The sequence below is a fragment of the Paenibacillus rhizovicinus genome (genome assembly GCF_010365285.1).
In the GTDB taxonomy this organism is placed as follows: Bacteria; Bacillota; Bacilli; order Paenibacillales; family Paenibacillaceae; genus Paenibacillus_Z; species Paenibacillus_Z rhizovicinus.
In genome coordinates this window covers 6,413,424-6,644,109 of sequence record NZ_CP048286.1, presented here as the reverse complement: position 1 = coordinate 6,644,109, position 230,686 = coordinate 6,413,424, and the positions used below count along the sequence as shown (strand labels likewise).

General features: G+C 55.1%; 204 protein-coding genes (2 of these 204 only partly in view). 42 read left to right on the top strand and 162 right to left on the bottom strand.

All coding sequences use genetic code 11. The features are described 5' to 3' along the window. From GZH47_RS29655 to GZH47_RS29615, 9 genes are all read right to left on the bottom strand, one after another. Positions 1-144 carry the 5' end (the start) of a 2-oxoacid:acceptor oxidoreductase family protein gene (locus GZH47_RS29655; protein WP_162644702.1) on the bottom strand. The gene continues 867 nt to the left of window position 1, outside the view, so only the first 144 of its 1,011 coding nucleotides appear in the window; it begins with the start codon at positions 142-144; its stop codon lies off the left edge, out of view. 223 nt (positions 145-367) lie between these two features. Further along, a complete protein-coding gene (locus GZH47_RS29650) occupies positions 368-1,288 on the bottom strand; it encodes a polysaccharide deacetylase family protein (RefSeq protein WP_162644701.1) in 921 nt (306 codons plus the stop codon). Positions 1,289-1,434: 146 nt separating this feature from the next. Beyond that, positions 1,435-2,469 carry a phosphotransferase gene (locus GZH47_RS29645; RefSeq protein WP_162644700.1) on the bottom strand — a complete coding sequence of 345 codons (1,035 nt, stop codon included), beginning with the start codon at positions 2,467-2,469 and terminating at the stop codon, positions 1,435-1,437. Positions 2,470-2,478: 9 nt separating this feature from the next. Beyond that, positions 2,479-3,150, bottom strand: coding sequence for an MOSC domain-containing protein (locus GZH47_RS29640; protein WP_162644699.1), 672 nt, complete (start codon positions 3,148-3,150; stop codon positions 2,479-2,481). A gap of 329 nt (positions 3,151-3,479) precedes the next feature. Then, a complete protein-coding gene (locus GZH47_RS29635) occupies positions 3,480-5,186 on the bottom strand; it encodes an amino acid permease (RefSeq protein WP_162644698.1) in 1,707 nt (568 codons plus the stop codon). Between the two features lie 144 nt (positions 5,187-5,330). Then, positions 5,331-5,909, bottom strand: coding sequence for a response regulator (locus GZH47_RS29630; RefSeq protein ID WP_162644697.1), 579 nt, complete (start codon positions 5,907-5,909; stop codon positions 5,331-5,333). A gap of 20 nt (positions 5,910-5,929) precedes the next feature. Then, positions 5,930-6,547 (bottom strand): DUF3298 and DUF4163 domain-containing protein, encoded by a 618-nt coding sequence (locus tag GZH47_RS29625; protein ID WP_162644696.1) that lies wholly within the window; start codon positions 6,545-6,547, stop codon positions 5,930-5,932. An 88-nt stretch (positions 6,548-6,635) separates the two neighbouring features. Next, complete coding sequence (locus GZH47_RS29620) at positions 6,636-7,148, bottom strand: GNAT family N-acetyltransferase (RefSeq protein WP_162644695.1); 513 nt, start codon at positions 7,146-7,148, stop codon at positions 6,636-6,638. Next, positions 7,145-7,870 carry a phosphonate ABC transporter ATP-binding protein gene (locus GZH47_RS29615; protein WP_162644694.1) on the bottom strand — a complete coding sequence of 242 codons (726 nt, stop codon included), beginning with the start codon at positions 7,868-7,870 and terminating at the stop codon, positions 7,145-7,147. Before GZH47_RS29615 ends, GZH47_RS29620 begins: the two co-directional genes overlap by 4 nt. Positions 7,871-8,042: 172 nt before the next feature. Between GZH47_RS29615 and GZH47_RS29610 the strand changes: the two genes are divergently transcribed. Next, positions 8,043-8,264, top strand: a complete 222-nt coding sequence (locus GZH47_RS29610) for a hypothetical protein (RefSeq protein WP_162644693.1) — start codon at positions 8,043-8,045, stop codon at positions 8,262-8,264. A 116-nt stretch (positions 8,265-8,380) separates the two neighbouring features. Here the strand turns inward: GZH47_RS29610 and GZH47_RS34460 are convergent, their stop codons facing one another. Further along, positions 8,381-8,515 carry a hypothetical protein gene (locus GZH47_RS34460; RefSeq protein ID WP_263866883.1) on the bottom strand — a complete coding sequence of 45 codons (135 nt, stop codon included), beginning with the start codon at positions 8,513-8,515 and terminating at the stop codon, positions 8,381-8,383. 125 nt (positions 8,516-8,640) lie between these two features. On the opposite strand from GZH47_RS34460, the gene GZH47_RS29605 reads away from it, so the two are divergent. Continuing rightward, positions 8,641-9,381, top strand: a complete 741-nt coding sequence (locus GZH47_RS29605) for an HAD family hydrolase (protein ID WP_162644691.1) — start codon at positions 8,641-8,643, stop codon at positions 9,379-9,381. 67 nt (positions 9,382-9,448) lie between these two features. Here the strand turns inward: GZH47_RS29605 and GZH47_RS29600 are convergent, their stop codons facing one another. The 11 genes from GZH47_RS29600 to pdhA form a co-directional block, all read right to left on the bottom strand. Then, positions 9,449-11,926: a type IA DNA topoisomerase gene (locus GZH47_RS29600; protein ID WP_162645515.1), complete on the bottom strand. Its 2,478-nt coding sequence runs from the start codon at positions 11,924-11,926 to the stop codon at positions 9,449-9,451. 50 nt (positions 11,927-11,976) lie between these two features. Beyond that, positions 11,977-13,095, bottom strand: coding sequence for a hypothetical protein (locus GZH47_RS29595; RefSeq protein ID WP_162644689.1), 1,119 nt, complete (start codon positions 13,093-13,095; stop codon positions 11,977-11,979). A gap of 102 nt (positions 13,096-13,197) precedes the next feature. Then, positions 13,198-13,515: a hypothetical protein gene (locus tag GZH47_RS29590; protein ID WP_162644686.1), complete on the bottom strand. Its 318-nt coding sequence runs from the start codon at positions 13,513-13,515 to the stop codon at positions 13,198-13,200. A gap of 193 nt (positions 13,516-13,708) precedes the next feature. Continuing rightward, a complete protein-coding gene (locus GZH47_RS29585; protein WP_162644684.1) occupies positions 13,709-15,196 on the bottom strand; it encodes a glutamate synthase subunit beta in 1,488 nt (495 codons plus the stop codon). Positions 15,197-15,390: 194 nt separating this feature from the next. Continuing rightward, the gene (locus tag GZH47_RS29580; protein WP_162644682.1) at positions 15,391-15,900 is read right to left on the bottom strand and encodes a dihydrofolate reductase; all 510 of its coding nucleotides are present in this window, start codon (positions 15,898-15,900) and stop codon (positions 15,391-15,393) included. A gap of 31 nt (positions 15,901-15,931) precedes the next feature. Next, positions 15,932-16,894 carry a thymidylate synthase gene (locus GZH47_RS29575; RefSeq protein WP_162644680.1) on the bottom strand — a complete coding sequence of 321 codons (963 nt, stop codon included), beginning with the start codon at positions 16,892-16,894 and terminating at the stop codon, positions 15,932-15,934. 60 nt (positions 16,895-16,954) lie between these two features. Continuing rightward, entirely contained in the window at positions 16,955-17,443 is a 489-nt protein-coding gene (locus tag GZH47_RS29570) for an acyl-CoA thioesterase (protein WP_225446270.1), read from the bottom strand. A gap of 135 nt (positions 17,444-17,578) precedes the next feature. Beyond that, positions 17,579-18,994 (bottom strand): dihydrolipoyl dehydrogenase, encoded by a 1,416-nt coding sequence (gene lpdA / locus GZH47_RS29565; protein WP_162644676.1) that lies wholly within the window; start codon positions 18,992-18,994, stop codon positions 17,579-17,581. 4 nt (positions 18,995-18,998) lie between these two features. Then, positions 18,999-20,321, bottom strand: a complete 1,323-nt coding sequence (locus GZH47_RS29560; protein ID WP_162644674.1) for a dihydrolipoamide acetyltransferase family protein — start codon at positions 20,319-20,321, stop codon at positions 18,999-19,001. Between the two features lie 61 nt (positions 20,322-20,382). Continuing rightward, positions 20,383-21,360 (bottom strand): alpha-ketoacid dehydrogenase subunit beta, encoded by a 978-nt coding sequence (locus GZH47_RS29555; RefSeq protein ID WP_162644672.1) that lies wholly within the window; start codon positions 21,358-21,360, stop codon positions 20,383-20,385. 44 nt (positions 21,361-21,404) lie between these two features. Next, entirely contained in the window at positions 21,405-22,472 is a 1,068-nt protein-coding gene (gene pdhA, locus GZH47_RS29550; RefSeq protein ID WP_162644670.1) for a pyruvate dehydrogenase (acetyl-transferring) E1 component subunit alpha, read from the bottom strand. A 383-nt stretch (positions 22,473-22,855) separates the two neighbouring features. Here pdhA and GZH47_RS29545 point away from each other — a divergent pair, with 383 nt between their 5' ends. Then, positions 22,856-23,596 carry an alpha/beta hydrolase gene (locus GZH47_RS29545; protein WP_162644668.1) on the top strand — a complete coding sequence of 247 codons (741 nt, stop codon included), beginning with the start codon at positions 22,856-22,858 and terminating at the stop codon, positions 23,594-23,596. A 137-nt stretch (positions 23,597-23,733) separates the two neighbouring features. Here the strand turns inward: GZH47_RS29545 and GZH47_RS29540 are convergent, their stop codons facing one another. The 21 genes from GZH47_RS29540 to metH all read right to left on the bottom strand — a co-directional run bounded on the left by GZH47_RS29540 (position 23,734) and on the right by metH (position 49,554). After that, entirely contained in the window at positions 23,734-24,216 is a 483-nt protein-coding gene (locus GZH47_RS29540; RefSeq protein ID WP_162644666.1) for a low molecular weight protein-tyrosine-phosphatase, read from the bottom strand. After that, positions 24,213-24,899, bottom strand: a complete 687-nt coding sequence (locus tag GZH47_RS29535; protein ID WP_192043666.1) for a trimeric intracellular cation channel family protein — start codon at positions 24,897-24,899, stop codon at positions 24,213-24,215. Before GZH47_RS29535 ends, GZH47_RS29540 begins: the two co-directional genes overlap by 4 nt. A gap of 129 nt (positions 24,900-25,028) precedes the next feature. Next, positions 25,029-27,035: an endonuclease MutS2 gene (locus GZH47_RS29530; RefSeq protein ID WP_162644664.1), complete on the bottom strand. Its 2,007-nt coding sequence runs from the start codon at positions 27,033-27,035 to the stop codon at positions 25,029-25,031. Between the two features lie 442 nt (positions 27,036-27,477). Next, complete coding sequence (locus tag GZH47_RS29525; RefSeq protein WP_225446269.1) at positions 27,478-28,251, bottom strand: MBL fold metallo-hydrolase; 774 nt, start codon at positions 28,249-28,251, stop codon at positions 27,478-27,480. Positions 28,252-28,297: 46 nt separating this feature from the next. Continuing rightward, complete coding sequence (locus GZH47_RS29520) at positions 28,298-28,966, bottom strand: GNAT family N-acetyltransferase (protein WP_162644662.1); 669 nt, start codon at positions 28,964-28,966, stop codon at positions 28,298-28,300. Positions 28,967-28,984: 18 nt separating this feature from the next. Beyond that, positions 28,985-29,656 (bottom strand): GNAT family N-acetyltransferase, encoded by a 672-nt coding sequence (locus GZH47_RS29515; RefSeq protein ID WP_162644659.1) that lies wholly within the window; start codon positions 29,654-29,656, stop codon positions 28,985-28,987. 27 nt (positions 29,657-29,683) lie between these two features. Then, on the bottom strand, positions 29,684-30,547 hold the full coding sequence (locus tag GZH47_RS29510) for a carbon-nitrogen hydrolase family protein (protein WP_162644657.1): 864 nt from the start codon (positions 30,545-30,547) through the stop codon (positions 29,684-29,686). A gap of 24 nt (positions 30,548-30,571) precedes the next feature. Further along, positions 30,572-31,930, bottom strand: coding sequence for a HAMP domain-containing sensor histidine kinase (locus tag GZH47_RS29505; protein WP_162644655.1), 1,359 nt, complete (start codon positions 31,928-31,930; stop codon positions 30,572-30,574). Then, complete coding sequence (locus GZH47_RS29500; protein WP_162644653.1) at positions 31,927-32,625, bottom strand: response regulator transcription factor; 699 nt, start codon at positions 32,623-32,625, stop codon at positions 31,927-31,929. Before GZH47_RS29500 ends, GZH47_RS29505 begins: the two co-directional genes overlap by 4 nt. A gap of 199 nt (positions 32,626-32,824) precedes the next feature. Next, positions 32,825-34,468 carry a serine/threonine protein kinase gene (locus tag GZH47_RS29495; RefSeq protein ID WP_162644651.1) on the bottom strand — a complete coding sequence of 548 codons (1,644 nt, stop codon included), beginning with the start codon at positions 34,466-34,468 and terminating at the stop codon, positions 32,825-32,827. A gap of 130 nt (positions 34,469-34,598) precedes the next feature. Then, a complete protein-coding gene (locus tag GZH47_RS29490; protein ID WP_192043560.1) occupies positions 34,599-35,621 on the bottom strand; it encodes an SAM-dependent methyltransferase in 1,023 nt (340 codons plus the stop codon). Then, positions 35,622-36,401, bottom strand: a complete 780-nt coding sequence (locus GZH47_RS29485) for an ABC transporter ATP-binding protein (RefSeq protein WP_162644650.1) — start codon at positions 36,399-36,401, stop codon at positions 35,622-35,624. Between the two features lie 20 nt (positions 36,402-36,421). Then, positions 36,422-36,727 (bottom strand): cyclic-phosphate processing receiver domain-containing protein, encoded by a 306-nt coding sequence (locus GZH47_RS29480; RefSeq protein ID WP_162644648.1) that lies wholly within the window; start codon positions 36,725-36,727, stop codon positions 36,422-36,424. Further along, the gene (locus GZH47_RS29475; protein ID WP_162644646.1) at positions 36,724-37,566 is read right to left on the bottom strand and encodes a deoxyribonuclease IV; all 843 of its coding nucleotides are present in this window, start codon (positions 37,564-37,566) and stop codon (positions 36,724-36,726) included. Before GZH47_RS29475 ends, GZH47_RS29480 begins: the two co-directional genes overlap by 4 nt. Positions 37,567-37,572: 6 nt before the next feature. Next, positions 37,573-38,415, bottom strand: coding sequence for an Fpg/Nei family DNA glycosylase (locus GZH47_RS29470; protein ID WP_162644644.1), 843 nt, complete (start codon positions 38,413-38,415; stop codon positions 37,573-37,575). 134 nt (positions 38,416-38,549) lie between these two features. Beyond that, a complete protein-coding gene (locus GZH47_RS29465) occupies positions 38,550-39,359 on the bottom strand; it encodes a TIGR01457 family HAD-type hydrolase (protein ID WP_162644642.1) in 810 nt (269 codons plus the stop codon). 5 nt (positions 39,360-39,364) lie between these two features. Further along, positions 39,365-40,963: a ribonuclease H-like domain-containing protein gene (locus GZH47_RS29460; protein ID WP_225446268.1), complete on the bottom strand. Its 1,599-nt coding sequence runs from the start codon at positions 40,961-40,963 to the stop codon at positions 39,365-39,367. A 90-nt stretch (positions 40,964-41,053) separates the two neighbouring features. After that, positions 41,054-43,303 carry a DEAD/DEAH box helicase gene (locus GZH47_RS29455; RefSeq protein ID WP_162644640.1) on the bottom strand — a complete coding sequence of 750 codons (2,250 nt, stop codon included), beginning with the start codon at positions 43,301-43,303 and terminating at the stop codon, positions 41,054-41,056. Positions 43,304-44,018: 715 nt separating this feature from the next. Continuing rightward, entirely contained in the window at positions 44,019-44,993 is a 975-nt protein-coding gene (locus tag GZH47_RS29450; protein WP_162644638.1) for a metal-dependent hydrolase, read from the bottom strand. A gap of 85 nt (positions 44,994-45,078) precedes the next feature. Next, entirely contained in the window at positions 45,079-46,008 is a 930-nt protein-coding gene (gene rnz / locus GZH47_RS29445) for a ribonuclease Z (protein ID WP_225446601.1), read from the bottom strand. A gap of 108 nt (positions 46,009-46,116) precedes the next feature. Further along, positions 46,117-49,554 carry a methionine synthase gene (gene metH / locus GZH47_RS29440; protein ID WP_162644634.1) on the bottom strand — a complete coding sequence of 1,146 codons (3,438 nt, stop codon included), beginning with the start codon at positions 49,552-49,554 and terminating at the stop codon, positions 46,117-46,119. A gap of 227 nt (positions 49,555-49,781) precedes the next feature. Here metH and GZH47_RS29435 point away from each other — a divergent pair, with 227 nt between their 5' ends. Continuing rightward, positions 49,782-50,321 carry a 1,2-dihydroxy-3-keto-5-methylthiopentene dioxygenase gene (locus GZH47_RS29435; RefSeq protein WP_162645510.1) on the top strand — a complete coding sequence of 180 codons (540 nt, stop codon included), beginning with the start codon at positions 49,782-49,784 and terminating at the stop codon, positions 50,319-50,321. Between the two features lie 334 nt (positions 50,322-50,655). Here GZH47_RS29435 and GZH47_RS29430 read toward each other — a convergent pair whose 3' ends face one another. From GZH47_RS29430 to GZH47_RS29410, 5 genes are all read right to left on the bottom strand, one after another. Continuing rightward, on the bottom strand, positions 50,656-51,441 hold the full coding sequence (locus GZH47_RS29430) for an HAD family hydrolase (protein ID WP_162644632.1): 786 nt from the start codon (positions 51,439-51,441) through the stop codon (positions 50,656-50,658). A gap of 24 nt (positions 51,442-51,465) precedes the next feature. Beyond that, positions 51,466-51,984, bottom strand: a complete 519-nt coding sequence (locus GZH47_RS29425; RefSeq protein WP_162644630.1) for a hypothetical protein — start codon at positions 51,982-51,984, stop codon at positions 51,466-51,468. A 60-nt stretch (positions 51,985-52,044) separates the two neighbouring features. After that, the gene (locus GZH47_RS29420) at positions 52,045-53,031 is read right to left on the bottom strand and encodes an aldo/keto reductase (protein WP_162644628.1); all 987 of its coding nucleotides are present in this window, start codon (positions 53,029-53,031) and stop codon (positions 52,045-52,047) included. A gap of 103 nt (positions 53,032-53,134) precedes the next feature. Continuing rightward, positions 53,135-53,341, bottom strand: coding sequence for a DUF896 domain-containing protein (locus tag GZH47_RS29415; protein ID WP_162644626.1), 207 nt, complete (start codon positions 53,339-53,341; stop codon positions 53,135-53,137). A gap of 185 nt (positions 53,342-53,526) precedes the next feature. Next, on the bottom strand, positions 53,527-53,772 hold the full coding sequence (locus tag GZH47_RS29410) for a LysM peptidoglycan-binding domain-containing protein (RefSeq protein ID WP_162644624.1): 246 nt from the start codon (positions 53,770-53,772) through the stop codon (positions 53,527-53,529). 322 nt (positions 53,773-54,094) lie between these two features. Between GZH47_RS29410 and lexA the strand changes: the two genes are divergently transcribed. Further along, positions 54,095-54,715 carry a transcriptional repressor LexA gene (gene lexA, locus GZH47_RS29405; protein ID WP_162644622.1) on the top strand — a complete coding sequence of 207 codons (621 nt, stop codon included), beginning with the start codon at positions 54,095-54,097 and terminating at the stop codon, positions 54,713-54,715. 84 nt (positions 54,716-54,799) lie between these two features. Here the strand turns inward: lexA and GZH47_RS29400 are convergent, their stop codons facing one another. The 35 genes from GZH47_RS29400 to fabF form a co-directional block, all read right to left on the bottom strand. After that, positions 54,800-55,381, bottom strand: a complete 582-nt coding sequence (locus GZH47_RS29400) for a hypothetical protein (RefSeq protein WP_162644620.1) — start codon at positions 55,379-55,381, stop codon at positions 54,800-54,802. A gap of 229 nt (positions 55,382-55,610) precedes the next feature. Beyond that, positions 55,611-56,642: a glycosyl hydrolase gene (locus GZH47_RS29395; protein ID WP_162644617.1), complete on the bottom strand. Its 1,032-nt coding sequence runs from the start codon at positions 56,640-56,642 to the stop codon at positions 55,611-55,613. A gap of 26 nt (positions 56,643-56,668) precedes the next feature. Continuing rightward, positions 56,669-58,384 (bottom strand): DUF5060 domain-containing protein, encoded by a 1,716-nt coding sequence (locus GZH47_RS29390; protein ID WP_162644615.1) that lies wholly within the window; start codon positions 58,382-58,384, stop codon positions 56,669-56,671. Positions 58,385-58,409: 25 nt separating this feature from the next. Next, positions 58,410-59,408 (bottom strand): carbohydrate ABC transporter permease, encoded by a 999-nt coding sequence (locus GZH47_RS29385; RefSeq protein ID WP_162644613.1) that lies wholly within the window; start codon positions 59,406-59,408, stop codon positions 58,410-58,412. Between the two features lie 21 nt (positions 59,409-59,429). Continuing rightward, on the bottom strand, positions 59,430-60,335 hold the full coding sequence (locus GZH47_RS29380) for a carbohydrate ABC transporter permease (RefSeq protein WP_162644611.1): 906 nt from the start codon (positions 60,333-60,335) through the stop codon (positions 59,430-59,432). Further along, positions 60,335-62,908 carry a DUF5696 domain-containing protein gene (locus GZH47_RS29375; RefSeq protein ID WP_162644609.1) on the bottom strand — a complete coding sequence of 858 codons (2,574 nt, stop codon included), beginning with the start codon at positions 62,906-62,908 and terminating at the stop codon, positions 60,335-60,337. Before GZH47_RS29375 ends, GZH47_RS29380 begins: the two co-directional genes overlap by 1 nt. Positions 62,909-62,922: 14 nt before the next feature. Further along, on the bottom strand, positions 62,923-63,543 hold the full coding sequence (locus GZH47_RS29370; protein ID WP_162644607.1) for a Yip1 family protein: 621 nt from the start codon (positions 63,541-63,543) through the stop codon (positions 62,923-62,925). After that, positions 63,524-64,993, bottom strand: a complete 1,470-nt coding sequence (locus GZH47_RS29365) for an NHL repeat-containing protein (RefSeq protein WP_162644605.1) — start codon at positions 64,991-64,993, stop codon at positions 63,524-63,526. The genes GZH47_RS29370 and GZH47_RS29365 overlap by 20 nt, the downstream gene beginning before the upstream one ends. A 13-nt stretch (positions 64,994-65,006) precedes the next feature. Beyond that, the gene (locus GZH47_RS29360; protein ID WP_162644603.1) at positions 65,007-65,873 is read right to left on the bottom strand and encodes a carbohydrate ABC transporter permease; all 867 of its coding nucleotides are present in this window, start codon (positions 65,871-65,873) and stop codon (positions 65,007-65,009) included. 4 nt (positions 65,874-65,877) lie between these two features. Continuing rightward, on the bottom strand, positions 65,878-66,789 hold the full coding sequence (locus tag GZH47_RS29355) for a carbohydrate ABC transporter permease (protein ID WP_225446600.1): 912 nt from the start codon (positions 66,787-66,789) through the stop codon (positions 65,878-65,880). A gap of 72 nt (positions 66,790-66,861) precedes the next feature. Then, the gene (locus GZH47_RS29350; RefSeq protein WP_318653394.1) at positions 66,862-69,798 is read right to left on the bottom strand and encodes an extracellular solute-binding protein; all 2,937 of its coding nucleotides are present in this window, start codon (positions 69,796-69,798) and stop codon (positions 66,862-66,864) included. Between the two features lie 251 nt (positions 69,799-70,049). After that, entirely contained in the window at positions 70,050-71,543 is a 1,494-nt protein-coding gene (locus GZH47_RS29345) for an ABC transporter substrate-binding protein (protein WP_225446267.1), read from the bottom strand. A gap of 604 nt (positions 71,544-72,147) precedes the next feature. After that, a complete protein-coding gene (locus GZH47_RS29340; RefSeq protein ID WP_162644601.1) occupies positions 72,148-73,206 on the bottom strand; it encodes a LacI family DNA-binding transcriptional regulator in 1,059 nt (352 codons plus the stop codon). A 29-nt stretch (positions 73,207-73,235) separates the two neighbouring features. Continuing rightward, positions 73,236-74,141: an ABC transporter ATP-binding protein gene (locus GZH47_RS29335; protein ID WP_162644599.1), complete on the bottom strand. Its 906-nt coding sequence runs from the start codon at positions 74,139-74,141 to the stop codon at positions 73,236-73,238. Positions 74,142-74,144: 3 nt separating this feature from the next. Next, positions 74,145-77,024 (bottom strand): ABC transporter permease, encoded by a 2,880-nt coding sequence (locus GZH47_RS29330; protein WP_162644597.1) that lies wholly within the window; start codon positions 77,022-77,024, stop codon positions 74,145-74,147. Positions 77,025-77,049: 25 nt separating this feature from the next. Next, on the bottom strand, positions 77,050-78,063 hold the full coding sequence (locus GZH47_RS29325) for an efflux RND transporter periplasmic adaptor subunit (RefSeq protein WP_162644594.1): 1,014 nt from the start codon (positions 78,061-78,063) through the stop codon (positions 77,050-77,052). Continuing rightward, on the bottom strand, positions 78,056-78,769 hold the full coding sequence (locus GZH47_RS29320; RefSeq protein ID WP_192043558.1) for an ABC transporter ATP-binding protein: 714 nt from the start codon (positions 78,767-78,769) through the stop codon (positions 78,056-78,058). Before GZH47_RS29320 ends, GZH47_RS29325 begins: the two co-directional genes overlap by 8 nt. A gap of 375 nt (positions 78,770-79,144) precedes the next feature. Beyond that, a complete protein-coding gene (gene glnA / locus GZH47_RS29315) occupies positions 79,145-80,473 on the bottom strand; it encodes a type I glutamate--ammonia ligase (RefSeq protein ID WP_162644590.1) in 1,329 nt (442 codons plus the stop codon). A gap of 48 nt (positions 80,474-80,521) precedes the next feature. Further along, positions 80,522-80,932: a MerR family transcriptional regulator gene (locus GZH47_RS29310; RefSeq protein WP_162644588.1), complete on the bottom strand. Its 411-nt coding sequence runs from the start codon at positions 80,930-80,932 to the stop codon at positions 80,522-80,524. Positions 80,933-80,991: 59 nt separating this feature from the next. After that, complete coding sequence (locus GZH47_RS29305) at positions 80,992-82,242, bottom strand: methionine gamma-lyase family protein (RefSeq protein WP_162645506.1); 1,251 nt, start codon at positions 82,240-82,242, stop codon at positions 80,992-80,994. A 66-nt stretch (positions 82,243-82,308) separates the two neighbouring features. Beyond that, positions 82,309-83,601, bottom strand: coding sequence for a GTPase HflX (gene hflX / locus GZH47_RS29300; protein WP_162644585.1), 1,293 nt, complete (start codon positions 83,599-83,601; stop codon positions 82,309-82,311). A 69-nt stretch (positions 83,602-83,670) separates the two neighbouring features. Further along, a complete protein-coding gene (locus GZH47_RS29295) occupies positions 83,671-84,654 on the bottom strand; it encodes an AAA family ATPase (RefSeq protein WP_162644583.1) in 984 nt (327 codons plus the stop codon). A 117-nt stretch (positions 84,655-84,771) separates the two neighbouring features. Next, a complete protein-coding gene (locus tag GZH47_RS29290; RefSeq protein ID WP_162644581.1) occupies positions 84,772-85,461 on the bottom strand; it encodes a YdcF family protein in 690 nt (229 codons plus the stop codon). Next, positions 85,458-86,012: a ribonuclease FAU-1 family protein gene (locus tag GZH47_RS29285; protein ID WP_162644579.1), complete on the bottom strand. Its 555-nt coding sequence runs from the start codon at positions 86,010-86,012 to the stop codon at positions 85,458-85,460. The genes GZH47_RS29290 and GZH47_RS29285 overlap by 4 nt, the downstream gene beginning before the upstream one ends. Before the next feature lie 202 nt (positions 86,013-86,214). Continuing rightward, positions 86,215-86,946 carry a peptidylprolyl isomerase gene (locus GZH47_RS29280; RefSeq protein WP_162644577.1) on the bottom strand — a complete coding sequence of 244 codons (732 nt, stop codon included), beginning with the start codon at positions 86,944-86,946 and terminating at the stop codon, positions 86,215-86,217. Between the two features lie 59 nt (positions 86,947-87,005). Beyond that, positions 87,006-89,825 carry a PBP1A family penicillin-binding protein gene (locus GZH47_RS29275; RefSeq protein ID WP_162644575.1) on the bottom strand — a complete coding sequence of 940 codons (2,820 nt, stop codon included), beginning with the start codon at positions 89,823-89,825 and terminating at the stop codon, positions 87,006-87,008. A gap of 304 nt (positions 89,826-90,129) precedes the next feature. After that, a complete protein-coding gene (gene hfq / locus GZH47_RS29270; RefSeq protein ID WP_090635997.1) occupies positions 90,130-90,369 on the bottom strand; it encodes an RNA chaperone Hfq in 240 nt (79 codons plus the stop codon). Beyond that, complete coding sequence (gene miaA / locus GZH47_RS29265; RefSeq protein WP_162644573.1) at positions 90,366-91,373, bottom strand: tRNA (adenosine(37)-N6)-dimethylallyltransferase MiaA; 1,008 nt, start codon at positions 91,371-91,373, stop codon at positions 90,366-90,368. The genes hfq and miaA overlap by 4 nt, the downstream gene beginning before the upstream one ends. Beyond that, positions 91,370-92,140 (bottom strand): class I SAM-dependent methyltransferase, encoded by a 771-nt coding sequence (locus GZH47_RS29260; protein ID WP_162644571.1) that lies wholly within the window; start codon positions 92,138-92,140, stop codon positions 91,370-91,372. Before GZH47_RS29260 ends, miaA begins: the two co-directional genes overlap by 4 nt. Further along, positions 92,137-94,395: a DNA mismatch repair endonuclease MutL gene (gene mutL, locus GZH47_RS29255; RefSeq protein WP_162644569.1), complete on the bottom strand. Its 2,259-nt coding sequence runs from the start codon at positions 94,393-94,395 to the stop codon at positions 92,137-92,139. Before mutL ends, GZH47_RS29260 begins: the two co-directional genes overlap by 4 nt. 133 nt (positions 94,396-94,528) lie before the next feature. Next, positions 94,529-97,348: a DNA mismatch repair protein MutS gene (gene mutS, locus GZH47_RS29250; protein WP_162644567.1), complete on the bottom strand. Its 2,820-nt coding sequence runs from the start codon at positions 97,346-97,348 to the stop codon at positions 94,529-94,531. A 159-nt stretch (positions 97,349-97,507) separates the two neighbouring features. After that, on the bottom strand, positions 97,508-98,965 hold the full coding sequence (locus tag GZH47_RS29245; protein WP_162644565.1) for a putative amidoligase domain-containing protein: 1,458 nt from the start codon (positions 98,963-98,965) through the stop codon (positions 97,508-97,510). Positions 98,966-99,101: 136 nt separating this feature from the next. Beyond that, positions 99,102-99,656 (bottom strand): outer spore coat protein CotE, encoded by a 555-nt coding sequence (locus GZH47_RS29240; protein WP_162644563.1) that lies wholly within the window; start codon positions 99,654-99,656, stop codon positions 99,102-99,104. Between the two features lie 123 nt (positions 99,657-99,779). Then, entirely contained in the window at positions 99,780-100,772 is a 993-nt protein-coding gene (locus GZH47_RS29235; protein ID WP_162644561.1) for an aromatic acid exporter family protein, read from the bottom strand. A gap of 123 nt (positions 100,773-100,895) precedes the next feature. Further along, positions 100,896-102,137 (bottom strand): beta-ketoacyl-ACP synthase II, encoded by a 1,242-nt coding sequence (gene fabF, locus GZH47_RS29230; protein ID WP_162644559.1) that lies wholly within the window; start codon positions 102,135-102,137, stop codon positions 100,896-100,898. 144 nt (positions 102,138-102,281) lie between these two features. Between fabF and GZH47_RS29225 the strand changes: the two genes are divergently transcribed. After that, complete coding sequence (locus GZH47_RS29225; RefSeq protein ID WP_162644557.1) at positions 102,282-103,139, top strand: helix-turn-helix transcriptional regulator; 858 nt, start codon at positions 102,282-102,284, stop codon at positions 103,137-103,139. 68 nt (positions 103,140-103,207) lie between these two features. Here GZH47_RS29225 and GZH47_RS29220 read toward each other — a convergent pair whose 3' ends face one another. Next, a complete protein-coding gene (locus GZH47_RS29220; RefSeq protein ID WP_162644555.1) occupies positions 103,208-104,725 on the bottom strand; it encodes a carboxypeptidase M32 in 1,518 nt (505 codons plus the stop codon). 126 nt (positions 104,726-104,851) lie between these two features. On the opposite strand from GZH47_RS29220, the gene GZH47_RS29215 reads away from it, so the two are divergent. Together GZH47_RS29215 and GZH47_RS29210 are read left to right on the top strand one after the other, a co-directional pair. Next, a complete protein-coding gene (locus GZH47_RS29215; protein ID WP_162644553.1) occupies positions 104,852-105,178 on the top strand; it encodes an iron-sulfur cluster biosynthesis family protein in 327 nt (108 codons plus the stop codon). Between the two features lie 76 nt (positions 105,179-105,254). Then, the gene (locus tag GZH47_RS29210; RefSeq protein WP_162644551.1) at positions 105,255-105,815 is read left to right on the top strand and encodes a beta-class carbonic anhydrase; all 561 of its coding nucleotides are present in this window, start codon (positions 105,255-105,257) and stop codon (positions 105,813-105,815) included. 183 nt (positions 105,816-105,998) lie between these two features. On the opposite strand, the gene GZH47_RS29205 is transcribed toward GZH47_RS29210, so the two are convergent. Next, a complete protein-coding gene (locus GZH47_RS29205; protein WP_162644549.1) occupies positions 105,999-106,529 on the bottom strand; it encodes a DUF309 domain-containing protein in 531 nt (176 codons plus the stop codon). Positions 106,530-106,683: 154 nt separating this feature from the next. Here GZH47_RS29205 and GZH47_RS29200 point away from each other — a divergent pair, with 154 nt between their 5' ends. The 4 genes from GZH47_RS29200 (at position 106,684) to ytxJ (ending at position 109,926) form a co-directional block, all read left to right on the top strand. Continuing rightward, complete coding sequence (locus GZH47_RS29200; RefSeq protein WP_162644547.1) at positions 106,684-107,118, top strand: hypothetical protein; 435 nt, start codon at positions 106,684-106,686, stop codon at positions 107,116-107,118. 2 nt (positions 107,119-107,120) lie between these two features. Continuing rightward, a complete protein-coding gene (locus tag GZH47_RS29195; protein ID WP_162644545.1) occupies positions 107,121-107,399 on the top strand; it encodes a YxcD family protein in 279 nt (92 codons plus the stop codon). A 132-nt stretch (positions 107,400-107,531) separates the two neighbouring features. Next, entirely contained in the window at positions 107,532-109,460 is a 1,929-nt protein-coding gene (locus GZH47_RS29190; protein ID WP_162644543.1) for a glycosyl hydrolase family 18 protein, read from the top strand. A 118-nt stretch (positions 109,461-109,578) separates the two neighbouring features. After that, positions 109,579-109,926, top strand: coding sequence for a bacillithiol system redox-active protein YtxJ (gene ytxJ / locus GZH47_RS29185; RefSeq protein WP_162644541.1), 348 nt, complete (start codon positions 109,579-109,581; stop codon positions 109,924-109,926). 111 nt (positions 109,927-110,037) lie between these two features. On the opposite strand, the gene GZH47_RS29180 is transcribed toward ytxJ, so the two are convergent. Next, entirely contained in the window at positions 110,038-110,784 is a 747-nt protein-coding gene (locus GZH47_RS29180; RefSeq protein ID WP_225446266.1) for a 2-phosphosulfolactate phosphatase, read from the bottom strand. A gap of 210 nt (positions 110,785-110,994) precedes the next feature. Then, positions 110,995-111,807 (bottom strand): adenosylmethionine decarboxylase, encoded by an 813-nt coding sequence (gene speD, locus GZH47_RS29175; protein WP_162644539.1) that lies wholly within the window; start codon positions 111,805-111,807, stop codon positions 110,995-110,997. Positions 111,808-112,029: 222 nt separating this feature from the next. On the opposite strand from speD, the gene GZH47_RS29170 reads away from it, so the two are divergent. After that, positions 112,030-112,827: a class I SAM-dependent methyltransferase gene (locus GZH47_RS29170; RefSeq protein WP_162644537.1), complete on the top strand. Its 798-nt coding sequence runs from the start codon at positions 112,030-112,032 to the stop codon at positions 112,825-112,827. A 33-nt stretch (positions 112,828-112,860) separates the two neighbouring features. Here GZH47_RS29170 and GZH47_RS34455 read toward each other — a convergent pair whose 3' ends face one another. The 12 genes from GZH47_RS34455 to GZH47_RS34300 form a co-directional block, all read right to left on the bottom strand. Further along, positions 112,861-112,989, bottom strand: a complete 129-nt coding sequence (locus GZH47_RS34455) for a hypothetical protein (protein ID WP_263866881.1) — start codon at positions 112,987-112,989, stop codon at positions 112,861-112,863. Between the two features lie 8 nt (positions 112,990-112,997). After that, positions 112,998-113,798 carry an ABC transporter permease gene (locus tag GZH47_RS29165; protein ID WP_162644535.1) on the bottom strand — a complete coding sequence of 267 codons (801 nt, stop codon included), beginning with the start codon at positions 113,796-113,798 and terminating at the stop codon, positions 112,998-113,000. Beyond that, complete coding sequence (locus GZH47_RS29160; RefSeq protein WP_225446265.1) at positions 113,779-114,594, bottom strand: ABC transporter ATP-binding protein; 816 nt, start codon at positions 114,592-114,594, stop codon at positions 113,779-113,781. The genes GZH47_RS29165 and GZH47_RS29160 overlap by 20 nt, the downstream gene beginning before the upstream one ends. Before the next feature lie 4 nt (positions 114,595-114,598). After that, positions 114,599-115,609, bottom strand: coding sequence for an ABC transporter substrate-binding protein (locus GZH47_RS29155; protein WP_162644533.1), 1,011 nt, complete (start codon positions 115,607-115,609; stop codon positions 114,599-114,601). A 263-nt stretch (positions 115,610-115,872) separates the two neighbouring features. Further along, positions 115,873-117,546: an ABC1 kinase family protein gene (locus GZH47_RS29150; protein ID WP_162644531.1), complete on the bottom strand. Its 1,674-nt coding sequence runs from the start codon at positions 117,544-117,546 to the stop codon at positions 115,873-115,875. Between the two features lie 13 nt (positions 117,547-117,559). Further along, positions 117,560-117,868, bottom strand: coding sequence for a phasin family protein (locus GZH47_RS29145; protein ID WP_162644529.1), 309 nt, complete (start codon positions 117,866-117,868; stop codon positions 117,560-117,562). Between the two features lie 280 nt (positions 117,869-118,148). Continuing rightward, positions 118,149-118,919, bottom strand: coding sequence for a phytanoyl-CoA dioxygenase family protein (locus tag GZH47_RS29140; RefSeq protein WP_162644527.1), 771 nt, complete (start codon positions 118,917-118,919; stop codon positions 118,149-118,151). Between the two features lie 608 nt (positions 118,920-119,527). After that, entirely contained in the window at positions 119,528-121,093 is a 1,566-nt protein-coding gene (locus GZH47_RS29135) for a histidine kinase N-terminal 7TM domain-containing diguanylate cyclase (RefSeq protein ID WP_162644524.1), read from the bottom strand. 301 nt (positions 121,094-121,394) lie between these two features. Further along, the gene (locus GZH47_RS29130; RefSeq protein WP_162644522.1) at positions 121,395-121,967 is read right to left on the bottom strand and encodes a GNAT family N-acetyltransferase; all 573 of its coding nucleotides are present in this window, start codon (positions 121,965-121,967) and stop codon (positions 121,395-121,397) included. A gap of 63 nt (positions 121,968-122,030) precedes the next feature. After that, entirely contained in the window at positions 122,031-122,444 is a 414-nt protein-coding gene (locus GZH47_RS29125) for a GIY-YIG nuclease family protein (RefSeq protein WP_225446264.1), read from the bottom strand. A gap of 13 nt (positions 122,445-122,457) precedes the next feature. Then, entirely contained in the window at positions 122,458-122,937 is a 480-nt protein-coding gene (locus tag GZH47_RS29120) for a DUF6530 family protein (RefSeq protein WP_162644520.1), read from the bottom strand. Between the two features lie 203 nt (positions 122,938-123,140). Then, the gene (locus GZH47_RS34300) at positions 123,141-124,484 is read right to left on the bottom strand and encodes a potassium channel family protein (RefSeq protein WP_225446263.1); all 1,344 of its coding nucleotides are present in this window, start codon (positions 124,482-124,484) and stop codon (positions 123,141-123,143) included. 209 nt (positions 124,485-124,693) lie between these two features. Here GZH47_RS34300 and GZH47_RS29110 point away from each other — a divergent pair, with 209 nt between their 5' ends. The 6 genes from GZH47_RS29110 to GZH47_RS29085 all read left to right on the top strand — a co-directional run bounded on the left by GZH47_RS29110 (position 124,694) and on the right by GZH47_RS29085 (position 129,453). Then, the gene (locus GZH47_RS29110; RefSeq protein WP_162644518.1) at positions 124,694-124,873 is read left to right on the top strand and encodes a hypothetical protein; all 180 of its coding nucleotides are present in this window, start codon (positions 124,694-124,696) and stop codon (positions 124,871-124,873) included. A gap of 267 nt (positions 124,874-125,140) precedes the next feature. Beyond that, positions 125,141-125,467 (top strand): PadR family transcriptional regulator, encoded by a 327-nt coding sequence (locus GZH47_RS29105; RefSeq protein ID WP_161694379.1) that lies wholly within the window; start codon positions 125,141-125,143, stop codon positions 125,465-125,467. 2 nt (positions 125,468-125,469) lie between these two features. Beyond that, positions 125,470-125,877 carry a permease prefix domain 1-containing protein gene (locus GZH47_RS29100; protein WP_162644516.1) on the top strand — a complete coding sequence of 136 codons (408 nt, stop codon included), beginning with the start codon at positions 125,470-125,472 and terminating at the stop codon, positions 125,875-125,877. A gap of 12 nt (positions 125,878-125,889) precedes the next feature. Beyond that, positions 125,890-126,522 carry a hypothetical protein gene (locus GZH47_RS29095; RefSeq protein ID WP_162644514.1) on the top strand — a complete coding sequence of 211 codons (633 nt, stop codon included), beginning with the start codon at positions 125,890-125,892 and terminating at the stop codon, positions 126,520-126,522. A 71-nt stretch (positions 126,523-126,593) separates the two neighbouring features. Beyond that, positions 126,594-127,136, top strand: coding sequence for a GNAT family N-acetyltransferase (locus GZH47_RS29090; RefSeq protein ID WP_225446262.1), 543 nt, complete (start codon positions 126,594-126,596; stop codon positions 127,134-127,136). Between the two features lie 97 nt (positions 127,137-127,233). Next, a complete protein-coding gene (locus tag GZH47_RS29085; protein WP_162644512.1) occupies positions 127,234-129,453 on the top strand; it encodes an MMPL family transporter in 2,220 nt (739 codons plus the stop codon). 116 nt (positions 129,454-129,569) lie between these two features. Here the strand turns inward: GZH47_RS29085 and GZH47_RS29080 are convergent, their stop codons facing one another. From GZH47_RS29080 to GZH47_RS29065, 4 genes are all read right to left on the bottom strand, one after another. Continuing rightward, on the bottom strand, positions 129,570-130,598 hold the full coding sequence (locus tag GZH47_RS29080; protein ID WP_162644510.1) for an AAA family ATPase: 1,029 nt from the start codon (positions 130,596-130,598) through the stop codon (positions 129,570-129,572). Next, positions 130,595-131,239, bottom strand: coding sequence for a nicotinamide riboside transporter PnuC (gene pnuC / locus GZH47_RS29075; RefSeq protein ID WP_162644508.1), 645 nt, complete (start codon positions 131,237-131,239; stop codon positions 130,595-130,597). The genes GZH47_RS29080 and pnuC overlap by 4 nt, the downstream gene beginning before the upstream one ends. Positions 131,240-131,463: 224 nt before the next feature. Next, positions 131,464-132,702: an aminopeptidase gene (locus tag GZH47_RS29070; protein WP_162644506.1), complete on the bottom strand. Its 1,239-nt coding sequence runs from the start codon at positions 132,700-132,702 to the stop codon at positions 131,464-131,466. 162 nt (positions 132,703-132,864) lie between these two features. Then, a complete protein-coding gene (locus GZH47_RS29065) occupies positions 132,865-134,580 on the bottom strand; it encodes an ABC transporter ATP-binding protein (protein ID WP_162644504.1) in 1,716 nt (571 codons plus the stop codon). Positions 134,581-134,931: 351 nt separating this feature from the next. Here GZH47_RS29065 and GZH47_RS29060 point away from each other — a divergent pair, with 351 nt between their 5' ends. Next, on the top strand, positions 134,932-136,830 hold the full coding sequence (locus GZH47_RS29060; RefSeq protein WP_225446261.1) for a terpene cyclase/mutase family protein: 1,899 nt from the start codon (positions 134,932-134,934) through the stop codon (positions 136,828-136,830). A 560-nt stretch (positions 136,831-137,390) separates the two neighbouring features. Continuing rightward, positions 137,391-137,714, top strand: coding sequence for a helix-turn-helix domain-containing protein (locus GZH47_RS29055; protein ID WP_162644500.1), 324 nt, complete (start codon positions 137,391-137,393; stop codon positions 137,712-137,714). Between the two features lie 2 nt (positions 137,715-137,716). Here GZH47_RS29055 and GZH47_RS29050 read toward each other — a convergent pair whose 3' ends face one another. After that, positions 137,717-139,843: a sensor histidine kinase gene (locus GZH47_RS29050; protein ID WP_162644498.1), complete on the bottom strand. Its 2,127-nt coding sequence runs from the start codon at positions 139,841-139,843 to the stop codon at positions 137,717-137,719. A gap of 50 nt (positions 139,844-139,893) precedes the next feature. On the opposite strand from GZH47_RS29050, the gene GZH47_RS29045 reads away from it, so the two are divergent. From GZH47_RS29045 to GZH47_RS29030, 4 genes are read left to right on the top strand one after another with little or no spacing between them, the layout of a single operon-like run. Continuing rightward, the gene (locus GZH47_RS29045; RefSeq protein WP_162644496.1) at positions 139,894-140,625 is read left to right on the top strand and encodes a response regulator transcription factor; all 732 of its coding nucleotides are present in this window, start codon (positions 139,894-139,896) and stop codon (positions 140,623-140,625) included. Next, complete coding sequence (locus tag GZH47_RS29040; RefSeq protein ID WP_162644494.1) at positions 140,612-141,478, top strand: class I SAM-dependent methyltransferase; 867 nt, start codon at positions 140,612-140,614, stop codon at positions 141,476-141,478. Before GZH47_RS29045 ends, GZH47_RS29040 begins: the two co-directional genes overlap by 14 nt. A gap of 1 nt (position 141,479) precedes the next feature. Further along, entirely contained in the window at positions 141,480-142,235 is a 756-nt protein-coding gene (locus tag GZH47_RS29035; protein ID WP_162644492.1) for an RluA family pseudouridine synthase, read from the top strand. Further along, positions 142,235-143,644, top strand: coding sequence for a CapA family protein (locus GZH47_RS29030; RefSeq protein ID WP_225446260.1), 1,410 nt, complete (start codon positions 142,235-142,237; stop codon positions 143,642-143,644). The genes GZH47_RS29035 and GZH47_RS29030 overlap by 1 nt, the downstream gene beginning before the upstream one ends. Positions 143,645-143,748: 104 nt before the next feature. Here the strand turns inward: GZH47_RS29030 and GZH47_RS29025 are convergent, their stop codons facing one another. Continuing rightward, entirely contained in the window at positions 143,749-144,156 is a 408-nt protein-coding gene (locus GZH47_RS29025) for a MarR family winged helix-turn-helix transcriptional regulator (RefSeq protein ID WP_162645499.1), read from the bottom strand. 300 nt (positions 144,157-144,456) lie between these two features. Here GZH47_RS29025 and GZH47_RS33920 point away from each other — a divergent pair, with 300 nt between their 5' ends. Beyond that, complete coding sequence (locus GZH47_RS33920; RefSeq protein ID WP_192043557.1) at positions 144,457-144,624, top strand: hypothetical protein; 168 nt, start codon at positions 144,457-144,459, stop codon at positions 144,622-144,624. Between the two features lie 32 nt (positions 144,625-144,656). Here GZH47_RS33920 and gyrA read toward each other — a convergent pair whose 3' ends face one another. The 5 genes from gyrA to GZH47_RS29000 all read right to left on the bottom strand — a co-directional run bounded on the left by gyrA (position 144,657) and on the right by GZH47_RS29000 (position 152,049). Continuing rightward, the gene (gene gyrA / locus GZH47_RS29020) at positions 144,657-147,113 is read right to left on the bottom strand and encodes a DNA gyrase subunit A (RefSeq protein WP_162644490.1); all 2,457 of its coding nucleotides are present in this window, start codon (positions 147,111-147,113) and stop codon (positions 144,657-144,659) included. 22 nt (positions 147,114-147,135) lie between these two features. Then, entirely contained in the window at positions 147,136-149,109 is a 1,974-nt protein-coding gene (gene parE, locus GZH47_RS29015; protein WP_162644488.1) for a DNA topoisomerase IV subunit B, read from the bottom strand. A 153-nt stretch (positions 149,110-149,262) separates the two neighbouring features. After that, positions 149,263-150,249, bottom strand: a complete 987-nt coding sequence (locus GZH47_RS29010; RefSeq protein WP_162644486.1) for an ABC transporter permease — start codon at positions 150,247-150,249, stop codon at positions 149,263-149,265. Then, positions 150,242-151,210 carry an ABC transporter ATP-binding protein gene (locus GZH47_RS29005; RefSeq protein WP_225446259.1) on the bottom strand — a complete coding sequence of 323 codons (969 nt, stop codon included), beginning with the start codon at positions 151,208-151,210 and terminating at the stop codon, positions 150,242-150,244. Before GZH47_RS29005 ends, GZH47_RS29010 begins: the two co-directional genes overlap by 8 nt. 11 nt (positions 151,211-151,221) lie before the next feature. Further along, positions 151,222-152,049 carry a GDSL-type esterase/lipase family protein gene (locus tag GZH47_RS29000; RefSeq protein ID WP_162644484.1) on the bottom strand — a complete coding sequence of 276 codons (828 nt, stop codon included), beginning with the start codon at positions 152,047-152,049 and terminating at the stop codon, positions 151,222-151,224. Between GZH47_RS29000 and GZH47_RS28995 the strand changes: the two genes are divergently transcribed. Then, the gene (locus tag GZH47_RS28995) at positions 152,048-152,197 is read left to right on the top strand and encodes a hypothetical protein (protein ID WP_162644482.1); all 150 of its coding nucleotides are present in this window, start codon (positions 152,048-152,050) and stop codon (positions 152,195-152,197) included. The genes GZH47_RS29000 and GZH47_RS28995 overlap by 2 nt on opposite strands. 547 nt (positions 152,198-152,744) lie before the next feature. On the opposite strand, the gene purT is transcribed toward GZH47_RS28995, so the two are convergent. The 11 genes from purT to leuC form a co-directional block, all read right to left on the bottom strand. Continuing rightward, positions 152,745-153,923: a formate-dependent phosphoribosylglycinamide formyltransferase gene (purT, locus tag GZH47_RS28990; RefSeq protein WP_162644480.1), complete on the bottom strand. Its 1,179-nt coding sequence runs from the start codon at positions 153,921-153,923 to the stop codon at positions 152,745-152,747. Between the two features lie 119 nt (positions 153,924-154,042). Continuing rightward, on the bottom strand, positions 154,043-155,875 hold the full coding sequence (locus tag GZH47_RS28985) for an ABC transporter ATP-binding protein (protein ID WP_225446258.1): 1,833 nt from the start codon (positions 155,873-155,875) through the stop codon (positions 154,043-154,045). Further along, on the bottom strand, positions 155,872-157,653 hold the full coding sequence (locus tag GZH47_RS28980; protein WP_162644478.1) for an ABC transporter ATP-binding protein: 1,782 nt from the start codon (positions 157,651-157,653) through the stop codon (positions 155,872-155,874). The genes GZH47_RS28985 and GZH47_RS28980 overlap by 4 nt, the downstream gene beginning before the upstream one ends. 605 nt (positions 157,654-158,258) lie before the next feature. Further along, complete coding sequence (locus GZH47_RS28975; RefSeq protein WP_162644476.1) at positions 158,259-161,963, bottom strand: dynamin family protein; 3,705 nt, start codon at positions 161,961-161,963, stop codon at positions 158,259-158,261. A 108-nt stretch (positions 161,964-162,071) separates the two neighbouring features. Beyond that, positions 162,072-162,338, bottom strand: coding sequence for an NAD/NADP transhydrogenase alpha subunit (locus tag GZH47_RS28970; RefSeq protein ID WP_162644474.1), 267 nt, complete (start codon positions 162,336-162,338; stop codon positions 162,072-162,074). A gap of 40 nt (positions 162,339-162,378) precedes the next feature. After that, a complete protein-coding gene (nth, locus tag GZH47_RS28965; RefSeq protein ID WP_162645496.1) occupies positions 162,379-163,029 on the bottom strand; it encodes an endonuclease III in 651 nt (216 codons plus the stop codon). Positions 163,030-163,212: 183 nt separating this feature from the next. Further along, a complete protein-coding gene (locus GZH47_RS28960; RefSeq protein ID WP_162644472.1) occupies positions 163,213-165,924 on the bottom strand; it encodes an S-layer homology domain-containing protein in 2,712 nt (903 codons plus the stop codon). A gap of 16 nt (positions 165,925-165,940) precedes the next feature. Next, positions 165,941-166,651 carry a GerMN domain-containing protein gene (locus tag GZH47_RS28955; RefSeq protein WP_162644470.1) on the bottom strand — a complete coding sequence of 237 codons (711 nt, stop codon included), beginning with the start codon at positions 166,649-166,651 and terminating at the stop codon, positions 165,941-165,943. Positions 166,652-166,728: 77 nt separating this feature from the next. Beyond that, the gene (locus GZH47_RS28950; RefSeq protein ID WP_162644468.1) at positions 166,729-168,276 is read right to left on the bottom strand and encodes an N-acetylmuramoyl-L-alanine amidase; all 1,548 of its coding nucleotides are present in this window, start codon (positions 168,274-168,276) and stop codon (positions 166,729-166,731) included. 180 nt (positions 168,277-168,456) lie between these two features. Next, a complete protein-coding gene (gene leuD / locus GZH47_RS28945; RefSeq protein ID WP_162644466.1) occupies positions 168,457-169,050 on the bottom strand; it encodes a 3-isopropylmalate dehydratase small subunit in 594 nt (197 codons plus the stop codon). 28 nt (positions 169,051-169,078) lie between these two features. After that, positions 169,079-170,500 carry a 3-isopropylmalate dehydratase large subunit gene (gene leuC, locus GZH47_RS28940; RefSeq protein WP_162644464.1) on the bottom strand — a complete coding sequence of 474 codons (1,422 nt, stop codon included), beginning with the start codon at positions 170,498-170,500 and terminating at the stop codon, positions 169,079-169,081. A gap of 174 nt (positions 170,501-170,674) precedes the next feature. Here leuC and GZH47_RS28935 point away from each other — a divergent pair, with 174 nt between their 5' ends. Further along, positions 170,675-171,577, top strand: a complete 903-nt coding sequence (locus GZH47_RS28935; protein ID WP_162644462.1) for a LysR family transcriptional regulator — start codon at positions 170,675-170,677, stop codon at positions 171,575-171,577. A 53-nt stretch (positions 171,578-171,630) separates the two neighbouring features. Here the strand turns inward: GZH47_RS28935 and GZH47_RS28930 are convergent, their stop codons facing one another. Beyond that, positions 171,631-172,428, bottom strand: a complete 798-nt coding sequence (locus GZH47_RS28930; protein WP_162644460.1) for a carbon-nitrogen family hydrolase — start codon at positions 172,426-172,428, stop codon at positions 171,631-171,633. A 155-nt stretch (positions 172,429-172,583) separates the two neighbouring features. Between GZH47_RS28930 and GZH47_RS28925 the strand changes: the two genes are divergently transcribed. From GZH47_RS28925 to mtnB, 8 genes are all read left to right on the top strand, one after another. Then, entirely contained in the window at positions 172,584-173,027 is a 444-nt protein-coding gene (locus GZH47_RS28925; RefSeq protein ID WP_162644458.1) for a hypothetical protein, read from the top strand. Between the two features lie 84 nt (positions 173,028-173,111). Next, positions 173,112-174,305, top strand: coding sequence for a pyridoxal phosphate-dependent aminotransferase (locus GZH47_RS28920; RefSeq protein WP_162644456.1), 1,194 nt, complete (start codon positions 173,112-173,114; stop codon positions 174,303-174,305). A 411-nt stretch (positions 174,306-174,716) separates the two neighbouring features. Then, positions 174,717-175,832, top strand: coding sequence for a glutamate 5-kinase (gene proB / locus GZH47_RS28915; RefSeq protein ID WP_162644454.1), 1,116 nt, complete (start codon positions 174,717-174,719; stop codon positions 175,830-175,832). 101 nt (positions 175,833-175,933) lie between these two features. Beyond that, positions 175,934-177,181, top strand: a complete 1,248-nt coding sequence (locus GZH47_RS28910) for a glutamate-5-semialdehyde dehydrogenase (protein WP_162644452.1) — start codon at positions 175,934-175,936, stop codon at positions 177,179-177,181. Between the two features lie 20 nt (positions 177,182-177,201). Continuing rightward, positions 177,202-178,083, top strand: a complete 882-nt coding sequence (gene proC / locus GZH47_RS28905; protein WP_162644450.1) for a pyrroline-5-carboxylate reductase — start codon at positions 177,202-177,204, stop codon at positions 178,081-178,083. Further along, positions 178,080-179,309, top strand: coding sequence for a 2,3-diketo-5-methylthiopentyl-1-phosphate enolase (locus GZH47_RS28900; RefSeq protein WP_162644448.1), 1,230 nt, complete (start codon positions 178,080-178,082; stop codon positions 179,307-179,309). Before proC ends, GZH47_RS28900 begins: the two co-directional genes overlap by 4 nt. A 23-nt stretch (positions 179,310-179,332) precedes the next feature. After that, entirely contained in the window at positions 179,333-180,004 is a 672-nt protein-coding gene (locus GZH47_RS28895) for a 2-hydroxy-3-keto-5-methylthiopentenyl-1-phosphate phosphatase (protein ID WP_162644446.1), read from the top strand. A 2-nt stretch (positions 180,005-180,006) separates the two neighbouring features. Continuing rightward, positions 180,007-180,651, top strand: a complete 645-nt coding sequence (gene mtnB / locus GZH47_RS28890) for a methylthioribulose 1-phosphate dehydratase (RefSeq protein ID WP_162644444.1) — start codon at positions 180,007-180,009, stop codon at positions 180,649-180,651. 128 nt (positions 180,652-180,779) lie between these two features. Here mtnB and GZH47_RS28885 read toward each other — a convergent pair whose 3' ends face one another. Continuing rightward, a complete protein-coding gene (locus tag GZH47_RS28885; protein WP_162644442.1) occupies positions 180,780-182,177 on the bottom strand; it encodes a DUF2515 family protein in 1,398 nt (465 codons plus the stop codon). Between the two features lie 138 nt (positions 182,178-182,315). On the opposite strand from GZH47_RS28885, the gene GZH47_RS28880 reads away from it, so the two are divergent. Then, entirely contained in the window at positions 182,316-182,999 is a 684-nt protein-coding gene (locus GZH47_RS28880; RefSeq protein WP_162644440.1) for an SOS response-associated peptidase, read from the top strand. 70 nt (positions 183,000-183,069) lie between these two features. Here the strand turns inward: GZH47_RS28880 and GZH47_RS28875 are convergent, their stop codons facing one another. From GZH47_RS28875 to GZH47_RS28855, 5 genes are all read right to left on the bottom strand, one after another. Next, positions 183,070-183,357: a stage VI sporulation protein F gene (locus tag GZH47_RS28875; protein WP_162644438.1), complete on the bottom strand. Its 288-nt coding sequence runs from the start codon at positions 183,355-183,357 to the stop codon at positions 183,070-183,072. Positions 183,358-183,475: 118 nt separating this feature from the next. Next, complete coding sequence (gene recG, locus GZH47_RS28870; protein ID WP_162644436.1) at positions 183,476-185,524, bottom strand: ATP-dependent DNA helicase RecG; 2,049 nt, start codon at positions 185,522-185,524, stop codon at positions 183,476-183,478. 10 nt (positions 185,525-185,534) lie between these two features. Beyond that, the gene (locus GZH47_RS28865) at positions 185,535-186,389 is read right to left on the bottom strand and encodes a DegV family protein (protein WP_162644435.1); all 855 of its coding nucleotides are present in this window, start codon (positions 186,387-186,389) and stop codon (positions 185,535-185,537) included. Between the two features lie 10 nt (positions 186,390-186,399). Further along, positions 186,400-188,205 (bottom strand): DAK2 domain-containing protein, encoded by a 1,806-nt coding sequence (locus GZH47_RS28860; protein ID WP_192043664.1) that lies wholly within the window; start codon positions 188,203-188,205, stop codon positions 186,400-186,402. A 55-nt stretch (positions 188,206-188,260) separates the two neighbouring features. Then, on the bottom strand, positions 188,261-188,620 hold the full coding sequence (locus GZH47_RS28855; RefSeq protein WP_162644433.1) for an Asp23/Gls24 family envelope stress response protein: 360 nt from the start codon (positions 188,618-188,620) through the stop codon (positions 188,261-188,263). Positions 188,621-188,840: 220 nt separating this feature from the next. Here GZH47_RS28855 and rpmB point away from each other — a divergent pair, with 220 nt between their 5' ends. Then, entirely contained in the window at positions 188,841-189,029 is a 189-nt protein-coding gene (gene rpmB / locus GZH47_RS28850; RefSeq protein WP_162358257.1) for a 50S ribosomal protein L28, read from the top strand. A gap of 154 nt (positions 189,030-189,183) precedes the next feature. On the opposite strand, the gene spoVM is transcribed toward rpmB, so the two are convergent. From spoVM to GZH47_RS28750, 20 genes are all read right to left on the bottom strand, one after another. Beyond that, positions 189,184-189,264, bottom strand: a complete 81-nt coding sequence (gene spoVM / locus GZH47_RS28845; RefSeq protein WP_040711006.1) for a stage V sporulation protein SpoVM — start codon at positions 189,262-189,264, stop codon at positions 189,184-189,186. 277 nt (positions 189,265-189,541) lie between these two features. Continuing rightward, entirely contained in the window at positions 189,542-189,799 is a 258-nt protein-coding gene (locus GZH47_RS28840) for a YfhO family protein (RefSeq protein WP_162644432.1), read from the bottom strand. A 12-nt stretch (positions 189,800-189,811) separates the two neighbouring features. Then, positions 189,812-190,456 (bottom strand): ribulose-phosphate 3-epimerase, encoded by a 645-nt coding sequence (gene rpe / locus GZH47_RS28835; protein WP_162644431.1) that lies wholly within the window; start codon positions 190,454-190,456, stop codon positions 189,812-189,814. Position 190,457: 1 nt separating this feature from the next. Continuing rightward, the gene (gene rsgA / locus GZH47_RS28830; RefSeq protein WP_162644430.1) at positions 190,458-191,408 is read right to left on the bottom strand and encodes a ribosome small subunit-dependent GTPase A; all 951 of its coding nucleotides are present in this window, start codon (positions 191,406-191,408) and stop codon (positions 190,458-190,460) included. After that, positions 191,377-193,644, bottom strand: coding sequence for a Stk1 family PASTA domain-containing Ser/Thr kinase (pknB, locus tag GZH47_RS28825; protein ID WP_162644429.1), 2,268 nt, complete (start codon positions 193,642-193,644; stop codon positions 191,377-191,379). The genes rsgA and pknB overlap by 32 nt, the downstream gene beginning before the upstream one ends. A 5-nt stretch (positions 193,645-193,649) precedes the next feature. Further along, positions 193,650-194,399 (bottom strand): Stp1/IreP family PP2C-type Ser/Thr phosphatase, encoded by a 750-nt coding sequence (locus GZH47_RS28820; protein WP_162644427.1) that lies wholly within the window; start codon positions 194,397-194,399, stop codon positions 193,650-193,652. Positions 194,400-194,411: 12 nt separating this feature from the next. After that, positions 194,412-195,458 carry a dual-specificity RNA methyltransferase RlmN gene (gene rlmN, locus GZH47_RS28815; RefSeq protein ID WP_162644425.1) on the bottom strand — a complete coding sequence of 349 codons (1,047 nt, stop codon included), beginning with the start codon at positions 195,456-195,458 and terminating at the stop codon, positions 194,412-194,414. Positions 195,459-195,601: 143 nt separating this feature from the next. Then, entirely contained in the window at positions 195,602-197,023 is a 1,422-nt protein-coding gene (gene rsmB / locus GZH47_RS28810; RefSeq protein WP_225446598.1) for a 16S rRNA (cytosine(967)-C(5))-methyltransferase RsmB, read from the bottom strand. Between the two features lie 278 nt (positions 197,024-197,301). Beyond that, positions 197,302-198,249, bottom strand: coding sequence for a methionyl-tRNA formyltransferase (gene fmt, locus GZH47_RS28805; RefSeq protein WP_162644421.1), 948 nt, complete (start codon positions 198,247-198,249; stop codon positions 197,302-197,304). A gap of 3 nt (positions 198,250-198,252) precedes the next feature. After that, positions 198,253-198,738, bottom strand: coding sequence for a peptide deformylase (gene def, locus GZH47_RS28800; protein WP_162644419.1), 486 nt, complete (start codon positions 198,736-198,738; stop codon positions 198,253-198,255). Between the two features lie 41 nt (positions 198,739-198,779). Then, positions 198,780-201,308 (bottom strand): primosomal protein N', encoded by a 2,529-nt coding sequence (gene priA, locus GZH47_RS28795; RefSeq protein WP_162644417.1) that lies wholly within the window; start codon positions 201,306-201,308, stop codon positions 198,780-198,782. Then, on the bottom strand, positions 201,305-202,525 hold the full coding sequence (gene coaBC / locus GZH47_RS28790) for a bifunctional phosphopantothenoylcysteine decarboxylase/phosphopantothenate--cysteine ligase CoaBC (protein WP_162644415.1): 1,221 nt from the start codon (positions 202,523-202,525) through the stop codon (positions 201,305-201,307). The genes priA and coaBC overlap by 4 nt, the downstream gene beginning before the upstream one ends. Positions 202,526-202,664: 139 nt before the next feature. Continuing rightward, positions 202,665-202,877, bottom strand: coding sequence for a DNA-directed RNA polymerase subunit omega (gene rpoZ, locus GZH47_RS28785; RefSeq protein WP_162644413.1), 213 nt, complete (start codon positions 202,875-202,877; stop codon positions 202,665-202,667). A 16-nt stretch (positions 202,878-202,893) separates the two neighbouring features. Next, positions 202,894-203,511, bottom strand: a complete 618-nt coding sequence (gene gmk, locus GZH47_RS28780; RefSeq protein ID WP_162644411.1) for a guanylate kinase — start codon at positions 203,509-203,511, stop codon at positions 202,894-202,896. 14 nt (positions 203,512-203,525) lie between these two features. Next, positions 203,526-203,786: an extracellular matrix/biofilm regulator RemA gene (gene remA, locus GZH47_RS28775; protein WP_020615370.1), complete on the bottom strand. Its 261-nt coding sequence runs from the start codon at positions 203,784-203,786 to the stop codon at positions 203,526-203,528. A gap of 285 nt (positions 203,787-204,071) precedes the next feature. Continuing rightward, positions 204,072-205,937 (bottom strand): bifunctional homocysteine S-methyltransferase/methylenetetrahydrofolate reductase, encoded by a 1,866-nt coding sequence (locus GZH47_RS28770; RefSeq protein WP_162644409.1) that lies wholly within the window; start codon positions 205,935-205,937, stop codon positions 204,072-204,074. Between the two features lie 24 nt (positions 205,938-205,961). After that, positions 205,962-206,792: a diaminopimelate epimerase gene (gene dapF, locus GZH47_RS28765; RefSeq protein WP_162644407.1), complete on the bottom strand. Its 831-nt coding sequence runs from the start codon at positions 206,790-206,792 to the stop codon at positions 205,962-205,964. A 657-nt stretch (positions 206,793-207,449) separates the two neighbouring features. Beyond that, entirely contained in the window at positions 207,450-208,148 is a 699-nt protein-coding gene (locus tag GZH47_RS28760) for a class I SAM-dependent methyltransferase (protein WP_162644405.1), read from the bottom strand. A 127-nt stretch (positions 208,149-208,275) separates the two neighbouring features. Next, complete coding sequence (locus GZH47_RS28755) at positions 208,276-209,289, bottom strand: MerR family transcriptional regulator (RefSeq protein WP_162644403.1); 1,014 nt, start codon at positions 209,287-209,289, stop codon at positions 208,276-208,278. Between the two features lie 194 nt (positions 209,290-209,483). Beyond that, entirely contained in the window at positions 209,484-212,276 is a 2,793-nt protein-coding gene (locus GZH47_RS28750) for a calcium-translocating P-type ATPase, SERCA-type (protein ID WP_162644401.1), read from the bottom strand. 159 nt (positions 212,277-212,435) lie between these two features. On the opposite strand from GZH47_RS28750, the gene GZH47_RS28745 reads away from it, so the two are divergent. After that, on the top strand, positions 212,436-214,292 hold the full coding sequence (locus tag GZH47_RS28745; protein WP_162644399.1) for an Rqc2 family fibronectin-binding protein: 1,857 nt from the start codon (positions 212,436-212,438) through the stop codon (positions 214,290-214,292). A gap of 154 nt (positions 214,293-214,446) precedes the next feature. Here the strand turns inward: GZH47_RS28745 and GZH47_RS28740 are convergent, their stop codons facing one another. The 9 genes from GZH47_RS28740 to GZH47_RS28700 all read right to left on the bottom strand — a co-directional run bounded on the left by GZH47_RS28740 (position 214,447) and on the right by GZH47_RS28700 (position 223,452). Then, the gene (locus GZH47_RS28740; RefSeq protein ID WP_404823731.1) at positions 214,447-215,304 is read right to left on the bottom strand and encodes a PHP domain-containing protein; all 858 of its coding nucleotides are present in this window, start codon (positions 215,302-215,304) and stop codon (positions 214,447-214,449) included. Next, positions 215,295-216,206 (bottom strand): selenium metabolism-associated LysR family transcriptional regulator, encoded by a 912-nt coding sequence (locus GZH47_RS28735; RefSeq protein ID WP_162644397.1) that lies wholly within the window; start codon positions 216,204-216,206, stop codon positions 215,295-215,297. Before GZH47_RS28735 ends, GZH47_RS28740 begins: the two co-directional genes overlap by 10 nt. Before the next feature lie 125 nt (positions 216,207-216,331). After that, positions 216,332-216,769: a hypothetical protein gene (locus GZH47_RS28730; protein WP_162644395.1), complete on the bottom strand. Its 438-nt coding sequence runs from the start codon at positions 216,767-216,769 to the stop codon at positions 216,332-216,334. Between the two features lie 179 nt (positions 216,770-216,948). Continuing rightward, complete coding sequence (locus GZH47_RS28725) at positions 216,949-217,212, bottom strand: YlbG family protein (protein WP_162644393.1); 264 nt, start codon at positions 217,210-217,212, stop codon at positions 216,949-216,951. 25 nt (positions 217,213-217,237) lie between these two features. Continuing rightward, on the bottom strand, positions 217,238-217,663 hold the full coding sequence (locus GZH47_RS28720; protein WP_225446597.1) for a YlbF/YmcA family competence regulator: 426 nt from the start codon (positions 217,661-217,663) through the stop codon (positions 217,238-217,240). Between the two features lie 202 nt (positions 217,664-217,865). After that, positions 217,866-219,734, bottom strand: a complete 1,869-nt coding sequence (locus GZH47_RS28715; protein ID WP_162644390.1) for a helicase-associated domain-containing protein — start codon at positions 219,732-219,734, stop codon at positions 217,866-217,868. Further along, a complete protein-coding gene (locus GZH47_RS28710; protein WP_162644388.1) occupies positions 219,731-221,455 on the bottom strand; it encodes a DNA repair helicase XPB in 1,725 nt (574 codons plus the stop codon). Before GZH47_RS28710 ends, GZH47_RS28715 begins: the two co-directional genes overlap by 4 nt. A 241-nt stretch (positions 221,456-221,696) precedes the next feature. After that, positions 221,697-222,140, bottom strand: coding sequence for a CBS domain-containing protein (locus GZH47_RS28705; protein ID WP_225446257.1), 444 nt, complete (start codon positions 222,138-222,140; stop codon positions 221,697-221,699). A gap of 106 nt (positions 222,141-222,246) precedes the next feature. Beyond that, positions 222,247-223,452, bottom strand: a complete 1,206-nt coding sequence (locus GZH47_RS28700; RefSeq protein ID WP_318653393.1) for a M20 family metallopeptidase — start codon at positions 223,450-223,452, stop codon at positions 222,247-222,249. A gap of 215 nt (positions 223,453-223,667) precedes the next feature. Here GZH47_RS28700 and GZH47_RS28695 point away from each other — a divergent pair, with 215 nt between their 5' ends. Together GZH47_RS28695 and ftsW are read left to right on the top strand one after the other, a co-directional pair. After that, complete coding sequence (locus tag GZH47_RS28695; protein ID WP_162644384.1) at positions 223,668-224,012, top strand: YugN family protein; 345 nt, start codon at positions 223,668-223,670, stop codon at positions 224,010-224,012. An 18-nt stretch (positions 224,013-224,030) separates the two neighbouring features. Next, a complete protein-coding gene (gene ftsW / locus GZH47_RS28690) occupies positions 224,031-225,209 on the top strand; it encodes a putative lipid II flippase FtsW (RefSeq protein WP_162644382.1) in 1,179 nt (392 codons plus the stop codon). 66 nt (positions 225,210-225,275) lie between these two features. On the opposite strand, the gene GZH47_RS28685 is transcribed toward ftsW, so the two are convergent. Continuing rightward, positions 225,276-225,659 (bottom strand): Asp23/Gls24 family envelope stress response protein, encoded by a 384-nt coding sequence (locus GZH47_RS28685; RefSeq protein WP_162644379.1) that lies wholly within the window; start codon positions 225,657-225,659, stop codon positions 225,276-225,278. A 156-nt stretch (positions 225,660-225,815) separates the two neighbouring features. Here GZH47_RS28685 and cax point away from each other — a divergent pair, with 156 nt between their 5' ends. Further along, positions 225,816-226,877, top strand: a complete 1,062-nt coding sequence (gene cax, locus GZH47_RS28680) for a calcium/proton exchanger (protein ID WP_162644377.1) — start codon at positions 225,816-225,818, stop codon at positions 226,875-226,877. Positions 226,878-226,990: 113 nt separating this feature from the next. On the opposite strand, the gene GZH47_RS28675 is transcribed toward cax, so the two are convergent. The 5 genes from GZH47_RS28675 to GZH47_RS28655 all read right to left on the bottom strand — a co-directional run. Next, positions 226,991-227,272, bottom strand: coding sequence for an Fpa/YlaN family protein (locus GZH47_RS28675; protein WP_162644375.1), 282 nt, complete (start codon positions 227,270-227,272; stop codon positions 226,991-226,993). Between the two features lie 140 nt (positions 227,273-227,412). Beyond that, a complete protein-coding gene (locus GZH47_RS28670) occupies positions 227,413-227,652 on the bottom strand; it encodes an HPr family phosphocarrier protein (protein WP_162644373.1) in 240 nt (79 codons plus the stop codon). Positions 227,653-227,727: 75 nt separating this feature from the next. After that, positions 227,728-228,843: an aminopeptidase gene (locus GZH47_RS28665; RefSeq protein ID WP_162644371.1), complete on the bottom strand. Its 1,116-nt coding sequence runs from the start codon at positions 228,841-228,843 to the stop codon at positions 227,728-227,730. Between the two features lie 112 nt (positions 228,844-228,955). Next, the gene (locus GZH47_RS28660; protein ID WP_162644369.1) at positions 228,956-229,672 is read right to left on the bottom strand and encodes a hypothetical protein; all 717 of its coding nucleotides are present in this window, start codon (positions 229,670-229,672) and stop codon (positions 228,956-228,958) included. A 220-nt stretch (positions 229,673-229,892) separates the two neighbouring features. After that, on the bottom strand, positions 229,893-230,686 hold the final stretch of the coding sequence (locus GZH47_RS28655; protein ID WP_225446256.1) for a sensor domain-containing diguanylate cyclase. It continues 1,075 nt past the right edge of the window; 794 of the gene's 1,869 nt are visible here — the last part of the coding sequence; its start codon lies beyond the right edge, outside the window — the gene reads right to left on this strand; its stop codon occupies positions 229,893-229,895.

Sequence of the window (230,686 nt, the reverse complement as noted above, 5' to 3'; positions counted from 1 at the left end):
AGAGAAGCTCACGCCATTGAAACCGCTTCCAACAACGCCGGCTTCGGCAAGCATTTTCCCCGCCAGATTCGCGCCGAGTCCGCCGATCGATTCCAGTCGAATTTCAAAGAATCCAAGATCATTCTGCTTTGGAAGTATTGCCACTTGCTCCACTCCCTTCCCGAATTAACTGAATACTTTTTATTTTCACAACAGTCAGTATATCACTAGAACGAGACGGCGAATAGCGTTTATTTCCATAACAGGGCACCGTAAACGGTAATACAGCGTTTTGTCCTTCTGTCTGTGATAGTACAGCTCGTCCGTTTATCGAGAACAAGGCTGGGACAGAATTTCTTCCGCCTCGCCTCTATTCCCCACCGTTACGTCAAGGTGTACCTTTCCTGCGTTGAACCTGTCTCAGCGAACGCCAGCCGATCTGGATAATCCCTTCCTTGCGGAGCGCGTCCTGAACGTCCGAATCGCGAAAAACATCCAGTTCCATCCCTCTTCGCAGCGGTTCGCCGTGGAAGGCGATCAGTTCGTCGGTCACGAGGGACGGATGAATGATGATTTCCGTCACGCCCGGCTTCAACCGCTGAAGAAGGCCGATCATCTGCGCCTTGAACTGCGCATACGTCTCGGGCCGCGGCGTGCGGAACGGCAGGCCGACCAAATAATCCAGGACCAGTACGCCTTTCCGCGCGGCCGCCTCCGCTTGCTTCATCGCCTGTCCGGCTAGCTCGGGCGGCGCCGGCATCCCGCTTTCGAGCAGCAAATAACGCGGCAGTCTGAAGGGCAGCCCATACTTGGCGCACACGTCGAAGACGTCGCTTAGGAAATCCCGGCCCGTCTGCAGGCCGTACAAGCTGCCCATATGATTGTCGGCATGCGTTACGTCGATGCCCAGCGTCAGCGCCATTTCGATTTGCGCGATCATTTCCTGCTTCACTTGACTAGCGTCGGCGCGCCTTTCGAAGGATTTCGCGTCTTTATGAAAATATCCCTCGGCTGTCGTCATCGACATCGTCGCGCCGCCGCGGAATACGGGACCCCATTTCATGGCGTCCCATTCGCTCGTAAACGTCAGATGGACCCCGACGTCCAAGTGGGCGCGAGAGGCGCTCCACTGCGCCGCTTCCCGCGCCCAAGCGCAGGGCATCATGATCGTTGCGGAGGAAACCGTACGCTCCTCCAGCAGCATCTGAATGCCGAGGTTGGTCGAATGGCAAACTCCGAAATCGTCTGCGTTAATGATCAAGAGGCGGTCCGTCGGATCGTAACCAAGCTGCTCGGCCGTGCTTTTCATCTCTGCTTTCCCTCCTGCTGCGCCTGCGGCTGCGGACGCGGGCGCGGTAGCATCGTGACAGCTCCCCTCCTAGCATTTATATGACAAAAGCCCGGCGGATCATTCTTTATTCGCAAGAATGAATCACCGGGCTCGGCCCGCAGCGCCTAGACTGTCGACTGCTGTACCGCCGCCGCCGCTTGAAACGCCGTATGTAATTGTGCGCGATTGCGCTCGACCCAATCGCAAACGAACGAGATGCGTTCGATCTGACGGATCCATACTTCTTCCCCATCCAAACCTTCGGCCAGCCGTCCCGCGAAATGAAGCCATACATCGATCATGCGAAGCTGGATTAAATCGGGCAATGCTGCGATTTCTTCGTTTTCCAGCCGGAATTGCGATCCAAAACCTTTGCACAGCAGCGAGATTCGCTCCAGCGACAAGGCATCGTCCTCGCAAGGGAATTCCGCGCAGACAACCGCCAATTCCATCGCTCGCGCATCCACCGTACAGAATTCAAAATCCAGCAAGCCCACGATCGACTTCCCTGCGGCCAGCGCGTTCGCGAACACGATGTCGCCGTGAATCCATTGCCTTGGCAGTTCCTTGAATCGTGCGATTAATGCGGTTAATCGATTTCTTGCGGCCAGCAGCGACTCGACCTTCTCCTCTTGCTCCGAGGTCAATGGCAGCTTGGAACTTAAGCATCGAATCGCTTCCACATGCATCGCCGCATGCGTCTCCTCGAACTCGTAATACGGTTGATATACCGGCTTGAACGCCGATAAAGCATGCAGCTCCCCGAGTTTACGCGTTAATTCGCCCGCGGCACGCCCCAATCCTTCGATGTGGGAAGCAACTGCGATCGCCGGCCGGACGCCTTCGATATAGCTGAATACTGCAGCGAGCTTGCCTTCTGGCGTTCGCGTTACGGTTGCCTCATCGAAATTCGCGGCGGGAGCCGGAACGCGAAAGGACAACCCGGCCTTGTTTAGCTCGGACAATACGGCATGCTCCAGGCTTACAATGGCTTCGTCACGGTGATTCTCATACACGCGGAGCACGTAGCGTTCATCTCCGGCGTAGATCATCCGGGTCGTGTTGTTCATGCCGCTGTCTTCCCGTTCGATCCGAACCGGTTCCGGGAATGCATAGCGATTGACGATGACAGCATATTTCCCGTCAGTTTGATTCATCATGTTCCGTGGCTATCCTCCCGATGCAGCTTCTTCATCCAGTTTCGCTAATCGCTTGGTCAGTGATTGACGCCAGCTCTCGGCAAGTTCAGCAACGGAGAGCAAGCTCGCAATGCCCTCGCGGTCGTATTTGTCCTTATGCATAACGCGATTGGCCTCCGCGACCGTAATGGCTGCCGCATGGCGTTTCCGCAACGTGAGCGTATCCCCTCGGGATACGAGTCCTTCCTCTAGAACGCGAAAATAAAACCCCGTAAACCCGTTTTCCTCGACGTCAAGCTGCAGCCTCGGCAAGCCATGCTTCATGCCCAGCTTAAAGCACGGCTGCCGCGGCTGACTGACCTGGACGAGCGCTTGTCCGACGGCAACGATGTCTCCGATGCACAGCGTATGCTCCGTCAGCGAAGAAACCGTGAAATTCTCGCCGAAGTCGCCCGCATGAACTTCTCGCCCCCATCTCTGCGCCCAATATGGGAAATGGACGGCGCTGTAGACACATACCGCCTTGTCGCTCCCGCCATGGTGGACGAGATCGCCCTGCGCATCGCCCGATATGCCGCCTGCGCTTACCAGCAGCGCGTTATCGTGCGGCTTCTTGTTAATGCCCGTCACGACCTCCTTCTTCCCGAAAGGCACGTTTTCCAGCTGTGATACGTTCAGTGATTGTAACGTTCCGAGTTCCATTTCCCAAACCTCCATACGTCTCGCACGCGCAACCCGGTCCGGAATTCCAGCGGGAAGGAGCGAAACAGCATCGTAAATAGCAAGCGTGTGCTTCGATCATTACCAAAATTATACGTGCATTGCCCTCCTGATGCCAATCACCAGCGGTATTTCCCGTACAAAAAACTGCCACTAGCTGTAAATAGTTACAATGCGTGTCGAAAGTCCGCTAAACATGTTGCTTTCTGCGTATACCCGGGAAATGATTTCGGAAATCTCGTAATTTATTTCCCTGGTTTCCTTCCGGCTATTTCCCGAGCTCGCAGCGTTCGGCAATCCCTTGACGAACTTTATTGCGGGAATTTTCTTTCAATTCTGATACATTCGTCCATCGTCCGTTTTCCGAAGCGTATCGAACCGACGATTTTGACCGGCGTCTTCCGGCGAAGCCTTCGCAGCATCCGCTCCATGCAGGCGGTGCCGGCAATCAGGCAGACCGATGCGATGATCAGTGCGGCCGGTTTCAACAAGCAAACGGCAAGCACGGCACTTCCCGTCAACCAGCAGACGGTAATGCCATCCACGGTCAAGCTATATTTCCCGAGGTTCCACGGACCGTGCAGCTTGGAACGTTTGCGGTTTGCCGGACGGAGGGGATGGTTGTCTTTCCGCTCCTTCAGCGTCAGCAGCACCCTGCCGCCAATGGGAATGGCATAGGCGGCATGCAGCGCGGCAATGCTCAGCAGAATGAGCTGCGGGAGCAGCGATTGAACCATGGCGGACGAATATATGGCGGACGAGAGCAGCGCGATCGCCCCCGCTCCGGCAGCGATCGTCAGCAATGCCTGCATGGGCGAGCGGTATAGGACGGAGACGGCGGACAACTTGCTTGCGAAAGGAATCACTTCATCGCGCGCCATCGCGAAGAGCGTCCGCGCGCCCGCACCCATCGTCAATGTGCCGTTCGCCCACACCAATACGGCGACGAGCACGAAGAACAGCGATGCGCCGGCATCCCCCCATCGCTCCCACACATCGGTCAGCCAATCCCCGAGCGCCGGCATCGCGGTCAAGCCGAAATCCCCGATACGCGCATGCATGACGATGAAGGCGAACAAAATGAATCCGAAAAAAGCAAGTCCGGCGGCGGACAAGTAAATCGACCAAGGCAGCGTGATGCGGGGATCGCTCGTTTCTTCTCCGGCTTGAGCGCCGTCGCCGATGCCGAGGAACAGCCGCTGCAGGAGCAGGAAGCCCAGGAGCATGGACGTCCCTCCGGCTGCAGGTTCAACCGGAATCCAGGACGACGACGTATACGCCATAATCTGAAATGGGTACGCGCCGGGCCATGCTATTGACGCCAAGATAGCGAAGATGCCAACGATGAGCGCAAATTGAAAAGCAGCCGTCCACGTCAAGAGTCTGCTGAGCAGCCGGAATGCCCTGACGTTAGCCGCCGCCTGCGAAACGAACAGCATAAGCAGGATAATGTAGAACAAGCTTGCGCCGCCAGTATAGCCCACATGACGCTCGATAGATCGGCTCATCCAGTCCGCAAGGTATATATTCGTCGTTGCCAGCATGACTGACGATCCTGCAGCGTGCAGCCACCCGGACCATAAGCCGGCCCGGCGCCCTCCCGATGCGACAGCCCAATGGTAGCAGCCTCCCGCTGTCGGAATCGCCGAAGCGAATGCCGCGACGGAGCATGCCGTCAACAAGCCGAACAGGCCGAGGACCGGCCAGCCGATTCCGATGACCGCGGGGCCGCCGAAGGCGATTGCCGGACCGAGGAGAAATACGGCTCCCCCGATCAGCGGCAAAGACGAGGCCGTTAAGCCGATCGCGGACCCTATGCCCTTATGCCTTGTGAGCTGCTGAGCGAAGCCGAAGCCGTTCAAATCATGCTTATCGCGCATGTAGCGTATGTACTCGCTATGCCGGTGCAGCGGCTGATGCAGCGAAAGCTGCGTCCCGCGCTCGGCTGCCCCGGCCAGCAAGAGGGAAAGCGCACAAACCGCGGCGAAAACCGCGCAACCGATCCACAACATTATCATGCCAGCACCTCCCTATCTGACTTTATGAGGAAGTCGTTCCTATCAGCACAAGCATGTTGATTTAGCCGCGCTTCGCATTTCCATATCAAAAAAACCGCTGGCAGCGGTTCTGCCAGCGGTTGCCGTGATTCAAGATCGCTGAACTCAGGAAACGACTCCATCCCTGTATTTCACCGAATTCCAGCAATCCTTAACATGCATTATCACCAGATCGAGATCGAACGGCTTCGTAAAGCACGTATGCACCCCGTAGCGTTTGGCTTCGTTCAGCAGCTCGGGATCGCCGTAGCCTGTGATGAAGGCCGCTTCCACGGTTTCGTTCAGCAGCCTGATCTGCTTGATTGCCTCGATTCCGTTCATATCGGGCATGTTCAAGTCCAGCAGCACGAAATCGACGCGATGGTTGCGGACAGCTTCGACGGCGGCCACGCCGCTCCCGGCTTCGTAGACCGTAATCCCGTCCTGTTGGAACAGCTCCTTCAGCAACATGCGGATCAAGGGCTGATCGTCTGCGACGAGAACCGCGTATTCTCCTTCGCGAGCCGGCAGCTCCGGTTCCGGCTCGATCGGAATGACATCCTGCCGCGGTCGGTCAGGCAGGGAAGTCTCCGTCACGGCGGGGACATGCTCGGTGATAACCGGTCTATTATTCTCTCGCTGCCGGCGTTTCAAGCGCAAGAATAGCCCGCCGCAAGCAAGCAGCAGAATGAGAACATAAATCATAATAAGCTCCTTCGAATCGATTAATCGTTCACGTCCATGCGGCCAAGGGGCCCGTTCGGATTCACGATGTCGCTCAGTTCGTATACGGAAATCGGAAAATACGGAAATCCGTAAGCGTAGGGCGTGATTTCATAAAGCGCGAAATAGATGACCAATGAGCGGTCCGCGATGTAAAAGGGTTGATCCGGCCGAATCGACTTGAACGGTTCGAAGGTTTCGATTTGCCGTGCCGCGATTTGCGCGCGCACCAGATCCGACAGCCGCTTCACATAATCGCTGCCTGGCTTGAACAGGTCGGCTAGCGCGTACGATTTCCCCGTCCCCGTATCGAAGGTCAGCGATTCCTGCAGCGTCAGGCCATGCGCCCCTCCGGTATAGGCATAATTGAACACGGAAAGGCTGAGCACGTTTTTCTCGTTCGTCTTCACTTCGAAATAGCCGATCATCTCCGCCCGCGGATCGGAGAGCGAGCCTTGGTCGTGAACGAGCTCGCGTTCGGTCTGACGGATTTTATTGTTGATGGCGTTGCGCGACGCCGCGCTCTGAAGTCCGCTGACGACAGGAACGTACAGCTCGGCTTTGGGAAACGCCACCCGCGAGGATTGAACGACGGCCGGACTTTGGAAATGGAATGCCATGTCGGAACACCTGCCTATTTTAGGTTGATGCTCCATTCTATGCCGCAGATAGGCTTCCATTGCCTTCGGGATTTATTTGAAGCCGCTATCAGGCCAGCAGCAGCTTCATTTCATGCCAATGCATGCCGCCATGCTCGGATGCGGAACGGCCTTCATAGCGGAAACCAAGCCGTTCATAGAACGCGATCAGATGCTCCTCGCACATCAGGACAATCGATTCAAGCCCATCGGCCGCCGCTTGGCGAATCAAGGCTTTCATCAACACCATCCCCAGGCCGTGCCTTCGGCATGACTCGGCAACCGCAACGGACAGCACGCACAGATGCCTGCCGCCGTTGTCGGCGCCATGGGCGCCCTTGACGGCATCCGATTCGCAGCTGCTGTCGGCGGTCCGCACGCCGCAGGCGAGACCGACGAGAACTCCCTCCTGCCACGCGGACCAGAAATAGCCCGGGAAATGTTTCTGCCGGAACGTAAAAGCTTCCCTTGTCGCGGCTGCTTCGACCGGATAGCAGGCGAGCTCCAGCTCATGCGCCGCTTGAAGCTCTTCTTCTCGCATCAGACGCAGCTCGAACGGGTAAACGGATTCATTTTCGGTCACAGCAGGTTCTTCTCCCGTTCCGTCATTCTCCGTCCCTTGATGTCCAGCACGATCCGGCCGTCGTTCAACCCGATGATCCGGTCGGCGAATCGTTCCGCCCAGTCGCCCTGGTGCATGACGGCAACGACGGATACGCCTTGGATTCGGCACATGCGCTTCAAATCCGAGAGAACCTGCTCGGCTTGATGCGGGTCGAGGCCCGATACGGGCTCGTCCGCCAGCAGCGTCTTCGCGCCGTGCGCAAGCGCCCGTGCCATTCCGATCCGCTGCTTCTCGCCGCCGCTCAGCTTATCGCCTTTCTGATGGGCTTTGTCGATCAGTCCCATTTTCTCGATCATATCCATGGCGCCCATGTAATCATCGTTTCTCATCATGCCTGTCATCCTGCGCCAGAAAGGCGTCTGACCGACCGCCCCGATGATGACGTTCTTCAGCGCGGTTTTGTTCGCGTAAAGCGTCGGCTTCTCTTCCAAGTAAGCGATCTCGCGGCGGACTTTCAGACGGCCTTGTATGCCTTTGCTGAAAATATCGATGCCGTCCACGAAATATGTGCCGCCGCTCCATTTCTCCTTCAGCGCCAGACATTTGAGCAGCATGGATTTCCCGCTTCCGCTCGCGCCTTTCACGGCGATGAACTCGCCGGGCTCTATGTTAAAGCTCACGCCGGAGAGCACTTGCGGCCCGCCCGGTATTTGTTTCGATAATTGCGATATTCTGATCATGACTGGGCTCCTTATCCGCTTGAAGTTGCAGCTGAAACAAAGCGGTGATGAAATATCTATCAACCTAGTGTAAGGGATAAAAATAATAGTTTCCATACGAACAAATGTTTGCTATAATAAAAACAAGAACAAATGTTCTAATCTCTCATTGACCGTAAGGAGGCTGACCATCATGACTAACTGCGAAAGCTACCGATTTATTGAGACGCACCGGCCGTTTCGGGATTTAACGTTCAAGTTTTATTCCAACGGATCGCTGACCATTATCGACAACAGTGAGGATACGATTATCAGCCCCCGCGAATTGAAGGGCGCAAGCTACGATTTCTACGTCAGGCGGAGACTCGCTTTCATTAAACAAGACCTTACTGCCAAAATGAATAAATATGCTTAATAGAAGAACAGCCCTTTTCCCACGGTGTCTCTAAAGGCCGCGGTCAATCTGTCCACTTCTGGATTCTCGCCGACCTTTAGAGATCCACTCCACGCTGCGCCGCTACTCGGGTTTGGCTACGGCAATTGTTTGTTAATGCCGTTTAAGCTTGCCGGCCTGTTTGCTGCTTTTTCAGGTTTGAGCCCTACGTAATATTCCTTCAATCCGGAGTCGTCATTGCGATTCCGCTTGCTATTCTTGTTCAGCACCATGCACTGTTCACCTCCGGCTACAGTATTTGTAAATCCTCCCAACCGTATACGATTTGACGGCGAATCCCAAGATGCGGTAGATTGAATCTACAGCGAAATCATCTGGGGAAGGAGCCGTGCCTAAGATGAAACAAACTATTCTATTCGATCTCGATGATACGCTAATTTACTGCAACAAGTATTTCTTCTTCGTCATTGAACAATTTACGGACAGTATGATGGACTGGTTTCGAGGATATGGGGTAACCGCCGAGGAGATCCGCGACAAACAAACGGAAATCGATATTGCCGGCGTGCATATCGTCGGTTTCCAGAGCGATCACTTTCCACAATCGTTTATCGAAACTTATCGTTACTTCTCCAATCTGTACGGGCGTTCGACGTCCGTGATGGAAGAGGACTTGCTATGGAAACTCGGACGAAGCGTATATGAATTCCAAGCCGAGCCTTATCCATTTATGGAGGAAACGTTGTACGAGCTGGCGAACCGCGGCCATGAGCTTCATCTCTATACGGGCGGCGAGCTGCTCATTCAGACGAAGAAAATCAAACAAATGGATTTAGAGCGCTATTTCGGACCTCGCATCTACGTTCGCTCCAAGAAGAACACCGAAGCGATGGAGGGCATTTTGCAGGAAGGCATGTTCGATCGGCCGTCAACCTGGATGATCGGCAACTCCCTTCGGACCGACGTCATCCCCGCATTGACGACGGGCATCAATGCCATTCACATGAAAACCGACTCGGAATGGGTGTACAACATTGTCGGCGTCGACGTGGAGCCGCAAGGCGCATTTCTGACACTTGAACAGCTTTCGGACATTCCGGAGAGCATTCGGAACTATGTCGCGCAACGGCTGTCCTAATAGCAAACGGAAACAGGCTTGACTTCTGAAGGAGCATAATGCTCTTTCATCGGTCAAGCCTGTTTTGTTATTCGTTTACCGGCTGGAACACGACTGCTCCGGTGGTGGAATCGGTTAACCGCCATTTCCCTGACACGGTCGTACCATTAACGAGCTTAATCGTCGATTTGCGCGTTTCTCCGTTTAAAGCCAGTGCCTTAGCCATTGCAGCGGTAATCGTTCGACCTTGCTGCTCCTTCCAAATGACGAAGGTGCAGCCTTCCCTAAACCGCAGACAGCCATAACCGCGTTTGCCTTCGACAAGCTGGCCGCCGCAGCCCGGACGCGGACAAGGTGCGATCGTACCGCGCGCTGCCGGCTGATCGGCTGCCGCCGGCTTCGAGCTCGAACGTTGGGCCGATAACGCTGATATGCCGCCACCGGAATTCCCCGCGCTTACGTCGGCAGCATCGACTGTTGAGGATCGTCTCGTTCCTCGGCTGCCCGCTGACGAAGTGGTACCGCTCGATCTCGCTGCTGTGCCGCTTCTAGAAGATGCTGCAGTGCTCGGCTTCGCGGCCGTCCGACTGCGCGAACCGCTTCGTTCGGCTGCGCCGCCTTCCTTGCGTGCAGTGGATTTCGCTGCGCGCCCTTTTCCTTTCGCCGCTCCCTTGCCCGCGGATTCCGGCTCGTCGAACAGATTGGCAGCCGCGGGCTGTTGAAGCCGCACTTTCGCGACGATCATCTCGGCGAACTGCTTCACTTTGGCGATAAACTGCTCATCCGAAGCTTCACCCTTCGAAATTTGATGCAGCCGCTGCTCCCACCGTCCAGTCATCTCCGGCGAGGCTAACAGCTCGACGCCGGCGCTCCGGATCAGCTCGATCGCCGTGCAGCCCTTCGTCGTAATATCAAGCCGTTTGCCAACCGCATTGATGTAACCTACCTGTTTAAGCCGTTCAATCGTCGCCGCGCGTGTCGCAGGCGTGCCAAGTCCCGTCTGCTTCATCGCATCGCGGAGCTCCTCGTCCTCGATGGCTTTTCCGGCGCTCTCCATCGCTTTGAGCAATGTACCTTCCGTATAAGGCTTCGGAGGCTTCGTCTCCTTCTCGATCGCGGCGGCGAACTCGCACTGTACGGGCAGATCGGCATTTACGGAGAACGGTCTATCCGTCTCCATCAAATCATCCTCTCCGTCATCCGCTGCCGTTGGGTCGCCGTCTTTCTTCTTGCCTTTGGCCTTCCCTTTCGAGCTGTTGCCATCCGCATTGTCGAGCACGATGCGCCAGCCAATCTCCAGCTGTTCCTTCGCGCGCGTCCGGAATTGTTCGCCCTCGACTTCCGTGATCACTTCGTGATTGTTATACACGGCAGGCGGATAGTAATGCGACAGGAAGCGCCGCACGATCATATCGTAAATGTTCTGCTCTTCCGTGCTGAGCGTTCCCGGTTTCTTAGGCGTCGGCAGAATGGCATGGTGATCCTCGACCTTCGCCGGATTGCAAACCGCCCTGTTGCCCTTGTGCACCCGGCTGCGATCGGCCCCATTGGCGAGTTCCGCATACGAGGTTCCCTTCAACATTTGAAGCACGTTCCCCATGACGGGAATGTTCTCCTCGGTTACGTAGTTGGAGCTCGTCCGCGGATACGAAATGACCTTATGTTTCTCGTACAACGCCTGGGCGATATCCAGCGTCTTCTTCGCCGGATAACCGTATCTTCCGTTCGCTTCACGCTGCAGCAACGTTAGATCATAGAGACGATAGGGATATTCCTTGGATTCATTCACGTCGTAACGAAGAATCGTTCCCGGCTTGTCCTTGACTTTCGCAGCCAGCTTCTCCGCTTCTTCGCGCTTCGTGATCCGATCGCCCTGCCAAACGCCTTTGTAATCGAAATCCCGTTGGCTGAAGGCAGCCTGCACGATGAAATACGTTTCGCTGTCGAAGGCCGTTATCTCCCGATGCCGGTCATACAGCAGCGCAAGCACAGGCGTCTGCACCCGTCCGACGGACAGCAGCGCCTTGTGGCGAATCGTAAACGCGCGAGAGGCATTCATACCGACCAGCCAATCCGCTTCGCTCCTGGCGCGAGCCGCGCGGGTTAAATCGTCATAATCCGTATCGCTGCGCAGCCCGTCGAATCCGCGGCGAATCGTTTCCGGCGTCAAATCCGAAATCCATAGCCGATCTGTCGGCTGCGGCAGCTTCAAATATTGACGGATCAGATGAAAGATAAGCTGACCTTCGCGCCCGGCATCGCAGGCGTTGACCAGCCGGCCGCAGCGTTTCGAAAGCTCTCCGATCATCGTGAGCTGATCTTTCGTCCGTGCATTCGGCCACAGCTTGAAACGATCGGGAATGATCGGCAGGTCAGCCGCGTTCCAACGCTTATATTTCGGATCGTATTGATCGGGCTCCGCCAAACTGACCAGATGCCCGATCGCCCACGTTATGATGTAATGCTCGCCTTCCAAATACGTGCGTTTGTTCTGCGCTCGCGGCTCCACGACAGCGGCGATCGTTCTGCCCATATCAGGTTTTTCCGCAATGATTAATGTTTTCAGGACCATCCCTCTTTTATGAAATTCAAGAATCTACGCGTCTCGCTTGGCTGTTACTTGTCCGTCATAATAGAAGCAACCATCGTTCTCAGAATGCTGTTCACGCCTGTCGACCAATTCTCGTCCTGCGCATATTCGCGATTGATCCACTGGATCGCATCGACGTTAGCCGGCCGTTTATAGCTCAAGCGGTTAATGGTGTTGCCCGCTATTCTCGCCGATTCTTCAATCGTTGTATTGAAAGCCTGCCAGCTATAATAGACATTAAACGGGTTGTTGGCAATCTGCTTTGCATTCTTGGCCGTCTTCGGCACGAACGCTTGCTCTTGGCCCGTGATGGCGAACATCAGCAGCGGATGAATATCATGCGCTTGCGCTGCGCGAAGAATCGCGCCGAGGTAGGGCTCTTCGGCCAGCAATGATTTCTTGGCACGCAAATATTGTACGAGCCGCGTTCGATCGACTTCGACAAAACGCAAATTGTCCGGCAGCGCGTTCTGCGGCTTCATTACCGACGGCATCGGCTCGGGCAGTTTCATGACCACCGGAGGCTGAGCGACATGGACCGCCTGAGGGTGAAGCAGCCGCCAGCCATATAGAAGCATTGCCGCACATAACAGAGCGATCATCGCTGAATATACGACCGCTTTTCGCTGGCGCTGGCTAAACGGCAAGCCGGTCAAGCCGAGCGGCTTCTCAAGCTCGACTCCCTCTTCGTTCCGTTGCTCGCCGCGAAGTCCGGCGGTTCCGATGACCGCATCCCAAGCCGGCATGCCAAGACTCGGTTCAGCCGCCAGGCGTCTTCCTTCGTTTACCGCTTCCCGAAACAGACGGAAATCTATGGTCATTCCCAAACGCGTCTCGGTCCATTTATGTAAGGGGAGAATCACATCAGGCTGATCGACATCCAAACTCATGCTGGCTTCGAAAATATGCGCCTCGCTGACCGGAATTCCCTCTCCGGCCACGACTTCGCGCAGCAGTTTCTTCATGACGATCAGCTGCTCATCCTTCTGAAATTCAGGCAGCTGACGCAGCACGATGCGCTGCATCGCATCCGCGACGATCTCGGCGCGGCGCTCCGTCGGCAGGTCGCCATGTTTATGCTGGACATAATGCCGGATCTTATGAATATCGGCCCTCGTCAATACGCTGGCTGCTTGACCGTACATGATATCGCCTCCTGATCACGCGAACTGACCCAGCCTTCGCCGACATTGCGGCACGGCTCGTTTCATTCCGGACTCTCAGGATAATTTTACCACAGCTTGTCCCTATTGGGCTGCCAGATTTGCGATAACCGTTTGAATTTCAGCACCTTCGATATAGGCACGGATTTGATCCTTCTCGTCCGCCGTGAATTGAAACTCGCAATCCGTTCCCTCGTCCAGCGGAACGATCTGCGCAATGACGCCGCCGTGCGTGCAGATCACGAGGACCGTCAGTTCCATTAAGTCCTGCGGAACCGGCGTCGTCTCGTCGACTTCGATCGCAAGCTCGATATCCACCCATTGTGAATCGCGCCGCTCAAGCCGTGGTTGAAACGATCGGAACTTCAGCTGCGTAACCGTCTCTGAACCGTATTGAATCATCTTGGACGTTCTCCCTTCGGAAAAGAAATAAAAAGCGCCCGAAGGCGCTTTACGTATTATACAAGATTATTTTGTAAGTTTCACTTTACAATCGTTCAAGTCGTTCTCTGTGATGAGTCGAGCCTCGCCACGGGGTGGCACCAGCCGTTTCACCTTAATTAATGTATCATGTTTAATGTGACGAAAGAGTGGCTTAAGGAAGCATCGTAGTTCCCATCAAATAACGATCCACTTCGCGTGCCGCTTCGCGTCCTTCGTTGATCGCCCAAACGACCAAACTTTGTCCGCGGCGCATATCGCCTGCTGCGAAAACTTTGTCCACGCTTGTTTGATATTTGCCGTACGCAGCTTTCACGTTGGAACGGCGGTCTTGCTCAAGTCCGAGCTTTTGGATCAGCGTATTCTCCGGACCTTCGAAACCGACAGCGATCATAACGAGATCGGCTGGCCAAACTTTCTCGGTTCCCGGAATTTCTTGATAGATCTTACGGCCGGTTTCATCGACCGTACGCTGGATCTGAACCGTGTGCAGCTCTTTCAAGTTGCCGTTCTCGTCGCCGACGAATTTCTTCGTCAACACGGAGAAGGCGCGAGGGTCTTCACCATATAGCGCGCGAGCTTCCTCTTGTGCATAATCGAGCGTATACACGTTCGGGAATTGCGGCCAAGGGTTCTTGTCGTTGTCGCGCGTCAGTGGAGCTTTGGCATGCGTACCGAATTGAGTAACGGATTTGCAGCCATGGCGCAATGCCGTCGCGACGCAGTCCGTACCTGTATCGCCGCCGCCGATGACGATCACGTCTTTGCCTTCTGCATTGATATAGTTGCCGTCTTCGAGGTTGGAATCCAGGTAGCTCTTGATGGTGCCGTTCAGATAGTCCATCGCCAGATGAACGCCTTTCAAGTCGCGGCCTTCGATCTCTACATCGCGCGCTTTAGTAGCGCCGCCGCAGAGGACGATCGCATCGAACTCATTCATCAGCTGTTCCGCGGGAACGTTCGTGCCGACTTCCGCGTTCGTGACGAAATTAACGCCTTCCGCCTCAAGCAAATCAACGCGGCGTTGTACGATATGCTTCTCCAGCTTCATCGTGGGGATGCCGTAAGTCAGCAATCCGCCAATGCGGTCTGCGCGCTCGTATACGGTTACCGTGTGACCGGCTTTGTTCAATTGCGCTGCAGTTGCAAGACCCGCAGGACCAGAACCGACAACTGCGACTTTCTTGCCCGTACGCATATGCGGCGGCTGCGGAACGACCCAGCCTTCTTCGAAGCCTTTATCGATAATCGCGGATTCGATCGTCTTGATCGTTACGGAATCGCCGATCAGGCCGACCGTACACGAACCTTCGCAAGGAGCCGGACATACGCGTCCGGTGAATTCCGGGAAATTGTTCGTTTTATGCAAACGGTCAAGCGCCTCGCGCCACAATCCGCGGTAGATGAGATTGTTCCATTCCGGGATCAGGTTGTTGACCGGGCATCCCGAAGTGCCGCCTGGCAATTCGATGCCAGTATGGCAGTACGGCGTTCCGCAGTCCATGCAGCGCGCGCCTTGTGTTTTTAACTGATCGTCGCTGAAATGCTTATGAAATTCATTCCAATCCTTAATCCGCTCCAGCGGATCGCGGTCAGCGGGCAATTCGCGTTTGTAGTCCATAAATCCAGTAGGTGTAGACATGATCGCTTTCCTCCATCCATTTTCCCAGAACCGAATGTTCGTTATCTCTCTAAAACTATATCGAGAAAACCAACAAGATTCAATATCAAACATTCCCATAAACTATTTACAATATCGTAGCAGTAAGGCTTGGGTCATCATATGGATTTTCCGTACAATCATTTGCACTTTGTGACAGAATGTTCGACGTTTGCTTAAACGCGACTTTCATCCTGCCGCTGAACGCGAATATAAGTAATGATCGTAAAATCATAGGCATTCTTCTCGTCTTTCGCATGGAACTCGCGGTTTACTGCCTGCCATTCCGATTCGTCGACTACCGGGAAACGTGCGTCGCCTTCGAATGCGGCATGGACTTCGGTGAGCAGCAGCTTGTCTGCGTAGGGCAGGAATTGGCTGTACACTTGCGCGCCGCCAATGATCATCAGCTCTTCTTCGCCGCCGAATCTCGTCATTGCTTCTTCGACAGAATGAACCGTCTCCGCTCCATCAGGCCGATAAGCTTCGCTGCGGGTCAGCACGACGTTTCGTCTGTTCTTCAGCGCTCCTCCGAACGATTCAAGCGTTTTGCGGCCCATAACGATCGTCTTGCCTGTCGTCGAGCGCCGGAAATGCGCCATCTCCGCAGGCAAATGCCAAGGCATCTCATTATTGACGCCGATGACTCTATCTTCGGCCATGGCGGCAATCATCGTAATTTTCATCGTACCGAATAAGCTCCCTTCGATTCACCGTTTAGACCGCTACCGGCGCTTTAATGGAAGGATGCGGGTCATAGCCGTCCACCTTGATATCGCCAACCTCGAAATCGAATACGGATGCGACATCCGGGTTCAGCTTCAGCACCGGCAATGCTCGCGGCTCGCGGGCAAGCTGCGTATCGATTTGTTCCAAATGGTTCAAATAAATATGCGCGTCCCCGATCGTATGCACGAATTCGCCGACCTCTAGACCGCATTCCTGCGCAATCATATGCGTGAGCAGCGCGTAACTGGCGATATTGAACGGGATACCGAGGAAAATGTCGCCGCTCCGCTGGTACAGCTGGCAGGACAGCTTGTTGTCCGCCACGTAGAACTGGAATAACGTATGGCAAGGCGGCAGCGCGGAACGCTGCGGCGTCGCGTCTTCCGGCGACCAAGCCGTCACGATTAACCGCCGCGAATCCGGATTGCGTTTGATCTCCGCGATGACGTTCTTCAGTTGGTCGATCGTCTCGCCCTGCGACGTTTCCCATCTGCGCCACTGTTTCCCGTACACATTGCCGAGATCGCCGAACTCGGCTGCGAAGCCTTCGTCGTTCAAGATCCGGTCGATGAACAGCTTCGCTTGTTCCTCATATAGACGATTGAATTCCTCGTCCTGCTGGGAACGCAGTCCGAAATTCGTCATATCCGGTCCTGTATAGGCATCGCTCTCTACCCACTTCTTAAACGCCCATTCGTTCCAAATATGATTCTTATGCTGCAAGAGGTAACGAATGTTCGTATCGCCCTTCATAAACCACAACAGCTCGCTTGCGATTAATTTCAGCGGCACACGTTTGGTCGTCAGAAGCGGAAATCCCGCCTGCAAATCAAAGCGCATTTGGTAGCCGAATACCGACAAAGTCCCCGTACCGGTCCGGTCTTCCTTCTTCGCGCCATGCTCCAGAACGTGCCGGAGCAGGTTCAGATATTGCTGTTCGCTGTTACTCAACCTAAGCTCACTCCTGCTTTTTAGCGACAACTGACGCCAGTAGTTATTTCTATTATTTTATCACTTATTGTCGATTCTGTCCCGCTTTCGTTGCATGCGAAGTTCGTATCTGGCAGGCGCAGAGCGATGAAGCGCCCATTCTTCTTCGGTTTCGGGAATAATGGACGCGACCGGCTTCGGCTTCCCGTCCTCGTCCAGCGCGACGAACGAGAAGAACGCGGTAACCGCCGTTTTGCGGTCTCCCGTGTACACGTTCTCCGTCTCCGCTTTCACGTAAACTTCCATGGAACTGCGATGCGTCCAAGTCACGAACGCCTCGACGTCGATCATATCGCCAACCCGAATCGGCGCGACGAAATCCAGACTGTCGGTCGAAGCCGTCACGACCGGGCCTCTCGCATGGCGCATGCTGGCGATGGCCGCGATTTTGTCCATATATTCCATGACTTTACCGCCGAACATCGTACCGTGATAATTCGTATCGGACGGGAAAATAAGCTGCATCATGGCGGATCGGGATTCGCTGGTCGGTTTGCTGTTCTCGGACATGCCGGTCACCATCCTTCTCGCTTGTAAAAATTACATTACTCGTTATGTAAAAAAGAGGCCCGCTGCAGAACAACTGCGGCGTGACCTCTTCGCTCTTATTAATGTTACGTTATGCGATTGTACCGCGATAGGTGATTACTTCGCGATCGCGTGAATCGGGTGGCCAAGCGCCATTTCAACAGCATCCAGCACGATCTCGCCGAGCGTTGGATGCGCATGGATCGTCAGTGCGATATCTTCGAGCGTTGCGCCCATTTCGATCGCAAGACCAAGCTCCGCGATCATGTTGGAAGCTTCGATACCAGCGATTTGCGCGCCGAGCACAAGACCGTTATCCGCATCCGCGATCACTTTAACGAAGCCTTCTTTAACGCCGAGCGACAATGCGCGTCCATTGATGTTGAACGGGAATTTGCCCACTTTGACGTTGTGGCCTTTTTCTTTGGCTTCCTTCTCGCTGTAACCGACGCTGGAGCATTCCGGATCGGAGAAAACAACAAGCGGGATGCATTTGTAGTCGATCTTGCTTGGTTGTCCGGCAATAACTTCAGCCGCGACGCGGCCTTCGTACATTGCTTTGTGCGCAAGCGCAGGACCAGGGATGATGTCGCCGATCGCATAGATATGCGGAATGCTTGTACGGCATTGCTCGTCAACCTCGATCAGGCCGCGATCCGACATTTTCAGGTTGATCAGGTCAAGACCAAGCTCGCCGTCCGTGTTCGGACGACGGCCGACGGTTACGAGCAGGTAATCCGCCGTAACTTGCTTGTCTTCGCCGTTTACCGTGTACGTTACCGTTACGTCGTTGTCCGTTTGCGCTGCGCTCTTCGCTTGCGCGCCGGTTACGATTTCCGCTTTCGCTGCTTTCAATTTCTTCGCAACGAGCGAGGACATATCGGAATCGAAGCCAGGCAGGATGCTGTCGGAACCTTCGATGATCGTCACTTGCGTGCCGAATTTAGCGTACATTTGGCCAAGCTCGATACCGATATAGCCGCCGCCGATAACAACGAGGCTCTTCGGAATTTCAGGCAGCGACAAAGCGCCTGTCGAGGACACGATGCGTCCGCCGTAAGGGAAAGCTTTCAGCTCGATCGGACGGGAGCCCGTCGCGATGATGCAGTTCTTGAAACGGTAGCGCGGCGCTTCTTGATCATTGAAAACACGTGCTTCGTTCTCGTTGATGAACATAACCTCGCCGGCAAAATATTGAATTTTGTTCGCTTTGAGGAGTGAAGCCACGCCGCCCGTCAATTTCTTGACGACGCCGTTCTTGAACTCCTGTACTTTGCTCCATTCAACCTTCACGTCGGAAGCCGTGATACCGAATTCCGAAGCGTGGCTGATGGATTCGTATTGATGGGAAGCGGAGATAAGCGCTTTGGATGGGATGCAACCCACGTTCAAGCACACGCCGCCTACATATTGTTTATCTACGATAAGTACGTTTTGACCAAGCTGCGCTGCGCGAATAGCTGCAACGTAGCCCCCTGGTCCCGCACCAATGACTAGCAAATCGATATCGAGTGAAGCGTCACCTACGACCATAGTTTTAAACCTCCATTACAAGTAATTGCGGATCAGCAAGCAGCTGTTTAATGTAGTTCATGAAGTTTTGAGCTGTCGCGCCGTCAATTAGACGGTGGTCAAAGCTAAGGGACAGAGCCATGACGGAACCTGCAACGATTTCGCCGTTCTTGATAACCGGCTTCTCCGAGATACGGCCCGTACCGAGGATCGCAACTTCAGGGAAGTTGATGACCGGCGTGAAGAACATGCCGCCCGCGGAACCGATGTTCGTGATGCTGATGGTGCTGCCTCTCATCTCGTTCGCGCTCAGCTTGCCATCGCGCGCTTTGACGGCGAGGTCGCGAATCGCGTCGGCAACCATCCATACGTTTTTGCGGTCAGCGTCCGGAATGACCGGAACAACCAACCCGTTATCCGTATCGGTAGCAATCCCGATATTGTAATACTTCTTGTAGACGATTTCTTGCTTCTCTTCGTCCAACATCGCGTTCATGATCGGGAACTGGCGGCAAGCCGCTACGAGCGCCTTCACGATGAACGGCAGGTACGTCAATTTGACGCCCTTCTTCTCGGCCAGCGGTTTCGCTTTCGTGCGCAGCTGAACCAATGCCGTTACGTCTACTTCGTCCATGATCGTTACGTGAGGCGCCGTGTATACGGATTTCACCATCGCGTTCGCGATCGCTTTGCGAATGCCTTTGAACGGTACGCGCTCTTCCGTACGGTCGCCCGTCGATACGACTGCCGCCGGAGCCGACTTCGACTCGCTTGGAGCTGCTGCCGCAGATTCCGCTGCCGCAGGAGCCGCTGCTGCGCTGCCGCCGGACGCGAATGCCGATACGTCTTCGCGAGTAATGCGTCCGTTCTTGCCGGAGCCTGCAACGGATGCGATGTCAACGCCTTGTTCACGCGCGAATTTGCGCACGCTAGGCGTAGCTAGGACAAGACCGCTAGCAGGCTTGGAAGCCGCTGGAGCTGCTGCTGCCGGCGCTGCCGCCGTAGGAGCTTCGACTTTCGGCGCTTCTACCGCTTTCGGCGCTTCCGCAGCCGGTGCCGGAGCACTGTGGCCTCCGCCTGCCGGAGCTGCTTGCTCAGGCACTTCGCCTTCAGCGTCGATAACGGCAACAATTTCGCCTACGTGGCAAACTTGTCCGTCCTTAACGAGCACTTCAAGCACTTTGCCGTTCACCGGACAAGGAACTTCCACGATCGCCTTGTCGTTCTGCACTTCCATGATGATATCTTCATCCGTAACCGTATCGCCTGGCTTGATATGCATTTTAACGATTTCGCCTTCATGCAAGCCTTCGCCTAGCTCCGGGAAACGATATTCAAACTTTGCCACGTCCCGTGACCTCCTTCCAGGTCTCACAACCTGCCCAATTGTCGTCTATAGATGTCGTGAACTAAAAGTTCAGCACTTGATTAGCGGCTTTCACGATGCGGTCCACGTTCGGCAGCCAGCTGTCTTCGACTTGCGCAAACGGATATACCGTATCCGGACCGGCAACGCGCAATACCGGCGCTTCCAGGTGAAGGATGGCATTCTCGTTGATTTGCGCGATGATTTCGGCAGCGGCACCGGATGTTTTCTGAGCTTCCTGTACTACGATGGCACGGTTCGTCTTCTGAATCGATGCGACGATCGTTTCGATATCGAGCGGAAGCAGCGTGCGCAGGTCGATAACTTCGGCTTTCACGCCGCTCTTCTCGAGCTCTTCAGCCGCTTTCACCGCCGTATGCACCATCAGGCCGTAAGCGATGATCGTAACGTCGGCACCTTCGCGAACGATGTTCGCTTTGCCGATTTCGACCGTGTATGCTTCTTCAGGCACTTCTGCGCGGAAAGCATGGTATAGGTTCAAGTGTTCCATGAAGAACACGGGATCATTGTCGCGGATAGCCGCTACAAGAAGACCTTTCGCATCGTAAGGGTTCGAAGGCACGATGACTTTAATGCCCGGCGTTTGGATCGCAAGACCTTCCAGCGAGTCCGTGTGCAGCTCGGCTGCTTTGACGCCGCCGCCGAAAGGCGTACGGAATACGATTGGCGAATTGTAACGTCCGCCGGAACGGTAACGCATGCGCGCCGCCTGCACGAACATTTGGTCAAGCGCTTCGTAGATGAAGCCGACGAATTGAATTTCCGCTACTGGACGGAAGCCTTGAATCCCCATGCCGACCGCCATACCTGCGATTGCGGATTCCGCAAGCGGCGTATCGAATACGCGCTCTTCGCCGAATTCTCCTTGCAGGCCTTCCGTAGCACGGAATACGCCGCCGACTTTACCGACGTCTTCACCGAAGACGATTACGTTCGGATCGTTCTTAAGCTCCACGCGCATTGCATCGCGGATCGCTTCTTTCATATTCATTTGAGCCATTGTCGCGAGTTCCTCCTTAAGCTAGCTTCTATATAAGCATCCCATTATTGAAAATCGGCTTTTTGCGCTTCCAAATGAGCAGGCGTCGTTTCGAACATGGAATCGATCAAACCGCCAACCGTCATTTTTTCGGTCGCTTCCGCTTTTTTGATGTTTTCGTTGACAGTCGCTTTCGCTTCCTCTTTCACGCGGGCCGTGTCTTCTTCCGTCCACAGGCCTTTCTTCTCGAGGAATTTGCCGAAACGAGTAAGCGGATCTTTCAGACCCCATTCGCCTTCTTCGTCCTTCGTACGGTATTTCGACGTGTCATCCGCCATGGAGTGCGGACGGAAACGGTATGTGATCATCTCGATCAAAGTCGCGCCTTCGCCGTTACGGCCGCGTTCCGCAGCTTCGGATACGGCTTTGATAACGGCAAGAACGTCCATGCCGTCGACTTGCACGCCGCGAACGCCGGCCGCTAGCGCTTTGTGCGCAATGGATTGCGCTGCCGTTTGTTTCGCGAAAGGAGTCGTGATGGCATAACCGTTATTTTGTACGACGTAGATAACCGGCAGTTTGAATGCGCCTGCGAAGTTCAAGCCTTCGTAGAAATCGCCCTCGGAGGAACCGCCGTCGCCCGTATACGTGATCGCAACGCGCTTCTCGCCTTTTTTCTTGAAGGCCATCGCTACGCCGGTCGCGTGCAGGATTTGAGCGCCGATGATGATTTGCGGCATAAGAACATGAACGCCTTCCGGAACTTGACCGCCGTGCTGATGACCGCGGGAGTACAGGAATGCTTGGTAAAGCGGAAGACCGTGCCATACGATTTGCGGCATGTCGCGGTAGCCCGGGCAGACGAAATCATCCTTGTTCAGGGCGTACTCGCTGCCGACCATGGAAGCTTCTTGACCGGATACCGGCGCGTAGAAACCAAGACGGCCTTGACGACCCAGGTTAACTGCACGCTCATCCCACGTGCGGGTAAAGACCATGCGGTACATAATTTCTTTCAATTGCTCGTCAGTCAAATTCGGCATGTAAGCCTCGTTAATGACTTCTCCTTCAGGAGACAAGACGGAAAGCGGTGTTACCGGTTCCGAATGAACTTCGTAAGGCAGCTTGCTCATATTGTTCACCTCAGTTGAATATTTGAAAAAACGAGTAGCTCTGTTATAGAATGATTATAAACCTGTTTAACCGATATGGTCAAAGCATAAAGTAATAAAAACCGCTGAACTCGGCAATTTTTTATCTATAAACCTGCTAAATTGTATATGTAACAGATATTATTTATTCATAGTACAGCATAATACAACAGCAAGGTAAAAACGGCGAACGCCTGCATTCATGCGGCACGGCTCGTCTCATTCCGAGGAAATCCAGGCTTGGATAAGGATAAACTTACCCCTACATGTATTTCATGGAAATGCGATAAAAATTGCTGAAATGGCCTCCCTTTTGTTTACCCAATTGACTCGTAATCCATGCAATCGAAAGGAGATTTCATCACATGACGGATGAACGCTATTTAAAAAGAACGATCGTGAAGGAAGTCGTCACGAGCAACTTTTTGCCCGAGGGCTCCCGCAACCTGCGCGTTTTTCTGCCGCCGGGCTATAACGAGCTTCTGAGTTACCCCGTCGTATACTGCCAGGACGGCGAGCAGTTCTTCAACTTCGGGCGCATCGCGACGATCGCGAATCAGCTTATTCTCGACGAAGGAATCGAGCCCTTCATCATCGTCGGGGTCGATGTTGACCTTAATCACCGGACAGCGGAATACGCGCCGGACGGCGAACGCCATGCGGCGTACGTGTCCTTCTTCGGCGAAGAACTGATTCCATTCGTCGAGGGCAAATATCCGATCCGCCGCGAGTCCGAATCTCGCATTCTGGCGGGCGATTCCCTTGGCGGATCGGTCAGCTTCCACATCGCGCTCGCTTTCCCCAAATTGTTCCATCAAATTATTGCCTTGTCGGGGGCCTTTTATCCCGCTTCGCGAAAAATCGCCGAAGCGGCGGGCGATCTGAGCGAGCTCTCGCTCTATATGATCGTCGGCCTGCAGGAGACCGCCTTCAAATCCGACCGCGGCGTCTTCGATTTCGTTGCCATGAACCGAGAAATGCGCAGGATTCTGGAAAGCAAAGGCGCATCGACGATGTACGGCGAACATAACGGCGATCATGTCTGGGGGTTCTGGCAGCAGTATATTCCAGAAGCGCTTCGCAGCTTCCTGCGTGCCGAGAGTTGATCAGAGCGGGCCGAGCACAAGAAAAACCGTAAGTTCCCGCTCGGGGGACTTACGGTTTCTTTTTTGTGCTTTTCGTGTTAGCGTGTTTTAAAATTGCTTGTTAAGTGTAATTGGAGAACCTACCCTTGGCTGTCGCTTCAGACTTGATCGGGATGCTCATCCCGGATTCTGACCAGGAGATTATCGCAGCCCTCCGCCACCAGCGCATACACCTCTTCGAAATTGCCGGTATAATACGGATCCGGTACGTCGTCGCTCTCTTGCTCCGGCAGCAAATCCATGAACTTGAACACCTTCGTGTTCCCGTCCGCCTTGCTTCCGAACACTTCCCTAACGTCGCGCTCATTATTGCTATCCATGCAGACGATATAGTCGAAATGGTTAAAATCGTCCAGCAGCACCTGTCTTGCGCGAATGCCCTCATACGAGATGCCGTGACTATCCAGCAGGGCGCGCGTTCCCTCGTGGGGCGGCTTGCACAAATGCCAATCGCCCGTGCCGGCGGAATCCGTTTCGATCCGCTCTTCCAGCCCCAGTTCCTTCAATCGAAAGCGAAACACCGCTTCCGCCATCGGCGAACGGCATATATTGCCCAGACAAACAAATAAAACCCGAATCATTGCCGTTCCCCTTCCTTTTGCTCCTTCTTGGCGGCTGCCGCCCGATTCTCGTCTTCGAAGACCGACTGCGAGAGCGCGTACTTGAGCGATCTGCGCGGCAGACGCCAGCCGTAGTGGACGGACAGCATGCGGAACACGATGACGATGACGAACAAGACGAGCAATTCGACCGGTGATTTGAACCACCCTAGCCCGATCGTCGCACCCGCGCTCATTGCCCAAACCGCGTAAATCTCATCACGGAGCACCAGGGGCTTCCGGCCCGCCAGCACGTCACGAATCATCCCGCCGCCGATTCCGGTCAGCATGGCTGCAACGATTACCGCACTGAGCGGATATTTGCCCGTCGCATACAACGCGCCTTGAATGGCAAACGCCGATAGGCCGATCGCGTCGAAGAACGCTTCGCTCTTCTTCCAAGTCTTGATCCAGCGCAAAGGAAGAATGAACGCGATCGTCATCGCGATGACCGCTGTCTTAAGCAGCATGCCCTGTGTCCAGATCGTCGGAATCGGCACGCCGATTAAGAGATTGCGAATAACCCCTCCGCCAAAGGCGGTGACGAGTCCGAGCACGTATACGCCTAATATATCGTACTCTTCCTCCATCGCCACGATCGCGCCGCTCACTGCGAACGCTATCGTGCCGATAATGCTGAAAACTGTAAAAATGTCCATATCCATCGCTGCATTCATCTCATGTTGCCTCCGCCAGCTCCGCACTATTCTAAATCCTTTCCTATTTTATCCGCGGCCGCCTCATACTTCAAGCGGAAGTTGCGTAAACAGGCCGGACTTTTCTCCGAGTCAGCGTTATTTCTCCTCCGGCGGCGTGACGATCGTGATGCCTGGCGCGTATTTCCGCCCCATCAGCTTGCGCTTCTTCCGGTTTTCTTTCGACTCGAAAACGATATCCATATCATACCCTCCTCCCGGATACAGCTCCGTGTGCGGAATATAGAGCGATAGCCGTTTCCGGTTGAAGCTCATTTTCGTCTTCTGCACTTGGACGACGACATCGCCGCGCTCGTCGGCTGCGCTGTAGACGATGCCCGTTCGTTTCAACGGGTAAATCCAGACGCAATCTCCGACTTCGAAAGGGCGCTTCTTGCTGTCTGTTTGCGCGGCCACCTCAGGTGAAGGTGAAGGCGCAATTGAAGTTGAAGGTGAAGATTCAGAGTTCGCCGTGTTCTTCGCTTGTTTGATTTTCCGCTCTGCTACCGTGGTCGTGATCTCGCTCGCCTGCTTATCGATGATCGGTTCGAACCGGCCTTCTCCAGCCGCCGGTGCCGCCGCCGTCTGCCGAACTCGCTGTTCCGCGCGTTCGACTACGCTCTCCGGCAATCCGAACCGTCTGGCTATGGCGAACGCATAGCTGTCGCCGGCTTCGCCGATTTCCAAGCGATAGATCGGCTTCAGCGTCTCGGCATCGAAGGCCATCCGCGCGTTCGTGCAGCCGTTCATGACAGCCGCGAAACGTTTAATCTCGTTAAAATGCGTCGTCGCCGCTACCAGCGAGCCGCGCTTCAGCAGCTCTTCCAGCACCGCGATGGACAAGGCGATGCCTTCGCCGGGATCCGTGCCCGCGGCCAGCTCGTCTAGCAGAAGCAGCGAGCGCCCGTTCGCCTTGCGAAGCATCCCGCTCAAGCTCTCCATATGCGCGGAGAAGGTGCTGAGCGACTGTTCGATGCTTTGCCCGTCGCCGACATCCGCGAGTACGGTCTCGAATAGCCCGAGTTCCGTCCCTTTCTCTGCCGGGAGCAACAGGCCCGATTGACACATCAAGGCGAATAGGCCGATCGTCTTGAGCGCGACGGTTTTGCCGCCCGTATTGGGCCCCGTTATGATGAGCTGTCTCCAGTCGCCGCCGATTTCGACAGTGAGCGGCACTGCCTTCTCTCCGAGCAGCGGATGGCGAGCGCCGTTTAAGCGGACGAACGGACGATCCGTGACCGTTGGCGCGCTGCCGCGGTACGTGCGTCCAAGCTTGCCCCGGGCGAAAATAAAATCGAACAAAGCCATCGCTTCCACGTTCCATCGGAACTCGGCGCCGTACGTCTCCGCTTCGTCCGAGAGGCGCGATAGAATCTGCATCCGCTCGCGATCTTCTTCGCTCTTCCACAGCTGCAGCTCCCCTTGCAGGTCCGAAACGTCGGCAGGCTCGACGAACAAGGTTTGACCGCTGGCCGACTCATCCCACACCGTGCCCGGGACTTGTTTGCGCAGATCTCTCTTGACGGGAATGACGAATCGGCCGTTCCGCCTGCTGACCAGCTGTTCCTGCAGCGCGTTCTTGTATTTGCCCAACAGCTGGTTAATCTTGCGTTCGATCCGGTCTTCGGCTGCCGCGATGTGGCGGCGAATATCCGCCAGCTCGGGGCTGGCCTGATCGGTGAGCACGCCATGCCGAATGCATCTTGCAAGTTCTTTGACCAATTCCGGGCAATCCTGCATCGAGTCGGCATATCCGCTGATCGTCGGCGCCGTTGCCCGTTTGCTGTCCATGTAGCGCTTCATCTGCGAGACCGCCGTCAGCCAAGCTGCCAGTTGTCCGAGCTCCTGCTCCGTATATATTTTCCCCTTGCCGAGAAGCGCCATGAACGGGCCGATCCCTTCCATGGCCGACAATGGAACGCTGGCGCCAGTCGCGAGCAGCGCCGCCGCTTCTTCCGTTTCGTTCAGCCACGCCGTTACCTGCTTGAAATGGCTGCTTGGCTCCAGCCGTTCGGCCAGTGCTTTGCCTGCCTCCGAAACCGTGAAGGAGACGAGCATCGATTTGATTTTATGAAATTCTAAAGCTTTCATCGTCGTTTGATTCATTGCGGAATCCACCTTTTGTCATCGTTTTTTGTTTATAGGCATAAAAAAACAGGACCGGAAAGCGCATAAACGCATTCCGGTCCTGTCTAAGGATACGGCAATCACGCGAAGACGGACGTCTCCAATGTCGGGGAACGTCCGAAGGCGTGAAAAAAGCGTGCTCGAAGAGCACGCTCATTTGCCGTCCAGCAGGCGGGAAATGGTCATGTTCTTAACTCATTGGCGACGGAGACCGCATTCGGCGATAACAACATAAACCTGCGCCACTGGGGCAAGCCATACTTGTTACGCGAATTCAGTTCCGTCCCTGGAGGCGCTTCTGGCCCCAGGCTATATCCAATTAGAAGTTAAGAACACCGACACGCATTAAAATTTCCCCTTGCTGCATAAAGTTAGTTTTATCATAGCCGCTGTATATGATTAAAGTCAAGTGGCAGAACGCCTAAAGCGTGATCGACATGCCCGTTCGGGCGAAAGCCGTGCCCGGAGGAAGCCCGTAGTCGCGAGTGAGATCGATGTCATGCGACATATGCGTAAATATCGTTCTGCCGGGCCGCAGCCGTTCGATCAGCTGCAAGCCTTCTTTAACGTCATAAACGGAACGCGTCTCGAACGCAAAGGGCTCTTCGTAAAAGCTCGTTCCCAGAATAAGCACGTCCAGGTCCCGCAGCGGTTCCAGTTCTTCGCCTTGCAATGCAATCGCGTCCGAGCAATAAGCGAAACTGCGGCCGCTGGCAGCATGGGTGAAGCGGAACGCGTAAGCATAGCCATTCTTGCCGTGGTTGACTCTCCAGCAGATCGTTTCCCAGACGCCGAAGGTCAGCTTGTCGCCGATCGGCAAGAAATCGATCTGATTGCGAAGCCACGGAAACCGGACTAAGATTTCTTCAATGACTTCCTGTTTCGCGTACGCCTTGCCGCGTCGCCCGAGCCACCTGCATAAATCCGCGTATTCCGGGAGGCCGCCGATATGGTCGAAATGCGCGTGCGTGATGAGCAGCGTATCGACGTCGCGAAGACCGAACGCTTCCATGCCGCTGCGCCAATCCGGACCGCAGTCGATCAGCATCGTGCCGAACGAATCATCCGTAAGCTGCGCAAGGGAACGGAATCTCCGGTTTTTCCCTTCCGCTCTCGCCTCTTCGCAGACGTCGCAGGAGCAATACACGCGAGGTACGCCCATCGCGTCGCCCGTTCCCCAGAACGTGATGAACATCTTGTGCAGACCTCCTTTGACAAGTTAGATCAAGAATTCATTAGGATTACAACGGAAGTAGCGTCAGCGATTGTTTGCCTTTCAACTGTTCGATCATGCCGTACCATTCATCCGGCTTGTTGGGGAGCGCGGAATAATACTGCGTCAAGAAGGTAACGACTAGCGATGCATCCAGCTCCGATTGATCCTCGTCCGCCGGGAGGAAGCAAAGGTTCAGGCCGCCGACCGCGGATCCGTCCTCTTCCCAGGAAGGATGGACGTACGGGAAATCCAGTCGCATATAGCCGATGTGGGACAGCACTTCACGGCGAACGTACGGATTCATCGGATAGATGCCGCCGAATTCATACGTAGCTTGCACGGGATCATAGATTTCGGCGAACATGCCGATGGATACCGTGCCGCTCTTCGCAGCCAGCTGCTGCAAATCCCGCGAGCGATTGCGCAGCAGGAATCTTCCGATGCCAAGACCCGGACGGCCGACGATCGTAAAGTCCGTCATCGCGACTTTCAACTCGGGATAATACCGATACTCCGTCGTACCGACGACTTCCCCTTCATGCACGGCAACGTAAACATGGATGTTCTCGTCTTCGAGCGGGCCTTGCCATTTCTCGTACGCCAGCACTTCCTCGGGAGGAAAGACGGTTTTCATTAGGTCATGCATCTTCGCGAACAACGGGTTATCGATCGATTGAATACGTATGTAGTCCACTATTCTCGCTCCTTTAAGTTAACCTTGCGAATCTCGAAACGGATTTCTCCATTCCATGAGCGCCGCATAATTGCACGATTCTTCATCCTCTAAATAATTCGCGGCCGTCCCGACCGGCATGCGGCCGCAGCGCAGCAGGAACGATATGACGGGATCCGTGTAACGGCCGGCAACGATGCCTGCCAAGTATTCGTCCGGAGATACGCTGACTGCATAGCGGTGGTAGCTGGGCATCCGCCCCCCGCCAAGCAGCCGTTCGAGGCCCAGGAACACGACCGTTTCATACATGCATTGCATGAGCCATTTTCCGATGCCGGCTTTGCGCATCTCCGGAATGACGCAAATATCGACGATATACAGCGTACCGCCATCCGGTGCATGATTGCGAATATAGCCGCCGTCGGTCATGGATGCCCAGCTATGCTGGCCGGCCAACTGCGTGTCGTCGACCCTCAGTCCCGTAATCGAACCGACTAATCGGCCGTTCAGTTCCGCGCATAACGCCCCTTCCGGGAAACGCGTTACATGCTCTCGAAGCTGTTCCTCGTTCCACCAGAGGTCGGACGGAAACGGCGGCGGGAAGCATTCCTTCTGAATGGCGATCATGCCGGAAAAATCCGACTGCGTATAGTTGCGGATCGTGATTTCAACCGGTTTCCCGTCCGCGTAAACGATCATTTGCTTGCGCATTCTAAGTCCTCCTCGGACAGCCGCAGGTTAAGACCAATCGCCATACAGATCTGTACGGCGGTCACGCCATGTCGTCACGGACCCTGCCGCGCGAACATCGTGCAGCAGACTGACGTCGATATCCGCGACAACGAGCATGTCGTCGTTGATGACGCCTTCCGTCATGATGCCAGCTGGCGGGAACGGAATATCGTTCGGGGAAATAACGGCGGCTTGTCCGTAATTCGCCCGCATGAAATCCACCTTCCGGAGCGAACCGACCGTTCCGGTCGTTACGATATAGACTTGATTCTCGACGGCTCGTGCATGACAGCAGTAGCGCACCCGGTAGAATCCGTGACGATCGTCCGTGCAGGACGGACAGAAAATGATGTCCGCTCCTTTGGCTCTAGCCATGCGCACGATTTCCGGAAACTCGATATCATAGCAAGTCAGCATCGCGATGGTGCCGAATTCGGTATCGAACACGCGCAGCCCTTCCCCAGGCGACATGGACCACTCTTCCCGCTCCGTCGGCGTCATATGAAGCTTCTCCTGCTTCTCCACGCGGCCGTCCGGATAGAACAAATGCGCCGCATTGTTCAATTTGCCGTCTTTCGCGGCGACGACATGCGTGCCGCCGATGATGTGCATCCCATATTCCGCTGCCAGCGATTGAAAGAGGGTCACATAAGCCTCCGTGAAATCCGGCAGCCGGTCGATGCCCAGTGCCGCGCCCGAACCGTCTCCGATCGAGAGCAGCTGGGTGGTGAAGAATTCCGGGAACAACACGAACTGGACGCCGTATTCCGACGCATTCCTTACATAATGACGCACTTGAAACGCAAACTCGTCAAAATGACCGATGTCCGCGAGTTTATATTGCACCGCGCATACGCGTAACCCTTTCATGGTCCTCTCCCTTTGGCTGTTTCTTTATTTTCGCTGTGGAATCGCGATCGAAATCGTCGTCCCCTGCTCCGGCTTGCTGAATACGTCGATTTGGCCTTCATGCAAGTCCACGATCCGCTTGGCGATGGACAGGCCGAGCCCGACTCCGCCCGTAGTCCGGCTTCTGGCGCCGTCCACACGATAGAAGCGTTCGAACAAATACGGCATTTCGTCCTCGGGAATACCGATCCCTTTATCGGTCACGGAGAAACGAACGACGTTCTTATGAAGCGACAGCGTGATATCGATCGGTTCCTTGCTGTATTTAATGGCATTATCGATTAATATGACGAGCAATTGGCGGATTTTCTCTTTGTCCGCGCTCAATCGGATGTCTTGCTTGCCCGTCGTATGGACGCGGATCATCCGCTGGAACGTCATGTGCAGCATATCCGCCGTCTCGTCGGCCAGTTGAACGAGATTGAAGGTTTCGAGCTTCAACCAGTCTTCCTGCTCGGCTTGCGCCAACTGAAGCATCGATTTCGTGAGATTTTGCAGCCGCTGGGATTCTTTGCTGATCGCTTCGATCGCTTCGTCGCGGATGTTCGCGTCATCGCGTCCCCATCGCTTCAACAAGCCGGCATAGCTGCTGATGACCGTAAGCGGCGTCTTCAGCTCGTGGGAAGCATCGGCCACGAATTGCTTCTGGCGTTCAAAGGTCCGGTCCAGCCGGTCGATCATTTGATTGAACGCCCGTGCGAGCTGCAGCAGCTCCGCGGACTGATCCCTCTGGGCCAGCTCGATCTTGCGCAGCTTGCCGCTCCGGTCGATCTCCCGCATCGTCTGCACCATATGCTGAATCGGCGACGTTAAGCGCGACGTGAACCAATACGTGCCGAATATCGCGAACAGAATCGCTCCGATACTCGTAATCGTCAACGCGATGACCAAAACCTTCAAGTAACTGTCTAGCAACGTAAGCTTGCGATAAAGTTCCAGCGTCCCGATAATTTCGTTATCGTGAAAGAGCGGCACCTTCATATAGAGCACGCGGCGTCCTTCGATGAAGAACATCCCCGTGTCGTGCTTGATGGAGAAGTCCGGCTTGAGCGCGAGCAACTCCGGGTCCGATCCCTGCGTATTGACCACTTTGCCATTGCTATCGACGATCCGCATCAATTCGCTCACATTATAATAATCCCGCAGCAAATCCATGCTGGCTAGCTGATTGGGATCATTGATTCTGGGGTCCTCCAGCAAAATATTCACTTTATTCGTCAGTAATTGGTCTTCGCTGCGGATCGTGATTTTGATCACGAACAAGTAAACGAAAATATTAAACAAGATCAATATAAAAATTAGCCAAAATATCGTAAAAAACGTAAATCGGCGACGAAGCGTCATGCATCCGGCTCCTTTAGCATATATCCGACGCCGCGGACGGTATGGATCAGCTTATGACGATAGCCTTTGTCGACTTTCTGCCTCAAATAACGAATATAGACGTCCACGAGATTCGTTTCTCCGATAAAATCATAGCCCCACACCTCGGATAAAATATCTTCGCGCGACTTCTCTTCGTTCCGGTGCTCGGCCAAATAGACGAGCAGTTCGAATTCCCGCGGCGTCAATTCGATCGCCAGATCCTTGCGGAACACTTTGCGCGTGCGAAGCTCGATCGAAAGATCGGCGGCCTTCAACACGTCCGGACTCTCCGGCTCCTTCGGCTGCTGCTGGAAGATACGAAGCAAATTGCGTACCCGCGCAAGCAGCTCCTCCATCGCGAAGGGCTTCGTTATATAATCATTGGCGCCATGCTCGAATCCGCTGACTTTGTCCGGAATCGTATCTCGCGCCGTTAATAGAATGATCGGAATGGGATTGCCGGCCTGCCTGATGCGCCGCAGCACCTCGATGCCGTTCAGTCCTGGAAGCATGACGTCGAGCAGCAGCATGTCCCACTCGCCGTTCGTCGCCTGCTCCAAACCGCTCCTGCCGTCCGAAGCGCGGCCGACGATATAGCCTTCATGCTCCAGCTCGAGCTGGAGAATCCGCGCGATGCCGTCTTCATCTTCGATGACAAGAATGCGTTCGTTCATACTCGTTCTGCACCTACCTTGCTGTAGTCTATAACGGGCCCCAGCGGACCCGTTCCCATAATCATAATTAAGCATGTCCGTCAATGCAAGCGCTCTGGCATGCTCTTTCATAAGAGTCGCTCATCCAATCAGGGCTCAGAGACGATAAGCTTCTCCGATTAATAGATACTATGGATACGCAGAAGAGCGAGTCATTTGGTCAAATATTCGAAGTGATGGCATTCAATACAGGTAATAAGGCGCGTTCCAGCTGCGATCGCCAGCTATTGTTCGAGGTCGCCCAACCTCCGCGCCACACTTCATCCATCCATTCTTGCGCCGGCAGAAGCGGTATCGAGCAGCTGGGCTTGGCCGGCATCGACGCAAGCCATTCGCCGCGAGCGGCAAACTTCCCGTCCTTATTGGCGATCCAGTACGTTGGCCGTCCCTCGGCTTCTCGTTCGCTGCAAATCCGTTTCGCCGCAGCCAAGCGCTCGATTGTCCATTTGGAGGGAAATGGATCCGCGATAAGCAGCAGGCAATCGCAAGCCGCCAGCTGCTTCCCCGTCTCGGGCGAAAGCCACTTGCTTGATACGTCCGTCACAACGATCGAAGCGCGAATCGTTTGCAGCATCATGCGATGTTTAAGCTGCAGTTCCGCTGCTTGCCCTGAAGCGGCATTGGCCGAGGGTTCAAGCAGGTACCATTCCAAACGGCCCGAGCGCGACGTCATTTTGGCGTATCTGCCGTCTGCCGAAGGCTTGGTATTGGCATCCCCTCGGTTGCCGGACATGGGTATTAGCGCATGCCATTCCGGCTCTAGGTCAGGATGTTCGACAGCCGCGATGCTCCGATCTTCCGCACGCTCCAACAACTGCGCCAACGTAATCGCCGTGAACGTAGCCCCGGCACCTGGCGACAACGAGGCGATCATAACCGACCGCTGACGTCGAAGATGCGATAACGCTTGCGTATGAAGAATTGCTCCCGCGCCGACGCCGCCCCGTCCGCTCTCAGGAGCAGCCTTGCCGTGCAGACATTCTCCCAGCGCCTGCCTGACTTCCTCCATGGACCCGTATCGGCAGGCCGGAACGGGGTCGGTCATTCTGCTGACGATGGTCGTCAAAGCTGGCATTCCGCTGAGCTGCCATTGCGGCGCATTCCCCCTGCTGCCACCCGCTCCGGCGTTCCTGTCGATCTTCCCGCCGCCGGACAGCAAATAATACAACAGCGCGCCAAGGCCGAAAATATCGGTGCGCGCATCGCTCTGACGATCTCCCTCTTGCTCTGGCGCGGCAAATCCGGGCGTCCCCAAGGTTATCGTATCCTTGATTTGTCCCGGCTTGAATTGGCGCGCGATCCCAAAGTCGATTAACCGCACGAAACCGCTGCGATCGATCATGATATTCGTAGGCTTCAAGTCCCGGTGGATGATAGGGGGCTGCTGGCTGTGCAAATATCGCAATGCTTCGGCTAATTGCAGGCCGATTTCGACTGCTTTCAACGAAGGGATGAATCCGCCCTGTCGTTCCAAATAACCGTGAAGCGTCATGCCGTCGATGTAGTCCATGACCATGATTTCATAGCCGTCGTTCTCCGCGGCCGGGTAATAGTCCACGATCAGCGGCACATGGGGATGATTCAGCTGCATCAGCAGACCTGCTTCTTCGGCGCTGAACAATCCGTCGTTTTCGGATGTCCGATTCACCTTCAGGGCGCGGATTTTGCCTTGCAGCCGCAGATCTTCCGCGGCGTAAACTTCGCCCATGCCGCCATGACCGATCAATCCCTGAATACGGTACCGGCCGCCTATGAGCGTTCCTATCATGCGTTCCATTCGTTCCGTACGTTCCTTCTGTTCCATCTCGATCCAACCTCCTAAGAACGCAAAAAGCACCCCGAACGAAGACAGTTCCAGCGTGCCAGAACTGTCCGTCCAGGATGCTTTCCTGCGCGGCATATATTGATTTGCTAACTTGCGTATGAGACGATAACTATGCTTTCTTGTATTTCAAGTATAGCGTAATTTCATCGCGGTTGTGAAACAATTGTTTCGCTTTGATCAGCTCGAAGTGCGACTCCAGCTTCGCGACCACGTCACGAATCGTCTGCAGCGGCTTCTTATGCATCAGCTTGACGGTTATGATCGCCGCGGCTCCATCCTGCAGCGCCTCGGTTTTCTCGAGCACCAGCTTGGCCATTTGCATCGGGCTCCAGCTCATGTCGCACACGAGCAGATCGAACGTATTCGGCGGGAATCGAACGTCCGAAGCGTTCTTCTTTAATACCGTTAAACGCGGATAAGCCGCTAGCTTCGGATGCAGATTGGCGGGATCGACGGAAGTCACGCGCAGACCGCGTTCCAGGAGCAGTTGCGTCCAACCGCCCGGGGCAGCCCCGATATCCAGCGCCTCCCGGAACGTCTCCAGATAGAGCTTGAATGCTCGTTCCGCTTCCAGCAGCTTGAATTTCGCACGCGAAATTTGGCCTTCCTCGCGCTGGAAACGAACGGCGCCGCCCGGCCAGTCCGACAATTGCTCGGCCGGCGTTCCCCAGCCGACATACAATTCATTGTGTCCTGCGAAGATGGACAGGATCCGATCCGGAGACTGCATGGCCGTTTCCCCGCCCAATTCCATGATGACGGCATCCAACACCGCTTTCGTATCTGCGGCGGAATACGGGAAGAGCGTTCCCTCGACGCGTCTGATATGGATAGCGGTCAGGCCGTCCTCGCAGCGCTTTCGCGCGTTTCGAACAAGATCGGACAACTCCTGCAGATCGTCGGCCCCGCCATGAATCGGCAAAATCCGTTCGATCGGCTGTATATGCCGCAGAAAGATCGGCTCATTGCGCTGCATCAGTTCGAGCATGTCCTCTCGGCTTAACGGAACCTCGATGCGAAATACCTCGCCTGCGATAAGCTGCGTAAATTTAATCCCCTGAATCATTCTGCGAAGTTCTTCCATCGCAAGCGAGGCAAAGCCGTGATTCGCGGTTCCAATCCATTCAGTCACTTATGTTCTTCCTCCTGATAATGCCCGGATCCACGGGCGGTCGTCTGCCCAATGAACTTCCACGGGCCAATCGTATGCGGTGCTCAGCCATTCGGCGCTTAATACTTCTTTTTTCGGTCCTGCCGCTACGATTTCGCCGTTCTGCACCAAGGCGACATGCGTAAACAGCGGAATGATTTCTTCCATATGATGCGTCACGTAAACGACCATCATGTCGCGCTCGCTAAGGCGGCCAAGGTCAATCAGCAGTTTCTCGCGCTCGTAGAGATCAAGACCGGCACACGGCTCGTCCATGATCAACAGCTTCGGATTCAGCATCAGCGCGCGGGCGAGCATCACTTTCTTCCGTTCGCCTTGCGACAACGATCCCAGCGACTGTTCGGCCACATGCAGCAATCCCACTTCTTCCAGAAAGGACAATGCCTTCAAGCGCACCGCTTCGTCAATCTCCTGATAGAACCGGAGAAACGCGTATTCCCCCGTCGCCACGACTTCCCAGACCGGGTCGCGCAGCGTCAGCTTCTCCAGGATGGATTGGCTGATATAGCCGATTTCTTTGCGTACTTCGCGCACGTCGCATTCGCCGTAGCGGTTACCAAGCACATCGACCGTGCCGGACGTCGGAAACTCGTAGCCGTTCATCATTTCGAGCAATGTCGTCTTGCCGCAGCCGTTACGTCCGAGAATGACCCAATGCTCGCCTGTGTTCATCTGTAAATTAACGCCATTAAGGATTTGCCTGTCCCCGCGGCGGAACGTAATGTCTTGCAATGAAATCATGCTTTCCCCTCCCAAGGTTACTACGTCTTCATCGGTCCATGATGGATGACCACTTCAGGCGGCGCATGCTGCGTCAGTAAATGAATCATATTGATGCGGCCGGCAGGACTCGACGTATGAAAATAACATGTCCGCGGATAACGTCCGCTGTCCACGATATATTGCACCACAGCCAATCCGTTCGGCTGTCCCCAGCCGAGCTCGTAGTCCAGCGATAGCACGTCGACTTCTTCATGCTCCAGCAGCAGGATGCATTCCGCCGCTGACTTGGCAAGAACGAACCCATGCGGGCACGGCCTGTAATCATCCAAATAGACATTAATCATACGATTGACGAGCCTCCCATACGCCGGATAAGTTCCAATTGTCCCTTATGCGTGCCGTCGTTCCCCGAAGGCGTTTCCAATACGAATGGCGTGTTCGCCAGCAGCGGGTGCCGCAGCAGCCACGTCAAACCTGCTTCCCCGATATATCCTTCGCCGATGACCGCATGCCTGTCCCGCTTCTCCCCGCTTGGATAAACGGAATCATTCAAATGAATCGCCGCGAGATTTCCGATGACGCCAAGCTCGATCGCTTTCTCCATCCAAGGCCCATTCGGACTCCCGTCCCACACGCCGCTCGCGAACAAATGGCAGGTGTCCAGGCAAAAGCCGATTTTATCGGCGTCGGCGCATAAGCCGCGGATCTGCGCCAGTTCTTCCATCGTCGTGCCCATGAATGTGTGTTCGCCGGCCTGGTTCTCGATCAGCAGCTTCGCTTTGCCGTGCCATTGCTTCGCGACCGCGCTCAGCGTGATGACCGAATTCCGATACCCTTCGAGCGGGTCCGGACCTTTATAAACGCCGAAATGAACGACAACGCCGAGCGATCCGCACGCCTCGGCGATTTCCAGGTCGTTCAGCAGGGAAAGCACGGTACGCGCGCGATGCTCGGCATCTTCCGAAGCCACGTTCGTCGGATAAGGAGAATGCGCGATCGATACGATGCCACGCGCGGCACAATACTCGGCGCAGCGAATCGCTTCGCTGCGATCGAATGATTTTACCGCCAGGCTTCTTGGGTTCTTAGGGAAATATTGATAGGCTTGCGCGCCATAGGCAGCGGCCCTTCTCGCCGCTTCCCGATAGCCGCCACGCGTGGATACATGAACGCCGGCTCGCATGACCGGTTACCCTTCCTTCTGGCAGGACGGGCAATAAAATAATTTGCGCGAATTCAGTTCTGTCTGGACGATCGTGCCATCGCAGCGCAAGCAAGGTTCCCCGCCGCGGTCATAAACGCGGCAGCGCTCATTGTACCCGCCGGTCAATGTATCGTCGTTCGTCAGCGGCAGTTCCATGTAGCCGCCATGCGCGACGGCGTCCTTCAACACCGCGTGCATGGCATTGTATATGCGCTCCCAGGCTTCCGGATCGATTGCCGAAATCCGCACGTCCGGCCGAATTTCAGCTTCGAAGGCGATCTCGTCGGCGTAGCAGTTGCCGATGCCGGCAATTACATGCTGATCCACCAACGAATTCTTTAAGGAACCTCGTTTGCTCTTGAAACGCGCTTTGAAAGCTTCCAGCGTCAGTCTGCCGTCGAACGGCTCCGGACCGAGATCCGCAAGCTGCGCGTTCGTTTCCTTCACGGTCAGCAAATGGATATAACCCAGCCTTAAGCCGATGAAGCACAGATCGCCCGCGGGAAATCCGATCGTCACCTGGACCGTCCGGTCCGGCCGTTCGTGCGGCAGCCCTTCCGGGGTCAGCAGCGTATGGGATTCATAACGGATTAAGCCGCCCAGCATGAGATGCAGAAGCAGCCGTTTTCCATTGTCGAGATGGAAGAGAATCATCTTGCCCCGCCGTTCCACGAACCAGACGGTGCGTCCAACGAGCTCTTGCTCGAAGGTCTCTACCGGTACGTTGATGGATTTCGGCCTTGTCACGAGCACTTTCGTAATCGGCTGGCCGGCAATGCGTTCCGCCAGCAGCCTGCGGTAATGTTCCATTTCCGGATATTCCGGCATGCCTGCAACTTCCTTCCTATCGGCGCTGCCTTTGCTCAAATACAAGAATACGCAAGTTTCCTCTTGCCTCTAGCTTGCATCGCTGCGGAATGAACGCGCTGCGCCGCCAAATGACGGCGTCAGATCGTTTCATCTTAGGTCAGCTTCTTTCTCAGCCATTCCTGCAAGCCGCGCAAGTCCGCGATAACCTCGTCGGCTTCGCATCCCGCCGCTGCAAGCAGTTCTTTATAATTGTCGCCCGTTGCCAGCCCGGTTAAAACCAGCACCGACGGACAATCTACGGCATGTCCTGCCGCGATATCGGTGGCCGGATTGTCGCCGATCACCCATGTCTCCTGCGGCTCCAGTCCGAGCCGCTGCAACGCAAAGCGCATTTGAATCGCGGACGGCTTGCCGATGACGACCGGCTGCACACCGGAAGCCGCCCGGATTACCGCAGAAATCGAACCCGCTCCGGGGATCAGCCCGTTGTCCGATGGCAGCAGCAAATCGGGATTCGTCAATATGTACTGCGCGCCGTTGCGAATATGCCGCACGGCGCCCGCGATCTTGTCGTACGTCAGTTCCCGGTCAATGCCTTGAACGACCAGCTCCGGTCGTTCATCGTCAAGCTTCAGACCCGCTGCCAGCAGCGCGGTCGTAAGTCCGATTTCGCCGACCGCATGAACGCGCGCTCCGGGAATTTGTTCCGCAATGTAAGCAGCCGCTGCCTGCGCGGACGTGCACACATCCTCGGGAACCGCCGGAATCCCCATCCCGTTCAGCCGATCCGCGACGGCTTCCGGCGTAGCGGATGAATTGTTCGTTACGAATAAATAACGGATCTCTTCCTCGCGAAGCATGCGAATAAACGCGTCCGCTCCGGGAATCATCCTGCCCCCGTGATACAGCGTTCCATCCAAATCAATCAGCAATCCGCGGAGGTGATTGTCGCCCTTCCCCATGTCGCTCACCCCTTCGATCGTTTCAAACGCAGCCGGTCGATCCGTTTGCGTATAACATCCATTTCAATTCTTCGCTTGCCGTCCAAACGCAGGCCGGCATGCCTTCTGGCAGCCATTTCTAACGCCTGCTCTGCCAGCTGCAGCGCTTGCTCTAGTTCTTTGGTCTTATGCTCGTAGTACATGGCAAGCTCGATATGCGCCTCATAGTCCGGCCTCGACGTCTCGCCTGTCAGTAAAACAGCCTTCTGCCACAATAACACAGCCCGTTGCCAATTTCCACATTTCTTGTCGCGTTCAGCCAGCAGGCATAAGCATTTGGCGGTCGGCCGCGGATGCGCCGTAAACCGAGCATACAAGGGCTCTGCCAGTTCCGGTCTGCCCATCCGTTCCAGCCACAGTCCCGTGCGTAAAATCTCTTCGGCTTCCTCGGGGACGGGGATCCGCGATCCTACGCCTCCCCCCAGAAAATGGCCGAAGCGGATCGCAAGCGCAGCCAAGGACAGCATATCGATTTCATTATGCTTGAATACGCCGTGCAGCGGCTCCGGATTCCCGTCGGCGAGGTACTGGAAATAAATCGCCGGCGCGAGCGAGCCCGGCACGTCGTCGTCGCGCTTAATGCCGAGCCGTTCCTCTTCCACATGGCTGAGCCTGCAGGAAACAAGCGTATTGCGCCATACGGAACGCGAAGGATGAAGCAAATCGATATGGACCGGCTGCCAGTCGAATGAACGATAGCCGTGCAGGATGAACCGATTGTAAAGCACCGGCCAGTCGAACGTTCTCCCGTTGTATGTGACGAGATGCGTGAACTTCGGCAGCAGCGTGCTTAAATAGCCGATCATGGCGCGTTCCTCCGCCGGATGACGGATCAGCATCTGTTCGACGATGAATGTCTCTTCCCGCATGTAAGCCAGTCCGACCATGAACGGCAAATTGCCCGCGCCGACGCCGAGTCCTGTCGTCTCCAGGTCGAGGAACAGCGGGTTCATGCGGTTGTCTTCGCCAATGCCGACTTCGGTTGCTGCGTCTTCGGTTGCTGTATCTTCGTTCTCCGTAGCTTCAATCTTTGTGTCGCCGATTCCGCTGCGCTGGCTGGGTCTGTCTCCTTTGCCGCGGACATTGCCGAACTCGTCGAAGGCGGCCAAGGCTGGCAGCGCTTCGAGCAGCTCCTCCAGACCATGAACGCCATGGCGATGCGACAACGGATAGCGGCTCTCTCTCACGAGGAAATCGCCCTCTGGCGAACGAATCAGACGGACGCCCATTTCGCCCCATTCCTTCGAGAGCTCATCGGTTAGTTCATCGGAAGGAGAAGTCGCGAATGCATCGGTTGCAGCAAGCCCGCCGTCACTGAAGGCTTCTGTGGACCCATCGGATGCATCTGTCGATTCGGCCGAAACAATCGAATGTACCGGGTCTGAATGATCAGGCTCCGAATGAGCGAATGCGATCGCCTCTTGATCATTGCCGTTGATTGTTACCGAGGTACCTTCGCGTTCCTCGCCTGTCGGAGCAGGCACCTCGACCATGCCCGCAAGACGTTCCGCTTGCGCGGCTTGCGAGCTGCGAAGACGCAGCAGCTTGTCTCTAAGCCCGCTCATGACAGCCCGCCCGCTTCCTTAGCGGAATCGAATGGCATCGGCATACCAATCGGCCAGCCTCTATGGAAAACAGGGACGAAACTTTGCATGCTACAACCCCTCCAATAACAGCAAGCTTTTCATCTTCGCGTTCATGCCTACGATTTCCGTGCTGATGCAGGAAGGACAGCCGTCTTCGCACGGGCATTTTCTTATGAGTTCCATGGCTGCCGCCTTCACTTCGTCGAATCGTTTATAAACATCGTCCGCCAGCCCGATTCCGCCCGGGTAATGGTCGCAAATGAATATCGTAGGCAGGCCGGTATGGTCTGCTTTGATTTGCGAAATCACATGCACGTCGCTTCGGTCGCACATGACCAGCACGGGCACGATATGATTCATGACGTTCGCGATGCCCATCAATAGCAGCTCCAGCGTCTTGGCTCCTAGCTGCGGATCCACGTCCTTCAGCTCGATCCAGGCTGCGCTCGTATGCAGTTCTTGTTCTGGAAGGAAGATCGGTCCGCTCCCGATATTCTCCCCGCTCGAAAGCCGGATTTTCTTATATATGGTCGGGATAGCCGTCACGCTTACATCGCCGAAATTGATCGTGCCTGTCGTCCGATTGTTCGTCTTGTCAATCTCCAGCACTTTCGTATGGACGGCCAGATTGGCATCCGTGTAGTATTCGACGTCCACCTCGCGAACGTACGCTTTCTTATGATCCCAGTCCAGCTTCTCCACCTGGAATTGAACGCCCTGGTGCAAATAGATCGCTTCGTCGTGCAGCAGCGTCATGGCGCTGAACCGGTCCATCTCGCCAATGATCTTCACGTCGCCCGTAACGGACTGGTCGATAATGACCACGTTCTCTTGGGATGCGGACCGTAAGCTGACATTGCTTGCGGGGAAAGCCAGATTTGCCCAATAAAAGGTGTCCTTGTTCCGGTTCAACACCCGCTCTTCCACCAAATATTCCATGATATCCGTTACGTCCAGCGGTCCGAATTGTTCGGTTTCCTTGAAAGGCAATTCATAGGCCGCGCATTTCAAATGATCCACAAGAATAAGCAAGTTTTCGGGATTTATGCGCGCATACTCCGGGGATCGTTCAAAGAAATAGTCCGGATTCTGAACGATGTACTGGTCGATCGGCGTCGAACTGGCGACCATGACGATCAACGCTTCGCCATGCCTTCGGCCCGCCCTTCCCGCTTGCTGCCACGTACTCGCGATGCTTCCGGGATAGCCGGTCATGATGCACACTTGCAGCTGCCCGATATCCACGCCGAGCTCGAGCGCGTTCGTGCTGACGACGCCAAGAATTCCGCCGTCCCGCAGCCCCTTCTCGATCTCGCGCCGCTGCTGCGGCAAGTATCCGCCACGGTAGCCGCGAATGGATTTCGCGCCTAACTCATTGCGAACGAGTTCCTGCAAATGACTTAAGATCAGCTCGACCCTGACTCTGCTGCGGGCAAAGACGATCGTTTGAATTTTATTTTTCAGAAAATCGCGCGCCAGCTGGTTGACCTCGACGGTAGCGCTTTTCCGGATATTGAGCGGTTTGTTGACGATCGGCGGGTTATAGAAGACAAAATGCTTTCTCCCGCGGGGCGCGCCGTTATCATCGATGAGCCGCATCGGATTTCCTGTCAGCTGCTCCGCCAACGCCTTCGGATTCGCGATCGTGGCCGAGGTGCAGATGAAGATCGGGTTGCTTCCATAGAAACGGCAAATCCGTTTCAAGCGGCGAATGACATTCGCGACATGGCTGCCGAACACGCCGCGGTACGTATGCAGTTCGTCGATGACGACAAACTTCAAGTTCTCGAACAGGCTCACCCATTTGGTATGATGCGGCAGAATGGCCGAATGCAGCATATCCGGATTCGTGATGACGATATGTCCGGCTTTGCGCACGACTTGACGAATTGTCGGGGACGTATCGCCGTCGTAGGTGTAGCTCTTGATATCGATGCCCATTTCATTAATGATCTCGTTCAGTTCGCTCTTCTGGTCCTGAGCCAGCGCCTTGGTCGGGAAAATATAAAGCGCCCGGCTCGTATCGTCTGCGGCAATGGCCTGCAGCACCGGCAAGTTGTAGCACATCGTCTTGCCCGATGCCGTCGGCGTAACGGCAACGATATTCTCACCTTTGCTCACCGCCTGATAAGCGGAATGCTGGTGCGTATACAATTCCGTAATGCCGCGTCTCGTCAGCGCGTCCCGGATTCGGACATCCACGCTTTCGGGAATGGGTCTTGCGTTTGCCTCCTGGGGCTCTATTTCATGCCAATGAATGACGTTTTCGTTGCTGCGCAGCTCGTCGATGAGTTCCGGCAGCGGTTTCTTTTTTAACATAGACGGCTCACCTCTTATATGCATCATTTTAGCGAATATCTGTTCGCTTGACTAGAGAGTGGTGCAAACCGTTTTTGTGGAAAATAATTCTGTACTTTTAAAACATTTAACCCTATAAAAATTGCAACTTCAAAAGCTTTACACAACCCCCTAAAAGCGTTTCACAACCCCCTAAAAGCGTTTCACAACCCCCTAAATCCCCCTTGCCTAAGGGGGACCCCAGGGACTCCGTCCCTGGACCCGGATTTGGCGTGCCTTCTACTGGGCCGTCTTCGAAGTTTCGATTGATCGCGGCTCGTTTTCGTCCGTTGGCACGGACACACTTTCAGGTGGCGTTCTTCCTTTACTGGGTGCCTGTTTCACAACCTTTCCAAGATACCATTCAAAGCGTTTCACAACCTCCTCAAAGCGTTTCACAACCTCCTAAAGCGTTTCACAACCCCCTAAATCCCCCTTGCCTAAGGGGGACCCCAGGAACTCCGTCCCTGGACCCGGATTTGGCGCGCCTTCTACTGGGCCGTCTTCGAAGTTTCGTTGGTGGATGGCTCGTTTTCGTCCGCTGATGCGGACACACTTTCAGGTGGCGTTCTTCCTTTACTGGGTGCCTAATTTTAGTTTCGAGCAACAAAAAGACCCTTGGAAGTGGCCGATTACATCAGCCAGGTTTCCTTGGGTCTTATTACTCCTTAGAGCCGTTTCAAACATTCATGCACGATCAAACGAACGGCGGCTGCCAGGTTTTTTTGTTCCAGCCGATTTGGTCGGTGAGTACGTTTAAATTCCGGTCCAGCGTGACCGCTGCTGTGAAAGGCAATCGGCGATGATGCCAGAAGCGAACGTCGCTCCAGGTTACGAGATATCCGTCGACTTCCTCCTGGACTTTCACGTGGATCCGTTCGGAGAAATGATGGAATGCGCGCACGCCTTCGGCGATCATCGTCGCTTTTGCGGCTTCTGCCAAGCTTTCCGGCTTCGCTTTCAACAAGCGCGTGACTTCATTCACTCTGCCGTGCTTGAAATACCCGGTCATGTACTCGTCTCCCAGGTCGATGACGAACTGCCATGCGGTGCCAAAGAACGTCGGCAGCATCGTGATATGCGCTCGATCCAGCTTATAATGCGCACTAATGTGCGCCATCACATTGCGGTAAACGACAATCCGCCATAGGAGATACGCCGCCGTCATGGCATACACGAATTCGAACACGGCTACCGCCTGCGAATAGCCGAACAGCCACAGCAGTGCCGCCGCTCCGTGCGCCGCGAACAAGTAAGGATCGAATAAGCATAATACGTCGAGATGCAGCCATTTGCGCGTAAACGGCCGTAAGCATTGGACGCCGTAAGCATTGAATAAATCAAGGACAATGTGAAAACAGACCGCGAACAGCGTCCAGAGTATGACGATTCCGCTCCATGCTCCTGCGCCGAACAGCCATGCGATCGGCAGGCCGAGAAGCGGAGCCCAAGCCAGTGGCGCCGGCAGCGAATGCGTCAATCCGCGGTGATTGCGAATATAGGCAGACGGTCCGCGCAGCCGCATGACGGAATCGAAATCCGGGGCGTGGCTGCCCAGCAGCGTGGCCGCGAGAATCGCGTACTGCAGTTCAGAATGCGCTGCGACTGCTGGAACTGCCAGCGACATTCCCGCTAACGTAACGCCAAACAACAGATGACTTCCGGTGTCCATGCATCATCATCCCTTCGTCCTCTGAACGTTGTTGGTTTGCGCCATCATCGTAACAACGGACTGTCAAGGGAGCATTCGGATATCGTTACGAATTTGTAAGCGGTAACCTCGGTACGTTGATTTCCGCCATTTCGACGGCAGGCTCGATCTGCTCGAAAATCCCTTTTACGCCGTTCGCCAGCTCTGCGACCTCTTCATCGTCATAGCGCGAACTGAAATGCGTTACCACCAGCCGCTTCGCTCCCGCATCCCGGGCGATTTCGGCAGCCTGCGTAAAGGTGGAATGGCCGTACGCGGCCGCTTTCTCCTCGAGGCCTCCAGCGAACGTTGCTTCATGCACAAGCAGGTCGGCGTTACAGGCAAGCCTGACCGCATTCTCGCAGGGGCGCGTGTCGCCGAGGATCGTCACGACGCGGCCGGGATGCGGTTTGCCCACGACGTCGGACGCCGTGACGGTAGTGCCGCATGCCAAGGTAACGTCCTCCCCCCGCTTCAGCTTGCCGAATAACGGTCCGGCCGGGACGCCAAGCTCGGCAAGCCGCTTCAAATTCAACTGCCCGCTCAGCGGCCGTTCCGTAATGCGGAATCCGAAGGAGGGCAGTCGATGCTGCAGCTCCGCGGCTTCCACGACGAAACGGTCGTCGGCGATAATTTCGCCTTCGGTGATTTCGACGACGTGAAGCTCGTACCCCAAATGAACGCCCGTTAGATTGAAAATGCTATCCAAGTACGCTCGCAGACCTTGCGGTCCATATATTGTCAGCGGCCCAGCGCCTTCAAAGTAACCCCGGCTGCTGAGCAAGCCCGGTAATCCGTAGATGTGATCGCCATGCAAATGCGTGATGAAAATCCGCTCCAGCTTGTTCAGCTTGAGCTTGCTGCCGAGCATCCGATGCTGCGTACCTTCACCTACATCGAACAACCAGAAGCCGCATTGCGGCTCGGGCAGCGACAAGGCAATCGATGTGACATTGCGGGATCGCGTCGGTCTTCCTGCGCTGGTGCCAAGAAACATTAGCTGCAAGCTGCTCCCTCCATTCCTTCGCCTGACGGCAATACTTATAACAATACCCTCCAAAGGGCACGGTTCATACCATGCTTTGGAGGGTACTTCTGCTTTTGCTTACACTTTCTCGACGTTAAAATATTGCGCTTCCGGATGTGCGAAGACCATGGCGGACACCGAAGCTTCCGGTTCCATCATGAATCCTTCCGTCAGCTGCACGCCGATATCTTCCGGATGCATGAGCTCGAACAGCGGCCCTTGGTCCTCCAGGTTCGGACATGCCGGATAACCGAACGACACGCGGATACCTTGATAACGGGCGCCATGGCGCTGTTTCATCGTCATATCCGGATGATCCGGGAAGCCCCATGAATCGCGCATCAAGTGATGCACGCGTTCCGCCATCGCCTCGGCAACTTCCAGCGCGACGGATTGCAGCGCATGCATGCGCAGGTAATCGCCGTTGTCTTTGGCCTCGCTCGCTTTCTCGCGCACGCCTTCGCCCGCCGTAACGACGAGGAAGCCGACGTAATCCATCACGCCGCTTTCCACGGACTTCAAGTAGTCCGCCAAGCAGAGATAAGGCTCCACTTGCTGGCGCGGGAAGGAGAAACGTTTGATTTCCACTCCCGGCTGCTTCGGATCATAAATGATAATGTCGTTGCCCGAAGACTGTGCCGGGAAGAATTGATACATCCCATGAGCTTGCAGCATGCCTTTCGCCGCTTCATCCAACAAACCGTCGACAGTCGCCTTCAGGCTGACTGCCTTATCGTTGCCTTCTTTCAACAGCGTGTCGACATTTCCCTTAAGTCCCAAATGGTGCCCAAGCAGCATTTGCATGTTGACATACGGCACGATGTGCGGGACTGGCACATTGCGGAGCACGTGACGGTCCAGGTCAGGCGGAATATAGACCGGCGCATCGACCGAGATATTCGATTTCACCGCGCGCGTCAGTTCAGGCAACGGCTTCTTCACTTCGTCTTCCAAGCCGCCTGAAGCTTTGTACGCCGCCATTTCTTCCTCGTACGCAAGGCGATGATGCTGATCCATCAGCTTGTTTGCGATATCCAGTCCGTCCATCGCGTCCTTCGCATACAAGACAAGGCCGTCGTATTCCGGACCGATCCGCGTCTTCGTGAACTTCCTCGTTAGCGCGGCGCCGCCGACCAAGATCGGCGCATCGATGCCGGCATTGCGTAAATCCTGCGCCGTCAAGACCATCTGCTGCGCTGATTTGACGAGCAAGCCGGACAGTCCGATCGCATCGACCGGTTCCTTCCGGTACGCTTCAATGATTTGATCCGGTGGTACCTTGATACCCAGATTGATGATTTTGTAACCGTTGTTGGACAAAATGATCTCCACCAGGTTTTTCCCGATGTCATGCACGTCGCCCTTAACCGTTGCCAGCATGATCTTGCCTTTGACCGCGCTTTCCGTCTTCTCCATATGCGGTTCCAAATAGGTGACCGACGCCTTCATGACTTCGGCGCTTTGCAGCACCTCCGCGACGATCAGCTCGTTATTGTTGAACAGCCGTCCGACTTCTTCCATGCCGCGCATCAGCGGTCCGTTAATGATTTCGAGCGGCGAATACTTGCCCATTGCGATATCGAGATCGGGATACAGACCTTCCTTCGTTCCTTCCACGACGTAAGAAGCCAGGCGCTCCTCCAGCGTCAAGGTTGAGATCTTCTCCTTCTTCACGACCTTCTTCTCGCGGAAAGCAGCGACGAACGCGGCAAGCGTCTCGTCGTTCGTATTGTAGATAAGCTCTTCCGCCAAGCGGCGCTCTTCTTCCGGAATGGATGCGTAACGCTCCAGCTTCTCCGTATTGACGATCGCGTAGTCGAGGCCGGCTTTCGTCGTATGGTACAAGTATACCGAATTCAGCACCTCGCGGCCCGCGTCCGGCAAACCGAACGAGATGTTGCTGAGTCCAAGGATCGTCTTCGCCCGCGGGTACTTGGCTTTGATCATCTTAATGCCTTCGATCGTTTCCACGGCGGAACCGATGTACTGCGGGTCGCCGGAGCCGACCGGGAACATGTTCGGGTCGAAAATAATATCTTCCGGCTGCATGCCGTATTTTCCTGTCAACAGCTCGTACGATCGCGTAGCTACTTCCATCTTCGCTTCGCGCGAAACCGCTTGACCGCGCTCGTCGATCAGAATACATACGACAGCTGCCCCGTAACGATGGATCAGCGGCAAAATTTTCTCGAATTTCGACTCGCCGTCCTCCAGGTTGATGGAGTTGATGATTGCTTTGCCCTGCGAATATTTCAAGCCCAGCTCGATGATATGATCGTACGTCGAATCCAGCATCAGCGGCACTTTGATCTTCTTCACGACTTCCGGCAGGAACCGGTGTACCGCATAGGACTCGTCGATATCGGTATCTTGAAGGTTGATATCGATAACATGCGCGCCGCCCTTCACTTGGGCGCGGGCGATTTCGGACGCTTCATCGAACTTCTCTTCCTTGATCAGACGTTTGAATTTCCGCGAACCGGAAATATTCGTCCGCTCCCCGATCATGATCGGACGGTTCTCCTCTTCGATAAAAACGGTCTCGATTCCGGAAACCGCCGGCGGATGATCGCCGAATTGCTTACGCGGCTCGTAATTTGCCAGCGTTTCCGCAAGCGCCTTAATATGCGCCGGCGTCGTTCCGCAGCAGCCCCCTGCAATATTCAGCCAGCCATGCTCGGCGAAATCGGCGATTTTCTTTGCCAGCGAAGCAGGCGATTCATGATAGTTGCCGTTCTCGTCCGGCAGTCCGGCATTTGGATACACGCTGACAGCCGTTCTCGCAAGACCCGACAACGTTCGGATATGGTCGCGCATGAATTCCGGTCCCGTGGCGCAGTTCAGACCGATCGAGATCGGGTTCATATGCTCCAAGGAAATATAGAAGGATTCGATGTTCTGTCCCGCGAGCGTCGTGCCCATCGGCTCGATCGTTCCGGAAATCATCAGCGGCAGCGTGATGCCGGATTCTTCGTAAGCCTTATGAATCCCGATCGTGCCCGCTTTGACGTTTAGCGTATCTTGCGATGTCTCGAGCAGCATGGCGTCAACGCCGCCCTCGATTAAGGCCAGCGCCTGCTCGTAATAATCGTCGACGAGCTGGTCGAACGTGACGCCGCCCGTGACGGACAGCGTTTTGGTCGTCGGACCGAGCGCGCCGGCAACGAACCTCGGATGATCGGGCGTCGAATATTTATCAGCGGCAGCGCGTGCAAGCTTCGCAGCGGCCAAATTGATTTCGCGCGCTTTCTCAGGGATGTCGTACTCCGCCAGTACGACGCCTGTCGCACCGAATGTATTGGTCTCGAGAATATCCGCGCCTGCGGCCAAATATTCCTCGTGGATCTCTTGTATCACGTCAGGACGGGTCAGCACGAGCATCTCGTTGCAGCCCTCAAGCTCCTCGCCGCCAAAATCATCCGGACCCAAGTCGCGCTGTTGGATCATCGTACCCATCGCGCCGTCCAAGATGAGGATGCGCTTCGCCATCATTTCCTGTATCGTCGGTCTCGTCATTGAAGCACTTCCCTTCCGAAGCTGCCGTTTCAAAAATCCGATCTTCTTCAAGACCGGCACATCGTGCAGCTTAAAATCATTTCCCTATACTCTACCAGAATTCGACCCTTGTGAAAAGGCATTTCCACCCTGCCTGAAAGCTTTGTGCGTCTGTCGACAGACCAAACATAATGTTTTATAATTATTCTGATCGGAATTACGATTTCATGGTGAAAGTAGGGATTCAATTGGCAGAAATACGCGTACGCGACACCAACGAGCGCATCAGCGGCGAAGAAAACGTCCGTGCTTTTCTAGAGAAGCAAGAAGTGCTGTACGAGCACTGGGATGCCGCTAAGCTCCCGGCCGAACTTCATAACAAATTCGTGCTGAGCGACGAAGAGAAAGCGACGATCCTCGCGACTTACGACGCGGAAATCCGCGATTTGGCCGCACGCCGCGGTTATCAAATCTGGGATGTCATCTCGCTGTCGGACGCAACGCCGAACATCGAAGAACTGCTCAAGAAATTCGAGCAAGTCCATACGCACACCGAAGACGAAATCCGCGGTATTATATCCGGACGCGGCATCTTCATCATCAAGGGCGATGAGCAAACGGGTTACTTCGATGTAGAGCTGGAAGCCGGCGACGTCATCTCCGTGCCGGAGAACAAGAACCACTTCTTCACCTTGATGGACAATCGCGAAATCATCGCCGTGCGTCTGTTTATCGAGAAAGACGGATGGATCGCGCATAACGTTGACGATCCGGCGTTCGCGAAATAGCATGCGCGGAGGTCGTGACCTGCGGCTGGAACGAGTCTCCACTCGCTGTTGTAGTTCTGATTTCTTTGATTATATAAGTGAGTATCGGTTGAAATCAGACTACAAAGGCGAACGCTTAAGGATTTTCGGAGAAAATCCACGTCGGAAGCATAAGCTGCTGCTCCGACTTCATTCCAGCCTCCGGTCACTCCTCGCTTATGCTATTTGGTCCTAAACAAAAAACCAAACAAAAAGGAGACCTGCCTTCGGATAGGTCTCCTTTTTGTTTGGTTTCTTCAAGTGCCATTGTCGGCTGCTAATACTAGTAGCCGCCAGCGCTTCGTGCCTGCCTAACTTAAACAAGCAGCGGCAGCAATTCTTCCAAATGCTTGATTTCATGGGTAGGAATGATTTCATCGTTGCGCTGCATGCCGTGACGGTTGATCCACACCGACGTCATGCCGATCGTGTTCGCGCCGAGAATGTCGGTCGTCAGCTTGTCTCCGACCATGATTCCGTGTTCCGGTTCGATGCCGAGACGTTCGAGGGCATGATGGAAAATCTCCGCGGCCGGCTTTCCTTTGCCGAACTCGCCGGAAATGACGATATGGTCGAAGTATGGCACGATCGCCGGCACGCCTGCCAGCTTCTCGCGCTGCAGATCCGGAGAACCATTCGTCAACAGCAGCAGCTTGTAGCTTCCTTTCAGCTTATCCAGCACGGCAAACGTTTCTTCGTATACGTACGGACGTTTGCGGCGTTCTGCCGGGAATTGCTCCGCTAGCTGCGCGCCAAGCGCAGGATCGTCGACGCCGAGCGCGAGAAGTCCGCGCGTCCAAGCGTCTTTCCGATAACCTGGCGCGAGCTGCTGCAGCTTGCGGAATTCTTCTTGTTCCCCTTCAAGGAAGTTCGCCCACAACCCTTCGAACGGGTTGATGCCGATCATTTTCGTGAATGGGAACGTTTCGTACGATTCGTATAAGGCGCGCGCCTCGCGGCGGACGGCATCCTCCAACGCCTTCGCTTCTACGCCCGTTGCCGCGGCGGCTGCTTCGCAAGTCGCGTCGAACGCTTCTTGAACACTGCGGTCATCCCACAATAAAGTATCATCCAAATCGAATAAAACTGCTTGTTTAGCCATCGTTTCCAGTGCACTCCACTCTCTTTATTTTTCGGTATACGGAATTCCGTGCTGTTCGGCAAATGCTTTAAGCCGCACTGCGATTTGTTCGGTCGGATAACGGTTCATGACGCGCGAGAACACCCAATTACCGCCTTTATGCTGCTCGATAATGACGTAGCCCTTCTGTGCGGTAATTCCTTTGACGTTGCTAATGTTCACGTCGCGGTCACCGGCGAAACGGCGGGAACGAACGAAATCCCGGCCAACCGACAGATATGGCCTGCGAAGCGTAAACGTGCCTGCCAGCACGACGTACAACCCGATCGTAACCCAGAACATCGTGTCGTCCGGTTTGAACGAGTCGGATGTCGTCGTAACGATCACATAGAAGAGAATGAACAACAATAAGAACGCCGGCATGAGATAACTGCGGCCTTTAAAGGTGTCCATCGATGCCTTTTCCGATTTCGCCGACATCAGCGGGGCTTGCCCGTGTTTCTTACGCTGTTTGTTAATTTGAGTCTGGTTTTTCTGTACTTTACGCTGCCACGATCTTGACACGAATGATCCCCCTCAACGATCTACAAACGATTCAATTCACATCTATTACATATAGGAGCTTTATAGAGGCCGGGCGAATTTGGTAATGAAACGGTTCGGGTATTCGCTAGGAAGCGCGCTGGCTTCATCCAGCCTGTTCCAGATCGATTCCGGCATCGTCCAGCCGATTGCGCCAATGTTGTCCTCGTATTGCGCCAGCGTGCTTGCGCCGAAGATTGGCGACGTAATGCCTTTGCGCTGCAGCAGCCAGGCAAGCGCCACTTGGGACGGCGTTTTGTCCAGTTCAGACGCTGCGGCTTGTACAGCTTCAAGGATGGCAAAGTTTTTGTCCGAGGAACGAAGCGCCCAGGAGCTTTCTCCTTGCTTCGACGTCAAACGGCCGCTGGTCGGCTCTTCATGGGTGTAGCGTCCGGTCAGGAACCCGCCGCCGAGCGGAGCCCAAGGAATAATGCCGATGTTCTCCTCCAGGCAGAGCGACAGCATTTCACGGTCCATTTCTCTGCTGACAAGACTGTACTGCGGCTGAATGGAAATAAACCTGGCAAACCGGTCGCGGTCGCTGACGGCCAGAGACTTCATCAACTGCCAGGCGAAGAAGTTCGAGCAGCCGATATAGCGCACCTTGCCTGCCGAGATCAGATCATCCAACGCACGAAGCGTCTCGTCAATCGGCGTTGCCTGGTCCCAAACATGCACCTGATAGAGATCGATATAATCGGTATCCAGCCGTTTCAGGCTCGCTTCGACCGCATCCATGATATGTTTGCGCGAAAGGCCGCCGCTGTTCGGACGTTCTCCCGTCATCATCCGGACTTTCGTGGCAAGCACGACTTCCGAACGACGATTCTTGATTGCTTTCCCCACGATTTCTTCCGAACGGCCTTGCACGTACACATTGGCCGTATCGAGGAAATTACCGCCCCGGTCCAGAAAATCGTGCATCATCGTAATGGAATCCGCTTCGCTCGTCGTATTGCCGAAGGTCATCGTACCCAAGCATAGTTCCGAAACCGCTAGCCCGCTCCGGCCCAATAGCCGATATTGCATTTGCGTTCCCCTCCTATTATTAGGTAACGTTGCGCACCGCTTGCTGTCCAATCGTACGAAGTACCGGTGCATATCACGTCCGTTAAACGATCATGCTGATCGATTAATGCTTGATCGAACCCCCGCCGCCGTCATTGCCTTCTTCGTCTTCCGCCCACTTGATCGTATCCAGCTGGTTGCGGAAATTGCTCTTGAAATTGTCCAGATAAATACGACGAAGCTCGTCGCGCTCCGCCACTTCCTCCGGCGTTAAGCCGACGGACTTGTTTTTTCTTGAAAGCTCGTTAATTCGAGCGATGATTTTCTCCATTCTATGAATAGCTCCTCTCATCATTTTGGCCAACATCACATTCTTTACTTTGACATTTTTAAACGTCCATTGTCAAGGCGAAAGCCCCCTTACTAAGCGCAACGGCGCAGTGATTGCCGACAAAATAGAAAGAGACCGAAACGGACATCCGTTCGGTCTCAAGACTCTATTGCATGCCAAGCCAATTAACTGCCGGCAGGAACGATAAGCGTCTGTCCGGCTTCCAGCTCGCTGGAGCTTAAATTGTTCCGCTTCTGCAAGTCGAATACGGTGCGGCGGATATCCTCGCCGTCTTTACGAACCGTGCTTGCAATTCCCCATAACGTATCGCCGGAATTGACGACGATGACTTGTTCTTCCGCGCTCGGTTCGGCAGGACGTTCTCCGTCGGCATGTCCCGTTAATAAGGACAGACCGACGAACAACAACACAAAGAATAATGAAGCACCTGCTAACCGGACGAGTATGCGTTCGACAGCACGGTCTTTCCGTGAACCGCGGACTTGACGTCCTTTAGTAGAATTTTCTTTATAAGCAGTTGAGTATGAAGATATTGTTTGCATCATGATCAGCACCCCAAACGTTTGTTCTGTTATCGTGAACTCAGAATAACACGAACATCCGTTTGCAGTCAACAACTTTTAGAACGTTTGTTCGCACGAAAATACGAACTTGTGTTTCTCGAACTTATGTTTGTACGAACTCCGGTTCTGTGCTATAATTTTACACAAATGAACCTTTGGAGTGATTCCGGTGTCGAAACTTTCAAACCGCCAGCAGGCGATACTAGAATTCATCAAGGCGGAAGTTCGGGATAAAGGCTATCCGCCTTCTGTTCGCGAGATCGGCGAAGCGGTCGGACTGGCTTCCAGTTCTACCGTTCACGGTCACCTGGACCGTTTGGAGAAGAAGGGCCTGATTCGCCGCGACCCGACGAAGCCGCGCGCAATCGAGATTTTGGACGGCGAAGACAACGAACTTCCGTTCCCGCTCGCGATTGCCAAAGTGCCTGTCGTCGGTAAAGTTACCGCCGGCGTACCGATTACCGCAACGGAGAATATCGAAGAATACTTCCCGCTTCCGGCTGACAAAGTCGGCGACGATACCGTATTCATCCTTAACGTAATCGGCGAGAGCATGATCGAAGCCGGCATTCACGACGGCGACTACGTAATCGTCCGCCAGCAGCAGAACGCCTCCAACGGCGATATCGTCGTAGCCATGACGGAAGACGACGAAGCGACAGTCAAGACCTTCTATAAAGAGAAGGATCATATTCGTCTGCAGCCGGAGAACTCCACGATGGAACCGATCCGTCTGCGCAATGTCAGTATTCTCGGCAAAGTTATTGGACTCTTTCGCGATATCCACTAAATGCGGCATCAATAAGGGCAGTCACCGGCTTTTCCAAGCGCGGTAGCTGCCCTTTCTCGTTCTCGCTAGTTCGCTTCTTGTCCGTTAACCTACGATTTCCCGGAACAATAAATTACGATAAGCGAACGTGCTGCTCGTATATTTAAAGTTCAGCTCCACCCCCGAGAAACGGACCTCTATGGTTTTCAATGCCTTCGTTGTCACCTGTTGTCGAATAAGGCAGCGAACGCGAGAAACATGATTGGCGTTGATCGCTTCGGCCAGCGCGGATGCATATGCTGTCGAACGCGCGAGCTTACGGTAGAACGGAAGAACGGCTCTCGATATAGCCCGATTAATAGGCGTCGAGAACGTGAACTGCGTCGTGCCCGGCGGTATCGTCGTACCGTTCGAATATTGCTGAATCGGTTCGGGGAACGCAAAGTCAATGAAATAACCGATGCCGTTCACAGAGAAGCTGTCGTACTTCGCCATCGGCGCAACCGATTTGAACATGGCGATCAGCGTATCCAGATCTCCCTGCCTCACTGCTTTCGACCATCTCAAGGCAAAGCTCTGATTCCGAGCGATCTTGCTGTACAAGGGGATCATCATGGAAGCGACCCGGGAGAGAATGTAACCGGGAATACGAATCGTTCCGCTCCTCGCATTGCTTTTACCGCCCATACTCGTCTCACCCTCTTCATTAAGCCTAATGTGGCATCATATGCGGCAGATGTCTTACGAGTGAGAATATGCCCGCCGCTCAAGCATCTATCGACCCGTTCCCTTTCAACGCAAAAAGGCATCCGATCCAATCGGATGCCTTCTGCAGCAACGTCTTAAACGTTCACAAACCGCCGCAATCTTATAAACTAGCAGATCTCATTTAACTATGCAGCATCATCCACCTGTATTATTCAGGCAGTGGATACGTTCTAAGATCGGGAAGTTCGTCGCGCGTAACGGTGAAAGGATGACGATACACGTTGTTCAACATTTCCCGTTCGGTATATTGATCGGAAACGACGATCTGACCGTCTTCCTGCTTGTGCAGAAATTGTCCATACCACGTACAATTCCACGACCAGAGCGCGCCGTCGGCAATCATCCGATCCGGATCGGCAAGCGGCCCGTTCTCGGATAATGCGATGATTTTGGCTGCTTCCGTATAGCTTAATGCCTGCCGGAAACGTTCGACATTCGATTGATAGTTCTGTTCGGGCGAATAAATATCTTCCCCAATAATGTCCACGAATTCATCGCCCGGGTACCAGTCCTTGGCTTGTCCATTCCACACCCAGATGAGGTTATGCAGTCCATGCAGCCGAGTCATTCGGTCGTGCATCAGCTTCCATAATTGAATGCATGGTTCGGCTCCTTTGGCACCCCACCAGAACCAGCTGCCCGATGCTTCATGAAGCGGTCTCCATAACACGGGTACGCCGGCATCTCGCAGCTGCGAGAGCAGCCCGGAGATAACATCGATATCGCGCAGCAGCAGCGCATAATCCTCTGACGAAGGATCGGCCATCGCTTTAGCGAGATCGAAGGTCGTCGCCGATGTGTAGAACCCGCGGTGCCAGCCATTGTCCGGCGGCAGATCGACCAGATCCTTCGGCGCATTCCAATGCCAGCAGAAGGTGACGATCCCTCCTGCCTCCCACCATTTCAAGGCAAGCGCAGTATCGGTTCCGACGGCTCCCCGTTCCGTGCGGGACGGCGAATCGTTCATGAAATCGAATCCTCCGACAGCCGGATAAGTACCCGTCTCGCGAAGAATCACTTCCATCTCCGGAGTCGAATTGACGCCGATCTGCTGTCCTGTCAACATGCGCTTGCCGTAAGTATCGCACAAGTAAGCCATAAGCCTCTTCGCGCAATCATCCGCTTGCGGATCGATCAATTTCGGTTCAACTCGAAAACGGTGTCCCCAATCATATGCCATCCGGTTCCCTCTCCTCGCGACTAACGTTATTTCCGCGTAATCGTAAACGCAATATCTTTCTGTATCGACGCAGGCGCTTTCATGACAAGCGATCCGTCCTTCGCTTTCACGGCGTTCTCGCCAATGGCCGTACCGGTCCAAGGGTCGTACCATACGACCGTATATGAGCCATCTTCCCAATTCATCAGGTTCACATTCTTGCCGCCTGCTTCGCCTTTCTCGGTAAGCAGCCAGCCGAAAGACAGCTTCTTGCCTTGCATGACCCATGTTTGCCCCTTTGAAGCTGCATCCACTTCGGTATTCACGGGGATCCGCGGTTCATGGAAATCAATCTTTGCGGCGAACGCGGCTAGAACTTTCATCTGCGCAAACATTTCATCGCTGACGTGATCGAAATCCCACCAGACCGGTATCGAAGCCAGTCCGTTCGTCAGCGATACCCATATCGCCTGGTGATATTTCTCCGTATCGACGATATTGCCGGTTTCGCCGATCATAAGCGGCTTCTCGTAGCTGTCCCACCGTTTACGAATATCCTTGGCAAACGAGTCATAGCTGAAATTATAGTAATTTTCCCGATCGGCCAGATCGAGCGTCCGGTAAGCGAAGTCCCAATAATCCTGGCGATTGCCGGCCATGGAGCCCATCGTCGGATGACCGTACGGGTCATTCGCCTTGAAGTAGGCGTGTACCTTCGCTACCCAGGCATCCGTAACCTCGGTCGGGTTCTGCGTCCAGCCGTCCGTGCCGTTGATTTCGTCCACCAAATCCCAGATGCCGAGCGCCTGACTGTACCCCCAACGCGCGATGACGTATCGATAGAGCCGTTCCTGATACTTCCACATCTCTTGGCTGGAATAGAAATCCTTCGCCGGTCCAAGCGCCGAATACCCGTTCTGCGACCAGGTGTTCGGCCACCCTTCCAACTGATCGGTCAAGGAATCATGCGGCCAGATTACAAAGCTCATATGCAGCCCCCGCCGCTCGAACGCTGCGAGCAAATCATCCACGCGCTGCGCTTTCAACGGATCGATTTTGTCGACGCCGGCCTCGAAGGATTGCAGTTGATTTTTCCCGCCGCCATTGCCCTCGTTGTCGTAATTACCGTTCCAATAGGTAATCAGGTTGCCGCCGCTAGCCGCGATCTTATCCAGATTCTCGTCCGTGATGTTCCACGGATACGCAAGCCCAACGCCATAGAAACTAGAGCCGTTCCGATACTCCAAGTACCGTTTGTTCGATTGCGACAGCTGAATCCAGCCCGGACGGTCGGAAGCGGCCGCTTGGAATTCGCCTTCGATCTCGCTGCTCTTGTCGGCACCTCCATGGCCCGTTGCGCGGAACCGATAGGTCCACTTGCCTATCTCATCCGGTGCAAAGCGGAGCTTCCAATTCGCTTCGGTCTCGTCATAGAAGCCGTTAATATTCCACTTCTTGCCCGAAGGCGACGTTAACGCCATCGACAAGTCGATCTGGTCCGGATCGTAAGGATTATCGAAATCACCATCCAAATGCAAGGCAAGCTCAAACTTCTCATATAAGCCGACGTCAGTTGTATTCGCTTTCACATCGCGAATCAGAACTGCTTTTCCCTCTTTAGTTAAAGTCTCCCCTGCCTGAGCTTGGGGCTCAGACGGGGGAGACTTGTTCTCGCCGTTTATTAACGGCATGAATAGGAGAAGCGCCGCTGTAACTGTTAGGATCCCGCCGGCCGATAGGAGGACAAGCGTCCGTTTATTCAACCGTACTCCCCCTCGGGCCTTGAGATTAACCGACGACACCCGAACGTTCCACGCTCTCCACGAAGAAACGCTGCACGAACAGATACATCGCGATCAGTGGAGAAATGGCGAGCAGAATGCCCGTATCAACGATCATGGATACTTGGTTAGGATCCACCTTGACGTTCGTTCCGGTACCGATTCCCATGATGCCAGGCAAGTATTGGTTCACGTCTGCCGGCAGCGATGAGACCTTGATCGACATCAGATCGCTCGCGCTGTTGAACAGCGATGCATAGAAGATGTCGTTGTACTGCCACACGAACGCGAACAGGATAACCGTAATGAGTGGCGGAATCGCGTTTGGCAGCATGATCGTAAAGAAGGTGCGGATACCGCCAGCACCGTCGATAAGCGCCGCTTCTTCGATTTCTGCCGGCATGCCGCGGAAGAACTGCCGGAAGATGTAAATGTACAAGCCGGACTTCAACCCATTGGCGAAGGCTGCCGTAATCAGCGAAGGGCCGTACGTATTCAACATGTTGATGCCTTCTTTTCCGGTCGCGAGATGAATGATGCCGAGAATATCAAACGCGCGGAAGTGAATGTACATCGGAACCATCAGCGTGCTGGTCGGAATCAAGATGGTCAATACGACGAGCGTGAATAGGATATTCTTCCCCGGAAAATTAAATCTTGCAAAGCCGTACCCGGCAAGCGAACACGAAGCGGCTTGCAGGAACGTCGTGGAAGCAGCGAATAGGAGCGTGTTCTTAAGCAATGGCCAATAATTAAGCACAGCCATGGCATACCGTACATTCTCCATCGTGAAATGAACGGGAATCATGTAGATCGTCGGGTTGTAGATGTCCATCTTATCCTTGAAGGCTACCGAGAGCTGTTGAAGGATCGGATAGAGAATGATAAACGAAATCCCAATGATCAGAATGTATCGAAATATCAACCATAACAGCGATACCGATTTATTGCGTGCTTTCTGCATCTGTATGAGGACAGCTTCGCTTTGCAGATCGGGAACTTTCATTGCCGTTCGCCTCCCATCCCATCAATTATAGTAGAACACTTTCCTAGAGACCAAGATGCCGACGATGATGAGCACGACACTGATGACAGCCGTATAAATCCACGACATCGCGGCGCTGAGCCCGAAGTTTTGTGCCTGGAATGCGGTGTTGTAGATCGTTGTCGTAACTTGGCTGTTCGTGAACGAATCGATGATCGTATAGATGATGTTCGTCAGAATTAATGGACTGACCATCGGAAACGTGATTTTCCAGAACGTCTCATAGGCCGTCGCGCCTTCCATCTTGGCGACTTCATACATGGAGATCGGAACGGATTGAAGCGCTGCAAGGAAGATCAGAATTTGAACGCCGGAGCTCTTGATGATCTCATAGATCCGCTGAACGGCACTTATGATGTAATCAATGAACCACATCGGCATGCCCGCGTCGGACAACGTGAATGCAAGCGATAACGGGTCAAAGCCATTCTGCTGCTGACCTAATTCCTTCGCGACTTCAGAACTGCCGGTCAGTTGAATGAGCCCGGATGTTTGGGCTGCGGCAATTGCTCCGGAAGCCAGTATGACCGGCAAGAAGAATACCGCGCGGGCGAATGGCCGTCCGACGAACTTGGTGTTCAGCAGCGTTGCCGTAAACAAGCTGAAAAACAAGATCATCGGCACGTTCCAAGCCATTTCGCTCAAGGACTGGGTCAGAATACGGTTGAAATTCGGATCGACCGACAACGCGTTCTTGAAGTTGCCCCAGCCGATGAAATCAAGCGTATAACCGCCTCCCGGGGCGATCTTCAGATTGCTGAAGCTGAAGTGGATCGATTGAAACAGCGGCGTTGCGAACAGGAACACGAAGCCAAGCAGCCAAGGCAAAATAAATACGACGCCGAGGAGCGAACGTTTCTGCGTTAAGGTTAATCGTCTTATGTTCACTAGTTGTCACCACCTACGGTAAAATTTGTCGCACCGATCTGAACGCCGTTAACGGTGACCGGCTGAGCCGTATAGTTCACATAAATCGAAGTTCCATTGCTGTAACGCACTTCGGCCACGCCGGGCTGATGTTGAATATGCTCCGTGATGGTTTGGCTTTGCAAGCCGCCAAGAACCTGGTTCACTTTTCCATATAAATCCGCTGCATCCTTAAGCCAATCCGAGTAGTGCGTCGAGAATAGCGATTCGTAGGTCGTCAGCTTCAATTTGGAAGAAGATTCGTACGACCAGAAGAAATGCGGCGCAGCCCCGTACTCGAGCGAATGGAGCAGATGATACGTGAGATCCTGCTCGTCATCCAGGTTAATCGGAGAGCCGGCATAATCCTTGTAGCCGTGGATCACCATTTCGTAGAACGGAACGACTTCGTCTTCGATGCTGAATTCGCTGGAAGAGGTCGGAACGTTCAGCAGCTGGTCGGCGTATTGCAGTGCGTATTTATTGCCCCCGGTCATCATCACGTTCGGATAGTTCTTCTCAATCTTGCCAAGCTGATCCGTTACGATGTTTTTGGCGACGTCCCGGAACACGACTCGATTGACCCGATAGTCGGCAGTCAGCTTATCGCCCATATCGCGCAGCGCCACCGAATCCATCTTGTACTTCTTATAACTGTCGATGAAGCTGTCGACGAAGTATGGCAGCTTCGCCGGCGAAAGCAAGTAGTACGAACCCCATTGCGTATTCATCGCGTTCAAGGAACGGTCGAACGGCGAGAGCAGCGCTTGCTCTCTCGTCACGAAACGCGCCGCATCCGCAGCAGGCTTGAAGTCATGATTCGTACGAAGCACATGCTGGAACGCCACATCCGGATACAAATTGCCGCCCATGGCCTTCAGCTGTTCCGACAATTTAGCAAGATCGGATTTGCTGCCGAGCTGGCTGTCGAGCTTCACGGTCTCCGGAATCTTATGATCGATTCCTTCATTAAACCAACCGACGTATCTCATCTGTACATTGGACACGCCTGCGGCTTTGATTTCCTTGGCGATTTGCCCCGCTTGATCAATCGTCGTCATCGGCATCAGACCTTTGTACGGAACGCCCAGGAAAGACTTCTGTTTGTCCACCGCGCCAAGCACATCGACGTAGAATGGCAGCTGCCCCTCTGTTTTCAACGGTTTAAGAACGCCTTGCTCCACCAAATTGTCCCGATACACGGCCGCCATGCCGGAATAGGAAGCCTGTTCGCCGGAAAGGAAGTTGTACCGCAGCTGGATATCGCCTTCGAAGCGATCTTCGGTCAACAGTTGGAATTCGTCCACTTTATTGCCTTTGTACAATTCGAGCTCGTCCTCGCCCCGGATTGCGAAGCTGGCATACGTGCTGTTGTAGGAATTTTTTCTGCCGCTAACATCCGCGTTGATGCTGGCAATGCCCTCGCCTTTCTCTATCGTGGCGAACCATGCTTCGTCTCCCGCTTTCATTCCGAACACCGGGAGCCGCGCCGCCTCGGCAATTTGACCGCGTCTCTTCGAGTTGTCGTTCTCGTCATCGCCGTATACCCGCTGCACGTACACCTCTTCATTGGCTTTGCCATTGTTAAGGTTGATTAAGCTGCCGGATCCGTCAGGAACGAGCATATAGCCTTTGTCCTCCGTTGTCGCTGCACCGAAGAAATCCAGCAGCTCGACCGAACGGATTTGGTAGCCTTTGCTTTCCTGAATGTCTTTCACCGGAACATGAACGAGCAATGAATTGCCCGAGAGCTGGTACTCGATCGGAATCGAGAAGGTAGGCTTCGTCGATGCACTGCCTCCGGAACCGCCGTTCTCGTCATTGTCCGCTTTCAAATCTTCCGCCGTATAGCCTGCTTTCGTGAAAGCATCGGTCACGCGTTTCAGCACGAGCGCCCGGGATACCTCGGTGTCGAGCCGTTCCAGCACGTCCGGATTGTTATCGAGCGGGTAATACCGGTTCGATACGTAATCCGCCGTTTTCTTATCCAGCTTGCTCAGCACTTTCTCTTCGAACCGCTTCTTGCTGATTCGTTTCGGCAGCGCATCGATCCCAAGCGACGTATCCCCGATCGTATAAGTGATTCGAACGCCGTTCTCGATACCCTCCGCTTTAAACTGCTTGCGTTGAATGCTGTCCGTAAAATTCGTAACCGTGCTCAAGGTGCCGATTTCATCGCGATAGTTCAATGTCACTTGGGCAGCCAGCCTATCCTTCTCGAAAGGCGATGCTTTGGCGTCCGATGCCGCATCGCCCGGATTGCTCTGCCATACCTTGCCGCTTGCCTTGTTGACAATGGCGATTCCGGTCGTCTCCGAATTCATATAAAGCGCGAGCGCATCTGTCTGAGCAACAAGCTTCATGCCCGGGACGGCTTTCGTGCTGTCCGCCAAATATTTCAGCTCCGTCACTGCTGCAGGTTTCATGTCCGATCGTGCAAAAGCAGCGATATCCGCGGACGGCGCGCCTTTGGTATATAAGCTATAGGCGTAAGCCGAAATGCCGACAATCCCGATACAGGCCAGCGCCGCATACCATTTTGTTCTTCTGTTCAAAGGTGCGGCCTCCTTTAGGTCCGGAATATGATTTCACGATAGACATCGTAGATGAACCAGTAGATTTGCGAGCCGAGACTGAAAGCCAATGTGGCAATGAAGACGACGAATCCCATCGCTATGACGGTAAGCGCCATCGTCAGCACGGTTTTAGCCGGCGTGTATTGGTGCACGGTCATAATGCCTACGAATAGCAGGATGACGAACCAGACCGTGGCGATGCTGTTCAAGAGATAGTAAAACGCCGTCTCCTCTTGCGTCATGAACCGGCTGATCAACGTCATCGGCAAGTTGATGAGAACGATGGGCAGCAAGGCGTAACCCGTCGCCATCACGATCTCTTTAAACTTGCCTTCCCCTTCCATGAGCGTGGTGATCGACCAGTTCGCGACACAGAACAATAAGAAAGGAAGGATCGTGAACTCCAGATCGTCCAGGCTGTTCAACGAGCGCGGGTCGACCATGTTGACGAGGAAACCGGCGAATTGCTTTTGCAAAATAGTTGTAAGAATAACTGCAAGCAAGATGAGCAGGGAAACCTTCATTTTCCCTTTGCCCTCGTACTTCATGTCCCAGAACCCGTCGAATGGACGCACGATCAGATGGAGCGGAAACTTAAGAAAGTCCTGCTTCACGTTTCACAGCCCTCCTTCTTAAAACTATTCTCGTGATGCGGTACAAGATAAACGCGATGATCAAGGTAAACACGATGGTCATGAACGTGCCGAACTGTTCTTTCAGTTCATCCCGGCGGTAGCGTTTATACGCGACCGAATAGTTTTTGCGGCTCATGCCCAGTTTGAAATATTCCATCGCCTTCTTGTTATCCTTCTGCATCAGGAGCGACTTGCCGATACCGAGATAGGCGATTTCGTAGTTCGTATTCAACCGGAGCACGTCGCCCCACAATTTAACGGCCACATCGTCATTGCCATTGTAGTGTTCGGTCGTCGCTTGTCTGACCAGGGATCCAAACTTCGTCGTACGGAATACGACAATGTTGTTCTTGCCTCGGTCCAGTACGGCAAGCTTATCGCCGATCTGTTCGACAGCGACCGGTGTATTGAATACCCCCAGCTGGTTGCCTCGGCCGCCGAAGGCATAGAGTAAATCCCCTTCGTCGTTATAGGTGAACAACCGCGCGCGGTTGGAATCAAGCGCGACGTACATGCCGCCGCCGATGACCTTAATATCCGTGAACATGGATGGACCGGAGTTGTTGCCGAACATCCTGAATCGGACATCGCCTCTGACGGCCCAGTATCCCAGACGCTTCAGCACGTCGTCGCCCGAAGGATTCAACCGCTTGATCGGCGTGTCGGACGAAATATCAATCGCCGTCGCGTACACGAATCCTTTGCGGTCAATATCCACGTTGGAGAACTCGGTCGGAATGAACAGCTGCATCTGAGCCTTCTGCGCTTTCGTGGACAATGACTTCCAGAGCCGGTCCCAGATGGAAGGAGCTACGTTGATCGTTCCTACGTACCCCATGAAGGTGTTCTTATCGTCGAATTGCATAATCCCTTCAAACACGCCGCGAGCGACGACGAATACGCGATCCGCTTGATCGACCGTGACTTTCAAAGGAACAAACTTGAAATCAGCAGGCAGAATGTCTGATTTCGGATTCGAGATGATTCGAATCAGGTCGCCTTTATCCGAAAGCACGACCACGCGGCCATTCTCTGTATCCGCGACGTAAAGCTCATGCTTATCGGATACAAACAGCCCCTCAGGAGCGGAAAATCCGTCTTCTTTGCCATTATTCTTGAACGTCTTGATGACGCGTTCGACTTTCAAGTCTTTATCCAGCACCACGATTCGCGCGTTGCCGCTGTCCAAAATGTAAGTCGTGCTTTCCGGCGTCACGAACAGATCGTTCGGATCTTTGAAATCGCCGATGCCCAGACTTTTTCCCGTTATCGCAACGTCCGGCAGATAGGGAGCTGGCAGCGGCGCTGAATCCCCGTAGTAATCATAATTGTAGGCTTCGTATGGCGCAGCTGCCGATGCTCTCGGAATGACGAACGAAGCCATCAGCGATACGATCGCAACTAGCAGCAAGACCCTCTTTATATGCACGCTTCCACCCCCTCTAATCCTTCATGCCGGATGTAGTCATCGTTTCGATAATGCGGCTTTGCGAAACGACGAACAGGGCAATCGGCACGCTCATCAGAATCAATGCCACCGCCGATCCTACGCCTGCCCGCGCAATACCGCCGAATATGATTTGGTTCGATGCATAGTGAAGCGTTTTCAACTGCTCGCTGTAGATAAAGCCGTTCCCGTCCGTTCCCCACAGCATTTGGAATAGCAAGATGACGAGCGTCAGCCAAGCCGGCTTAACGTTCGGCATGACGATTTGCCAAAAGATCCGATATTCGTTGGCGCCGTCGATCTTAGCCGACTCCAGCAGCGCGTCGGGAATTTGCTCCATGAACTGTTTCATGAGGTAGAGTCCCAATGAGAATGCGAAGGCAGGAACGATGACCGCCCAATACGTATCGATGAAACCGATCCAAGACATGACCATATAGTTCGGGATCGCCGTAACCTGAGGCGTGAACATCAGCGAGAGCACGACGATCGTAAAAATGACTTTCGATCCCGGGAAACGGTGTTTGGCAAGCGGATACGCCGCAGCCGAAGCCAGCAGAACGTGACCGACGACGCCCATCCCGGTAATGAAAAAGGTGTTGAATATGTAACGGGAGAACGGGACCCAGGATTGGCCGAGCAGCGTCATCAAATCAATGAAGTTGCTCGTGGTCGGGTGCCGTACGAACAGGGTCGGCGGGAACATGAAGATTTCATCGAGCGGCTTGAACGCCGCGTTTATCGCGTATACCAGCGGCAGCGCCATGAACGATGCAACGGCTGCCAGAAAGATAAACATCCAGAACGTGCCGGCAAAAGAGCGGTTAACGCGTTTTTTGCGTATTGATAATGCTACCCTCATCTGTCTATTCCCCCACCCTCCTGAGAAGTCGTTGAACGACCAAGTTCGTGCCCACCATCAAGGTGAACAAGACGGTCGCAATCGCGGAAGCATAGCCCATCTCGAAACGAATGGTACCGAAGTCGATCAAGTGCGTTACGATCGTTTCCGCGGCGTAGTTGACGCTTGGGAAGCCGGCCAGATAAATCGAGACATCCGCTATGGCCAGTGACGAGGTGATCTGTATGACCGCCCCGAACATCAGCTGCGGCTTCATCGAAGGAAGCGTAATGTACCAAAGCTCTTGCCAGCGATTCTTGATCCCGTCGACGGCACCCGCTTCATACAGCGTTTTGTCGACGGTTTGGAGACCTGCGATAAAAGCGAGGAACCCCGTTCCGAGACTCAGCCACAGCTGGACGAGAATGATGATCGGCATAATGTATTTCTCTGTCTTCAGCCACTGGATCGGCTCTAGAAGGACACCCATGTTGATCAGGAAACCGTTCGCGATACCGTAACGGTCCCCCGAGAAAATCATCTGCCAGAGGAAATAGACGTTCCCCGAGATCGACGGCGCATAGAAGATCAGCGTCATGAATGCGCGCATCTTCGGACGTAGATCGTTAATGATCCAAGCGAAAACGAAACAGGCAATATAACTGAGCGGTCCTGTAATGACCGCGAAGAGGATGGTGTTCTTGATCGCAATCAAGAACACATCGTCTTCCAAGAACAAGCGGGAGTAGTTCTGCCAGCCGATGAACTTCGGAAACTGCAGCATATTGAAATAAGTGAAGCTGATGATAACGGACATGATTACGGGCAATACGGTAAAGACCGCGAACAAAATCAAGTATGGCGACATCAGTACATACGAATGCTTATGCGCTTTGATCTCACTCCACTTGATCGCCCACCAGCCCGGAGTTTTCACGGCTGGCTTGGCGACGGTTACGTTCACGGAAGGTTGACTCGGTGTACCGATCGTTGACACATGGATCCCTCCTTATTCCGGCAAGCCGAATTCTTTGCGTTTGGCTTTTATTTCGTCTTGAATATATTGGGTGTAATCAAGTATGGATTCTCGTGCTTCCGTCTTATTCTCGACAACCACTTTCAAGAATGCGTTCTGAAGATGGCGTCCGGTGAAATAACCGCCCGGAACCTCAGGAATGCCTTTGACGTATTCGAACTGAGCCTTCAAGGCTTGATAATCGGCAACCGGCCATGGCAAGCTGTCAAGCGCTTTGATATTCGCCGTCGGATAACGCGCGGAAGCTCCCATGAGCGCTTCCATCTCCCGGCCGAAATTCGTTTGCGTTTCCTCGCTCGTCCACCACTTCATGAATTCCCATGACGAATCTTTGTCTTTCGCGTCGTTCATCATCAAAGTGCCGTTACCGGTACTTGGCGTATCTCTGTTGATCGTGCCGTCCGGTTGTTTCGTTCCCGGAATCGGAGCAAATCCCCACATGCCGCGAATCTCCGGCGCGAATACGGTGAGCTGGTTATAGGTCGTATAATCCACGATGCCGATCGGCATTTCACCGGTACGGAATCGGTTCGCGAAATCGAATTCGCGTTCCAGCTTGTAATCGCTGTAAAGATCCGTCCACGTCTTGAACGTTTCTACGCCGATTTTGGAATCCAGATCGGATTCTTTGCCGCCATTGCGATAGAATTGTCCACCGTTCTGCATCAGCAATGACCCGAAAATCGAGTTCGGAGGTATGTTCTGGCCAGGTACAGGCACCGACGTCTGCGGCACCGTGATCGGCATGCCGAATTGCATCCGGTTCTTGCTGAGTACGGTCAGCAGCTTGTACACATCGTCCCAAGTTTGCGGAACTTCAAGGCCCAGCTCCTGCAGAACGTCCTTGCGATAGAAGAGCATGTTGAAAGTTTGCGTTTCCGGCAGCGCGTATACGCCTTTCTCATAGGTGTAAGGAACAAGCGCGCTTTCGCGGAACCTCTTCGCTATTTCCGGATAATCGGCGAAGTGCGATAAGTCGGCTGCCGCATCTCGCATCGCGTAGTTGACCGGAATATCGTTGCTGATTTGCATCGCAACGTCCGGTCCGCGGCCGGCTAACGTTGCTGGCAACAGCGTATTCATTTGGACAAGCTTCAAGTTGACGTTAATGCCCGTTTCGGGCGTAAAGGTTTCATCGATCATCGCTTTAAGCGTATTCGCCTGATCTCGGCCGCTTCCGATCCATACCGTAATCGTTTTTTGGTTCTTCTGATCGGAATCATTACCGATTTGGTTGTAGTCGATGACGAACGAATAAGCGAATGTCGCGACTTCATGCTTGATCTTCGAGAAGAAGCCTTCTCCAGCTTTAGGGAACTTCTTGGCAGGAGAAGCGACGTAAATTTCATCGATTTGCAAAGGCATCTCAATCGCTTTTTGCAGCCATGTGCCGAGTCCCCCCGCATTGCTCTTGAAAGACGCCAGGCGGCGCGGAATCGTATCCGGATCCTTCACCAATTCAGTTAACTGCATCGCCATCGTTTTCAATAAGGCTTCGGAATCGCTGCTGCCGCCGGACAGCCGTTTCAATTCTTTGCTGACGGCAGTAAGCCGCTCGCTTTCCGACTTAAAGGTTTCCAGCATCTTGGGAACTTGCTTGTCCAGTCGGTAATCGCGGTACTTATCCGGGGAAGCGCCGGTGATCATGATGATTTTGCGATACATCGCATTGAGATTGTACAAGCTCTCTTTCACTTCGCGAATGAGCGGCGCGAATTCGCCTAACGTGTCTTCCATGCGAATGATATTCTTGCCTTTCTCGAGCTTGAACAGGTACGGCTCGTCGCCGCCCATGACATCGATGCGGTAGCCGTTTTTATACCGGAAAGGAATTTCCTCTGCTTCCTTGAAAGGTACTTCGCCGTTTATTAAAAGCCGGCGCGTCGAGTAGAGTCCCCGAACAAATTGCTGCTTCGATTTCATGCCGATTTTGTAGAGACCCGCTTCGGGCACATCGACTTCCCATTCGATCCACTGGCCTGGCAAACGCCAGTTGTTGCCGCCGATCGTATTGACACGGATAAGCTTCGGACTATACGGCGTAACGGAGCCCGTCGAGCGTTCGGTTTGCGGATAAAGCGTAGGCGACGACTTCGCACTGGCAGCCTCGCCTTGAACGGTGATCAATTGACCGTCCGTTTTCTTCAACCCGTCTTGTTCATATTGTTTCAGCGCATCCGCGTAAGCAACAGGCTGCTTCTGTTGATACAATTTCACTTGATGGATCACCATCGGCTCACGCTGGGAAACGAAAGTCAGCGTATGCCGGCCGGCACTTAAGTAAAACTTGAACGGATCTGCGTAATAACCATCCGAATCTTCAAGCATCGCCTCGCGCCACTCCGGCTTCTCGACTTGCTGCGGACGCAGGTCATTGCCTTGATTATCCTGTTTGATGTGGTCCAATTCATTATCCCAAACCCGGTCAAATTGCAGATAAGACGCTTCCGTGAACGGAACGGCGCCATCAATCATTAGCGAACGCTCAATGCTCGAGCTCTTCCCTGCAATCGGAAAATACTGGACGCCGATGTTATAAAATCCTGCTTGCTTCACATCGATGTCCCATTCAACGCTGCCCTGTTCGCCTGTTTTAAGAGAAGTTCCGGATTGGCCTTCATAATTGTCGATCTTCTCGAACCCGTCGCCGTCCGTCTTGGCGTAATTGGAAGCGTCCATGATGATTTCTTGATCTGCGAAGTCAGCGCTCGCGTTTTGGGCCAAATAATCCGCATAATCTCCGCGGCTCTGCTGCTGTGTAGACCAGGAACCTTCAGCAAACGCCGACTGGCCTCCTGCCGCAACCGTGCTGTCATCGCCCGTCTGGGACCATACTACGAGCAGCCCAACCGCAACGACGATGCATGCCCCCGTCGTTACCCATTTCTTAAGTCGTTTTCTCCCTTTCAATGTCAGCCCTCCTAGGCGGCGACTTGATTCTAGCGGCTCACTCATCCCGCTGACGAAAGCGCAATCATGTACACTTATCGTCCTGTCTGCACATAACAACCCTATCGATATGCCAAACATATTTATGATTATGATTGATATTTATTATCCACTTTGTTTGCCATTTGTTATGCTCGATTTGAATAGAAAAGGAGGGTTGTACCGGGACATCCGGCCCTCCCCTCCCTTCACTACCAGCCTAGTATCGATGATTATTTCAATTTTGCAAGTGCAGCTTCAGCAGGCGCTTTGTATTTTTCAACGGTCGCTTTTACAGAAAGTTTTTTCTTGATGATGTCATCCATAACCGAGAACCAAGGGTAGTCGGTCACACCTTCTTCGAGCGAGATACGGCCGGTGTTGTTAATGTGTTGAAGGGCCATATCGATGTCGGATTGGTTCTTAAAGAGTGCTTCCAGTCCGTTTTGACCCAGGTATTCTTCTGTCGAAGGCACATCCTGCAGTTCTTCGTAAATTTGGTAGACGGCTTGCGGATCTTTTACGCCTTTCGGAATGACCCAGCCGTTCTGAGCTGTATTCGCGTATGTGTATTTGCCGTCGCCGCTTGGACCTTGCGGGTTCGGTACGACGCCGACTTCGAATGGCAATCCGCCGACGTTCCAGTCAAAGTTCGACGTCATGGCAACGTCGCCGTCTTTAAATGTCGATGTTTCATCCCAGCTGTTTTTGTCGCCTTTTTTAACTTTTACAACGTTCTCTGTATTGTACAGACGGTTGATGAATTCCAATGTTTCAATCATTTTCGGATCCGTGAAGCCGACGGACAGGTCGTCATTAACGAACAACGCGCCGTTCGTTACGCCAAAGTCGCGCGCTGCGCCTGGTGCCCAGTCTGCGAAGCCCCAAGTATCCGGTTTGCCGTCATTATTGGTATCGGTCGTGGCTTGCTTGGCAACTTCAAGGAATTTATCCCAGTTCCATTCGCCGCTTGCGTACAGATCTTGCGGATCTGGCAGCCCCAGCTTCTTGAACAGGTCGCGGTTGTAGAACATGCCTACAGTCGAAACGCCTTTTCCGCCGAAGAAGTAATCGTTGCCCAGCAATTGAGGAAGCTTAGTCGTGTGAACTTGTTCGTTGTTAATATCGCTTGTCGCTTGCGTGTAGTCAGAAAGAGGAAGGAGCAAACCTTGTTTAATCGGAGCAAGAGCACGCTTGAACTCAAGGATGGAGATATCGGCCATTGGTGTTCCGGACAACGCCGCTGTCGTGAACTTATCCATATATTTATCGAACGGAATGTTGTCATACTTGATTTTGACATTGTATTTCTTCTCGACTTCATGTAACTTGTCGAGCGCTTTCTTCGAATCCGCCGTATCGCCTTTAGGCGTTCCATCCCACCATGCGGAGATATGAATTTCACGACCGTCGAGATTCGTTGCGGCTGGCGCATCGGCATCATCGGCAGCGGTATTGTTCGCGGCGGTGTTATCTGCAGCAGTATTGTTAGCGGCAGCATCGTTACCAGTCGCGGCATTATTGCCGGTTGCGGTATTGTTAGCTGTCGTATCGTTCGCCGGCGTATTAGTGGCAGCGTTACCACTGTTGTCGCTGCTGCTGCCGCATCCCGTTAAAGTGACCATAGCCGCTGCTAACAGAATTGTAAGTGCTTTCATATTTTTCATTCGCAAAACAACCTCCCGATTTTTTTTGTGAGCAAAACTGTTTGCTCCGGTAAGGTTCACCGGGTACCGAGATGCATTTCTCTCTAACTATCATCTTCGTAACCGTTTACATTCTTTGCTTTTACGTACCCCCATCACCACCGGTTTGCGAAGTGTCTGATGACTTACATGTCAATAATAGCATCCTAAGCTAAAATTAGTCAATTGCATTTTTGCGTTTTTCACAACATTTTCGCAACCGGTTATTTCATTTGTTTTTCTTTTGTTATTTCATTAGTGCGCATGTTTAATAACCCGAAAATCATAAAAAATGAGCCGCCTCTCTCCAGATTAATCGTTTGCAACAAGACAAACTAACCGAAAATCGATGACCTTTTGAAAAAACTGTCCAGATCCCATTATTCAATAAAAATAGAGTGTTTGTAATTTGCCATGTATGCTTCATTCTCTGTGCAAGCAGCTGGCAAGATGGAACTAACGGATTTGAAAGCGTTGTCATTATGAGGTGCGTCCCATCTTCGCTTTCGAGATGAGACAAGACGAGAAGTTTGCGTGGTTGTTGATTTGATGAAGGTACTCGCAGAACATAATGCGTTGCTATCTACTTAGTAATGATGATAATTTAACATAAGCTAACTTCAGAAAACCTAACTTTAGAAAAATTTTAGGTTCCCGCATCCACGCTGTCACGAGCTCCATCGTGTTGAAGGGAATACGCATAATTCTCGCGCAGGACAACATCGGCATAAATCAGTTTTTTCTCGTGCGCAGAAGCCGGGTTTTGGATGCGCCATAACATTTGGTCGACCGCTCTCATTCCGAGCAGCTCTTTGTTCACGTTCACTGTCGCAAGAATCGGATGGGTATGACAAGTGTTGTCGAACCCGGTCACGGCACAATCGACAGGCACTTCGATATTCAGCTTGCTCAGCTGTTCGATCAGAAACTGCGCGTTAACGTCATGCGCGCACACGTATACCTCCGGAAGATCCGTAGGCTTATATTTCTCGAATAAGACAAAGATATCTTCTGCCTCCGGACCGATCAGCATCGGATCCTGGTGCAGTACTATATCACAGCTCTCGAGCGTCGAACGGAACGCCAGCCAACGTTCGAGATAGCTCTGCGCTTCCTTGATGCAGCCGACAAATTGAAATTTGCGGTACCCTTTGCTGATCAGCTTCATCATCATTTGCTGCGTGCTGGTGAAATTGTCCGTAAATATCGTATCGCAGGCAAATACGGGATCGATGTGGTCAACCATGACGACAGGAATGTCCATCTTCTTGATTTCCAGCAATATTTGCGTAGAAACCGTGCCGATCGTTATGATGCCTTGTATGGCCTCCGGATTCAGCAGCTTAAATACATTATCGTCGGACGGTTCCGTAATCGTAATGATGTCGAGTCCGCGTTGACGGAGGCGCGAAGACACCCCTTCAAAGACCGGCCCCCAATACACATGCTCCCTGTTCTGATAACGCAAGTTAGGAAACATGACAACGATCGTGCCGTCCCACTTGTTATCTTCGAATTCTTGCAGCTCGCCCGTGATGCGCTGCGGTTCATTGTTCTTAAAATAACCCAGCTGTCCGGCGACCCTTAGAATCTTCTCCCTCGTTTGAACGCTTACACCGCTCTTGCCTGATAATGCCCGAGAAACAGCGAACTTGGAGACACCAGCTAAATCAGCGATTTCTTGAATTCTCACTTTACCTCTCATGATGACCCGTCCGTTTCTCTTTAAAATATTTAGTTCGTACTCTCAGCCCCCCGTTTTGCCTCAACCGCCGCTACCGGCCGCAAAACGATATGATCCTCTTCCAGCCGCAGCAATACTTTATCCGCATCCTTGGCGCCTACAGCAGCCAAATAATGCTCAGGTACTTGAATGCGACCGGACCGGTCCATTACCGCATATTCGATATGGGTATCAAGACCTTCTTCTCCCGACTCATCCTCGGCATCGTGTTCGTCCGTCCTTCGGATCATTTCCGAGGATGTCCGGCCGTCACGGATGAGCACGACGCGTTGAACCTGCTTCGCGAGATCCAAATCATGCGTAACGATGACGATCGTCAGCCCCATCTCGGCATTGAGTTTCCGCAGCAGCGCCATGATTTGATCCGACGTGCGCGTATCGAGCGCGCCCGTCGGTTCATCGGCAAGCAGCAATTTAGGCCGGTTAGCGAGCGCGATGGCAATTGCCACGCGCTGCTGCTCGCCTCCCGAAAGCTGCTGCAGCTTATGGCCGGTCCTCGAACCGAGCCCCACCGCTTCCAGCAGCTCTATCGCGCGCATCCGTTTCTTCTTCCGGTCATGCAGCAGCATCGGAATTTCGACATTCTCCCTGGCCGTCAAGTAAGGAACGAGGTTGCGCGCTTTATTTTGCCATATAAAACCGACGGTTTCACGTTTGTATACATTCTGTTCCTTATCCGTCAGCTTCAACATATCTTTGCCGGCGATGGTAAGCCGTCCTGCGGACGGACGATCCAATCCCCCGAGCATATTCATCAAGGTTGATTTCCCGCTGCCGGAATTCCCGATAACGGCGATCATCTCGCCTTGATTCACCTGTAGATTCAACCCTTGCAGCGCAACGACTTCGATTTCCGCAGTTTTATAAATTTTAACTAAATTCTCACATGTTATCAACAGCTAATCCTCCCCGAGCTTGACCGCTTGGTGAATATTCATCCGCTTCAGCAGCCAGGTCAGAATAACAAGCGCGGCAGCAAGCATGAAACATGTCGAGATGCCCAGCCTAATGATATCTGCATGATCGGAAATGACTTCGAACGGCGGCACAATTCTTCCAGGATCGAACGAGAGCTGGAACAATGGTACGTAGATTTGACCTGCGGCGATTCCGGTTGCGATGCCGATGAAGAATCCGGCGCCCGTGGTTAGCAGCTGTTCCAGCGTCATCATGCCGAGCAGCTGCTTGAAGGAAATCCCCATCGCCCGGTAGATACCGAATTGCAGCATCCGGCCTTGGAGCGACAACAGCCAGAAGAGCATAAACCCAAGGAAGCTGATCGCCAGCGAAATTATAAAACCTAACGTCATGACGCCGTTGATCGCCATCCGGAACGGATCCATGCGGCTCTCCGAGATTTTGCCGATCGTATCGCTGAATCCTTCAAGCTGAACATGCCGTTTATCCATCTCGTCGAGCATCGCTTGCCTATCCGCGCCCGGCTTAAGCTTCAGCCACACATCGTACGGCTCCATGGCAAGCTCGTTCTGAATCGTGTCCAAATGGCCGACGATCAGCATCGGATCTTGCTTCTTGCCGCCTCCCTCCGCGGCAGCGACCGGATTCGGGTTGAACGCCGGGAAATACGGCACGACGCCATATACGACAAGCCTTGTCGGACGAATCCCTTCCCAGCCTACGTCCAGGACGTCGCCGGCCTTCGCGCCGAAGAAATCCGCCGCGGTTTTGGATAACAATACCGCATGCGTGTCGGCGGCAATCAAATTCAAATAATCGTTGAACGGGTACTGCATCAAGCTGTCTTTCATCCAAGCGGCATTACCGAAGTCGTCCGTGTCGATGCCCATCAGCTTGACCTTGCCGCTCTTCGTTCCGAGCCATGCCTGCGCTTCGTCTTTCGTAAATACTTTCGCGGCCGTATCCACGCCCGGCAGCGTTTGAATCAGTTCGAAAGGAGGCTCCAAATAATGAATGACGTCCGGCGCCGGAGCTTGCTGCACGGGCTCGTTGGCCGAAGGCGGCCCAGCAGGACCTGAAGGAGCGTCGCTCTCCCAGTGTTGGCGAAGCACGACATCGCTGCCGGCAGCATACCAAATCTGGTCTTCCATATTCTCGTTCAGCGTGCGTGCCGTATTGGCATTGTAGATCCCCGTTCCAACCGTCAGAACGAGAAACAGCATCAACCCGTGATAGATTCGATTCCGGCGGATGACCAGCAGCAGCGTGGTGTAGTATTGCGGCGCCCAGCGCTTGCGGCCCATCCGGTAAATGAGCGCGATGAACAGCGGATACAGTCTCATCATCAGGAGTCCCGAGCCGAGAATAAACAGCGTCGGAATCGTGTAGAGCAGCGGATCTGCCGACAACGATTTTCCGTCAAGGCCTAGCTTGACAAGATCCGTCATCCGTTGGCGGAACATGTAGTGACCGTACAACGCGACAAGAATCAGGATGATATCGACCCCGAAGAGCTGCCAGATCGGCCGTTTTCCTTCGCGGGCCTTCGCCCGCTTCTGATCCACAATCGATACTTTCGTCGCGATAAATACCGGAACGAGGTTAAGGACCCACGCGGCGAACACCGCGCCCGCAGCATACTTCCAGCTCTCGGCAGTCATCTCAACCTGCAGCGATCCGCGGTTTACGAAGTTCAGGAAGGTGCTCGTGGATCCGAGAACCCGCGTAAACCAAATCCCAAGCCACGGTCCGATGGCATAAGCCGCGATTGCGAGAAGCCCGAACTCTGCAGCATACATCAGGACGAGATGGAATCTGGATGCGCCGCGGCTGCGAAGCACGGAAATCTCTGCCTTTTGGCGTTCGACAAGCATGCTCGTCACCATGTAGAAGTAGAACGCAATCAAGATAAACAAAGGAACATTAAGCGACCAGAGCAGCGTGCGAAGCGTCTTCTCCCGCTCGCTGTAAGCTGTCATCGCCTCGCTGCCCGGAACCCAAACCGTTGAACTGACCGAGTAATTGTACGAGCCGAGCATGTCGGGCGCCAAGTTCGTCTTCAAATTCAACATGTAAGCAGCGGTATCCAGGTTGAATTGGGTGTAATCGGTGATGGCCGTTCCGCCGACCCGTCCGATGATGATCGGGCGTTTCGCAATAAAGTCTTGTTCGAACAGCTTATCCGGCAGGAAGAGCGTATTCTGATCGTTCTTCAGATTCTGCATGCCCCAGAACGGATCGTTCAAATCCTTCTCCACAATGACGGCTACCGGCTTGATCCGGATCGAGGTATCCTTGATCTTCGGATCTTTTATGTCGTATTCCTGACCAAGCAGCATGCCGAGTTGACCGAGCGCGCTGTCCGTGACCATGACTTCGTACACGCCATCCACTCTCGTCTGCGAAGGAAGCTTCCCGTCGATAAGCCGGATATGCTCCTCCAAACTCGAACGCATGGACAGCTTGGCGTTGCGTTTCACCTTCGGATCGACTCGCGAAGGATCGGTCGGCGTAAGTCCGAACCGCACCGTCTCCACCTGCTTTTGATCCTGCGTGACATGCAGCAATTTGCTTCCCGTAATATGCGAAGACCAATAAGCGTCGAACCGGTCCATAATCTTCGATTGGACCTTCGCGTTGTCCGTCTGCATCGTAAACTGCGCGGCTATCATGCCGGGATGATCCCCGGTTTGTTCATAACTGCGCTCCAAATCTTGCACGAGCATATGATGCAAAACGGCATTTTTATAAATCGGCATACTTGCCGTGAGCGCGATGCATAGCAGCATTCCGCTGAACAAACAGATAACCAGCCAATAATTTCTGGCCATCTTGCGAAGAAGCATGATGAGAACGGACATAATTCCCTTGATTCCTCCCGGTGGCTTACGGAAGAATAATCTTCATTCCTTCCTGAACGCCTTTCACTATCTCGTATTCCGTCGCAGTCGCGAGACCGGTTTCGATATCGATTTCCTTGCGCCGCTCGCCTTCCAGTACCTGTACGAACGTTCGGCCAAAATATGCGCGGACCGCGCTCTTCGGAAGCACAATGACTTTGTCGCGGCGGGCCGCGACGATCGTCACGTCGGCATGGGCGCCGAACGAGGCGCCTTCGGGCAGTTTCGCGAGTTCGATATAGAGCGTCTTCCCGTATTCATCACGCAGCTTCTCGTCTGCCGTTTCCGGAGCGGAGGCCGGCGTCTGCGTAACCTTCCCTTTGTAGGTTTTTTCTTTGTAGATAACGTCCGCAGCCATGCCGAGCTTAATATCGGCCAAGGCCGGATTGGCAGTTACCTCGAGGGAAAGCCGCATACCGTCAGGCTGCGCAACCGCCATCAGCACCCGGCCCGCATCGAAATGATCGCCCGGCTCCAAGTCGGTTGCATATGAGATCACGCCGTCCTTTTTCGCGCGAACGATGCTGCTCTCGGCCTTTGCTTTCGCTTTGTCGTAGAGCAGCTCGGCCAGCTTGAAATCAAGCTTCGCGATGCGGATGTTCTCTTCCCCTCCGGCTTTGATCGTATCGTTAAGCGTTTGCTTCTTGCGTTCATATTCGATTTCCCGCTGCAAAAGCTCTACTTCGACTCCGTCGTTCTCGAGCGTAACCAGCACGTCGCCTTTCTTCACGGCGCTGCCTGCCCTTGCTTCGACCGAATGGATGACGCCTGCGTCGGGCTGTTGATAATATTCAATATTCGTGGGAACGAAAGTGGCGGAACCGGAAATTTGCTTCACGATGCTGCCGGTCTTCGACTCGATCGTTCTAATTTCGGCCTGCGCGGGTTTGACAAGCGGAGGCTTCAACGGTGCCTGTTCTTGCGGAAGCAGGCTGCAGCCTGCCGCAAGGGAGCTTGCGATTAGCAATACGCCGAGCGCGGCCGCTCGTGACTTAAACACGTCTGATGCTTTCCGAACCAATTCGTCCATCCTCCAGTGCATGAACCTGATCGACAAGATCCATGATGTGCGGGTCATGCGTTGTCAGCACGACGCTAACGCCTAAGGTGCCTACCAGTTCACGAAATACTTCAATGATTTGTTTGCCCATGCGAGAATCCAATTCCGCCGTCGGTTCGTCTGCCAGGATCAGTTTCGGTTTATGGGCAATCGCTCGCGCTATCGCGGTTCGCTGCTGCTCGCCGCCGGACATCTCCTGCGGCCGATGATGCATCCGCTGCGCCAGCCCGACAAAAGAAAGCGCCTCCTCCGCAAGCATCTTGCGATCCGCGGCCGGCGATCCGGCGATCCGGAGTCCCAGTTCAACATTCTCGAATGCGCTTAAATACGGCACTAAAGCAAACGATTGAAAAATAAGGCCGATTTCTCTCTTTCTCATCTCATTCTTCTGCTGCTCGCTCATCCGACTGCCGTCTCGTCCGCTATAGAAGATCGTCCCTTCGCTCGGCGAATCCAAAGCGCCCATGATATTAAGCAATGTCGTCTTCCCCGAGCCGGAACGTCCTTTCAAAGCAATTAACGAGCCTTTGTCGACGCTAAGCGAGGCACCCCTTAATGCGAAAACTTTATTGTCCCCTTTACCGAAAATACGCGTCACATTCTGGACATCCAAAATCGGTGCAAGGGAAGCCGCTAATCCACTCAAAACCAATCCCCCTCCATCAAGCGGTATTGTTTCGGTAAACGCTTACATTGTCATTTCATTACTATAATAACAACTACTGCTTCATTCGTAAATCGTATTTTTGGTATTTTGTGAAATTTTGTTATGTATATTTTTTTGACAAGCCTAATCATTTGTTTAGGTACGTTATTCTGATTTGCTTTTTGTCCTTTCAGCGCTTTAGGATTTATCTTGACATCACTGGGCACTGCTTGGCACTGCCTGGGCAGTGTAACGCAAAAAACACCTTCAAGAGAGATGCCCGCATCTAACGATGGGGCAGTAATCTCTTGAAGGTGTTAGGTTTGAACTTACATAATGAACTCCGTCCCCGTTAGGATCAGGTCGTTCACAATATTAGTAAAGAGACAGGTACTGGTCTCTCTCCCACTCATGGATCTGCGTGCGGTACATATCCCACTCGATTTCTTTCAATTCGTAGAAGTGAGCCAGCGCGTGGTCGCCCAGCGCGTCGCAGATGACTTCGCTGCGAAGCAGCTCGGTGAGCGCTTCTTTCAGGTCATCCGGCAAGCTTGGGATGCCCTCGTCGATCCGCTCTTCGTCGGTCATGACGTAGATGTTGCGGTCCGTAGGCGCCGGAAGCGGCGTTTTGTTGATGATGCCGTCCAAGCCGGCTTTCAACATAACGGCAAGCGCCAGATAAGGGTTCGCGGCCGGATCCGGGCTGCGCACTTCGATCCGCGTGCTGAGGCCGCGGGAAGCCGGAATACGGATCATCGGGCTGCGGTTGCTGGCAGACCATGCAACGTAGCATGGCGCTTCGTAGCCGGGCACCAGACGTTTGTACGAGTTGACTGTCGGATTCGTAATCGCCGCGAAAGAACGCGCATGGCGCAATACGCCAGCCATGTAGTAACGCGCGACTTGGCTCAGGCCAAGCTTATCGCTCTCGTCGTAGAACGCATTCACATTGCCTTTGAACAGCGATTGATGACAGTGCATGCCGGATCCGTTAACGCCGAACAGCGGTTTCGGCATGAACGATGCATGCAGGCCGTGCTGGCGCGCAATCGTTTTGACAACGAGCTTGAACGTTTGAATTTGGTCAGCCGCTTTAATGGCATCGGCATATTTGAAGTCGATCTCATGCTGACCAGGAGCTACCTCATGGTGTGAGGCTTCGATTTCAAAGCCCATTTCTTCCAGCGTCAGCACGATTTCGCGGCGGCAGTTTTCGCCAAGGTCCATCGGCGCAAGGTCGAAATAACCGCCTTGGTCGTTCAGCTCCGTCGTCGGATTGCCGTTAGCATCTGTTTTGAACAGGAAGAACTCCGGTTCCGGACCGACATTCATGGACGTAAAGCCCATTTCTTCCGCTTCCTTAAGTACGCGCTTCAGAATTCCGCGCGGATCGCCGGCGAACGGCGTGCCGTCAGGCATATAAATGTCACAGATCAAACGTGCGATGCGGTCTTCCGCTACCCACGGGAATACGACCCAAGTATCCAAGTCCGGATAAAGATACATATCGGATTCTTCAATACGTACGTAGCCTTCGATCGAAGAACCGTCAAACATCATTTTGTTGTCAAGCGCCTTCTCAAGCTGGCTGACAGGAATCTCGACGTTCTTGATCGTACCGAGCAAGTCGGTGAATTGCAGTCGAATAAAACGAACATTTTGTTCCTTCGCAATACGTCTGATGTCGTCTTTCGTGTAGCTCACAGGATCAGCTCCTCTAATTTGGTGAATGACAGATAAATTGCCAAGCCGTTATTTCTTGTTATAGAAACGGGACAGCTGTCCTTGGATGAGCGAGGCTTTGCCCGGTCTCTTCTCAAGCAGCTGCTGTTTCAATAGCCGGTGAAGCTGCGCATCGGACAACTCGCGTCTCTTTACTTCAGAGAGCTCGCTGACGACGGTCGCATCCTCCGATTCCTTGGAAACCGGGTTCATGACTTGTTTGATGCCGGCAATGTTGACGCCTTTCTCGATCAGCGATTTGATTTCCAGCAGCCTCTCCACGTCGTTGAACGAAAATAACCGTTGGTTTCCGGCCGTACGTGCAGGCACGATTAACTCATGCTGTTCGTAGTATCGGATTTGCCTTGCGGTCAAGTCGGTCAGCTTCATGACGATGCCGATCGGAAAAAGCGCCATATTTCTGCGTATTTCGTCACCCATATCGCATCAACCTTCCAATGTCTGATATGCTCTCATTGTAACGCCATGCCAAATACGTGTCAAGTTGTGTAAGGTTTAATTACAACCAACTTACGATCGGCTAGCACGGCTAAAGCATTCAGAACACCGTATTTGACATGGGCATACGTGAGCCCGCCTTGCATATACGCGATATAAGGCTCGCGAATCGGAGCATCCGCAGACAGTTCCAGGCTGCCGCCTTGCATGAACGTACCTGCCGCCATGATGACGGGATGTTCATAACCGGGCATGGCCCAAGGTTCGGGCACGACATGGGCATCTACCGCCGAAGCGCTCTGCACGCCTTGCACGAACGCTATCAGCTGGTCCGCGTCTCGGAAACGGATGGCTTGAATCAAGTCCGTCCGGGGCGCATCGAAGCGAGGATTGCTTTCGAAACCCAGCATTTCGAACATGGAGGCGCCGAAGACGCTGCCTTTAAGTGCTTGTCCGACAAGATGGGGGGCGAGGAACAATCCTTGATACATGGCGCGCAGCGTCCCGAGCGTGGCGCCGACTTCTCCGCCGATTCCCGGCGCGGTCAATCGATAGGACGTCAGCTCCACCGCATGTTTCGTACCGGCGACGTAACCGCCCGTCGGCGCAAGGCCGCCGCCCGGGTTCTTGATCAGGGAACCTGCCATCAAATCGACGCCTACCTGCGTCGGCTCCAGCTCTTCCGTAAATTCGCCATAGCAGTTGTCCACGAACACATAGACATCCGGCTTCAAAGCCTTGATCCGTTTCACCATTTCCCCGATTTGAGCTACCGTGTACGAAGCCCGCCAATCGTAGCCTCGCGAGCGTTGAATGCCGATAACGCGCGTCCGCTCCGTCATTCGCGCCGCGACGGTGTCCCAATCGATGGAGCCGTCCGCTAATGGCGCTACCTCGCCATACGCGATGCCGAAGTCTTGCAGGGAGCCTTTGCCGTCGCCAGGCTCTCCAATGACCTTATGGAGCGTGTCGTACGGCCGCCCGGTGATGTACAGCAGCTCGTCCCCCGGCCGCAGCAGCCCGAACAGCGCGCAGCTGATCGTATGGGTGCCGGACACGAAATGCGGCCGCACAAGCGCAGCTTCCGCCCCCATGACGTCCGCATAGACGAGATCGAGCACTTCCCTGCCCGTATCGTTATATCCATAGCCCGTCGAACCGTTAAAATGAAAATCGCTTACCCGATGCGCCTGAAACGCATCGATTACTTTCCATTGATTGCGTTCGGCGACGCCGTCGATGGAACGAAAAACAGGGGCGGCCTGCTCTTCCGCAGCCTCCGCCCACTTCATTAAAGCCAACCAGTTGTTTCCTTGCCGTTTCACTGTCCAAGTCTCTCCTCATGATCGCAGCATGCGTTAGCGTCGGAGAACGTAAGCGGCTAGCTTATGTCCGTGCACCTCGTAATCCTGCTTATTCAGTTGTACCTTCAATACCATATCATCCCCGTCAACCGACTGCTCCAATACTTCGCCAGTCCGGTAAGCGAGCGCGATCAGATCGCCGCGTTCCGCCGGCAGCACGAACGTCAGCGTGTCCCCGACAAGCTTGTCCTGGACCGCTTGGCGCAGCCGCTCCAAATCATGACCGTTATAGGCGCTGATCGCAAGCGTCCCCGGTCCGTTCGCCGGGATGAGCTGCGGGCCGTTCAAGCCGCAGAGATCGATCTTGTTATAAATCAACAGCTGCGGTTTGCCAGCCGCGCCAAGCTCGCCCAGAATTCGATCAACTACTGCGATCTGCTCTTCCCGCATCTCGGACGCGCTGTCGATGATATGAAGCACAAGATCTGCCTCGCATACCTCTTCCAGCGTCGCTCGGAATGCGGCAATCAGATCATGCGGCAAGTTCTGAATGAAGCCGACGGTATCCGTAAGCACGACTTCATTGCCGCTCGGCAGCCTTAAGTTTCTGGAAGTGGGGTCCAACGTGGCGAACAGCTGGTTTTCCACGTAGACATCCGCTTGAGTCAGCTCGCGCAGCAGCGTGGACTTGCCGGCATTCGTATACCCGACCAGCGCGACTTGCTGCACGCCGGCTTTCCGCCTGCGTTCGCGGTGAAGCGTACGGTGGCGGACGACTTCCTCGAGCGTATGCTTCAAATCCGTAATCCGTTCGCGGATATGCCGGCGGTCCGTCTCCAGCTTCGACTCGCCGGGACCGCGCGTGCCGATTCCGCCGCCGAGACGGGAAAGGTTTTTCCCGTGCCCGGACAGCCGCGGCAGCAAGTAGCTGAGCTGCGCAAGCTCGACCTGGATGATGCCTTCTCTAGTTTTGGCCCGTTGCGCAAAAATATCCAGAATGAGCTGCGTCCGGTCGATAATCTTCAAATCCAGCGACTCTTCCAGATTGCGCACCTGCGCCCCGGACAGCTCCTGATCGAAGATCGCCGTCGTAGCGCCCCATTCTTCGGCTGCCGCCCGGAGCTCTTCCACTTTTCCTTTGCCGATAAACCATTTGGTATCGACCTTTTCCTTGTTCTGCGTCATCGACGTCAACACATCGACGCCTGCGGTCTCTGCAAGACTGACAAGCTCCCGAAGCGAGTGCTCCGGATCGCCGGGACCCCGTTTGACGTTCGGCGTAACCAGGCTGACCAGTATCGCACGGTCTTGCAAGTCCGTATCGGTATCATAGGTTGTTTGACGCATACTGTTCTATACCGCTCCTTTGAAACGCATGAATCACGCCGCCTTGCTTATTCGCAGCGATTGCCGCTATTATTTCTCCCACTTCAGATCCTCGGGCCGCACCGACATCAATTCCTGTTTACCGGGGGATCCGACCGGATGCTGTCCCATTAAACGAACCGCTTGATGACGGAACGCCTTCTCGATAATATTGCGCACGTACCGTGCATTGCTGAACGCGAACATCGACATCGTCTTCTCCAGCATCAAATGTTGGCGAAGCTTGAAAACCGACTGCGGCATCAGCGTATAATCCCGGTCCTTTGCCATAAGCTCGGCGATTTGAATCAGCTGGTCGACGGAATAGTCGGGAAACTCGATCTGAATCGGGAAGCGCGACGGCAAGCCCGGATTCGTCATCAGAAACTGCTCGATTTCCAGCGGATAGCCGGCCAAAATAAGGACAAACTGGTTACGATTGTCTTCCATGGCTTTGACCAGCGTGTCGATCGCTTCCTTGCCGAAATCCTTCTCTCCGCCGCGTGCCAGGCTGTACGCTTCGTCCACAAACAGCACGCCGCCGAGCGCCTTGCGCACCAGATCGCGCGTTTTCTGCGCGGTATGACCGATGTACTCGCCTACCAGATCGGCGCGTTCCACCTCGATCATATGGCCTTTGGAGAGGACGCCCATTTTCTGAAAAAGCTTTGCCACGATGCGCGCGATCGTCGTCTTGCCCGTTCCCGGATTCCCCGTAAAAATCATATGATACACATGCGAGCCGCCCGACAACCCAGCCTCCGAACGCATCCGGCTGATTTGGAGCAGCGCATAGATTTCATAGATCAATTGTTTGACGTTCTCCAGTCCGACCATCGGATCCAGCTCGCGCTGAATATCGAGGAAGGGGTCGTTCGGCGGCAGCGGCCTCGCCGATGGCGCCGGCTCGCTCTCGAGCTGCGGGGGCGAACTGCTCGCAAGTGCAAGCGGCTCGCTGCTTCGAAGGACTATATTGATTTGACGGGCAGGCCGGCCGCTTCCGCTTCCGCCCGAATTTACGACTCGATCGTCCATATCTGCTTCATCACCTATCCCTCAAAGGATCATGAGCAACTGCCTGCGCATATAATCCATTGTATTCTAGCGATGACGGCCATATTAACAGATTTCAGCCGAGCTTCGGGAGTGAAATCAAAACGAATCCGGAAGCCGGATCCCCATGCGCATCAGCTGCTCGTCCATCTTCCATTTCGTGAAAGCAAGCACTTCCCGCGAGTAGTTGTAGGTCATATTCAATACCTTGGACTTATACCCTACGGCAACCGTGCCTGACGGATAATGCAAGTAACCCGCGATATCCTCGGCGCGAGGCGCATGGAAGGCGTGCGTCACGATCAGCAGCTTGTCCCAGCCTCGCTTAGCCGCAAGCGGCTTGCTGAACAACAGGTTCTCGTACGTGCTTCTGGCGTCGTTCTCCATCACGATTGCGGTTTCGGGCACTCCTTTGGCCACGAGAAAGTTTCGCATGCCTTCCGCTTCGGTCAGCGTGGAACCGTTATGGTCAAGCCCCCCGGTCACGATCAGGTTCTTCGCCGTGCCCTGCTTATACAATTCATAGCCGTGCTCCAAACGCTCGCGCAAACCGGGGCTTGGCTGATCATCCCATAGCGCGGCGCCCAGAATGATTGCGGCATCCGCCTTGGGGATCGGCTTGGGCATATCGTAACCGGCAATCAGCCAGAGCAAATAAGCGCACCAGAAGACACCAAGCGCCGCGACCCATGCGCAGATCCGCAGAAGGAGGAAGAATGGACGGAATCGTCTGCGGGAACTGCGTTTTGGGCGCTTCGCCGTGCGCTTCGGAACAGCCGCCGGTTTCACGACTCGCTTAACTCTCCGCTTTGGGCAAGCGTTTTGCGATGCTTCAGGCTGAGCGTGAAATAACGAAACCGTCCGTTTCGTATCGTCGACAATAATCTTCCCGCCGTCTTCCGCGCCAGCGCAGCATCCTTGTTCGTCACCGCGCCTTGGATAACCGCTTCCTCAAGCTCATCCTCGTCCAGCAGAAACACTTCCCCGCTCGGCAGCACGACGACATCGAGGTACAAATCATCGAACCACGGCACTTGCTGATCGGTCAAACCTTGCGTCTTGCAAATATCGATATACCATTGAACGACGCGGTTCTTATCGTCGAACATCGTCGTGACGACAAAATGTTCGCCGCGGGGAAAATGCTGCATCCACAAGTAACCGCGGTCGGCCAGACATAATTTACGCCCGTTGTATTCTTTCCACAGCGGCTCGCGCAATTCATGGATCCGATAGAACGTTACCAGTCCTTTGAATTCATCCCCGTCCATGTTCAAGCACGTATAGCTTCTACGCAGAATGCGGCGCCAATTGGCTCGGTCAGAAAATTTACGTTTCATACGGAACGACCTTTCCGTTAGGATCTCGCTTCACTTGCTGCGCGGACATGTAAACAAGCCATAGGGTAGATTTCCCTCATTAAAAAAAGATTACCACAATCCTGCGGCCATCACCAGCGAACCCGGCAAATAAACCAAGCCCCTGCTTGTCCGCATCAAACAAAAAGAGAACGGCATTCCGCCGTTCTCCCCTTGGTCAAGCTTATTTCTCAGAAATCGTAATCGACTTGATGATAACATCTTCCGTCGGGACGCTCGGCTCGCCCCGATCGCTCATTTCAACCGGCGTTGCGGCGATCGCTTGAACGACATCCATGCCTTCGGATACTTTTCCGAAAATCGTATAGTTCGGATTAGGGTTCAACGATCTTGCCGCATCCGGTCCCGTGCAGATGAAGAACTGGCTGCCGCCGGAATTCGGCTGCCCCGTATTCGCCATCGCGACTACGCCTTCGTCATAGGTATACTTGCTGTCGAGCTCATCCGGGATGGTATAGCCCGGACCGCCGGTTCCGTTTCCTAACGGATCGCCCGTCTGAATCATGAACGATTGCATGATCCGGTGGAACTTCACGCCTTCGTAAAACTTCTCTTTGGCCAAAAACACGAAGCTGTTCACGGTTTCCGGACGGTCCTTCGCATAAAGTTCGACGGTGAAGTCGCCTTTGTTCGTGCTGAACACGGCACTGTACGACTTATTCGTATCGATCGCCATCTTCGGCTTCTCCGCCCATTGTTTCGGCGACCCGGTGCTGCTCGCATTCCCGTTGCCGGAGTTCGAGTCGTTCGATCCGCCGCTTGCGGATGTTTCCGTTTGCGTATTCGCAGTGCCTTGGTTTTGTGCCGCGTTGTCTGGTTTGGTTCCGCATGCCGATGCTGCGAGCAGCATCGCGGACAGGACAACGGTGAGCGCTGTCCGATTCTTCATGTTCATCTTCGACTTACCTCCGCAATGTGGTTCAACTTCTTCTGTCTTAAAATCATGCTTACCTACTAAGGAGTACCGCTATTCGGCGCATTGCCTGTTGCGTTGTTACCGCTGCTGCCGGATGACTGCGGCGATATAATGACTGGCTGGGAGCCGTCGCTGGAAGCGTTCGTTCGTTTGCCTTCCGTGCCCGTACCGGGATTGGCGCCGCCATCGTTCCCCGTACCCGGATCCGCCGCTGTTCCATTCCCGGTTCCGGCGTTGCCTGAACCGGAATTCGTTCCCGCGTCGTCACTGCCCGGCTGGCCAGTCGTAGCGCCGCTGCCATCGCCCGGTGTTTGGCCGCCGTTCGCAGGCGTATTTCCAGGGCCGCCGCCTTGATCGGGCGGTGTCGTCCCGTTGCCCGAATCGCCGGGCGGTACGGTTCCCCCGCCATTGTTGCCTTGGCCGTTATTACCCTGACCGTTATTGCCTTGACCGTTATTACCCTGGCCGTTGTTGCCTTGGCCGTTGTTGCCTTGGCCATTATCGCCTTGACCATTGTTGCCCTGGCCGTTGTCGCCTTGACCGTTATTGCCTTGGCCGTTGTTCCCGCCGCCAGAATTGTTGCCCGGAGTGCCTTCGTCGGGATTCGCCGGAGGCTCGATCTCGGCTTCAGGAATGTCCGCCTTCACGGTTGCCGAAGGCGAGCCTTCCAGGTCTTTCGCAGGATCGTATGCCGTTACGTAGTATTCGTAGCTCATGCCCGGCGCGATATTCAAGTCATCCACGCCCGTCGTGGTCAGCGAATCCAACAGCTTCGTGAATTCCGCTTCCCCAGTGGCTTTGCGGTAAATCCGATAGGTCATTCCATCGCCGTCCACAGGCGACCATGCTAGCTGTACCGCCGATTTCAGCTCATTATAGACAGCACTGAAGTTCGTGATGCCGACAGGCGGTTTCTCTGCTTCTTGTTCCGCGGCCGGCTTCTTGAAGCTTCCCTTCGGAACGCCCTTCATCGCTTCGCGCATGACTTTCCCGAACATCGCGGCAGACTGCTCGCTGCTCTTCTTGATCATATGATCCTTATCAGTACGATCATATCCCATCCAGACGACGGCTGTCCATTCGGGGGTATATCCCGCGAACCAGGCATCACGGTTATAACCGTTGCTGAGTCCCGGAATCCCGTTCTGGGTCGTACCTGTTTTACCGGCAACCGGACGGTCGATACGTGCATTAACCCCCGTGCCGCCTTTCTCCAGGACGCCCTGCAGCATATCCGTCATCGTCTCCGCCGTAGACGACTTCATCACTTGCTCCGATTCGGGCGCGTTGTACGTGTACACCGGATCGTCTTCTTTGTCGGTGATTTTGACCAGCGCATGAAGATCGACGCTCTTCCCGTCGTTGGCGAACGCGCTGTACGCGGTTGCCATTTGGAACGGCGTCACGCCGTACGTCAAGCCGCCTAAGCCGATCGCAAGGTTGCGGTCCTTCGAGCTGTCCAGCTCGAAGCCTAAATTCTTCGCGAAATTCAGCCCTGTTTTCACGCCGATTTCATTCAACAGCCATACCGCCGAGGCATTCCGCGATTCTTTGATCGACTGGCGCATGGTGATCGGTCCGATGTATTTCACTTTGTTGGAATCGGACGGGCAGTATGAACCGTAACACTTCTTCACGTCCTGCAGGATCGACGACGGAGAATAGTCGCCTGTCTCGATCGCCGGACCGTAGACGGTAATCGGCTTGAATGACGAACCCGGCTGACGCGGCTCGAGTACCCGGTTTAGCCCTTTGTTGACGTAATCACGGCCGCCGACAAGGCCTTGGATCTCGCCGTTGCGGTGATCCACGATGATCATCGCCGCCTGCTCCTGCTGTTCGTCGACGCTCTTCTCGAAGTTGTTGTCGTCTTCGAATTCTTTCTCCATGGCGGATTGCGCCTGGGTGTTCAGCGTCGTATAGATTTTGTAGCCGGAGATACGCAGCTGCTCTTCCTGCAGCCCGCTGACCTTCTCCGCCTCGTCGATGACGTAATCCACGAAAGCTTGGTACGTTTCCGTCTGTTTCGCCGTATGCGTCACCGGTTTATAATCGACGGCCTTGGCCTCATCCATCTCGGCTTTCGTAATGTAGCCTTGGTCGTACATCAGCTGCAATACGATAGCACGCCGGTCTTTCGATTTATCGGCATGGTTGATCGGATTATACGTGGACGGCGCTTTGGGAATCCCCGCAAGCGTGGCAATTTGCCACAGCTTCAGATCCTTCAAGTCCGTATTGAAATAATATTCCGCCGCAGCCTTCACCCCGTACGCGCCTTTGCCGAAGTAAATCCGATTCAGGTACATCGTGATGATTTCGTCTTTGGTCATCTTGTGCTCGATGGCAACGGCGATGGACGCTTCCGTCGCCTTCCGGAAGAACGTTTTGTCCTGCGTCAGGAACAAGTTCTTCGCCAGCTGCTGCGTTATCGTGCTTCCGCCTTCGACCGCGCTGCGAGCGACGACGTCTTTCACGAGCGCCCGGCCGATCGAATACAGATCGATACCGAAGTGCTTCTCGAAACGCTGATCCTCCGTCGCGATGACGGCATCCCGCATTAATTCGGGAATTTCCGCGAAATCGACGACCTCGCGGTTCGCGCCCAGTTTCGTTACTTCTTTGCCCTGCGCATCGTAAATCGTGGACGCTTCAGGAAGAATCAATTTATCTTGATTATCGGCGAGAATCCGCTCGCCGTTCAGGATAATTAACATATAGCCAATGATGCCGCAAACGACCGCTATGGCCGCCGTAAAGAACATCCAGACGGCAAGCTTGCGCTTGTTGCGCTTCTTCTTGCCTCTGCCTTTCTTCTCGATCTTGCTATCTTTCTTGCTGCGTGGTCCTTCTGCCATTAGCCAGGGTCCCCTCCAATTCCAAATCGCGAGTTAGCCTCGTATCTCTATTTATACCCTATATGTGTAAACGGCAACGGTGGGGTTGAAACATGAAGATCCCTCCAGTTCTGCTTGCCTATCACGTCTAAGCAGAGCGGTCCAAGTTCTTCCCCTTACGGGATACGGGTAGCTGCATCAACGGCATGATGAGCCCGTAAAGTAAAAAAGCAGCCCTGCACGTCGCATGGGCTGCTCTTTCGTGCCGATATCCAATTAAACGAAGCATGTTTCGAAAAGGTTTCAAAACATGCCAGCATGTCGGTTACGCTTCGTTGTCTTGAACCTGCATGAGCGATACGTTGCGCTGCGGGGTAAACGTCGATATGGCATGCTTGTACACCATTTGTTGGCGGCCTTCGCTGTCGATGACGATCGTAAAGTTGTCGAATGCTTTAATGACACCGCGGATTTGGAAACCGTTCGTCAGATACACGGTTACCGGCACGCTGTCTTTGCGAAGTTGATTCAGAAATGTATCCTGAATGTTGATAGATTTGTTCATTGCGCGTTACCCCCATCGTCAAAAGGTTGGTTAAAAGTATATTCAAGTTCCATCCTAAACTTTCCTGCTATTATACCATGAATCGCTTGCAAATTCTTGTTAAAATTTTCTCCTGCATCGATCCAATGGATGTCCTGCATGTGCCTGAACCAGGAAAGCTGCCGCTTGGCGAAGCGCCTCGTATCGCGTTTCAGAAGCTCTACCGCCTCGTTCAAAGACAGATGACCTTGCAAATAAAGCGCGATTTCCTTGTAGCCCAAGCCGTGCATGGAAACGGCGTCAGCCGGTACCCCGCGTTCCAGCAAGCCGCGGACTTCTTCGACCAGGCCTTCCTCGATCATGGCTTCGACCCGTTCGTTAATTCGGGCGTACAGCACGGCTCGGTCCATGGTCAGACCGATTATACACAGTTCGAAAGGAGACGTCTTTTTCTGTCCCTTCTGCTGCTCGGTAAACGTCGTGCCCGTCAAATGCTCGACTTCGAGCGCCCGGATCACGCGGCGCTGATCGTTCGGATGCAGCCGTTCCGCCGCTTCCGGATCGATGGCCCGCAGCTTCTCGTGCAGCGCCTCCGCTCCGTGCAGCAGCGCGAACCGGCTCATCTCCTCGCGGAAAGCTTCATCGGAGCCGACCTCGGCAAAGTCGTAGCCGTACGCGACGGATTCCACGTACAGACCCGTTCCGCCGACGATGAAAGGCAGTTTGCTCCTGCTTTGAATCTCCGGGATAAGCGACGCGCAGCGCTCCTGGAATTCCGCGACCGAGAACGGATGCACCGGATCGCAAATATCGATCAAGTGATGCGGAATGCCTTCCTGTTCTTCTAGCTTGATTTTGGCCGTTCCGATGTCCATGCCCTTGTAGACCTGAATGGAGTCGCCGGAAATGATTTCGGCGTTCCACGCTTTGGCGATATCCAGACTCATGCGCGTCTTGCCGACGGCCGTCGGTCCGATCAGCACGAGCAGCTTCGGTTTTGTTGGCTCTATAGGTGCTGGGCTCATGATGGGATAATCACTCCGTATGCGATTTTGTTGCGATGGCGGCGCTCGAAGCCCAGCCGCTCGAATTCCCCGCTGTCGCCGTGCTCCTTCAGCACGACGCATTTGCGCGCGATGCGCAGCGCATGCCGAATCGATTCTTCGCCGAGCGCCGCGCCGTTGGCCAATCCGCGAAGCGGAGCCAAGGCCGAAGAATCATGCAGCGGGTGGCGAAACATCGGGTCGAAATAAATAATGTCGGCGCTCTTGTCCGGCTGGCGCTCCAAGTAGGAAAGATGATCGATGCACTGCATATCGATGCGCCGCAGTGCTTCGTTAACGTCGCCGTGCTCGGTCCGGTACGTGCGCAGCCCTTCGCGGACGACGGTGTACAACATGCGTTCGCTCTCGAGCGCGGTGACGCTGCCTTCCTCTCCGGCTGCGTAGGAGAAGACGATCGAATCCGATCCGAGCCCTGCCGTGCAGTCGATGACGACGTCTCCCGGCATGCAGCCGGTCAAAGCGATCAACGGATCCCGTTCCCCTTTGCGCATCCGCTTGACGCGGACGTACGCCATGCTGGGATGAAAATACAACGGTTCCTCCGAATCCTCATAATAGCGCAGTCCACGATCGTCTGCAACAAGGAGGCGGGCGTCGCCGTATTTCTGCTTGAGCAGCTGCAGCGAATCCTGCTTGCGCGGAACGAGACGTCCGTCCAGCTCCTGCGCGATGCTCCGCGCGTAGGCGATTTGCTCTTCCGACGGTTTATGCGGGGTCGTGACGATCATGACATCACCCGCTTGAACATTTTTTCCAGCTGATAGGTGGTCATATGAACGACGATCGGTCTGCCATGCGGACAGGTGTACGGCTGGGAGCAGGCGGAGAGGCGCCGCAGCAAGCCTTCGCCTTCTTCGCGCGTCAGCCTGTCGTTCGCTTTGATCGACGCTTTGCACGAGCACATGATCGCCGATTTCTCCCGCAGCTTGCCGATATCTACGGATCCTCGCTCCTGCAGCAGCCAATCCGCCATCTCCTCGATCACGTCGCCTTCTTCGCCCGCCGGCAGCCATTCCGGATACGACCGGACCAGGAACGTATTGGCGCCGAACGGCTCCAGCTCCACGCCCGCTTCCTCCAGGAGATGCAGCTTATTCTGCAGCGACGAGGCTTCGGCCGCCGTAAATTCAAGCGTAAGCGGTACAAGCAGCTGCTGGCTGGCTTGCTCGGGACGACCGAATTTATCCAAGTAATACTCGTAATTGATCCGTTCATGCGCCGCATGCTGATCGATGAGGAACAGCCCCTCTTCGTTCTGGGCGACGATGTACGTGCCGTGCAGCTGCCCGATCCAGTACAGCTCCGGGAATGAAGGCGCTGCGGATTGAACGGCGTTGGCGTTGGTATTCGCATTCGCGGTCGCGTTGGAGTCCAAGCCCTCTTCGACTGGGTTCTCGACGACTGGCTGTTCACCATCGGCTGTCTGGCCCTGGCCCTGGCCCGGGTTAAGGACGTCAACGGCGTACGAACCGCTGGCATCGTAGCCGCTACCTGCACCGGCGGGCGATTCCTGCGCGCGCCATGGATCCCGCTGGGCGGACGGCGGCGAATACAGCCTTTCCGTCGCATCACGCGGGATAGACGGCTTCGTCTTCTCGTTATTCGGCCATGCCGATGAACCCTGGCTGCGCACAGGCGGCGAACCCCAGGGGGCGTAGGACTGCCTGCCGCCGAACGACTGCTCCGCTTTGTCGAGCGCGGCCGCTACTTCCGATGTGGACAACGGCTGTCGGGCTTGCCCGGACGCCGGACGGTCGGGAGCAGAAGTGCCATTCGCAGCGTGCTGACCCGATCCGGCGCCGCTCCCGCTCACGAAAGGAAGACTTTCGGGCTGATAGCGGGTCTGAGGTTGGTGTTGCTGCTGAATCTGATCCGCTGCTGCAGCCGATTGCGTATCGATGCTGCCATCCGGCTCCGGTTGATGGAACGAAATCCGGTCTTGAATGAATGCCGGTTTCGACCGCTCGGTCGGCTCAGCCGGCCCCGGAATATGCCGCTGTTTGCCGAGCGCGCGCTTGATCGCATCCTCGATGAACTCCCGCAGCTCCATTTCTTTGCTGAAACGCACTTCCATCTTGGACGGATGCACGTTCACGTCCAGCAAGGACGGATGCATGCCGAGCTCCAGCACCGCGAGCGGGAACCGGTTGATCGGCAGCAGCGTATGATACGCCTGCATCATCGCTTGATTCAGCACGAAGCTCTTGATATACCTTCCGTTCACGACGATCGTAATCCCATTGCGATTGGATCGCGTCTGCTCGGGTTTCGAGATGCATCCGCGGAGTTCATAATCCGGATGCTCGCCTTCCACCGTCAGCATGGCCTTCGCCGTCGCGGAGCCGTAGATGGCCGCGAACGTCTGCAGCCGGTCGCCGCTGCCCAGCGTGCGCAGCAAGGTGCTGCCGTTGTGCTTGAGCGTAAAGGCGATGCCGGGATGCGCCAAGGCGAGCCGGTTCACGTAATCGGCAATATGGCCGAGTTCCGTCTGAATCGTCTTCATATATTTTAGTCGCGCCGGCGTGTTGTAAAACAGCTCCCGCACGCTGATATCCGTTCCTTGGGGCGAGCTTGTCTCTTCGTTCGCCGTGATTGTCCCGCCTTCGATAACGAGCCTGCGGCCTAGTCCGCTGCCGTCCGGGGCGGATACGCATTCGACTTTCGCTACCGCCGCGATACTCGGCAGCGCTTCGCCGCGGAATCCGAGGCTGGCGATGCGGAATAAATCCTTGCTGGAGGAGATTTTGCTCGTTGCGTGCCGGTAGAATGCCGTCTCGATGTCGTCGCCGTCGATGCCGGAGCCGTTGTCCGTCACCCGGATGAGTGACAGCCCGCCCTCTTCGATGACGATGTCGATCGTCGAGCTGCCGGCGTCCACCGCGTTCTCGACAAGCTCTTTTACGACGGAGGAAGGCCGTTCCACGACCTCGCCCGCGGCGATTTGGTTGGCCAGCTGCTCGTCCAATATGCGGATTTTGCTCATGAAGCCGAACCCTCCTTTAATGGTAAGATCTGTATTTCATTCGTCCGTGGCATCGAACGCCGCGCCGGCAAGATTCATCCTTGAGGCGCAGCGGCAGTCACGGTTTGTTTATTCGCTTGTTACCTGATACTTGTTACTTGTCTTCGTTCAGCTTCAGCTTCATGTCGTTCAGCCATTGCATCGCCTGCATCGGCGTCAAGTTGAACAAGTCGAGCTTGCGAAGCTGGTCGGCGAGCTGCTCTGCGCGCGGACTGGCTTTGCGTACTTTGCCGGAATCGGCGGCCGCCGCGTTCGGCGCAGGCTCTTCGAAGATCGAGAGCTGCACGAAGCCACCTGCGGAAGCGGTGGATGGTGCAGCAGGTGCAGAAGCGGGCGCAGCTGCCTCCAGCGTTGGCGCTGCATACGCCGTCGCCGTCTCGGCAGCGGTAACTGCAAAGCTTGGCGCGGCATGCGAGCTTATCGCTGCAGAGGCTTGAATGCCGTCTACCCCAGCGGACTTCCCTCCAGTTCCCCTGCGATCCACATCCGGCGTATACGGCAGCTCAACAGCCGCCAGAGCCGTCTCTGACGCCTCATGGAGATCCAGCAGCGAATATGCGCGCTTTATGATGCTGCCCGGCAAACCAGCCAGCTGCGCGCAATAGATGCCGTAGCTGCTGCCGGCCGCGCCGGGAACGAGCTTGCGCAGGAACGTGACATTATCGCCCGTTTCCTGCACGGCCATGCAGGCGTTCGTCAAATGCGGCAGCGTGTCGCCAAGGTGAGCCAGCTCGTGAAAATGCGTCGAGACGAGCGCCTTGCAGCCCACCTCGTGATGCACGAACTCGATGACCGCCTGCGCGATGGCCATCCCTTCGCCCGTCGAAGTGCCCCTTCCGAGCTCGTCGATAATGACAAGGCTTTGCGCCGTCGCCTTCTCCGTCATGATCTGGATATCCTTCATCTCCACCATGAACGTGCTCTGACCGCCGATAAGATCGTCCGCGGCGCCGATGCGCGTGAAGATGCGGTCGATCATCGGCACTTCCGCCTGCTTCGCGGGCACGAAGCAGCCGATCTGCGCCATGATGCTGATGAGCGCGACTTGGCGCATGTACGTGCTCTTGCCGGCCATGTTCGGTCCGGTAATCAGCAGCATCGACGAGCCTTCCTTCACGAGCTTCGTCTCGTTCGCGATGAAAGCCGCGCCGTCCATGACCGCTTCCACGACGGGATGGCGGCCTTCGGCCACGACGAAGTCGTAGCGTTCCGTCACGTTCGGCTTCACGTAGCGCTGTTCGCCGCTGACCGTGGCCAGCGATTGGAACACGTCCAGCGCGGCGATCATTTCAGCCAGCTTCTGGAGACGATGCAAATGCGCCGTCAAATGGTCGCGAAGCTCGATGAATTTCGCGTATTCCAGGTCGACCATCTTCTCTTCGGCTTCCAGAATAAGCGCTTCTTTCGCTTTCAGCTCCGGCGTTACGTACCGTTCCGCGTTCGTCAGCGTCTGTTTGCGCTCATATCGACCTTCAGGCAGGCTGCCTATGTTCGCTTTGGACACTTCCAAATAATAGCCGAACACTTTGTTGTAGCCGATCTTGAGCGACTTGATGCCGGTTGCTTCCCGCTCCTTGCGCTCGAGTTCGGCGAGCCATTTCTTCCCGTTCACGCTCGCTTCCCGCAGCTCGTCCAGATAAGCGTCGTAGCCCGCGCGGATCAGTCCGCCCTCCCGTACGGAAACCGGCGGTTCCTCCACGACGACGGTCTCGATCATCGCAGCCAAATCCGCGCAATCGTCCACGCCCGCCACGAGCTTGCGCAGCGTAGCCGAATCGGAATCCGCGCACAATGCCGTCAGCGCCGGCACATGCTGGAGCGAAGTCTTAAGCGCGTTTAAATCCCGCCCGTTGGCGCTGCCGTAAGCCACGCGGCCGACAAGACGTTCCAAGTCATAAATTTCGTTCAGTTCCTGCCGCAGCTCGTCCCGCAAAATAAAGCTGAGATACAGCTTCTCCACCGCTTCGAGCCGCTCGTCGATCATCGCCTTGGAAAGCAGAGGCTTATCGATCCACCGGCGAAGCAGCCGCGCGCCCATGGACGTACGCGTCCGGTCGAGCAGCCAGAGCAGCGAGCCCTTCTTGCTGCGATCCCGCACCGTCTCCGTCAGTTCCAGGTTGCGCCGCGTGAACGGGTCCAGCACCATGAATTGGTTCGGTTCATAGACCGCGATCCGGCGCATATGGCCAAGGGAACGCTTCTGCGTTTCGTCCAGGTAGCCCGTAAGCAGGCTTACCGCGCGATGCCTTGCCGGCGCAAGCGCCGAAAGCTCCAGCTGGCCGAATTGCTGCCGGAGCAGCTCGTCCGCCATCGGTTCGCGGTCCGTGAACAGGACCGGCCGGTTCCAGCCAGCGGATGCCGCGCGAAGCCGTTCCAGAACGGCAGCATCGCCTACGATCTCCGACGGATGGTACACGTTGATTTCGTCCGCCAGCGCTTCGGCAGCCGCCGCGAACGAAGTCACGTAGAGCTCGCCCGTCGTCAAATCGCAGGCCGCCACGCCATAAATGCCGTCCAGCTCCGAGACGGATACGATGAAATTGTTCGCTTTCTCCGCGAGCGATTTCGTCTCCATGACGGTCCCCGGCGTCACGACGCGGATAATTTCCCGGCGAACGACGCCTTTTGCCGCAGCCGGGTCTTCGACCTGCTCGCATATCGCGACCTTAAAACCTTTCTCGATCAATCTTGCGATATAACCTTCCGCGGAATGGTAAGGCACGCCGCACATCGGGATTTTCTTCTCCCCGCCGCCTTCGCGTCCCGTTAATGTAATTTCAAGCTCGCGCGACGCGTTAATCGCATCGTCGAAAAACATTTCATAGAAATCGCCGAGGCGAAAAAAAAGAATCGCATCCTTCGCGCCTTCTTTGATCGCCAAATATTGTTGAATCATCGGGGTGTAAGCAGTCATGCGGCCCCTCCTATAATGAATTAGATTGCGTTAAACACCAGAACTCCATTATAGCAGAAAAGCAATCTCGCATGGAGCACCTCCGAGACAGCAGAAAAGCGCCCATAGGAATGAGCGGTAGACAAGTTCGAACCTTCGCGGGAAATCCGGAAGAGCGCCTCACGCTTGCCGCGGGCTTATCCGCCATTTCGCGCGAAAATCTCCCGCGGCGTCCCAAGTCCGGCCGTCCCGGATCGCCTGCAGGAGCGGCTCGATCCATCTGGACAGCTCCGGGTAAGACGCCGTGTTTGCCATCGAAGCGGCAAGTCCTTCCAGGCAGCGGGTTAGCGTCGGCCGATCCCCCTCGTAATAAGCCGCCAAATATTCGTCCTCGCTAGAAGGCAAATACGAGAGGCTCCCGCTCTCTCGCGCGCATAGCAGCGCCAGCGCGAACGCCGCTTTGGCGGCAAGTGGAGACGCCAGCCAGCTCGGCAGCGTGCGATATTCGAAACCGCCGTGCGGCTGCAGCCGGAAATCGCCCAGCGCGCCGTAGCGCGGGCGCCGTATCCGTTCGGACGGCGATTCGATCATGGCGAGCGGGAACGCGACGTAGCTGTCGAGCTGGCGCAGCAGCCGGCCGGTCAGCGGCACCCCGCTCAAATGGACGTGGCCGCCGAGCGCGAAGCCGACGGCCGGCATGCCGCCAGCCGCCCAGCGCAGCGGCGGCTGGTCCGGGATGCGCCGCGCGGCTTCCTGCAGCAGGCGGCGAATATTGCGCGCCAAGCCGTCCGGCGTCGGCGAAGGCGCGGGGCGCAGCTCCGCAATCGGATGCACGACCGCTCCCCCGACGACGATCGCGTCGCAGCCCGCTCCGTGCCCGCCTTCCAAATATCGGGCGGCGGAAACGACCCGGCCGTTCTCCGCGAGCAGCAGAAACTCGGGATCCGCCCCAAGCAGAATTGCCGGCGCTTCCCCGCTGTTTCGGTCTCGCGCGTCAGCTTGAAGCCGAGCCGCGAGCGCGTCGGCCGCTTCCCGCCAGATGCCGGTTCGATAAGCTGCCGCGGACGGAAGGCGAATGCCGGCGACATAACACTTCCCATCTCCGTCGTCCGCCAATTCGACGATGCCGTTATCCAAACCGCAGGCATACAATGCCCGCACGGCCAAGCGCGCGAATGGCCGATAGCGCGCGTCCCGATCGCTCATCGTCTGCACGCGCTTCATCACTGGTTCGCCATTTGAACCAACGTTCGCCCGCAGGGCTCGTCCTTTCGGTTGCGGTTGCGCGTGCGCTCTCGGTTTCAGCTGCAGCTTCTCCACGGCCAACGGTTGCAGCTGAAACAGCGATACCTCGTAACTGCGCAGCGCCTGCTGCCCAGGTGCAAGCACGGCCGCGCCCGCTCGCCGCAGCCGCCGCTCGGTTTCATTCCGGTCCCATGCGGCGAACTCCGCTGCGTCCGCATTCAAACAGAGCGCGCCGAAGCCGCGCGCTCCGCGAGAACCCGGCCATGCCGCGGCCTCTCCAGCGACGATAACGGCGTCCCCTTCGGCCGGACCGGCGCTTTCGGCGCCAGCATCCGGCCGGCCGGCGCACAGCCGGCATGCTTTTCCATCCCATAGCCACACAGTGCCCGCCATAAGCCAACGCTCCGTTTCCCATCCTATTCGCCCAATCCATCCGCATGTGCATATTTTCGGAAAAAAAAGAGGGCTCTCGCCCTCGAATCTTTCCCTGCTCGCGCATACGATACATCAGATCTGTAACCCGCTAAAATTACAGTTCGTCGTCGAGCAGCTCCGGATCCAAATCTTCAAAATCACCGTCGTCCCCGTACTCGAAATCTTTTCCGTCATCGGAGCTTCCAGGCAGCGTAGCTACCCAGATTTTCGTCTCGGCGACCAGTTCAACCGCGAATTCGCGCTCCACGCGAATGACGACGCCGGAACCGCTGGACGAAATGTTGGCTTCGATACAGTTTGGCTCTTGCGTTGATTCCGCGGATACTTCCTCGGTCGAAGCCCGGTGCTTCGGATCCAGATAGGAAAGCGGCACATGTTCAACGTAAGAAAGGGTTTCTTTTGCTACGTCGGTTTGCGAGTTTTTGTTGTAAGAATACCAAATGTTGATATCGTAAGTACCGATAACCTCGATCCCGTCTCCGGAACGGACCGCCTCGTATTGATGATTAATAATCCATGCGCCCAGGATGCTCGTGGGGTGGTGAGGCGGCGTAACGTTGTGTGTTACTGTGGAAAATTTACGACCTTTTCCGCAGACAGCTTTGGTAATTATTTCTCTAGCCTTAAGCTGTTTATCTGCATAAGCCATCGATCTAACCTCCTCCATACAATCATTCAATTAAAGTGTATGCAGGACATTCGTCTAGGGTGACTATTTCTTTTTGACCTGTACAAATTTTATAGGCGCACCCGCAAGCATCCAATAAAGATGCTACGCGGTGCCGCGTTCGGAGACAGCCTTGAGGCTGTTTTTTTGCTTCTTCAGCCGTTTGGCGATGGCCAAATACCGTTTCAACTCCAGCAGCAGATGGAAGATGGCGGCCCTCATTTCGAATTCGTCGCGCGTCGCCGGAAGCGGCATTGCCCGGAATTTCGCTTCCAGCACCTTGATGCGCTCTTCCACGCCGCCTTCGTAAACGTCCGATTTCACGTCGCCGGACAGCAGATCGAACAGCTCGGCGGTCAGTTCGCCTTGGGGCAGTTTCTCGTAAACGAACGCCACCTGAGCGAGCATTTGGCCGATGGACTCCAGCTGCTGCCGGCGCATCTCGAAGTACGACGGCCAGTAGTTGCCGAATTCGTTCCCCTGGCCCCAAATCCGGTTCTCCCGGTTGATGTCGGCGAGGCGAATGCCTTCCTCGATCGTATGGCCGGCATCCAGCAGCTCCTGCCCGCTCCATACGAGGGCTGGCGTCCGAAGCGTCTCCGCCAACGTACGGAAAATAACCGCGAATTGCTCTTCGATCGCATGACGAAGCCTTATCAGTTTATGTTCATCCTTGGGCATATAGATCAAATTAATGACCGTTGCCCAGCCGAGGCCGACGAGCAGCAGCATGATTTCGTTGCCGATCAAATGCGCCGTCACCTCTTCGCGGGCGTACACGTGAAAGACGATGACTGCGCTCGTCGCGATGCCGTCCTTCAGGCCGATCCGCGCAAGAATCGGAATCGAAACCAAGACGAAGATCGAGATCGTCCACAGATGAAATCCGAGCGTCAGGAACAGCATGGATGCGAAAATAAGTCCGATCACGGATGCCATGAAACGCGCGAAGGCGCTCTGCAGCCCGCGCAGCCGCGTCACTTCGACGCCGAGGATGGCGAGCAATCCGGCCGAAAGCGCCGGGTTCAGACCCAAATAATGGGCCGTGTACAGCGCGCCGAGCGCGGCGATTGCCGTTTTGATCACGCGAATCCCCATAGGTAACACCTCTTCTCAAGTTAAGCCGGCCCATGCGAAATGCCTGCATGCATGGATTCTGACGAAAAAAAGCCGCGAGCATACCGCTCCGGCTCTAATGTTCCTCTATGGTACCCCTCGCGCTTACGGGGAGTCAACTGCTTTGACAACGATAACGGCGTTATGGCCGCCGAAGCCGAACGAGTTGCTGACGCCGACCGAGAGCTTCGCATGTCTGGCCGTATGCGGGACATAATCGAGATCGCATTCGGGAGCGGGAGAATCGAGGTTGATCGTCGGCGGGACGATCCCTTCCTGCAGGCTCTTGGCCAGCGCAATGGCTTGCGAGCCCCCGGCTGCGCCGAGCATGTGGCCGGTCATCGATTTCACCGCCGTCACCGGAATGTCGCGCGCCTTATCGCCGAACAGCCGTTTGATTGCCCGCGTCTCCGACAAATCGCCGAGTTCCGTGCTCGTCGCATGCGCATAAATGACGTCCACTTGCTCCGTACTTATTCCCGCTTCCAGCAGCGCCGCTTTCATGGCCAGATACGGACCATAGCCTTCCGGATGCGTCGCTACCATATGATAAGCGTCGGAGCTCGCGCCGTATCCGATCACTTCGGCATGCATTCGCGCGTTCCGTTTGCGGGCGTGCGATTCGGATTCCAGCACGACGATGCCGGCGCCTTCCGCAATGACGAATCCGTCGCGATCGCTATCGAACGGCCTGCTGGCCCTGCGCGGCTCCTCGTTGCGCGTCGACAGCGCGGTCGCGTTCCCGAAGCTCGCGAGCGAAATGTCCGTGATCGCCGCTTCCGTCCCGCCGGCGATCACGACGTCCGCAAGCCCGAGGCGAATTAGCCGGAACGCCTCTCCGATCGACGTATTCCCGATTGAACAGGCCGTCACCGGAGCCATCGTCGGCCCGTGCAGCTTGTAGCGAATGCTGATCATCGCCGCAGCCATGTTGGCGATCATCATCGGGACGAGCGTCGGACTGACCCGGTCGGGTCCGCGGCCTTGAAGCACGGCGTCTTGGGCGAGCAGCGTTTCCAATCCCCCGATTCCCGAACCGACGTAAACGCCGGCGCGCTCCGGATCGATCGCCGCCGCGTCCAGCCCCGCGTCTGCCCAGGCTTGATCCGCCGCCGCCAGCGCATACTGGCAGAAGCGATCCATACGCCGCGCTTCTTTCTTGCCGAACAACGTGTCGGCATCGAAATGCTTGACTTGTCCCGCGATGCGGGTACGGTGTTTCGATGTATCGAAGCGGTCGATTGCGGCAATGCCTGACTCTCCCCGCTTCAACGCTTCCCAATAGGTGCCGACATCATTGCCTAGCGGAGATATGATGCCCATGCCCGTGATGACTACTTTTTCCATCGTCGTCTTCCTCCTTCATCGAACCTTGTGGTGCTATGTTGCCATACGTGTTATCCTATTACAAGTTGTCGTTTATCCTAGTATAACTTCTACCAGCACCACGCTGGCAATGAAATGCCGATCGGAAGGAGAAATCCAATTCCCATGAATCAGCCCACGAGACTGAAAGCTCTCTCCAGCTTCTTGATGGCTCAGCGTGCCAAACTAACGCCCGAAGACGCAGGCTTGACGCCTGGAACGCGCCGCAGGACGCCAGGTCTCAGGCGCGAGGAAGTCGCTCAGCTAGCCGGCGTCAGCCCGACCTGGTATACCTGGCTGGAGCAAGGCAGAGACATCAAAGTGTCCGCTTCCGTGTTGGAAGCCGTCTCGGGCGCGCTGCGGCTCAACTCGGACGAGCGAAAATATTTGTTCGCGCTCGCCTTGGAAACGGGCGCAGGCGCATCCGCGCTGCGCGAGGAGACGCCCCGCATCGGCCCGCCGCTGCGCCGGATACTCGATGAGCTGCGCTCCTGCCCGACGATTATATCGGACCGGCACTGCCACATCGTCGGCTGGAACGAAGCGGCCGCGCATGTATTCATGGACTTCGAGCTGATTCCGGAGCAGCGGCGCAACATGATCGCGCTGCTGTTCGAGCGCAAGGAATTTCGCCGGCTGGCCGTCAATTGGGAGCATTTCGTCGGCGGCTTCCTCGCGATCTTCCGCGCCTATTACGGCCAATACGTCGACGACGATTGGTACGATACGTTCCTTCGCGACATGACTGCAGCGCATCCCGACTTCCAACCGCTCTGGGAGGAAAGCCGGGTCAGCGCCGCGCCGGAGGTGCTGATCGAATTCCGGCATGCCAAAGCGGGCAAGATGCTGTTCCATCTTACCTCCTTGCAGCTGCAAGGGAATTCCGACCTGCGCTGCAGCATTTATACGCCGGCGCCCGACTCCCCGACCGAGACGAAGCTGCGAAGGCTGATGGATAAAGAAGTCGAACCGGCTGCGCAGTGAGCCACGCTAGTAAACGGCAAAACGGCGGCACGGGATAATCCCGTGCCGCCGTCGTTTCGGTCAGACGCTTACAGTTTATATATGCCGGTATACTTCTTCTTCAGGTATTCGACGAGGTAATCCGGATCCAGCGGCTTGCCGGTGATGCCTTCGATCAATTCGGACGGCGTTCTCAGCTTGCCGTATTGGTAGATCTTGTCCGTCAGCCAGTTCTTGATCGGGAGCAAATCCCCGTTCTCTACCAGCTCCCAGAAGTTCGGCAGCTCGCGCTCCAGCGTATCGGTCAACTGGGCCGCGTACATATTGCCAAGCGAGTACGACGGGAAGTAGCCGAATGCGCCGCCCGACCAGTGTACGTCCTGCAGTACGCCTTCGCCGTCGTTCGGCGGCTCGATGCCGAGGTATTCCTTGTATTTCGCGTTCCAGAGCGCCGGCAGCTCGGATGCCTTCACGCCCTCGTTGAAGATTAGCTTCTCGATCTCGTAGCGAATGATGATATGCAGGTTATACGTCAATTCATCGGCTTCGATCCGAATCAGGGACGGCTGCACGACGTTTGTCGCACGATAGAAGTCTTCGACCGGCACGTCCAGCTGGCCAGGGAAATGCTTCTGCAAATCGCCGTAGTAGCGGCTCCAGAAGTTCATCGAGCGGCCGATCACGTTCTCCCAGAAGCGGGACTGCGATTCGTGAATGCCCATGGACGTTCCCGTCGCAAGCGTCGTGCCGACCAAGTCTTGGCGAATGTTCTGCTCGTACAGCGCATGTCCGCCTTCGTGAATCGTGCCGAACAGCGCGCTCGTCACGTCGCCTTCGAGATAACGCGTCGTAATCCGCACGTCTCCCGGATTCAAGCCTGTCGCGAACGGATGCGCGCTCTCGTCCAGGCGGCCGGCGGCGAAATCGAAGCCCATCTGCTCGAGAATAAACAGGCTGAACTTCTTCTGCGCGTCTTTCGCATACGTTTGCTCCAGAAATCCGGTTTCCGGCTGATGCGGCGATGCCGCGATCGCCGCGGACAGCGGAACGAGCTTCTCCCGCAGGCCGCCGAACACGCGATCGAGCTGTTCGGTCGTCATGCCCGGCTCGTACATGTCGAGCAGCGTATCGTAACGCGTGCCTTTGACGCCCCAGAGATCGATGAATTGGTTCGTATAGTTGATGATTTTATCGAGGAAGGGTTCGAAGGAAGCATAATCGCTGTTTCCCTTCGCTTCTTCCCACATCGATTCCGCCTGCGACGTCAGGACGACGTATTCCTGATAAAGCTTTGGCGGGATTTTGACGCTGCGGTCGTAATCCTTGCGCGTTTCGGTTACGAGCCGCTGATGGACCTCGTTTAGTGCCGCGTATGTAGTCGGCGCTTCGAGCACCGTCAGCCAATCACCCAGTTCGGGCGCCGTCGACAGCTTGAACATTTGCCCGGACAGATTGCCGATCGCCTCCGAACGGACGTCCATCCCTTTGCGCGGCGCTCCCGTGCGCAAATCCCAATAAAGCACGGCCAATGCTTCCTCGTAGCTCTTGATAAGAGCGATTCGTTCCGTGAATAATGCCAATACTTCGTTTTCGCCTGATGTCGTCAACGTTTTTTCATCACCTTTCAATTAGACGTTATTCGACTGCTACTTGATCATACTTTTTGCAAACCGTATAATCAACTTTAATCCTGCGCATATATACGATTCGTTTCGCGGAAAGGAGTCCTCATCATGCACTTTACTTTTTCCCCCAGCGCTGTGGAACAGCTGTCAGGACCGTTGTCAGACGGCAGCAAAAGCCTTAAACTGCTGTATGACACCGAGGGCTGCGGATGCGTCATGAGCGGCGTGCCGACGCTGCTGGTGGTCGACGAGCCGGAAGCGAACGACAAGCTCGGCTCCGGTTCGCCCTATCCGGTCTGGTACGAGCCTAATTACGAAGTGTTCTTCGAACCGGAGCTGAAGATCGACTACAACCCGTCGCGCAATGCGTTCATTCTGAAGAGCGACAGTCAAACGTACACGCCTAATCTGCGTTTGTTGAACAGGAATGGATAAAGGAATACCGTCCGCTAGACCATAGAGAGCGGAATCATCGGCAACATACTGTGGAAATCATGGAGGAGGAGCTAACTTGAACAGAATTCAAGACATTCTAGCATTTAATGAACAATTCGTGGAGAACCGCGATTATGAGAAGTACGTGACCGATAAATTCCCGGACAAAAGGATGGTCATCGTAACCTGCATGGACGCGCGTCTGACGGAGCTGCTTCCCAAAGCGCTCAACCTGCGCAACGGCGATGCCAAAATCATTAAAAACGCCGGCGCGATCGTCACGCAGCCGTTCGGCAATATCATGCGCAGCGTGCTCGTCGCTCTGTACGAGCTTGGCGCCGACGAAGTCGTCGTTATCGGCCATCACGAATGCGGCATGACGGGCTTGAACCCGGACGTCGTCATCGGCCATATGCTCGAAAGCGGCGTATCCGAAGAAACCATCCGGACGCTGAGCAATTCCGGCATGCACCTGGAACGCTGGCTGACCGGCTTCGACAACGTGCGGGACAGCGTCGAGCGAAGCGTCGGCATCATCAAGAATCACCCGCTGCTGCCGCCGGGCACGCCGGTTCACGGCTTGATCATTCATCCGACGACGGGCAAATTGGATCTCATCGTAGACGGGTACGAATAAGAATCGCGAAACGCAAAAAAGCTTCGCTTTGCACGGGCATAACCCGGCAAGGCGAAGCTTTTTATTCATTAAAGCTGCTTCCCGAAAGCTGCTTCTCGCAAAGCCATTCTCCAAGGCGATGGACAGCGGTCCCTCAGTCGATCAGGACATCTTCATTCCCGTTCCATCCCTCAATCGGCACCGTCAATGGGCGCGCTCATTCCGCTTGGCTGCCAACGCGGCCGCTCTTGCCGCCACGACGTCGCTGCGATCGCGAAGCGTATGCCGATGAATCAGCGCATCGTCCGTTCCGCTAGGCGCTCCCCATGCCAACCCGTGATTCGCGGCGTCCAGCTTCATTCGTTCGGCAAGCCGTTCATCGCATATGGGAATATTGACGTCGACGAATGCCTCGTTCCGCTCTACGCCCGCGATCGCGCCGTCGATCAAGGCATGCAGCTGATCCCCGTCGATTCCAAGCTCCGCAAGCCGCGATCTATCGATACGACCCTTAGCTTGGTCTAACATTTTCGTTGCTCCGCGCCGGTTGCCCCTGCGGTAGTGATAGGAACCGACGGCCAGTTGGATCAAACCGACCCACGTATCCCCGAATCCGTCATCGGGATGCGCCTTCCAATATTCCTCGAGCAGCTCGTGGCATTCGAAATAATCCCGCGTTGCGTGAAACTCGTATAGATACGATTCGTATGCGTCCGGATATCGGCCGTTGCCCATCCTAATCCCCCACTCTATCCGCCGCCGTCGGACGGCGGCAACCGTTTCATCCTTGGAACAGGAATGAAAAATGAAACCTTTGATTATATTAGACGTAATTGTACTGAAGTGCAATCTAACTAATAGCTTTAGAATAACAGGAGGAGACTTGCAGATGAAGAAGGGGATTTTGGTTTTCATGGCTTTTGCGCTGTTCTTCGTGTTCAGTGCGGGAGCCGCGGATGCGAGACCGCGCGGCGGGAAGATTTCGTCGCCGAAGAAGAGCTTCACGTCGACACCGTCCAAACCGGCGGATAACGTGAACAAGAGCACGTCCGGAGGCACAGGCACGACGAAATCAGGCACGGCTGCTACGACTACCAAGCGAGGCTTTTTCGGCGGCGGCAGCTTTATGAAAGGACTCATGATCGGCGGTCTTGCGGGTATGATGTTCGGGGGCCTGTTCGGCAATATGGGCTTCCTCGGTAATATATTCGGCTTATTGGTCAATGTTCTAGCCATCTATGTCGTCATCGCGCTCGTGCTCGGCATCGTCCGTTACTTCCGACGGAATAAACCTACGAATCCCGAACACCGGAGACCGTATTAACGATGCGGATCTTCACGGACGAGATCATTAATGCCGTTTGCCTCCACATGGCGGAACGCAGGGGCGTCTCGCCGACGGATGTCGAAGTGCAGCTGTCATGGGAGGAGCAATACGGTTTTACCGCCGAGGTTTGGGTAAACGGCCGAAGCCAGTACTTGGTCGAGGCGAATTTGCTAGAAGCGATCGAACAATATTTGTATAAGCAATATCAGCTTCGCAAGTTCCGCTCCCAGATCACGCTGGACGCCGACGAGGAGTTTTGGGCGGATATCGAAGACTAACGCAAGCGACTTACGGGTGCGGCCTGACGGCTGCCCCGTTTTTTGTCGTTCTTATTTTGTCGAATTTTCGCAACCTCTGCCGATTCGCCGCGTCTAATAGCGTAGATTGGGAGAGGAGTGCACAACACGCATATGCAAAACCGAATCAAATGGACCTCCGTTATTGCCGTTACTCTGGCCTTGCAAGCCGGTTTGACGACGTTCGCCGCTTCGGATGCGCAAGCCGCCGCCGACCAAGGGAACTACTATCGCGTCTATCAGAACGATCAAGCGCTTCGAGAATTCAAGACCAGCACGAGCGCGATCAGCTATGCCAAATCGTTCGCTTACGCCCACGTGGAGAAGATCACGGGCCGCCAATGGGTATGGGACAATTTCCCGCGTTACAAAGTCTACGAGAACGGCGTTTCGTCGCCGGGCCGGGAATTCCAAACGCTGGCGGAAGCCAAGCAATTCGCGGGCAAAACCAAGTTTGCCCAAATTCGCGATCTGGAAGCGCCGGGATACGTGCATGCCAACTTCCCGAATTACCGGTTGTATCAAGGCGATAAGACGCTTGCCGACTGGTCGTTCGCAACGCTTGCGGAAGCTAAGAAAGCCGCCAGCTCGTACGCCAATAGTCATATTATGGACTTAGCGGCGAACCAATGGGTATGGGATAATTTATCGGAGGCGCAGGAGGCTGCCCAGCGGGCTTCCACGGCGAAATACGCCTTATTCAAAAACGGCGTGCCGCTCGGCGGCGATGCTTACAGCTTCTTGCTCGATGCCATTCGCGGATCAGCCAACAAACCTGGAACGGTGATCATCAACGAATTGACGAACCAGGTCGTACATAGCAATATTCCATCCTTCACCGTCATTCAATCGGGACCGGCGCTCGGTTCTTATTACAGCCTTTACAGCGCGATCGCTTATGCGAAGACATTAGCCGGCGCAACGGTCCTGAAGGATGGCGTTCCATGGTGGACGAACATGCCTTATTTATCTGTTTTCCAAGGCAACAAACTGTTGAGAACCTTCAATACCCGCAAGAGCGCGGTGCAATTCGCCGCCCAATACAAGGACAGCGCCGTCGTCACGGCGGACAGCCGGACGATCTGGGACAACGAGAGCAAGCTGCTCTACCTCGGGTGGAACGGTTCATCCAATACGCAGACCATACTCTCCCAGCTCGGCCAGACGCAAGGCTTGGACGTTGATTCTCCTTCCTGGTTCGAGCTGGCGGCCGCGAACGGCTCGATAACGGATGACTCCGATGCCGCGCTCGTCGATTCGCTTCGATCGTCGGGCATCAAGCTAACGCCGCTCGTCAGCAATCAATTCGACAGCAAGCTGACCAGCGCCTTTCTGCGCGACCCCGTCGCCAAGACCAAATTCATCACAACTCTGGTCGCCAAGCTCGCCGAGCTGCATGTCGCCGGCGTCAATGTCGATTTCGAAGGTCTCGCCGGCAGCGACAGGGCGCTGTATACCGAGTTTATCCGCTCGCTCACGGCCGTTGCCCATCAAGCAGGGCTCACGGTGTCCATCGACTTGCCGCGCGGCGACGTGCTGTGGGATGCCAAAACCGCCTACGATCATAGCGCCCTCGCAGGCATCGTCGACATGATTATCATTATGGCCTACGACCAGCATTGGCAAGGCGGCAGCGAAGCCGGTTCCGTCGCGGAGCTCGACTGGACGGAGCAAGGCGTGCAGCAATTCCTTGCTTACGGCATTCCCCGAAGCAAGATGATGCTCGGCATTCCGTTCTACGTACGCGAATGGCGTGTCGACTCCGCCGGCAAGCCGGTGGGCAGCCAGGCGATCTACATGAAGAGCATCGCCGATTTGGTTCAATCCACTGGCGCGAAAGGCTCGTACGATGCCGCCTCCGGACAAATCAAATACAAGTATAACGGCCAAGACGGCTATACCCATGTCTTCTGGGCCGAGACGCCGGATACGATCAAAGCGCGCGCGGAAATCGCGAAGAAGTACGATCTGGCCGGCATAGCCGCGTGGCGGCTTGGCTTTGAGCAAGACACATTATGGCATGTGCTGCTGCAGCAGAAATAACCCGCTCCCATGTTCCGCGCGCCTCATGGGGACTAGTGTGGTGTTATTCCCCTTCGTTATGGTATGATGTTGAGAAAGAAGTACTGTAACTCATTTCATAACAGTTAGGAGAATCGCTATGACGCAACAATACAAAGAAATCCAATCGATCGAGGAATGGAATGCCGCGCTGGAAGGCTCCTCCTCCCGCCCGCTCGTCGTGTTCAAACACAGCACCACTTGTCCGGTAAGCGCGAACGCGTACAACGAATTCGCGAACTACTTGAACAGCGACGCCGCAACTGGCGACGCGGATTACGTGCTTGTCAAAGTCATTGAATCCCGCCCCGTCTCCAATCAAATCGCCGAGGATATCGCGGTCAAGCACGAATCTCCGCAGATCATCCTCGTGAAGGACAAAGCCAAGTACTGGACGGCTTCGCACTGGTCCATTACGGAAGCGCATATGAAAGCGGTCATGAACTAATCGCTTAGGGTCGTTTGACCGTTAGAACGATTGGATATTTAACCGTTAGACGGTTTTATGCGAAGAGCCCCTTTCACTGAAGCGCGACACCGCTTCAGTGAAAGGGGCTTTTTAGTGGCGTGCATTCGCGGCGACATACGCAGCTTCGTCGTTCAGGATCGGGATGACTTGGCTCGCGTTTAGTTGTGCTGCGATTTCAACATCTTCGGAATAGCCGTTCGCGATCAATTCTTGACCCGAACTCGATTCCATCAGCATCTGACGCAGACGGCGTTGACTGGACTCGTATGCCGCAGCCGCGTATTGCGCTTCCGGCGAGAGGCGATAGCCCTCCAGCTGGCTCAGCAGCGCACCGGCCGCCGCCAAGTCCTCGAAACAAGGACGCAAGCTCCCGTCTGGCCACCTTTCACCGCTGGCGATCACGGATACGACACCTCCGGTATCGCGGACGAAGCGGGCAACGGCGGCAGCATTCCGGAGACAAGCCGCGATAACGGTGCACGCATGATCATTGGCAATGAACGAACAGGTCGCGCCATTCGGCGAAGGAAGAACGATTCGCGTCCGTTCTTGGATCGCCGCAAGCGAGCTTGGCGACAAGGACAGCGGCTCGCCGCGGTTGCCGGCAAGCAAGGCCTTCTTGCGCAGCGCGTATTCGGCGGCGGTCCCATCCTTGTAGAGGTAAGGGAATACGACGCCTTGCCGGCCGACAACGACGTCGACGCAGGTCGTAAACGACAGGACATCAAGAATGACGATCACATCCGAAACCGGCGCCAAGGCGCGAACGCCTTCCGGCCCCCATTCGAAACGGGCATTATACTTCCGTTGCCGGTAGACTTCCATATCCACGGTCACCGTTCGCCTCCTCGGCCGTAATCCTAGACTCTGCCTGCATGCAAGCAGTTCCGCTCCGTTGATCATCATTGTATCGCGATCGCCCGCTACTCGCCAGAGAAAGAAAAAGACAGGAGGCATCGCCTTCCTGTCCATGATTTTCGTGCTCCAGCCTCGTAAATGAGGGCGCAACGACCGCCATATTCAACCGCTTGGCTTTCATCTTTAACCTTAAGTAAACACCATATTCTTCCCGTAGAAGATTTCGTCCATCTCCCACTTCAAGCTCTTCTCGATCTCCGCTTGTTCCTCCGCGCTTAGCGTGTCCTTCGTATAGCCGAACAAATAATTGTTCAGATCGAATTCCCGCAGCTTGCACTTCGTATGGAAAATATTTTCCTGATACACGTTAACGTCGATCATATGGTACAACGACTTGATTTCATCCGGAATATAGTTCTGGATGGAGCTGATTTCATGGTCGATGAACAGCTTGTAGCCGTTGATGTCGCGCGTGAATCCTCGAACCCGGTAATCCATCGTCATGATGTCCGTGTCGAACGAACGGATCAGATAATGAAGCGCTTTGAGCGGAGAAATTTCGCCGCATGTGGAGACGTCGATATCCGCCCGGAAAGTACTGATGCCTTCATCCGGGTGATATTCCGGGTACGTATGCACCGTAATATGGCTCGTGCTGAGATGCATGACGACCGCATCCGGAAGCGGCCCGGGCGATTCCTCGAACGACTCGTTGGGAGCCGTTTCAATCGGCCCTTCCGACACCAGCATCGTCACGCTCGCGCCTTGCGGCTCGTAATCCTGCTTGGCCACGTTCAACACATGGGCACCGATGATGTCGGCAACGCTTTTCAAGATCGCCGTCAAACGGTCCGCATTGTATTGTTGATCTATGTAAGCGATATACGCTTCGCGTTCTTCTTTCGTTTTCGTAAAGCAGATGTCATACATGTTGAAGCTAAGCGATTTCGTCAAGTTGTTGAACCCATGCAAAGTGATCCGCTGCTCGGACGTTAATTTCAACTTACTTCCCCCTTATGTGGTAGTTGCTGATGCGGAATGATGAGATCCGTCTTGTTTAGAATGGGATGCATAAGCCGGTTCTATCCCCGTGTGCTGCGCCGGCGTTCCGACATAAACAGCATTATAATAGTATCAGACTATAGATGAAATAGGAATTATATATTTTTATTATAAAGATCCCCGTGAGACAATAGGCTCATCATACGACAAGAGGTGATTGATATGACATCTATCAATGAATGGAATGCCAATCAGTACGACGATAAGCTTGATTTCGTTTCGGCTTTGGGGAAAGGCGTAATCGAGCTGCTGCGTCCGGCGCCTGGCGAGAGGATTCTTGATTTGGGCTGCGGGACCGGCGACTTAACGGAAGAGCTCGCCAAATCCGGGGCCATTGCAACCGGCATGGACTTGTCCGAGAACATGATCGCTAGCGCGAAAATCAAATTTCCCCAAATCGATTTCCGCACCGGCAATGCCGAAGCTTTCACGGTGGACGCTGCCTACGATGCCGTATTCTCGAACGCCGCCCTGCATTGGATGAAGAATCCCGAACGGGTAATCGCATGCGTCTGGAACGCATTGAACGGCGGGGGCCGTTTCGTTGCCGAATTCGGCGGCCGCGGAAATTGCGAGACGATCATCGATGCCTTAGGCGAAGCGCTGAAAGAAGATTACGGCATCGATGCGGCAGCCCTTAATCCCTGGTATTTCCCGAGCATCGCGCAATACGCCAAGCTGCTGGAGGACCAAGGCTTCGACGTGAAATTCGCCTTGCATTTCGACCGCCCGACGCAGATGAAAGACGGCGAAGACGGTCTCGGCCACTGGCTCGCGGGCTTCGCTGACGATTTCGTCAAGGGCTTCACGGAACAGCAGCGGGACGCCTTGTTCGCCAAGGTCGGTTCGAAAACGCGCACGGCGTTGTTCCGGGACGGATCCTGGCATGTCGATTACAAGCGGTTGCGCGTAATGGCGATTAAGCCGCAGGACGAGTCGCCCGTTCACCTTCGCACCTGATTTTCGCATCGTCGCCTGCTATCGCCTATTACCCTATTCCCCTTGCAGCAAACCAAAAAGCCGCTCTTCACCGCGCCCCGGATGGTCGTATGCTTCGCCCTCCGCGGCTCCGATGATGAGCGGCTTCGTATGTTCCGGCTTCCCGGCCAGTTCATGCTTCAATGAGTGAGTCATGACTCATGATGGTAGTTGCGCTTCGCGAAACGTTCCAGCAGGTTCACGAGCCCGTACAAGACCACGGACAACAGCGCGAGCAGCGCGATGCTGACCATGACCAAATTCATTTGGAACACTTGGCCGCCATAGATGATCAGATAACCCAGCCCTGCTTTCGAGGATAGAAACTCGCCCATGATGACGCCGACGAGCGTCAGTCCGACGTTCACCTTGAGCGTCGAGATCAGGTGAGGCACGCTTGCCGGCAGCAGCACCATCCCCAGCATTTGCAGCTTGGTCGCACCGAACGACTCCATAAGCCTGAGCTTCGTGCGGCTGATTTCCTTGAATCCGCTCTCGATCATAATGATCGTCACGATAACGGAAATCGCGACCGCCATGCCGTACACCGAGTACCGGTCACCTAGCCAGATGAAAAATATCGGCCCCAGCGCCACCTTCGGCAGTGCGTTCAACACGACCATATACGGATCGAGCACCTTCGAGGCGAACGTCGACCACCAGAACAGAATCGCGATCGCCGATCCGACCACCATCGAAAGCGCGATGCCGATCAGCGTCTCCTGCGAGGTAATCCATAGATGATGATACAGACTGCCTCCACTTGCCAGGTCGCGAAATGACGTCCATAGCTGGGACGGCTTGCTCGTAAGCATCGAATCGACCCATTGCCAGCGTGCCGCGAATTCCCATAAGAAGAGAAATGCTGCCAGAAGCACGAGCCGAGTCAGCCAAATCAGCCACTGCCTGCGCCGCTGAGCCCGGAGGTAGCGTTCATAAAGGGGAGACGACATGGTCCTCCAGCTCCTTCCAGATCGCATTGAAGTAGTCGTGATACTTGGCGGCCTGACGCTTGCGCCAAGGCGACAGCCGGTCGCCTTCGTCGAAGACGATATCGTGAACCGCAGCGATCGTGCTCGGACGTTTCGCCATGACCAGCACCCGGTCCGCCATGCTTATGGCTTCCGACAAGTCGTGCGTGACGAGCACCGCCGTCTTGCCTTGGTCCTTGATAATGCGGAATACTTCCTCCGACAACGTCAGCCGCGTCTGATAATCGAGCGCGGAGAAAGGCTCGTCGAGCAGCAGGATATCCGGCTCCGCGACGAGCGTGCGGATGAGCGCTACCCGCTGCCGCATGCCGCCCGACAGCTGGGCCGGCGCATGGCGCAAGAAGTCGCCGAGACCGTACCGGGCGAGCAGCTCCGCGCCTTTGCGCTTCGCCGCCTGCTTCTCCATCCGCCGAATTTCCGCGCCGACGGTGACATTGCCGAGCACGTCCCGCCATTCGAACAAATGGTCGTGCTGCAGCATATATCCGACTTTAACGGAAGGCTCCGTCACCTCCGCGCCGTCGATCAAGACCTTCCCGCTCGTCGGCTTCAGCATGCCGGAAATCAGGGAGAGCAGCGTGCTCTTGCCGCAGCCGCTCGGGCCTACGATGCTGATGAATTCGCCCTTGCCGATCGAGAGCGAAATATCGCGCAGCGCTTCGGTTTCTTCCCTGGGCGTAAAATAGCTCAGCCCGACGCCGTCCAGCCGAATATGCTCCTCATGCCGCGGTTGCGCACCGCTCTCCCTGTGCATCATCGGATCACTTCGACTTTCCGAGCTGCTGCACGAAGCTCATGTCGACGACGTCTTCCATCTTGCCGATCTTGTCTTCCGCTTTCAGCACGCCATTCTCGACCAGCACGTTCTGCAGCACGTCGAATTGCGCTTGCGTCAGCTCGGGATCGGTCGGCCATGTTCCTTGCGCTTTGTATCTGTTGACGGATTGAAGGATGAGATCATCCGACGTGCCTTCGAAGTAAGGACGCAATGCGCTGACGATTTGGTCGTCGGAAGCCGTGTTCAGCCATTTTGCGCCTTCGGAGACTGCAGCCGAAAACTTCTTGACGATGTCCGGATGCGATTTGATGAAATCGGATGTCGCTACGTAGGACGTTTCCGGATAAGGACCGAAATCTTCGCCGAGCGAAGCGACGTAGTAGGCCTTGCCTTCTTTGACGAGCGTCGACGCGACCGGCTCGAAGACTTGAATGAAGTCGCCTTGGCCGCTCGTGAACGCGCCTGCCATTGCGGGCGATGCGATGTTCGTGATGACGTTCACGCCGGCGACTTGTTCTTTCGTCAGCTGCGAGTTCAGCACCATCTGCGGCGAGCTGCCCGGTCTCCAGCCGATGACCGTCTTGCCTGCGAGATCGCTCCACTTGAAGTTGTCGATTTTCTCCCGGGAAAGCAGGAAGGAACCGTCCTTCGCGGTCAGCTGATGGAATACTTTGAGCGTCTTGTCGCCCTTCTGATTGTAGATATAGATGGTCGTTTCCGGTCCGACCATGGAGATGTCCGCGGTGCCGGCGATCAGCGCGGCCGCGCCTTTGTCGGAACCCTGCGCCGTGTTCATGTCCACGTTCAGGCCCTGCTCCTTGAAGAAGCCCTGCGACATGGCAACGTAATGCGGCGCGTAGAAAATCGAACGGATAACCTCGGAAAATTTGACGGTCGTCAATTCATCCGATTTGGAGCTTTTGCCGCAGGCCGCCGTCATCGTAAGCAGCAGGGCAACCAGCAGCAGAAGCACTGGTTTGATCGTTTTTTTCATGATGACTCTCCTTTACCAACCATAATGTCCTTCATTTCATGCACAATTAAGCTGTATGTGAACGGTGCGCCCGAACCGGTCCGCCGGCGCAAACACCGGAAAAACACAAAGAGCTTCGAATAGGTAATATCCTATTCAAAGCTCTAGACGGATGTTCATATTCAATAACGCTTACATTTTCAATGGATACGCGTTGGCGTCATTCTAGCTGACCTCTTCCTTACATGCAAGAATCCGTGCTGCGAAGAAACAAAGCTGCCGTCTCAGAAACGTCCTGAGCGGAACATGCCGAAGATGAGCCATACGAACATGAACAAGGCGACGAAGAATCCGACTTCGATAATCGGGACATGCCAGAACACGGATTTCGAATGGTTCAACGCGGCGCCGATGATCAAGCCGACCATTAAGATGCTAAGCGAGAGCAGCACGATGCTGAACGACAGCCGGCTGCTGATCCGGTCCATTTGCTTCGTCAGCGCGTCCACCTGCGGGGAGGCCACCTCGACGCGCAGCTTTCCTTGCCGGATGATCCGCGACAGCTGCTTCAGGCTGAGCGGCACGTCGCTGATCAAATCGATCATCTCCGGTACGTCCTCCATCCAATTCTTCACGATATTGCGAGGATCGATCCGCTCGAGGAACAGCTTCTTGCCGAACGGCTCGGCCACGTCGAAGACGCTGAATTCCGGGTCCAGCGCCGTGACGACGCCTTCCATCGTCAGCAGCGCTTTGCCGAGCAAGGTCATTTCCGCCGGAATGCGGATCCGATGCCGGAACGTCAGCGAGAACAGGTCGTTCACGACTTCGCCGAAACTGATGCGGTTGAGCGGTAATTTGTAATATTTCTCTCGCATTTCGTCGACGTCGGCGCCGAGCATTTCCATATCGGCGTCATCCGGAATGACGCCCATATTGGTTATTGCGCGCATGACGCCTTTCGAGCTGTGATTGCGCAGCGCGATGATGAACGATACGAACTGCTTCTTCATGCCGGGATTCAGCCGGCCGACCATGCCGAAGTCGAGCAGCGCCAAGCTGCCGTCCTGAAGCGCCAGCACGTTGCCGGGATGCGGATCGCCGTGGTAGTGGCCGGTTACGAGAATTTGGTGGAGGATCGTCGTCGCGAACCGGTCCGCAAGCATGCGCGTATCCAGCCCTGCCCGTTCCAGCTCTACGCGGTCGGACAGCTTGATCCCTTCCACGAATGCCATCGTGAGCACGCGCTTCGAGCTGTAATCCCAATAAACCTCCGGCACATGCACATGCGCCAAAGGCTCGCTCTGGGTTAGAAACCGTTCGGCGTTGCGCCCTTCCAAGGCATAGTCCAGCTCCTTGCGCAGCACATGGCTGAGCTCGTCGATAATCTCCCGCAGCTTGTAGTTACGCGCCCACTCCATCGTGCTTTCGGCCAGCCGGGCCCAGTCCGCCAAAATTTCCATATCCGTCTCGATCAGCCGCTGAATGCCCGGACGCTGCACTTTAACCGCAACCGCGGTGCCGTCGTGCAAGCAAGCCCGATACACTTGGCCGATCGAAGCCGCGGCCAGCGGCTCCTCGGAGAAGGAACGAAACAATTGCCCGACGGGCGCTCCCAGATCCTCTTCGATGATGGGAGCGATCTCTTCGAACGGCGCGGCAGGCACGTTGTCCTGCAGCCGCTCCAATTCCGCAACGATATCGGCCGGAACGAGATCGGGACGCGTGCTGGCGATCTGCCCCAGCTTCACGAAGGTCGGTCCCAATTCTTCCAGCATGAGCCGGATGCGTTCGCCGAGGCTCTTCGCATGCAGCTCCTTCTTCTCTTCGCTTCGAAAGAACAGCAGCTTATCGGTGATCCCCATTTCATGCGACACGTACCCTAGCCCGTTGCGCGCAAAAGCCGTGGCGATCGTCCGGTACCGCTGCAATTGCCGAAGCCGTTTCCCCGCGTTCATCGCCAGCCTCCGATCATTGCCCGGACGGATTCAACCGTTCCCGTTCCAGCGCGTCCAGACGCTGCTCGATGCGGGCGATATCCTCCTTCGTCGCCAGCTTGTTCTCGCCCAGCAGGGATTGAACGCGCTCGCGCGCCAGCGTTTCGATCCGATTTCGAAACTCGTCGCCTTTGACCAGTAATTCTTCCACCAGCGCTTTGGATTCCGTCTTGCTGACCTCGCCTTTCTTAACGAGCTCGTCGAACGTTTTCTCCACTTGCTCCTTGCCCGCATGCGCCAGGCCAAGGCCTAGCGAAAAGGCCTTTCCGATTGTTTCTCTCACACGAATCACGGCTCCTTCGATGCTAAAATGGACGTGCTCACTTACGGCCAGAGAGGTATGTCGATGCTGCTATGCTTCCAGTATACCCTGTGCTTCCCATGCTTACCAATCGCATAGCCAGAGCTAGACCAGCCCGAACGGCTGATTTCGCCGTTCGCAAGCGGCGCAATCCGTCTCTTCTCTGTTTCTTACCCAGAATCGCAACAAAAAGAAGCCCGACCGTCACCGCTCTCCATTCCGGGACGGTTCCAATCAGGCTCCACATGCATTTCGGCGCATTTCAGCTGCGTCTTGCCAGAACGGGAAACATGTCGCCGACGATGGCGTCTCCGTCCTCGAAATCCATCCCTCGCATCAAAAAATGATTGCTGCCGCCATCGAACGTCGCATGCTCGGGCATGTAAACGATCGTGAGCACCCGCCGGGGCTTATCGGTCTTGTTCGCATAGGCGTAATGGAACGTCAACCCGTGATGCACCGTGCAACTGCCGCGTTTGAGCGGAACCGTGACGGGCTCCGTCCCAGCAGCGGACGTCGATTTGGCCAGATCGAACAGATCGACCGGATTGACGAAATCGACGTTGTCCAGCTTCCCGGCTTGATGCGAGCGGGGGACGAAAGACAGACATCCATTGTTCTCGTCGACGTCGTCGAGCGGGATCCACATCGTCATGACCTCGGACTCTTTCATGGGAAAATACGTCGCGTCTTGATGCCACGGCGTAGGCTTGGAATCGCCGGGCATCTTCCAGAAGGCCTGATCATGGAACAATCGCACGCCGGACAGTCCTGCCAGCTGCATGGCAAGCTCCGCGAGCCGCGGACTGAGGGAGTATTTCGCCATGCCCGCGGATTCCTTCCAAGTGTTCATCCTCATTTTGAGGACGCGGTCTAGCTCCGGATTATCTCCGCCGTCCGACTTGGCTTGCATGACCTCGTTCAAATAATCGGACAGTTCTTCGATCTGGGCTTCGGTCAGCACGTCGTCCAATTGAATGTACCCCTCATTCCGGAAAAAATCGGTTTGCTCCCTCGTAATTACATATCCCACTCGGACTCCTCCTCCTGCAAATGGACTTTAAATGCTCGATGCAGCCGATAATATGTAATACATGCGTTATGTTTCCTAACATGATTATAAAAGTCCGATTACGATCTCGTCAATCGCAACTGTAAACTCAAATGCGGCTAAAACCAGTATAAAATCTAGACGATAGACGAATTTATTTACGAATGTTATAGTATCCTCAACCGAACGGCTTCAAATTGAAACCAAAACCTCACACAATCATATGTAAAGTTTCATAACGTAAAATCCTTTGTTTATTGCTAAGAGGAGCGATGCGCTGCTGAAGACGAAACCGCGCTGGAACGGTTCTGGTTCAAGAAAATCTACGTGCTGGAAGGCATCGTCAATGTCAACACTCGCATATGGTCATCAGGCGTTTCAAGCAAGGCACCGGTCTGGAGCTGCAGGGACGCAGGCTTCGAAGAAGAACGGGAGCGCGGAGCTGCAATATATGCCGCTATCGGAAACAAGCTCCTCAGCAATTCTCGAACAGCACGAAAAAACGGATAGAAAACAACGTTGCCGTTGTCTTCTATCCGCTATCCGCTTTCATCTACTTCTTATCTAACTTCGATTGAAAGACCCGTTAATCAAACCGTAACTGCCTCTTCGAATAACCGTACGAGGTTGCGTCCTCCCCTTTTCGCTTCATACAACGCCATATCCGCGTTCTTCAGCAGCATCGGCAGCGACTCTCCGTCGAATTCCGCGGACTGGGACACGCCGAAGCTTGCCGTAATGACGATGGATTCCCCGTTCGCGCGCAACGGTTCGGCGGCAAGCGCGGCGCGGGCAGCTTCCGCCAATCGCCCCGCTTCCGATCTCCCGGCCGGCAAGCAAATAACGAATTCCTCCCCGCCGTACCTGGCGAATAGCGCTTCTGGCGGAAGCTGCCGCGAGACGACGGCAGCGACATGCTTGATCGCGAAATCCCCGGTTTCATGCCCATACGTATCATTGATCCGCTTGAAATAATCAATGTCGAACAAGACGACCGAAGCCGCCGCTCCGTTTATCCGCGTATCGTTCAACAGCCGTTTGCCGCGCTGGAAGAACGACGTACGGTTCAGAAGCTTCGTCAATCCGTCATGGTACGCAAGCTGCTCCAATTGATCCCGCAGCCTTCTTGCCTCCGTGACGTCGATCAGCATCAACAGATTGCCGACGATTTCGCCGATTCTTCCGCGCACGACGGAAGCGCGGACCTGATAGTAGGACAATTCGCCGTTCGGATTGCTCCACCTCAGTTCACCTTGCACGATGCCGGACATCCCGCCGAGCGGAAACGCGGAACCCGTCATGCGGATCCACGCCTCGTCCAGCGACAAACCGATCATCCCGTCCCCGAGCGGCGGCAGCATGCGGCTGGCGGCGCCGTTGAAATCGATGAGCCGGTTCGCGTTATCGAGCACGACAACGCCCTCGTCCATGCTCTCGAAAATCATTTCTTTCGCAATCGGCACGATCGTCAGCATCTGCGTGGACACGATCGCCCATATATACATCGACGACGTAATGCAAATGACGACCGGAACCGGATCCATCCCGTTCGGAATCAAACCCATCAAATAAACGAAGGCGGCCACGATGGGCAGAAACTGGCCGGTAATCAACGTCGCGAGCTGCCTCTTGTAATTCTGCTTCGTGTGCCGCCATCTGCGAGCCAGCACGATGACGCCCGCAAGCATCGAACCGAACGTGAATATGCCGGATAAGACGTAAAACTGGCCGATGACGATATCCGTGTACGGCAGCGACGATCCATGACGGACTGTAACCGCTTTATAGAACAAATGATGATACCCGTTCGTGGCGACCATGATGATGCTCACGGCCGGAATGACGAAGAGCGCCGTCCCCATTTTGCGGGTCACCGGTTTGCCGATATATTGCAGCACGACCATGAGTCCCAGCGCAGGCGAAGGGGCCATGCCGATATATTGAATGATCGTCCAGCGCATGATTTCATCCAGCGAGCTGCTGACCATCTGGAACGCAACCGAGAAAATATAGATGGATTGCGCAATCATATAGAGCATGAACGTCCGGGCACCTGGCATTTCCGCCCGTTTCGTATACGCATACAAAAATAGGAACAAGGAAAAAACGCCGGATGTCGCAACAAGCGAAATGTACATGGTTAGTGAAGAACCCATCGATAGCTCCCTATGCATTCATTGTAGTTTCTTGTAGGATTATGGCGAAAAGTCGACTTCATGGTACCACAACGCTACCCTGATGTCATGAGCAATTTTCGATATATCGGCCGAATTCCGTATGCTATAATGAACTGCGAGATTCATAGTCATCGATACATAACCTGCATCAAGGGAGCGTTAAGACGATTCGTGCGCTCATCGAGCAGGCCGCTGACCTGTCGAATTAAATGCATCGCCATACAAATAGGGATCGTTCACGAAGTCTGCCGAAGACTCCGTGGACGATCCCTGATTTTTGTTAGCCGAAGCTTACGATGCTGCCAGACGAATCTACGCCATCGATCCGTCTGCCCAGCACGCCTGCCAGTCCTCGCCAACGATTGGCATGAGCCTCGTCGACGACCTCGGGCATATAGCCAAGCTTCAAATAGGTCTTAACCGCGGGCAGGCGGAAATTATCCGTATGCAGCACGCACCGCGTCCGTCCCTCCTGCTTCATCTGCAGGAGCGCCGCCAGACTGACCCATAAGCCCAAACCTCGTCCGGCATGCTCCGGCACAATCCCGACCATATGCAGATAGCCGGTGTCCGCATTCCATTGCGGCCTGAACCAAGCCGAAGCGGTCGCAACCGGCACGCCGCTGCGGTCGCATACGAACCATACCCGTTCCGGCCGATAGGCTTCGTCTTCCGTCATATGCTTCGCGAAGGAATAAGCCTCGCCGAAGGATGCGCCGATGATCCGCTCCCACGCCTCTTCATCGCCTGAACGGAAGCTCCTCGCCTGATAGCCGTCCGGCAGCGATAGTGCAGGCAGCGCGTCCAGCCCATCTTTTATCATCATTAACTGCGTCTGACTCGTTTCCGCCATATCGATCCCGCTCCCCATTAACCGGATTATCGCCATTCTGGTCTGCTGCTGCTTACCGTTTGTTTACAGCTTGCGTTTGCGCTTATTATAACCCTGCTCATCGTAAGGCTGAAGCTTCTCCAGCCACAGCTCCAGCAAGGCCTGAACCTCTTCCTTGTACGAAGCCAGCTCGGACGGATCGTTCAACGTTTCTTCGCGAGGCTTGATTTGATCGAGTTCTTCGAAGACGAACGCATCGCCGCCGAAGGCCGCCCAATCCTGCCTGAGCTCGGACATCGTATTCATGTTCGTCTGTTTGAAGAAATCGAAACGGTTGCGTGCGCCTTCGAGATCCATCGTCCCGTCCACGTAGAGCTTGCCGTTTACCGTATTGCGAATCTGATACACGCCCATCGGGCGAAACGAAGTCTTGTACGCGGAAGCGATTTCCTTCTTCTTCTGTTTATCGAGCGTCATTCCGTTTAATGCTCCTTTCATTCTTGCCTATTCCTTAATAGCCGAGCTCCTTCAGCATCCTGGACAGCGTCCGCAGCCGTTCGCCGATCATCTCGCCGTCATCGCTGAGCGCTTGGTTGAACAGCTTCATATCTTCGTTGATCTTCTCGTTCTCCGTGCATACGGCAATCGTCATCGCGTCTCCCTGCAAACCGATCCGATCGATGACCGGTTGTTCCGGATCGTACAGATCCTTGTAGCGGTACGCATCCTGAAAATGCATTAGTCCCCTGCTCACCAGAATCGCCAAATCCAGCACGCGGTGAAGCGGCAATTCCTCGGACTGCCTGGACCATTTCTCGCCCGTGTAGCGCCATACCTTAGCTGAAATATCGAGCTTGCCGCGGTCATTCCACTGCGCGAGGCCTAGGGAAAGGCCTTTCGCATCGGAGTTCCCGACGTATCTGCCGTCGATCTGCTCGTAATTCTCGGCTACGATAACCGGTTTATGTTTTAACGTCGTAGGAATTTTCATCAGTATGCTCCATTCTTGATCCATTATCTAATTTACTAATTTACTTATTTACTAAATCTATAATTGATCATAGCCGATTCACGAAATAGAAGTCAATAGGCTGTTCTATCCGAGAATTGAACGCTTTTCCGACGTTGTCGCGCTGTACGAGCGAGTAACGGTGCCTTAAAGAATCGAAAGACGCATGGGCGCTCGGCCTCCGATTATCGAATCGACTCTTCTGCGCTGTTCGTTCCTGCTTGTTCCCGCCGCTGTCTGTTCAGGCCAACCTTGGACATATAAAATCCCAGCAGCAGCACCCCGAACAGCGTCTCGAACATGACCACTCTCCTAACGGGTGTCGAGTTCGGCGTAATATCGCCGAAGCCGAGCGTCGTGATCGTAATGGCGCTGAAATACCAGAAGTCTTCGACATGGTAGTTCACGTATCCGTTGATGCCGATGTACAGCTCGAGAAAGTCGCTATCCAGCAGCGTATGGGAAGCCGCGATCAAACGGCTGAGATGCTTGTCTTCCTGGTCGTTCTTGAACACCTGCATGAACGGCTCGTACTCCCGCTCGGCAAAATACAGCTTTACCGTCTTCGACGGCTTCCCGAGCCCCGATTCGCCCGCCGGCTTGGCATCGTCCGGCGATAGATATTTCAGCGCCGCATTCGCGCCTGCCGCATCATCGTTCGATTTATATAACCGCACCTCGACTTCCGTGTACGGCTTATGCATGAACGGCTCCCAAGCCTCCAGGGACTCGTAGTCCAACAGTTTCGGATCCAGTAGATACGGCTCAGGCGAAGCCGCGAAGGAATAATATCGATAGCCTTCCCGGACGAACCGGTCTTCATAAATTTCGCCCCAGTTGATCCCGGCCGAAGCAAGCGTCAAGTATTCGTTCGAAGGCAGCTTGATATAGTCTTGCTTGTACTGCGATTTTTTTAAAATTTCTGCTAATCGGTAGCGGTCATAAGCATCGTATTTGTCATCCGCCGAGATGCCCTTCAGCGTCGTTTGGATTTTGGCCTGCTCCGAGAAAACGAAATCATCGCCTTTCGTCCGCTCCGCCATGTAATAGTAAAAAGCGCCGCACCAAATCCAAAGGAACAAATACAGAAGCAGGGTCACGTTCTTCGCATTTCGCCGCAGCCAGCGGATATAACCGTTCGTGCATGCGCATAGCAGCGCGAGCAGCAGCGGATACCCGATCATTTGCAGACCGATCTCGAACCGCTCGGATTGTTCCGGGCCGTATTCGCCCGTTGCCTCCACCAGCATTCGGATACAGGCGATCGATGCTTGAAATCCAAACAGCGCAACAATCAGCAGCGCGACATGCAGCAGCATTTGTCCGGACAGCTTCATTTGCCAGTTCGAATAGATCAATCGCTGATCCAGATAGAATCCCCAGGCCAACGCCAGCACCGCGGCCGCCTTCACGCACGTCAGCGCGCCGTGATAGTTCGTATGGACAAGCGCGTATTCCAGGCTTGCCGCCATAATTAGCAAGGACATCGCAAGATGCCTGGATGACGAAATCCGTTCAGACAGGCGCATGGCTCCCGCTCCCTTCGCGTTTGAAGCCTATTTACCCCAATTGGCGAACCTGAACACACCATGCCATGCGCCATGCGGATGTTCTCCGTTTCGAGTCAAAAAAGGCGCGCAAATCCGTTACCTATCTCGCCGGCACTTGGACATCCACATAAGCGCACCTTCGCAGGCCGCATATCATGTACGAAAACAAGCATGGAGGGGATTCGCGGATGAAGCGTTCCAAACACGGAGGCAAGAACATCAGGATCTATTATGTGACGATCAACAAATGGATTACGATCAATCAGCATGCAAGCAACAATTCGCAGATCAACCGGAACATCGGCACGTATGCCAACGAGGGCGGCCAGAATGCGAAGAAAGGCGGCAAGAACATTCAGAAGCGTTAATTTGCGCTCCGTACAGGAACGAAGCAAGCCTGCAACAGCAAAGCTGTAGAAAAAGCGCCCCGGAACGGGCGCTTTTTCGTTTCCCATAACCTTTTTCAATTATTACTTTGACACATAGAGTAATGATGTGATACATTTACTCCATCAGATAGAACTCTATCAGATAGAACACTATGAGGTAGAGCACTGTGACATAGAGCACTGCGACGCAGAGCAATGACTAACCGGCGATTGCATAGTCCAAGAACAAGAACAGGAGGACCCCGCATGATTCGAAGCGATATAATCCGCGGCCATCTCGACGCCATCATTTTGCGGCTGATTTATGAAGAAGACCGTTACGGGTACGAGATTTCCAAAGAAATCAGCGTCCGTACGGACGACAGGTTTCAAATCAAAGAAGCGACGCTTTACGCGGTTTTCCAGCGGTTAGAGCGCAAGGAACTGATCGAATCGTATCTCGGCGACATTTCGCACGGCGGCAAACGCCGCTACTACAAGATCACGAAGCTCGGCAAGGCTTACCTCAAGGAAACGGTCGAGGAATGGAACGAAATCAAAGAGATTGTCAATATATTCATGGAGGGACTATGACAATGAAAAAAATCAAAACGCATGTGGACGAATGGTTCGCGGACATACCGGACAGCGAACAGAAGCAGGCGATCCAAGAAGAGATCACGCAAAACCTGGAGGAGAAAGTGTTCGATCTCATGCGCAGCGGCAAGTCCGAAGAAGACGCCACCAACAAGGCCATCGTCGAATTCGGCGACATTTCGGACATCAAACAGGAACTCGGCGTCAAACAAGGTAAACAGGGCTCCAGCAAACGGCAGGTCGGCCTGCATCTCGGCTTCTCGTTATGGGGCAGCGGATTGATCATCGCGCTCTTCTTGTTCATTAACGTGTACTACACGCCGGACGTCATTTGGTTCGTCTACCCGACCTTTGCCGTCGCCTGGTGGCCGCTCGTCATGTTCTACAGATGGCTCGGTTGGAAATAAGGAGGCGATCCGATGCGAACACATCGCGTAGCATTTGCCGTTTCAGGCAGTTTCATGTCCATCTTCTTCTTGATGCTCGTTAATTTCCTCACCACGCCGGGAGAACTTTGGTTCGTCCACCCTGCTTTTGCTCTGCTGCAATGGCCGCTAGCGCTCTATTACGCAGGCACGGGCAGGATCAAAGCTTACTCCTTGGCATCCACCGTACTCATCATTGCCTATCTGGCTTACCAGAACATCGTGAATTCACCGGATTATCCGTGGATCTTGTACGCCGGCTTCGCCGTCGTCTGGTGGCCCATTCTCATGTATGCCGGACGTTTCGCGGGTACGCTTGCGATGGCGCTCGCCGGCAGCTTCTGCATCATCATCTATTACGGCTTGCTGAACCTGCTTCTCGCTCCGCAGTTTCCGTGGATCATCTTCCCGGCTTATGCGGTCCTGTGGTGGCCCATGTCGATCTACTTCAGCCAACGGAGGCAGTGGTTTTCCTTCGCGCTGTGCGCCTCGCTGCTTACCTGCGCGCTGTTCATCATGGTGAACGCGGTCACGTCGCCGTCGGATATTTGGGCGATCTACCCCATCTTCGCCGTCATCTGGTGGCCGCTCAGCATGTATTATTTTGTGAAGAAACCTACGGTTTGAACCTTCGTACGGTGGGATAGTACAATAGAAGCTTGAACTAGCATCCTACATTAACGGAGTTGACCGACCACATGCTCAATTTTATTATGCACAACGATCACGCCAATGCGCGTATTTCCGTCTCGCAGGCCAAACCGCACGATACGCAGGCCGTCATGGATTTGCTCGTCGGCACGGCAAGGTGGCTGCAAAGCCAAGGCTCGACGCAATGGAGCGCCTTGCTGGCCGGAGATGACCATCATAACGTTGCCGGACATATCGAGAAAGGTGAGCTGTTCTTGTTCCGGGACGGCAATACGCTGGCAGGCATCGTCCTTCTTATGCAAGTGCCGGGCGATTGGGATCATAACTTATGGGGCGCGGACGGTCACGAATCCGTCGTTTACCTTCACCGGCTTGCGATCAACCGCGATTATTCGGGACAAGGCCTTGGCGCCGATATCGTACATTGGGCGGAGAACGGCGTTTCGTTCCCGGGTAAAACCGTCATGCGCTTGGATTGCATCGCCAGCAATCCGAAACTGAACGCCTTCTACAGCGGACTTGGCTATACCTTCAAAGGCACGTCGCCGAGCGGATTTTGCTTATACGAGAAACAACTGCCGCAACGTTAATAGTTAGCAAGCACGTACACATTACGCAACTGAATAGACCACATGCTGCTATGCATCCGGTGGTCTATTTGGTATGCCCGGAAAGCAGGCTACAAGCATGTCAAAATATTTATATCGGCTAGGTCACTGGTCCGCCCGTCGGGCTCGCTTCATCATTGGTCTTTGGGCCGTCCTGCTCATCGCGGCAATCTGCTTGGGCACAATGGCAGCAGGTCCTGTCAGCAACAACTTCTTCATTCCGGGAACCGACTCCCAGCGAGCGCTTGACCTGTTGAATGAACAATTCCCGCAAGCGAACGGAGGTTCCGTCCGACTCGTGTTCTCCGTACCCGAGGGAACGAAACTATCGGACGAAAGCACGCAGCAGACGGTGAACAAGATGCTGGAGGAAGTTCGCAAGGATAAAGCCGTTACCGCCGTCATGAATCCATACGATACCGACGCGATAAGCGCAGACAAGCGAATTGGATACGCCGATGTCAGCTACCAAGCGATCGCGGAGAACGTGTCTGAAGCATCCAAAACCCATCTCATAGACAGCATCGCGCTTACTCGTGATGCCGGTATTCAGACTGAGCTGGGAGGCTCCGTTGACATGAACGAAGAGTCCGGCGGCGGCTTTTCTGAAGTCATTGGCGTCGTTTTCGCCTTCGTGGTGCTTGCAGTTACGTTCGCTTCGTTCCGTATGGCGTTCCTGCCGATTCTGTCCGCCATCATCGGCGTCGGCATCGGAGTCATGTGCGTCTATTACGGCGCCAACTTCTTCGACATGAATTCAACGGGCACGATATTGGCGCTCATGCTAGGTTTGGCCGTCGGCATCGACTACTCCTTATTTATTATTTCCCGCCATCGCAAGCAGGTGGACGGCGGAATGGAAATCAAAGAGTCAATCGCGCTGGCGACGGCCACGGCAGGCAGCGCCGTTATCTTCGCGGGACTAACGGTTATCATCGCCCTCGCTTCATTGGCGGTCCTGGGCATTCCATTCTTGAGCGTCATGGGATTATCCGCTTCGTTTACGGTTCTTATCTCGGTCCTCATTGCCATCACCTTGATTCCGGCGATTTTATCGCTCATTGGCAGCCGCATCCGTTCGAAAGTTCGCAGACGCAAGCCGCATACCCGGAGAAGCAAGCCTTTCGCCTATCGGTGGGGACAATTCGCAGCGAGGTTCCCGATCCCGATCCTTATCGTCGGCATCCTCGGGCTAAGCGCGCTTGCACTGCCCGCCTTGAATATGAGGCTTGGCTTGCCGGACGATAGCATGCACTCGACCGAATCCTCGTCGCGGCGCGGTTACGATCTGCTGTCCGAAGGGTTCGGCCCCGGATTCAACGGCCCCCTGGCCATCGCCATCCGATCCACGGACGGAGCGCAAGTGCAGGAGGCTGCCGCTAAGATCGCAAGCGACCTTGGGAAAATGCAGAACGTCGCTGCTGCTTCGCCGCCCATGGTTAATGAAGCCGGCAATATAGCCATCGTCAGCGTGACGCCGATGACCGGACCCAACGACGATCTCACGCACGACTTAGTGAAATCAATAGGAGAACGCGGCAACCAGCTTGCAAAAGATTCTCCGGTCCAATTGATGGTTACAGGCGTCACCGCCCTGAATATCGACCTCTCCGACCGCCTGAGTACAGCGTTCCCGCTCTTCGGATCGATCATTATCGTGCTTGCGTTCATCTTGCTGCTGCTCGTATTCCGCTCGTTGCTCGTGCCGATAAAAGCCGTTCTCGGCTTCATGCTGTCGCTGCTCGCGTCACTCGGCGCCGTCGTGTCGGTCTTTCAGTACGGTCACTTCGCCGGCTTGCTGGGCATTCCGGCGGCAGGCCCGATCGTCAACTTCCTGCCCGTACTGCTGACCGGTATCCTGTTCGGACTCGCGATGGATTACGAAGTCTTCCTCGTCTCCCGCATGCGCGAAGACTTCACGCATACCGGAGAAGCGCGGCAAGCCGTCAAGGACGGACTCGGCCATAGCGGACGCGTGGTTACCGCAGCCGGACTGATCATGGTCTTTGTATTCGGCAGCTTTGTTTTCTCGCCGGATCCGACAAGCAAAGCGATGGGTTTATCGCTCATGCTTGGCGTTCTCATCGACGCCTTCGTCGTACGCATGACGCTCGTCCCCGCAATCATGACATTGCTAGGAAAGTCGGCTTGGTATTTGCCGAAATGGCTGAACCGCATTTTGCCGAACGTAGACATCGAAGGAGAGTCCGTCATGAACGAAATAGCTTCCAGGAAACAAGCAGATCCCAAGCAAAAGAAGATCTCGATACCACAAACTAGCAAAAGACTGCATCCTTAACTCAATAAAGCCTCTCCCGCTTCACATCAATGGGAGAGGCTTATTTTTTTGCAGTTTCGAATGCAACACTACCGGCGTTTATCGCCGCTTCTCATCCTAACCGGCACCGCTGCTCATCAGCGCAGCCACTCATACGGACTGCGGTACTTCCTGAACCTCCGCAGCACGGCTTCTACCTGAGCGGCCCGTTCCTCCAGCGTCCCCCGGAGCAGCATGTACGGAATGCGGCGCGTTTGCAAATCGGCAGCGATTTGTTTCTGGAACACTTGGCGGTGCACTTCTCCGGAACGATCCCATGTATCGTCGTATGGAATATCGTCGTCGCAGAGAAACACAAGATCGTATCGCGACGAGGCGTTCTCCGCCAAACGCGTCAACTCCGGCGTCGCCTCGCCGTGGTAATCATGGGAGAACATATACGTCGTTATCGCGTTCGTATCGATGAACAGCACCTCGCGGGCGTCCAGCGCAAGCCGTTCTTCCCGCTCGATATGACCGACGGCGATCGCCTCCAATTGTTCGAGGGTCAACCGCCGTTCGATCTGATGCATCTCCCAATATTCGCGGCCGTACTCCGGCATCCATACCGTTCGCAAGCGTTCGGACAGATGTGCGGCCAGCGTCGACTTGCCCGTCGAAGGAGCGCCCAGGAATACCGCTTTGACGACGTGATCCCGATAGACGACCGGGCTCAGGAAAGCACGGTTGTCGTATGGTGCAAGCCGAACTTGCGTGCCCGAGACCGGAATCCGCTTCCGGCCGGGATCGACCTGCCGATTCTCGGCACCGAGCGCAATGCTCATATGCTCGCCGTAGAATTCGCTGGAATAGAAGCGGTCGATCTTCTTCCCGTTAAGCTTGCCGAGAATATATCGCTCCTGCAATTGTTTGATCTCCGGCGTATCGCCGGCTGCAGCAGGTCCGTCCCACGCCTCGATAACCTGTACGTTGGGACTTGGATACAACGTCCGAATCCATGCCGCCCGCACGTTCAGCGGAATATCCGTCGTTTCCGGGCAATCGTAGATGATGACAATGACTTTGTCGTTCTCCCGAATCGCGGCTTCGATCATCGATTGATGCCCGAGATGAAGCGGGGCGAATTTCCCCAATGTCAAACCCGTTCCTGCTCGCGTGCCGCTCATGCCGGCAGCCCCCTTGTGTCGGATTGCAGCGCTCTTCGCCACGAAATATGCCCTGCGATGGCGATGGCGAGAAAGATAACGTATAGAAACGCGAGCGTATACAGGTCTTTATACGCATACATGGCGACGGATAACACATCGACGGCGATCCAGCACATCCAATTCTCGAACACTTTCGAGGAGAGCAAATATTGAGCGATCAGACTAAGCGTGGCTATCAACGCGTCCGCGTAAGGGATCGATGCATCGGTATAGCTCTGCAATAAGTAACCCCAGATCAGCGTTATGACGGGTAACAGCACTGCAAGCAGCCAGCCTTGCCGCAGCGTCAGTCTTCGCGTCGGACGTACCTTCGCCGTGCCCCGATTCGTCAGCCATACCATCCAGCCGTAAACAGTGAGCGCGAAGAAAAAGACCTGCAGCATCATATCGGCGTATAGCTTCGCGTCCTCGAACATGTAGAAGAAACAAGCGACGTTCACCAGTCCGACCGGCCAAGCCGAGATTCGTTCCCGTGCCGTCAGCCAGACGCTGAGCAGCCCCGTCGTCGTTGCAACGATCTCCAGCGTCGTCGAGGACGTCACCCCTGCGATGCCAATCATGCAAATAAATAATACCGGCAGTACCCAAGGCCTGTTCATAAGCGGTTCCCCCTGCGATGAAATGGATTTTAAAACTATCACAATGACAATATCAATAACGATGACAAGTGCCCGCGCTCTATTCGACTGTTCGCTTGAGTACGGGCTTCCTTCCAACAATTGATATTGTCATTATGACATATTAAATAACGATGTCAACCCCCCTTCACAAAAAAGGGCTCTCCGTCTCCGTCGATCACCCGGAACCGGAAAGCCCGTTGTCATTAAAACGCCCAGTTGCCGCCCCTGAATACCGGCTCTTGACTGCCGTCTTCTCTTACGCCGTCAATCTCGAGATCCGCAGTGCCGATCATGAAATCCACATGCGTCAAGCTCTGGTTCAGTCCGCGTTCCAGCTGCTCTTCCTTGCTCATCGTCAGTCCGCCTTCCAGACAAAACGGGAACGCGAAGCCGATGGCCAAATGGCAGGCCGCATTCTCATCGAACAGCGTGTTGAAGAACGTAATATTCGTATCCGATATCGGCGAGCGGAACGGTACGAGCGCGATTTCGCCCAAATAATGCGAGCCTTCGTCCGTCTCGACGAGCTCTCGCAGCGCCTCCTGTCCCAGCTCGGCTTCATAAGCGGTAATCCGTCCGTCGACGAACGTAATCGCAAACCGGTCGATCAAATTGCCGTTATAGCTGAGCGGTTTGCTGCTGACGACTTTGCCGTTAATGCTTGTGCGGAGCGGGGACGTGAATACTTCCTCCGTCGGCATGTTCGGGATGAACGTCGTTCCCTCCTTGTTCTGCGTGCCGGCGCTCACCCAAATATGCCCTTCCGGCAAGCCGATCGTCACATCGGTTCCCGTAGACGCGCTGCGATATTGCAATCGCTTGTAATTCCGTTCGTTCAGACGAGCGGCTTTGGCGCGCAGATTGGCCGCATGCTCCCGCCAAGTGGCGACCGGATCTTCCGCATCGACGCGAACGGCCGCGAAGATCGCTTCCCATAGCGCGTCAACGCGCTCCCCTGCGGCATGCCCGGGAAACACTTTATCCGCCCACGGCTGCGTCGGAACGGCTACGATCGACCAGGATACCTCGTTGTTCAAGGTGAATTTACGGAACGGCTGCAGCGCATTCTGCTGCGCTTTCGTTGCCATGCCGATCCGTTTGGAATCGATGCCGTTCAGCAGATCCGGATCTTCAGCGATGACCCATAGAAACGCGGCGCCTTCCTCGGCTAATCGCACGCGTCCTTCGGCAAGCCACGACGGATACCCGGACAATCCTTCTTCGGGCGAAAGCTCCAGGCGCGCGCGGGTGACCGCCTCGTCGCTCCAATCGACGTGCACGTACTGCGACCCGATGCGATAGGCATGCTTGACGATTTCGCGCACGAATTCGGCAGCCGCTACTGGTGCGATCACGCAAAGCTTCTGCCCTGGCTGAACATTTACGCCGACCTCGACGGCAAGCGCCGCATACTGCTCGACTCGTTGTTGGAACGATTTCATATTCTTGCACTCCTCTTCGTGTGGATTGATGAAATGGATAGAGATTGCATGGATCAAAGCGATGTCCATTATACCAGTGCGCGATGACGGGTTGCAAAAGAAAGAAGACCGTTCGCGTACGAACGGTCTTCCTGTCTATCCTGTCTTCCCGGTCTATCGCGCTTAAGATTGGAACTGCGCCCGATGCAGCCTGCTGTAATGGCCGCCGGCCGCGAGCAGCTCTTCGTGCCTGCCCTGCTCCGATACGCCTTGCTCCGTAACGACGATGATGCGGTCGGCATTCTTGATCGTCGCGAGCCGGTGGGCGATGACGAGCGTCGTTCGGCCCTGGGAGAGCTCGGCCAATGACTGCTGAATAGCGGACTCCGTCTCCGTATCCAGCGCCGAAGTCGCCTCGTCCAGAATGAGAATCGGCGGGTTCTTCAGGAACATCCGCGCGATGGCGACGCGCTGCTTCTGCCCGCCGGACAGCTTCACGCCGCGCTCGCCGACGATCGTATCCAGTCCGTCGGGAAGCGATTGGACGAACGCTTCCAGCTGCGCGCGCTTCACTGCCGCCCATAGCTCAGGTTCCGGGGCGTTCATCTTGCCGTACAAAATATTTTCGCGCAGCGTGCCCGCGAACAAGAAAACGTCCTGCTGCACGATGCCGATGCCTTTGCGAAGCGAAGCCAGCTTCAAGTCGCGGATATCCGTCCCGTCGATCGAAACGCTGCCTCCAGTTACGTCGTAGAAGCGCGGCAGCAGGCTGCACAGCGTCGTTTTGCCCGCGCCGGAAGGTCCGACGAAGGCCACCGTTTCGCCCTCGTGAACCGTCAGGTTGATCTGCTTCAGCACTCTGGCTTCTTCCCCGTAACCGAAGCTGACGTCGCGGAATACGATGTCGCCCTGCAACTTGTCCACGGTCACGGCGTTCGGGCGATCCTGCACTTCCGGTTCCGTTTCCAATAGCTCGACATAGCGCTTGAAGCCGGCGAAGCCTTTCGGATAGCTCTCGATGACGGCGTTGATCTTCTCGATCGGTCCGATGAAAACATTCGCGAGCAGCAGGAACCCGACGAATTCGCCCGCCGTCAGTTCGCCGCGAATAACGAACCATGTGCCGCAAATCATCACGAACAACGTGACGAGCCGTTTCAGCATATAATTGATCGACGAATTGGACGCCATGATTTTGTACGACATCAGTTTGGAGACGCGGAAGCGCAAATTGTTTTCGTGGAACAGCACTTTCTCGTGCTGCTCGTTGCCGAACGCCTGCACGACGCGAATGCCGCCGACGTTGTCTTCGACGCGGGCGTTGAAGTCCGCGATATCCGAGAACAGCCGGTGGAATGCTTTGGTCATTTTCGCGCTGAAATAGATGGCCAGCCAAATCATCACCGGCACGACGACGAACGTCAGCAGCGCGAGTTTCCAATTGATGAGCAGCATGAGAATGAATGCGCCGACGAGCGTCATGACCGCGATGAAGAGATCCTCCGGTCCATGATGCGCCATTTCGCCGATTTCCATCAAGTCATTGGTCAACCGGGCGATCAGATGGCCCGTCTTGGTATTGTCGAAGAACCGGAAGCTCAGCTTCTGAATATGATCGAACAGCTTGCGCCGCATATCCGTTTCGATGTTGATGCCGAGCATATGTCCCCAGTACGTGACGATATAGTTCAAGAAGGCGTTAAGCAGATAAATAAAGAGCAGCCCGGCGCATGCCCAGGCGATCAAGCTCCAATCCTTGCCCGGCAGCAGCTTGTCGATGAATTTATTGACCGCGACCGGAAAACCGAGCTCCAGGAAGCCGGCAAGGATGGCACTGAAGAAATCGAGATAGAACAATTTCTTATACGGCTTGTAATAGGCGATAAAACGCGACAACATGATTTCGTTCCTCCTGACTGTGATTTACGAACGGTGGAACTGCTTTGCCACCACTGCTTATGTAACTTGCTTATGTAACTTGCTTATGTAACTTGCTTATGTAACTTGCTTATGTAACTTGCTTATGTAACTCTCGCTGACTTTTCGCGTAATGAGAATCATTTTCATAATATAGAGTTCGACGTGACTTGTCCATGCTTTACATACGACTTTGTAGAAAAAATCCGAACCCTTCGGGATTTCGCTTAAGGTCCGGTTCGACATGTTTGGAGCCGTACCTGTCATAGACTAATTTATCATTCCGGCATGCGAGCACGATTCGGAAGGCGCCGGACGAACGAGGTGAACGCTATGCTCCAACGGATCCAACCCGCCGTCGATGCGCTGATCGGCGGGCTGCTGCAGCGGCAAGCCGCGGACGGCAGCTGGCGCATGGGCTTTATTGAAGGCGGCACGACCATGGATGCCGCGGCCGTCTTCCTGCTGCAAAGCATCGGAATCCGCAAGCCGAAGCTCGTGCGCGCGCTGGCGGAACGCATGCTGGCCAAGCAAACCCAAGACGGGGCTTGGCTCGTATACCCCGACGAAGAAGGCGGCAACGCATCCGCGACGGCGGAATGTTATTACGCTTTGCAATATGCCGGGCTTTCGCCGAACGAGCCTGCCTTGAAGAAGGCGAAGGAAGCATTCGAGGCGCTTGGCGGCATGAAGCAGATCGACAGCCTGCTGACGAAATTCCGGCTTGCCGTCATTGGCCGCTACCCTTGGCCGCGATGGTTTCCGGTTCCTCTCTCCATCATGATGCTCCCGCCCTCGTCCCCGATCCATTTCTTCCAATTCTCCGGCTACGCTCGCGTTCATATGGCGCCGATGATGCTGCTCGCCGACCGCAAACCGGGCAGCAAGTTCCCGCAGGTGCAGTCGTTGACCGAGCCTGTTCGCGGCGGGAACGAATTCAAGCGGCTCATGCGGAGCTGGCACGCGCATTTCCGCTTGCCTATTCAAGATCTGTCCGAGCAGCGTCGCAAAGGATTGCTGTCCCTGCCCGCCAAATTGCACGACCAAGCCGCCGGACGCGCCGAGCGTTACATGCTGGATCGAATCGAGCCCGACGGTACGCTCCACGGTTATTCAAGCTCCACCTTAATGATGCTGCACGCGCTGCACGCGCGAGGGTATTCGATGCAACATCCCGTCATGGAAAAGGCAGTGCGCGGACTTGAAACGCTTTTTTTCCCGGATCGCCTGACGGCGGCGCTGCCTTCCATGCAGATCACGACTTCGGCGCTGTGGGATACGGCGCTGACCAGCCACGCCCTCCAAGCCGCCGGCTTAACCGGCGAACATCCCGCTGTCGCGAAAGCAGGCCGCTATCTCCTCGACCGCCAGCATACTGCCCTGGGCGACTGGAAACGCAACGTGAAACGGCCCGTGGCCGGCGGCTGGGGCTTCTCCGACGTCAATACGATCAATCCCGACGTCGATGACACGACGGCGGCCATGCGCGCCGTCCGCGGCCTTCCCGGCTCATCGGTCCGGCAGGCCGTCGACCGCGGCCTGCAATGGCTGCTCGCGATGCAGAACAGCGACGGCGGCTGGGCCGCGTTCGAACGTAATGTCGACAGCCGGATCATTCGCTGGGTGCCCTTGGACGGCGCTGAGGATGCCGCGACCGATCCGTCCACGCCGGACTTGACCGGCCGAACGCTGGAATACCTCGGACGAAGCGCGGGTCTGACGAGCGATCACGCGTACATTCGCCGCGGGGCGGATTGGCTGTATGACCGCCAAGAGAAGGACGGCTCCTGGTATGGACGCTGGGGCGTTTGCTACATTTACGGAACCTGGGCGGCGCTGACCGGATTGGCTGCCGTCGGCGAACCTGCCGATCACCCGCAAATCCGCAAAGCGGTGGATTGGCTGTTCCGGGTCCAGCAGCCGGACGGCGGCTTCGGCGAATCCTGCGCCAGCGATCGGGTCAAACGCTACCTTCCGCTGTCCTATTCGACGCTCTCGCAAACCGCCTGGGCGCTCGATGCCCTGATCGCCGTGCATGACCGGCCCTTGCCCGCCATGGAACGGGCTTGCGATTACTTGCTGACGCATGTCCAGCGGGGCGGGCCTGCCGCGGACTATCCGACCGGCGCGGGGCTGCCGGGCTGTCTCTATATGCGCTACGACAGCTATGCGATCGTCTGGCCGCTTCTGGTGCTCGCCAATTACCGCGCCAAATACGGCGGCGGCCACTAGGGGAAAGAAGTGAGCGCGCCATGTGATCGACTTCCATACACGTCCGTCATCTTCCGTTCGGCTTCCATTCCTTTCCGCTCCCCTCCCCGCTTCCGCAGCTCCAATCTCGCAACAAAAGGACGATCCAAACGGCAGACGCCGCCCGGAAAGTCCCTTTGTCGTCGCGGTCCAGTCCTTCGGCGATGATACGAATTGTATTCCTCCGTCATCGTATCCAGCAATATTTCGACTTCTACGAACATCATCTGCGAAATCCGCCTCCACTCTAAATTCGACATGACATTCAATCGAGATACGGCATGAAACACGGCATTTTCCGCCCATCACCTTGTACGTATAATCTGAACTTTCCTTAATGTTCGATGAGAAGGCTTTCATTTCAACCGACATTTCGCCCGCGCAATTCCTTCAATCGTTAAAAAATTATAATGTCCGCTTATATTTCCATAATCTCCTTGACATTGATACACTTTGTATCATAAATTATCTAATAGAAGGCCGGAAGTATAACCTTCGGCCCGGTACTAGATGGCTAGATTGACGTAAGGAGTTCGAAAACTATGACGATGGGAGACCGTTTGAGAGAGCTCAGGCTCCGCAAAAACATTTCGCAGGAAGAAGTGGCAAGGCAAATCGGCATTACCCGTTCCGCGTACAGCCATTACGAAATCAACAATCGCCAGCCTGTCTACGAAACGCTGAAGAAATTAGCGGTCCTGTTCAACGTTTCGCTGGACTATATTATTGGTGGAGAGCCAGTCAAGCCGGATACGCCGGTGTCACCCGAAGCGATCGAAATCATTAAAATTTTGAACGGCATGGACCAAGAGAGACGCAAGCAGTCTATCGACCGGATGATGGCCGTCCTCAAGCAGGCCGATTGAAGCTATTTGACGGTGCAAGGCAGCATGAACCAAATCATGGTGCCCTTCTCGACCGCACTGACCGCTCCGATCGTGCCTCCGTGAGCTTCGACGATCTCCTTCGCAATGGCGAGACCAAGCCCGCTGCCGCCGTCCGCGGAATTGCGGGAAGCCTCGATTTTGTAGAACCGGTCGAAAATATACGGCAGATGCTCTTCCTCGATTCCGACGCCCGTATCGCTGACGGTGACGATCACCCGATTCGTCGACGCTTCATAGTAAAAAGAAAGCGTTATCTCTCCGCCTCTCGGCGTATGCTTGATGGCATTGTAGATGACATTCGCCATGACCTGATCCATGCGGGACAAATCCAAGCTCAGCCGGATGCGGTTCTGCTGCTGTACCTCGTGGTTCTGTCCTTCACCGGGCACGTTCTCACTGAGATACTCGCAGTCGAACCGAATTCCGCTGCTGATGACGTCGATCTCGTACAAGTCTTTGACCTGCCTCATCCACTGCCCGAGCACCACCTCGCCGAAATCAAACCGCGTTTGCCCCGCCTCCAGCTTCGTCAGTTCAAACAAATCGCGAATCAGCCGATTCAGCCCTCCGACTTTTCCAAGCATCATCTTAATGTATCTCTGCTGTTGTTCCTCCGATTTCACGACGCCGTCCTGAAAAGCTTCCAAATAACCTTGCAGCAGCGTAATCGGCGTGCGCAAATCATGCGAGATGTTCGTCATCAGCTGCCTTCTCGACGTTTCCGAACGCTGCAGCTCGCGATTCGTTAGCGCCAACGATTCGTTGACCTCGCTGAGCGCGACCGTTCTCTCCTCGATTCGTTCCTCCAAGTGCATATTCAGCTCCCGAAGTTCGTTCGATACGTGCTCGACCTGGTATAAGGCGCTCGAAAACCGTTTAGAAATAATAAAGGACTGCATGAGCATGAAGAAAAACAACCCCAGCGGCACAAGCTGCGCATATACGAGCCATTCGTTATAGAACAGCATGTCATTCAGCACCGTGACCACGAATACCGCGACGCCGATCAGCACGAACGCGGATCCGATCCGCTTGCGGAGTCTCGCCGTAACGAGAACGACCAGCGTATAGGCGCTCACCGCGATGACATACAACTGGAACGCCGGCAGCAGCCTGGAATACACGATTGCCGGACACGCGAGCACGAACCCGCAGAGCGCGAACCCGATGCCGATGACCAAATGAATGACTTTCTTCGATGCGTCCATCGGGAAAAGCCGGTAAACGTACAAGTAGCCGGTGACCGCGCTGAGCGAGAAGGATATGTATTCGATCTTCAGCCCGCCCTCCCACGGAATCGGAAAGAACTGCAGCAGGTAATTCTCGCCCGTGACGCTCGCTCTGGCGCCCACTAACAGACACAGCAGGCCGAAATGAATCGTAAACTTCTCCTGCCTGCGGAATGCATAGAGGCCGATATGGTAGACGCCGATAATGACAAGGCTGCCGAGAATGAGCATCTCTTTGGCCGTCGTTATCATCTGCGCGTGGACGATCGTATCGCTGTTCCCCAGCATGATGGGCACCCAGATGCCCCCTTTGCGATGCTGAAAATTGGACACTTGAATAACGATGTCCACCTGCTCGGAATTGGTGGAGAACGAAACGATGCGCGGGTATTGCTGCGGCGTCGATTCGCTGCGGCTCGTCCCGACTCGGCCTTGCTCCGCCATGACTTTGCCGTCGATCCAAAGTTTGTAGCTGCTGAAGATATTCGGCACGCGCAGCGCCAGCACGCGGTCTTCCGGCGCAAGACGAACGGTCAGCTTGTACGTCGCGAAACCTTGACCGTTCCGAATGCTGGACTTGCCCGAATAGCTGTTCCACGACCGCGGCACCATGACATGGCGCTCCGGATACATGAGCTGCGGGCTGCCGGGAGTCAGCAGCTGACCGCCAAAAAACGACCATTTGCCCGACAGCGCGACTTGTCCATCGTCCTTGAACGACCACTGGCGCAAATCCAAAATGCCGTTTTTGGCCTCGGGTTCGCGGTCGCCCGTCTGAACCGTACAGCCCGATAGCGGGATGATAATGAAGAGCAGGAGCATAATGAGTGCTAATAAGCGGCGAATAATGATACCCTCCTGAAAACGTGGATTGCCCACCCCTCCCTAAATTCGCTATAATAGTGCGAGGAAGAGGGGGAACTTAGGAGATGTCTGGGTGCAAAATTTTAGTCGTTGACGATGAAGCGGATATTACCGAGCTGATTTCTTTATACATGGAACGCGAAGGTTATCACGTTCAGACGACCGATAACGGCGAGGATGCCGTCGCATACGCCGACACGTATCGGCCGGATTTGATCATCTTGGATGTGCAGCTGGGGCAAATGGACGGTTTCGACGTTTGCAAGCACATCCGCGAAGTTTCGGACGTACCCATCCTGTTCGTCAGCTGTAAAAGTGACGATACTGACATTATACATGGTCTGACCGTAGGCGGCGACGATTACATGACGAAGCCGTTCAGTCCAAGCCAGCTGGTCGCGCGCGTCAAAGCCCATCTTCGCCGGCAATCGGTGAACGACCGTCAGCTTCCTTACGACAGGGCCGCCGGCGAGGTGCTTCGTTTCGACGGACTGGTGATCGATCTGCCGGGCCGCACGGTCCATGTTAAAGGCAAAGAAGTATTTTTGTCGACCAAAGAATTCGAGCTGCTCGTCCGTCTCGCCAAGACGCCGAACCGCGCGTTCGCCTTGGACGACCTGTACACCATCGTCTGGGGACACGACAGCATGGGAGATACGCGAACCTTAATGGTTCATGTCAGCAATCTCCGCAAGAAAATCGAGCCCGATCCCGCGAATCCGATCTATATCGTCACGGTTCGGGGCGTCGGCTATAAATTCAACATCAAGGAAGGAAACCTGCATGTACAACGCTGATTTATGGAAAGATTACGAGCTCCTCGATACCGGAAACGGTGAAAAACTGGAACGCTGGGGGTCCTTCGTCCTCCGCAGGCCCGATCCGCAAGTCATTTGGCCGATCGCTAACGAAACCGGACGCTGGAACACGGCTGACGGCCATTACCACCGCAGCTCCTCCGGAGGCGGAGAATGGAACTTCCGCACGAAAATGCCCGAACGCTGGACCATCTCCTACAACGAATTGAAGTTTCATATCAAGCCGACGAGCTTCAAGCATACCGGCTTGTTCCCGGAGCAGGCCGTCAATTGGACCTGGATGATGGACAAGATCCGCAAGGCCGGCAGACCGATCAAAGTGCTTAACCTGTTCGCTTACACGGGAGGCGCAACGGTCGCCGCGGCAGCCGCGGGCGCAGAAGTTTGCCACGTCGATGCCGCTAAAGGCATGGTGCAATGGGCGAAGGAGAACGCCGAACTGTCCGGCCTGGCTTCTGCTCCCGTTCGCTACATTACGGACGACGTGTTCAAATTCGTGCAGCGCGAGCAGCGCCGCGGCAACAAGTACGACGCTATTATCATGGATCCGCCGTCTTACGGCCGCGGACCGAACGGCGAGATGTGGAAGCTGGAGCAGAACCTGTATCCGTTCCTGGAATCCTGCACGACGATTCTATCGGAGAATCCGCTGTTCGTATTGGTGAATTCGTATACGACGGGCCTTTCTCCTACCGTGCTGCACAACATGCTTCACATGACGGTCAATCAGACGTACAACGGCTCGATTCATTGCGGCGAAATCGGCATTCCGATTACGGCTTCGGGGCTGACGCTGCCTTGCGGCATATTAGGCCGCTGGGAGGGCCAGTAGGATGACCGGCAGCGGCGGGTCCATTCCTGCTCCTGTGCTGCCCGTGCTTTACGAGGACAATCATTTGCTCGCCGTCGTAAAGCCGCCCGGCATTCTCTCGCAAGCCGACGATACCGGCGAAGCGGATATGGTAACGCTGCTGAAGGACGATCTAAAGGAACGATACAACAAGCCCGGCAATGTCTATGTCGGGCTTGTCCATCGTCTTGACCGTCCCGTCGGCGGCGCGATGCTCTTCGCCAAGACGTCCAAAGCGGCCTCCAGGCTGTCGGAGTCCGTTCGCAGCCGTAACTTTGACAAAACATACCTTGCCGTCGTTCACGGCGTTCCTTCGGCCCTTTCCGGCCGCCTGCGGCATTTCCTGCGCAAGGATGCCGCACGGAATATCGTGACCGTTCACGACAAGCCGGTTCCGGACGCCAAGGAAGCGATTCTCGAGTATTCCGTTGTTGAGAAGCATGGACCCTACTCGTTAATCGCGGTTAAGCTGCTGACCGGCCGGTCGCATCAGATCCGGGCGCAGATGGCAGCCATCGGCTGTCCGCTCGTCTATGATCGCAAATACGGCGCGCCGCCCGTGCAAGGCGAACAAGATATCGCGTTATGGTCGATCTCCATCGGCGTCGCGCATCCCGTCACGAAAGAATGGCTGACGATCGTTGCGCAGCCGCCGGCCTCCGAGCCTTGGAACCGTTTTGACGAGCAGCACTTCACCCGTGCACTGCATACGTTCGATCGACAAGGAGGTATGGGCTGATGAACCGCCTAAGCGCGAAACGCATGCGATGGCTCCTCCCCGGACTGCTCCTGCTCGCGCTCCTGAACGGGTGCGCGACGCAGCCGAAGCTTGATCCCGTCGCTCCGGATCAGACCGCGGACAGCGATAATCAGCCGCAGGGCGGAAACGACCAGCAGGCGCCGAGCTCGGATCCGGCCGATCCGGCGAATGAGGACCAGCAGAATCCGGCCCAGCCCGGAGACAGCAATGCGGACACGGACACGGACACAGACGTTCCGTCTGCCGGCAACGATCAGCAGAGCGGCAGTCAGAACGGCCAGCAGCCAAGCGATGACAGCACGCAGCCTCCCGCGGATGAAGGAACGCATGACGCGACGCTGATCGCGGTAGGCGATATTATGATGCATTCGCCCCAGCTTCCGGGTGCGTACGACGAGAAAACGGCTACCTACGATTTCAAGCCGTTCTTCGCTTCGGTGAAGCCGATCATCGAACAAGGCGATTGGTCGCTGGCCAACCTTGAAACGCCGATCGCCGGCAAAGCCCTCGGACTTTCCGGTTTTCCCCGTTTCAACGCGCCTCCGGAGCTGGGCGATGCGCTGAAGTACGCGGGCTTTACGACGGTCACGAACGCGAATAATCACGCGATGGACCGCGGCGCGCAAGGGATTTCGATGACGCTCGCGAAGCTGAAGAAGCTTGGCTTCGTGACGAAAGGCACTGCCCGTTCCCAATGGGAAGCCGATCAGATTACGATCGAGAAGCATGCCGGAATCTCCATGGGACTGTTGGCTTATACGTATGGGACGAACGGCATTCCGCTGCCCAAGACGCAGCCTTATGCCGTGTCCCTGATTGACGAGCAGGCGATCATTCAAGATATCGGCCGGTTGAAAGCGGCTGGCGCGGACTTCATTACGGTCGTCCTTCATTTCGGCACGGAATACCAAACGGCGCCGAACGAAGCGCAGACGAAGCTCGCGCGCGATCTCGTCGCGGCCGGAGCCGACATTATCGCCGGTTCCCATCCGCATGTCGTACAGCCATACGAATTCGCCGAAGTAACGAACCCGGACGGTTCCGTTCGTAAAGGACTCATCATTTATTCCATGGGTAATTTCATTTCGAATCAACGCGGCAATACGAAGGACTTCGGCGTCATCTATAAGGTGGGCATTCATAAGGAACGCGGCGTTACGACGATCGGCAATGTCAAAGCGATCCCCACTTGGGTGCATCGAACGTCCGTCAAGGGTCTCAGCCACTACGAGGTCGTTCCGATCGCGAACGCGCTCGCTTCCAAGACCAAAGCGTTCCCCGAATTGAGCGCGGCCGATTACGGCAAGCTGAAGACGACGTACGCGACGGTTTCGAAACGAATCGAATCCATGCATAGCAAGCCGGTTCAACTGCATGCCGCTCCATAAGCGACGACAAACCGCCCATCCGATACGGATGGGCGGTTTGTTATCTTCATTCCAGTTGTGTTGGTCTCATTCTCGTTCTCGGTAAACCTTCCTTGCGGGATGGATCATGAATTTGCGACTTTGCCAAGCAAATAGACGAGCAATTGCTGATTGTGCAAGGAAATCCGGTCAAGTGCTTCGGTTATGTATGCGTCACGGATGGAAACGCCTCGAACGACTTCCGTCATTCCTTTCTCCGTCACCGTAACCCAGACGATCCGCCTGTCGCTCTCGTCGCGTTTCCTCACCACGAGACCGCCGCGCTCCATGCGGTCGAGCAGCGTCGTGATCGCCGCAGGCGTCGTCGTCAAGTAAGCTAGCAAATCCGACGGCTTCATCGGCTGATGCTGCATCAGCAGCTCCAATACGACCAGTTGACCTTCCGTTAAGTTCGGAGCCAATTCATCCTCCAGATGCGTCTTCCATTCCTTCGTCATCTTCATCCACAGCCGGGCAAATTCCGCAGAAACGATGACCATCACCTGCTTTCTGTCCGATTTTTGCAAATATAAGACGCTATAAGTTGTCCGACTTATAGATAAGCTTATATTTCTACGGAATGAAACACGCTTCGCCACCAGAATAACCGCGACAGCCGTTTCACCTTGTTATACCTTATTATACCATGAGCGGTTGTCGAATTTAAGGTTAATGCAGTTAATATTTTGTCCGCTTAATCGAGGCAAAAGAGAACCATTTGACAGCTTTAGACATACATTGGAGGTATAGGCTGTTGTACCGGCTCGAAACATCGAACAGGAGCGTGAACGCATATGGACGACCGCAAGCTGGAGTTATTGGGCAGATTAAGCCGTCTCGGCATAAAAAAAGACCCGCAATGGCTTGAGCGGCTCGATGAACCGGCACCATTGTGGGTCGTGCTTGAATTGATGATGGAACTGATGGAACAACGCGAATCCCCGCATCAGCCGTTTGACTAAGACGGCTTCTGCTGGATCTTCGAGCGAATCAATCAATCCGTATGCTGCTGCAAATCCGCCCGGACGAACAGCGCGACGAGACCGTCTTTCTTATCGACTGGCAATATCGCGCGTCCGGTCGATTTGCGGTCCTCGATCGGCGCTTTCTCGGTCGAAGCCTCGAATGATGCGCCCGACGAAGACAGCAGGACAAGCTCCCGTTCTTCTTTGCACAATAAACCGCCGATCAGACGCTCGCCGTTCGGACGCACGCGCTTGCCTTCCTTGAATTCGAAGGTGGCTACCCCTTTGCCGCCTCTTCCCTGTACGGGATAATCAAGCAGCAAGGAACGTTTCGCGAAGCCCAGATCAGTCATGACCAGAATTTCGCCTTCATCCCCACTGACCATTTCCGCGGCAACGATTTCATCGTCTTCGCGAAGCGCGATGCCGCGTACGCCTGCCGCGACGCGCCCCATCGTGTTCACTTCGCTCTCCGCGAACCGGATGCTCATGCCCGTCTTCGTCACGAGCAGCAGTTCCTTCGCATTATCGCTCGGAATGACGCGCAGCACTTCATCCCCGTCGGCCACCTTAACGGCGGCTATAGCCGTTGAACGGGAAGATTTGTAGTCTTTCAATTCGGAACGCTTCACTTGACCGCGTTTTGTTACGAAGACAAGCGTTTTGCCCGGCGCCTCGAAATCTTTGATCGGCATCACGCTGATGATGCTGTCGTCCTTCGGCATCGGCACGACGTTTACGACCGCGGTCCCGGTATCCTTCCATTTGAACTCCGGAATGAGATGGACCGGCAGCTGGTAATACTGGCCTTTGCGCGTGAACAGCAGCAGCTGGTCGATCGTATTCACGTCGAGCAGCGTGCGGATGACGTCGCCGTCCTTGACGCCGGCGCTTGCCAGCTCGCCGCCCGATCTTGTGAACGACAGCTTTGACGTGCGCTTGATGTACCCGTCTTGGCTAAGCGTAACGAATACGTCTTCCGCCGCGACGATGACCTCCAGGTTCACTTTCAGCTCTTCCACTTCGCTTTGGATATCGGCGCGGCGGTCAATGCCGTATTTCTCGCGGATTTCCGTCAGCTCGTCCTTAATGACGCCGATCAGTTTCTTCTCGCTGTCCAGAATCGAACGAAGGTAAGCGATTTTCTTCTGAATATCCTTGAGCTCTTTCTCGATGGATGTAATCTCCAAATTCGTCAGCCGGTACAATTGCAGCGTCAGAATGGCATCCGCTTGGCGTTCGGAGAATCCGAACTTCGCTACGAGGTTGTTCTGCGCGTCTTGGCGGTTCTTCGATGCTTTGATCGCGGCGATGACCTCGTCCAATATGTTAAGTGCCTTCGCAAGCCCTTCCAGCACATGTGCACGGTCTTCCGCTTTCTCCAGCTCATATCGCGAGCGGAGAGTGACGACTTCTTTCTGATGCGCGATATAGGCGCTTAGAATGGCTTTGAGTCCTAATTGCTGCGGCGCCTTGTTAACGATCGCGACCATGTTGAAGTTATAGGCAACCTGCAGATCGGTTTTTTTCAGCAAATACGCCAAGATCCCCGGCGCGTCAGCTTCTTTCTTCAATTCCACGACGATGCGCAGTCCGTTCCGGCCGCTTTCGTCGCGCACTTCCGCGATGCCTTCCACCTTCTTCTCGATCCGGATGTTCTCCATCGCGGTAACGAGACGGGATTTGACGACCTGAAACGGAATTTCCGTAATCACGAGCTGCTGGCGGCCGCCCTTAAGTTCCTCGATTTCCGTCTTGGAGCGGTGATAGATCCGTCCCTTGCCGGTTTGATACGCATCGCGGATGCCGTCTTCGCCCATAATGAGACCGCCTGTCGGGAAATCCGGCCCCTTCACGATCGTCATCAGCTGTTCGAGCTCGATCTCCGGATTGTCCATCATCGCCATGCACGCATTGATGACTTCCCGAAGGTTATGAGGCGGGATTTCCGTTGCAAACCCGGACGAAATGCCGCTTACGCCGTTAACCAGCAGGTTCGGATAACGGGACGGCAGGACGACCGGTTCTTTCGTCGTGTTATCGAAATTATCTTTGAACAAGACCGTTCGTTTCTCGATGTCGCGAAGAAGCTCCATCGCGATCGGCGACAGCCGAGCTTCCGTATACCGCATCGCCGCGGCCGGGTCGTCATCGATCGAGCCCCAGTTGCCGTGGCCGTCAATGAGCATATGCGCCATTTTCCAAGGCTGTGCCATACGGACCATGCCTTCGTAGATGGACGAATCTCCGTGGGGATGATAGTTGCCCATGACATCCCCAACGGTCTTGGCGGACTTGCGATACCCTTTGTCCGGGGTGTTGCCCGCATCATACATGGCGTACAAGATACGCCGCTGCACCGGCTTAAGCCCGTCGCGAACGTCGGGAATGGCGCGGTCTTGAATGATGTATTTGGAATAGCGTCCGAATCGGTCGCCTACGACCTCTTCCAGGAACGCCGGTAAAAATTGTTCCAGCATACTCATGCCGATACTCTCCTTAAGCTTATTATTCCTCGTACTCCGTAAAGTCGACGTTCTCCACGATCCACCGTTTGCGCGGATCGACCTTATCGCCCATCAGCGTGGAAACGCGTCGTTCCGCTTTCGCGGCATCTTCGATCTGCACTTGCAGAAGCGTACGGGTTTCCTGGTTCATCGTCGTTTCCCACAGCTGTTCCGGATTCATCTCGCCTAGTCCTTTATAGCGCTGAAGCTCGAAGTTTTTGCCGAACTCCTTCAAATAGTTCTGCAGCTGCTCGTCCGACCATGCATAACGAACGGTTTCCAGCTTGCCGGATTTGCGCGTGATCTTGTATAGCGGCGGCTGCGCGATGAAGACGCGGCCGGAGTCGATCAACGGCTTCATGTAGCGGTAAAAGAACGTCAGCAGCAGCACTTGAATGTGCGCGCCGTCGGTATCCGCATCCGTCATGATGATGATTTTGCTATAGTTACACGATTCTGCGTCGAATTCAGGACCGATGCCGGAACCGATCGCCGCAATAACCGCCTTATATTCGTCATTCTTCAAGATATCGAGCAGCTTCGCCTTCTCCGGGTTCATCGGCTTGCCTTTGAGCGGAAGAATGGCTTGGTATTTGGAATCGCGTCCTTGCTTCGCCGATCCGCCGGCGGAATCGCCTTCGACGATGAATAATTCCGTCCGCGAGACGTCCTTGGACTGCGCGGGCGAAAGCTTGCCGTTCAGATTGGAGCTCTCGCTCTTCTTCTTGCCGCTGCGAATTTCGTCGCGGGCCTTGCGCGCCGCTTCGCGCGCTCTCGAGGCTTGAATCGCCTTCTTCAACAGCGATTGCGCCACTTGCGGGTTCTCTTCCAGGAAAACTTGCATTTTCTCGGAAACGATCGCATCGACGGCGCTTCTGGCCGACGAGCTGCCCAGTTGATCCTTCGTCTGGCCGACGAATTCCACGTCCGCCATTTTAATATTGATAACGGCCATCATGCCTTCGCGCAAATCGTTGCCGTCGAGGTTCTTGTCTTTCTCTTTCAACAAGGCGTTCTTCCGTGCATAGTCGTTCATGACGCGCGTGTACGCCGTTTTGAAGCCGGTTTCGTGCGTGCCGCCGCCCCTTGTCGGAATGGCGTTTACGAATGAGGCCATCGTTTCGGTATAACCGTCGTTGTATTGCAGCGCCACTTCGACTTCGATATCGTCGCGTTCGCCGGAAAAATGAATGACGTCGTGCAGCACGGTTTTGTCTTCGTTCAGGAACTGCACGAACTGCCTCGCGCCGCCCTCGTAATAATATTGATCTTCTTTGCCGCCTCGGCTGTCCTTCACGTTAACTTTCAAGCCGGAATTCAGAAACGCGATTTCCTGCAGCCGTTCCGAGAGCGTGTCGTAGTTGATGGAAATGTTGCCGTGGAAAACGCGGGAATCGGGCTTGAACGTAATCTTCGTTCCCGTGCGGTTCGTATTCCCGATGATTTCCAAGCCGGTCACCGGCTCGCCGACATGCTCTTTGCCGTTCTTGTCCACCCAATATTCAAAACGCTGTTTATGTATCTTCCCGTCGCGGTAAATCTCCACTTCCAGCCACTCCGACAACGCGTTCGTAACCGAAGCGCCCACGCCGTGCAAACCGCCGGATTTCTTATATCCGCCGCCGCCGAATTTACCGCCCGCGTGCAGGATCGTGAAGACGACCTGCGGCGTCGGAATGCCGGTTTTATGCATGCCCGTCGGAATGCCCCGGCCGTTGTCGCGCACGGTTACCGAACCGTCCCCGTTGATCGAGACGTCGATTGCGGAACAAAATTTGGCCAGATGCTCATCGACCGCATTATCGACGATTTCCCAGACTAGATGATGAAGACCCGAGGTGCTCGTGCTCCCGATATACATCCCAGGGCGTTTGCGGACGGCGGTCAACCCTTCCAGCACCTGAATGTCATCCGCGTCGTAGTTGCCGGCAGCCGAATTTTTCTCGCCCGCAATCAGATCCAGCTGATCAGTCATAGAGAGCCTCCTAAAATTTTTTTTGCGATAACATCTTGGAATAGCTTCTGCGCGAGCTGAAAAATCGCATCGAAAGCATTAATTTAAAATACGTTTAATCTGTTTATTCATAACGCCCATCGTTCCGCCCATCGTTCCTCACATCAAGCTATTCTAATTCATGATGTCCTGTTTCGTAAAGACGGAGAACGAAACGGCAAGGGAACCGACGGCCCATAGCGCCAGTACGAACAGCGAGAAACCGAGCGTCATGCCCGTGATCGGCGGCGGCGAGCCAGCCAAATAATCGGTCAGCTGCAAATTAACGGAGAAGATGAATTTGGCGCTGTGCCACGAGGAAGACATGCTGGATAATATCGTGCCCGAGATGACGGCCGCCATCATGGTCACGATGCTCGCGGCCGTGCTGCGAACGAGCACGGACACCATTAAGGCCATTAAAGCCACGGTCATGGAAGATACCCAGATCAAGCCCGCTTCCATCATTAAGTAGAGCCATTGAGGCACCGCATGGACCAAGCTGCTTTCGATGGAGGAACCTTGAATCACGAAACCTGTAAACACAGGTATGTTCCACCCCTCGTAGCCGAACACCGCGCCTGATATAAGATAACAGAGAACGGCGCTGACCACAACGGTTAATGAAACGTACAGCGTAAGCGCAACGAGTTTGCTGAGCAGTATTTTCCACCGTCGAACAGGCCTTGTCAGCAGCATTTTGATCGTACCCGCGGTTCGTTCACCCGAGACGAGATCGGATGCAATGGACAGGACGAGCAGCGGAAAGAACAAGGTAACCGCGTTCGACATGAAGCTGCGCGTAAACGTTACGCCGTCCGGCGAATTCGGATTGACGTTGTGATCCAGATAGTACTGCAGCTGCTGCACCGCGATTCTGCGCGAGCGCTTCCACTCGTCCGGAATCCGGTCGCTGGAGAGCATGTTCTGGTATTCGTTGATTTGCTGGACCAGCTGATTGCGCCAGTCCTTGAAATGCTGCTTGTTCGTCTGGGAGATTTTCATCTGCGCGTACGTGAAGATCGGGATCAGAATCATCAGTACGGCGATAATGACGAAAAACCGTTTCTTCTTCCATATCTTTAGCGTCTCGTTCTGTATGAGCGGCAGCAATCTATCCAATGGCTTCACCCTCCGTCATCCGCAAAAACAGCTCTTCCAGCGTCGGCGCGATTCGCTGTACGGCTATGACGCCTATTCCGGCGCGAACTGCCTTCTCGACCAGCGCCGAAATGCGGTCTTGATTCATTGTCGTGATTTGCGCATCCTTCAGGCCGGCTAGAATGCCCTCGTCGATGCGATGCTCGTCATCCTCGACGAGATGAACATCTTTTTCTCCGGCCAGAAGCCGTCTTCCTGCATCGGGCTGCTCGAACTGCCAGACGACATAATTGCCTGCGTCATGAATGAGCTCGTCCACGGTACCGACGGCGAGCACTTCGCCGCGGCTGATAATGGCGACGCGGTCGCACATGAGCTGGATTTCGCTCAACAAGTGGCTGGAGATAAACAAACTCATGCCCTCATCGGCCAGCATGCGGACGAATTCCCGTAATTCCTTGATGCCTTTGGGATCCAGGCCGTTCGTCGGTTCGTCGAGAATGAGCAGCTTCGGCCTGCCAAGCAGCGCCTGCGCGATGCCGAGCCGCTGCCGCATGCCGAGGGAAAAGGTCTTCACCTTATCATGGATCCGATTGTCCAGACCGACGATGCGCACGACTTCCTCGATCCGCGCTTTGTCGATGCCCCGCTGCATCCGCGCGAAATGTTCGAGATTCTCCCAGCCGGACATGAAGGAATAAGCTTCCGGATTTTCAACGATGCAGCCGACGTGCCGAAGCGCGGCTTCCGGATTGCGCCGAATGTCTTCGCCGCAGATCGTAATTTCGCCGGAAGTCGGTTTAATGAGATCGACCAACATGCGAATCGTCGTCGTTTTGCCCGCTCCGTTCGGGCCGAGAAAGCCAAAAATCTCGCCGCCGCGCACATCGAACGTTACGTTCTTGATAATCGGTTTGCCGCCGATTTGTTTACTGACCTCTTTGACGGATAATACGATCTCGTCATTCATCGTCCTGTTCATCGCATGCCCTCCTATTCCAGCGACTGCACTATGCGTGCCGCGATCTGCACATAGCCATTATGATTCGGGTGAAAATGATCGGATGACAAGTACCGGCTGATCGTGTTCTCGAACAAATCGAACGTCGGCACCATCGTCATGTTCGTATACCGGTGAAGCAGCGCGTAAGCTTGCTCGTTCCAGCTCTGGATCTGCAGCGAGCCTGAGCGGAAATCCGGAATATCGTAAAACGGATTGTACAGGCCTACGTAAACGATATGCGCATTCGGATTGATTCCGTGAAGCAGCTTCGTGATTTTGTCCAATTGCTGCAGCCCTTTCGGAAGCTCCGCTTTCAGTTTGTTTAAATCCAAGTCGCCCGTCGAATTGCTGGCGCTTTGCCCTGCGGCGATTTGGAACAAGTCGTTGCCGCCGATCGTGAACAGGATGACGTTCGCCTGCATCAGCGCATATCGATAGCCTTTATCCGTCGCCAGCAGCTGCGCGAGACGATCGGCCTTTAACCCGTTGATCGCCAGGTTGTTATTCAAACGGACAGACGTATCCGGATACTTCTTCTTCAGCAGGGTGATGACCTGTTTGACGTAACCTTCTCCCGAAGCGTCGCCCGTTCCTTTCGTCAGCGAGTCGCCAATGGCCGTTACGGAAATTTCCTTGGCCTCGCTCAGTTTGCTGCTCGCCGGAAGCGCGGGAAAGCTTTCGCTGCCCGCAAAGGACTCCCCTTTCGGATAAAGCATATCTTTCACGGCATAGCCGAAGCCCGCTAGAAGCAGCACCGTCGACAACACGGCCGATAATCCGATTATTTTCCATAGGTTTCCGGAGGATAACGTTCTCATGGTGCTGGTCGCTCCTCATTTTATCATTTTAATTTTTTTCAAATATATAAACCTGAATGCTTTCTTAGTTACCTATACTTTAAAAGGGTTAACTATTGGTTTAAAAATATTTCTTAAACATTTTAAAGGCGGTTTAAAAGCAATTTAAAGGCGTTTTAAAGATAATTTAAAGGCGTTTCACAACCCCCTAAATCCCGCTTGCCTTAGGGGGACCCCGGGGACTCCGTCCCTGGACCCGGAATTTGCGTGCCTGCTGCTGGGCCGTCTTCGAAGTTGCTTTGGTTGGTGGCTCGTTTTCGTCCGCATGCGGACACACTTTTAGTTTGCGTTCTTTCTTTACTTGGTGCCTTCGTTTACAACCTTGCCTAAGGGGAACCCTTGGACTCCGTCCCTGGACCCGGAATTTTGCATGCTTGCTGCTGGGCCGTCTTTGAAGTTGCTGGTTGGTGGCTCGTTTTCGTCCGCTTGCGGTTACACTTTCACTTTGCCTTCTTGCTTCACATCACTTTGAAGATCGGATACGTTTGGAATTCATCCTTTCTTGTCTAATTAAAGTAATCCTTTCGGCTTCAATTTGCAAATTCATCCATCCGAAGCCGGCGGATATCTCCCGATTGCAAAGAAAAAAGCATGCCCGCGGCCTTTCCTCTTTCGAGAAACTGCCGTTCGGGTCATGCTCGTTAAACATGGATGGTCTATTCGTAACGAATTGTTAGTGATTGCGCGGCTTGTTTGGCTAGCGCGCGGGCCTGTTCGGTGTCGTCGGCCGTGCTTAGTGCGACGGCCATGCGGCGGCCTGGCTTTGTGACTGGTTTGCCGAAGACGCGGACTTGTGTATTCGGCACCGATAGCGCATGTGCCAATCCATCGATTTGGAACGCTTCCGAGTCGCGGTCCGCTTTAAGCGTATACGTTGCACCGGGCGAGAGCAGACGGATGGTCGGGATTGGGAAGCCCAAGATCGCGCGCGCGTGCAGCGCGAATTCCGACAGATCCTGCGTCGCCATCGTTACCATGCCGGTATCGTGCGGACGCGGGGAAACTTCGCTGAACAAGACGCCGTCCTTGGTCAGGAACAATTCTACGCCATAAATTCCGTAACCGCCCAGCTCGTCCGTTACTGCGCGGGCAATCGCTTCCGCTTCGGCAATCTGCTGCTGCGTCATTTCATGCGGCTGCCACGATTCAATGTAGTCGCCGTCCTTCTGCACATGACCGATCGGCGCGCAGAACGATGTGCCTGAAACGGAACGCACCGTCAGCAGCGTAATTTCCGATTCGAAACGAATGAAGCCTTCCACGATTACGCGCTGCTTCTTCGCGCGGCCGCCATCCATGGCGTACTGCCAGCAGGCTTCGGCATCGCCTTCGGTTTTGCACACGCTCTGACCTTTGCCGGAGGAGCTCATGATCGGCTTGATGACGCAAGGCGTGCCCAGTTCCGCCACGGCAGCTTTCAGCTCGTCCAGCGTATCGGCGAACCGGTACGGCGCGGTAGGCAAACCGAGCGTTTCAGCCGCTAGACGGCGAATACCCTCGCGGTCCATCGTCAGCAATGCGGCGCGGGCAGTCGGAATTACACCCCAGCCTTCCTGTTCCAGCTCGACAAGCGCGCTCGTTGCGATCGCTTCGATCTCGGGCACGATCAAATCGGGCGTTTCTTTCAGAATCAACTCGCGAAGCGCGTCGGCATCCAGCATGTCGATGACATAAGAGCGGTGTGCAACCTGCATCGCAGGCGCGTTCTCGTAGCGGTCGACGGCAATCGTTTCAATGCCCAGACGTTGAGCCTCGATGATGACTTCTTTGCCGAGCTCGCCGGAGCCGAGCAGCATGATTTTACGGGCAGTTGGAGAAAACGGCGAACCATACATAACAGAAAGAACCTCCCAGGGAAGATCGCATGCCGCAGAGCCGGGAACGTTACGTCCGAAGTCTCTGCAAGCCGCGTATTTTCTTCCATTGTGGAGGTTCTGTCCCGAAAAATCAAGAATTATGCCGATAAAAAGCGGTACTGCGCTTCAATTAAGCCGTTATAGGTGCCTTTGTGTCGAATTAACTCGTCATGCGTGCCCTGCTCGACGATCTGACCATGATCCAGCACGACGATGCGATCGGCGTTACGGATCGTCGACAACCGGTGGGCGACGATAAACGAGGTCCGGCCTTTAAGCAGCTTCTTGAGCGCCTCTTGAATCTTCAGCTCGGTTTCGGTATCGATGCTCGCCGTCGCTTCGTCTAGAATGAGCACGCGCGGATCGGCCAGCAGCGCACGGGCGAAGGAAAGCAGCTGGCGCTGTCCCATGGACAGGATGTTGCCTCGCTCTTGCACTTCCGTATCGTACCCGTCCGGCAAATTCATGATGAAATCATGCGCGTCGACGGCCGTAGCCGCCTTGACGATTTCGTCGTCCGTCGCATCCAAGCGGCCGAAGCGGATATTTTCCCGGATCGTACCCGAGAAAATGAACGTATCCTGCAGCACGACGCCAACCTGCGAGCGAAGGCTTTCCAAGCTGACCGTGCGAATATCGATGCCGTCGATCTTCACGGCCCCTTCAACAGGATCGTAGAACCGGCAGAGCAGATTCATGATCGTGCTTTTCCCCGATCCCGTATGACCGACGAGCGCGATCGTTTCGCCCCCTTGGACATGGAGATCGATGCCCTTGAGCGCGGGGCGCCCTTTCTCGTATTCGAAGACGATATTCTGGAAATGAACGTCACCGTAAATACGCGGCAGTTGATCGGCTTGCGTCAGCTCGCCGACGGTCGGCTCTTCGTCGATAAACTCGAAAATACGTTCCGATGATGCCATTGCGATTAGCAGCTGCGCATACATCTGGCCCAGGCGGTTAATCGGATCCCAGAAGTTGCCGACATAGTTGGCGAACCCGACAAGCACGCCGACGGTAATCGCGCCGGTCATGATCATATGCGAACCGTACCAGAACAGGATAAGCGTGCCGACTGCGGACGTGACCTCGATAATCGGGCCGAACGCCTGGTTAAGCGCCGACGCCTTGTTCCATGCTTTAATATTGACGCTGTTGATATGCTGGAAGAAGCTGAAATTCGCTTTTTCCTGCGTATAGAGCTGCGTGACGCGCATGCCTTGAATGCTTTCGTTCAAGTGCGCGTTAATGCGGGATTGCTTCATCCGCACATCCTGCCATGCGAACCGGATGCGCTTGCGAAGCGCCGTCGATACGGCGAACATCAGCGGCACGGTAATCATAATGGCAAGACCGAGTTTGAAGTTCCAGACGAGCAGGATGATGACGATACCGACCAATTGGATACAGTCCATCAGCAAGTTGACGACGCCGTTCGTGAACAGATCCTGAAGCGCGTTAACGTCGTTCGTTACCCGCACGAGCACGGAGCCCGCAGGACGTTTGTCGAAGAATCGGAACGACAGCTTCTGGATATGCCTGAACAAATCATGCCGCAAATCGTAAATCACCTGCTGGCCGATCATATTCGTATAGCGAATCCGGTACGTGTTAGCTGCCCATTGAATAATATAAAGCACCAGCATCGTGCCGGCATACATGTACAGCTTGTGCATGCTAGGTGCGCCGTCTTTTGGCTGGATCGCATCGTCGATCGCCTTGATGAACAAGGCGGGAATCGCGAGCCGGGTTGCGGTGCCGAGCACCATCATGACGATGATGACCGGCAGCAATTGCCTGCGGTATGGCTTCATATACGTAAACAATCGGCTTATTTGCGCCCAGTTAAACGGCTTTTCGATCGCATCGTCATCCTTGTAGATGAATCTTTCCTGCGCGCCGCGGGGCTTTTGCTGCTCTTGCTCGCTCACTGTACGACCCCTCTTTCCACTCTTGCGATGATTTCTTCAGCGGTTAAAGGACGGTCGGCATATTGAATGTCGTACGTATCCCGGTAACGTCCCTGCACGTTTACCAGCTGATCATGCGTTCCGCGCTGCTTGACATGCCCTTCTTCCAATACGATGATTTCATCCGCATGGCGAAGGGACGAAATCCGATGCGCGATGATGAACGTCGTGCGGCCAGCCATAACTTCTTTGAAACCGGCTTGAATCTCATGCTCGGTTTCCATATCGACGGCGCTCGTCGCATCATCGAGGATCAGGATGCGAGGGTTCTTGATCAGCGCCCTGGCGATCGCGATCCGCTGCTTCTGACCGCCGGAGAGGCCCATGCCGCGCTCGCCTACAACGGTGTCGTAGCCTTCCGGGAGCTCCATGATGAAATCATGCGCTTTTGCAAGCTTGGAGGCATGGATGATCTGCTCCATCGTTACGCCGTTGATGCCGTAGGCGATATTGTCGCGGATGGAACATGAGAACAAGAACGTCTCTTGAAACACGATGGCAATTTGGCTGCGCAGGCTTTCCAGCGACAGGTCGCGGATATCGACCCCGTCGAGCGTAATGGTGCCGGATTTGACATTATAAGCGCGCATCAACAGCTGAATGATCGTCGACTTGCCCGCGCCGGTCGCTCCGAGCAAACCGATAACCATGCCGGGCTTCGCGTCGATATTGACATCCGTTAAGGCCGGCGCTTTATCCACGTAGTTGAACGTGACGTTACGAAACTCAACATGACCTTTAACCTTGCTCTCGTCCAGCACGATGGCATGCTCGTTGTCTTTCACGTGTACATACTCATTGAACAGCCCGAGCAGGCGTTCGCCGGAAGCTTTGGCCTGCGTATAGTTGTTGATTTGGAACCCGATGTTCCACATCGGGCCGATGATATACCAGAGCATGCTGTAGAAGGCAACCATCTCGCCGAGCGTAATGGACTGGTTGATGACGAGCCTGCCGCCTGCGACGACCAGAATGACGACGCACATGCTCGCCAGCAGTTCCATGATCGGGAAGTAGCGGCCCCAGAGGCTCGATGCGCCGATCTGGTTGGCTTTGTACGATTCGCTCCGTTTGGAGAATTTATCCATTTCGAACGATTCGCGGGCGAAAGATTTCACGGTCCGAACGCCGGTAATGTTCTCCTGAACCGCCGTGGTCAGATTACTCATCGCCTGCCGCATTTCGCGGAAAGCCGGATGAATCTTCCGCTCGAATCGCGTTGCGGTAAAGACGAGGAACGGCATCGTGCACAGCGTGATCAGCGTCAGCTGCCAATGAATCGAGAACATCATCGTCGCTCCGAAGATAACCATCAGGAACAAGTTCAGAATTTGCGCGAAACCGAAGCCGATAAAGTTCCGAACCGCCTCGAGATCCGCCGTCAACCTAGACATCAAATCGCCGGTTTTCGCCGTATCGTAATACTGAAAAGAGAGCGATTGAAGTTTCTCGTAGCAGGCATTCCGCAATCGGAACGCTACCCGGTTACCCAACCGGCCGCCGAATAAACCGGACAGGAACGCGAAACTGCCTTTAATGAATACGACCCCTACAACAGCGAGCGATAACCCTGGCACCCACGTAAAGTTTTGGGGAACGATGATCTTGTCGATAAGGTAGCGAAGCAAGTTCGGATATACGAGTCCGAGCGCGGTTGCGCAAATCATGAAAGCGATCGAAGCGATTAAATTCTTGCGTTCGACCCAGTAATACGGTTTAAGCTGTTTGAAGACTTCCAATTGGGTAACCCTCTCCCTGTGCTGGTTTGTGCAACTGTGTTGAAGCTGATTTAGGAAGAAACGAAGCGCGCCGTTACTGCAGGTTACGGCCGTTTCTTCTTGATATGACTGAATATTAACAGCATGAGTCCGGTACGGCAAACAGAGTGCGGGGGCATATAGTTGACAAAATTCGCTTGCGCTTCCATCCTGCTCAAAAGTAAGGGGGTATTCTTCGATATCGTCTCAAATCGTGGCAAATAAGGGCATATTCCTCCGTTTTTGCACATTTGCCTCTGTTTTTGCATGATTTATTTTCAAGCGAAAATGACTTGCCGAGCAGCGTTCTCGGACCTGAAAATCACAGCTGCTCGGCAGGTGCGGATGAGAGAATGGGATGGCGTGTTGAAGTAGGTTCGAATGGCGGTTGAATGGCAGGCGAATAGCGGGTAGACGGCAGGTGGATAACGACTTGGAGTCGACGGAAATGACGGCAGGAATGCGGATGGATGGCGCGCGAGAGTGAGTTGTTTGCATGCAAAAAAGAAGCTTATCGCGCGAGCATGACTCGCGGGTAAGCTTCTTTTTGGGTTGAAATCAATGAGTACAAGAAGGACAATCCGAGACTAGATCGCAAGCAGCGCTTGCTGAATCCGGCGCAGCTCGTTCATATCCGTGCTGCCGGACAATGAAGCCAGTTTGCCTTGGCAGAACGATTCAATATCGGCCGCAAGCAGACTCGCGCTAGCCGCGGAAGCCTCCCGCATCAGCTCGCCGTAGCGCGCGCTCCATGCCTGTTCGGCATCCGCCATCCACGCTTGAAGCGGATCGGCAAGTTCCTTCTCCAGGACGGCGCGCAGCGCGTTCTTGCCTTCGCTCTCGAAGAAATGCTTCGGCGATTTGAACTTGCTCCAGAGCAGCTTGATATCGACAGATGAAGCGGTCCAAGCCGGCTGTTCCTCCGGCGTCGGAAGCTCCAGCGGCTTGTAAGGAGACGGCGAGAAGCCTTCCAACGCGCCGGCGGCCTCCTCCGCGGTGTCCGCGTACTGCTTCGCAGCAAGCTTATTCAGCACGTTATCTAGACGCAGCGAGGTCGCTTGCAGCTCCTGTGCCAGCTCGATCTGCAGCAGCCGCTGCAGCTCCAGCCATGACGTCCACATCGCTTTCTTCAGATCTCTGCCGTCATCCTGCAATGCAGACGGATTGAAGGCAAAATGATAATGGTCGCCAAAACGGAAATTAACCCGCTGGAGCACGTAGAAGAGCAGTTCCTTCAGTTCCTGCTGCAGCTGCACGTGTTCTTTGGGAACGGCGAGCGCATCCGCATGCTTGCGGGCCTCCTCCGCGTTCGCCAGCAACGCTTCGCGGGCAAGTTCACGCGATTGCTCGTCGCCCGATGCGGCCTCCAGCCAATTCGCGATCGTGCGGCGGGAGCGTTCCAGCTCCTGTTCGGCCGATGCGACGGCCAGCGCGCCGAGATCGTCCCTCGTGAAGCCGAGGAACGACTCTTCGAAAGCGCCGATGCCGGATTCGGCGATCAGGCGGCTGCTTCCGGCGCGTTTGCCGTCCAGCGCCTGCAGGCTCGAAACCGGGAACATCCGCGGGAAACGGATGCCGTGCTGCTGCAGGTTGCGCTCCACGTGCGCGAGCACGCCCTCCAGCTCCTCTTGACTGGCAGCCAGATCGGCTGCGTTGACGATGAAGAACATTTTATCGAGCTCGAATTGATCTTTCACGCGGCCCAGCTGCATCAAGAATTGACGGTCGGCTTGCGAGAAAGCGTGATTGTAATAGGTCACGAACAAGATCGCGTCCGCATTCTTGATGTAGTTGAATGCGACGCCGGTATGGCGCGCGTTGACGGAATCGGCTCCCGGCGTGTCCACGAGGACGATGCCTTGGGCAGTCAACGGGTTGGCGTGGTAGAGCTCGATCTCGCTGACGAAGCAGGACCGCGACTCTTCCGCGACGTAGCGGCGGTATTCTTCGCCGCTCACCGCCAGCTGCTGCCCCAGATGGGCCTCATGCTCCGCCCAGCCCTTCGCGGCAGCCTTCAGGAAGCTGTAATGCGGCCGTCCGCCGGCATGCACGCCGTCAGGCGACAGCTTGTGAATAGCCTGCAGCAGCGCGTCGTCGCTTAGCTGAGCCGCGTTCTCGCCCAGCAAGCCGAGCGAGTAACGCAAATCGTCCAGCATCGCTTCGCGCGATTTCATCCAGACGGCCGCCGTGCCATGCGCCCGTTCCGCCGTCGGCGGTACGATCCGGTTGACCGCCGCCGTCGTCGGATTCGGCGAGACCGGCAGCACCGCGTCGCCAAGCAATGCATTGGCGAGCGAGGATTTTCCCGCGCTGAACGCACCGAACAGCGCGATCGTGAACCGGCTGCTGCGCAAACGCTCCGCCTTGTCGCGCATGCCGTGCACGGCCGCGGCCAGCGATGGATGCGGCGCCAGCAGGTCCGCGGCTTTGCTCAGCCGCTCCGCCGCCTTGCGCTGCGGAGCGAGGGCTTCCCCGGCGGCAGGGTTCGCCGCCGCCGCCGCAAGCCCGGGCGCGCCAGCGCCGCCGCTTTGCGGCGCGGCTGCGCCTGCGTCGCCGCCGGCCGCGGGCGTTGCCGCCGCGGCCGAGGCCGCGCCAGAGCCGGCGCTATGCGCCGCCGGCTCGGCGCCGGAGGCGCTGCGCGCCCCGCTGCCGAGCGCCTGCGGCTTCGGCAGCTCCGGGCGCGGCGGCGCAGGCGGCAGCAGCGCCGCCAGCCGCGCCAAGTGCGCGGCCGCGCGCTCTGCCAGCGCGGCCAGCTCCGCGAGCGCGCCGGCTTGCGCCGCAAGCTCGGCCTGCCGCGCGCGCAGCGGCGCAGCGGCAGCTTCGCCGGCCGCGGCGGCACGATCGCCAAGCGCGTCGATCCATGCGAGCGCGCGCTTGCGGTACAGCCCTTTCACAGCCTCGGCGACTTCTTTGCTGTAGGTCATCGTATAGGCGTTGCCGAACGAAGCGCCCGTATTGACTTGCGTCACGAGCAAGTCGGCGTCCCACAAGCCGTTGACGAACGGCGAGAGCTCCGCTTCCAGCGTTTCGCCGCGCCAGCCGATGCCGTCCGCCGCCTTCCGCAGCAAGTCGAGCAAATGCCATTCGATACCCGCTTGCACCTTGGCATGGAAATCATGATAGAACGCCTGCAGGCGTCGCTCCTGTTCAGCAGCCGTCTTTGCGCCCGCGAACAGCAGTCCCGCTTTAAATCCAGGCTTGCGGCTCTCCAGGAACGTCTGCGCCAGATCCCGCGTTGCCGCGGGCGTGACGTTTGCATTATCGAGCAAGCTCTGCACGTCGAGCCGAAGGCGTGTGCGCAGCCCATCCACTTCGGCTTCCCCTTGCCGGATACGGGCGTCCAAGGACGCGAGCTCTTCGCGTACCTGGTCCGCCTCCGCTTCCCCGCCGGCCACGGCCAGCAGACGTTCGCGTTCGTTCTCGGATGCTTCGTCCATCGCTTTGCCGTGCAGACGAACCACATGGCGCGCGGAAGCGTCCACGCTGCAAACGGCGAGCGGCCTGCGCATCTCGGCCAGCTTCTCGAACAAGGACAACAAAGACGACCATTCGGAATGCGGATGGTTCGGTTCGCGCAACGACAAATAAACGATGCCGCTCGGTTCCAAATGCCAGTTCCCGAACGCTTCGTCGACGCTCTGCTTATACGATTCGAACGACAGCTCGCTCTCGCGGTGCTTATCGATTTGGTTCACGATCAAATAAAGCGGCTTGCCCCATTCCTTCAACTGCTTCGCGAACGTAAAGTTGATTTCCGACTGGACGTGATTGTAGTCCATGACGTAAAAAACGACGTCCGCCAAATGCAGCGCCGATTCGGTCGCCATCCGGTGCGCGTCGTCCGTTGAATCGATACCCGGCGTATCCAGCAGCACCGTATGGCTGCCAAGCCGGGGGATGGGGTAAGACAAGGAAACGGACAGAACCGTTTCTCCGTCTTTACAGTAAGCATTTACGTCTTGAATGGGAACCTCCAGCGTCTGTTCTTGTCCGGAGACAAGCTTCTTGATCGTCGCCTTCGCTTCCCCGTTCATGATGCTGACGACGTTCGCGCTGGTCGGAATCGGACTGGACGGCAGCAGTTCCGTGCCGCATAGCCGGTTGACCAGCGTTGATTTCCCCGCGGAGAAGTGGCCGCAGAACGCAACGGTCAGCTGGCCATGATCCAGCTTCGACCGCAGCTCCCGCATTCGCTTCGCGTCGCCTTGGTCTCCCGCCGCAGCCATCATGGTCGCCATGCCGGCCAACGCGTTTTCCATGGCTTGTGCATTTTTTTCAATCGTATGGCTCATGTTTCTCTCTCCCTGTGCTCCCCGTCTTTCCTTACCTCATATGCATGCCCGGCCTTATGGCTACCAAAGTTGAACCGATTAGGTTCAATTCAGTTGAACCGATTTCGATCAAACGAGTTGAACGGACGGCATGCAAATTTCGAATACTTCGCCGTGCTGCAGAATCGTTACGCCGCGCTCTTTTTCTTTCATGACGACGCATTCCGGTTTCAATCTCATACGTTCAATATATTGATCAGGCACGTCCCCTGCTCCGCTAACTGTCACGCCTTCAAGAATGATTTCTTCGTTCTCGGCTGGCGGTGCTTCCATGATTTGCTCGTAAATGTCGGAGAACAGGGAAAAATCTTTCGTGTACACGGAAATGCATTTCATTGGTTTTATCATCCTTCTCTATAAGTGGTTGGAAAAGCGTTTAGCTCTTAGCCTTTCGGTTTAGAGCGGGTTTCATACGTTGCTTGCCTTCTTTGCAGCAATCCAGCAGCGGGCAGACAGGACATTGCGGGTTCTGGGCCTTGCAATGATACCGTCCGAAAAAAATCAGCCGGTGATGGGTTTCCGTCCATAATTCCCGAGGGACCAGCTTCATCAGCTTCTTCTCGACCTCCAGCACGCTGTCGTCCGCAGTCGCGAACCCCAGCCGCTTGGATACGCGTTCGACATGCGTGTCGACGGCGATCGCCGGAACGCCGAATGCGTTGGATACGACAACGTTGGCTGTTTTGCGGCCTACGCCGGGCAGCTTCGTGAGCTCCGCGTGTTCCCGCGGCACGTCACCGCCGTAATCGTCAATCAGCATGCGGCAAAGCTTCTGAATAAACAAGGCTTTGTTGCGGTAAAGTCCGATCCGCTTTATATCATTCTCCAGCTCGTCCAAAGGGACGGCCAAATAATCGGAAGGCGTTCGGTATTTTTGAAACAAATTCGCCGTGACTTTATTCACGGTTTCGTCGGTGCACTGCGCTGAAAGCAATACGGCAATGGTCAGCTCGAAAGGGTTGCTGTGATTGAGCTCGCAATGCGCATCCGGGAACATGTGGCCGATAACGCCCAGCACATGGGTCATTTTCTCTTTCGCCTTCAACTCGCGCTCAACTCCTAATAGAACCATCGTTTCAAAGTGTAGCGAAAAATGTCACATTTATCAACCGCCTGAGCGTATGTAATCGCCATTTGAACCGCTGTTTTCACAGAATTGAAATAAAAATTGTCCTGGCAATGAGCCAGGACAATGGCATTTCAACGGACATTAAGCTTTTGCGATCTCGATCAGCGCGTTCTGATAGAAGTAGAGGACGATGGAATCGCCGTCTGCCAATTGGCTAATGTTGATCGGCGAACCGTTTTGCGTGATTCTCGTAGCTGCCGTTACGCTGTACGTATTCGTTTCCGTCAACGACTCCCGTTTCACGGACAGCACTTTGGATGCCGCATCGTATTTCCAGAACTTCTTGGCAACGCCGCTATTGACCGTAATCAAGACTTGATCATTCGCGTCGAGCTTAACCTCTACCCGGTCGCCTGCGGCAAGAACGGCCGCGGAACTTCCGGTTACTCCGTTCTTGATGACGCTGTAAGCCGTTCCGAGCGCAATATTGACCGTGCTGCCGTTGTTATCGATCACCGAGACGGCAGTCGGCGTAATGGAGGCTAGGCGTCCGACCGTTACGTTCAGCATTTTCAAAGAAGCTATGCTGTTGCCGACGAAATACAAGTTGCCCGTTTGTCCTGCCGCGATGCTGCCGATCGACAACTTATCGCCCTTCTCGTTCGTCACTTCGAGCGTCGCGGTCGAATAGTCGTAGAACGTGCCGTCGCTGCCTTTGAGCTTCAGTTTCTTGCCGGCGGTATCGACGGAATAGATTTCGACTTGCTTGGCTGTATGCACCTGCAAGTACGAAATTTTATCCTGGCTGCCGTTTAACAGCGCCGTAACGACGTTTCCGGGTTTGACGTCGCTCAGAAGAGCGGATGTTTTACCGGCGATTTCAATGTACATCGGAATGTCCATCGAAACAGTTACCGGAGTACCGCTGCTTTGCATCAAGGTGATTTGGCTCGAATTCGTGTTGACTGACACTACGGTGCCGTCATATTTATACACGAACTGAACGAAGACTGCTTTATTCTCGGTATAGCCAAGCGTGATCTTCTTCCCTTTCTGCAGCAAAGACGAGACGGCGCTCAATGCGATCGGCGTGCCGTTCATATCCATTCTGGTTTTGTCGCTTAAATAGACCGAAGCCAAATTGTTGTTCGTATCTTTAACCAGTAACGCCTTCAGATCGTTGTCGAAGCTTACGACCGTTGCGCCTACCAGAACGTTGACTTTGCGGTTCACGACTTTGATCGCTGCCACTTGGTCCTTGTCGTTCAGCGTAATATCAAGCACGTCGCCTTTAACAAGATCGGCGATGGTCGTTCCCGTCAGGCCTTCGATGGAAACGTCGACGGTATCCGTTACGAATTTCGCCTCGAGCATCTGCTGCGCGGTTCCTGAACCTTTGACGTATTGGATCGTGGTGCCGTCGGCGCTTGCCGAGTAGAAATCTCCGCGCACGAGTTTCGAAGACGTTTGAGCGATCGTTACCCGCGTGACGATGGAATCTTTGACATCATAGGTCACGACATCGCCAACGCGGAGCTGCGACAAGCCTCCGTCCAATATTTGCCCTTGCCAGATGACATCTGCCTGCGGCGAAACGTTATAAACGGAAGACGTGCCTGTCGTGCTGTCCTCGACGGTAATGGACGGCGGAGTCGTTTGAACCACTTTCACCGTACCTTGGCCGGTCTTGTTGACCGGAGCGGATTGAACGGTTATCGCTAACGTATTCGGTATTGCTCTATACGTATCACGCGTAATTTCAACCTTGCTGCTTTCGGTTAAACTGCTTACCGGAATTACATTGCCGGATCCGTCAGTGACGACAGTATTGCTGTCATAGTTGATTTCAAGCGTTTTGTCGCCTACGAACAACAACAATTTATTAGCTAAGATATGATCCACGGTACCTGTGATTTTCTCTACTTGCTGATCGTCGTCCAGCTGTTCCACGTACAATGCTTTGCTCCCGCTGGCTACGACGAGCAGCTTCGTGTTCGGAACGAGCTGGTCGAGCGTGGCCGCCTTCTCGGAATCGTATCGGTACACGTATGTATCCGCGCTTAATTCAATGGACGTTTCTTTATCGCCTTGGTACAGGCTAAGCGATCCGCTGCTCTTGCCTGTTAGAATGGCCGTGAATTGACCGCTGTACGCAACCGGATATTGCGTCTCCGCGCGGCTCAGAAGCGTGGCGATTGCGGCGCGCGTTATGCTGCCTTTCGGATCGAACGTGTCTGCGGTAACGCCTTTGACGAGTCCGAGCGAAACTGCTGCGTTCACGTAGCCCGTATATTCCGTGCCGACCTTGCTTCCGTCCTTGAACGAACTAGGAGTCGAAACGAGCTCTTTCGCCGTCTGCTCCTTGCCGATTGCTTTCACGATCAGTTTCGTGATCCACTCGCGGGACGCTTTCTTCGTGCCCCAAGCTACGTCCGGCTCGGCATCTGCCAGCAAGAACTCTTCATCGCGGTCGAGAAGTCCCTCTTCAAAAGCGAGGATGATGTATGGCTTGAAATACGTGCTGACGTCGAAGTTGTCCGGGAATACGATCGCCTCGTCGGCCTTCACCAAATTTTCTTTGCCGATGAATCGAATCGCCAGCGCCACCGCTTCCTGCTGCGAAATGTTGTCGCTCGGCTTGAATGCGCCGTTCGTGCCTTTAATGATGCCTTGGCTGGCCAGCTTGGCGATATGCTTCTCGGCCCAGTGACCTGCAGGCACGTCGCTAAACTTCGTGGTCGTGATCGCAGCATCTGCATGAACCGAAACAGCGCCGGCTGCGGAGAAGCCCGTGAGCAAAGAAAATACCATGAATGATGAGGCCAGTTTTGCCCATTTTTTCTGCTGCGGCATATCTGCTTAGCTCCTCTTATTGTTTTTTGATGGGATGTTCCAGATCTCCGTGCCCCATAAGGCTGTCCACGGCTTCGCCGTCAACGAGAATATCCAACGAGGCAACGTCTTTGAATTGAAAGTAGGTTTGCGTAATGGCGCCGATCGCCAGCTGCTCTCCCGGTGCTCCCAGTCTTGCTTCGTCGGGCAGATGGACGTCGATCGTGACGGCATCTCCAGCTTGAATGACGCTGAGCAGTTTCACCTTTTTCCATAACGAAGTCTCGCCTTTCGCACCGTCTTTCTGGAGAGCTTCGAACGCAGCGGTCAGTTTCCCGACTTCGTCGTCGTACGCAATTTCCGCTTTCTGTGCATGAAGATCGATCATCTGATCATCGGTGTAATAAACGGAAATCTCTTCTTTCTTCTGCTCGGGCGCAGCCGGTTTCGTATCCGTTCCATCCGCGGAGCCGCCCGTGTTTTTGCCCGTACCATCGCCTGTGCTGCCGGCTTTGTCCGAACTTCCTGCAGTTACAGCGTCTGCGGCGTTACTTCCCGCATTTGTCTGTCCTTCGTTCGCCGTCGCATTGTCATTCGAGCTGCCGTTATCCGATACAGCCTGGTTCTGATTGTTTGCCGATCCATTGCTTTGCAGAGGCTGCACTTTATTGCCGCAGGCGCTGAGCGAAACGATCACGGCAGCTGCAACGAGAACCAACATCACCGTTTTAGTTGACTGACGCTTCATCTGCATCCTCCTAAACGTTTTGTGAAATTATTTTGCCGGTTATTCGGTAGAGAACGAAACCACTTCGTAAGCATTCGCTAGAGTTTCAAATATTCTTTGATTCCGGCTACGATTTCCTTCGCAATTTTGTCCTGATTCGCACTGTTGAACAGTACCGAGCTGTCCCCGCTGTTCGACAAGTAGCCCGCTTCCAGCAATACTGCAGGCATCGTCGTTTCACGAATAACGTGGAAATTCCCTGTTCTCACGCTGCGGTCTTTCAAACCGGTGCCGGCTACCAAATGCTTGTGCATGACTTTCGCAAGGGCCAAGCTGTCCGAACGCCAGTAATACGTTTCAGAACCGGTTACGGTTGCGCTTGTCGCCATATTCGCATGGAAAGAGATGAATAAATCGGCCGGCAATTTGTTCGCGATGCTCGCCCTGTCGGCAAGTTCAAAGAACGTATCGTCCGAACGGGTCAAGTAAGGTTTGATTTTCGTTTCTTTGTCCAACAGCGCCTTTACTTTCAAAGTAATGGCCAGGTTGTATTCCTTCTCTTTGTGTCCGTTTACGCTGAGCGCACCCGGATCTTTACCGCCATGACCCGCGTCAAGCACGACTTTGTACACCTTCCCAGTCGTTGGCGGGTTCGTAACTGGCGGCGTCACCGGTGTCGTGTCTGGCGGCGTCACCGGCGGATCTACGGCCGGACCAGTCTGTTCCAGCACATCGATACGGATGACATGGTCTTCGTTCGTTACCTTATAATTCGTCGGTGCGGTCAAGTCGAGCACGACGCGAACGGTTGAAGGCTTGTCCGAATAATACGAATAACGGATTTTCTTCAGCGTCGGATGAGAGTCGACCAAGATTTCACCCAGCTTGGAACCATTGCTCGATGGAATGAATCCCGGAATAAAGTAGGGATCGAAGTTCATCGACGGCAGATCGATCACGATCCGTTCGGTGTTATGAAGCACTTCCTGCTTGATTGAACCCATTTCGCCCGTATAGGGCAAATAAATGCTGCCGGTCCCGTCATACGAAATGGATTTCAGCAGTGCGACGTCAGTCGTCGCCGGCGGCGTCCCGTTTCCCGTACCTGCATCGGTACCTGAACCTGAATTTGAACCCGATCCGTTGCCAGCGGCAGGCGTATCTCCGCCATCACCCGGATTCGTCGTCCCCGTATCGCCTGAACCGGTCTGCGGCGGACTGTCTACGAGTTTCGAATACATATGTACCGAACGGGTTTCAGCGTCCCAATACACATCTAAACCAAAATGTTCGCCAATGAATCGAAGCGGCACGAGCGTGACGCTGTTCGAAATCATTGCAGGGGCGTCCAAACTGACTTCCTGATCATCGACGACGGCTTTTTTGCTGCCGATCGTCAGCACGACGATGGTGTCACCGTTTGAAATCGTCACGTTAGGCGATTTCCAGTTCACGTCGTAGCCGAGCCCTTCGGTTACAGTGCGGATCGGAACGAGCGTCGATGAACCGACGATCTTCGGATCCTCGCTGCTTGCCAATTGCTTGCCATTCAGATAAAGCTTGGGTGCTTCCGCTGCTCCCACGAGCGCCGGGAACAATGAGAGAATCAACGACAACAATATTACAGCGGTTACAAACTTCTTCATCTTTCACCTCAAAGACTGTTTTTTCGCCTTGAAGCAACTCGTGCAAGACGATGCTTCCAGCCAAATATTAGACGCAGCTTGTCAGAAAAAGTTGCGTTTTTAGGAAAAATGTAACTTTGAAACGGATAAAAAGAAAAACCCCGGTTCAAAACCGAGGTTTTTCTTGAAAGTGAATCGCGTTTAGAATGCAACGCGGCTAGCTTCATAAGCGGAGATTTTGTCTTCATGCTGCAGCGTCAGACCGATATCATCCAAGCCTTGCAGCAGGAATTGACGGCGGTGCTCATCCAGATCGAACGAAATGCTGAGGCCAGCATCGTCGGTGATCGTTTTGCTTTCCAGATCGACCGTAAGTTTGTAGCCTTCCGTCTTCGCCGTGCGTTGGAACAATTCTTCCACTTGTTCTTCGCTCAGCTTGATTGGCAGAATGCCGTTCTTGAAGCAGTTGTTATAGAAAATATCCGCGTAGGATGGCGCGATAACGACTTTGAAGCCATAGTCGAGAATCGCCCAAGGCGCGTGCTCACGGGAGGAGCCGCAGCCGAAATTCGCGCGGGAAAGCAATACTTCGCCGCCTTGGTAGCGCGGTTGGTTCAGGCTGAACGAGTCGATGACATTGCCTTTCTCGTCCCAGCGCCATTCGAAGAACAGGAACTGGCCGAAGCCGCTGCGTTCGATCCGCTTCAGGAATTGTTTGGGAATAATAGCATCCGTATCTACGTTTACGCGGTCTACCGGTACGGCAAGACCCGTCAATTGTTTGAAAGCATCCATGTTTGTTGACTCCTCTCTCTTCTTCCTGCTAGTTCAGCACTTCGGACTTGATTTTCCAGTCGCGCACATCCGTGAATTTACCCATGATCGCAGCAGCCGCAGCCATTGCCGGGGAAACCAGATGCGTGCGTCCGCCGCGTCCTTGACGGCCTTCGAAGTTACGGTTGGACGTCGATGCGCAGCGTTGGCCCGGTTCTAGAACGTCAGGGTTCATTGCAAGGCACATCGAGCAGCCGGCGTCGCGCCATTCAAAGCCCGCTTCGGTAAACACTTGATCAAGGCCTTCTTTTTCGGCCTGGATTTTGACGCGGCCGGAACCTGGAACGACGATAGCCGTTACGCGGTCGCTGACTTTGTAGCCTTTAGCGATTTCTGCGGCAGCGCGCAGATCTTCGATCCGGCCGTTCGTGCAAGAACCGATAAACACATAATCGATTTCGATTTCGTTCATTGGCGTACCAGGCGTCAAGCCCATGTATTCAAGCGCCTTCTCGGCAGCTTTGCGTTCGTTTTCCGTTGGGAGCTCCGCCGGTACAGGAACGTTCTTCGTGATGTCCGTACCCATGCCCGGGCTTGTTCCCCAAGTTACTTGCGGGATCAGGGAATCGACGTCGAACTCGACGACCGTATCGAACGATGCGCCTTCGTCGGTAGCAAGCTCTTTCCAAACGTTAACCGCACGGTCGAATGCTTCGCCTTGCGGTGCATATTCGCGGCCGCGCAGGTAATCGAACGTCGTTTCATCCGGAGCGATCAGACCAGCGCGCGCGCCGGCTTCGATGGACATGTTGCAGACCGTCATACGCTCTTCCATCGACAGGGAGCTGATAGCTTCGCCAGTGAACTCCATGACATAGCCAGTACCGAAATCAGTGCCGTACTTCGCGATAACGCCAAGGATCATGTCCTTCGCCGTTACGCCTGGCTTACGGGAGCCGACGAAACGAACTTCCATCGTTTTCGCTTTGGACTGTTGAAGACATTGCGTCGCAAGCACGTGCTCGACCTCGGATGTACCGATACCGAATGCCAGCGCGCCGAATGCGCCGTGCGTGGACGTATGGCTGTCGCCGCAAACGATCGTTTTGCCCGGATGCGTCAAGCCAAGCTCGGGACCCATAACGTGAACGACGCCTTGGTCGATGCTGTCAAGGTCGAACAACGTTACGCCGAAGTCCTTACAGTTTTGAGTCAGCGTATCGATCTGCTGCTTGGAGATCGGGTCGCTGATATTGAAACGGTCTTTCGTCGGCACGTTGTGATCCATCGTCGCGAAAGTACGGTCCGGACGGCGTACTTTACGGCCGGTCATGCGAAGGCCTTCAAAAGCTTGCGGAGAAGTTACTTCGTGCACGAGCTGAAGGTCGATATAAATAATGCTCGGTTTTCCGGCTTCAGCATGAATGACGTGGTTATCCCAAATTTTCTCAAACATCGTTCTTTTCGTCATAGTGTTCACCTCATAAGTTCATTTACGATACGTTCATTTGCGTAATCTAGTAATTCCTTGGAGTTATCATAGCATTTCTTTCTTCATTGAACCAAGATATAATATCTATAATAGCAATAGGTATGGCCTATGACGATCTTACCTTCAATTCCGGACAAAAGGAAGTGCAATTACTTGGAACTTCGCCAGCTGCAATACGTCATTCAAATCGCCAAAGAAAAAAACTTCTCGCGCGCCGCGGAGAAACTGCATATCGCCCAGCCGTCGCTCAGCCAACAGTTGTCGAAACTGGAAAAAGAAATCGGGATTCTTCTATTCCGCCGCACGACCAATTCCGTCGAGCTGACTCATGCCGGTTCCGTCTTCGTCGAGAAGGCGCAGGGCATTCTGGATAACGTCGAGCAATTGAAACAAGAATTGGATGACCTCGCGCATATGCGAAGAGGCAAACTCGTCGTGGGAAGCTTGTCGACGACGGGCTCGCACGTCCTTCCGATCGTGCTCCCCATCTTCGGCCGCCTGTATCCCGAAATCGAGGTCGTACTCGTCGAGGATACGCCTTCCAAGCTGGAACAGCTGACCGCTAGCGGCCAGACGGATCTCAGCCTGCTTGCCCTGCCGCTTCACGAGCCTTCGCTGGAATGGATTCCGATCATCGAAGAGGAAATCGTGCTGGCCGTGCCGCCCGAGCATCCGCTTGCGAAGCGGACGAAGCCCGTGCGTATCGACGAGCTCCGCGAAGAACCCTTCATCGTGCTCAAGCGGGGACAAGGCTTCCGCCAAATCGTCCTCGAAACCTGCGAGAAAGCGGACTTCGAGCCGCGCATCGTCTTCGAAAGCACCAATATCGAAACCGTGCAATCGCTGGTCGCGGCAGGGATGGGAATTACGCTGGTCCCGAAAATGATCAAGCGCAAAGCACCGGGCGAGCTGGCCCCGGTCTACCTCGAATTTGCCGCGCCGAAGCCGACGAGGACACTCGTCATCGCCAGCCGCAAAGGCCGCTATCTCTCGAAAGCGGCCGAAGCGTTCATTGATACGATGAATATGACGACGGAAGAGCATTTCAATTCTTAATTGAAATGCTCTTCCTCTGTATACCTTATGTGATTCGCTCACTCTGCTTCCATTTAGTAAAGCGTTGGTCTGCGATCCTCGAACACGGGGATCTTAGCCCGAACCGCATCGACGAGCGCCAAGTCGATTTCCGCCCGCACGATGGTCTCCTCTTCGCCAGCCTCGGCGATGATTTCTCCCCACGGATCGAGGATGAGCGAATGACCGAAGAATGTGCTCTCTCCGCTCGTCCCGCAGCGATTGCAGGCTATGACGAACATTTGGTTCTCGATCGCCCTGGCCGTCAGCAGCGTCCGCCAATGATGCAGCCTCGGATTCGGCCATTGCGCCGGCACGAACATCGCTTTAGCCCCGCCTAGCGCGAGCTTCCGCGCAAGCTCCGGAAACCGGATGTCGTAACAAATCATCATTCCCGCAGGCGCTCCGCCCGCTTCCAGCTGCCCCAGCTCTTCTCCCGCTTTCAAATGCTTCTCTTCGTCCATTAAGCGGAATAAATGGATTTTGGAATATTGGCTCGTCAGCTCGCCTTGTTCATTAAAGACATACATCGTATTGTATACGCCGTCCGCGCGCTTCTCCGCAATCGAGCCGCCGATCAGCTGAACGGCATGCGCTTTGGCGAAGGAAGACAGCATCGCTTTGGTCCGTTGTCCTTCCGGGTCCGCGATTTCGTCGATTCTTTCGAGCGCGTACCCCGTATTCCACATCTCCGGCAGCATGATCAGCTCCGGCTTCGATTCCCCGCTCACCGCTTCTTCCAGCTTCGATTGCAAACGCTCGAAATTCGCATCCGGGTTTCCGGCATCCACATGCATTTGCACGAGAGCTAGACGCATTTTGTTTCCACTCATCCCATTGCCTCCCGTTTTTCTTGCCGACAACCCGCTTAAAGCGGCCGGCGGCGCCTATTTTGCTCAGTTTTACCTAATCATAACGTCTCATGCTTCGCTGTCAAGATGGGCAATGTATCAACGAGACGATAATCCATCATAAAGGAGCTTATCTAATGAGAATAAGAAGTTTAAACATGCTGGCCGCATTCGCACTTCTGCTTTATTTAATCATGCCGTATTCCGCGAACGCCGCGGCGAGCGAAGGCGAAACCGCTCCCCGTCCCGTTCAAGCCTTTGACGTCGTTGCGGGCAAAGTCGTTAAAACAGTCCCGAACACCGCGGAGTTCCAGGGCTATGCCAAGTCATGGCTGAAATCGAACACGGGACTCTCGCCGAAGCTTCAAGCCGAAGACAAATGCGGCTATGTGTTCCGCATTCCGCTCGATGAACCGACGGCCGTCAAAGCCGGCTCCGAGCAGGTCATGACGCAGGACGTCTTCCTGTTCTATTGCCCGAAGAAGCCGCAGCTATTGCTTATTTTCGACGAACAACGCCGTCCTTATTTGCTCAAATTCAAAGCAAACATTAAACCGTTCCTGAAAGCGATGGATCTGTAACAATTTTTCGCGGCGCCCTCCGCGAACTCGACACTCATTCGATCCATATGCTACATTTAGGGCAAGAATATGGGTTGGAGGACAATGATGGAACGTACACAAGCATTTCATATCCGACCGGCAAGCCGCATGACGGGTTTGCCGGCTCAATTTTTTGCAGCACTGGTTCAAAAGGCGAATGCGCAAGCTGCCAAAGGACGCGACGTCATTAATTTAGGGCAAGGCAATCCGGACCGGCCGACGCCGCCTCATATCGTGGCAGCGCTGCAGGAGGCGGCTCCGAATCCGCTCTACCACAAATACCCGCCTTTCAGCGGTTTCTCGTTTCTCAAGGAAGCCGTCGCGCAGCGATATAAGGAAGATTACGGCGTTGAGCTCGATCCCGCTACCGAAGTAGCCGTCTTGTTCGGCGGCAAAACGGGACTCGTCGAAATCAGCCAATGCCTGCTGGATCCCGGCGATGTCTGCCTCGTGCCCGATCCCGGTTATCCGGATTACTGGTCCGGCGTTGCGCTTGCCGGCGGCGTCATGGAATATATGCCGCTGAAGGAAAGCAACGGCTTTCTGCCGGATTACGGCGCCATATCCGCGGAGACGGCGAATAAGGCAAAGCTCATGTTCATTAATTATCCCAACAATCCGACCGGAGCAACCGCCGGTCCGGATTTTTATGCGCAAACGGTGAATTTCGCTGCCAAGAACGGCATCGTAGTCGCCAGCGATTTTGCCTACGGGGCGATCGGTTTCGACGGCAACGCGCCCGTCAGCTTCTTGCAGACGCCTGGCGCGAAGGAAGTCGGCGTCGAGTTCTACACGTTGTCCAAAACTTACAACATGGCAGGCTGGCGCGTCGGTTTCGCGCTCGGCAATAAAGAAATTGTCTCGCTGATCAATTTGATCCAGGATCATTACTATTGCAGCCTCTTCGGAGGCATACAGGCAGCGGCTGCGGTAGCATTGACCGGCCCGCAGCAATGCGTGACTGAGCTGACGGCCGCTTATGAAAGCCGCCGTAATGCGCTGTTCGCCGCCATGAACGAGATCGGCTGGGAAAGCCAGAAGCCAAGCGGCTCCTTCTTCTGCTGGCTCCCCGTGCCGAAGGGGCATACATCCGCCTCGTTCGCGGATTACGTGCTGGAGCATGCCGATGTCGTGGTCGCGCCCGGCATCGGATTCGGTACGCATGGCGAAGGCTACGTCCGCCTGGGGCTGCTTGCTTCAGAGGAACGGCTGCAAGAAGCCATTCACCGGATCGGCAAGCTGCATTTGTTCGGATAAATGTCGCATGGAAAGCCCGCAAAGTCCGTCTTTGCGGGCTTTCGTTTGCTTTACACGGCAGCGCAGAACATGGTATGCTTGCTGTAACTTAACATGAGCAACGTCTTGACGGGGCTAAGTACGCAATCCGCTACGCGATCAGAGAGTAAATTCGCTTGCTGTGAGAATTTACCGCGTTAGCTGCGGAAACCCACCCCTGAACGGCCGGCGATGAGTCGGACAGCGGCCTGCTGTTATCAGGTCCTCGAAGCCGAACGGCGCGACTTCCATCTATTTGGAATGCTCAGCACCGTTAATAAAGGTGGTACCGCGGAAGTAAACTTTCGTCCTTTGTCTATTTGCAAAGGCGGAAGTTTTTTTGTTTACCCTTAAACTGCTAGCACCATTCATGGGAAAGGTTTGATTGCGACAATGACAGATACCATTGTAGTCAAGATCGGGAGCAGCTCCCTTACCTCCGACGAAGGCGGACTGAACCGCGAACGAATCACGTTCTTCGCGCACGAATTGGCGGCTTTGCACCAAGCCGGCCATCAAGTGCTGCTCGTAACCTCCGGCGCCGTTGCCGCCGGCTTTCGCAAGATCGGCTATGCAAGCCGGCCGAAAATCATCCACGAGAAACAGGCGGCAGCCGCTGTCGGCCAAGCGCTGCTCATGCAGGCCTATCAAGAAGCATTCGGTTCTTATGGCGCCCAAGACGGCATAGGCGTTGCCCAGATCCTGCTGACGCGCATGGACTTCTCCAATCGCAGGCGGATTCAGAACGCGCAAATGACGATCGAGGAGCTGCTGAAGCAGCGCATCGTTCCCATCATCAACGAAAACGATACCGTGTCGACCGAAGAGTTGAAATTCAGCGATAACGACACCTTGTCCGCGCTCGTCGGCAACATGGTCAAGGCGAAGCAGCTCGTCATCATTACCGACATGGACGGGCTGTACACCGAAGATCCGAGAAAAAATCCGGCTGCCAAGCGGATCGACCGCGTCGATCAAATTTCCGACGATATTCTCGGCTTCGCAGGCGGCGCCGGATCTTCGGTCGGCACCGGCGGCATGCGTTCCAAGATTGAAGCCGCCCGCATGGCCATGCGCGGAGGCGTGCCGACCTTCATCGGGCGCGTCGTGGAACCCGGAGATTTGCAGCTTGCCGTATCGGGCCGAGGCAGAGGTACATATTTCGATACGCGCCTCCACAATCTGCCGATGAAGAAGCAATGGCTCGGATTCCACTCCATGCCGCAAGGACGGATCTTCGTCGACGACGGCGCCGAACGCGCGCTGCTCGAAGGCGGCAAGAGCCTGCTGCCCGCGGGAATTCGGACGATCGAAGGCGATTTTCATCCCGGGGACGTCGTTGAAGTGTGCAATATGCTGGGCCAGACGCTCGGCAGAGGCGTCGTCAATTACGCCGCGTGGCAAGCCCAGGCTGCAGCAGGGCTCAGCTCCGAGGAAGTACGCAGGCGGGTCGAAGTCGTGCGGATGGAAGTCATCCATCGCGACGAGTGGGTTACGCTTAAAGCTTAGCTCGATTAACGCTGCTTGATCCGTAATACCGTAATCCAAGTATCAAATCACACGAACATCATGCCGATCGCTTGATGATTCCCGAGAAAGAAGGGCTACCTATGAGTGAAGTACGCGATAAAGCCGCGCAGGCCAAAGCAGCCGCGCAAATCATGAACCGCCTGACGACGGAACAAAAGAACGAAGCGCTGCTTGCGATGGCGAATGCGCTGGTTGCACAGCAAGCATCCATTATCTCAGCCAATACGGCTGACATTGACCGCGGACGGGCAAACGGCACGAGCGAATCCCTTCTCGACCGGCTCACATTGACGCCGGATCGGATTCTCGGCATCGCCGAAGGACTGCGACAAGTCGTCGAGCTGGCCGATCCGGTCGGCCTGACGCTGGAATCATTCGAGCGCCCGAACGGTCTTCGCGTGGAGAAAATTTCCGTTCCGCTCGGCGTGATCGGCATGATCTACGAAGCGCGTCCGAACGTCACGGTGGATGCGGCCGGACTTTGCCTCAAGACAGGCAATGCCGTCGTTCTGCGCGGCGGTTCCGCCGCCTTGGAATCCAACCGCCGCATCGTCGAGGTGCTCCGCGAGGCGCTCGCGGATACTGCGCTGCCTCCCGACGCGCTTCAGCTGATCGAAGCTCCTTCCCGCGCATCGGTCGACGAAATGCTCAAGCTGAACGGCCTGCTGGACGTCGTTATTCCTCGCGGCGGCGCTTCGCTGATTCGCAACGTCGTCGAGAATGCGACGGTGCCGGTCATCGAAACGGGCGCGGGCATCTGCCATACGTTCGTCGACGAGAGCGCCGCGTACGATATGGCTGCCGACATCGCTTTCAACGCGAAGGTACAACGCCCTTCGGTTTGTAACTCAATGGAAACGCTGCTGGTGCATGAATCGTTCGCAAGCAAGCATCTGCGCGCGCTGGCGGATCGTTTCCTTGCGGCAAACGTTGAACTGCGCGGCTGCGAACGGACACGAGCCCTTCTTCCTGAAGCGGCACTTGCATCGGATACCGATTTTGCGACAGAATATAACGATTATATTATGAACATCCGCATCGTCGACGATCTCGATCAAGCGCTCCGTCATATCGCCAGCTTCGGCACCATGCATTCCGAATGCATCGTGACCGAGAACGAGGAGAATGCCGCAAGCTTCCTCCAGCGCGTCGATGCGGCAGCCGTCTACCATAACGCCTCCACTCGTTTCACGGACGGCTTCCAATTCGGCTACGGCGCGGAAATCGGCATCAGCACGCAGAAGCTACACGCGCGCGGACCTATGGGCCTGCCTGCGCTAACATCTACCAAATTCCGTGTCTACGGCAGCGGTCAAATCCGCGGATAATACAGGAGGTTACAGCAATTATGACGACTCTATCTTCTTCCGGCGTTGCGCCGGAAATCAAAACGATGCGCATGTGTTTCTACGGCGCGGGCTCCATGGCCGAAGCGATCGTACGCGGCCTGCTTGACCGCGGCTTAACGGAACCCGGCCAAATCGGCATGATGAACAGGCAGAATGCGGAACGCATGAATGAACTTTCAACCCGCTACGGCATCGTCGGCGCCTTGACCGACGCTGATAAAGTTTCGATGCTGCGCGAAGCCGACATCGTCTTCCTCGCCATGAAGCCGAAAGACGCAGCCGAGGCGATCCGAGGCGTCCGCGAGCTGCTTCATCCCGGACAGCTGATCGTTTCCCTTATTGCGGGCATGACGATCACGACGCTCGAAACGCTGCTCGGCAAACCGATGCCGATCGCGCGTACGATGCCGAACACTTCCAGCACTATCGGACTCGGCGCCACTGGCATCAGCTTCTCGGCTTCCGTGAGCGACGGCCAGCGCCAGCTTGCGGATACGCTGTTTCAAGCGGTAGGCTTGACGGCCATCGTCGAAGAACCGATGCTCGAAGTCGTGACGGGTATTTCCGGCAGCGGTCCTGCTTACTTCTACTACATGATGGAAGCGATGATCGCGGCGGGCACCAAACTCGGCTTGTCCACGGATGCCGCTCGCGAGCTGACCCTTCAGACGGTACTCGGCGCAGCCCATATGGTGAAAGCGACCGGAGAGGATCCGGCCGAACTGCGCCGCAAAGTCACGTCTCCGAACGGCGCCACCCAAGCGGCGATCGAGAAATTCGACGAATACAAGTTTACGGAAGCCGTCTTAAGCGCCGTTACCCGGTGCGCCGAACGCGCCATGGAAATGGGAGCCGAAATCGAAAGGAATGCAAAATCATGAGCCAAGCGGTATGTACGGCCACTTATCGTTGCTTTGATGATAAAGCCGATTTTCAGAAAAAGGCGCTCGGCATCGCGGTCGGTCTGACGGTCGGCAGCTGGACCGATCTGCCCGAAGCGCGCAAAGCCGAGATGGAGAAGCACCTGGGCCGCGTCGTTTCGGTCGAGGAACACGCGGGCACGGAACCGGGCACGCGTTACGCGGATATCGTCATCGCGTATCCGGATGTCAATTTCAGCCGCGACATTCCCGCCCTGCTCGTCACCGTCTTCGGCAAACTGTCGATGGACGGCCGTATCAAGCTGCTTGATCTCGGCTTCTCCGCCGACTTCCTATCCGCCTTCCCAGGACCGAAATTCGGCTTGGAAGGCATCCGCGACTTGCTCGGCGTTCACGACCGCCCGCTGCTGATGAGCATTTTCAAATCCGTTATCGGTCATGACCTGCCTAACCTGCGCGAGCAATTCTACAAGCAGGCATTAGGCGGCGTCGACTTGATCAAGGATGACGAAATCTTGTTCGAGAACCCGCTGACGCCGCTGCAGAAGCGCGTCGAGGTTTGCATGGAAGCAGCCCGGGCCGCCGAATCCGAAACCGGACAGAAGCTGCTGTATGCCGTCAACCTGACGGGCCCGACGTCGAAGCTCGCTTCGCAGGCGAAACTCGCGATCGCTTCCGGTGCCAACGCCCTGCTCTTCAACGTGCTGGCCTACGGCTTCGACGTCCTTCACGAGCTGAGCAGCGATCCGGAGATCTCGGTGCCGATTGCCGCCCATCCCGCAATGGCCGGCGCCTTCTATCCGTCTCCGCATTACGGCATCTCGGCTCCACTGCTGCTCGGCAAGCTGATGCGCCTAGCCGGCGCGGACCTGGCCTTGTTCCCTTCTCCGTACGGCTCCGTCGTCATGCCGCGCGAAGAGAATCTGGCCGTTCAGGCGGCGCTGATCGACCCTGCCCTGCCGGTGCGCCCAAGCTTCCCCGTACCGTCCGCAGGCATTCATCCCGGACTCGTCCCGCTTATTCTGCGCGACTTCGGCACCGATGTCGTCGTCAATGCAGGCGGCGGCATCCACGGCCATGCCATGGGAACGGCAGCTGGCGGACAAGCTTTCCGTCAAGCCATAACGGCGACGATGAACGGTATTTCCCTGCCTGACGCAGCCGCGCAGCCAGGCAACGAAGCGCTGAAGACGGCGATCGACAGCTGGGGGCACAAACAACCATGACCACGAACGAGGCACAGACAGCTATGACGAAACAGAAGCAGCGCGTTATCTTTTGCGATTTTGACGGTACGATTACCGAGAACGATAATATCGTGGCGATCATCCGCCACTTCAACCCGCCGGGCTGGGAAGCGATCGTGAACAGCGTCGTCAACCAGACCAAGAGCATCAAGCAAGGCGTAGGCGAAATGTTCCGTCTCCTGCCATCGTCCATGAAGCGCGAAGTGGTCGATTTCTCGATCTCCAATGCCCGCATCCGGGCCGGATTCACGGATTTGCTGGACTATTGCAAAGACAATGACATTCAGTTCTACGTCACGAGCGGCGGGATCGACTTCTTCGTCTATCCGCTGCTTGCGCCCTTCGGAATTCCGGAAGATCATATTTATTGCAACGGCAGCGATTTCTCCGGCGAACGGATCCAAATCACTTGGCCGCATCCATGCGAAGGCCAATGCACGACGGATTGCGGCATGTGCAAGAAAACGATCATCAACCGATTCCCTGCCGACCGGTACGAGCGCATTCTAATCGGCGACAGCGTGACGGACTTCGAAGGCGCCAAGCTGGTCGACGTCGTGTTCTCCCGCTCCCATCTCACCTTGAAATGCGCGGAGCTTGGACTTCCTTACCACGAATACGAGACGTTTCATGACGTTATCGAACAATTAAAGCAGCAGGAGGCGAAATCATAACGATGTCTTTCGCACACATTCCATTAGAAGCCAAGCAGACAGCGCTCGCCGAACTGACGGAAGTGAAGAGTCTCTTCGCCGGGCGCGGCTGGTTCCAAGGCACCAGCGGCAATCTGTCCATCCGCGTCGGCGATTTTTCCCCGGAGGACTTTCATTTCGCCATCACCGCCAGCGGCAAGGACAAATCGCTGTCGACGCCGGAAGATTTCCTGTTCGTCGACCAAGAAGGCAAGCCAAGCGAGCTGACGAAGCTGAAGCCTTCCGCCGAGACGCTGATCCATTGCGAGATTTACAAGCAGACCGGCTGCGGCGCGATTTTCCATGTCCATACGGTGTTCAACAATTTGGTATCCGAACTGTTCTGGGAGCGTAAATCCATTCCGGTGGATGGCGTCGAGCTTATCAAAGCGCTCAACATTTGGGACGAGGAAGCGCATATCGACATTCCGATCGTATCCAACTTCGCCCACATTCCGAGCATCGTGCCCGAAGTGACGGAGCGGCTGGACAAACGAATCCCCGGCATCATGCTGCGTAAACACGGCATCTACGCATGGGGCGCGAACGCGTTCGAGGCCAAACGCCATTTGGAAGCGTTCGAGTTTCTGTTCGAGTACGTGTACCGCTGGGAACTGCTGAAACGATAATGTTAAGCACGTTAAGCAGCTCGCCTTCCCCCGGAAAGCAAAGACGGTACGACAATGAAGGCGCAAACGCCTGCTGGATCAACAGCGGACGTTTGCGCCTTTTGTTATATGCGCAGGATGGATTATGCTTACTGGGACGACGGCGACGGACGTACCTTCTTGTGGGCGCCGAAACGCTGCTTCGCTTGAACGGCCAGTTCCAGTTTGTTGAGCGCCATGCAGTGCTCGAAGGTGATTTCGAAGATTTCCGGCAGCGGCAGCGCTTCGAAATAATCGCTAATCGCATCCGCGTTCTCATACCAGTCCGTCCGGTCGGGCAGCGCTGCATCTATATCCTCCCAGGCGGCGGACAGCTCGGGACTAAGCATTTTCTTGGCTCCCTCTATTAAAGCGCAGCCTTCAAGCTTCTCGTGATACGCAGCGGATTTCCAATCGCCGCCGCGTTCTTTCGCAAACAGATGCGGCGCGTAATCCGCGCGCGAACCGGTATGATGCACCCCGCGAACGAACGCCATCACGCCTTCCATCACATCCGGAACGCAGATCAGGATGGCGTACAACCGTTTGCCGAATTCAATGCGCTCTTTGACGTTCATGAAGTTTTCCAGCACCAGTCCAGCCAGCATCATCTCGCCTCCGGCATCGAGCGGCGAACCGTAAGGCATGACGACCGTGTTCGTCTGCAGCGGGATTTGCATCAAGAACATGGGTCGCTCAAGCACATGCGCCTTGAAATAATCGCTTTGGACGATTGGTTTCTCGATGACATGCTGTTCGTTCACGATCAGCGCGGTCGTAAGCAAGACGGAATCCCCATGCTGCCAGAATTGCTTCCAGACGGGGAGCATGAACCGCGAGACGCCGAAGCATGGCAGCAGCCTCGACAGATCCTTCCCTTCCCTGCGCGAAGCCTCATACAGCAGCAATTGCGGGTAGGCGTCATGGAAAATAAGCGAATTGATTCGCTCAAGCAAAATAAATGTATGCCGGCGGGTTTCCTCGTCCATCAGCTCGGGAAGCAATTCTCCCTGCAAATCCGTCATGTTCCACCCGCCGTTGCGGGAAACCAAATGGGCGAGCAGCGCCCATTGCAGCTCCGGGCTGCGATAATAGACGGCGCGATACGCCTCCGTACGCGTAACATTATTCCGGTTTGCTATCTCGGTTTCGTGATGAATGCGATGCATCAGCGCGCGTTCCTGGTCCGAATAAACCTCGTCGTTCGCCGGACCGCCCGCGGATACGTCATTGCTGAACGATCGATTAGCCTCGGCAGCCGGTTCGTCGACCGTGGATGCAAGGGTTACTTCGATCCCGCCCGTGCTTATGGCAGCTGCCTGCAGGTCCGCGAACAACTCGTCTACGAGCTCGCGGCGTATCGATGCGGGCAAGGCATGCTCGGCAAGCTCATGCGACGTATTCCGGGCATCCTGCTTGTGCAGGACATAATTTCTAACAACGCGAATGATATGAATCAGCCAGGCAAACAGCGAAGGCTTGCTTCGCTGTGGACGATGCTGCGGCATAAATCCAGCCTCCCTCCTCTTGCTCCCAGAAGTCAACCGATGTCCATTAGTATGAGCTTCGCTGCCAATGATTAGCCGCTGTAGTATACTATAGCTAATTCAAGGTTGTGCCACTACGAACACAGGAGGCCGATTCGCATGTGCGGACGATATACGATAACCGTTACGCTGGAGGAGCTCATGCTGCACTATTGGGTTGCCGATTCCAATGTTCCTTTCCAGCAGCCCAAATTCAACGTCGCTCCCGGTCAAATGGTGCTGGCCGTCATCAATGACGGAACGAAGAACAAGCTCGGCGAGCTGAAATGGGGACTGGTCCCTTCCTGGGCGGAGAGCATCAAGCTCGGTAATAAAATGATTAACGCGCGGTCCGAAACCGTCTGGGACAAGCCCGCTTTCCGGCCGTTAATGAGCCGCAAGCGCTGCATCATCCCGGCTGACGGTTTCTATGAATGGCAGCAGCAAGATGACAACCGCAAACAGCCGATGCGTATTGTGAGACGCGACCGCAAGCTGTTCAGCATGGCCGGGCTGTACGATACGTGGACGTCGGCGGAAGGCATCAAGCTCAGCACATGCACCATTCTTACGACCGCGCCCAATTCGCTGATGGCGCCGATTCACGACCGGATGCCGGTCATCCTGCAACGGGAGGACGAAGCGACCTGGCTGGACCGATCCATGAACGATCCCCAAGTGCTGAACCGTCTGCTTCAGCCCTTTCCCGCCGAGCAGCTAGAGGCTTACCCGGTAGGCGCCGGCGTCGGCAGCGTCAAGAAAGACGACGATTCGTGCATCGCTCCGCTCGTCTCCAATGCTTAAGGCTTCGACGTGACCTGACGCTGGCCTTGCAATGGCTAGTTGCAATAAAAAAACCGCCGACCCCGAAGGATCAGCGGAACATCGCCCATAATTTAATTAAGTGCAGCGTATTGTTCGGATCGATTTTCTGTGCAACGATGAATGCGATCAGCTGTTCTTCCTGCTGTTCGGTCACGTTCTCCTGCATGATGCCTGCCGCCATGCGGACGAGTTTCCGTACCTTGACGCGGTCTTGCAAATCATACTTGTTGACGCCGTTCAGCAGCATTTTAATCCGGTCCTTAATGACCGGATTTTTCATTTTTACTTTTACGCGCTCAACCAGCTCGGGCCGAATGCCAAATTTTGTATAGCTCATCTCCGGTTATAGCACCTCCGTCCAGCTTCAGCGGCCGTCGTTTCAAGCTCCAAGTGCAACGGCTCGCCTTCCAACCTTCCTATAGATGTACTATATGCCGGGAATTCCGCTTTAAAAACTAGTCCAAAAGTTCTCCTTGAAAAAGTTGATCTTTCCGGAGAGCTTCACGGAGCCGCGCATAGGGCGCTTCGGTCCAAAATTCAGCTTTGGCCGTCAGTTCCGCAGCATCGTCGCGCGCCTCTTCCAGCACCGCGAAATCCGCGGCCATGTCGGCCAGCTTGAAATCCGGCACCCCGCTCTGTTTGGTACCGAAGAAGTCGCCTGGCCCCCGCAGCTCCAAATCCCGCCTGGACACCTCGAATCCGTCATCCGTCTCCGTCATGATCTTCATCCGTTCGCGGCCGGTTTCCGACTTCGGATCGGCAATGAGCACGCAATACGACTGATGGCCGCCGCGGCCAACGCGCCCGCGCAGCTGATGCAGCTGCGATAAACCGAAACGATCGGCGTCCATGATGACCATCAGCGTCGCGTTCGGCACATCGACGCCTACTTCCACGACCGTCGTCGCTACGAGAACATGCACTTCATTCGCGCCGAAAGCCCGCATGACCTCGTCCTTCTCCGCAGCCGACAACCTGCCGTGAAGCAGGCCGATTCTCAAATCCGGAAACGCCTGCTGGATTTGAACATGCAGGTCGATGGCGTTCTGTACATCCAGCTTGTCCGACTCCTCGATCAGCGGGCAGATGAAATAACACTGTCTGCCTGCCTCCGCTTCCCGGCGTATGAATCCGAGCACGCGGTCAAGCATGGAATGCTTGACCCAATTCGTCTGGATCGGCTTTCGGCCATGCGGTCTCTCCTTCAGCGTGGAGACATCCAGATCCCCGAACGCCGTAATGGCAAGCGTCCGCGGAATCGGCGTTGCCGTCATCGTCAATACGTCGGGATTCAACCCTTTGCGTCGCAGAACGCTTCGCTGATTAACGCCGAAGCGATGCTGCTCATCCGTTACGACAAGCCCGAGACTGCGGAAGAAGACGCCGTCCTGGATTATGGCCTGCGTGCCGACCACGACGTCGGTCAGCCCCATTTGCAGACCTGCAAGGACTTCGCGCCGTTTCTTCTCAGTCAAACTGCCGGTCAACAGCGACACTTGCAAGCCTATGCTGCCCAGCAGGTTCTGCAAGGAACGGTAATGCTGCTCGGCAAGAATCTCCGTCGGCACCATGAGCGCGCCTTGGTGACCCGCTTTGACAGTCGCAAACAGCGCGATCGCAGCGACGACCGTCTTGCCGGAGCCGACATCCCCCTGCAGCAGTCGATTCATGCAGGCATGCGAGCGCATATCGATCAGAATTTCGTTGACGACCTTCTTCTGCGAATCCGTCAATTCGAAAGGCAGCGTCCGCGAGAATGCTCTGATCGACTCCGCATCGACCACATGGGCGACGCCGTCCATCCGTTTGCGGTTCATGGAGCGGTATGCCTGCAGCTTCAGCTGGAACAAGAACAGCTCCTCGTACACGAGCCGGCGTCTGGCAGCTTGTCCTTGTGCAATGTCGTCGGGCTGATGGATATGCCTCACCGCTTCGCGACGCAGCATAAAATCATACTTGTCCATGAGTTCGACCGGCAGCGTTTCCTCCACCATCGAGCCGTATTGAGCGATCGCTTGCGTGATCGTCTTGCGCATCCACTGCTGCGTTACGCTTCCGCCGACAGAGTAGACGGATTGCAGCGTGCCTGAACGCGCCGTGCCTTTGTCGGGAAACTCCGAGTCCGTCACGGTGATTTGCAGCCGCTTCTGCTCCCATTTCCCCGTCAGGATAATGTCGCGCCCCGGAACGAGCTGCTCCTGCAAGAAGTGGCGGTTGAACCATACCGCCGTCACCAGCACGCCGTCGATCGCAATTTTGCAGGTCAGCCGCGTCTTTGCTCGTCCATACCGCTGCAGCAGCGGATTGCCCATGATTTTGCCTTCTACTGTCGCCTTCTCGCCGTCTTTCGCTTCCCCAAGTGTCCGAATGCGATAATCTTCGTATCGAAACGGAAAATAGTCCAGCAAATCCGCGATCGTATGAACGCCAAAGGCGTGAAGCTCCAGTTCTTTCTGAGCACTCACGCCTTTCATTTGCCGGACGGGTATTTCATCCAGCTTCATCCCCATGACCTCACACCCGTGTAATGAATAATGCCGCAGCTCCGGGACCGGCATGCGTTCCGATAACCGAGCCGATATCCGTTTGCCTGATATGATGTACGTTCAACTGCGCTTGCGCAAGCGCGGCAAGCTCAAGCGCCAGCTCGCGCTTATGCGTCCAGCCCACCGTCATTTCAATCGGATCGTTGCCGAAATCGGCCTTGAACAAATCGATAATGCGCTGCATCGCTTTCTTCGTGCCCCGCACCTTGTCGACCGCGGAAACCTCGCCTTCCTTGTCGAGCTTCAGAATCGGCTTGATGTTCAGAATCGAACCGAAGAGCGCCGCGGCTTTGCCGATCCGGCCGCCCTTCTGCAAATACTCGAGCGTATCGACGAGGAAGTACATTTTCATGTCTTGTTGGATCGCTTCGACCGCTGCCACGATTTCGTCCTTCGACGCTCCGGCATTTGCCATTTCAGCCGCTTTCACGACTTGCATCCCAAGACCGTAGGAAACGGATTTGGAATCGATGACCGTCACGTCGCCGGCCTGCTCCATCATCGTCGAGCCAATAATCGCCGATTGGAACGTACCGCTCAAGACCGCGGCTAGATGAATGGAAATGATCGCGGAATCCGGAAACTTCTTCATCAGCCTCTCGTACGCCTCGGTGAACTCGACAGGAGAAGGCTGCGACGTCGTCGGCAGCGTGCTCGAGGAAGTGAGCCGCTCGTAAAATTGTTCGTTCGAAATCGAAATGCCATCCAGGAAAGAATCTGTCCCGAATATGACCTTTAGCGGGATCATCTCGATGCCCAGCTGCTCTCTGACGCGCTTCGGGATGTCTGCCGTGCTGTCTGTTACGATTTTTATTCCGCCCATCTTCGCACCCCTATTCGACCGCTATTAAGTACGGATACAGCGGCTGGCCGCCTTCGTGGACTTCAAACTCCGCATCCGGGAACATCTCCCTGGCCCAGGCCGTCAATTCAGCCGTATCCGACGCTTTCGCCTGCTCGCCGGTCAATACGGTAACCAACTCGCCGCCGTCCTCCAGCATGCGCCCAAGCAGCTCTCTGCACGTTTCTTGCAGGCTTGGTGCAGCGGTGACGATCGTCTTCTCCATAATTCCGATATAATCGCCTTCATGAATGGAAATGCCGTCAATGGTCGTATTCCGGACCGCATTCGTCACTTGGCCTGACCGCACATGGAGCACGGCCTCGTTCATCGCATGCGTATTGACTTCCGCCGCTTCCTCTTCACGGAAGGCCAGTACGGCAGCCAAGCCCTGCGGAATGTTCTTCGTGCCGATAACGGTTACGTTTCGCCCGCTGAGTTCCGCTGCCTGCCCTGCGGCTAGAATAATATTGCTGTTATTCGGCAGCAAGTAGATGTGCTCCGCCGAGAGTGATTCGATCGCCTTCACGAAATCTTCCGTCGACGGGTTCATCGTCTGCCCGCCGGTCAATACGACGTCTACATTGTTGTCGAGGAAGATCGATCGAATGCCTTCTCCCATTGCAACCGCAATGAGGCCGAACGGCGCCCATTCATGAGCCTGTTCAGCGGACAACGCATCCGCAGGCGTACCCGTCAGCACTTCGGAGACAGCCAAGCCGAGCGCGGCTTCTTCGACGACTGCCGTTTCCGGAAGCACTTCTACCGATCCGGATTGAATACCGCTCGTAACCGCTGCGCTCTCTTCTTCATGCAGCAGATCGCGGTGCTGCTCGCGCATGTTCAAAATATGAATTTCCGTCAGCTCGCCGTACGGAAGCGCATAGTTGAGCACGTCGCCCGGCTTGCGCGTATGCACATGAACTTTAATGATATCATCGTCCACAATGACGAGAATGGAATCCCCGTCCCTGCTCAGCATGCCTTTGAACAGCGCCTCGTCGAAACGCAGGCCCGTGCGGCCCGTCTGCTTACGGTTGATGAAAAACTCCATATCGTACAAAAACTCGATATGTTCCGTTTCGATTTTGGATTGCGCGCTGGCATGCTGGAAAGCCGTCGGACGCGGCGGCGCGGCAACCGGAGGTTTTCCGGCAGCCGGAACACGGAAAGGCATAGCCGCTTCCGAGCCGATCGGTTGATCATTCGAGCCTCCGAGTTCCTGGGCGATGCTGCTCAGGAAGCCTTCGTAAATACAGACGAGACCTTGCCCGCCGGAATCGACGACGCCGACTTGTTTCAGTACCGGCAGCAGATCAGGCGTGCGAGCCAGCGACTCTTGGGCTCTAGTGTGGATCTCCTGCAGGAGCTGAACGATATCGTTATTGCGCTTCGCAAACGTTACGGCATGCCTAGCCGTGTCTTTGGCCACTGTCAGTATAGTGCCTTCGACCGGCTTCACAACCGCTTTGTATGCCAAATCGACGCCATTCTGCAAAGCCGCAGCAAACTGCTGCGCATCGATTTGCTCTTGGGCGGCGATGCTCTTGGAGAAGCCTCTGAACAGCTGGGACAAGATAACGCCGGAATTGCCCCGCGCACCCATCAGCAGGCCTTTAGAAAGCGCTTCCGCAACTTTGCCCACTGCAGGATTCGGATATTTTTGAAGTTCGCGCTTGCCCGAGGTCATCGTCAAATTCATATTGGATCCCGTATCTCCGTCCGGAACCGGGAATACATTCAGAGCGTTTATGCGCGCTTCGTTTTGGTGCAGATTGTCCGCTCCGCTCAGGACCATGCTCATAAAATCCGAGCCGTTAATAAAGCGTTTAATCAAGCGTGATTACCCCTTCCTACCGAGATACCCGTACGCCTTGGACAAAAATATTGACAACGTCTACCTTAACGCCGACAACCTCGTTCATCACATATTTCACTTTCGACTGAATGTTATGTGCGACTTCGGAAATTTTTGTGCCGTAGCTAACGATGATGTATAAATCTATGTGTAAGAAATCGTTCTCTCGGTGGACTTCTACACCGCGCGACAGATTATCTCGACCCAGCAGCTCGGCTATGCCGTCTTTGAGCTGCTTTCTTGAAGCCATGCCTACCAGTCCATAACAATCCATCGCTGCTGAACCGGCAAGGACGGAAATCACATGATCGGTTATAAATACGTTTCCGAATTCGGAATTAATCTGCACAGGCATGGAAAACCACTCCTTCACCGTTTTATTATGGACTAAACCACATTGTACTATAAATTTGAACGATTTTGAAGTCCAGCCCCCCATTCTCGACTCTTTTCTTCATTTTTTAAGCTGTAGAGGGCAGAAACGAATGTTGACAAGCGCTTGTAGAAAGCCAATACTTGTGCTATTATATTGGAGTCTGTTTGTTTGCAGTGATTCTTTAAGGGAGGTGTATTCCATGTCTCGCAAATGTTTCGTTACGGGCAAAGGCCCTGGCGTAGGTAACAACGTTTCGCACGCTAACAACAAAACCCGCCGCTCTTGGGGCGTTAACGTTCAGAAAGTTAGAATCCTAGTTAACGGCAAGCCAAAACGCGTTTATGTCAGCACTCGTGCTCTTAAATCCGGTCTTGTTACACGTGTATAGTGGCATAAAGCCATGAACAAAAAGCACCTGATCCATATCAGGTGCTTTTTTGCATGTCTAAACGCGAAAGCTCCGCCGCCACTTACGGTTCTTTCGCGCTCAGATTCCCGCATGCTCAGGGCCGTTCCAGGGGCTGCCGTTCGGAGCGCCGCCGTTAGCTCTTCTGAAACGTATTTAGAATCGCCTTCACAAAGCCACCTAAAAACTTCGGCAGCTTGATTGTGTAAAATTTCATGCTCCACCCCTCCTAAGGTTTTGCTGGCACTGCACTGAAAGAGCATCTGCAGGCAGAATACAAGCTGTCGTTGCCTCGCATGAGCAAGGATAGCCTTGGCGCAACTCGCCCTGACAGCAGGTGATAAACATCCGTAACAGTTCCCCGCCTTCAAGTAAGTTCCCACAAAAAAAGGCTACAAGAACGTTCGTTCATGTAACCATCCTATGCGCCCGAAGACTGTCCTATTCCAACCCGGAGGACTTGGCTTTAGCCGATGCCCTGTCAGTGAACCCTTCTAAGGAGCGGTTTTTGCAGCCGTTACGGCTGCATAGATAAAGACGGAAATAAGAAAAAACAGCAGCGCGAGCACGACAAACGCAATGCGCGAGCGGATCGACGAGACCCGCTTGAAGTAATGGATCGCGATGAGTACGGCAAGCAAGGAGAACGCCAGGTTCGCCATGCCCTTCATAATCGTGAACACGAACAAAAAGATGCCGCACCCGGCGCTGTACAGGAACAGCAGGAATGCTTTCTTCAGACGCTCACCCATGCGAAACGCCCCTTAACGCAGTGCAGCGATGGCCGCCGCGCGATCCCGTTCGGTAAACACGGCATTGCCTGCTACGAAGACGTCGCTTCCCGCTTCCCTGACGAGCGGAGCCGTATCGGCGTTAATGCCGCCGTCGACCTGAATGAGCATGTCGCCGCGTCCGCGCGCCGTCAGCAGCTCGCGCAGCTGGCGAATCTTGTTCAGCGATTGCGGGATGAACTTCTGGCCGCCGAAGCCGGGATTGACCGTCATGATCAATACCATGTCGATATCGTCGATGACGTTCTCCAATACATGGATCGGCGTAGCCGGATTCAGCGCTACGCCCGCAGGCAGACCGGCTTCTTTGATTTGATGGATGACGCGGTGCAAATGGACGCAGGCCTCTGCATGAACGGTAATTCGATCCGCTCCCGCCGCGACGTAATTCGGAATGTGCAGCTCCGGCTGCTCGATCATGAGATGGACGTCGAATACGAGCTTCGTTGCCGGCCTCACGGCTTGGATAATCATTGGGCCAAAAGTCAGCGTCGGCACGAAATGGCCGTCCATGACGTCGATATGAATCCAATCCGCTCCGGCACGTTCCACGTCTTTGATTTCTTCTGCGAGTGCCGCGAAGTTCGCGGACAGGATCGATGGTGCTATGATAGACATGTCAGTACCTCCGCTTTTTCTCTTTCATCTCTGCCATGAACAGCACGTAATTGGCGTGCCGGCTTGGCGAGACTTCTCCTCTTTCCAAAGCTTCCAGCACTGCGCATTCCGGCTCATGGATATGCGTGCAGCCCCGGAACTTGCACGAGGAGGACCGCTCCCTCATTTCTTTGAAACAGCTGCCTAGTTCTTCGATGCCGAGCTCGGTGAAATCCAGCTGGCTGAACCCCGGGGTATCCGCCACGAAGCCGCCGCCGATATCGATCAGCTCGACATGGCGCGTCGTATGCTTGCCGCGTCCCAGCCGGTTGCTGATCGCGTTCGTTTCGAGCGTAAGCCCCGGAACGAGCGCATTCAGCAGCGAAGATTTCCCAACGCCGGATTGCCCGGCGAACACCGCCAAATGCCCCTGAAGCCGTTCCTTGAGCTCGGCAGTGCCCTCTCCTCGCTTCGAGCTGGTTCCGATCACTTCATAGCCGATGGGCTCGTAAACGCGCCGCACGTCGCGAATCGCCTGCGCCGCTTCTTCCGTTTCCACGCCGTTCTCGGCTAAATCCTGTTTACTTAGACATAAGACGGCCGGGATCCCGGCATGCTCGATATGAACGAGAAACTTGTCGAGCAGTTGTAAATTCAATGCCGGCTCCGTTACGGAGAACACCAATACGGCCAGATCCACGTTCGCCACCGGCGGACGAATCAATTCGGACGAGCGCGGCTTGATTGCATTCACCGCGCCTTCCCCGTTCTCCGTCTCTTCGAAATCGACGATATCGCCGACAAGCGGCGATTCGCCGCGCTTCTTGAAGATCCCTCTTGCCCGGCATTGAATGTCGCTGCCGCTTCCGGAAGGATTCGCGGCAGGGCGTACATAATAATACCCGCTCAGCGCTTTAACGATTCTTCCGGATTGCTCTTCTTTATTGCTCGACGGTTGCGTCTGTTCCTCCATCTGTTCCTGTTCCTGTGTTTGTTCCTTGATCTGTGCCCGTGTTTGTCGGCGAGTTTGTGGTTGTGTTCGTACTGCCATTCGTTGGATTCTCCTCGGCTTGAGCTGGCTGGTCGGCGGGCGGCTCATCTTGGCCAGGCACCGTTTCCGGCGGCGAGTCAGCTCCCGATTTCACATCTTCGTACGTCTTCGAGAACGAGTCGACGACTTGCTTATCCCTCATGATCGTCACCGTGGCTTCCGTGTTCGGCGCCAGCGTTACGTTGACGGAGAACGGCTGGGTGTCTTTGATATTGCGCTTGCCCCATTCGATTTTCTCGCCGGTCGCGTCGGTATAATAGATTCGGATCTCGCTCGTTTTTCCTGCTTTCGCCGGAGATATGAGCATATTGAACGTGTATTCGAGCGCATCTTCCGGCAAGCCGGAGCTGATCGTAAGCGTGATCGGCGCGCCTTTCGCGACTTCCGCGTCCGGATCATACGGATATTGGGCAAGGACGGTACCTTTCGGCTTATAGCTCTTCTCGTAGACGATGTCGTCTTCGTTCACCGTCAGTCCCAAAGAGCGAAGCTGCGAGATCGCCGCGCTTTGCATCTTGTCGATGACCTTCGGCATTTTGAACGTTTCTTTGCCTTGGCTGACGGTCAGCTTGAATGATGCTTTCTTCGGATCGAACTCTTCGCCGGCAGCCGGCGTCTGTTCGAGAATCGTGCCGGGCGCTTCGTCGCTGTAGATCTCTTCTTTGGCAATATTGTCCTTGCTCACGCCAAGTCCGACGAGCTCGGCTTCCACATCTTCGTACAACTTGCCTAGATAGTTGGAAGCCGTCGCCATCTTCGGTCCCGTGCTGACGTACAGTTTAATGAACGCGCCGACCTTCACGCGCTGGTTCGGCTTCGACTGCTCGTACACGATGTCCTTGGCGACGCCTTCTTTGTCCGTTCTAATGGTCGGTTCCTCGACCTTCAGCCCGGCCTGCTCAAGCGCGGTGCGGGCATCGGTCTCCGTCATGTTGACGACATTCGGCACTTCGACCTCTTTGATGTCGAACCAGCCGAGTACGGTCATCGCGCCCCAATAAACAAGTACGATAATGATCAGCGTGGAAGCGACGGTTACGACGGGCTTCACCCATTTACGCTTGCGCTTGTCCTCCATGCCGCTGGCATCCCAGCGGTCGTCCTTACCTTCGGGCGCATCCGGCCGCGCCGCGGCCGTCGTGGCCATTTGCCGATCCGGGACCGCCCGTTCGCGTTCCTGTCGTTCGCGTTCCGGTCGATCGGCGGCAGTCGCGTGATCGGATTTGGCCGATATCGCGGAGGCTGCCAGCGTATCCGAAATGCTGCCGCGGATGGCGGGCATGACACGCGTCTCGTCGAAATCGGGATGGCCGAACTCGATCTTCGGCTCGCGCAGCCGCTCGGGCTGCAAGCACGTTTCGAGGTCGCGCAGCATCTCGGATGCCGAACGATACCGCTCGTTCTGATTTTTGCGCATCGCCTTCAAGATTACGTTCTCGACGCTCTGCGGTATGTACGGATTGAGCTCGCGCGGTTCTTCGAAATTCTCCTGCAAATGCTTCAGCGCGACGCTGATCGGGCTTTCGCCGAGGAACGGCAGCTTGCCTGTCAGCATCTGATAGAGCACAATGCCAAGCGAATACAAGTCCGACTTTTCGCCGGTCACGGATCCTTTGGCATGCTCGGGCGAGAAATAATGAACCGAGCCGACCATGGAACCGGTTTGCGTGATGGTAGACGACGTTACGGCGCGGGCGATGCCGAAATCCGTAACTTTCACGCGTCCGTTCTTGCCGATAAGTATATTATGAGGCTTAATGTCGCGATGGATGATTTGGTTATGATGCGCGTGCTCCAAGGCATCGCAAATTTGAATCGCGATCCGAACAGCTTCTTCCGCTTGAAGCGGCGCGCGTTCTTTGATGATTTCATTCAGATTGTTGCCTTCGACGTATTCCATGACGATGTAATGCGTATCATCCTCTTGACCTACATCATAGATACTGACGACGTTCGGATGCGAAAGGGCAGCCGCCGACTGCGCTTCCCGTCTGAAACGCCGAATAAATTCCTCGTCATGCACGAATTGCTGGCGAAGCACTTTAACGGCGACGAAACGGTTCAACAATACGTCATGGGCTTTGTAAACAAGCGCCATGCCGCCTCCGCCGACGCGCGTTATAATTTCATATCTTCCGCCAAGCTCATGTCCTATCATGTCGATCACCCCTCAAGCTCTGTGTCTTCGGCATGATGCAGCAGCACGACGGTCACATTATCGTCTCCGCCCGCCTGGAGCGCAAGCTGGACGAGCCTGTCCGCTTTCTGTTCCAAGTCAAGCTCATTCTGCTGCAGCGTTTCGATAATCGCCGCAGCGTCGATCATACTGGACAGCCCGTCGCTGCAAATGAGAATCAGGTCGTCCTTCAGCCAAGAAATCCCTCTGACATCGACCTCGACTTGCGGGTCTGTGCCCAGCGCCCGCGTCAGGACGTTCCTGCGCGGATGCTTGGCTGCTTCCTCCGGCGTAATTTGCCCGGATTTCACCAGCTCATTTACAAGCGTATGGTCTTCCGTCAGCTGCGTAAGGACGCCGTCGCGCCATTGATAGGCCCGGCTGTCCCCGATATGACCGAGAACGCCATTCTCATTCGTCAGCAGCGCGGCCACGACCGTCGTGCCCATATTGTGGTACTGCTCATTATTGGATGCCGTGTCGAAAACAACTTCATTAGCCTGCAGAATCGCCTGGCTAATCAGCGTCTTGCGTTCCTCCAGCGTCATAGCCGCCGTGGAGCCTTGCAGCGCTTCGCGAAACGTATCGACGGCCAGCTTGCTTGCCACGTCGCCCGCCTGATGGCCGCCCATACCGTCGGCGACGATTGCAACGACAAGACCAGGCTCCAGCTCGCCGCACCAGCCCTGGTCTTCATTTAAGAGTCGAATTCTTCCGATATCACTTCGCAAAGCCATTTTCAAAACTGATCACCCCGCCGTAGACTCCATATGTTTAGCACGTAGTTGTCCGCAAGCCGCTGCAATGTCATGTCCCTGTTCTCTGCGGATCGTCGCATTGATTTTGTTTTTCTCCAGAATACGATGGAACTCGAAAATCTGCTCGCGCGGCGTGCGTACGTAATCCCGCTCCGGCACGTGATTGACCGGAATCAAGTTGACGTGGCACAGCATGCCTTTCAGCACTTTCGCCAGTTCTTCCGCATGTTCGCTCTGGTCGTTCACGCCGCCGATCAAGGCGTATTCGAACGTGATGCGACGCCCGGTCTTCGCGATGTAATTCCGGCATGCTTCCATCACTTCCTCGAACGGGAAGCGGCGGTTGACCGGCATGAGCTTGGAGCGGAGCTTGTCGTTCGGCGCATGGATCGAAATCGCCAGGTTGATCTGCGTGTTCTCTTCGGCGAATTTGTACATGCTCGGCACGATGCCGCTCGTGGACACCGTAATATGGCGCTGGCCGATATTCAGTCCCTTCTCATGGATCATGAGACGAAGGAACGTCATGGTCGCGTCATAATTCTCGAACGGTTCGCCGGAGCCCATGATGACGATGCTGGATACGCGCTCGTTCGTTGCATCCAGCATTTGCTGGGCGACGACGACCTGCGCGACGATCTCGCCTGCGGTCAGATTGCGTTTCAGGCCGCCAAGCGTGGAAGCGCAGAACGTACAGCCGATCCGGCAGCCTACTTGCGTCGTTACGCAAATGCTGTTGCCATAGCTGTGCCGCATAATAACGGTTTCGATCGCATGGTTGTCGTGAAGGCCGAACAGAAATTTCACTGTGCCGTCCTTTGACTCGAAGCGGGTGATTTCAGTCAGGGTGACGAATTGAAAATGGTCTTGAAGCTTTTGCCGAAGCGGCTTGGACAAGTTGCTCATCTCTTCGAAGTTCTTCACGCGCTTGACGTAAAGCCATTCGAATAGCTGCGTGCCCCGGAATGCGGACTCGCCGTTGTCTTTCATCCAATCTTGGATCTGCTCCAGCGTATAGTCGTAGATGAACGGTTTCATCGGTTAAACACCTGTTTCTCTGCATAATGTTTTCATGGCATCCCTGCAAGGGGCACTGCCATCGTTATTTTACCACAAACGCCCATAACAGGCCACTTTAGAGCTGTCATGGGCGTTGCGCTCTCGTGCTTTACGATGCAAACTTACAAACGTTTCAGGCGGGCAATGAAAAATCCGTCACTGCCGAAATGCTGCGGCAGCAGCTGCACCATGCCGCCGAAGCTTTCGCCGACGATTCCGTTCGCCCGCAGCGGCTGGAGCACGCGCTCGGGCCATTCGGCATCCAGCTTAAAGGATTCGTTGCTTGATAGAAATTTCAGTACCTGCTGCTCATTTTCTTCCTGCTCGATCGTGCAGGTGCTGTAGACGAGCACGCCTCCGGGACGCACCAGCTTCGCGGCTTCGTCCATCAGCTTCGCCTGAAGATCCGCGATCGCCGCGACATCCGCTTCGGATTTCGTCCATTTGATTTCCGGTTTACGGCGAATGACGCCGAAGCCCGAGCACGGCGCGTCCAGCAGCACAAGATCAAAGCTGTCCGGTTCGAATCGCTCCGATAAGGTGCCCGCGTCCCCGACGACCGTATGAACAGTGCGCAACCCGAGGCGCGCGGCGTGCTCGTCGATTAGCAGCTGCTTATGCGGATGGACGTCGTTCGCGACGACTTGTCCGCGGTCGCCCATCAGTTCGGCGAGATGCGTCGTCTTCCCTCCAGGCGCGGCGCAGCAATCCAGCACCTTCATGCCGGACTCCGGCGCGCAGACATCCGCGACCAGCATGGAGCTCTCGTCCTGCAGCGTCCACCAGCCGTCCCGATAGCCGTCCGACTGGGCAAGATTGCCGCCGCCGCTTACGACGACGCCTTCCGCCGCAAGCGCGGAAGGCTGCGCTTCGAAGCCCGAGTCCGCCAGCAGTTGCATCGCTTTATCCCGCGACAGCTTGAGCGGGTTGATACGGAGGCTGCTATGCGGTCGTTCGTTGCCGGCCGCGCAGATTCGCTCTGCCGTTTCTTCCCCGTAGGCAGCGATCCAGCGCTTCACCAGCCAATCCGGATACGAATGCGTAATGCCGATGCGCTGGACGGGATTCGCCTGCTCGACTGGTTCTTTCAGTTCAGCCAGATTGCGCTCCATATTACGCAGCACGCCGTTGACCATGCCGGAAATTCCGCTGTGACCGCGGCGTTTAGCGATGACTACCGCCTCGTTCACGGCCGCGTGCGGCGGAACCCGGTCGAGCATAAGCAACTGATACGCGCTCATCCGCAGCAGCGCCAATACCCATGGATCCAGCTTGCGGAACCCTTTCGTAATGAGCGCTTGCAGCCGGTCGTCGAGCAGCCGCTGATGTTGAATGGTCCCATATACGAGCTCCGTCGCAAGTCCGGCATCCGGGCGCGAGAGGCCGGCGTCTTCCAGCGCGCGGTTCAACTGCAGATTGCTGTATGCTCCTGATTCCGCAACGCGAACCAGCGTTTCAAGCGCAACCTCGCGGGCTGTCTTGCGCCGCGGTTGCGGTTTATTGGCAGGCGCAGGCTTGGTTCCGGGACGCTGCCCGTTTCTCATGCCTGGACGATTGCCGCCTGACGGCTTGCTGCCCGGAGATTTGCCGCCCGGAGACTTGCCGTCTGAGCGCTTGCTGCCCAGCGTCTTTCCCGCGCCGCGTTGATCCGGCCTGCCGTTATTTTTATCTATAGTCTTGCCGCTTTTGGTAGCTTGAGCATTGGTAGCTTGAGCTTTGCCGGCTTGTCCATCGGCAGATGCCGTATCGCCGCTCCGCGGAGCTAGCGGTATGCCTCTACGGACTTGTCCGAACGCAGACGGCGTTTTGCCGTCGCCCATGCTCACGCTTCACCCCCGGCGCCAAAAGCAGAGCCCGGTGTCATCCGTGCGCCTTTCAGCCATTCGGCGGCGTTCATCGCTTTCTTGCCGGCCGGTTGGATGACCGTCAACAGCAGCGCATCTTCGCCCGTCTGTACGAGAATGCCGTCGTCGGATACAGCCAGCACCGTTCCCGGTTCGGCGGCGGATGCGCCGCGCTTCACCGCCGTGCATCCCCATACCTTGAACGGCTCGCCATTCCAGATCGTAAACCCGCCCGCCATCGGCGAAAGACCGCGCACTTGATTATAAATGCTGCGCGCCGGACGGCTCCAATCGATTCGCTCGTCGTCGCGCGTCAGGTTAGGCGCGTACGTCGCTTCATCGTTATTTTGAGGCGTCGCCTTCACGGTCTCCGCTTCGATGGCCGGCAGCGTTTCAGACAGCAGCTTCGCGCCTGCCGCGGTCAATTTCTCGAACAACGTGCCGGATGTATCGGTATCCGAAATCGGAACTTCCACCACGCTGATCATGTCGCCGGTGTCTAGACCGACCGCCATATACATGATCGTCACGCCGGTTACCGTTTCGCCATTGATGATCGCGCGTTGAATCGGCGCCCCGCCGCGGTAGCTCGGCAGCAGCGAACCATGAACGTTAATGCAGCCAAGCCGAGGGACGTCCAGCACTGCTTTAGGCAGAATTTGGCCGTATGCGGCCGTCACGATAAGATCAGGCTTGAGCTCGGCGATTCGGGCTACCGTTTCCGAGCCGCGCAGCCGTTCCGGCTGTTCGACCGGCAAACCGCGAAGAAGCGCCGCTTCCTTGACCGGAGGCGGCGTCAACGTTTTTTTGCGGCCCTTCGGCCGATCGGGCTGCGTCACGACCAGTTCAACGGTATGTCCCGCATCAAGGATAGCTTCTAAGGACGAAACCGCGAAATCCGGCGTTCCCATAAATACAATGCGCATCAATTACTCTCCGTCCGTACGTGGGCGCTTGCTGACGTCGTAGATGGATTCCGCGATATCGGTAAACAGCACCCCGTTCAAATGATCGACTTCATGTTGGAACGCGCGGGCCATGAATTCGCTTGCTTCAATCTCGATTGGCGCGCCGTTGCGGTCAAAGCCCTTTACTTTAACGTGCAGCGCGCGGCGAACGTCGCCGTTCAGCTTCGCGATGCTGAGGCAGCCTTCCGGACCGAGCTGCTCGCCCGACGACTCCACGATTTCGGGATTTACCATTTCGATCAATCCGGTGTCGTCCCCTACATCCACGACGATGACGCGCTTGGAGATACCGACCTGAGGCGCGGCCAAGCCGACGCCTTCCGCGTCGTACATCGTTTCTGCCATATCGTTCAGCAATTTATGCAAATTGGAATTGAATTTCGTCACTTCTGCCGCACGTTCGCGAAGAACCGGATCCGGATCCTGCACGATTAATCGAATTGCCATATAAAATCGACCTCCCAGTCATAGCTGTCCATTGAAATTGTTTATAAAATGACTTGCGGATCCACATCCACGCTCATGGTCACCGGAGGCTGCCCATTGCTTCCCGAAAGCAGCGATATCGCTTGCTTCAACAGGTCCGCAGCGCCGACGTTTCCCCGATATTTTATCATACATTGAAAACGATAGCGATCTTTCATGCGGGGGATCGGCGAGGCGACCGGCCCTAAAATATCGATGAAACGGCTGCCGTCTCCGTCGTCGGAGCTCTTGATGCCGGCTGCCCTCGCCAGGTCCCGAAGCGTCGAAGCGAGCTTCTCTCCTTCCGAGATCAACAGGGCGAGCTGCTCATGCGACAGCGTCACGAGGATAAGCCGGCAAAATGGCGGATACGCCATAAATCTGCGGTGCTTCAGTTCCTCCTGCACGAAGGCCGAATAGTCGTGGTGCTGTGCGCTCGTGATGGCGTAATGCTCGGGATTGTACGTCTGCACGATGACTTCTCCCGGCAATTCGTGCCGGCCGGCGCGTCCCGCGACCTGCGTGAGCAGCTGAAACGTCTTCTCCGCCGCCCGGAAATCAGGCAGGTGCAAGGAAGTATCCGCGGCAATAACGCCTACTAACGTAACATATGGAAAATCGAGACCCTTGGCGACCATCTGGGTGCCGAGCAGCACGTCCGCCTGCCTGTCGCCGAACATGGTCAGCCATTTCTCGTGAGAGCCTTTCTCCGTCGTCGTATCCACGTCCATCCGAATGACGCGAATGCCCGGGAACAGCTTGGCCAGCTCTTCTTCCACCCGCTGCGTGCCGGTTCCGAAGAAGCGAATATGCTCGCTTTCGCAGGACGGGCATTTCTCCGGCGCTTGCTCGGAATGACCGCAATAATGGCAGCGAAGCACCTTCGATTTCTGGTGATACGTCAGCGAAATGTCGCAGTGCGGGCATTGCGCCGTATAGCCGCAGGAGCGGCACATCACGAACGTCGAATACCCGCGCCGGTTGAGCAGCAGCACGGACTGCTCGCCGCGCTCGAGGCGCAGAAGCAGCGCTTCGTGCAATTGCCGGCTGAACATCGAGCGGTTGCCGCCCTTTAATTCATCGCGCATGTCGATCAAATGCACCTTCGGCAGCGGCCGCCCGGCTACCCGTTCCGGCATCGGCAGGAGCGTCGCCCCTCGTTTGGCCGAACTGCTTGCGCCCGCCTGGCTTTCTTGCTGGCTGCGCGATGCCGAGGCTGCCGCGAACGATTCCAGCGACGGTGTCGCCGAGCCGAGAATGACGATCGCATGATGCTGCTTCGCGCGCTGCACGGCAACGTCCCGCGCATGGTACTTGGGGCTTTCTTCTTGCTTATACGACGATTCATGCTCTTCGTCGATGATAATCAGTCCTACCCGCTTGAATGGCGCAAACACGGCAGATCTCGCCCCGACGACGACCTCTGCCCGCCCTTCACGGATTTTACGCCATTCGTCGTAGCGTTCTCCGTTGGAGAGCCGGCTGTGCATGACAGCGACGGCATCGCCGAAGCGGCCCTTGAATCGCTCCACCATTTGCGGCGTAAGCGCGATCTCCGGCACGAGTACGATCGCTTGCCGTTCATCCTCCAAGCAGCGGGCGATGGCCTGCAAGTATACTTCCGTCTTTCCGCTTCCCGTTACGCCGTGCAGCAAGAAGACGCGAGAAGCTTCATTGTCGAGCGTCTCGGCGATTTCGTCGTAGACCGCTTGCTGCCCTTCGGTCAAAGGCAGCGGTTCCGTTCGCTTGAACCCGCGGCCGGCGTAAGGATCGCGCCGCTGTTCCGTTTCGCGGATCGAGAGCCAGCCTTTCTCGGCCGCCCCGCGGATGGTCCCCGTCGTCGTCGACAACGCCTGCGCGAGCGCAGCCAGCGAAATCGGCTCCGGGTTCTCCAGCATGTAACGCGCCGCTTCCTGCTGCTTCGCGGCCCGCGACGAAGAGGCTGCCAGCTCCGCCAGCACGGCGGCTTCATTCTCCGGCGGGAATACCGTTAATACTTTGCGGACTTTCAGCCGATCGCGGATCGATACTTCTTCTAGCAGCGTTCCGCGCTGTATGGCAGCTTTAATACCCGCGGCAGCACCGGGAAATCGTTCCTGGAGCAGTGCTAGACGGACTTCTCCGTGCTGCCGTATGTATTGAAACCAAGGTTCGGCGTCTTCCAAAAGCAGGCCTGCCTCGTCCTCCAGCGCTTCCTCCGACAGCGTGACGACGGAATCCGCTTTGCCTTTCAACGCGGCAGGAATCATCACCTGCAATGCCGTCGTCCACGGACAGCAATATTTTTCGCTGATCCATTGCGCCAATTCCACAAGATCGGGCGATAGCGGAGGTATATGGTCCAGCAGCTCCGCGATTGGCTTCAGACGCTTGACGTCGATGTCCGCGAACGGAGCGATGCCGATGACGAAACCTTGCAGGACGCGTCCGCCGAAAGGAACGCCAACGCGGCTGCCTATTTCCACCCAGCCTTCCATTTCTGCCGGAATGCTATAGTCAAACGGCCGATCCGTCGCGCGGGTCGGCACATCCACGATCACTCTAGCGATCATTCGGCGGCCTCCCCAGCCGCTTTCGTCCGCATCCGCTGCACGATCCGCTCGAGCAGACGCTCTGCTACTTCCCGCTTGGGGAGCTGCGGCAGCGATTCGATCAACCCTTCCTCGCCGAACACCTGCACGACGTTCGTATCCACGTTAAACCCGGCGCCTTCCTCAGAAACGTCGTTCGCGACGAGAAGATCGCAGTTCTTGCGGGCAAGCTTGCTCATCGCATATTCAGCCACTCGTTCCGTCTCCGCGGCAAAGCCGACGAGGAATTGATGCGTCTTGCGCTCGCCGAGCGTCTTCAAAATATCGGTCGTCCGTTCCAGCTCGAGAACGAGCTTCTCTTCGTTCTTCTTGATCTTCGTCGGCGCTTGCGAGACTGGCCGATAATCGGCTACCGCTGCCGCTTTGATGACGAGATCCGCGGAGTCGTAACGTTCGAGAACAGCCTGAAGCATTTCCTGGGCGGATTCCACGCGTATGAGCTTGACGCCTTCGATCGGAGGAGCGGTCGTGCGAGCCGCGATCAGCGTCACGTCCGCCCCTCGGTTCGCGGCGGCTTCCGCCAATGCAAAGCCCATTTTGCCGGAGGAGTCGTTCGTCAAGAAGCGCACGGGATCGAGCCGCTCCACGGTACCGCCCGCGGTGACGATGACGGATTTACCGGCAAGCTCCGTACGCGATGCAAACCATTGCTGAACGGCGAAGACGATCTCTTCGGGCTCCGCCAAGCGGCCTTTGCCGACATAGCCGCATGCGAGAAGCCCGGTTCCCGGTTCGACGAAGCGAACGCCCCGCTCGGCCAACAACGCCATATTCCGTTGAACCGCCGGATGCGCGTACATATGCACGTTCATCGCGGGCGCTACGATCACCGGCGCCGTCGCCGCGAGCAGCGTCGTACTCAGAAAGTCGTCCGCGAGCCCGTTCGCCATCTTCCCCAGAATGTTCGCGGTCGCCGGTGCGATAAGCACGAGATCCGCACTGTCGGCGGCATCGATATGCGCCACGACGGACGGATCGAATTCGTCGAACGTATCCAAATAAACGTGATGGCGGGACAAAATCTGAAGCGTCATCGGCGTGATGAACTTCGTCGCCGAATCCGTCATGACGACCCGCACCTGCGCCCCGGCTTGCGACAACCGGCTGCAAATCGTCGCCGCTTTATATGCAGCGATACCGCCCGAGATTCCAAGAAGAATGGTTTTGCCTTGAAGCATGGAAATCTCTCCTCTCTCTTTAACACGGCCCTGTGAACTTGTCCGAAACGGTCCGGCGCCGTCCGTCAGCCTTGCGCCGCATCCAAGTTTCAGGTTAAAAAAATAACAACCGCAAGGGTTGTTATTCTCGACCATCATTTCATTCGTCTTTCTTGTTCAGCGTGCTCTCAACCACGAGAATGTCCTGGTAGATTTCTTCCAGCGCTACGCCAACGTATTTATGCGATTTCGGATTCCGAATTTCGCTCTTGCTTCCGTCCCGAAGTTTGCGCGCACGACGCGAGGCTGCGACAACTAGCGAATACTTGCTGTCTACTTTCTTCATCATTTCATCGATCGATGGATACAACAATGTTCTTTCACCTCACTCATGCTTTCTCGGAAGCTTCCTTCACTTCTTCGAGTTCTTCAATAAACCGGTCTTTACGGCAATGCTCCGCAACGATAATGCTTTGAATGCGGTGGCATGCGGCATCGATCTGGTCGTTGACGACGGCATAATCGTAGTAACGAATCAAATTCATCTCTTCCACGGCCACGTTCATGCGATGGTCGATAATATCGGCATTCTCCGTACCGCGCCCCGTAATGCGTTGTTTAAGCACGTCAAGAGACGGCGGCACCAAGAAAATGAACACGCCTTGCGGGAACTTCTCTTTTACTTTGAGCGCGCCCTGCACTTCGATTTCAAGAATGATATCCTTGCCCGAAGCAAGCGTACGCTCTACGAAATCACGGGGCGTTCCGTAGTAATTGCCTACGTATTCCGCATGCTCGAGCAGCGCATCGCGCGCGATCATATCTTGAAACTGTTCTCTTGTCTTGAAAAAATAATTGATTCCGTCGATTTCTCCTTGACGAGGCAAGCGCGTCGTTGCCGATACGGAATAAACCAACTCGTTCTGTTTATGCCGAAGCTCGGAACATACCGTTCCTTTACCTACGCCCGAAGGACCGGACAATACAATTAACAATCCTCTGTTCATATGACTCCCCGTTACTATTCGTCGTGATCGTCATCCTTGGTCGATAGACGATGCGCAACCGTTTCCGGCTGAACCGCTGATAAAATGACATGATCGCTGTCCGTGATAATGACGGCCCTCGTACGGCGGCCATAAGTCGCGTCGATCAGCATATGCCGGTCGCGCGCTTCTTGAATGATCCGTTTGATAGGCGCCGATTCCGGGCTGACGATTGAAATGATCCGATTCGCGGAAACGATATTTCCGAAACCGATATTAATGAGCTTAATGGCCATGTTTATGTTCCCCTCCGGTATCTCTCGTGCATCTGTATGAATAGCACACGATGTATAGATAAGCGCAAGAATGATAAAATCTGCGTGGCAGAATATTGCACTATTCTTGACGAAAAAAGTCCGGAGCATACGTTACGACAGCCGTTCCCTACCTGCGCTGGCAAAGACTACGAGTCCTTTATTCTAACGCATCGGGAGCGGCATGGCAAGTGCATCCAATGTCTATATTAATCCATTTTCATTGGACGAACAAGTGTTAAAGCGCAAACGGGAGGAAAAACGGGGTTACTTGGTTAAACTGCCCGTTTTTCGCCAAACGTAATCCGTCAATTTCACCGTCATATCGTAGAACATGAACGGCGTAATGAGATAGATGCCTTTGAAATGGTCCATCGCCGTATCCAGCAGTTCTTCCGCGATGCGAACGCCTTCGGCGCGGCCCGCTTCCCCTTCGAGTCCGGCCATCCGTTTGCGGACTTCATCCGACAGCTGAATGCCAGGCACCTCGTTGTGAAGATATTCCGCATTCCTGCCGCTAGCAAGCGGCATAATGCCGATGAAGATCGGAACCTGCAGATGCTTCGTCGCTTCCGCGATGCGGATGATCAGTTCTCTATCGTAAACCGGCTGCGTCATGATGTAATCGGCGCCCGTATCGATTTTCTTCTCCAGCCGCGCGATTGCTTTATCTAGATATTTCACGTTCGGGTTGAAAGCAGCTCCCGTAATGAAATTCGCCTTTTGCTTCAGCGGTTTGCCCGAGAACGCCACGCCTTCGTTCAACTGCTTGATCATCCGGATCATTTCGAATGACGTCAAGTCGTAAACGGAGCTGGAATCCGGCAGATCTCCGAATCTAGCAGGGTCTCCCGTAACGGCCAGCACATGATCGATGCCCAGCGCGTCCAGGCCCATCATATGCGATTGCGTTCCGATCAAATTGCGGTCGCGGCAGGCGATGTGGACGAGCGGCCGGATGCCGACCTGCTGCTGTACCAGCGAAGCCAGCGCGATGTTGCTCATTCTCGTTACGGCAAGCGAATTATCCGCCAGCGTCACGGCGTCGGCTTTGATCGCTTTCAGCGCTTTGGCGCCTTCCATGAACTTATGAATGTCGAGATCGCGCGGCGGATCCAGCTCGACGATGACCGTATGGCGCTCTTGCACCAGATCGACGATCGTCGGTTCCAGGTTCGAAGCGCGTCCCGGTGCGCCGTTATCGCTGATGACGACACGTTCTTTGGCAGCCGTCTGCAGCAAATCCGCAGGATCTACCGGCTGCGGGACATATCCGTCGAGCGCAGCGGCAATCGCCGCTATATGTTCCGGCGTCGTGCCGCAGCAGCCGCCGATGATGCGCGCGCCGCGGTCGGCGAATTTACGTGCCGATTCCGCGAAGTATTCCGGCGTCGAGCTGTAGTGGTACTTGCCGTCGACATAATCGGGAATCCCCGCGTTCGGAAAGACGGACAATGACAGTTGCACGTCGCCGTTAATCGTATCGATGGCGCGCAGGATCCCGTTCGGACCGCTTCGGCAGTTGAATCCGACGACGTCCGCGCCTTCGAGCCTCAAACTCTCGAATACCGCTTCGATCGTTTTACCGTCAAGCGTCACGGCCTCTTTCTCGACCGCGAATTGACAAATGACCGGCGTATCCGACAGGCTGCGCACGATGCGAAGCGCGAGCATCGCCTCTTCCAAGTCGTAGAACGTTTCCAGCAGGATGCCGTCCACGCCTTCGCTTAGCAATGCGCCGATTTGCTGACGGAACAATTGCTCCAGCAGGGAGGACGACATGTTTTTGCGCTTCCCGGCCCGAATGGAGCCTACCGCGCCAACGACGTAAGCGTCGCTGCCCACGGCCGAACGGGCGATTCGGACGCCTGCCCGGTTAATGGCCTCTACTTCGTTGTCCAGGCCGTAATTGGTCAAGCTCGCCAAGTTCGCCGAGAACGTATTGGTCTCTATGATTCTCGCTCCGGCTTCATAATAGCGGCGATGTACGTCCGCGATCACTTCCGGGCGGAGCAGGTTGAATTCTTCGTAGGAAACGCCGACAGGGAACCCCATCCCGTATAGGTAGGTTCCCATCGCGCCGTCGCCGGTCAAGATGCGCGTCTGCAGCGCTTCCCGTAAATCCGGTTTCATTTTCAAAACTCCTTCATTCGTTGCTTATACGGTACCGCGGAATACTTCTGCCGCCGGTCCTGTCATGAATACAAAGTTCGTTGCTTCATCCCATTCGATGAGCAGGTCGCCGCCTTTCAGCGAAACGGTCGCCGTGCGGTCTGTCAATCCGTTCAGCACGGATGCTACTACTGTCGCGCAAGCGCCTGTGCCGCATGCGAGGGTCGGGCCCGCTCCGCGCTCCCATACGCGCATGTCGGTGAAGTCTTTGGAACGCACGGTCACGAATTCCACGTTGATCTTACGCGGGAACAACGGATGCACTTCCAGCTTCGGCCCCCATGTCGCGAGGTCGAAATTGACCGCGTCGTCGACATAAATGACGCAGTGCGGATTGCCCATCGATACCGCCGTAAACTTGAACTCGCGGCCATCCACTTCGATCGACTGGCCGATAACCGGGTTCGCATCGATCGTCGTCGGCACTTTCAGTCCTTCCAAAATCGGTTGGCCCATATTAACGCGGACCTTCTCGACCTTGCCGTTCTCTACGGTCAGTTGGACCGCTTGCACGCCCGCGCCGAGCGTTTCGATCGTCAGCGATTCTTTATTCGTCAGTCCGTTGTCGTATACGTATTTGGCTACGCAGCGGATCGCATTGCCGCATTGTTCGGCTTCGGAGCCGTCGGAATTGATGATGCGCATGCGGAAATCCGCCTGTTCCGAAGGTAAAATATAAACTAGTCCGTCTGCGCCGATGCCGAAGAAGCGATTGCAGAGCTGTTCCGCGAGCTGCGCTGCGTTATCCGGTAATTGCGTTTCCCCTGCTACGACGATAAAATCGTTCCCTAGTCCGTGCATTTTCGTAAAATTCATAATGATTGCGCTCCCTTTGTCCAATTGAGTTCTCTTGCAATCATTATAATTTATTTATTGTACTTTAATCTTTGCACTTTTGCATCACTTTCATGTACTTTCTCGACCCCCTAAATCCCCCTTCTCCAAGGGGGACCCCAAGGGCTCCGCCCTCTGGACACCCGGAATTGGAATAACGTTGGCGTTACAGAGCAGTGCATGCCATCCCCCTAAATCCCCCTTCTCCAAGGGGGACCCCAAGGGCTCCGCCCTCTGGACACCCGGAATTGGAATAACGTTGGCGTTACAGAGCAGCGCACCCGGGGTACGTTTGCGCTCGGCTCGCTTTCGTCCCTGACGGGACACGCTATACGTTTGGCGGTTGTGAGTTACCTGCTGTCCCTTGCGGGACCATTAGAACGTGGTGCATAGTAGAGGCGCTTGGTGAGTCTGTGCGTGCTAAGGTCGCTTTCGTCCCTGGCGGGACACGCTTTACTTTTGGCGCGAGGTAGATTGCCTGGGCGCGCTGCGCTTGCCGGCAATTCTGGGCTGCCAGGTCTTCGGCGGCGAAGTTGGTTTTAATTAATTGCCTGGGCGCTTTGCTTGCCGGCAATTTTAGGCCGCCAATTTCTTGGCGGCCCTGATTTTTTAGACTAGCTCTGTTCATCCTATTGCCTCTCAGTACCGCTTCCACCATACCCCTGTAAAACCGGGAACTCTGGTCACTTGCGTGCGCAGCACTTCTTGACTGAGCTCGCTGCCGAAGAAGAAATCGGTCAATGCTGCCGCTTCTTCCACGGATTCGAATTCAAAATCGGTTTGGATCACCGTATGCGCAAAGCCGTATTGCAGCTCGAGTTTGGCATAGTACGCTGTTAAGAAATCCGGCGGATCGGGGACGCTGCTTCCCGTCCCGAAGTTTTCGAAGATGACGGCTGATCCTCCCGGTTTGACGACTCTGGCGATTTCTTGCTGGATGCGCTGCAGGTTGTCTTCCCAATTCGGGATATTCGAGCTTGTCGAATAACAGATCGTCCATCCCGCGGTCAATAGATCCACCGCATGATCGGCTAGCGGAAGGTTCTCGTTCATCCCCTGCTCCATCCGCCAGTTTGCGCTGCCCCCGGCCTTCAAATGCTTTTCGGCCACGGCCAGCATCGCTTTTGATGCATCTGTCATGACAATAGACTTCACCTGCGACGCCAATCTTCTGGCGATTTTCCCCGTTCCCGAGCCGATGTCCGCTGCGTCCACCTGCGCTAGATTAGGAACGATCGTTCGGATGGCGCGCAGCACGTTTCCTTCCCGGTCCTCATTGGCTATGAGGCGGTCGTAAGTTTCGGTTTCGCTTTGATAAATGACTTCATGCTCTTGCATGCTTATCCCTCCTAGGTTGCATAGGCGAGCGTTACTTCGATGGGCATAAGGAATTATGCGCACGAGTGCGGCCAGCCTGAATGCTGCTCCGCTTCAGCATGAGGGTTGACGCAAGGTGAGAGTCAAGTCAATGTTTGCGGACGGCGTAGAGGACGCCGATCTGCGGATTGACCGCATAATGCACGGTAACGAAATCATGTTCCTTGAACCACTCCAGGAGCCGGCCGCGGTTAATGGCATGCCTCTTGGGCTCTGTTTCCTGCGCGGGCGATCCATCTTCCGCCATCAGACCCGCCAGGCAAATGCGGCCGTTCGGCAGGAGCACGCGGTTCATTTCCTCCAGTGCCAGCGTCTGTTGTTCTCCATTCAGAAAATGCAGCGCGAACGCGGACACGATCAGCGAGAACCGTCCGTCCACGAACGGCAGCGCGAGCGCATTACCGAGTTTGGCTGCCACTCCGGGATGCTTGTCCCTGCAAATGGCCAGCATCTCCTTGGATTGATCGACTGCCGACATGTGCGCGCCCCGCGAGGCGAGCTGGCCCGCCAAGTTGCCCGTTCCCGTCCCGATATCCAGCCCCTGCTCTCCCTGGCGCGGCGATGTCCATTGCACGATCAGATCCAGCGCCTGTTCGTATTCTTCCTGCGTCAATGCCGTGCCGGTCGAGAGCATCGCGGCAGATCGATCGAATTGGGCTGCAATCGCGTCGAATTGCCACGTATCGATCCACGCGGCCTGCTGCCGCCGAATGTCCTTTAGCCTTCCGGTCAGCTCGAATAAATCCGCGGCGTCCAGCCGTCCCTTGTCCTCGAATCTGCCGATGAGTTCATCCAGCATCGTCATGGCATATTTGCCTTCTACCCATTTGGATGCGAGCGCCATGCGCTGCAGCTCCAAATAATGATGCACCGTTGCAGAATCGCCCCGGTCTAGTTTGTCGAGCAGCGATTGGATCGCATCCAGGCCGAGCCCCGCGCCGCGAAGCGCGCCGATCGTCTGCAGCCGCCAAGCATCGCTGTCCGAGAAACGACGGTAGCCGTTCTCGCTTTCCCGCTGCGGCTTCAGTAAGCCTCGGGCTTCATAAAGCCGAATCGCCCGGGGAGTTATGTCGAGCCGTTCTGCAATCTCGTTGATTTTCATCCGAATACGCCTCCATGCGCCCATTATAAACCATGACGCAGGGTCAAGGTATAGGACCAGCTAGCCAGTCATCTACCAATTCGATGTCACATAAAAAAAAGACCGCCGAGAATTGAAACCCGGCAGTCGGCATTTTGAACTGTTTACTCGTCGGCAGTCTAGCGTTATTGAACCCTTTTCTTAATGTGGCGCCCTTATCTCGCGGTTGCTTTTTGCCCGCTGAGCGGCCATTTGGATTTCTTCTTCTTGTCGGTCGTGCCGAGCACGCTGCCGATGCCCATGAAGAATGTCGGGATGCCGGCGGCGACGATGACGAGGCACCAGTCGCGGAAGCTGAGCGGTACGGTCTTGAAGATCGGCTGCAAGACCGGAACGTACAGAACGGCGGCCATTAACACGACGGAAGAAAGCACGGCGAACAGCAAATATTTATTTTGCAGGATGTTGCGGTGGAAAATCGACCTCGAGCTGCGGCAGTCGAACACATGGATCAACTGCGCCATGACGAGCGTTGCGAAAGCTACAGTCTGCGCATGAATGAGATTTTGCGGATCGCCCGGCTTGATGCGCAGCGTGATCCAGAACGCGGCGAGCGTGAAGACGCCGATCAAGATACCGCGGCTAATGATTTTCCAGCCGAGCCTGCGGGCAAAAATATTTTCTTTCGCGGATCGCGGCTTCTGCTGCATGAGATCCTTCTCCGCCTGATCGACGCCGAGCGCCATCGCAGGCAGTCCGTCCGTCACGAGGTTGACCCATAGAATTTGGATCGGCACGAGCGGCAGCGGCAGACCTGCCATCATCGCCAGGAACATCGTCAAGATTTCGCCGACGTTCGAAGCAAGCAGGTAGCGGATAAATTTGCGGATGTTCTCGTAGATGCCCCGGCCTTCCTCGATCGCGGCCACGATGCTCGAGAAATTGTCGTCGCTCAACACGAGCGACGATGCTTCCTTGGATACGTCGGTTCCCGTGATCCCCATCGCGATGCCGATATCGGCTGCTTTGATCGCCGGCGCGTCATTCACTCCGTCGCCGGTCATCGCCACGACATGTCCTTTGCGCTGCAAGGCTTTGACGATGCGGAGCTTATGTTCAGGGGATACCCGCGCATAGACGAAAATATTGTCCGCCAGCCGTTCCAGCTGCTCTTCCGACATTTCGTTCAACTGCTGGCCGCTGACGGCGATGCCCCCGCGCGGCATGATGCCAAGCTGTCCGGCGATCGCTTCCGCCGTCAATTGGTGGTCGCCGGTGATCATTACCGTCTTGATGCCTGCGCGGCGGCAATTCGCGATCGCTTCCTTCACTTCGCGGCGCGGCGGATCGATCATGCCGGATAAGCCCACGAAGATCAGTTGGTTTTCAACATCCGTATCGACTTCCGAGGCATCATGCGGACGAAGCTCCCGGTAGGCGAAGCCAAGTACGCGAAGCGCGCCAGCGGCCATATTCTCCGCGGAGTCGCTCACCTTCTGCTTCAGCGTCGCCGTGAACGGAACGACTTTGCCGTCCCACAGAATGTACGTGCATTGATTCATCAGTACGTCCGGCGCGCCTTTGGTGCAAATCAAGCGGCCGCCTTGATGCGTGACAAGGACGGACATCCGCTTCCGCTCGGAGTCGAACGGATATTCCTTGATCCGCTTGTACAGCCCCTCCATCGATTTCGCCGACACGCCCAGCTTGGATGCCAGCACCGTCAATGCGCCCTCCGTCGGATCGCCTTTCAGCACCCACTCGTCCTGGACGATGACGCCCTTGCCCTTCTTGCGCTTATTGTCCGCTTCCGGATCCAGCTTCGTTACGGTCGCGTTATTGCAGAGCGCGGCGACTTGCAGCAGCCGGCGCAGCGCCTGATCGTGTTTCACGTCGACGAATTTGCCGCTTTCGAAGCAGCCGCCTGCGGGCTCGTACCCTTCGCCGGTAATCTCCATGTTACGGCCGCCGATCCACAGCTTCGTTACGGTCATTTTATTTTGCGTCAGCGTGCCTGTTTTGTCGGAGCAAATAACGGACGCGCAGCCGAGCGTCTCGACGGAAGGCAGCTTGCGCACGATCGCGCGCCGCTTGATCATCCGCTGCACGCCGAGTGCAAGCGCGATCGTTACGATGGCCGGGAGGCCTTCCGGAATTGCGGCTACCGCCAGACTGACGCCGGCCAGGAACATTTCGTAGGCAGGCTGTCCATGAAGAATTCCTGCAAGTACGACCATGACCGTCAGCGCCAGGGCAACGATGATGAGAATTTTTCCGAGCTGCTCCAGTCGATGCTGCAGCGGCGTTTCCATCGTTTCCGTCTGCTGGATGAGATTGGCGATTTTGCCCATTTCCGTGTTCATGCCTGTCCGAATGATGATCCCTTTGGCAGTCCCGCGAGTGATCATCGTGCCCATGAAGCCGATATTGCGCATATCTCCGAGCGGAAGATCGGCCGTCTTGATCGGATCGCAATGTTTGCTGACCGGCACCGATTCGCCTGTCAGTGCCGATTCTTCCGCATAACAGCTGTTCGTCTCGAGAAAACGCAGGTCTGCCGGAATCCGGTCGCCGCTTTCCAACTCGACGATATCTCCCGGTACGAGCTCGCTCGCCGGAATGACGACGACTTCCCCGCCGCGGAGCGCCTTGGCCATCGGCGCGGACAATGCCTTTAATGCACGCAGCGATTTCTCCGCCCTGAATTCTTGCACGAATCCAAGAACGGCATTAATGACGATGATCGCCACGATCGTAATCGCGTCCAAATATTCGCCGAGCAGTCCCGAGATTAACGTTGCCCCCATGAGCACCAGCACCATGAAGTCTTTGAACTGACCCAGAAACAGCAATACCGGGGAAACTTTCTTCCCCTCCGAAAGCTCGTTTCGGCCCACCTGCGTCAGCCGCTCGGCCGCCGTTCCCGGCGCCAGCCCGGTTTCCAGATTCGCATCCAGCGTTTGAGCCAGCTCGGCCGTTTCCAGCCCATGCCACATCCCCTGTTCCATTGTTCCGACTCCCTTCCGATACTTGCCGCCTGACGGACAGCCTCTATGTGCTAAATGTATTCGGACAAACCGGAAAATATCCCAGCCCGGTACTTAAGTTTTTGGACGGGTTATGGCATGATAGGAAGATGACTTACTTGTAAAGGGGAATTTTACATCATGGCCTTAGATGGAATCGTTACACGCGCGATCGCAGACGAGCTTCAAGCTTGCGTCGGAGCGCGCATTCATAAAATACACCAGCCGTCGCCGCATGACCTCGTTCTGCAAATTCGCGGAGGCCGGAACCCGGGCAGACTGCTGCTTTCGGCAAATCCGACTTACCCGCGCGTGCACTGGACGGAGCAAACGTTCGTCAATCCGATGGAAGCGCCGATGTTCTGCATGCTGATGCGCAAACATTGCGAAGGCGCCGTCATTGAAGCGGTGCGCCAAGTCGGCAACGAACGCATTATCCATCTCGATGTCCGCCAACGCGACGAACTCGGCGATACGTTCCAGAAGCGCATTATCATCGAATTGATGGGCCGCCACAGCAACATCATTCTGCTTGACGCGACAACGGAGACGATCCATGACGGCATCCATCACGTTACGCCGTCCATTAGCAGCTATCGCGTCATCATGCCCGGCACCTCATATATTGCTCCGCCGGAGCAAGGCAAGCACGATCCGTTCGCGGTCAACGGCGAACGAGAGTTCACCGCGGCGCTGCATGGCGCGGGCTCCTTGCTTCTGAACCCTCCAATGCCGGACGAAGACAGCATTCATTTCGGCACGGCGCCCAAACCGGTACCGGCCGAATCGCTCACGCCGGACAAGCTGATCGTTGCCGCTTTCAGCGGCATGAGCCCGCTATTGGCCAAGGAAATCGCATATCGCGCGGCAGCGGCCAATCCGAACGAGAAACTGCCGAACGGATTGGACGAGATTCAGCGAACCGGCGAAATGCTATGGCCGTTCTTCCGCGACATGATGACGCCGTTCCGCTCCGGATCGTACGAGCCGCAGATCGTTGCGCTGGCAGGAGGAAACGGCAAATCCGCCTTTTCCGTCACGCCGCTGACGCATCTGAAGGGCGAAACGGCTGCGTTCGAAACCGTCAGCGCCTGCCTGGAAGCGTTCTATGGCGACAAGGCGCAGCGCGATACCGTGAAGCAGCGGGTATCCGATCTCATCCGCTTCCTGCAGAACGAACGCGGCAAGAACGAGAAGAAGCTGGAGAAGCTTGAAGAATCGCTCCGCGAAGCGCAGGATGCCGATAAATTCCGCATCTTGGGCGAGCTGCTGACGGCCAGCCTGCATCAAATCCAGCGCGGCGATACGACGGTCGAGCTGGCCAACTACTATGAAGAGGAAATGCCTCTTATCACCATTCCGCTTGACCCGCAGCTGACGCCTTCCCAGAACGCGCAGCGGCTGTTCAAGAAGTACGCGAAATTCCGCAACAGTCAAGTGTTCGTCACCGAGCAAATGGGACTTGCCGAGCAGGAAATCCAGTATCTCGCCTCGCTGCTGCAGCAGCTGGACAGCGCATCGCTTGCGGACATCGAGGAAATCCGCGACGAGCTTGCGGAGCAAGGCTACATGCGGCAGCGCGAGAAGCGCGGCGCCAAGAAGAAGAAATCGAAGCAGCCCGCGCTCCTCTGCTATACGTCTTCGGAAGGACTGCCGATCTTCGTAGGCAAGAATAATACGCAGAACGACTTCTTGACGAACAAGGTCGCCGGACCGAACGACACATGGCTGCATACGAAAGATATTCCGGGCTCGCATGTCGTGATTCGAGGGGCAAACTTCAACGATCGCACGCTCGAAGAAGCGGCTATGCTGGCGGCACAATTCAGCCAAGCCCGTTCCTCGTCCATGGTGCCCGTCGACTACACGCTGATTCGTCACGTGAAGAAGCCAAGCGGCGCCAAACCGGGATTTGTCATCTACGATCATCAAAAAACGCTGTTCATCACACCGGACGAACAGCGTCTGAAAGACCTTCCTTCGCAAATCAAAGCGTAGGCGGGGATTCCGCATAAAGATAAAAATAAAGATAAAGATAACGAAACGGCACGAAAGCTTCTCGAAAGCTTCCGTGCCGTTTTTGCGCTTTGCGTATTACGTTTTGCGTATTTCGTTTTTGCGTTTTGCGTACCTCTCAAACCTTATTTTCCCCTTACGCCAAGCCGGCCGGGTTCAACAGATCCAGCACGGACGCATCGACAGTCCGGCTTCCGATGTCCCCGTGAAAGATAACGCCCTGCCGTTCGCCATGAAAATCCGATCCGCCGGTTACGATCAAACCGAATTCTTCGGCAAGCTTCAAATACCGCGCCTCGTCGGCTTCGTCATGATCGGAGTGGTATACTTCGATGCCTTGCGCGCCATCGGCGACGATCTCCCGAACGAGTTCATCGTTGCCATATAGTCCAGGATGCGCGATAACGCTCGTTCCGCCCGCTTCGCGGATCCAGGCAAGCGCTTCGAACGGATGAAGCCGCGGCGGGTTTGCATAGGCTGCTGCCCCCTGCGCCAGATAACGGTCGAACGCTTCCTGCATGGAGCCGACATACCCTTTCTTGATCAGCACGGCAGCGATATGGGGTCTTCCCATGGAGCCGCTGTCTTTGCCATGCGCTCTGGCTTCGTCTTCAATATCCTGCAGCGTTACTGCCATGCCGAGCCCGTTCAGTTTCTCGATAATCATCTCGTTTCGCTGTTCGCGCAGGGTAAGAAGGCGTTCCAGCTTGCTCCGCCAGCCCGAGTCTTTCCAATCCATGTAATAACCCAAGACATGAATATCAATGCCCTCTGCAACGGTACTGATCTCGACGCCTGGCACGACCGTAATGCCCAGCCGTTCTCCCGCTTCCATCGCTTCATCGATGCCGTCCACCGTATCGTGATCGGTAATGGCGATCGCGGCCAGTCCCTTCGCTTTCGCGATCGCGACATTGTCGGCCGGCCGCTGCATGCCGTCGGATGCCGTTGTATGCGTATGCAAATCCGCCTTGCCGGTTAGATTCATAGCCATTGCTGCAGATCCCTCTCTCTCAGAAATGTCAGGAACGTAACGGCGGAAATCGGAAGCAGCGCGGATTTCAGGAAGATCGAATAAAATTGCCGTTTGAATTGCACGTCCCGAATCGGTATCGTCTTGATCAAACCAAGCGCCACCTCGTGCTTGACCGACGAAGCGGAAACGAATGAAATGCCGAGCCCCGCTTCGACGGCAGACTTAACCGCGCCCGTGCTTCCCAACTCCATCACGATTTTCAAATCGCCGACGTTCATCTGTTTCGCCCTCAGTTGTTCTTCCATGACGAGCCGCGTGCCGGAGCCCTGCTCCCGAAGGACAATGGGATATTTCATCACTTCTTCGAGTTCGACTTCGCTCTCCCCTGCGAGCGGATGCGACTTGCCGACGATCAGCTTCAGTTCATCGCTCAGGACCGCTTCCATATGCATGTCCGGATGGTTGACAGGCGCTTCGATCAAGCCGAAATTAAGCTGGTGATTCACGATTTCTTCCATGATCTGGGCCGTGTTCATCACTTTCATGCTGATCGCGATATGCGGAAATTCCTGTCCGAACGGGCCAAGCAGCCGCGGCAAAATATATTCCCCGATCGTCAAGCTCGCGCCAAGCTGCAGCCGGCCTTTAAGCTGTTTGGTGAATTTGGACATTTGCAAATCGGTGTCGCGAATCAAATCGATGCTCCGCTGGGCGAACGGCATGAGCGCCCTTCCGGCTTCCGTAAGCTCGATCCGCTTGGTCGAACGCTGCAGCAGCTTCGTGCCGAAATAATCTTCCAGCGATTGAACCTGCATCGTCACTGCCGGCTGCGTCATATGCAAAGCCTGAGCCGCCGCCGAGAAGCTGCCGCGCTCCGCAACCGTGTAAAAGATGTGTAGCTGATGAAAATTGAGCGCCATGAAGGGCATCCCTTCCTTTCTCTTCGCCATTATTATACATCAAACGCACAGTAATTTATCGTATATATGAGAAAAAGCACGGGCTTCTTCTGCCCGTGCTCGTATGCGTTATCGCGTTATTTTCGCTATTTTCGTTTTCGGCTGTTTTTAATTAACGTCATGCGTCTGGAATGACGCAGCCAGGAATAATAAGACTTCAAGTCGCGTAGTTCAATAGTCTCAGACATTCTTCCAAGAAATGTGACAACGATCATTTTATGCAGCGGGTTTCCCATTAAGTCCGTTTCTTTCTCTAATATGGCAAATTCTGCTACGAATACCAGATCGTCGTCGATGAGATAAACATCTTGTTCGTTACGATAATAAGGCTCGACCCGGTCCTGCTTTAAACATTGCCACATGAAGTCGGCGATATCCTCGTAGCCCGTTCTCTCATTCTCTACACGATCGGCCCAGCGGCTCTTGGCGTGGTTCGTAATGACAATGTCTGCCACTTTCTTGTCGCCCAATACGACGTGAAACGACTCGTACGTGTTCCATCTCTCCGTCATTTTGTCTTTCATTCGCGATCCACCCCTCCCCAGAAGTAGGCCTTAGTATCTATATGTACTTTCCATATTATTGTAGCATGCATGTCCAATATTTCAACACTAAAATAAACTTGATCCATATATGGAATTTATTTACTCCGATGCTTATAATAAAAGCCCCCAACTCCATAACCTAGCCGGGGGCTTCTGACTTACAAGCTGTAAAAACGGGTTTTATCAGGAACTCCCTGCGTGTACTCCGTCTTGATTTCATTGCGGTACGAACGTTCTATGCGTTTCACGAAAGGCAGGCGCCCCATATTGCGGACAACCTCGTCTGCCCGATCGGCATTCATGTACATGACGACGTAATGCATTTTGCGCGACATGTAATGAACCGTTCCGTATTTCTCCAACGAACGAGCAGCTTTAAGATCGCTGACCCATACGATATAACCCAAGCGTTCCGAAAACATGAAAGCCCCCCCGTTCTCCTCTCTCTTATCCGCAGCCGCCGCTTCCGCAGCTGCAGGAACCGCCGCTTCCGCAGCCCCCGCCTTTAGGCAGCGGATCGTTGCTCGGCACCTTGATCGTTTCCGATACGGCGCCGGCGATCTCGGCTGCAATGGCGTGCAGCAAATCGTCAACCGCCTGCTCCGCCGCTTTAAACTGGCGAACGCAGTCGATTTCGTTCAACTGCTGCTGAACGTCCTGCACCTTATCCTTCGCCGCATGATAATCCGGATGAAACCTTCCGAACCGTTGGCATTCCTCGAAAAGCTCCTTCGCTTTCGCGAACTTCTTCACGAGCTCGCGAACTTGCTCGTTTGCATCGACAACGGATTTCCAATATGCGTATTCGGCGACTTCCACCGACTGATTAACTAAATCGCCAATGTCGTAGGCGCGTAAAAGCAGCTGACCCATATCGAGCGACGTCGAACCGCCGTACTCAAAAGAATCGAAAGATTCGTAGAGCGGCAAATTCAATTCGTGCGCTGCGGGGTCCGATAACGGCAATGTTTCCATTATTTATGCCCCCTCTATATCAATAGGCTCTTTCGCCTTAAACGTATCATACCATACGATGATCGTAAATAGGTAGAGCAGCCTGCGATTTCGAGAACGTTTACCCGCCGATCGGCACTGGAAGAACCAACATCATTTCCTCCCACATATTGGGATACAGTTTAACGGCTCCCTGGGAATGCTGGTTGAGCTGCAGATATCCGGAAACGGCCCACCTATTGTCTTCTTCGACGATTCGTTCGGGAATGAACAGCGTAATCGCGCCTTCGCAATTTAGTTTGACCGTCGTCCGCCAGCTCAATGCTTGTTCCATCATCTCCCGTCTGGTCGACAGATGATACGTTCTGAACTGTTTCAGCCACATCGAAGGAATGTCGTCGACGCCGGCAAATAAAAGCTTCACGGTCATACGGTCCTGCAGCAGCTCGTAGGCTCCGCCATCGGTATTTTGGAAATATAGATTGGCGCGCGAAGCATCCGACGATCCCACAGCAGATTTCTTCCCTGTAGTTTCGTCCGCTTGCGCTTGGATTTTACCTTGCTCATGCTCGTCCATCCCGCCTGCAATCATCGCACGCACGGTATCGGGCAGCTGCTCCTGCGTCAGTTCCTCCAGGTAAGCCGCGAGGGAATCCCGCGTAAATCCCGCTTTCGCCGCTCTCTTGTAGCTGTCGGCATCCATTCGGTAAACCGTCGTATAATCGATTTTCCTCCGATCGGCAACGGTTTCCAGCTGCCATCTAATCGAATACGAACAGCGCTCACGGACATATAGATCCCCATCTGGCGTAAGCTGCACCGCATTCCAATCGGATTCTGACATATTTTCATGCGGATCTTCCTCCCGTTTGAACGGCCGAGGATCGATTCGCCATTGAATTACCGGATTCCCCTCGCTGTCCGCGCCTTGCTCGATCCAGCCCATTTGTTTGAGCAACCGGCACCAGACTTCGATCATTGGCGCATGCGCTCTGGCAAGCAGCCGCTGGCCGTCCAAACAAACCGCTTCGATATCGGCAATCCGATACCAGGTGTTCGGGGCAAGCGAGCTTAAGACGGCTGCTCCTGCTGCAGCTGCGGCGTTCTGAGCGCACACAACCGCTGTCAGTTGGCGCAGCAGCGCCGCTTCCCGAACCGTCGGCGCTTGTTCAAGCCAAGCGCTCCACGGGTCTGCAGCCAGCTCCAAGCTGCCGTTATGCTCCTGAAGCCATCCTGATTCGAGCGCAAGCTCCAATACGAATAAAAGCGCAGGCGGATAAGCTTCAGCGGCCGGCCCCGGCGATGGCGTTATCAGTGCCGACAAAGCTTCGTCTTGCATGTATAGCTGGCCGGCGCCTTTCGCGATCGTTCTCTTCGTTAATACCTGCTTCGAGGTAAGCTTCAATCCGGCATTGTTCATTTGCGCCAACGCATGCAGCAGTTGAATGCTGAACGGGGGCACGTATCCATCGTCGTCCATGGCCTCAATGGCGTAGGGATCGACATGCGTCAGCCTGGGATCATCGGATCCCCAATCGGTTTTCATTTCGATCTCGATCTCCGCATCGGTTTGCCAATCCGTATCCGTTCGTAATTCGTACCGGATGCTTCTAATCGTATGATGCCATGGCAGCACGCTGTCCAACGGGAGCACGAACAGCTTCTCTCCCCACCCTCTCCGCACGGTGAATATAATTCCGGCATCGGCGAGTCGAAGCAGTCCCAGTCGTAAAGCAGCGCCTGCGATGCCTGGCCGTGCCGCCCGCAGCACCTGTTCCTCTGTAAAGGGAAGGGCTCCGAAGCCGCTGACGATCAATTCTAACGCCAAGGCCGCCTCTTCTTCCAATAAGGGCCACGCGGCTGCCGTACAGCAGGGATTCGTCAACGTTTCCGGCCAAGTTACGGGATGGCACCCGCGCCATATGTTGTGGGACAGCAGCTTTGCCATATCCGCTTCCGTTAATTTGGCTGCGATTTGATCCGCATTCACTGGGCAGCCTCCTGATTAGTCGGGCTTTCCGCTTGCAGGACGGTTTGCAGCTCTGTCCAATCCATAAGCGAATACCGATAGCCCTGTTCGATTAGAAACAACTGCCGCCTGCCCGCGTAATCGGTCTCTTTCGATCCTTGCGTCACAACGGTATAAAACCAAGCTTCGTTGTCGCCGGTCTTCGGCCGCAAAATTCTGCCGATCCGCTGCGCTTCCTCCTGTCTCGATCCGTAGCTGCCGGATACTTGAATCGCCACGGCCGCTTCCGGCAAATCGACGGCAAAGTTGGCGACCTTGGACACGACCAGCACCGGTATATCGCCGGATTTGAAACGCGTGTATAGTGCATTGCGCTCTTCGTGGGACAGCTCTCCCGTCAGAACGGGAGCGTTCAGCTCCTCCCCCAGCCGGTGAAGCTGGGTCAAATATTGGCCGATGACCAGCGCCGGTTTGCCGGCATGCCGCTCCAAGAGCGCGCGAACGGCCTCGACTTTGTCGGGATTTTCGCCGGCGATGCGTATTTTCGACTTCTCTTCAGCGGCAACGTAAGCTTCAACTTCCCGGTGCGCCAGCGGCATGCGTATCTCCGTGCATGTCAGCGAGGCAATCCACTTGCGCGTCTCCAGTGTTTTCCATGGCAAATCGAATCGTTTGGGACCTATTAACGAGAACACGTCCTGCTCCCGCCCGTCTTCCCGCACGAGCGTCGCCGTTAAGCCCAGTCTGCGGGTAGCCTGCAGTTCAGCCGTCATACGGAACACGGGCGCCGGCAGCAGATGTACTTCGTCGTAGATGATCAGCCCCCAGTTCCGCTGATTGAACAGGCGCATATGCGCGTATTCTTCGCTTTTCTGCCGGCGGCTCGTTAAGATCTGATAAGTGGCGATCGTAACGGGACGAACCTCTTTAGCCGAAGCCGCATAGGTACCGATCTCTTCTTCCCGAAGCGATGTTTTATCGATCAGTTCTGCTTTCCACTGATTCACCGACGTGACATTGGACGTCAGAATGAGCGTATCGCAGCGCAGGCGGGCAAGCGCCGCGATGCCGATAATCGTCTTGCCCGCGCCGCATGGCAAAACAAGCACGCCGCTTCCTCCATCGACCTGCCCTTCCCGATAAAATAAATTGACCGCGCGTTCCTGATAATCCCGCAGTTGAAACGATCGTCCTCCTGCCGTATGGGTGCGCAGTTCGAGTTCCAGCGCCTCGCCATGCCGATAACCCGCCAAATCCAGAACCGGATAGCCGAGCCGGATCAATTCCTGCTTCATCACGCCCCGCGCTTCGGGTTTCACGCTCCGCTTGCCTTCGTCCCGATAAGGCAGCAGCGCAGCTGCGATCGCCGGTTTCTCGCAGAGCATGGCTAACAGTTCCTCTTCTCCGAGCAGCAGCAGGCGCCCCTCCGTCGTATGCTGCAGCATGAGTTTGCCGTAACGGTCGCCTAGCTTACGAATGGCGCTGACCACCTGCAGCGGCAGTTCATACGAGCTGTACGCCTTCAACGCTTCAATAATGGCTTCCGGCACCATCCCCGACGCCGCGGCATTCCAGAGCGACATCGGCGTCATCCGGTAAGTGTGTATATGGCCGGGGCGTTTCGTCAGATCGGCAAACCGGTTCAACTGTTCGCGAGCCGCATCCGCCTGTTCATGCCTGTCATCCAGCAGCACCGTCAAATCAGCCTGTACGCATAGAGGACGGTTCTGTCGTTGCATCATGAATACCACCTCCTGGTTCAAGGTGAAACGGCAGTCGCCGTCCATTTTGCCGGCGATGCGCGTTTCATTCCGGAGAATATTAGCCATCGCGTAAGAAGATCCTTAAGCGTGCCGATATTCCAAGATAATATCTCAGTATGCGAGGAAACATGCCAAAATATGCAGGCAAATTGGCAGACAAAAAAAACGCAACCCTTCAAAGTAAAGGATCGCGTCTACGATAAGCTTTTCATTCTTTTCGTTAATGATAAGCAGCCTGCGAGGCATCCCCCTGTTGGGAGATGCCGCTAAGCGCTTCGCCGGCTTCATCGACGAATATGTCCTGAATCGCCAAATCGCCGATCGATACTACTCCGACGAGATTGCCGTTCTCCACGACAGGAAGCCGCCTGATCTGGCTGCTCGCCATCAGCTTCGACGCCTCGTCGACGGTCGTGCATGCATCGATCGTCTTCATATCCGTCGTCATCACTTCCGATACGGCCGTCGATCCCGAATGCTTCGCAGCATAGCCTCGAATGACCAAATCACGATCGGTTACGATGCCGATTAACTTCTTCCCGTCCACGATCGGTACGAACCCGATATCGTGGTCTCTCATCAATACGGCTAGCTCGTAGACATTATCCAGCAGCGTTGCCGTCACGCAGTCCGTCGACATTAATTCTTTGACTGAATGTGTCACGTCGGCGTTCCTCCCTTGGGATACATATTTCATCCCATAGCTTGGCCCTGACCGGCGCCGGTCATGCGCGGGCGGCGTTCAACAACTGTTGCCATTCTCATGCCTGCTATCCTTCGGATTCTCCAGACAAGGCTTCTGCCGCAAAATCCTCCGCCATCGCAACCATCAGCTTGGCCGACTTCAGCATCGCGCGTTCATCGATATCAAAACGCGGGTGATGATGCGGGAACGTCGCCCCGCATTCCGGATTGCCCGCTCCCACGAACATGAAGCATCCGGGAACTTCGCGCAAATAGTAAGCGAAATCTTCGCCCGCCATAATCAGCGTGGACTCCTTCACCGATTCCGCGTCGAACGCTTCGACGGCTACTTTAAAGAAGCGTTCTGCTTCCTTGGCATCGTTCACCACCGTAGGATAGCCGTCGCGGTACTCCAGCGAAGCTTGCGCGCCGTACATGGAAGCCGTGTGGCTGACGATCGCTTCCAAGCGGCCTCGGACGAATGCGCGCACGTCTTCGGAGAACGTCCGAACCGTGCCGACCAGCCGGCAGCGTTCCGCGATCACGTTTGCCGTCGAGCCTGCGTGGAAGGAACCGATCGTCACGACTGAAGGATCGAGCGGATTCACGCTGCGGCTTACGATCGTCTGCAGCGCCTGTACCAATGCGGATCCGACAAGCACCGCGTCGACCGTTTCATGCGGCAGAGCTCCGTGTCCGCCTTTTCCCGTGATATCGATGTAAATCTCATCCGGCGCGGCCATGAACGGGCCAGATCGCGTAGCTACGGTGCCGTATGGAAACGGCGTCCACAAATGCACGCCGTAGACGGCATCGATTCCGTCGATCGCACCATCGTTGATCATCCCGATCGCACCGCCGGGAGACACTTCTTCGGCCGGCTGGAAGAGGAACCGGCGTTCGCCGGCGAATTGGTCCTTGTTCGCCTGGTAGAAAGCCGCGATCGCAAGCATCGTTGCGGTATGCGCGTCATGCCCGCATGCATGCATGACGCCAGGCACTGTTGAGATGTAATCGGTCTTCTTCTCGTCTTGAATCGGCAAAGCGTCGAAGTCTGTCCGAAGCGCGATTGCCGGACCGGGTTTCTCTCCTCGCACGGAAGCGACTATTCCATAGCCCCCGATGCCTTCCTTTACCTCGCAGCCGATTTCCCTCAGCCTCGCGGCAATCCATCGGGACGTTTCCTTCTCTTGAAATGACAACTCCGGATGCTGATGCAAATATCGGCGCCAGGCCACCATCTCCGGATAAGCAGTTTGCAGCTGTGCATCTAGCTTTGCAATCAAGTTCACGCTTACAAACCCCCTAACGTTCAATTATTATGATCTCCTTATTGTAGCAGAACCGAAATGGCATACGGAAGTTTTTTGCTATAAAACGGCAACATTTTTCGTAAAGCTGTCACTTTTAGCGCCGGAACGCTAACGGGCGGAGGCTTGCACTGCCCCATGAAAACGACTATCATTGAAGAATAAAACTTGCTCTAAAGCTTGAAGGAGGATCATCCATGATTATTGAGAATACAGGCTTGAACGGCATGAGCAGCGAACTCGCGCATCTTGACGAGTCCTCGGAGAAGCTCGGCTTCGTTCGCTGGCAATGGGAATATTACCGCGCAACGTACGATTTAAAGCTGGAAGACCGTACAAACGGAGAGGATTACTACTTGCGCTTCAACGTCCGCGCGATTGAAGGCAAGCTGGAGTCCGCACACGCCGTGCTTCAAGTGGAATCCGTCTATATCGGACGAGCTACTTTCCCGCACGGTCTCGATTACGAGTCGCCAATCCCGCAGCCGATTCTGAACGCTGCGACGCAGCGCTTGCAAGAATTGAAGAAGCTGCTAGCCTAATCTAAGATGGGTCCACAAATGAAACCAAAGACGAACGGCCTGCGCGGCAGGCCGGATTTCTTGCTTCTCGTGCTCACGCTCCTGTTGGTCGGGTTCGGGCTGATTATGGTTTTCAGCGCGAGCTCCAACACGGCGGCCATCTCCAAGAGCAACAATTTCGACGCCCTTTACTTTACGAAGCGCCAGCTGGAGTTCGCGGTGCTGGGCACGTTCAGCATGTTCGTGGTCATGAACATCCCCTATACGGCGTTTAAGAAAGGTTTCATCGTCTACTTCTTCCCCGTATTGATCATGCTCATCCTCGTTCCGTTTATCGGCAAGAACTTAAACGGCGCACGCAGCTGGTTCGGCATCGGCTCGCTCGGCATTCAGCCTACTGAGTTCGCAAAGCTGGGCCTTGTCCTTTATTTGGGCTCCTTGATTGCCAAGAAAGGCGAGAAGTTTCGAGATTTCAAGAGAGGACTTATTCCGGTCTTCCTTATAATCGCGGTCATTTGCGGACTTATCATGATGCAGCCCGACCTCGGGGCATGTATCGTAATCGCCGGCGCTTCGCTCATCGTCATCGTTGCCGGCGGAGCAAACTTGAAACAGCTGTTCTTGTCCAGCATTATTATCGGTTCGATTGTGGCAGCGCTTGTCAGCATTTCGATGCTTCATGATCCAGACAGCTGGACTTACCGCATCAACCGGTTCACGGCCTTCATGGATCCGACATCTGACATGCAGAACACGACCTACCATCTCTCGCGCTCGCTCGAAGCATTGGGGCATGGGGGAATTACCGGAGCCGGCTTCGGCCATAGCATACAGAAGCTGGATTACATGCCTTATCCATATAGCGACTTTATCTTCTCCGTCATCGGCGAAGAGTTCGGATTTATCGGCAGCTTGCTGTTCCTGCTCTTTTATCTGTTCTTTATATGGCGCGGAATGATTGTCGCGCTTCGATGCCCCGATACCTACGGTACGATCGTCGGTGTCGGCATCGTCGGGCTGATCGCCGTCCAAGCCATCGTCAATATCGGCGGCGTAACTGGTGCGATGCCGCTAACCGGCGTCACGCTTCCTTTCATCAGCCACGGCGGCTCCTCGCTCATCGTATGCTTGCTTGGCATGGGCATTCTGCTCAGCATATCTCGCGAGTACAATCGTCCGGAGAAGACTTCTGCGAGACCCAGAACCAACACTAAATAAGTTCGCCTATTCATGCAGAAAAGGCATGTCCCACACGGGACATGCCTTTTCTGCAGCTAATAACGCTTATTTAAGACGCGCGATTTCCTCGGATGCCGTCTCTTCTTCTTTGAAGGCAACGCCTTCAACCTTGATGTTGACTTCCACGACGTGCAGTCCGGTCATCGTAGCAACCGTTTCACGCACGTTCTCCTGCAACTGCCTGCACACTTCCTGAATCGGAATACCGTATTTCACGATGATCCGCAGATCGATTGCCGCTTCGAGCTGACCTACCTCGACGGAAACGCCCTTCTGCGCATTCTTGCCGCTGAGACGTTTCGCAAGACCTTCTGATATCCCCCCGGACATAGCAGCAATCCCAGGAGTTTCTAGCGCAGCCAAGCCTGCGATGGTGGCGACTACGTCGTCTGAAATACGAATGATGCCGGTTTGAAGTTCTTCTGTCATGCCACTCACTCCTTGTCACCTTATGTTTCCATTGTAATTGAAGCGTACATTCGAAGCAAGGCATTCCATTCGCGCATAACCAAGTTTACACAAACGTTTTTTTCAGCTATAGTGTTAACAGAATTTCCAATTTTCAAATATGGGGTGCCTGGAACATTGAATCAGAAACTGTTTTTCGCTTTATTAATCGGTCTATTTGTACTAAGCGGTGTTAGTCACTATGCCCATTTCGGAACGATTGCAGAGTTCATTATCTCCGCTCTGGCCATCTTGTTCGTAGCGGGCTTTCTGGGGAAAGCGACCGAGAGCGTCGCTCATTACGCCGGACAGCGGCTGGGCGGTTTCCTGAATGCGACGTTCGGTAATGCGGCAGAGTTGATCATTGCGATCTTCCTGGTACGCGAAGGACTCTTCGACATGGTGAAAGCGAGCATTACGGGCTCGATCATCGGAAACCTGCTGCTCGTATTAGGCGCGAGCGTGTTCCTTGGCGGACTGAAGTTCAAGGAGCAGCGCTTTAACGTTCAATTGGCCAGCCATAACTCTTCCCTGATGATTCTGGCCGTCATCGCGCTCGGCATTCCGGCGATCTTCATCTCGACGCAGCATTTCGATGCCGACAAATCGAAGCTTCTCAGCTTGACCATTGCCGGCATCCTGATCGTCGCTTACATCCTGTGGCTGGTGTTCTCCATGATCACGCACAAGGATATTCTCGCGGACGTGGAGGAAACGACGCCCGACCACGGAGAAGAGGCTGCTTGGTCCAAGTCGACGTCCATCCTGTTCCTCATCCTGGCAACGGTCATGACCGCGTTCGTCAGCGAATGGCTCGTCAGCACCTTACATACGTTTACGGCCAAGTTCGGTTTCTCGGAAGTGTTTATCGGCGCCTTCCTCATTGCCATCGTCGGCAATGCAGCCGAGCACAGCGCGGCAGTCATGCTTGCCATGAAGAACAAAATCGGCGCAGCCGTGGAAATCGCCGTCGGCAGCAGTTTGCAAATCGCCTTGTTCGTGGCTCCGGTGTTGATCCTGATCAGCACATTCTTCGGAGAAACGATGGACATCGTTTTTACCCCGATCGAACTTGCAGCCATTGCCGTATCCGTCTTTATCGCCAAGTCGATATCCAAGGACGGCACGACGAACTGGTACGAAGGCGCACTGCTCATCTTCGTTTATATCATTCTCGGCATTTCGTTCTACCTGGTCTAACGCTAATTTTAAAAAAGACGCTCCCGCGGGATCCCGCGGGAGCGTCTTTTTTTCTATGTAATCATCGCATGGGTTTCGCGGAGAAAAAAAAAAGCAGCTGCACGGATCTGCGGCTACTTCTCCAACGCTTCGTATAGCTGAGCCAAATTCCGTTCCAGCTTACTGATGATTTCCTTGCCAACAACCTCGGATACTAGCCCCGCACGAATCGCAAAATCGATTTCTCTGGAAAAGCCATATATTTGAGTATCCAGCACTTCTTCATAGAGCGGACATTGTCTCGTCGTCAAGTTTTCCATTTGAACTTCGATTAGTTTCTCGATTTTATTGGCATCCTCGTGAAGGAGATTGAGCGCTTTTTGATGCAAGTGAATAAGAACATCGGATGAAGACATCGTACTCCTCCTTGTGCATAAGCTAAATCGTCTTATACCCTTTATATTAGACGAAAACAAAGGATTGTACAAGGTCAAAACAAATAAGCGCCTCACCGAATATTCGGTGAAGCGCTTTCCTTGTATCTTAGAACGAAAAACTATTCAATTACTTGAACATTCAAATTGTGCTTGGCGAATACTTCTGCCATTGCCGCTTGGGCTTCTGCTGCATCGGGACCGTGGACGTGAAGCTCGTAGGAGTGTCCGCCGACCAATGTCGTGAAGAGGCCAAGGATACTTTTAACGTCGATGTATTTATTCTCGGCTTGAAGTACGATGGACGACCGGAATTTATTGGCCGTTTGAGAAATATCAACGATTGCCGCATTATTGGACATGGGAATCCCTCCATTATTTAGATTATTCGCTAACTTCAATAATCATAACTCGATTTCGATATTCCTACAAGAGCTTTACGTTAAATTTTCTGGATTCAAACCTTCCAATTCCGGGATAACGAACAAGCCGTCTTTGCGGATCAGGACATCGTCGAAGTAGACTTCGCCGCCGCCGTATTCCGGTCGTTGAATAAGCACCAAATCCCAGTGTACCGCGGAACGGTTGCCGTTGTCTGTATCCTCATAAGCTTGACCCGGCGTGAAATGGAGACTGCCCGCGATCTTCTCGTCGAAGAGAATATCCTTCATCGGATGGAGGATGTACGGGTTGAAGCCGAGGCTGAATTCGCCGATGTAACGGGCGCCTTCGTCCATGTCGAGAATTTCGTTCAGCTTCTCCGTATTGTTGCTCGTCGCTTCGATGATCTTGCCGTCTTTAAACGTAAACGAAATGTTCTCGAACGTCACGCCCGAATACACCGAAGGCGCGTTGTACGTGATGGTGCCCTGCACGGAATCGCGAATCGGGCAGCTGTACACTTCGCCGTCCGGGATGTTTTTCTCGCCAGCGCACTTGCTCGCTCCGATTCCCTTGATGGAGAATGTCAAATCCGTACCCGGCGCTACGATACGTACGCGGTCCGTCTTCTTCATCATTGCTTCCAGCGGGTCCATCGCTTTGTCCATTTTCGCATAATCCAGGTTGCACACGTCGAAGTAGAAATCCTCGAACGCTTCCGTGCTCATATTGGCAAGCTGAGCCATGGAGTGGTTCGGATAACGCAGCACGACCCACTTCGTATGCTTCACGCGCTGCTCCGAGTGAATCGGATGCCGGTAATATTTATCGTACAACTTCATTTTGTCGCTTGGTACGTCAGCCAGCGAGTTGATGTTCTCGCCCGAACGAACGGCTATGTAGCCCTGCATGGCCTCCATCCGCTTCAGGTCGAAGGACGCCCACAGTTTTATCTGCTCTTCCGTCGCGTTCATCAGCATCGAACGAAGCACGGATCTGTCGCTCGTCTCCACGAACGGACGGCCACCGCGCTTGGCGACCTCTTCGACCAAGCATTTCGCAAGATCGCGTTCCGAGCCAATCATATCGATTAGAATATTTTCTCCGGGTTGAACGTTGATGGAATACCCGACCAGGTTTTCCGCAAGCTTTTGCATTCTAGGATCACGCATCACATTACCTCCACTTCATTTCGTACGCAAGTATATTATCATGTTTGGTTGCCCGATGCACGGAGGCGGCAATTTGGGCCGTTCGTTCCCCTCTAGGAGACGTCACATGATCTTATAAGTTGAAGTTCAGCCGCGTCATCCGATTTTCCTCTGCCGGCTTCCCGTCCGCCTGATAACGGAAGATTGTCCGCTCTTCCAGGGAACGCGGCAGCATCTTCTTTCGGTCGATCACCAGTTTGCAGGACGATTGCACCTGCATGGTCGAAAGCATCGCCTCGAGCTCTCGTTTGGATCGGGCAATTTCGCCATTCCATTCTTCTTGCAGCGCGGATGGCCCCGCAGCGTTATGCATCTGTCCCCCTTGCTGCTTGGCAGTGAGATTAGCGGGGACTTTCTTCTCCAGCAAACCAAACTCGCCGCGCAGCTGAGTCGCCCACTTGGCAGCCGCATGCTTCGGATCCGACGTGACCCGCAGCACCGTCTGCTCATCGTTCGATTCCTCGGGCACGAGTTCCGTCTTGACCGCCGCCGCTTTGATGCTGTTCAGCAGTTCGAGCGGATTCACCGTGGACGTTAACGCATTCATGCTGCTTCCCTTCACCTTAACAACTTTATGATCTTCGACCGTACCGTGGAAAGCGACCGGATTGCTAACCGTTTGACTGCCGCTTCCGATTCCGGCATCTCCGCTAAACGTATATCGGTCCACGCCAGACAACCCCGAGACGGACAAGGCAAGCAATTCTTTCGGTGAACGGCTGCCTCCATAGGCGCATCCCGATAACACCAGGCAAACGCAGCATACGGCCCATAATTTCCACGAATTCATTCTGATTCACCATCCTTCAATGCTTGATCCTCCATTACCGGATAGCGTCTGTTTGAATTTCATTCTTTATGTACGCATGTTGAACTTATCCACTCGACAAAGGTCCATAAGGACAATAAAGTCAATAAAGTCAAAAAAAACGGCTTACGCTTAGGCGCCCGCCGCATTGCTAATGTTCAAACTTTCGCTTTTATAAATTACTGCTTCCTCAGTGCTGCACTCAGCCGACGCAAATGCGGTTCCGGCCGTTCTTCTTCGCTTCGTACAACGCCATGTCCGCTCTGTAAAACAACGATTCCACGCTGATCTTCTCTTCGTCGAAAGACCATTCCGATATTCCGCAGGATACCGTCACTGTAGGGTCCGTTTGCCCTTCCACCGTGCTGCGAATTCGCTCGGCTATGCGGTACGCTTGTCCGGTCCGGATTTGCGGCAAATAAACGGCCAGCTCTTCGCCGCCCCAGCGTGCGGCGATATCCGTATCGCGTATGCAATTGCGGATGACGTCGCTAACCGCGACAAGAATTTGATCGCCGATCAGATGGCCGAACGTATCGTTGACGCGCTTGAAATGGTCGATATCCACCAGCACGAGCGAGCCGCAGCGATCCTTTCGCTGACGAAGATGAATCTGTTCGTTCAGGTAATGCCGCGCATGCAAGCCGGTTAAATTATCTGTAATGACCATCCGCCTCACCTCGGCATGAAGCGAGGCATTGGAAACCGCAAGTCCGATATGCGTCGACAATACTTGAAGCAGCTTGTAGTTCTCGTAGGAGAAAAAATTCGGGCTCTGATGGGAAACCATAATGACGCCAACGACGGCGGATCCCGCCATAACCGGGGCCGCAATCAGCGATCTCGCTCCCGATGCATCCATTAATTTAGAATCCACAACCCGAGTGGACCAATAATCGGATATGATTAACGGTTCCTTGGTCCTTATCACGATACCGCCAAATCCGGTTGAAGTCGAATAAGACTCGGTATCCGTCATCGGCACGTTGCTCGCCA

Coding starts and splice junctions, on each gene's coding strand:
- GZH47_RS29650 (WP_162644701.1), bottom strand. CDS start 1,288: ATGAAAAGCACGGCCGAGCAGCTTGGTTACGATCCGACGGACCGCCTC.
- GZH47_RS29645 (WP_162644700.1), bottom strand. CDS start 2,469: ATGATGAATCAAACTGACGGGAAATATGCTGTCATCGTCAATCGCTAT.
- GZH47_RS29640 (WP_162644699.1), bottom strand. CDS start 3,150: ATGGAACTCGGAACGTTACAATCACTGAACGTATCACAGCTGGAAAAC.
- GZH47_RS29635 (WP_162644698.1), bottom strand. CDS start 5,186: ATGATAATGTTGTGGATCGGTTGCGCGGTTTTCGCCGCGGTTTGTGCG.
- GZH47_RS29630 (WP_162644697.1), bottom strand. CDS start 5,909: ATGATTTATGTTCTCATTCTGCTGCTTGCTTGCGGCGGGCTATTCTTG.
- GZH47_RS29625 (WP_162644696.1), bottom strand. CDS start 6,547: ATGGCATTCCATTTCCAAAGTCCGGCCGTCGTTCAATCCTCGCGGGTG.
- GZH47_RS29615 (WP_162644694.1), bottom strand. CDS start 7,870: ATGATCAGAATATCGCAATTATCGAAACAAATACCGGGCGGGCCGCAA.
- GZH47_RS29610 (WP_162644693.1), top strand. CDS start 8,043: ATGACTAACTGCGAAAGCTACCGATTTATTGAGACGCACCGGCCGTTT.
- GZH47_RS34460 (WP_263866883.1), bottom strand. CDS start 8,515: ATGGTGCTGAACAAGAATAGCAAGCGGAATCGCAATGACGACTCCGGA.
- GZH47_RS29605 (WP_162644691.1), top strand. CDS start 8,641: ATGAAACAAACTATTCTATTCGATCTCGATGATACGCTAATTTACTGC.
- GZH47_RS29595 (WP_162644689.1), bottom strand. CDS start 13,095: ATGTACGGTCAAGCAGCCAGCGTATTGACGAGGGCCGATATTCATAAG.
- GZH47_RS29590 (WP_162644686.1), bottom strand. CDS start 13,515: ATGATTCAATACGGTTCAGAGACGGTTACGCAGCTGAAGTTCCGATCG.
- GZH47_RS29585 (WP_162644684.1), bottom strand. CDS start 15,196: ATGTCTACACCTACTGGATTTATGGACTACAAACGCGAATTGCCCGCT.
- GZH47_RS29580 (WP_162644682.1), bottom strand. CDS start 15,900: ATGAAAATTACGATGATTGCCGCCATGGCCGAAGATAGAGTCATCGGC.
- GZH47_RS29570 (WP_225446270.1), bottom strand. CDS start 17,443: ATGTCCGAGAACAGCAAACCGACCAGCGAATCCCGATCCGCCATGATG.
- lpdA (WP_162644676.1), bottom strand. CDS start 18,994: ATGGTCGTAGGTGACGCTTCACTCGATATCGATTTGCTAGTCATTGGT.
- GZH47_RS29555 (WP_162644672.1), bottom strand. CDS start 21,360: ATGGCTCAAATGAATATGAAAGAAGCGATCCGCGATGCAATGCGCGTG.
- pdhA (WP_162644670.1), bottom strand. CDS start 22,472: ATGAGCAAGCTGCCTTACGAAGTTCATTCGGAACCGGTAACACCGCTT.
- GZH47_RS29545 (WP_162644668.1), top strand. CDS start 22,856: ATGACGGATGAACGCTATTTAAAAAGAACGATCGTGAAGGAAGTCGTC.
- GZH47_RS29540 (WP_162644666.1), bottom strand. CDS start 24,216: ATGATTCGGGTTTTATTTGTTTGTCTGGGCAATATATGCCGTTCGCCG.
- GZH47_RS29535 (WP_192043666.1), bottom strand. CDS start 24,899: ATGGATATGGACATTTTTACAGTTTTCAGCATTATCGGCACGATAGCG.
- GZH47_RS29530 (WP_162644664.1), bottom strand. CDS start 27,035: ATGAATCAAACGACGATGAAAGCTTTAGAATTTCATAAAATCAAATCG.
- GZH47_RS29525 (WP_225446269.1), bottom strand. CDS start 28,251: ATGTTCATCACGTTCTGGGGAACGGGCGACGCGATGGGCGTACCTCGC.
- GZH47_RS29515 (WP_162644659.1), bottom strand. CDS start 29,656: ATGCGCAAGCAAATGATCGTTTACGCGGACGGGAAACCGGTTGAAATC.
- GZH47_RS29510 (WP_162644657.1), bottom strand. CDS start 30,547: ATGAAAGGGTTACGCGTATGCGCGGTGCAATATAAACTCGCGGACATC.
- GZH47_RS29505 (WP_162644655.1), bottom strand. CDS start 31,930: ATGACGCTTCGTCGCCGATTTACGTTTTTTACGATATTTTGGCTAATT.
- GZH47_RS29500 (WP_162644653.1), bottom strand. CDS start 32,625: ATGAACGAACGCATTCTTGTCATCGAAGATGAAGACGGCATCGCGCGG.
- GZH47_RS29495 (WP_162644651.1), bottom strand. CDS start 34,468: ATGGAACAGAAGGAACGTACGGAACGAATGGAACGCATGATAGGAACG.
- GZH47_RS29485 (WP_162644650.1), bottom strand. CDS start 36,401: ATGATTTCATTGCAAGACATTACGTTCCGCCGCGGGGACAGGCAAATC.
- GZH47_RS29480 (WP_162644648.1), bottom strand. CDS start 36,727: ATGATTAATGTCTATTTGGATGATTACAGGCCGTGCCCGCATGGGTTC.
- GZH47_RS29475 (WP_162644646.1), bottom strand. CDS start 37,566: ATGCGAGCCGGCGTTCATGTATCCACGCGTGGCGGCTATCGGGAAGCG.
- GZH47_RS29470 (WP_162644644.1), bottom strand. CDS start 38,415: ATGCCGGAATATCCGGAAATGGAACATTACCGCAGGCTGCTGGCGGAA.
- GZH47_RS29465 (WP_162644642.1), bottom strand. CDS start 39,359: ATGGGGAAGGGCGACAATCACCTCCGCGGATTGCTGATTGATTTGGAT.
- GZH47_RS29460 (WP_225446268.1), bottom strand. CDS start 40,963: ATGAGCGGGCTTAGAGACAAGCTGCTGCGTCTTCGCAGCTCGCAAGCC.
- GZH47_RS29455 (WP_162644640.1), bottom strand. CDS start 43,303: ATGTTAAAAAAGAAACCGCTGCCGGAACTCATCGACGAGCTGCGCAGC.
- GZH47_RS29450 (WP_162644638.1), bottom strand. CDS start 44,993: ATGGACACCGGAAGTCATCTGTTGTTTGGCGTTACGTTAGCGGGAATG.
- rnz (WP_225446601.1), bottom strand. CDS start 46,008: ATGTTTCTTGGCACCAGCGCAGGAAGACCGACGCGATCCCGCAATGTC.
- metH (WP_162644634.1), bottom strand. CDS start 49,554: ATGACGAGACCGACGATACAGGAAATGATGGCGAAGCGCATCCTCATC.
- GZH47_RS29430 (WP_162644632.1), bottom strand. CDS start 51,441: ATGGCTAAACAAGCAGTTTTATTCGATTTGGATGATACTTTATTGTGG.
- GZH47_RS29420 (WP_162644628.1), bottom strand. CDS start 53,031: ATGCAATATCGGCTATTGGGCCGGAGCGGGCTAGCGGTTTCGGAACTA.
- GZH47_RS29415 (WP_162644626.1), bottom strand. CDS start 53,341: ATGGAGAAAATCATCGCTCGAATTAACGAGCTTTCAAGAAAAAACAAG.
- GZH47_RS29400 (WP_162644620.1), bottom strand. CDS start 55,381: ATGGGCGGTAAAAGCAATGCGAGGAGCGGAACGATTCGTATTCCCGGT.
- GZH47_RS29395 (WP_162644617.1), bottom strand. CDS start 56,642: ATGGCATATGATTGGGGACACCGTTTTCGAGTTGAACCGAAATTGATC.
- GZH47_RS29385 (WP_162644613.1), bottom strand. CDS start 59,408: ATGAAAGTTCCCGATCTGCAAAGCGAAGCTGTCCTCATACAGATGCAG.
- GZH47_RS29360 (WP_162644603.1), bottom strand. CDS start 65,873: ATGAGGGTAGCATTATCAATACGCAAAAAACGCGTTAACCGCTCTTTT.
- GZH47_RS29340 (WP_162644601.1), bottom strand. CDS start 73,206: ATGAGAGGTAAAGTGAGAATTCAAGAAATCGCTGATTTAGCTGGTGTC.
- GZH47_RS29330 (WP_162644597.1), bottom strand. CDS start 77,024: ATGTCCGTTCTCATCATGCTTCTTCGCAAGATGGCCAGAAATTATTGG.
- GZH47_RS29310 (WP_162644588.1), bottom strand. CDS start 80,932: ATGGGTGACGAAATACGCAGAAATATGGCGCTTTTTCCGATCGGCATC.
- GZH47_RS29305 (WP_162645506.1), bottom strand. CDS start 82,242: ATGAAGTGGGCGGAGGCTGCGGAAGAGCAGGCCGCCCCTGTTTTTCGT.
- hflX (WP_162644585.1), bottom strand. CDS start 83,601: ATGCGTCAAACAACCTATGATACCGATACGGACTTGCAAGACCGTGCG.
- GZH47_RS29295 (WP_162644583.1), bottom strand. CDS start 84,654: ATGGACGATCGAGTCGTAAATTCGGGCGGAAGCGGAAGCGGCCGGCCT.
- GZH47_RS29285 (WP_162644579.1), bottom strand. CDS start 86,012: ATGAAACGTAAATTTTCTGACCGAGCCAATTGGCGCCGCATTCTGCGT.
- GZH47_RS29280 (WP_162644577.1), bottom strand. CDS start 86,946: ATGAACATGAAGAATCGGACAGCGCTCACCGTTGTCCTGTCCGCGATG.
- GZH47_RS29275 (WP_162644575.1), bottom strand. CDS start 89,825: ATGGCAGAAGGACCACGCAGCAAGAAAGATAGCAAGATCGAGAAGAAA.
- hfq (WP_090635997.1), bottom strand. CDS start 90,369: ATGAACAAATCTATCAACATTCAGGATACATTTCTGAATCAACTTCGC.
- miaA (WP_162644573.1), bottom strand. CDS start 91,373: ATGAGCCCAGCACCTATAGAGCCAACAAAACCGAAGCTGCTCGTGCTG.
- GZH47_RS29260 (WP_162644571.1), bottom strand. CDS start 92,140: ATGATCGTCACGACCCCGCATAAACCGTCGGAAGAGCAAATCGCCTAC.
- mutL (WP_162644569.1), bottom strand. CDS start 94,395: ATGAGCAAAATCCGCATATTGGACGAGCAGCTGGCCAACCAAATCGCC.
- mutS (WP_162644567.1), bottom strand. CDS start 97,348: ATGACTGCTTACACCCCGATGATTCAACAATATTTGGCGATCAAAGAA.
- GZH47_RS29245 (WP_162644565.1), bottom strand. CDS start 98,965: ATGGCGGGCACTGTGTGGCTATGGGATGGAAAAGCATGCCGGCTGTGC.
- GZH47_RS29240 (WP_162644563.1), bottom strand. CDS start 99,656: ATGGCTTATGCAGATAAACAGCTTAAGGCTAGAGAAATAATTACCAAA.
- GZH47_RS29235 (WP_162644561.1), bottom strand. CDS start 100,772: ATGGGGATTCGCGTGATCAAAACGGCAATCGCCGCGCTCGGCGCGCTG.
- fabF (WP_162644559.1), bottom strand. CDS start 102,137: ATGGAAAAAGTAGTCATCACGGGCATGGGCATCATATCTCCGCTAGGC.
- GZH47_RS29225 (WP_162644557.1), top strand. CDS start 102,282: ATGAATCAGCCCACGAGACTGAAAGCTCTCTCCAGCTTCTTGATGGCT.
- GZH47_RS29215 (WP_162644553.1), top strand. CDS start 104,852: ATGCACTTTACTTTTTCCCCCAGCGCTGTGGAACAGCTGTCAGGACCG.
- GZH47_RS29205 (WP_162644549.1), bottom strand. CDS start 106,529: ATGGGCAACGGCCGATATCCGGACGCATACGAATCGTATCTATACGAG.
- GZH47_RS29200 (WP_162644547.1), top strand. CDS start 106,684: ATGAAGAAGGGGATTTTGGTTTTCATGGCTTTTGCGCTGTTCTTCGTG.
- GZH47_RS29195 (WP_162644545.1), top strand. CDS start 107,121: ATGCGGATCTTCACGGACGAGATCATTAATGCCGTTTGCCTCCACATG.
- GZH47_RS29190 (WP_162644543.1), top strand. CDS start 107,532: ATGCAAAACCGAATCAAATGGACCTCCGTTATTGCCGTTACTCTGGCC.
- ytxJ (WP_162644541.1), top strand. CDS start 109,579: ATGACGCAACAATACAAAGAAATCCAATCGATCGAGGAATGGAATGCC.
- GZH47_RS29170 (WP_162644537.1), top strand. CDS start 112,030: ATGACATCTATCAATGAATGGAATGCCAATCAGTACGACGATAAGCTT.
- GZH47_RS29165 (WP_162644535.1), bottom strand. CDS start 113,798: ATGTCGTCTCCCCTTTATGAACGCTACCTCCGGGCTCAGCGGCGCAGG.
- GZH47_RS29160 (WP_225446265.1), bottom strand. CDS start 114,594: ATGATGCACAGGGAGAGCGGTGCGCAACCGCGGCATGAGGAGCATATT.
- GZH47_RS29155 (WP_162644533.1), bottom strand. CDS start 115,609: ATGAAAAAAACGATCAAACCAGTGCTTCTGCTGCTGGTTGCCCTGCTG.
- GZH47_RS29150 (WP_162644531.1), bottom strand. CDS start 117,546: ATGAACGCGGGGAAACGGCTTCGGCAATTGCAGCGGTACCGGACGATC.
- GZH47_RS29135 (WP_162644524.1), bottom strand. CDS start 121,093: ATGGGTTCTTCACTAACCATGTACATTTCGCTTGTTGCGACATCCGGC.
- GZH47_RS29130 (WP_162644522.1), bottom strand. CDS start 121,967: ATGGCGGAAACGAGTCAGACGCAGTTAATGATGATAAAAGATGGGCTG.
- GZH47_RS29125 (WP_225446264.1), bottom strand. CDS start 122,444: ATGAAAGGAGCATTAAACGGAATGACGCTCGATAAACAGAAGAAGAAG.
- GZH47_RS29120 (WP_162644520.1), bottom strand. CDS start 122,937: ATGAAAATTCCTACGACGTTAAAACATAAACCGGTTATCGTAGCCGAG.
- GZH47_RS34300 (WP_225446263.1), bottom strand. CDS start 124,484: ATGCGCCTGTCTGAACGGATTTCGTCATCCAGGCATCTTGCGATGTCC.
- GZH47_RS29110 (WP_162644518.1), top strand. CDS start 124,694: ATGAAGCGTTCCAAACACGGAGGCAAGAACATCAGGATCTATTATGTG.
- GZH47_RS29105 (WP_161694379.1), top strand. CDS start 125,141: ATGATTCGAAGCGATATAATCCGCGGCCATCTCGACGCCATCATTTTG.
- GZH47_RS29100 (WP_162644516.1), top strand. CDS start 125,470: ATGAAAAAAATCAAAACGCATGTGGACGAATGGTTCGCGGACATACCG.
- GZH47_RS29095 (WP_162644514.1), top strand. CDS start 125,890: ATGCGAACACATCGCGTAGCATTTGCCGTTTCAGGCAGTTTCATGTCC.
- GZH47_RS29090 (WP_225446262.1), top strand. CDS start 126,594: ATGCTCAATTTTATTATGCACAACGATCACGCCAATGCGCGTATTTCC.
- GZH47_RS29085 (WP_162644512.1), top strand. CDS start 127,234: ATGTCAAAATATTTATATCGGCTAGGTCACTGGTCCGCCCGTCGGGCT.
- GZH47_RS29080 (WP_162644510.1), bottom strand. CDS start 130,598: ATGAGCGGCACGCGAGCAGGAACGGGTTTGACATTGGGGAAATTCGCC.
- pnuC (WP_162644508.1), bottom strand. CDS start 131,239: ATGAACAGGCCTTGGGTACTGCCGGTATTATTTATTTGCATGATTGGC.
- GZH47_RS29070 (WP_162644506.1), bottom strand. CDS start 132,702: ATGAAATCGTTCCAACAACGAGTCGAGCAGTATGCGGCGCTTGCCGTC.
- GZH47_RS29065 (WP_162644504.1), bottom strand. CDS start 134,580: ATGTTGTCGCGTTTTATCGCCTATTACAAGCCGTATAAGAAATTGTTC.
- GZH47_RS29060 (WP_225446261.1), top strand. CDS start 134,932: ATGCTCCAACGGATCCAACCCGCCGTCGATGCGCTGATCGGCGGGCTG.
- GZH47_RS29055 (WP_162644500.1), top strand. CDS start 137,391: ATGACGATGGGAGACCGTTTGAGAGAGCTCAGGCTCCGCAAAAACATT.
- GZH47_RS29045 (WP_162644496.1), top strand. CDS start 139,894: ATGTCTGGGTGCAAAATTTTAGTCGTTGACGATGAAGCGGATATTACC.
- GZH47_RS29040 (WP_162644494.1), top strand. CDS start 140,612: ATGTACAACGCTGATTTATGGAAAGATTACGAGCTCCTCGATACCGGA.
- GZH47_RS29035 (WP_162644492.1), top strand. CDS start 141,480: ATGACCGGCAGCGGCGGGTCCATTCCTGCTCCTGTGCTGCCCGTGCTT.
- GZH47_RS29030 (WP_225446260.1), top strand. CDS start 142,235: ATGAACCGCCTAAGCGCGAAACGCATGCGATGGCTCCTCCCCGGACTG.
- GZH47_RS33920 (WP_192043557.1), top strand. CDS start 144,457: ATGGACGACCGCAAGCTGGAGTTATTGGGCAGATTAAGCCGTCTCGGC.
- gyrA (WP_162644490.1), bottom strand. CDS start 147,113: ATGAGTATGCTGGAACAATTTTTACCGGCGTTCCTGGAAGAGGTCGTA.
- parE (WP_162644488.1), bottom strand. CDS start 149,109: ATGACTGATCAGCTGGATCTGATTGCGGGCGAGAAAAATTCGGCTGCC.
- GZH47_RS29005 (WP_225446259.1), bottom strand. CDS start 151,210: ATGAACAGGACGATGAATGACGAGATCGTATTATCCGTCAAAGAGGTC.
- GZH47_RS28995 (WP_162644482.1), top strand. CDS start 152,048: ATGGTGCTGGTCGCTCCTCATTTTATCATTTTAATTTTTTTCAAATAT.
- GZH47_RS29000 (WP_162644484.1), bottom strand. CDS start 152,049: ATGAGAACGTTATCCTCCGGAAACCTATGGAAAATAATCGGATTATCG.
- purT (WP_162644480.1), bottom strand. CDS start 153,923: ATGTATGGTTCGCCGTTTTCTCCAACTGCCCGTAAAATCATGCTGCTC.
- GZH47_RS28975 (WP_162644476.1), bottom strand. CDS start 161,963: ATGAGCCATACGATTGAAAAAAATGCACAAGCCATGGAAAACGCGTTG.
- GZH47_RS28970 (WP_162644474.1), bottom strand. CDS start 162,338: ATGAAATGCATTTCCGTGTACACGAAAGATTTTTCCCTGTTCTCCGAC.
- nth (WP_162645496.1), bottom strand. CDS start 163,029: ATGACCCATGTGCTGGGCGTTATCGGCCACATGTTCCCGGATGCGCAT.
- GZH47_RS28960 (WP_162644472.1), bottom strand. CDS start 165,924: ATGCCGCAGCAGAAAAAATGGGCAAAACTGGCCTCATCATTCATGGTA.
- GZH47_RS28955 (WP_162644470.1), bottom strand. CDS start 166,651: ATGAAGCGTCAGTCAACTAAAACGGTGATGTTGGTTCTCGTTGCAGCT.
- GZH47_RS28950 (WP_162644468.1), bottom strand. CDS start 168,276: ATGAAGAAGTTTGTAACCGCTGTAATATTGTTGTCGTTGATTCTCTCA.
- leuD (WP_162644466.1), bottom strand. CDS start 169,050: ATGGATGCTTTCAAACAATTGACGGGTCTTGCCGTACCGGTAGACCGC.
- leuC (WP_162644464.1), bottom strand. CDS start 170,500: ATGACGAAAAGAACGATGTTTGAGAAAATTTGGGATAACCACGTCATT.
- GZH47_RS28930 (WP_162644460.1), bottom strand. CDS start 172,428: ATGAGTGGAAACAAAATGCGTCTAGCTCTCGTGCAAATGCATGTGGAT.
- GZH47_RS28925 (WP_162644458.1), top strand. CDS start 172,584: ATGAGAATAAGAAGTTTAAACATGCTGGCCGCATTCGCACTTCTGCTT.
- GZH47_RS28920 (WP_162644456.1), top strand. CDS start 173,112: ATGATGGAACGTACACAAGCATTTCATATCCGACCGGCAAGCCGCATG.
- proB (WP_162644454.1), top strand. CDS start 174,717: ATGACAGATACCATTGTAGTCAAGATCGGGAGCAGCTCCCTTACCTCC.
- GZH47_RS28910 (WP_162644452.1), top strand. CDS start 175,934: ATGAGTGAAGTACGCGATAAAGCCGCGCAGGCCAAAGCAGCCGCGCAA.
- proC (WP_162644450.1), top strand. CDS start 177,202: ATGACGACTCTATCTTCTTCCGGCGTTGCGCCGGAAATCAAAACGATG.
- GZH47_RS28900 (WP_162644448.1), top strand. CDS start 178,080: ATGAGCCAAGCGGTATGTACGGCCACTTATCGTTGCTTTGATGATAAA.
- GZH47_RS28895 (WP_162644446.1), top strand. CDS start 179,333: ATGACGAAACAGAAGCAGCGCGTTATCTTTTGCGATTTTGACGGTACG.
- mtnB (WP_162644444.1), top strand. CDS start 180,007: ATGTCTTTCGCACACATTCCATTAGAAGCCAAGCAGACAGCGCTCGCC.
- GZH47_RS28885 (WP_162644442.1), bottom strand. CDS start 182,177: ATGCCGCAGCATCGTCCACAGCGAAGCAAGCCTTCGCTGTTTGCCTGG.
- GZH47_RS28880 (WP_162644440.1), top strand. CDS start 182,316: ATGTGCGGACGATATACGATAACCGTTACGCTGGAGGAGCTCATGCTG.
- GZH47_RS28875 (WP_162644438.1), bottom strand. CDS start 183,357: ATGAGCTATACAAAATTTGGCATTCGGCCCGAGCTGGTTGAGCGCGTA.
- recG (WP_162644436.1), bottom strand. CDS start 185,524: ATGAAGCTGGATGAAATACCCGTCCGGCAAATGAAAGGCGTGAGTGCT.
- GZH47_RS28865 (WP_162644435.1), bottom strand. CDS start 186,389: ATGGGCGGAATAAAAATCGTAACAGACAGCACGGCAGACATCCCGAAG.
- GZH47_RS28860 (WP_192043664.1), bottom strand. CDS start 188,205: ATGGTCCTGAGCGGAGCGGACAATCTGCACCAAAACGAAGCGCGCATA.
- GZH47_RS28855 (WP_162644433.1), bottom strand. CDS start 188,620: ATGCCTGTGCAGATTAATTCCGAATTCGGAAACGTATTTATAACCGAT.
- rpmB (WP_162358257.1), top strand. CDS start 188,841: ATGTCTCGCAAATGTTTCGTTACGGGCAAAGGCCCTGGCGTAGGTAAC.
- spoVM (WP_040711006.1), bottom strand. CDS start 189,264: ATGAAATTTTACACAATCAAGCTGCCGAAGTTTTTAGGTGGCTTTGTG.
- GZH47_RS28840 (WP_162644432.1), bottom strand. CDS start 189,799: ATGGGTGAGCGTCTGAAGAAAGCATTCCTGCTGTTCCTGTACAGCGCC.
- rpe (WP_162644431.1), bottom strand. CDS start 190,456: ATGTCTATCATAGCACCATCGATCCTGTCCGCGAACTTCGCGGCACTC.
- rsgA (WP_162644430.1), bottom strand. CDS start 191,408: ATGGAGGAACAGACGCAACCGTCGAGCAATAAAGAAGAGCAATCCGGA.
- pknB (WP_162644429.1), bottom strand. CDS start 193,644: ATGATAGGACATGAGCTTGGCGGAAGATATGAAATTATAACGCGCGTC.
- GZH47_RS28820 (WP_162644427.1), bottom strand. CDS start 194,399: ATGGCTTTGCGAAGTGATATCGGAAGAATTCGACTCTTAAATGAAGAC.
- rlmN (WP_162644425.1), bottom strand. CDS start 195,458: ATGAAACCGTTCATCTACGACTATACGCTGGAGCAGATCCAAGATTGG.
- rsmB (WP_225446598.1), bottom strand. CDS start 197,023: ATGAGAAACGGGCAGCGTCCCGGAACCAAGCCTGCGCCTGCCAATAAA.
- fmt (WP_162644421.1), bottom strand. CDS start 198,249: ATGCGCATTGTATTTATGGGAACGCCGGATTTCGCGGTTTCGTCCTTA.
- def (WP_162644419.1), bottom strand. CDS start 198,738: ATGGCAATTCGATTAATCGTGCAGGATCCGGATCCGGTTCTTCGCGAA.
- priA (WP_162644417.1), bottom strand. CDS start 201,308: ATGATCGCTAGAGTGATCGTGGATGTGCCGACCCGCGCGACGGATCGG.
- coaBC (WP_162644415.1), bottom strand. CDS start 202,525: ATGCTTCAAGGCAAAACCATTCTTCTTGGAATCTCGGGCGGTATCGCT.
- gmk (WP_162644411.1), bottom strand. CDS start 203,511: ATGAACAGAGGATTGTTAATTGTATTGTCCGGTCCTTCGGGCGTAGGT.
- remA (WP_020615370.1), bottom strand. CDS start 203,786: ATGGCCATTAAGCTCATTAATATCGGTTTCGGAAATATCGTTTCCGCG.
- GZH47_RS28770 (WP_162644409.1), bottom strand. CDS start 205,937: ATGAAACCGGATTTACGGGAAGCGCTGCAGACGCGCATCTTGACCGGC.
- dapF (WP_162644407.1), bottom strand. CDS start 206,792: ATGAATTTTACGAAAATGCACGGACTAGGGAACGATTTTATCGTCGTA.
- GZH47_RS28760 (WP_162644405.1), bottom strand. CDS start 208,148: ATGCAAGAGCATGAAGTCATTTATCAAAGCGAAACCGAAACTTACGAC.
- GZH47_RS28755 (WP_162644403.1), bottom strand. CDS start 209,289: ATGAAAATCAACGAGATTGCAGAACGGCTCGACATAACTCCCCGGGCG.
- GZH47_RS28750 (WP_162644401.1), bottom strand. CDS start 212,276: ATGGAACAGGGGATGTGGCATGGGCTGGAAACGGCCGAGCTGGCTCAA.
- GZH47_RS28745 (WP_162644399.1), top strand. CDS start 212,436: ATGGCCTTAGATGGAATCGTTACACGCGCGATCGCAGACGAGCTTCAA.
- GZH47_RS28740 (WP_404823731.1), bottom strand. CDS start 215,304: ATGGCTATGAATCTAACCGGCAAGGCGGATTTGCATACGCATACAACG.
- GZH47_RS28735 (WP_162644397.1), bottom strand. CDS start 216,206: ATGGCGCTCAATTTTCATCAGCTACACATCTTTTACACGGTTGCGGAG.
- GZH47_RS28730 (WP_162644395.1), bottom strand. CDS start 216,769: ATGAAAGACAAAATGACGGAGAGATGGAACACGTACGAGTCGTTTCAC.
- GZH47_RS28725 (WP_162644393.1), bottom strand. CDS start 217,212: ATGTTTTCGGAACGCTTGGGTTATATCGTATGGGTCAGCGATCTTAAA.
- GZH47_RS28720 (WP_225446597.1), bottom strand. CDS start 217,663: ATGGGTCAGCTGCTTTTACGCGCCTACGACATTGGCGATTTAGTTAAT.
- GZH47_RS28710 (WP_162644388.1), bottom strand. CDS start 221,455: ATGATGCAACGACAGAACCGTCCTCTATGCGTACAGGCTGATTTGACG.
- GZH47_RS28695 (WP_162644384.1), top strand. CDS start 223,668: ATGATTATTGAGAATACAGGCTTGAACGGCATGAGCAGCGAACTCGCG.
- ftsW (WP_162644382.1), top strand. CDS start 224,031: ATGAAACCAAAGACGAACGGCCTGCGCGGCAGGCCGGATTTCTTGCTT.
- GZH47_RS28685 (WP_162644379.1), bottom strand. CDS start 225,659: ATGACAGAAGAACTTCAAACCGGCATCATTCGTATTTCAGACGACGTA.
- GZH47_RS28675 (WP_162644375.1), bottom strand. CDS start 227,272: ATGTCTTCATCCGATGTTCTTATTCACTTGCATCAAAAAGCGCTCAAT.
- GZH47_RS28670 (WP_162644373.1), bottom strand. CDS start 227,652: ATGTCCAATAATGCGGCAATCGTTGATATTTCTCAAACGGCCAATAAA.
- GZH47_RS28665 (WP_162644371.1), bottom strand. CDS start 228,843: ATGCGTGATCCTAGAATGCAAAAGCTTGCGGAAAACCTGGTCGGGTAT.
- GZH47_RS28660 (WP_162644369.1), bottom strand. CDS start 229,672: ATGAATTCGTGGAAATTATGGGCCGTATGCTGCGTTTGCCTGGTGTTA.